Annotated in this window: 193 protein-coding genes, 6 tRNA genes and 5 pseudogenes (1 of these 204 only partly in view); 70 read left to right on the top strand and 134 right to left on the bottom strand. The window is 71.8% G+C overall.

The window, feature by feature from the left end:
- Positions 1-1,904, top strand: partial view of an MMPL family transporter gene (locus tag ACIQJT_RS19995; RefSeq protein ID WP_402645157.1) — the 3' portion only. The gene continues 361 nt to the left of window position 1, outside the view; only the last 1,904 of its 2,265 coding nucleotides appear in the window; the start codon falls outside the window, past its left edge; its stop codon occupies positions 1,902-1,904.
- A 72-nt stretch (positions 1,905-1,976) separates the two neighbouring features.
- Here the strand turns inward: ACIQJT_RS19995 and mgt are convergent.
- From mgt to ACIQJT_RS19975, 4 genes and pseudogenes are all read right to left on the bottom strand, one after another.
- Positions 1,977-3,207 (bottom strand): annotated as a pseudogene (gene mgt / locus ACIQJT_RS19990) (macrolide-inactivating glycosyltransferase).
- 22 nt (positions 3,208-3,229) lie between these two features.
- Positions 3,230-4,507 (bottom strand): ABC transporter substrate-binding protein, encoded by a 1,278-nt coding sequence (locus ACIQJT_RS19985; RefSeq protein WP_402645155.1) that lies wholly within the window; start codon positions 4,505-4,507, stop codon positions 3,230-3,232.
- The gene (locus ACIQJT_RS19980) at positions 4,507-5,340 is read right to left on the bottom strand and encodes a carbohydrate ABC transporter permease (protein ID WP_402645152.1); all 834 of its coding nucleotides are present in this window, start codon (positions 5,338-5,340) and stop codon (positions 4,507-4,509) included. The genes ACIQJT_RS19985 and ACIQJT_RS19980 overlap by 1 nt, the downstream gene beginning before the upstream one ends.
- Complete coding sequence (locus ACIQJT_RS19975; RefSeq protein ID WP_365457049.1) at positions 5,337-6,272, bottom strand: sugar ABC transporter permease; 936 nt, start codon at positions 6,270-6,272, stop codon at positions 5,337-5,339. Before ACIQJT_RS19975 ends, ACIQJT_RS19980 begins: the two co-directional genes overlap by 4 nt.
- 214 nt (positions 6,273-6,486) lie before the next feature.
- On the opposite strand from ACIQJT_RS19975, the gene ACIQJT_RS19970 reads away from it, so the two are divergent.
- A complete protein-coding gene (locus tag ACIQJT_RS19970) occupies positions 6,487-7,341 on the top strand; it encodes a phosphotransferase enzyme family protein (RefSeq protein WP_402645148.1) in 855 nt (284 codons plus the stop codon).
- 82 nt (positions 7,342-7,423) lie between these two features.
- Here the strand turns inward: ACIQJT_RS19970 and ACIQJT_RS19965 are convergent.
- Positions 7,424-8,328, bottom strand: a pseudogene (locus tag ACIQJT_RS19965) (LysR family transcriptional regulator).
- 80 nt (positions 8,329-8,408) lie between these two features.
- Here ACIQJT_RS19965 and ACIQJT_RS19960 point away from each other — a divergent pair.
- Both ACIQJT_RS19960 and ACIQJT_RS19955 read left to right on the top strand, forming a co-directional pair.
- Complete coding sequence (locus tag ACIQJT_RS19960) at positions 8,409-9,374, top strand: DMT family transporter (RefSeq protein WP_402645146.1); 966 nt, start codon at positions 8,409-8,411, stop codon at positions 9,372-9,374.
- Positions 9,335-9,868, top strand: coding sequence for a YbaK/EbsC family protein (locus ACIQJT_RS19955; protein WP_365457037.1), 534 nt, complete (start codon positions 9,335-9,337; stop codon positions 9,866-9,868). Before ACIQJT_RS19960 ends, ACIQJT_RS19955 begins: the two co-directional genes overlap by 40 nt.
- A 21-nt stretch (positions 9,869-9,889) precedes the next feature.
- Here the strand turns inward: ACIQJT_RS19955 and ACIQJT_RS19950 are convergent, their stop codons facing one another.
- From ACIQJT_RS19950 to ACIQJT_RS19935, 4 genes are all read right to left on the bottom strand, one after another.
- A complete protein-coding gene (locus tag ACIQJT_RS19950; protein ID WP_365457034.1) occupies positions 9,890-10,612 on the bottom strand; it encodes a 3'-5' exonuclease in 723 nt (240 codons plus the stop codon).
- Positions 10,613-10,720: 108 nt separating this feature from the next.
- Positions 10,721-11,995, bottom strand: a complete 1,275-nt coding sequence (locus ACIQJT_RS19945; RefSeq protein ID WP_365457229.1) for an SAV2148 family HEPN domain-containing protein — start codon at positions 11,993-11,995, stop codon at positions 10,721-10,723.
- 72 nt (positions 11,996-12,067) lie between these two features.
- Positions 12,068-13,384, bottom strand: a complete 1,317-nt coding sequence (locus ACIQJT_RS19940) for a copper amine oxidase (protein ID WP_365457031.1) — start codon at positions 13,382-13,384, stop codon at positions 12,068-12,070.
- A 58-nt stretch (positions 13,385-13,442) separates the two neighbouring features.
- On the bottom strand, positions 13,443-14,261 hold the full coding sequence (locus ACIQJT_RS19935; protein WP_365457028.1) for a Tat pathway signal sequence domain protein: 819 nt from the start codon (positions 14,259-14,261) through the stop codon (positions 13,443-13,445).
- A 196-nt stretch (positions 14,262-14,457) separates the two neighbouring features.
- Here ACIQJT_RS19935 and glgX point away from each other — a divergent pair, with 196 nt between their 5' ends.
- The 3 genes from glgX to ACIQJT_RS19920 all read left to right on the top strand — a co-directional run bounded on the left by glgX (position 14,458) and on the right by ACIQJT_RS19920 (position 20,703).
- Entirely contained in the window at positions 14,458-16,590 is a 2,133-nt protein-coding gene (gene glgX, locus ACIQJT_RS19930) for a glycogen debranching protein GlgX (RefSeq protein WP_365457026.1), read from the top strand.
- Between the two features lie 296 nt (positions 16,591-16,886).
- A complete protein-coding gene (gene treY, locus ACIQJT_RS19925; RefSeq protein WP_402645141.1) occupies positions 16,887-19,241 on the top strand; it encodes a malto-oligosyltrehalose synthase in 2,355 nt (784 codons plus the stop codon).
- 211 nt (positions 19,242-19,452) lie between these two features.
- Positions 19,453-20,703 (top strand): M14 family zinc carboxypeptidase, encoded by a 1,251-nt coding sequence (locus ACIQJT_RS19920; protein WP_365457020.1) that lies wholly within the window; start codon positions 19,453-19,455, stop codon positions 20,701-20,703.
- Positions 20,704-20,731: 28 nt separating this feature from the next.
- Here ACIQJT_RS19920 and ACIQJT_RS19915 read toward each other — a convergent pair whose 3' ends face one another.
- From ACIQJT_RS19915 to ACIQJT_RS19905, 3 genes are all read right to left on the bottom strand, one after another.
- Entirely contained in the window at positions 20,732-21,157 is a 426-nt protein-coding gene (locus ACIQJT_RS19915; protein ID WP_402645138.1) for an SSI family serine proteinase inhibitor, read from the bottom strand.
- Positions 21,154-22,518 carry a M14 family zinc carboxypeptidase gene (locus ACIQJT_RS19910; RefSeq protein ID WP_402645136.1) on the bottom strand — a complete coding sequence of 455 codons (1,365 nt, stop codon included), beginning with the start codon at positions 22,516-22,518 and terminating at the stop codon, positions 21,154-21,156. Before ACIQJT_RS19910 ends, ACIQJT_RS19915 begins: the two co-directional genes overlap by 4 nt.
- A 138-nt stretch (positions 22,519-22,656) precedes the next feature.
- Entirely contained in the window at positions 22,657-23,208 is a 552-nt protein-coding gene (locus tag ACIQJT_RS19905; protein WP_402645133.1) for an FHA domain-containing protein, read from the bottom strand.
- A 173-nt stretch (positions 23,209-23,381) separates the two neighbouring features.
- Here ACIQJT_RS19905 and treZ point away from each other — a divergent pair, with 173 nt between their 5' ends.
- Positions 23,382-25,127 (top strand): malto-oligosyltrehalose trehalohydrolase, encoded by a 1,746-nt coding sequence (treZ, locus tag ACIQJT_RS19900; RefSeq protein ID WP_402645130.1) that lies wholly within the window; start codon positions 23,382-23,384, stop codon positions 25,125-25,127.
- A gap of 46 nt (positions 25,128-25,173) precedes the next feature.
- Here the strand turns inward: treZ and ACIQJT_RS19895 are convergent, their stop codons facing one another.
- The 3 genes from ACIQJT_RS19895 to ACIQJT_RS19885 form a co-directional block, all read right to left on the bottom strand.
- On the bottom strand, positions 25,174-26,118 hold the full coding sequence (locus ACIQJT_RS19895) for an aminoglycoside phosphotransferase family protein (RefSeq protein ID WP_402645126.1): 945 nt from the start codon (positions 26,116-26,118) through the stop codon (positions 25,174-25,176).
- 47 nt (positions 26,119-26,165) lie between these two features.
- Positions 26,166-27,290, bottom strand: a complete 1,125-nt coding sequence (locus ACIQJT_RS19890; protein ID WP_402645123.1) for an aminopeptidase P family protein — start codon at positions 27,288-27,290, stop codon at positions 26,166-26,168.
- A 116-nt stretch (positions 27,291-27,406) separates the two neighbouring features.
- On the bottom strand, positions 27,407-28,030 hold the full coding sequence (locus tag ACIQJT_RS19885) for a LysE family translocator (protein WP_402645120.1): 624 nt from the start codon (positions 28,028-28,030) through the stop codon (positions 27,407-27,409).
- Between the two features lie 129 nt (positions 28,031-28,159).
- Between ACIQJT_RS19885 and ACIQJT_RS19880 the strand changes: the two genes are divergently transcribed.
- Positions 28,160-28,915, top strand: coding sequence for a phosphodiesterase (locus tag ACIQJT_RS19880; protein WP_402645117.1), 756 nt, complete (start codon positions 28,160-28,162; stop codon positions 28,913-28,915).
- Between the two features lie 21 nt (positions 28,916-28,936).
- Here the strand turns inward: ACIQJT_RS19880 and ACIQJT_RS19875 are convergent, their stop codons facing one another.
- Positions 28,937-29,527, bottom strand: a complete 591-nt coding sequence (locus ACIQJT_RS19875; RefSeq protein WP_402645115.1) for a PDZ domain-containing protein — start codon at positions 29,525-29,527, stop codon at positions 28,937-28,939.
- 188 nt (positions 29,528-29,715) lie between these two features.
- Here ACIQJT_RS19875 and ACIQJT_RS19870 point away from each other — a divergent pair, with 188 nt between their 5' ends.
- Positions 29,716-30,921: a hypothetical protein gene (locus tag ACIQJT_RS19870; protein WP_402645113.1), complete on the top strand. Its 1,206-nt coding sequence runs from the start codon at positions 29,716-29,718 to the stop codon at positions 30,919-30,921.
- Between the two features lie 234 nt (positions 30,922-31,155).
- On the opposite strand, the gene cyc2 is transcribed toward ACIQJT_RS19870, so the two are convergent.
- The 5 genes from cyc2 to ACIQJT_RS19845 all read right to left on the bottom strand — a co-directional run bounded on the left by cyc2 (position 31,156) and on the right by ACIQJT_RS19845 (position 37,232).
- Positions 31,156-33,315 carry a germacradienol/geosmin synthase Cyc2 gene (gene cyc2, locus ACIQJT_RS19865; protein WP_402645110.1) on the bottom strand — a complete coding sequence of 720 codons (2,160 nt, stop codon included), beginning with the start codon at positions 33,313-33,315 and terminating at the stop codon, positions 31,156-31,158.
- 170 nt (positions 33,316-33,485) lie between these two features.
- Complete coding sequence (locus ACIQJT_RS19860; protein ID WP_402645696.1) at positions 33,486-34,274, bottom strand: ABC transporter ATP-binding protein; 789 nt, start codon at positions 34,272-34,274, stop codon at positions 33,486-33,488.
- Positions 34,275-34,330: 56 nt separating this feature from the next.
- Positions 34,331-35,254 (bottom strand): ABC transporter permease, encoded by a 924-nt coding sequence (locus ACIQJT_RS19855; protein ID WP_402645107.1) that lies wholly within the window; start codon positions 35,252-35,254, stop codon positions 34,331-34,333.
- 101 nt (positions 35,255-35,355) lie between these two features.
- A complete protein-coding gene (locus ACIQJT_RS19850) occupies positions 35,356-36,168 on the bottom strand; it encodes an ABC transporter permease (protein ID WP_402645104.1) in 813 nt (270 codons plus the stop codon).
- Between the two features lie 80 nt (positions 36,169-36,248).
- Positions 36,249-37,232, bottom strand: coding sequence for an ABC transporter substrate-binding protein (locus ACIQJT_RS19845; RefSeq protein WP_402645102.1), 984 nt, complete (start codon positions 37,230-37,232; stop codon positions 36,249-36,251).
- 437 nt (positions 37,233-37,669) lie between these two features.
- Here ACIQJT_RS19845 and ACIQJT_RS19840 point away from each other — a divergent pair, with 437 nt between their 5' ends.
- Both ACIQJT_RS19840 and fxsT read left to right on the top strand, forming a co-directional pair.
- Positions 37,670-38,926 carry a cytochrome P450 gene (locus tag ACIQJT_RS19840; RefSeq protein ID WP_402645098.1) on the top strand — a complete coding sequence of 419 codons (1,257 nt, stop codon included), beginning with the start codon at positions 37,670-37,672 and terminating at the stop codon, positions 38,924-38,926.
- Positions 38,927-39,055: 129 nt separating this feature from the next.
- Positions 39,056-42,259, top strand: a complete 3,204-nt coding sequence (gene fxsT, locus ACIQJT_RS19835) for an FxSxx-COOH system tetratricopeptide repeat protein (RefSeq protein WP_402645095.1) — start codon at positions 39,056-39,058, stop codon at positions 42,257-42,259.
- Here fxsT and ACIQJT_RS19830 read toward each other — a convergent pair.
- From ACIQJT_RS19830 to ACIQJT_RS19815, 4 genes are all read right to left on the bottom strand, one after another.
- Positions 42,217-42,969, bottom strand: a complete 753-nt coding sequence (locus ACIQJT_RS19830; protein ID WP_402645093.1) for a class I SAM-dependent methyltransferase — start codon at positions 42,967-42,969, stop codon at positions 42,217-42,219. The genes fxsT and ACIQJT_RS19830 overlap by 43 nt on opposite strands.
- A 73-nt stretch (positions 42,970-43,042) precedes the next feature.
- On the bottom strand, positions 43,043-44,194 hold the full coding sequence (locus tag ACIQJT_RS19825) for a damage-control phosphatase ARMT1 family protein (RefSeq protein ID WP_402645090.1): 1,152 nt from the start codon (positions 44,192-44,194) through the stop codon (positions 43,043-43,045).
- A gap of 101 nt (positions 44,195-44,295) precedes the next feature.
- Positions 44,296-44,946 (bottom strand): ScbR family autoregulator-binding transcription factor, encoded by a 651-nt coding sequence (locus tag ACIQJT_RS19820; protein WP_053853052.1) that lies wholly within the window; start codon positions 44,944-44,946, stop codon positions 44,296-44,298.
- A 70-nt stretch (positions 44,947-45,016) separates the two neighbouring features.
- The gene (locus ACIQJT_RS19815) at positions 45,017-45,943 is read right to left on the bottom strand and encodes a ScbA/BarX family gamma-butyrolactone biosynthesis protein (RefSeq protein WP_402645087.1); all 927 of its coding nucleotides are present in this window, start codon (positions 45,941-45,943) and stop codon (positions 45,017-45,019) included.
- Positions 45,944-46,089: 146 nt separating this feature from the next.
- Between ACIQJT_RS19815 and ACIQJT_RS19810 the strand changes: the two genes are divergently transcribed.
- Both ACIQJT_RS19810 and ACIQJT_RS19805 read left to right on the top strand, forming a co-directional pair.
- Positions 46,090-46,752, top strand: coding sequence for a ScbR family autoregulator-binding transcription factor (locus ACIQJT_RS19810; RefSeq protein ID WP_402645084.1), 663 nt, complete (start codon positions 46,090-46,092; stop codon positions 46,750-46,752).
- 206 nt (positions 46,753-46,958) lie between these two features.
- Positions 46,959-47,519 carry a CGNR zinc finger domain-containing protein gene (locus ACIQJT_RS19805; RefSeq protein ID WP_365457973.1) on the top strand — a complete coding sequence of 187 codons (561 nt, stop codon included), beginning with the start codon at positions 46,959-46,961 and terminating at the stop codon, positions 47,517-47,519.
- Between the two features lie 647 nt (positions 47,520-48,166).
- Here ACIQJT_RS19805 and ACIQJT_RS19800 read toward each other — a convergent pair.
- Entirely contained in the window at positions 48,167-48,319 is a 153-nt protein-coding gene (locus ACIQJT_RS19800; RefSeq protein ID WP_170068264.1) for a hypothetical protein, read from the bottom strand.
- Between the two features lie 156 nt (positions 48,320-48,475).
- The gene (locus tag ACIQJT_RS19795; protein ID WP_402645080.1) at positions 48,476-48,925 is read right to left on the bottom strand and encodes a hypothetical protein; all 450 of its coding nucleotides are present in this window, start codon (positions 48,923-48,925) and stop codon (positions 48,476-48,478) included.
- Positions 48,926-49,485: 560 nt separating this feature from the next.
- Between ACIQJT_RS19795 and ACIQJT_RS19790 the strand changes: the two genes are divergently transcribed.
- Positions 49,486-50,007, top strand: coding sequence for a DsbA family protein (locus tag ACIQJT_RS19790; protein ID WP_402645077.1), 522 nt, complete (start codon positions 49,486-49,488; stop codon positions 50,005-50,007).
- Positions 50,008-50,014: 7 nt separating this feature from the next.
- Here the strand turns inward: ACIQJT_RS19790 and ACIQJT_RS19785 are convergent, their stop codons facing one another.
- The 3 genes from ACIQJT_RS19785 to ACIQJT_RS19775 are packed head-to-tail and all read right to left on the bottom strand — an operon-like array spanning position 50,015 to position 52,754.
- Positions 50,015-50,842 (bottom strand): GNAT family N-acetyltransferase, encoded by an 828-nt coding sequence (locus tag ACIQJT_RS19785; protein ID WP_402645074.1) that lies wholly within the window; start codon positions 50,840-50,842, stop codon positions 50,015-50,017.
- Between the two features lie 50 nt (positions 50,843-50,892).
- A complete protein-coding gene (locus tag ACIQJT_RS19780; RefSeq protein WP_365457961.1) occupies positions 50,893-51,714 on the bottom strand; it encodes an aminodeoxychorismate lyase in 822 nt (273 codons plus the stop codon).
- Positions 51,711-52,754 carry a chorismate-binding protein gene (locus tag ACIQJT_RS19775; RefSeq protein ID WP_402645072.1) on the bottom strand — a complete coding sequence of 348 codons (1,044 nt, stop codon included), beginning with the start codon at positions 52,752-52,754 and terminating at the stop codon, positions 51,711-51,713. The genes ACIQJT_RS19780 and ACIQJT_RS19775 overlap by 4 nt, the downstream gene beginning before the upstream one ends.
- 178 nt (positions 52,755-52,932) lie before the next feature.
- Here ACIQJT_RS19775 and ACIQJT_RS19770 point away from each other — a divergent pair.
- From ACIQJT_RS19770 to ACIQJT_RS19750, 5 genes are all read left to right on the top strand, one after another.
- A tRNA-Gly gene (locus ACIQJT_RS19770) sits at positions 52,933-53,005 on the top strand.
- A gap of 39 nt (positions 53,006-53,044) precedes the next feature.
- Positions 53,045-53,118: transfer RNA gene (locus tag ACIQJT_RS19765), tRNA-Cys, on the top strand.
- A gap of 1 nt (position 53,119) precedes the next feature.
- A tRNA-Val gene (locus ACIQJT_RS19760) sits at positions 53,120-53,191 on the top strand.
- Positions 53,192-53,214: 23 nt separating this feature from the next.
- Positions 53,215-53,286, top strand: a tRNA-Val gene (locus ACIQJT_RS19755).
- 32 nt (positions 53,287-53,318) lie between these two features.
- Positions 53,319-53,390: transfer RNA gene (locus ACIQJT_RS19750), tRNA-Val, on the top strand.
- 49 nt (positions 53,391-53,439) lie between these two features.
- Here ACIQJT_RS19750 and ACIQJT_RS19745 read toward each other — a convergent pair.
- The 4 genes from ACIQJT_RS19745 to ACIQJT_RS19730 form a co-directional block, all read right to left on the bottom strand.
- Positions 53,440-53,742 carry a zf-TFIIB domain-containing protein gene (locus ACIQJT_RS19745; RefSeq protein WP_365457955.1) on the bottom strand — a complete coding sequence of 101 codons (303 nt, stop codon included), beginning with the start codon at positions 53,740-53,742 and terminating at the stop codon, positions 53,440-53,442.
- Between the two features lie 80 nt (positions 53,743-53,822).
- Positions 53,823-54,770, bottom strand: coding sequence for a phosphotransferase family protein (locus tag ACIQJT_RS19740; protein WP_402645067.1), 948 nt, complete (start codon positions 54,768-54,770; stop codon positions 53,823-53,825).
- A gap of 736 nt (positions 54,771-55,506) precedes the next feature.
- Positions 55,507-55,689, bottom strand: a complete 183-nt coding sequence (locus ACIQJT_RS19735; RefSeq protein WP_028809711.1) for a hypothetical protein — start codon at positions 55,687-55,689, stop codon at positions 55,507-55,509.
- A gap of 196 nt (positions 55,690-55,885) precedes the next feature.
- A complete protein-coding gene (locus tag ACIQJT_RS19730; protein ID WP_053852508.1) occupies positions 55,886-56,161 on the bottom strand; it encodes a hypothetical protein in 276 nt (91 codons plus the stop codon).
- Positions 56,162-56,357: 196 nt separating this feature from the next.
- On the opposite strand from ACIQJT_RS19730, the gene ACIQJT_RS19725 reads away from it, so the two are divergent.
- Positions 56,358-57,728 (top strand): protein kinase, encoded by a 1,371-nt coding sequence (locus ACIQJT_RS19725; protein WP_402645693.1) that lies wholly within the window; start codon positions 56,358-56,360, stop codon positions 57,726-57,728.
- Positions 57,729-57,755: 27 nt separating this feature from the next.
- Here ACIQJT_RS19725 and ACIQJT_RS19720 read toward each other — a convergent pair whose 3' ends face one another.
- The 10 genes from ACIQJT_RS19720 to ACIQJT_RS19675 form a co-directional block, all read right to left on the bottom strand.
- Positions 57,756-58,058, bottom strand: coding sequence for a hypothetical protein (locus tag ACIQJT_RS19720; RefSeq protein WP_402645064.1), 303 nt, complete (start codon positions 58,056-58,058; stop codon positions 57,756-57,758).
- Positions 58,059-58,151: 93 nt separating this feature from the next.
- The gene (locus ACIQJT_RS19715; RefSeq protein WP_402645062.1) at positions 58,152-58,970 is read right to left on the bottom strand and encodes a TrmH family RNA methyltransferase; all 819 of its coding nucleotides are present in this window, start codon (positions 58,968-58,970) and stop codon (positions 58,152-58,154) included.
- Between the two features lie 64 nt (positions 58,971-59,034).
- Entirely contained in the window at positions 59,035-60,267 is a 1,233-nt protein-coding gene (cobA, locus tag ACIQJT_RS19710; RefSeq protein ID WP_402645059.1) for a uroporphyrinogen-III C-methyltransferase, read from the bottom strand.
- Between the two features lie 265 nt (positions 60,268-60,532).
- Positions 60,533-64,531, bottom strand: coding sequence for a nicotinate-nucleotide--dimethylbenzimidazole phosphoribosyltransferase (gene cobT, locus ACIQJT_RS19705; protein WP_402645056.1), 3,999 nt, complete (start codon positions 64,529-64,531; stop codon positions 60,533-60,535).
- A 377-nt stretch (positions 64,532-64,908) separates the two neighbouring features.
- Entirely contained in the window at positions 64,909-66,120 is a 1,212-nt protein-coding gene (gene cbiE / locus ACIQJT_RS19700) for a precorrin-6y C5,15-methyltransferase (decarboxylating) subunit CbiE (protein ID WP_402645053.1), read from the bottom strand.
- A gap of 118 nt (positions 66,121-66,238) precedes the next feature.
- Entirely contained in the window at positions 66,239-66,877 is a 639-nt protein-coding gene (locus tag ACIQJT_RS19695; RefSeq protein WP_365457936.1) for a GNAT family N-acetyltransferase, read from the bottom strand.
- Between the two features lie 157 nt (positions 66,878-67,034).
- Positions 67,035-67,865 (bottom strand): MetQ/NlpA family ABC transporter substrate-binding protein, encoded by an 831-nt coding sequence (locus ACIQJT_RS19690; RefSeq protein ID WP_365457933.1) that lies wholly within the window; start codon positions 67,863-67,865, stop codon positions 67,035-67,037.
- Between the two features lie 66 nt (positions 67,866-67,931).
- A complete protein-coding gene (locus tag ACIQJT_RS19685; protein WP_402645048.1) occupies positions 67,932-68,657 on the bottom strand; it encodes a methionine ABC transporter permease in 726 nt (241 codons plus the stop codon).
- A complete protein-coding gene (locus ACIQJT_RS19680) occupies positions 68,654-69,685 on the bottom strand; it encodes a methionine ABC transporter ATP-binding protein (RefSeq protein ID WP_402645046.1) in 1,032 nt (343 codons plus the stop codon). The genes ACIQJT_RS19685 and ACIQJT_RS19680 overlap by 4 nt, the downstream gene beginning before the upstream one ends.
- 319 nt (positions 69,686-70,004) lie before the next feature.
- Positions 70,005-70,655 carry an HAD family hydrolase gene (locus tag ACIQJT_RS19675; protein WP_365457924.1) on the bottom strand — a complete coding sequence of 217 codons (651 nt, stop codon included), beginning with the start codon at positions 70,653-70,655 and terminating at the stop codon, positions 70,005-70,007.
- A 69-nt stretch (positions 70,656-70,724) separates the two neighbouring features.
- On the opposite strand from ACIQJT_RS19675, the gene ACIQJT_RS19670 reads away from it, so the two are divergent.
- Positions 70,725-71,084 carry a hypothetical protein gene (locus ACIQJT_RS19670; RefSeq protein ID WP_365457921.1) on the top strand — a complete coding sequence of 120 codons (360 nt, stop codon included), beginning with the start codon at positions 70,725-70,727 and terminating at the stop codon, positions 71,082-71,084.
- Positions 71,065-71,493 carry a hypothetical protein gene (locus ACIQJT_RS19665; RefSeq protein WP_365457918.1) on the top strand — a complete coding sequence of 143 codons (429 nt, stop codon included), beginning with the start codon at positions 71,065-71,067 and terminating at the stop codon, positions 71,491-71,493. Before ACIQJT_RS19670 ends, ACIQJT_RS19665 begins: the two co-directional genes overlap by 20 nt.
- 63 nt (positions 71,494-71,556) lie before the next feature.
- On the opposite strand, the gene ACIQJT_RS19660 is transcribed toward ACIQJT_RS19665, so the two are convergent.
- The 3 genes from ACIQJT_RS19660 to ACIQJT_RS19650 form a co-directional block, all read right to left on the bottom strand.
- Entirely contained in the window at positions 71,557-72,054 is a 498-nt protein-coding gene (locus ACIQJT_RS19660) for a GNAT family N-acetyltransferase (protein ID WP_365457915.1), read from the bottom strand.
- Between the two features lie 45 nt (positions 72,055-72,099).
- The gene (locus ACIQJT_RS19655; RefSeq protein ID WP_402645041.1) at positions 72,100-72,606 is read right to left on the bottom strand and encodes a sigma-70 family RNA polymerase sigma factor; all 507 of its coding nucleotides are present in this window, start codon (positions 72,604-72,606) and stop codon (positions 72,100-72,102) included.
- A 75-nt stretch (positions 72,607-72,681) separates the two neighbouring features.
- Positions 72,682-73,848 (bottom strand): glycerophosphodiester phosphodiesterase, encoded by a 1,167-nt coding sequence (locus tag ACIQJT_RS19650; protein WP_402645038.1) that lies wholly within the window; start codon positions 73,846-73,848, stop codon positions 72,682-72,684.
- 371 nt (positions 73,849-74,219) lie between these two features.
- Between ACIQJT_RS19650 and ACIQJT_RS19645 the strand changes: the two genes are divergently transcribed.
- Complete coding sequence (locus ACIQJT_RS19645; RefSeq protein WP_362660129.1) at positions 74,220-74,891, top strand: lysophospholipid acyltransferase family protein; 672 nt, start codon at positions 74,220-74,222, stop codon at positions 74,889-74,891.
- Positions 74,892-74,984: 93 nt separating this feature from the next.
- Here ACIQJT_RS19645 and ACIQJT_RS19640 read toward each other — a convergent pair whose 3' ends face one another.
- From ACIQJT_RS19640 to argH, 4 genes are all read right to left on the bottom strand, one after another.
- Positions 74,985-76,508: an MFS transporter gene (locus tag ACIQJT_RS19640; protein ID WP_402645035.1), complete on the bottom strand. Its 1,524-nt coding sequence runs from the start codon at positions 76,506-76,508 to the stop codon at positions 74,985-74,987.
- On the bottom strand, positions 76,505-77,053 hold the full coding sequence (locus tag ACIQJT_RS19635) for a helix-turn-helix domain-containing protein (protein ID WP_365457903.1): 549 nt from the start codon (positions 77,051-77,053) through the stop codon (positions 76,505-76,507). The genes ACIQJT_RS19640 and ACIQJT_RS19635 overlap by 4 nt, the downstream gene beginning before the upstream one ends.
- A gap of 105 nt (positions 77,054-77,158) precedes the next feature.
- Positions 77,159-78,130, bottom strand: a complete 972-nt coding sequence (locus tag ACIQJT_RS19630) for an aldo/keto reductase (RefSeq protein ID WP_402645031.1) — start codon at positions 78,128-78,130, stop codon at positions 77,159-77,161.
- Positions 78,131-78,233: 103 nt separating this feature from the next.
- The gene (gene argH, locus ACIQJT_RS19625) at positions 78,234-79,658 is read right to left on the bottom strand and encodes an argininosuccinate lyase (protein ID WP_365457897.1); all 1,425 of its coding nucleotides are present in this window, start codon (positions 79,656-79,658) and stop codon (positions 78,234-78,236) included.
- Between the two features lie 218 nt (positions 79,659-79,876).
- Between argH and ACIQJT_RS19620 the strand changes: the two genes are divergently transcribed.
- Positions 79,877-80,743, top strand: coding sequence for a hypothetical protein (locus ACIQJT_RS19620; protein ID WP_402645028.1), 867 nt, complete (start codon positions 79,877-79,879; stop codon positions 80,741-80,743).
- Between the two features lie 121 nt (positions 80,744-80,864).
- On the top strand, positions 80,865-81,452 hold the full coding sequence (locus ACIQJT_RS19615) for a pyridoxamine 5'-phosphate oxidase family protein (RefSeq protein WP_402645026.1): 588 nt from the start codon (positions 80,865-80,867) through the stop codon (positions 81,450-81,452).
- A gap of 1 nt (position 81,453) precedes the next feature.
- On the opposite strand, the gene ACIQJT_RS19610 is transcribed toward ACIQJT_RS19615, so the two are convergent.
- Complete coding sequence (locus ACIQJT_RS19610; RefSeq protein ID WP_402645024.1) at positions 81,454-82,896, bottom strand: sensor histidine kinase; 1,443 nt, start codon at positions 82,894-82,896, stop codon at positions 81,454-81,456.
- Positions 82,893-83,633: a response regulator transcription factor gene (locus ACIQJT_RS19605; RefSeq protein WP_365457885.1), complete on the bottom strand. Its 741-nt coding sequence runs from the start codon at positions 83,631-83,633 to the stop codon at positions 82,893-82,895. Before ACIQJT_RS19605 ends, ACIQJT_RS19610 begins: the two co-directional genes overlap by 4 nt.
- A gap of 150 nt (positions 83,634-83,783) precedes the next feature.
- On the opposite strand from ACIQJT_RS19605, the gene ACIQJT_RS19600 reads away from it, so the two are divergent.
- The 5 genes from ACIQJT_RS19600 to ACIQJT_RS19580 all read left to right on the top strand — a co-directional run bounded on the left by ACIQJT_RS19600 (position 83,784) and on the right by ACIQJT_RS19580 (position 88,649).
- Entirely contained in the window at positions 83,784-85,130 is a 1,347-nt protein-coding gene (locus ACIQJT_RS19600) for a ferredoxin reductase family protein (RefSeq protein ID WP_365457882.1), read from the top strand.
- Positions 85,131-85,150: 20 nt separating this feature from the next.
- Positions 85,151-85,579: an FMN-binding protein gene (locus ACIQJT_RS19595; protein WP_402645019.1), complete on the top strand. Its 429-nt coding sequence runs from the start codon at positions 85,151-85,153 to the stop codon at positions 85,577-85,579.
- A gap of 74 nt (positions 85,580-85,653) precedes the next feature.
- Positions 85,654-87,036 (top strand): ferric reductase-like transmembrane domain-containing protein, encoded by a 1,383-nt coding sequence (locus tag ACIQJT_RS19590; protein ID WP_053848936.1) that lies wholly within the window; start codon positions 85,654-85,656, stop codon positions 87,034-87,036.
- A 28-nt stretch (positions 87,037-87,064) separates the two neighbouring features.
- The gene (locus ACIQJT_RS19585) at positions 87,065-87,856 is read left to right on the top strand and encodes an FMN-binding protein (RefSeq protein ID WP_402645017.1); all 792 of its coding nucleotides are present in this window, start codon (positions 87,065-87,067) and stop codon (positions 87,854-87,856) included.
- Positions 87,849-88,649, top strand: a complete 801-nt coding sequence (locus ACIQJT_RS19580) for an FAD:protein FMN transferase (protein ID WP_402645015.1) — start codon at positions 87,849-87,851, stop codon at positions 88,647-88,649. The genes ACIQJT_RS19585 and ACIQJT_RS19580 overlap by 8 nt, the downstream gene beginning before the upstream one ends.
- 71 nt (positions 88,650-88,720) lie before the next feature.
- Here the strand turns inward: ACIQJT_RS19580 and ACIQJT_RS19575 are convergent, their stop codons facing one another.
- The 7 genes from ACIQJT_RS19575 to ACIQJT_RS19545 all read right to left on the bottom strand — a co-directional run bounded on the left by ACIQJT_RS19575 (position 88,721) and on the right by ACIQJT_RS19545 (position 98,859).
- Positions 88,721-89,266 (bottom strand): arginine repressor, encoded by a 546-nt coding sequence (locus ACIQJT_RS19575; protein WP_365457869.1) that lies wholly within the window; start codon positions 89,264-89,266, stop codon positions 88,721-88,723.
- Between the two features lie 19 nt (positions 89,267-89,285).
- Positions 89,286-90,473, bottom strand: coding sequence for an acetylornithine transaminase (locus tag ACIQJT_RS19570; RefSeq protein WP_402645012.1), 1,188 nt, complete (start codon positions 90,471-90,473; stop codon positions 89,286-89,288).
- Positions 90,470-91,378 carry an acetylglutamate kinase gene (gene argB / locus ACIQJT_RS19565; protein WP_365457863.1) on the bottom strand — a complete coding sequence of 303 codons (909 nt, stop codon included), beginning with the start codon at positions 91,376-91,378 and terminating at the stop codon, positions 90,470-90,472. The genes ACIQJT_RS19570 and argB overlap by 4 nt, the downstream gene beginning before the upstream one ends.
- Positions 91,375-92,526, bottom strand: a complete 1,152-nt coding sequence (gene argJ / locus ACIQJT_RS19560) for a bifunctional glutamate N-acetyltransferase/amino-acid acetyltransferase ArgJ (RefSeq protein ID WP_402645008.1) — start codon at positions 92,524-92,526, stop codon at positions 91,375-91,377. Before argJ ends, argB begins: the two co-directional genes overlap by 4 nt.
- A complete protein-coding gene (gene argC, locus ACIQJT_RS19555; protein ID WP_402645005.1) occupies positions 92,523-93,551 on the bottom strand; it encodes an N-acetyl-gamma-glutamyl-phosphate reductase in 1,029 nt (342 codons plus the stop codon). Before argC ends, argJ begins: the two co-directional genes overlap by 4 nt.
- Before the next feature lie 65 nt (positions 93,552-93,616).
- Entirely contained in the window at positions 93,617-96,202 is a 2,586-nt protein-coding gene (locus ACIQJT_RS19550) for a YfhO family protein (protein ID WP_402645002.1), read from the bottom strand.
- A gap of 179 nt (positions 96,203-96,381) precedes the next feature.
- Positions 96,382-98,859, bottom strand: coding sequence for an alpha-L-arabinofuranosidase C-terminal domain-containing protein (locus ACIQJT_RS19545; RefSeq protein WP_402644999.1), 2,478 nt, complete (start codon positions 98,857-98,859; stop codon positions 96,382-96,384).
- Between the two features lie 140 nt (positions 98,860-98,999).
- On the opposite strand from ACIQJT_RS19545, the gene ACIQJT_RS19540 reads away from it, so the two are divergent.
- A complete protein-coding gene (locus ACIQJT_RS19540; RefSeq protein ID WP_402644996.1) occupies positions 99,000-99,476 on the top strand; it encodes a DUF6314 family protein in 477 nt (158 codons plus the stop codon).
- 75 nt (positions 99,477-99,551) lie between these two features.
- Here the strand turns inward: ACIQJT_RS19540 and ACIQJT_RS19535 are convergent, their stop codons facing one another.
- A complete protein-coding gene (locus ACIQJT_RS19535) occupies positions 99,552-100,151 on the bottom strand; it encodes a histidine phosphatase family protein (RefSeq protein ID WP_365457845.1) in 600 nt (199 codons plus the stop codon).
- A 73-nt stretch (positions 100,152-100,224) separates the two neighbouring features.
- On the bottom strand, positions 100,225-100,665 hold the full coding sequence (locus tag ACIQJT_RS19530; RefSeq protein WP_402644992.1) for a GNAT family N-acetyltransferase: 441 nt from the start codon (positions 100,663-100,665) through the stop codon (positions 100,225-100,227).
- A 106-nt stretch (positions 100,666-100,771) separates the two neighbouring features.
- On the opposite strand from ACIQJT_RS19530, the gene ACIQJT_RS19525 reads away from it, so the two are divergent.
- Both ACIQJT_RS19525 and ACIQJT_RS19520 read left to right on the top strand, forming a co-directional pair.
- Positions 100,772-100,954, top strand: a complete 183-nt coding sequence (locus ACIQJT_RS19525; protein WP_402644989.1) for a DUF6461 domain-containing protein — start codon at positions 100,772-100,774, stop codon at positions 100,952-100,954.
- Positions 100,900-101,025, top strand: a complete 126-nt coding sequence (locus ACIQJT_RS19520) for a DUF6461 domain-containing protein (protein WP_402645691.1) — start codon at positions 100,900-100,902, stop codon at positions 101,023-101,025. The genes ACIQJT_RS19525 and ACIQJT_RS19520 overlap by 55 nt, the downstream gene beginning before the upstream one ends.
- Here the strand turns inward: ACIQJT_RS19520 and ACIQJT_RS19515 are convergent.
- Positions 101,022-102,455, bottom strand: a complete 1,434-nt coding sequence (locus tag ACIQJT_RS19515) for a PLP-dependent aminotransferase family protein (protein WP_402644986.1) — start codon at positions 102,453-102,455, stop codon at positions 101,022-101,024. The genes ACIQJT_RS19520 and ACIQJT_RS19515 overlap by 4 nt on opposite strands.
- On the opposite strand from ACIQJT_RS19515, the gene ACIQJT_RS19510 reads away from it, so the two are divergent.
- Together ACIQJT_RS19510 and ACIQJT_RS19505 are read left to right on the top strand one after the other, a co-directional pair.
- Positions 102,454-103,365, top strand: coding sequence for a DMT family transporter (locus ACIQJT_RS19510; RefSeq protein WP_402644983.1), 912 nt, complete (start codon positions 102,454-102,456; stop codon positions 103,363-103,365). The two genes, ACIQJT_RS19515 and ACIQJT_RS19510, sit on opposite strands and share 2 nt — an antisense overlap.
- Before the next feature lie 93 nt (positions 103,366-103,458).
- Complete coding sequence (locus tag ACIQJT_RS19505; RefSeq protein WP_053848921.1) at positions 103,459-103,659, top strand: DUF1918 domain-containing protein; 201 nt, start codon at positions 103,459-103,461, stop codon at positions 103,657-103,659.
- Here ACIQJT_RS19505 and ACIQJT_RS19500 read toward each other — a convergent pair.
- Positions 103,628-104,890, bottom strand: a complete 1,263-nt coding sequence (locus ACIQJT_RS19500; RefSeq protein ID WP_402644979.1) for a glycoside hydrolase family 10 protein — start codon at positions 104,888-104,890, stop codon at positions 103,628-103,630. The genes ACIQJT_RS19505 and ACIQJT_RS19500 overlap by 32 nt on opposite strands.
- Before the next feature lie 181 nt (positions 104,891-105,071).
- Here ACIQJT_RS19500 and ACIQJT_RS19495 point away from each other — a divergent pair, with 181 nt between their 5' ends.
- Both ACIQJT_RS19495 and ACIQJT_RS19490 read left to right on the top strand, forming a co-directional pair.
- Positions 105,072-105,947, top strand: a complete 876-nt coding sequence (locus tag ACIQJT_RS19495) for a 3-hydroxybutyryl-CoA dehydrogenase (protein WP_402644977.1) — start codon at positions 105,072-105,074, stop codon at positions 105,945-105,947.
- 209 nt (positions 105,948-106,156) lie between these two features.
- Positions 106,157-106,414 carry a hypothetical protein gene (locus ACIQJT_RS19490; protein ID WP_053848919.1) on the top strand — a complete coding sequence of 86 codons (258 nt, stop codon included), beginning with the start codon at positions 106,157-106,159 and terminating at the stop codon, positions 106,412-106,414.
- Positions 106,415-106,454: 40 nt separating this feature from the next.
- Here the strand turns inward: ACIQJT_RS19490 and ACIQJT_RS19485 are convergent, their stop codons facing one another.
- The 10 genes and pseudogenes from ACIQJT_RS19485 to infC form a co-directional block, all read right to left on the bottom strand.
- Positions 106,455-106,994, bottom strand: coding sequence for an NUDIX hydrolase (locus ACIQJT_RS19485; protein ID WP_053848918.1), 540 nt, complete (start codon positions 106,992-106,994; stop codon positions 106,455-106,457).
- 75 nt (positions 106,995-107,069) lie between these two features.
- Positions 107,070-108,410, bottom strand: coding sequence for a hypothetical protein (locus ACIQJT_RS19480; RefSeq protein WP_053848917.1), 1,341 nt, complete (start codon positions 108,408-108,410; stop codon positions 107,070-107,072).
- A 203-nt stretch (positions 108,411-108,613) separates the two neighbouring features.
- A complete protein-coding gene (locus ACIQJT_RS19475; protein WP_402644973.1) occupies positions 108,614-109,660 on the bottom strand; it encodes a PP2C family protein-serine/threonine phosphatase in 1,047 nt (348 codons plus the stop codon).
- Positions 109,661-109,895: 235 nt separating this feature from the next.
- Positions 109,896-112,394: a phenylalanine--tRNA ligase subunit beta gene (pheT, locus tag ACIQJT_RS19470; protein WP_402644971.1), complete on the bottom strand. Its 2,499-nt coding sequence runs from the start codon at positions 112,392-112,394 to the stop codon at positions 109,896-109,898.
- Positions 112,394-113,515, bottom strand: a complete 1,122-nt coding sequence (gene pheS / locus ACIQJT_RS19465; RefSeq protein ID WP_402644968.1) for a phenylalanine--tRNA ligase subunit alpha — start codon at positions 113,513-113,515, stop codon at positions 112,394-112,396. The genes pheT and pheS overlap by 1 nt, the downstream gene beginning before the upstream one ends.
- A gap of 139 nt (positions 113,516-113,654) precedes the next feature.
- Positions 113,655-114,770, bottom strand: coding sequence for an ATP-binding protein (locus tag ACIQJT_RS19460; RefSeq protein WP_365457823.1), 1,116 nt, complete (start codon positions 114,768-114,770; stop codon positions 113,655-113,657).
- 49 nt (positions 114,771-114,819) lie between these two features.
- The gene (locus tag ACIQJT_RS19455; RefSeq protein ID WP_402644965.1) at positions 114,820-115,665 is read right to left on the bottom strand and encodes a TrmH family RNA methyltransferase; all 846 of its coding nucleotides are present in this window, start codon (positions 115,663-115,665) and stop codon (positions 114,820-114,822) included.
- Between the two features lie 93 nt (positions 115,666-115,758).
- Positions 115,759-116,142 (bottom strand): 50S ribosomal protein L20, encoded by a 384-nt coding sequence (gene rplT / locus ACIQJT_RS19450; RefSeq protein ID WP_232654097.1) that lies wholly within the window; start codon positions 116,140-116,142, stop codon positions 115,759-115,761.
- Positions 116,143-116,239: 97 nt separating this feature from the next.
- The gene (gene rpmI / locus ACIQJT_RS19445) at positions 116,240-116,434 is read right to left on the bottom strand and encodes a 50S ribosomal protein L35 (RefSeq protein WP_003977225.1); all 195 of its coding nucleotides are present in this window, start codon (positions 116,432-116,434) and stop codon (positions 116,240-116,242) included.
- A 109-nt stretch (positions 116,435-116,543) separates the two neighbouring features.
- A pseudogene (gene infC, locus ACIQJT_RS19440) lies at positions 116,544-117,240 on the bottom strand (translation initiation factor IF-3).
- A gap of 344 nt (positions 117,241-117,584) precedes the next feature.
- Between infC and ACIQJT_RS19435 the strand changes: the two are divergent.
- Complete coding sequence (locus ACIQJT_RS19435; RefSeq protein ID WP_053848910.1) at positions 117,585-117,959, top strand: DUF1844 domain-containing protein; 375 nt, start codon at positions 117,585-117,587, stop codon at positions 117,957-117,959.
- A gap of 1 nt (position 117,960) precedes the next feature.
- Here ACIQJT_RS19435 and ACIQJT_RS19430 read toward each other — a convergent pair whose 3' ends face one another.
- Positions 117,961-118,692, bottom strand: a complete 732-nt coding sequence (locus ACIQJT_RS19430; protein ID WP_402644961.1) for an SseB family protein — start codon at positions 118,690-118,692, stop codon at positions 117,961-117,963.
- A 150-nt stretch (positions 118,693-118,842) separates the two neighbouring features.
- Here ACIQJT_RS19430 and ACIQJT_RS19425 point away from each other — a divergent pair, with 150 nt between their 5' ends.
- Positions 118,843-119,847 carry a serine hydrolase gene (locus tag ACIQJT_RS19425; RefSeq protein ID WP_402644958.1) on the top strand — a complete coding sequence of 335 codons (1,005 nt, stop codon included), beginning with the start codon at positions 118,843-118,845 and terminating at the stop codon, positions 119,845-119,847.
- Between the two features lie 15 nt (positions 119,848-119,862).
- Here the strand turns inward: ACIQJT_RS19425 and mycP are convergent, their stop codons facing one another.
- The gene (mycP, locus tag ACIQJT_RS19420) at positions 119,863-121,047 is read right to left on the bottom strand and encodes a type VII secretion-associated serine protease mycosin (RefSeq protein WP_402644956.1); all 1,185 of its coding nucleotides are present in this window, start codon (positions 121,045-121,047) and stop codon (positions 119,863-119,865) included.
- On the bottom strand, positions 121,044-123,002 hold the full coding sequence (locus tag ACIQJT_RS19415) for a hypothetical protein (RefSeq protein WP_402644953.1): 1,959 nt from the start codon (positions 123,000-123,002) through the stop codon (positions 121,044-121,046). The genes mycP and ACIQJT_RS19415 overlap by 4 nt, the downstream gene beginning before the upstream one ends.
- A 269-nt stretch (positions 123,003-123,271) precedes the next feature.
- Between ACIQJT_RS19415 and ACIQJT_RS19410 the strand changes: the two genes are divergently transcribed.
- Complete coding sequence (locus ACIQJT_RS19410) at positions 123,272-124,474, top strand: amino acid deaminase/aldolase (protein WP_402644950.1); 1,203 nt, start codon at positions 123,272-123,274, stop codon at positions 124,472-124,474.
- 1 nt (position 124,475) lies between these two features.
- On the opposite strand, the gene ACIQJT_RS19405 is transcribed toward ACIQJT_RS19410, so the two are convergent.
- The 4 genes from ACIQJT_RS19405 to ACIQJT_RS19390 are packed head-to-tail and all read right to left on the bottom strand — an operon-like array spanning position 124,476 to position 128,829.
- Positions 124,476-125,234 carry a DUF2510 domain-containing protein gene (locus ACIQJT_RS19405; protein ID WP_402644947.1) on the bottom strand — a complete coding sequence of 253 codons (759 nt, stop codon included), beginning with the start codon at positions 125,232-125,234 and terminating at the stop codon, positions 124,476-124,478.
- A 21-nt stretch (positions 125,235-125,255) separates the two neighbouring features.
- Positions 125,256-126,074, bottom strand: coding sequence for a 3-oxoacyl-ACP reductase (locus ACIQJT_RS19400; protein ID WP_402644944.1), 819 nt, complete (start codon positions 126,072-126,074; stop codon positions 125,256-125,258).
- On the bottom strand, positions 126,071-127,444 hold the full coding sequence (locus ACIQJT_RS19395; RefSeq protein WP_402644942.1) for an aldehyde dehydrogenase family protein: 1,374 nt from the start codon (positions 127,442-127,444) through the stop codon (positions 126,071-126,073). The genes ACIQJT_RS19400 and ACIQJT_RS19395 overlap by 4 nt, the downstream gene beginning before the upstream one ends.
- Positions 127,445-127,470: 26 nt before the next feature.
- Positions 127,471-128,829 carry a glutamine synthetase family protein gene (locus ACIQJT_RS19390; RefSeq protein WP_402644939.1) on the bottom strand — a complete coding sequence of 453 codons (1,359 nt, stop codon included), beginning with the start codon at positions 128,827-128,829 and terminating at the stop codon, positions 127,471-127,473.
- Between the two features lie 94 nt (positions 128,830-128,923).
- Between ACIQJT_RS19390 and ACIQJT_RS19385 the strand changes: the two genes are divergently transcribed.
- The gene (locus tag ACIQJT_RS19385; RefSeq protein ID WP_365457796.1) at positions 128,924-129,661 is read left to right on the top strand and encodes an FCD domain-containing protein; all 738 of its coding nucleotides are present in this window, start codon (positions 128,924-128,926) and stop codon (positions 129,659-129,661) included.
- Positions 129,662-129,728: 67 nt separating this feature from the next.
- The gene (locus ACIQJT_RS19380) at positions 129,729-130,421 is read left to right on the top strand and encodes a gamma-glutamyl-gamma-aminobutyrate hydrolase family protein (RefSeq protein ID WP_402644936.1); all 693 of its coding nucleotides are present in this window, start codon (positions 129,729-129,731) and stop codon (positions 130,419-130,421) included.
- Between the two features lie 86 nt (positions 130,422-130,507).
- On the opposite strand, the gene ACIQJT_RS19375 is transcribed toward ACIQJT_RS19380, so the two are convergent.
- Positions 130,508-131,431, bottom strand: coding sequence for a LysR family transcriptional regulator (locus ACIQJT_RS19375; protein WP_365457790.1), 924 nt, complete (start codon positions 131,429-131,431; stop codon positions 130,508-130,510).
- A 70-nt stretch (positions 131,432-131,501) separates the two neighbouring features.
- On the opposite strand from ACIQJT_RS19375, the gene ACIQJT_RS19370 reads away from it, so the two are divergent.
- Positions 131,502-132,626 (top strand): TDT family transporter, encoded by a 1,125-nt coding sequence (locus tag ACIQJT_RS19370; RefSeq protein ID WP_402644933.1) that lies wholly within the window; start codon positions 131,502-131,504, stop codon positions 132,624-132,626.
- Here ACIQJT_RS19370 and ACIQJT_RS19365 read toward each other — a convergent pair.
- The 4 genes from ACIQJT_RS19365 to ACIQJT_RS19350 form a co-directional block, all read right to left on the bottom strand.
- On the bottom strand, positions 132,538-133,254 hold the full coding sequence (locus ACIQJT_RS19365) for a helical backbone metal receptor (protein ID WP_365457784.1): 717 nt from the start codon (positions 133,252-133,254) through the stop codon (positions 132,538-132,540). The genes ACIQJT_RS19370 and ACIQJT_RS19365 overlap by 89 nt on opposite strands.
- Positions 133,251-133,820, bottom strand: coding sequence for a helix-turn-helix domain-containing protein (locus tag ACIQJT_RS19360; protein WP_053853121.1), 570 nt, complete (start codon positions 133,818-133,820; stop codon positions 133,251-133,253). The genes ACIQJT_RS19365 and ACIQJT_RS19360 overlap by 4 nt, the downstream gene beginning before the upstream one ends.
- A 293-nt stretch (positions 133,821-134,113) precedes the next feature.
- Positions 134,114-136,723 (bottom strand): ABC transporter permease/substrate binding protein, encoded by a 2,610-nt coding sequence (locus ACIQJT_RS19355; protein WP_402644929.1) that lies wholly within the window; start codon positions 136,721-136,723, stop codon positions 134,114-134,116.
- Positions 136,716-137,765: a glycine betaine/L-proline ABC transporter ATP-binding protein gene (locus tag ACIQJT_RS19350; protein WP_402644926.1), complete on the bottom strand. Its 1,050-nt coding sequence runs from the start codon at positions 137,763-137,765 to the stop codon at positions 136,716-136,718. The genes ACIQJT_RS19355 and ACIQJT_RS19350 overlap by 8 nt, the downstream gene beginning before the upstream one ends.
- Positions 137,766-137,959: 194 nt before the next feature.
- On the opposite strand from ACIQJT_RS19350, the gene ACIQJT_RS19345 reads away from it, so the two are divergent.
- Entirely contained in the window at positions 137,960-138,889 is a 930-nt protein-coding gene (locus ACIQJT_RS19345; RefSeq protein WP_402645688.1) for a 5'-3' exonuclease H3TH domain-containing protein, read from the top strand.
- Between the two features lie 93 nt (positions 138,890-138,982).
- The gene (locus tag ACIQJT_RS19340) at positions 138,983-139,828 is read left to right on the top strand and encodes a siderophore-interacting protein (protein WP_365457776.1); all 846 of its coding nucleotides are present in this window, start codon (positions 138,983-138,985) and stop codon (positions 139,826-139,828) included.
- Between the two features lie 80 nt (positions 139,829-139,908).
- Here the strand turns inward: ACIQJT_RS19340 and ACIQJT_RS19335 are convergent, their stop codons facing one another.
- The 3 genes from ACIQJT_RS19335 to ACIQJT_RS19325 all read right to left on the bottom strand — a co-directional run bounded on the left by ACIQJT_RS19335 (position 139,909) and on the right by ACIQJT_RS19325 (position 142,495).
- Positions 139,909-140,685 carry an ABC transporter permease gene (locus ACIQJT_RS19335; protein WP_365457773.1) on the bottom strand — a complete coding sequence of 259 codons (777 nt, stop codon included), beginning with the start codon at positions 140,683-140,685 and terminating at the stop codon, positions 139,909-139,911.
- Positions 140,682-141,671: an ATP-binding cassette domain-containing protein gene (locus ACIQJT_RS19330; RefSeq protein WP_402644923.1), complete on the bottom strand. Its 990-nt coding sequence runs from the start codon at positions 141,669-141,671 to the stop codon at positions 140,682-140,684. The genes ACIQJT_RS19335 and ACIQJT_RS19330 overlap by 4 nt, the downstream gene beginning before the upstream one ends.
- Positions 141,672-141,868: 197 nt before the next feature.
- Positions 141,869-142,495, bottom strand: a complete 627-nt coding sequence (locus tag ACIQJT_RS19325) for a PadR family transcriptional regulator (RefSeq protein WP_402644920.1) — start codon at positions 142,493-142,495, stop codon at positions 141,869-141,871.
- A 192-nt stretch (positions 142,496-142,687) separates the two neighbouring features.
- Between ACIQJT_RS19325 and ACIQJT_RS19320 the strand changes: the two genes are divergently transcribed.
- The gene (locus tag ACIQJT_RS19320; protein ID WP_402644917.1) at positions 142,688-144,265 is read left to right on the top strand and encodes an amino acid permease; all 1,578 of its coding nucleotides are present in this window, start codon (positions 142,688-142,690) and stop codon (positions 144,263-144,265) included.
- Between the two features lie 56 nt (positions 144,266-144,321).
- Here ACIQJT_RS19320 and ACIQJT_RS19315 read toward each other — a convergent pair whose 3' ends face one another.
- A complete protein-coding gene (locus ACIQJT_RS19315; RefSeq protein ID WP_402644914.1) occupies positions 144,322-144,924 on the bottom strand; it encodes a GNAT family N-acetyltransferase in 603 nt (200 codons plus the stop codon).
- 1,052 nt (positions 144,925-145,976) lie between these two features.
- On the opposite strand from ACIQJT_RS19315, the gene ACIQJT_RS19310 reads away from it, so the two are divergent.
- Together ACIQJT_RS19310 and ACIQJT_RS19305 are read left to right on the top strand one after the other, a co-directional pair.
- Positions 145,977-146,987, top strand: a complete 1,011-nt coding sequence (locus ACIQJT_RS19310) for a hypothetical protein (protein ID WP_365457758.1) — start codon at positions 145,977-145,979, stop codon at positions 146,985-146,987.
- 91 nt (positions 146,988-147,078) lie between these two features.
- Complete coding sequence (locus ACIQJT_RS19305; protein WP_402644911.1) at positions 147,079-148,023, top strand: RluA family pseudouridine synthase; 945 nt, start codon at positions 147,079-147,081, stop codon at positions 148,021-148,023.
- A 16-nt stretch (positions 148,024-148,039) separates the two neighbouring features.
- Here the strand turns inward: ACIQJT_RS19305 and ACIQJT_RS19300 are convergent, their stop codons facing one another.
- The 6 genes from ACIQJT_RS19300 to ACIQJT_RS19275 form a co-directional block, all read right to left on the bottom strand.
- Positions 148,040-149,494 carry a cytochrome P450 gene (locus ACIQJT_RS19300; protein ID WP_402644909.1) on the bottom strand — a complete coding sequence of 485 codons (1,455 nt, stop codon included), beginning with the start codon at positions 149,492-149,494 and terminating at the stop codon, positions 148,040-148,042.
- A 174-nt stretch (positions 149,495-149,668) separates the two neighbouring features.
- On the bottom strand, positions 149,669-150,289 hold the full coding sequence (locus tag ACIQJT_RS19295) for an ATP/GTP-binding protein (protein ID WP_365457749.1): 621 nt from the start codon (positions 150,287-150,289) through the stop codon (positions 149,669-149,671).
- A complete protein-coding gene (locus ACIQJT_RS19290) occupies positions 150,270-150,692 on the bottom strand; it encodes a DUF742 domain-containing protein (protein ID WP_402644906.1) in 423 nt (140 codons plus the stop codon). Before ACIQJT_RS19290 ends, ACIQJT_RS19295 begins: the two co-directional genes overlap by 20 nt.
- Complete coding sequence (locus tag ACIQJT_RS19285) at positions 150,689-151,096, bottom strand: roadblock/LC7 domain-containing protein (RefSeq protein WP_007380839.1); 408 nt, start codon at positions 151,094-151,096, stop codon at positions 150,689-150,691. Before ACIQJT_RS19285 ends, ACIQJT_RS19290 begins: the two co-directional genes overlap by 4 nt.
- On the bottom strand, positions 151,093-152,682 hold the full coding sequence (locus tag ACIQJT_RS19280) for a sensor histidine kinase (protein WP_402644903.1): 1,590 nt from the start codon (positions 152,680-152,682) through the stop codon (positions 151,093-151,095). Before ACIQJT_RS19280 ends, ACIQJT_RS19285 begins: the two co-directional genes overlap by 4 nt.
- A 249-nt stretch (positions 152,683-152,931) precedes the next feature.
- A complete protein-coding gene (locus ACIQJT_RS19275; protein WP_402644901.1) occupies positions 152,932-153,597 on the bottom strand; it encodes a TetR/AcrR family transcriptional regulator in 666 nt (221 codons plus the stop codon).
- Positions 153,598-154,004: 407 nt separating this feature from the next.
- Between ACIQJT_RS19275 and ACIQJT_RS19270 the strand changes: the two genes are divergently transcribed.
- Genes ACIQJT_RS19270 through atzF form a run of 4 tightly spaced genes read left to right on the top strand, consistent with a single transcriptional unit; the run spans position 154,005 to position 160,801 of the window.
- A complete protein-coding gene (locus ACIQJT_RS19270; RefSeq protein ID WP_402644898.1) occupies positions 154,005-154,829 on the top strand; it encodes an urea amidolyase associated protein UAAP1 in 825 nt (274 codons plus the stop codon).
- Positions 154,826-155,533, top strand: a complete 708-nt coding sequence (locus ACIQJT_RS19265) for an urea amidolyase associated protein UAAP2 (RefSeq protein WP_402644895.1) — start codon at positions 154,826-154,828, stop codon at positions 155,531-155,533. Before ACIQJT_RS19270 ends, ACIQJT_RS19265 begins: the two co-directional genes overlap by 4 nt.
- Positions 155,530-159,036 carry a 5-oxoprolinase/urea amidolyase family protein gene (locus tag ACIQJT_RS19260; protein ID WP_402644892.1) on the top strand — a complete coding sequence of 1,169 codons (3,507 nt, stop codon included), beginning with the start codon at positions 155,530-155,532 and terminating at the stop codon, positions 159,034-159,036. Before ACIQJT_RS19265 ends, ACIQJT_RS19260 begins: the two co-directional genes overlap by 4 nt.
- Before the next feature lie 28 nt (positions 159,037-159,064).
- Positions 159,065-160,801, top strand: a complete 1,737-nt coding sequence (gene atzF / locus ACIQJT_RS19255) for an allophanate hydrolase (RefSeq protein WP_365457730.1) — start codon at positions 159,065-159,067, stop codon at positions 160,799-160,801.
- Here the strand turns inward: atzF and ACIQJT_RS19250 are convergent.
- The 12 genes from ACIQJT_RS19250 to ACIQJT_RS19195 all read right to left on the bottom strand — a co-directional run bounded on the left by ACIQJT_RS19250 (position 160,783) and on the right by ACIQJT_RS19195 (position 173,095).
- A complete protein-coding gene (locus ACIQJT_RS19250; RefSeq protein WP_365457727.1) occupies positions 160,783-163,644 on the bottom strand; it encodes a DEAD/DEAH box helicase in 2,862 nt (953 codons plus the stop codon). The two genes, atzF and ACIQJT_RS19250, sit on opposite strands and share 19 nt — an antisense overlap.
- Positions 163,645-163,684: 40 nt before the next feature.
- Complete coding sequence (locus tag ACIQJT_RS19245; protein ID WP_365457724.1) at positions 163,685-164,575, bottom strand: diacylglycerol kinase; 891 nt, start codon at positions 164,573-164,575, stop codon at positions 163,685-163,687.
- Between the two features lie 31 nt (positions 164,576-164,606).
- Entirely contained in the window at positions 164,607-165,557 is a 951-nt protein-coding gene (gene tatC, locus ACIQJT_RS19240; RefSeq protein WP_365457721.1) for a twin-arginine translocase subunit TatC, read from the bottom strand.
- Positions 165,558-165,605: 48 nt separating this feature from the next.
- Entirely contained in the window at positions 165,606-165,896 is a 291-nt protein-coding gene (gene tatA / locus ACIQJT_RS19235; RefSeq protein WP_053850562.1) for a Sec-independent protein translocase subunit TatA, read from the bottom strand.
- Positions 165,897-166,154: 258 nt separating this feature from the next.
- Positions 166,155-166,349 (bottom strand): hypothetical protein, encoded by a 195-nt coding sequence (locus ACIQJT_RS19230; protein ID WP_053850561.1) that lies wholly within the window; start codon positions 166,347-166,349, stop codon positions 166,155-166,157.
- A 10-nt stretch (positions 166,350-166,359) separates the two neighbouring features.
- Positions 166,360-166,650, bottom strand: coding sequence for a hypothetical protein (locus ACIQJT_RS19225; protein WP_053850560.1), 291 nt, complete (start codon positions 166,648-166,650; stop codon positions 166,360-166,362).
- Positions 166,647-167,711, bottom strand: a complete 1,065-nt coding sequence (locus ACIQJT_RS19220) for a helix-turn-helix transcriptional regulator (RefSeq protein WP_402644884.1) — start codon at positions 167,709-167,711, stop codon at positions 166,647-166,649. Before ACIQJT_RS19220 ends, ACIQJT_RS19225 begins: the two co-directional genes overlap by 4 nt.
- Before the next feature lie 19 nt (positions 167,712-167,730).
- The gene (locus tag ACIQJT_RS19215; RefSeq protein WP_053850558.1) at positions 167,731-168,684 is read right to left on the bottom strand and encodes a YafY family protein; all 954 of its coding nucleotides are present in this window, start codon (positions 168,682-168,684) and stop codon (positions 167,731-167,733) included.
- Positions 168,685-168,872: 188 nt separating this feature from the next.
- Complete coding sequence (locus ACIQJT_RS19210) at positions 168,873-169,244, bottom strand: FKBP-type peptidyl-prolyl cis-trans isomerase (RefSeq protein WP_020117713.1); 372 nt, start codon at positions 169,242-169,244, stop codon at positions 168,873-168,875.
- Positions 169,245-169,332: 88 nt separating this feature from the next.
- Positions 169,333-170,337, bottom strand: a complete 1,005-nt coding sequence (locus tag ACIQJT_RS19205) for an FKBP-type peptidyl-prolyl cis-trans isomerase (protein WP_402644881.1) — start codon at positions 170,335-170,337, stop codon at positions 169,333-169,335.
- A 127-nt stretch (positions 170,338-170,464) separates the two neighbouring features.
- Positions 170,465-171,826 (bottom strand): Pup--protein ligase, encoded by a 1,362-nt coding sequence (gene pafA, locus ACIQJT_RS19200; protein WP_028801611.1) that lies wholly within the window; start codon positions 171,824-171,826, stop codon positions 170,465-170,467.
- A 9-nt stretch (positions 171,827-171,835) separates the two neighbouring features.
- Entirely contained in the window at positions 171,836-173,095 is a 1,260-nt protein-coding gene (locus ACIQJT_RS19195) for an MFS transporter (RefSeq protein ID WP_402644877.1), read from the bottom strand.
- A gap of 88 nt (positions 173,096-173,183) precedes the next feature.
- On the opposite strand from ACIQJT_RS19195, the gene ACIQJT_RS19190 reads away from it, so the two are divergent.
- Positions 173,184-174,200, top strand: a complete 1,017-nt coding sequence (locus ACIQJT_RS19190; protein ID WP_365457706.1) for a LacI family DNA-binding transcriptional regulator — start codon at positions 173,184-173,186, stop codon at positions 174,198-174,200.
- A gap of 71 nt (positions 174,201-174,271) precedes the next feature.
- Here the strand turns inward: ACIQJT_RS19190 and prcA are convergent, their stop codons facing one another.
- From prcA to arc, 6 genes and pseudogenes are all read right to left on the bottom strand, one after another.
- Positions 174,272-175,027, bottom strand: a complete 756-nt coding sequence (gene prcA / locus ACIQJT_RS19185; RefSeq protein ID WP_402644874.1) for a proteasome subunit alpha — start codon at positions 175,025-175,027, stop codon at positions 174,272-174,274.
- 61 nt (positions 175,028-175,088) lie between these two features.
- Positions 175,089-175,934: a proteasome subunit beta gene (gene prcB, locus ACIQJT_RS19180; protein ID WP_365457700.1), complete on the bottom strand. Its 846-nt coding sequence runs from the start codon at positions 175,932-175,934 to the stop codon at positions 175,089-175,091.
- Positions 175,886-176,480 (bottom strand): annotated as a pseudogene (locus ACIQJT_RS19175) (endonuclease VII domain-containing protein). The gene prcB and the pseudogene ACIQJT_RS19175 overlap by 49 nt, the downstream one beginning before the upstream one ends.
- A gap of 31 nt (positions 176,481-176,511) precedes the next feature.
- Positions 176,512-176,730: a ubiquitin-like protein Pup gene (locus ACIQJT_RS19170; protein ID WP_067429475.1), complete on the bottom strand. Its 219-nt coding sequence runs from the start codon at positions 176,728-176,730 to the stop codon at positions 176,512-176,514.
- A gap of 155 nt (positions 176,731-176,885) precedes the next feature.
- Entirely contained in the window at positions 176,886-178,397 is a 1,512-nt protein-coding gene (dop, locus tag ACIQJT_RS19165; RefSeq protein WP_365457694.1) for a depupylase/deamidase Dop, read from the bottom strand.
- A 245-nt stretch (positions 178,398-178,642) separates the two neighbouring features.
- Positions 178,643-180,409, bottom strand: coding sequence for a proteasome ATPase (arc, locus tag ACIQJT_RS19160; protein WP_365457691.1), 1,767 nt, complete (start codon positions 180,407-180,409; stop codon positions 178,643-178,645).
- Positions 180,410-180,653: 244 nt separating this feature from the next.
- On the opposite strand from arc, the gene ACIQJT_RS19155 reads away from it, so the two are divergent.
- Entirely contained in the window at positions 180,654-180,959 is a 306-nt protein-coding gene (locus ACIQJT_RS19155) for a ferredoxin (protein WP_365457688.1), read from the top strand.
- 68 nt (positions 180,960-181,027) lie between these two features.
- On the opposite strand, the gene ACIQJT_RS19150 is transcribed toward ACIQJT_RS19155, so the two are convergent.
- From ACIQJT_RS19150 to ACIQJT_RS19140, 3 genes are all read right to left on the bottom strand, one after another.
- The gene (locus ACIQJT_RS19150; protein ID WP_365457685.1) at positions 181,028-181,606 is read right to left on the bottom strand and encodes a hypothetical protein; all 579 of its coding nucleotides are present in this window, start codon (positions 181,604-181,606) and stop codon (positions 181,028-181,030) included.
- Positions 181,607-181,819: 213 nt separating this feature from the next.
- Positions 181,820-182,722 carry a tRNA (adenine-N1)-methyltransferase gene (locus ACIQJT_RS19145; RefSeq protein ID WP_365457682.1) on the bottom strand — a complete coding sequence of 301 codons (903 nt, stop codon included), beginning with the start codon at positions 182,720-182,722 and terminating at the stop codon, positions 181,820-181,822.
- Positions 182,723-182,760: 38 nt separating this feature from the next.
- Positions 182,761-184,251 carry a site-2 protease family protein gene (locus tag ACIQJT_RS19140; RefSeq protein ID WP_402644868.1) on the bottom strand — a complete coding sequence of 497 codons (1,491 nt, stop codon included), beginning with the start codon at positions 184,249-184,251 and terminating at the stop codon, positions 182,761-182,763.
- A gap of 757 nt (positions 184,252-185,008) precedes the next feature.
- Here ACIQJT_RS19140 and ACIQJT_RS19135 point away from each other — a divergent pair.
- Together ACIQJT_RS19135 and ACIQJT_RS19130 are read left to right on the top strand one after the other, a co-directional pair.
- A complete protein-coding gene (locus tag ACIQJT_RS19135) occupies positions 185,009-185,878 on the top strand; it encodes a RecB family exonuclease (RefSeq protein WP_402645685.1) in 870 nt (289 codons plus the stop codon).
- 14 nt (positions 185,879-185,892) lie between these two features.
- Entirely contained in the window at positions 185,893-186,564 is a 672-nt protein-coding gene (locus tag ACIQJT_RS19130) for a response regulator transcription factor (protein WP_020141342.1), read from the top strand.
- Between the two features lie 75 nt (positions 186,565-186,639).
- On the opposite strand, the gene ACIQJT_RS19125 is transcribed toward ACIQJT_RS19130, so the two are convergent.
- The 4 genes from ACIQJT_RS19125 to metH all read right to left on the bottom strand — a co-directional run bounded on the left by ACIQJT_RS19125 (position 186,640) and on the right by metH (position 194,699).
- The gene (locus ACIQJT_RS19125) at positions 186,640-188,220 is read right to left on the bottom strand and encodes an ABC transporter substrate-binding protein (RefSeq protein WP_365457676.1); all 1,581 of its coding nucleotides are present in this window, start codon (positions 188,218-188,220) and stop codon (positions 186,640-186,642) included.
- Between the two features lie 112 nt (positions 188,221-188,332).
- Entirely contained in the window at positions 188,333-189,937 is a 1,605-nt protein-coding gene (locus ACIQJT_RS19120) for an ABC transporter substrate-binding protein (RefSeq protein ID WP_402644864.1), read from the bottom strand.
- A 434-nt stretch (positions 189,938-190,371) separates the two neighbouring features.
- Entirely contained in the window at positions 190,372-191,070 is a 699-nt protein-coding gene (locus tag ACIQJT_RS19115) for an HAD family phosphatase (protein WP_365457670.1), read from the bottom strand.
- A gap of 107 nt (positions 191,071-191,177) precedes the next feature.
- Positions 191,178-194,699: a methionine synthase gene (gene metH, locus ACIQJT_RS19110; protein WP_402644861.1), complete on the bottom strand. Its 3,522-nt coding sequence runs from the start codon at positions 194,697-194,699 to the stop codon at positions 191,178-191,180.
- A gap of 284 nt (positions 194,700-194,983) precedes the next feature.
- Between metH and ACIQJT_RS19105 the strand changes: the two genes are divergently transcribed.
- From ACIQJT_RS19105 to ACIQJT_RS19085, 5 genes are all read left to right on the top strand, one after another.
- Positions 194,984-195,757 (top strand): IclR family transcriptional regulator, encoded by a 774-nt coding sequence (locus ACIQJT_RS19105; protein ID WP_365457664.1) that lies wholly within the window; start codon positions 194,984-194,986, stop codon positions 195,755-195,757.
- Positions 195,758-196,078: 321 nt separating this feature from the next.
- Positions 196,079-196,879: an MIP/aquaporin family protein gene (locus ACIQJT_RS19100; RefSeq protein ID WP_402644857.1), complete on the top strand. Its 801-nt coding sequence runs from the start codon at positions 196,079-196,081 to the stop codon at positions 196,877-196,879.
- Positions 196,880-196,958: 79 nt separating this feature from the next.
- Positions 196,959-198,497: a glycerol kinase GlpK gene (gene glpK, locus ACIQJT_RS19095; RefSeq protein ID WP_365457658.1), complete on the top strand. Its 1,539-nt coding sequence runs from the start codon at positions 196,959-196,961 to the stop codon at positions 198,495-198,497.
- Between the two features lie 43 nt (positions 198,498-198,540).
- Entirely contained in the window at positions 198,541-200,157 is a 1,617-nt protein-coding gene (locus tag ACIQJT_RS19090; RefSeq protein ID WP_365457655.1) for a glycerol-3-phosphate dehydrogenase/oxidase, read from the top strand.
- Between the two features lie 232 nt (positions 200,158-200,389).
- Positions 200,390-201,061 (top strand): FadR/GntR family transcriptional regulator, encoded by a 672-nt coding sequence (locus tag ACIQJT_RS19085; protein ID WP_402644853.1) that lies wholly within the window; start codon positions 200,390-200,392, stop codon positions 201,059-201,061.
- Between the two features lies 1 nt (position 201,062).
- Here ACIQJT_RS19085 and ACIQJT_RS19080 read toward each other — a convergent pair whose 3' ends face one another.
- The gene (locus tag ACIQJT_RS19080; RefSeq protein ID WP_402644850.1) at positions 201,063-203,516 is read right to left on the bottom strand and encodes an NACHT domain-containing protein; all 2,454 of its coding nucleotides are present in this window, start codon (positions 203,514-203,516) and stop codon (positions 201,063-201,065) included.
- Between the two features lie 297 nt (positions 203,517-203,813).
- Between ACIQJT_RS19080 and ACIQJT_RS19075 the strand changes: the two genes are divergently transcribed.
- Positions 203,814-204,830, top strand: coding sequence for a PAC2 family protein (locus ACIQJT_RS19075; protein WP_365457646.1), 1,017 nt, complete (start codon positions 203,814-203,816; stop codon positions 204,828-204,830).
- 54 nt (positions 204,831-204,884) lie between these two features.
- Here ACIQJT_RS19075 and ACIQJT_RS19070 read toward each other — a convergent pair whose 3' ends face one another.
- The 5 genes from ACIQJT_RS19070 to ACIQJT_RS19050 all read right to left on the bottom strand — a co-directional run bounded on the left by ACIQJT_RS19070 (position 204,885) and on the right by ACIQJT_RS19050 (position 209,513).
- Positions 204,885-205,817: an SMP-30/gluconolactonase/LRE family protein gene (locus ACIQJT_RS19070; RefSeq protein ID WP_402644846.1), complete on the bottom strand. Its 933-nt coding sequence runs from the start codon at positions 205,815-205,817 to the stop codon at positions 204,885-204,887.
- A 206-nt stretch (positions 205,818-206,023) separates the two neighbouring features.
- Positions 206,024-207,253: a cysteine--1-D-myo-inosityl 2-amino-2-deoxy-alpha-D-glucopyranoside ligase gene (gene mshC / locus ACIQJT_RS19065; RefSeq protein ID WP_402644844.1), complete on the bottom strand. Its 1,230-nt coding sequence runs from the start codon at positions 207,251-207,253 to the stop codon at positions 206,024-206,026.
- 101 nt (positions 207,254-207,354) lie between these two features.
- Positions 207,355-208,167 carry an SCO1664 family protein gene (locus tag ACIQJT_RS19060; protein WP_402644841.1) on the bottom strand — a complete coding sequence of 271 codons (813 nt, stop codon included), beginning with the start codon at positions 208,165-208,167 and terminating at the stop codon, positions 207,355-207,357.
- Positions 208,131-208,721, bottom strand: a complete 591-nt coding sequence (locus ACIQJT_RS19055; protein ID WP_037715380.1) for a DUF3090 domain-containing protein — start codon at positions 208,719-208,721, stop codon at positions 208,131-208,133. The genes ACIQJT_RS19060 and ACIQJT_RS19055 overlap by 37 nt, the downstream gene beginning before the upstream one ends.
- 105 nt (positions 208,722-208,826) lie before the next feature.
- A complete protein-coding gene (locus ACIQJT_RS19050) occupies positions 208,827-209,513 on the bottom strand; it encodes a histidine phosphatase family protein (RefSeq protein WP_053852679.1) in 687 nt (228 codons plus the stop codon).
- A 61-nt stretch (positions 209,514-209,574) separates the two neighbouring features.
- Here ACIQJT_RS19050 and corA point away from each other — a divergent pair, with 61 nt between their 5' ends.
- Positions 209,575-210,570 carry a magnesium/cobalt transporter CorA gene (corA, locus tag ACIQJT_RS19045; RefSeq protein ID WP_402644837.1) on the top strand — a complete coding sequence of 332 codons (996 nt, stop codon included), beginning with the start codon at positions 209,575-209,577 and terminating at the stop codon, positions 210,568-210,570.
- A gap of 10 nt (positions 210,571-210,580) precedes the next feature.
- Here corA and ACIQJT_RS19040 read toward each other — a convergent pair whose 3' ends face one another.
- Together ACIQJT_RS19040 and ACIQJT_RS19035 are read right to left on the bottom strand one after the other, a co-directional pair.
- On the bottom strand, positions 210,581-211,369 hold the full coding sequence (locus tag ACIQJT_RS19040; RefSeq protein WP_402644834.1) for a ferritin-like domain-containing protein: 789 nt from the start codon (positions 211,367-211,369) through the stop codon (positions 210,581-210,583).
- An 826-nt stretch (positions 211,370-212,195) separates the two neighbouring features.
- Positions 212,196-213,251 carry an LLM class F420-dependent oxidoreductase gene (locus ACIQJT_RS19035; protein WP_365457627.1) on the bottom strand — a complete coding sequence of 352 codons (1,056 nt, stop codon included), beginning with the start codon at positions 213,249-213,251 and terminating at the stop codon, positions 212,196-212,198.
- A 175-nt stretch (positions 213,252-213,426) separates the two neighbouring features.
- Between ACIQJT_RS19035 and ACIQJT_RS19030 the strand changes: the two genes are divergently transcribed.
- Positions 213,427-214,410, top strand: coding sequence for an aldo/keto reductase (locus ACIQJT_RS19030; RefSeq protein ID WP_365457624.1), 984 nt, complete (start codon positions 213,427-213,429; stop codon positions 214,408-214,410).
- Entirely contained in the window at positions 214,407-216,668 is a 2,262-nt protein-coding gene (locus tag ACIQJT_RS19025; RefSeq protein ID WP_402644830.1) for a helix-hairpin-helix domain-containing protein, read from the top strand. Before ACIQJT_RS19030 ends, ACIQJT_RS19025 begins: the two co-directional genes overlap by 4 nt.
- 74 nt (positions 216,669-216,742) lie before the next feature.
- Here ACIQJT_RS19025 and ACIQJT_RS19020 read toward each other — a convergent pair whose 3' ends face one another.
- On the bottom strand, positions 216,743-217,411 hold the full coding sequence (locus ACIQJT_RS19020) for a hypothetical protein (protein ID WP_365457620.1): 669 nt from the start codon (positions 217,409-217,411) through the stop codon (positions 216,743-216,745).
- 47 nt (positions 217,412-217,458) lie between these two features.
- Here ACIQJT_RS19020 and ACIQJT_RS19015 point away from each other — a divergent pair, with 47 nt between their 5' ends.
- The gene (locus ACIQJT_RS19015) at positions 217,459-217,647 is read left to right on the top strand and encodes a DUF5703 family protein (protein ID WP_007380901.1); all 189 of its coding nucleotides are present in this window, start codon (positions 217,459-217,461) and stop codon (positions 217,645-217,647) included.
- A 61-nt stretch (positions 217,648-217,708) separates the two neighbouring features.
- Here ACIQJT_RS19015 and ACIQJT_RS19010 read toward each other — a convergent pair whose 3' ends face one another.
- From ACIQJT_RS19010 to ACIQJT_RS19000, 3 genes are all read right to left on the bottom strand, one after another.
- The gene (locus tag ACIQJT_RS19010; protein ID WP_402644828.1) at positions 217,709-218,515 is read right to left on the bottom strand and encodes a chaplin; all 807 of its coding nucleotides are present in this window, start codon (positions 218,513-218,515) and stop codon (positions 217,709-217,711) included.
- A gap of 149 nt (positions 218,516-218,664) precedes the next feature.
- Positions 218,665-218,898 (bottom strand): chaplin ChpH, encoded by a 234-nt coding sequence (chpH, locus tag ACIQJT_RS19005; RefSeq protein ID WP_007380902.1) that lies wholly within the window; start codon positions 218,896-218,898, stop codon positions 218,665-218,667.
- 156 nt (positions 218,899-219,054) lie between these two features.
- Positions 219,055-220,380, bottom strand: a complete 1,326-nt coding sequence (locus ACIQJT_RS19000; RefSeq protein WP_402644825.1) for a M20/M25/M40 family metallo-hydrolase — start codon at positions 220,378-220,380, stop codon at positions 219,055-219,057.
- Between the two features lie 197 nt (positions 220,381-220,577).
- On the opposite strand from ACIQJT_RS19000, the gene ACIQJT_RS18995 reads away from it, so the two are divergent.
- The 3 genes from ACIQJT_RS18995 (at position 220,578) to ACIQJT_RS18985 (ending at position 226,272) form a co-directional block, all read left to right on the top strand.
- Positions 220,578-220,665, top strand: a tRNA-Leu gene (locus ACIQJT_RS18995).
- Positions 220,666-220,963: 298 nt separating this feature from the next.
- Positions 220,964-224,830: a Pls/PosA family non-ribosomal peptide synthetase gene (locus ACIQJT_RS18990; protein ID WP_402644822.1), complete on the top strand. Its 3,867-nt coding sequence runs from the start codon at positions 220,964-220,966 to the stop codon at positions 224,828-224,830.
- A 77-nt stretch (positions 224,831-224,907) separates the two neighbouring features.
- The gene (locus ACIQJT_RS18985) at positions 224,908-226,272 is read left to right on the top strand and encodes a M1 family metallopeptidase (RefSeq protein ID WP_402644820.1); all 1,365 of its coding nucleotides are present in this window, start codon (positions 224,908-224,910) and stop codon (positions 226,270-226,272) included.
- Here ACIQJT_RS18985 and ACIQJT_RS18980 read toward each other — a convergent pair.
- Positions 226,269-226,368, bottom strand: a pseudogene (locus tag ACIQJT_RS18980) (IS481 family transposase); the annotation flags it as partial. The gene ACIQJT_RS18985 and the pseudogene ACIQJT_RS18980 sit on opposite strands and share 4 nt — an antisense overlap.

Here is a 226,368-nt window from a genome sequence, read left to right as displayed (position 1 = left end):
CGAACACGATCTCGAAGGACGGCCGCAGCGCGCTCGTGCAGTTCGACATGCGCGGCGACGCGGACACCGCCGGTGAGCGGGTCGAGCCGGTGCTGAAGGCCGTCGAGGGGGTGCAGGAGGAGCACGGGTCGCTGCGGATCGAGGAGATCGGCGGCGCCAGCATGATGAAGACGTTCGACGACGCGTTCGGCGACGACTTCCAGAAGGCGGAGCTCTCCGCGGTGCCGGTGGCCCTCGGCATCCTGCTCATCGCCTTCGGCGCGCTGGTCGCGGCGCTGCTGCCGGTGCTGCTGGCCGTCAGCGCGATCATGGCGACGATGGGTCTGATGGGCGTCGTCAGCCATGTGATGCCGATGAGCGACACCGCCAACTCCGTGATGCTGCTGGTCGGTCTGGCCGTGGGCGTCGACTACTGCCTGTTCTACCTGCGCCGTGAGCGCGAGGAGCGGCAGGCCGGCCGGGACTCGCAGACGGCCCTGCGGATCGCCGCCGCCACCAGTGGCCGCGCGATCATCGTCTCCGGTGTCACGGTGTGCGTGGCGATGGCGGGCATGCTGTTCACCGGGCTCGCCGAGTTCGAGGCGATGGGCCTGGCCTCGCTGATGGTGGTGGCGGTCGCGATGGTCGGTTCCGTGACCGTGCTGCCCGCGCTGCTCTCGCTGCTGGGCGAGCGGGTCGAGAAGGGCAAGATCCCCTTCCTGCACCCGGAGAGCCGGCTGCGCCGCAAGCGGGGCGCCAAGCGGGAGAGCCGCTTCTGGACCACCGTGCTGAAGGGCGTGCTCGCCAAGCCCGTCGTCTCGGTCGTGGTCGCGGCCGGCGCGCTGCTGGCCGTCGCGGCTCCCGCGCTCGGCATGAAGACGCAGAACCTCACCCTGGACCAGGAGTTCGGCGACTCGCTGCCGATCGTGCAGACGTACAACCGGGTCAACGACGCCTTCCCCGGCGGCACCGAGCCGGCCGAGGTGGTCGTCAAGGCGGCCGACATCAACGCCCCCGAGGTCACCGGTGCGCTGGCCGACTTCAAGGCGAAGGCGATCTCCTCGGGCGCCTCGCGCGGCCCGGTCGAGATCAAGCTGCACGACGCGCAGAACCTGGCCTTCGTGTACGTCCCGCTGGTGGGCGGTTCCGACCTCGACAAGGCCGGTGAGAGCCTGGACAAGCTGCGCGACGAGGTCCGTCCGGCCACGCTCGGCAAGGTCGACGGCGTCGAGGCGCCGATCACCGGACAGGTCGCCGGTTCCAAGGACTTCAACGACCAGCTGGCCGGAGCGGTCGTCCCGGTGTTCGCGTTCGTCGTGGTCTTCGCCTTCGTGCTGATGCTGCTGTCGTTCCGCTCGCTGACGGTGGCGATCACGTCGATCGTGCTCAACCTGCTGTCGGTGGGCGCGGCCTACGGCATCCTCGTCGCGGTCTTCCAGCACGGCTGGGGCGCCTCGCTGGTGGGCGCGGAGGGCGTCGGCGCCATCATCACCTGGCTGCCGCTGTTCCTCTTCGTGATCCTGTTCGGCCTGTCGATGGACTACCACGTGTTCGTGGTCTCGCGGATCCGGGAGGCGCACCTGCGCGGCCGCAGCACCAAGGACGCGATCCAGCACGGGGTGGTCACCACGGCCGGTGTCGTCACCAGCGCCGCCGTCATCATGGTCGCCGTGTTCGCGATCTTCGGGACGCTGTCCATGCAGTCCATGAAGCAGATGGGCGTGGGCCTCGCGGCCGCGGTGCTCATCGACGCCACGATCATCCGGGGCGTGCTGCTCCCGGCGGTCATGGCCCTGCTGGGCGAGCGCAACTGGTACCTGCCGAAGTGGCTGCACCGGCTGCCCGACCTCACCCACGACGAGGCCCCGGACGCCGTGGCCGCGCCCGTGGCCCGGGACGACGAGGGTGAGCCGCTGAGGGTCTGACCTCCGCCGGGCGGAGCAGAACCCCCTTGTACTGAGGGCCCGTTGGTCACCGGGGTGCCAACGGGCCCTCGCTCATGCGCGCAGCTGCGCCTCGACGAGGTCGGCGGCCCTGCGGGTGCCGCCCTCCCGCGCCATCCCCGCCTGCACCTCCTTGAGCCGACGGGCCACCTCGGGGTCGTCGACGAGCGCGAGGGCGGCCTCCCGCAGCGCCTCGGCGGTCGCCTCCGCGGTGTCGATCCGGCGGGCGACCCCGAGGCCCTGGAGCATGTCGGCGTTGCCGAACTGGTCCACGGCCTGCGGTACGGCGATCATCGGGGTGGCGGTCGCCAGTCCCTCCTGGCTGCCGCCCGCTCCGGCGTGCGTGACGAACAGGTCGGCCTGCCTGAGCACCGCCAACTGCGGTACCCAGGAGTGCACTTCCACGTTGTCCCGTACGGTGCCCAGCTCCGCCGGGTCGACGTGCCTGCCGATCTGGAGCACGAGGTGCCAGCCGGGCAGGTCGCCGAAGGCCCTGATGCACTCCTTGTAGAAGTCGGGGCGCTTGGTGAAGGAGGAGCCGAGGGAGACGAGAACCACCTTCTCCGCTCCGGCCGGCCGCACCCACTCCCCCTGCGCACTCCGGTCCCCCTGGCAGGCCCCGACGAAGGTGTACACGCTCTCGTCGACCCGGTCGGCGTGGGGCTGGAGCGCCCTGGGGATCAGGACCAGGGAGCGGTCGGGGCGGCCGACGAAGGTGTCAGGGTGCAGGTCGATGCCGTTCTCCCGCAGCCAGCCCTGGAAGCGGGCGTAGTAGGCCTGCCCGCGTGCGGTGCTCTTCGGTCCGGCCCACATCGGCTCGGCGACCTCCTCCTCGTAGCCCTGCCAGGCGACGAGGTTCGGCGAGAGGGAGATCGCGGGCACCCCCCAGCGGTGGGCGAGGACGCGGGCCGGGTAGGCGGTGATGTCGTGCAGGACGAGGTCGGGTTCGTCGCCGTCGTACGCCTCGGCGAGCTGCGGCAGGGCCTGCATCGCGTCGGCGAGGAAGAGCTCCACGTGGTCGAGCAGTTCGGTGCCCCAGGCCGACGGGTCGTCGTCGGGGCCGGGGAGCGTCGAGTGCCACGGCTTCACCTCGGCCCCGGTCTCGGCGACCTTGTCGGCGAACAGGGGCGGGACGGCGTAGGTGACCCGGTGCCCGCGCGCCACGAGCTCGCGGATCACCTCGAGGCTGGGGTTGACGTGGCCGTGGGCGGCGATGGAGAACATGGCGATGTGCGAGGTCATGACGCACAGGCTGCACGAGACGATACGTCTCGTGCAACCGTATTTCGGCACGCCCCGCCCCTCGCTCAGCGCTGGTAGCGGGCCAGCACCAGGTTGCCGTCGTCCTCCAGCCGTTCACGCAGTTCGTCCAGGCCGATCGCCCCGCTGTAGTACTCCTGGAAGGCGGGGGTGGCGATCTTGTCCTTCCACTCCGGGTAGCCACGGACGGACTGCGCGGGCGCCGGCCGGAGGTGGGGGGCGAGCGCCGTCCCCGTCGCCCAGCCGTCCTCGGCGGTGCGCAGGGCGGGGTCCTTCAGCGCCTCGGTCCCGGTGGGCAGCATCCAGTCCCCCAGGGCCAGCCGGACCATGTTCCGCGGCCGGAGGAGGAAGTCGATGAACGCGACGGCCTCCTCCTTGTGCGGGCTGTCCTCGGCGACGGACAGGGTCTGCGGGCTGACGCCCTGGGTGAGCCCGTCGGCGCCGGCCGGGGCGGGCAGCACCTGCCAGCGGAAGCCCTTCGGTGCCTGCTGGGCGATCTGCTGGCGGTAGGAGAAGCCGAGCGGGACCATCGCGTACCGGCCGCCGAAGAAGCCGGGCAGGGTGTCGGAGCCTCCGCTGCCGAGCGTGGTGGGCGAGGCGCTGCGGTCGGTGTTCGCCTGGTCGTGGATGGTGCGGGGCACGGTCTCGTCGGCCTTCTCGAAGCGGATGGCCACCTTGCCGTCGGCGTCGCGGTGGAAGAGCTGTCCGCCCGCCGACAGGGACAGGTTGAGGGTCGCGGAGACGGGCTCCTTGAGCGGCCAGGCAACGCCGTACTTGCCGGCGCCGCTGAGCTGCTCGGTGATCCGACGGAACTCCGGCCAGCTCCAGGGGTGTTCAGGCGTCGGGACGCGGACGCCGGACTCCCTCAGCCAGTCGGCGTTGGCGACGAGGACCCGCGGCTCCTGGAGGAAGGGCACGCCGTAGACGCCGTCGCCGAAGGTGGCGGTGTCCCAGCTCCGCCGCGGGATGTCCGACTTCAGCCGTGCGGGGAGCAGGTCGCCGAGGTCGGCGAGATAGCCGCCGTAGGCGAAGTCCGCGAGGTCGTCGGAGGCGTCGTGGATGATGTCCGGCGCCTCGCCGCCCTCGAAGGAGGTGAGCAGCTGGTCGTGGACGCTGTCCCAACTCCCCTGCACGTACTCGACCCTGACGTCCGGATGGGTGGCGTTCCACTCCTTCACGAGTTCCTGGTTGGCCTCGACGGACTCCTCCTGCCAGGCGAGGGACTGGAAGCGCAGGGTGACACGGCCGTCCTCGGACGGACTCGTGCCGGTGCATCCGGCCAGGAGCAGGAGAAGGAGGGCCCCCGCGATCCGGTGTGCGCGCATCAGCTCTTCACCGCCCCGGTCAACATGCCTCCCGTGATACGGCGTTGGATGATCGCGAAGACGACCAGCGAGGGCAGGGTGGCGAGGAAGGCGGCCGCCGCGAGAGGTCCGAGGTCGGCGACGCCCTCCGCGCCGATGAAGTGGGTGAGCACGACCGGCAGGGTCTGCTTGTCCGCGGTCTTCAGCAGCACCAGCGCGAAGAAGAACTCGTTCCACGCCGTGATGAACGCGAACAGGGCAGTCGCCACGATCCCCGGGGCGAGCAGCGGCGCCGTCACCGACACCAGGGTCCGCAGGCGCCCGGCCCCGTCGACGGCGGCCGCGTCCTCCAGCTCGGCCGGCACCGCACGGACGTATCCGACGAGCATCCACAGGGCGAACGGCAGCGCCCACACGACGTACACCAGCACGAGTCCCGCGAGGGAGTTGATCAGCCGCAGGTTCTTCAGCACCAGGAACAGCGGGATGATCACCAGCACGAGCGGGAACGCCTGGCTGACCACCACCCAGCCGGTGACCGCCTTCGTGAGGCGAGTGCGGTGGCGGGCCGTGACGTAGGCGAGCGGCGTCGCGATCAGCACGGCGATCACCGCGGCGGCGAACGCGGCGAGCAGGGAGTTCCCGGCGGCGCGCAGCAGGGGCTGTTCGTCGAAGGCCTGGCGGAAGTTGTCGAGGGTGGGGTCCCTGGGGATCCAGGTGGGGTGCAGACTGCCCAGTTCCCGCGGGGACTTGAAGGCGGTGGAGACGAGCCAGAGGAACGGGAAGGCGAGGAAGACGAGATAGCCGAGGAGGGCCGCGTACTGGCCGACGCGGCCGGCGGTGCCGGTCCTCATGCCCGGTCACCTCCCCCCAGCCGGCCGACGAGGAAGAGGGCGAGGAGGACGGAGACGACGGCGACCATCACACAGCCCATCGCGGCCGCGTACCCGAACTGGCCGTAGCGGAAGGCCTCCTCGTAGGCGAAGAGCATGGGCAGACGGGTGCGGCCGCCGGGCCCGCCGCTGGTCAGCACGTACACCAGGGCGAAGGAGTTGAAGTTCCAGATGAAGTTGAGCGCGGTGATCGCGAGCGCCACCGGCCTGAGGGCGGGCCAGGTGACCGTGCGGAATCTGCGCCAGGCGCCCGCGCCGTCCATCGCGGCCGCCTCGTGGAGTTCGCGCGGGGTGTTCTGGAGACCGGCGAGCAGGGTGACCGTGGTCTGCGGCATCCCGGCCCAGACGCCGACGACGATCACGGCGGGCAGGGCGGTGGACAGACCGCTCAGCCAGTCCCGGCCGTCGCCGAGGCCCAGGGTGCGCAGGGTCTCGTTGAGGACACCGGCGTCCGGGTTGTAGACGAGCCGCCACATGACGCCGACGACGACCTCGGGCATGGCCCACGGGATGATCGCGAGGGCGCGGGCGAGCCAGCGCAGCTTGAGGTCCTGGTTCAGCAGCAGGGCGAGGCCGAGCGCCAGCAGGAACTGCGGCACGGTCACGCCGACCGCCCACACCAGGCCGATCCGGAACGACTCCCAGAACAGCGTGTCGTGCAGCAGGTCCTGGAAGTTGAGGCCGCCGATCCACTGCGTGGCCCGGGTGCGGCCCGACTGGGCGTCGGTGAAGGCGAGCAGGATCCCGTACAGCAGGGGTCCCACGCTCAGCACCAGGATCGGGATCAGCGCGGGCAGCACCAGGAACCAGATCCCGCCGCCGGAAGCACGCCGGTCCCCCTCGGCGCCGGGTGCGCCCCGCGCCGACCGCTCCGTTGCGGTCACCAAGGTCACGTCATCGACTCCTTCAGGCGGCTCGTGACGATCCGGCCCTCCTGGCCTGGGCCTCCGTCATGGTCGTGAAGGGGGTATGCGCCGTCAAGGCAGCGTGCGCACGGGCCCACCTGTGGGAATGCGAGACTGGCCGGGCGATGGCGCGAAGTCGACGCCGTTCGCGGTGGCACTGCACGGGCATGCGGGACAGGTCAGGACCGGGAGGGGCGGACGGATGAACGAGGCACGGGCGCGGGACGTACTGGCCGCGGCGGGACTGCCGGCGGGGTCGGCCGAGCTGCTCGCCCTCGGCGAGAACGCCGTGTTCGCCGCCGGTGACCTGGTCGTCAAGGTGGGCCGTGACGCCGAGCTCCTCGACCGGGCGCGCCGGGAACTGGACATCGCGGTGTGGCTGGAGGAGGCGGGGGTGCCGGCGGTGCGGGCGGCCGAGCCGAAGGCGCGGTCGGTCGAGGGACATCCGGTGACGCTCTGGCACCGGCTCCCCGACGCCGTACGGCCTGCCGAGGCGCGGGATCTGGCCGAACTGCTGCGGGTGGTGCACGCCCTGCCCTCGCCGTCCTTCGCGCTGCCGCCCCGGGAGCTGCTGGGCGGTGTCGAGCGGTGGCTGCGGCTCGCGGGCGGGGCGATCGACCCCGCCGACGCGGCCTACCTGCGTGAGCGGCGGGACGGCTTCGCGGCGGCCGCGGCCGCGCTGACCCCTCATCTGCCGCCGGGGCCGATCCACGGGGACGCGCTGCCCCGCAATGTGCACGTGGGGCCGGACGGGCCGGTCCTCGTCGACCTGGAGACGTTCTCCTCCGATCTGCGGGAGCACGACCTCGTGGTGATGGCTCTGTCCCGGGACCGGTACGGGATGCCCGCGGCGGCCTACGACTCGTTCACCTCGGTCTACGGCTGGGACGTGCGGGAGTGGGAGGGGTGCGCGGTGCTGCGGGGGGCCCGGGAGACGGCCAGCTGTGCGTGGGTCGCGCAGCACGCACCGACCAACCCGAAGGCACTGGCCGAGTTCGAGCGGCGGGTCGCCTCGCTGCGGGACGGCGATGAGACGGTGCGCTGGTACCCGTTCTGACCCGAGGGCGGGTGCAGGCCCGCCGCGACCGGTCGCGCCCACGCGGCGGAGCCGCGCATCGGTGCGGTCCCGCGCCCCCTGGTCAGTCGTCCGCGCCCTGAATGGCCTGCGCCGCGGACTTCAGTTCCGTCAGAACCGTGCGCACCGCCCTCCTAGCCGTCCTCTCCGGCCGGTACAGGGCGTCGATGTGGCGTCTCGCCCGTACTCCGCTCAAGGGTCTCAGGACCAGCGCCGGGTGGCGGCGCATCGTCCAGCGGGGCATCAGCGCCAGGCCGCCGCCGGCCGCCACCGCCTCCGCGGCCACCGCGAACTCGTTGATGCGGTGGGCCAGGTGCAGGCGGTGGCCGGCCGCCGCCGCGATCGCCTCGACGGTGGCCATGACCGGGAAACCGTCGTGGACGGTGATCCAGGGTTCGCCGGCCACGTCCGCCGGGGTCACCCGGCGCCTCGCCGCCAGCGGGTGCCGGCGGGCATGGCCACGTCCAGCGGCTCCCGCAGGAGCGTCGTGGCCGTCACCGTGGGCGGCCAGGCGGGGGCGTGGTCGAGGCGGTGGGCCAGGACGATGTCGTACTCGCGGGTGAGGCGGGGGAAGTCCTCCTGCGGAACGTCCTCGTCGGCGAGCCTGGGCACCGGGCTGCCGGGGGCGGCGAGGGCGCGCAGCAGCAGCGGGAAGAAGGCCGAGCCCGCGCTGTGGAAGGCCGCCACCGAGACCTCGGCGTCGGGCCGGTCCACGAACTCCTCGACCGTGTGCCGGGCCCGGGCCAGCGCCGTCTCCACCTCGACGGCCGCGCCCGCCAGCGCCTGCCCGGCGTCCGTGAGCACCAGCCGCCGGCCGTCGCGCTCGGTCAACGGCACCCTCACCGACCGCTGCAACAGCCTGAGCTGCTGCGAGATCGCCGACGGAGTCACCAGCAGGGCCTCGGCGACCGCCGTGACACTGCCCAGCTCGCCGAGCTCCCGCAGGATCCGGAGCTGTCGTTCGTCCATCACCACAGTGTAGGAGTACTAAAAGATCGTTGAAGAAAGTGGTTCTGGGCTTCAGAGACGGAGAGGTGCAGGGTGGGTGGGTGTCCGACGCCCGCCGTACCGACCTGGTACTCCTGCTGGTCGCGATCGTCTGGGGTTCGAGTTATCTCTCCGCCCAGACCGCGACCTCCGCCCTCCCCGTCCTGCTGGTCCTCTTCACCCGCTACGCCCTGTCCGCGCTCGCCTGCCTCGGAGTCGTCGCCTCCCCCGGGCGGGGGCCGCGCCGGTGGACCCGTGCGGAACTGCGGGCGGGGGTGCCCCTGGGCCTGACCCAGGCCGCCGTCCTGCTCGTCGAGACCTACGGCGTCGCCCACACCAGCGCCGCCAACGCGGGGCTCATCATCAGCCTGACCATCGTCCTCACCCCCCTCCTCGACCGCACCGGGCACCCGGGCGGTCTGCCGCCCGCGTTCTACGCGGCCGCCGGTGTGTGCGTCCTGGCCGTCGGACTCCTCATGGCGGGCAACGGCTTCCACGCGCCCCGCCTCGGCGACCTGCTGATGCTGGGGGCCGCCGTCGTCCGGGCCGGCCATGTCGCCCTAGTCGGCCGGCTCACCGCCGGCCGGGCGGTACGGCCGCTGCACCTCACCACCGTGCAGACCCTCGTCGGCACCGTCCTGTTCCTCCCCCTGGCCGCCAGCGACCTTCCGGCCCTGGCCCGCGCCAACGCGGCGACCTGGACGCAACTGCTCTATCTCGCCCTGTTCTGCAGCGTGTTCGCCTTCCTCGCCCAGACCTGGGCGGTGCAGCGCACCTCGGCCAGCCGGGCCAGTCTGCTGCTGGGCACCGAACCGATCTGGGCCGCGGCGGCGGGAGTCGCCCTGGGCGGCGAGCACTTCACCGCCCTGACCGGACTCGGGGCGGTCATGATGATCACCGGCACCTACTGGGGACAGTCCGTGGAACGCGCCCACCGCACAACCGCCCTGCCCCGCACCGCAGTCCAGACCACCGAAGAGGACACCCGATGCCCGGCGACGACACCTACGACACCTACGACCGTCTGATCTCCCTGCTCGACACCTCCGCCGTCGGCTACGAGCTGATCGACCACGCGCCCGAGGGCACCACCGACGCCGTGTGCGCGCTGCGCGGGCACCCCGCCTCCGAGGCCGCGAAGTGCATCGTGCTCAGGGTCAAGGTGGACCGCCGGACCACCCGGCATGTCCTCGCGGTCGTGCCCGGCGACCGGCGGGTGGACCTGGACGCGGTCCGGGCGCTGTTCGCCGCGCGCTACGTCGGGTTCAGCGACGCGGAGACCGCCGAGCGGCTGGCCCGCGCGGTCCCCGGCACGGTGCTGCCGTTCAGCTTCCATCCCGAACTGGAGGTCGTCGCCGATCCGGAGGTCGTGAAGCAGCCCCGGCTGTACTTCAACGCCGCGCGGCTCGACCGGTCGCTGCGCATGTCGGGGCCCGACTACGAGCGGTTGGCGAAGCCGCGGGTGGAGGCTGTCGCGAGCCCTCCGCTCCCGGATGTGCTGCCGGATGTGCTGCCGGGGTGAGATGCCCTGGGGGGCGCCCTCTCAGACCGTCTCGTCGGCCGGTTCCCGCAGCGGCCAGGTGCCGTCGACCACCGCCGTCGCATCGCCCTTGCGGCGCAGGAAGTCCTGGAAGTCCGCCGCCCACTCGGCGTACCACTCGATCTGACGGCGGTGCAGGTCCGCCGGGCCCAGCCCCGCGACCTTGGGGTGCCGGACGGCTATCGCGCAGGCCAGCTTGGCCGCGGCCAGGGCGTCCGCGCCGGCGTCGTGGGCGGTGTCGAGGGCGATGCCGTACTCCGTGCAGACCGCTTCGAGGTTGCGCTTGCCGCGGCGGTAGCGGTCCACCGAGCGGTCGATGGTGTAGGGGTCGATGACCGGTGCGGGGTCGAGACCGCCCAGGCGCTCGCGCAGCGAAGGCAGGCCGTACCGGCGCAGTTCGGCGGAGAGCAGGCTCAGGTCGAAGGCGGCGTTGTAGGCGACCACGGGGACGCCTGTCTTCCAGTAGGTCGCGAGGACGTCCGCGACGGCGTCGGCGACCTGGTCGGCGGGGCGGCCCTCGGCGGCCGCCCGCTCATTGCTGATGCCGTGCACCGCCACGGCGTCCGCCGGGATCTCCATGCCCGGGTCCGCCAGCCACTCCCGGCGCCCCAGCGGCTGCCCGTCCCTGACCTCGATCACGGCGGCCGTGACGATGCGCGCCTCGCGCGGATCGGTGCCGGTGGTCTCCAGGTCGAAACCGATCAGCAGCTCTCGGTGCCAGCCCATGGGCGGTCCCCCTCCTCGGTGGTGCTTTCCCCCAGTGGTCTCCACCTTCCCATGCGCCACTGACAATCAGAGGACCGCGTTCCGCTTGGCGCCCGCACGAGGGGACGTTCAGGACACCGGTCGCGAATCCGCCCAGTTCGTCTCGAACTCCTCGCGGTAGGTCGGGAAGAGGCCGCTGTCGTCCATGTCGCCCGCCTTGACCACCCGGCCGCCGTTGCGCAGCACGAGGACCGGTGCCTCCATCCCCCGCGACCGGCGCAGATAGGACTGCACGACCGCGATGCCGTCCGAGCCGTCGCCGTCCACGAGGTAGGCCGTGAAGCGCGGGGTGTCGTCGTAGACCTGGATCTCGAAGGCGCCCGGGTCGCGCAGCCGGGACCGCACCCGGCGCATGTGCAGGATGTTCATCTCGACGGCGCGGCTCAACTCGCCGCGCTTCATGCCCAGTTCCCGCTCACGCCGCTTGACCGCGCTGGAGGCCGGGTTCAGGAACAGCAGCCGCACCCGGCAGCCCGCCTCGGCCAGGCGCACCAGGCGGCGCCCGGAGAAGTTCTGCACGAGGAGGTTGAGGCCGATGCCGACGGCGTCGAGGCGACGGGCACCGCCGAAGATGTCCTCGGCGGGGAACTGGCGCAGCAGCCGCACCCGGTCGGGGTGCACGGCGACCACGTCGGCGTACCGGTCGCCGACCAGGTCCTCGACCGCGTCGACGGGCAGCCTGCGCGCGGACGGCACGTCGCCCCCGGCGCCGAGCATCTCGAGCAGCTTGGCGGAGGCGCGCTCGGCCTGGCCGAGGACCGCCTCGGACAGGGCCCGGTTGCGGGAGACGACGTTGCGGGTCACCTCCAGCTCGTCCAGGGCCAGTTCGACGTCCCGGCGGTCGTCGAAGTAGGGCTCGAAGCACGGCCAGTGCTGCACCATCAGCTCGCGCAGCTGGGGCAGGGTGAGGAAGCTGAGGACGTTGTCGTCGGCGGGGTCGAGCAGATAGCCCTTGCGGCGGCTGACCTCGCGGACCGCGACCGCGCGCTGCACCCACTCCTGTCCGGCGGGGCCGGCGGCCGCGACCACCCAGTCGTCGTGGCCGTGGACGGGTTCGTAGATGGGACGCAGAACAGCGGCCACGACGGCCCGCAGCCGCTGTTCGACGAGGTTCAGCCAGATGTAGGCCCGGCCGGCCCGCTGTGCGCGCGTCCGTACCTCGCGCCAGGCGTCGGCGTCCCAGTCCAGCTCCGGCCCGATCGTCGCTCCCGCGTCCATCGGCCGGGCCAGGGACACCGTGCCGGGCGGGGCGTCTGGGGAGTTCCCCTCGTGACCCTCGTCACCAGGGGGCAACTCCAGCCCTCCCGAGCCCACCCGCGCACCGCCTTCCGCTCCCCCGAGCACTCCCCTTGCCAACGATCAAGGAAGGGTACTCCGGGAGCGGTCGGCGGTGCAGCCGGATGGACAGGGTCAATCTCAACTACCCCATTCCCAGTGCCCGTTCTGCCCCGCGAGCTCGGCCGGAGTGAGCGGATTCATAGCCGTGACGTCTCTGGGGGCGATGGAGAATCCCTGCCAGTGCACGGGCATGGGCTGCTGGTCCTCGTCCCGGGCGATGTGGTGGAAGCCCACGTTCATCCAGACGACGGGGTGCGTGAGGGACTGGCCGTTGACCCACTTGTCGACGGACTTGCCCGCGCCGGTCCCGCAGTCGCCGGTGTTGTTGCTGGCGAACTGCTCGCACGGGTTGTACTCGGTGAAGTACACGTCGTGCTTGGTGAAGGAGCGGCCCGGGTACTTGGTGCTGGGCCCCGGGACGATCTCGTACGACCGCGGGTGCCAGTCCTTGTTCTTGCCGACCGCGCTGACCATGCGCCACCAGCGGTAGCTCTTGGAGTCGCCCGCGAGTTCCTTGGTGACCGGGGTGCGGGTGGTCTTGACGGTCGCCGCCTGCTGGCCCTGGGCGGCCGCGGTGACCGTCGAGTCGTACTGCTCGACCCGGTTCTTGGAGGAGCCGTCGAGGGCGAAGTCCAGGCGCCAGAAGGCGTTGTGGCTGTGGCTGGTGGCCTGGGCGCGGGGGCCCTTGCCGATGGGCCAGCCGCGGCCGTCGCCGGCGTCGTAGTCCTCGTAGGAGAGGCTGCCGGTCGCACCGAGGTTCATGGTGATGGTGCCGTCGTCCGAGAAGCGCCACTCGGTCATGTACTCGTACCAGCCGACCTGGTTGACCGAGTAGACGAGCAGGTCCTTGCCCTGGGCCTGGTAGACCTTGTTCGCGCTGTCGCCCTGCATGCGGTAGGCGTGGCCGCGGGAACGGGTCGTCGTGCACAGGCCGTTGACGTCCGCGTGGTCCGGGTCCCAGGAGTCCGGGACCTTGACCTTCTTGATGGTGCCGCCGGGGCACTCGCCCGGGTCCAGGTTCATCAGGCCCTGCGCGAAGCCGAAGCCCGTCAGGTCGTCGTACTCGACGCTGCCGTCGTCGTAGGGCACGTGGATCTGGCCGAGCCGGGCGCTGTTGAGGACCTTGATCGCCTTGGCCTCGCCCTTGGGCTGGTAGGAGATGTCCTCCAGGACCATGCCGGCCTTGCTGTCGTAGCGCCAGCACATCCGCCAGGTCGTGCCGCTGGCGAGCTTCTGCTCGATCTTGTAGGCGGCGCTGCACTCGGCCGCGGCCGCGGCGGCCCTCGGCTGGGCGGCGGCCGGTCCCGCGGCGGTCGTGACACCGACGGCCAGCGCGGCCACGGACACGCCGATGGCCGCGTGCCTGCGCGCGCGGCTGATTCTGTTGACACGCATGAAGAAAAGACTCCCTTGCGGAAGGAGCAGGTGGGAAAAGTGGACGGAAGGGGACCGATCAGCTTTCGAGCTTGGCGACCTTGCGGGCGCTCAGATCGATCACGAAGGCCCTGGCGTCGATCCAGGGGCCGTTCTTCACCTTCGGGAACAGCCGCACGCAGCGGTGCTCACCGCACTTGTCGAGCACGGCGGGCTGCCCGCCCGGGACGGCCCGGTACACGGCGCCGGTGAGCAGGAACTGGTTCGGGTCGGTGAGTTCCTTGCCGGTGGCGTCCTTGTAGTCGGCCTTCAGGTCCGCGCCGAGCGGGTCGGCGATCAGCAGGCTCGCGGCCTCGGTGTACTCGGCGCTGCTCAGCGGCGGCTGGACGCCGTGCTGGGTGCCGGTCGCGACGACCTTGCCGCTGTCGAGGTCGACGGTCCTGGTGACGAGGGTGTCGTCCCGGTAGTCGTAGAACGTGACGTTCGCGCGCCGGGGCGCGTCCGGGTCGTCCAGTTCGCCGGCCCTGGGGTCGGCGAGGTCGACGGTGAGGCGTTCGGGGCCGCGGTCGCCCTCGACGTCCTCACTGGTGTCGCGCAGCTGCGGGTTCACGGCGATCTGCTCGACCCGCTCGATCTCGTCGTCGGTGAGCGGGTCGCGGCCCTTGCCCTTGTCACCCTCGGCGGCCGGCGCCTGTTCGACGACGCCGGGCGCCACCGCCCCGTCCGCGCCCTGGCCCGCCTGTGCCACGGACCGGCCCGAGGCCGCCTTGCCGCCCCCCGTGTCGTCCGCCCCCGCCGTGCCCGGCAGGGTGATCCCGACCATCACGGCGGTCCCGGCCACCGCGATCGCCGCACCTGCCACCACCTTCCCGAGGTGGCGGTGCACTATCTTGCGCACATCTTCCCCCTACTCCCCGGGCATGTCCGGGAGTATGTGTCTGCCCCAATTTGTTCGGCACAGAACGTCGCTGTGGTCGCCCTGTGCACCGGTCGATCGGTAAGAGGGACGTAAGTCATAGGTGGTTCCATCACTTTCGGGGACACTCGGGGCCTAGGGGCCCCACGCGGCGCGGGACAGCTGAAAGAGTCGTTTCATGCAGGTCTGGCCTGGAGAGGCGTATCCACTCGGTGCCACGTACGACGGCGCCGGTACCAACTTCGCGGTCTTCACGGAGGCGGCGAACCGAGTAGAGCTGTGTCTGTTGCACGACGACGGCTCGGAAACGGCGGTGGAACTGCGCGAGAGCGACGCGTTCGTCCGACACGCGTATCTGCCCGGCGTGATGCCGGGACAGCGCTACGGCTTCCGCGCGCACGGCCCGTACGCTCCTGAACGCGGTCTGCGCTGCAATTCGTCGAAGCTGCTGCTCGACCCGTACGCGCGCGCGATCAGCGGTTCGATCCGCTGGGGCGAGGAGGTGTACGGCTACCACTTCGACTCGCCCGACAAGCGCAACGACCTCGACTCGGCGCCGCACACCATGACGTCGGTCGTGGTCAACCCGTACTTCGACTGGGGCGACGACCGGCGCCCGCGGATCGGGTACCACGAGACGGTGATCTACGAGGCGCACGTCAAGGGCCTCACCATGCGGCACCCGGGGCTCCCCGAGGAGCTGCGCGGCACCTACGCCGCCCTCGCGCACCCCGCGATCATCGAACACCTGGTCGAGCTCGGCGTCACCACCCTGGAGCTGATGCCGGTCCACCAGTTCGTGAACGACCACCGTCTGGTCGACATGGGCCTGAACAACTACTGGGGCTACAACACGATCGGTTTCTTCGCCCCGCACAACGCGTACGCCTCCTGGGGCGACCGCGGCCAGCAGGTCCTGGAGTTCAAGTCGGCGGTCCGGGCGCTGCACGAGGCCGGGATCGAGGTCATCCTGGACGTCGTCTACAACCACACCGCCGAGGGCAACCACCTGGGCCCGACGCTGTCCTTCAAGGGGCTCGACAATCCGTCGTACTACCGCCTCACGGACGACCCCCGGTACTACATGGACACCACCGGCACCGGGAACTCCCTGCTGATGCGGTCCCCGCACGTCCTCCAGCTGATCATGGACTCGCTCCGGTACTGGGTCACCGAGATGCACGTCGACGGCTTCCGCTTCGACCTCGCGGCCACCCTGGCCCGGCAGTTCCACGAGGTGGACCGGCTGTCGTCGTTCTTCGACCTGGTCCAGCAGGACCCCGTGGTCTCCCAGGTGAAGCTGATCGCCGAGCCGTGGGACGTCGGCGAGGGCGGCTACCAGGTGGGCAACTTCCCGCCGCTGTGGACCGAGTGGAACGGCAAGTACCGCGACACCGTACGGGACCTGTGGCGGGGCGAGCCGCGCGCGCTCGCGGAGTTCGCGTCCCGGCTGACCGGTTCCTCCGACCTCTACCAGGACGACGGCCGGCGCCCGCTGGCCTCGATCAACTTCGTCACCTGCCACGACGGGTTCACCCTGCACGACCTCGTCTCGTACAACGACAAGCACAACGAGGCCAACGGCGAGGACAACCGTGACGGCGAGAGCCACAACCGATCATGGAACTGCGGGGCCGAGGGCGAGACCGACGACCCCGCGGTGCGGGAGCTGCGCGCCCGCCAGATGCGCAACTTCATCGCCACGCTGATGCTGTCCCAGGGCGTGCCCATGATCAGTCACGGCGACGAGGTCGCGCGCACCCAGCGCGGCAACAACAACGCCTACTGCCAGGACAGCGAGCTGGCCTGGGTGCAGTGGCCGGAGGAGATCGGCGACGAGGCCACGGGGCTCGGCGCCGAGCTGCTGGCCTTCACGCGCGCGATGGTGTGGCTGCGCAAGGACCACCCGGTCTTCCGGCGCCGCCGCTTCTTCCACGGACGGCCCGTGGAGGGCACCCACGACGAGCTGTCGGACATCGCCTGGTTCACCCCCCAGGGCAAGGAGATGACCCAGCGCGACTGGGACCGGGCGCAGGCCTCGGCGCTGACCGTCTTCCTCAACGGCAACGCCATCTCCGAGCCCGGCACCCGCGGCGAACGCATCACCGACGACTCGTTCCTCCTGATGTTCAACGCCTCCCCCAAGACGCTCGACTTCGTGGTCCCGGTCAACCACGGCCGGCAGTGGGAGGTCGTCGTCGACACCGCCCGCCCGGACGGGGTGCCGCCGGGCACGGGGGCGAAGGTGCAGGCCGGGGACCGGCTGACGCTGGTGGACCGCAGCATGACGGTGTTGCAGCGGCCCGTGTAGCCGGGGTGTGTCCGTGCGCCGGTGGGTGGGTGCGCGGGCGTGGAGGGTCGGTGCGGTGCGCCCGGGGTACGGGGTCGGGCGCACCGGGGGCGGTGCGACGGGACCGTGCCGTCGCGCCGTGGGTGCAGGCGTCGGGACGAGACCGTTTCGTCGTGACGATCCAGTGCCGTCACGACGAAACGGTCCCGTTCGCGCCCTCGGTGTCACGACGGCACGGGATCGTCCCGACGTCCCCGCCCCGCGCACATGGAGCACCCGGTGACACGAAAGGCCGCAGGACGGGTACGTACGTCTGCATGACACCTGAGCGAACCGACCCGTCGGCGCCGACGGCCACCTACCGCCTCCAGTTGCAGCCCGAGTTCCCGTTCGCGGCCGCGGCGGCGGCCGTGCCGTATCTGGCCTCGCTGGGCGTCTCGCATCTGCATCTGTCCCCCGTCCTGGAGGCCGTCCCGGGTTCGAGGCACGGCTACGACGTCGTGGACCACGCGCGCGTGCGCGAGGAACTGGGCGGCGAGGACGGGCTGCGAGCACTGTCGCGCACGGCGCGGGAGCACGGTCTCGGACTGGTAGCGGACATCGTGCCGAACCACATGGCGATGGACCCGCGCCACAACCGCGCCCTGTGGGAGGTCCTGCGGGAGGGCCCGAAGTCGCCGTACGCGCGGTGGTTCGACATCGACTGGGAGGCGCAGGGCGGCCAGGTGCTGCTGCCGGTGCTGGGGGGCCCGCTCGGCGCGGAGCTCGGCAACCTCACGGTGGACGGCGAGGTGCTGCGCTACTACGACCACGTCTTCCCGCTCCGCGAGGGCACCGCGGACCTCCCCCTGCCGCAGCTCCTGGACGCGCAGTGGTACCGGCCGGTGTGGTGGCGGCTGGCCCGTACGGAGCTCAACTACCGGCGTTTCTTCAGCATCTCGGAGCTGATCGGGGTGCGGGTCGAGGACCCCGAGGTGTTCGAGGCCACCCACGCCAAGATCCTCCAGTTGCTGCACGAGGGGGTCGTGGACGGGCTGCGGGTCGACCATCCCGACGGCCTCGCGGACCCCGACACGTACCTGCGGCGCCTGCATGAGGCGACCGGCGGGCGCTGGACGGTCGTGGAGAAGATCCTCGCGGACGGGGAGCACCTCCCGGCGTCCTGGCCCGTGGCGGGGACGACGGGGTACGACGCCCTGAGGCACATCGACGGGCTCTTCACGGATCCGGCGGGGTTCGGGGAACTCCTCGGCCAGTACCGGCGGTTCGCGGCCCCGCAGACCGACCGCGGCGGCGACTGGGCCGCGACGGCACGGCGGGCGGCGTACAAGGTGATCACGCACGAGCTGGCCGCCGAGATCGACCGGCTGACCCGAGTGACGGCACGCGTGTGTGCCACGTCCCCGGAGCCGGCACTGCGCGACCGCGCGCCCTGGGCGCTGCGCACCGCGCTCGAGGAACTCCTGGTGCGGATGGAGGTCTACCGTCCCTACGGCTCCTCGGACGCCGCCTCCGTCGTCACCGAGGAGGCCGCGGCCGAGGCCCGGCTCGCCTTCGTGGTCCCGGAGGAGGCGGGCGCCGTCGACGTCGTACGGGATCTGGTGCTGGGGCGGGCCGGTGACGGGCCGGACCACGTGGAGTTCCGGACGCGGTTCGCGCAGACGGCGTCGGCGTTGCGGGCCAAGTCGGTGGAGGACACGGCGTTCTACCGCTATGTGCCGCTGCTGTCGGCGACCGAGGTGGGCGGGAACCCCGGGAGCCCGGCAGTCCCGCCGGAGGAGTTCCACGCCTACTGCACGCGTGTGCAGCGGGACTGGCCGCTGACGGGAACCGTGGTGTCGACGCACGACACCAAGCGCAGTGCCGACGTGCGCGCGGCCCTGGCCGTGCTCACCGAGTGCCCGCAGTGGTGGGCGGACACGCTGGCCGAGGTGACCCGCACCGGCGAGGGCGTGCCGGACGCGCAACTGGCGTGGGCGGCCTGGCAGACGGTGTTCGGGCTCGGCCCCGCCGCCCCGGAGCGGGTGCAGGAGGCGCTGCTGAAGCACGTGCGCGAGGCGGGGCTGTACACGAGCTGGACGGAGCAGGAACCGGCGTACGAGGAGGCGGTGGCCCAGTTCGTCGCGGCCGGGCCGTGCGGGCCGCAGGGCGAGCGGGTGGCCGCGTTGCGCACCCGCCTCGAACCGCACATCCGGGCGAACGAGCTGGGCACGGCCCTGGTGCAGTTGACGATGCCCGGCGTGCCGGACGTGTACCAGGGCACGGAGGGCCGGTACCTGGCGCTGGTGGACCCGGACAACAGACGGGCCGTGCGGTTCCCGCCGCGGGACTCCGGTGACAAGGACGCGCTCACGGCGGCGGCGCTGCGGCTGCGCCGCCGTCGGCCGGACGTCTTCGGTGACGCGGCGACGTACACGCCGTTGGCCGCGGAGGGGCCCGCGGCGGCGCACTGTGTGGCGTTCGCGCGCTCCGGGGAGGTGGTCACCGCGGTGACCAGGCTGTCGTTGCGGCTGGCGCAGGCGGGCGGCTGGGGGGAGACGGTGCTGCCGTTGCCGCCGGGTGTCTGGCGGGACGTTCTGGTGCCGGAGCGGGAGTTCTCCGGGCACGCGCGCGTGGCTGAGCTCCTGGGCGAGTCACCGGTGGCGCTGCTGGAGCGGGTTGCCGCGGACTGACCGTCGCCGGCCGGGCGCGGACCGCACCAGCGGGGACGCCGGGCCGCCACCAGGGTCGCGGGGGCGTGCACAGCTCGGCCGGCACCCACGGTCCTGCCTGCTGCCGGTGAATGCCTCCGGGCGCCCCCTGGAGGCTCCCCCAAGGCGTTCTTGACACCTCAACCGGACCGTGGGGTACTGCGGATTGCGAGGCCGGTCGGACGTGTCGGGGGTGAGTCTCCTGCCGGAACTGCGCTACCCCACGGTGACCGAACTGGTCCGGTCCGCGCGGGCGTCGGCCGCACAGTGGCCCGGCGTCTGCCGGCTGCGGCAGGTGGGTGTCTCGCGCGCGGGCAGGCCCCTGCACGTCCTGTCGGTCGGCCATGCCCGCAGAGCCGTCCTGGTGGTCGCGGGCGCCCATGCCAACGAACCGACCGGCGGCCCCGCGGCCCTGGCGGTGGCCCGCCGGGTGCTGGCCGAGCGGGAGTTGCGGGCGGACACCTCCTGGCACTTCCTGCTGTGCGCGGATCCCGACGGGGCGGGCCTGCACGTCACCCCGGCGCCGCGCAGTCTCTTCGACTACCACCTCGGCTTCTTCCGGCCGGCCGGGGCGGAGCAGCCCGAGTGGGCGCCCGCGATGCTGCCGTCCGACCGGCTGCCGCCCGAGACCCGCGCCCTGACCGGGCTGATCGACGAACTGCGGCCCTATGTCCAGGTGACGCTGCACGGCACCGACCTGGGCGGGAGCTGGGTGCAGTTGACGAAGGACGTGCCGGGTGTCGCCGAGCCCTTCGCCAAGTCCGCGGCGGAGCTGCACATTCCGGTGGAGACCGGTGCCTCGGACGCGGCGGGCTGGCCGGCGTCCGGGCCCGGGGTGCATGTGATGCCGGCCCCGGGAGCCGGGGCGGCGTACCCGAGCATGCCGGACGACGCGCGGCGCAGCACCTGGTACCACGCGCACCGTTACGGGGGTCTGACCGCAGTGGTCGAGGTTCCGATGTGGGCGAGCGACCTGGTGGACGATCCCGCTCCGCATCCGGCTCCGGCGGCGGCGATGCGGTGGCTGGCGGGCCGGCTGCTGATCCAGTCGCGGGCGGTGGAGCGGGTGCTGACGGACGCGCTGCCGCGTCTTGAGGGCGCCGGCGGGCCGTTGCTGCGGGCCGCCACCTGGGGCCTTGAGCTGGTGCCCGGGCTGGCGGCGGACTGGGTGCGCACCCGTCCCGCCGACGACACACGGGCGTACATCGGCAGTGTGGACGCGTTCTCCCGCCGGCTGCCGCTGCGGGCGGCGGCCATGCTGCTGCGGGTCCTCCGGGAGAGCGACGACCGTGCGGCCCCACGACTCGAACGGCTCGTCAAGGCGTGGAGCGATTCCTTCGCGGAACGCTTCGGGGCCCGCTGGGTGCCGTTGGAGCACCAGATCGAGCATCAGGCCCGCACGGTCGTGACGGTGGCGCTGCACGCGCGCGAGCGGGCGGGGTGAACCCGGGCCCCCGCGCGCGGGACGGGGGTCAGCCGTCCAGGACGAAGACCGCTCCGGTCCGCGCCCTCATCACACAGCCGTTCGAGAAGGTCTGCCGGTACTCGACCGGTCGGCCGTCCCACTGGCCGCGGGCCTGGACGGTGACCGGCGCGTAGAGCATCGGGCAGTAGACGTCGGCGAGCGGGAGGGCGTCGATGTGTCCGTCGACGGCGTCCAGCTGGGTGCAGGCCTCGACGGCACGGCCGTGGCCCTGGGGCGGGTCGCACAGCAGGAGGGTGCCGCGGGTGTCGCTGGAGCGGCCGTCGCCGGTGGTGACCATGAGGTAGAGGTGGTCGTCGCCGGGGAAGGACCGGGCCGTCGCGGGGGCCGCGGCGGCGAGTAGGAGGGCGGTCGCCGCCGTGAGGCCCAGGTGTGCCGCTCGCCGTACCGCTGTCGCTGTGTTCGTGTGCGTCATTCCCGGTGCATCGGCACGGCGGCCTCGGATCCCCAGCCCGGCTCACCCGAACGGGAGCACACGGGCGCGTCCCGCGCGGCGAGTTCGAAGGCCGAGAGCACGACGCGGGACTGGTACTCGATCTGGCGCGGGACCGGGATCCAGCGGGCACCGCAGCCGTCGCGGTAGTCGGCGCACCACAGGTCGACGAGCCGGTCCAGTTCCGGCAGCGCGCCGGTGGGATCGGTGCCCGCGCGGGTCACGAGCTGGTGCAGGAGCCCGGCCGTGCGCAGGGCGAGGCGCCGTCCGGCGATGCGGAGCGCGGCCAGGTGGCCGGAGCTGAGCGGGGGCATCGGGCGGCCGCCGTCGGTGACGTCGGGGTCCCAGGCGTCGGCGAGTCCGGGGCAGACCAGTAAATAGTCCTCGACCGGGGCGAGCAGCCGGGCGGCGTCGGGGGTGGCCGGGACGTGCGGGCGGATCCGCGCCAGGACGTCCTCCAGGAGCCGCGCGTCGCGGCGCAGCGTGTGGCTGACGGTGCGCAGCACGGCGGGCGCGTCCGCGGGGGTGCCGTCGTCCTCCACGGCGGCCACGCCCCACATGGGCGCCTCGACGACGGCGGTCAGGGTGCCGTGCCGGTGCGGGTGGTACCAGGTCGACTCGACGGCGGCCTCCGTTATGGCGGCGGCCAGGTCACCGCGGCGGGGCGGCGGGATCCGGTAGACGGCGGGGCCGAGAGAGGGCCAGTAGAGGGTGTCGTACGGGCCCAGCTCGCGCGGGATGCGCAGCCGGGCCGCCGTGTGGGCGACGCGCCGGGCGAGGCCGGGCAGGTCGCGGGTGAGTTCGACGAAGCCGCCGCCGACGTCGACCCCGTGCAGGGAGCACTGGAGGAAGGGCCGCAGTTCGTCCTGGAGGGCGAGCAGGGTGCGGGTCTCCGGGAGTGCGGCGGCGTCCGCGCCGTCGGGCAGCCACTCCGGCTGCTCGCCGAATCCGGGCCGGAAGAAGGTGCGGAAGTAGCGGCCCAGGGAGTACGGGCCGCGCAGCCAGCCCTCGTTGCGGCGCAGGCCGTCGGGGTCGAGGCAGAGCAGCAGGTTCCAGGTGGCGTCGGCCTCGACGGTGAGCCGGGGGTCGTCCAGGGCGCGCTCGGCCAGTCTGAGGACGGTGCCGCCGCCCACCGGTTCGTTGGCGTGCGGGCCGGCGACGACGAGGGCCTGGCGGCTGCCGTGGCCGACCGAGAGCAGCCACAGGGGGTGCCCCGCGCGGGAGGTGCCGGCGCGGCGCAGCCGGGCGTCCTTCGGATGGCGGGCGACGAGCGCCGCGGCCCGTGCGCCGAGCTCGTCGACGGTCGGGTAGCGGAGGAGGGGCGGCAGGGCACACCTCCACAATGTGGTGCCGTCGGTTCACCTGGTGTGCATGGTGTACGCACAGTCAGTCACGAGTTGGGGGGTACGTCAACACCGTGCGGCGGAAAGGTTTTTGCACCGCGACCACACGTAAAGCCCAGGCCAGAGCTGAGGTCGGGCTCAGTTGACCGCGAGCCGGAAGGCCATCCGGCCGAACCCGACCTGGTCGCCCTCGCGGACGACGGCGGCGCCGATGACCCGCCGGCCGTTGACCGTGGTGCCGTTCGTGGAGCCGAGGTCGCGCAGGACCCACATGCCGGCCTGCCGGGTGAGTTCGGCGTGGACGCGGGAGACGGTCTCGTGGGTCAGCCGCAGGCCGTTCGCCGGGTCGCGGCCGATGCGCAGCGCGTGGCCGCTGCCGGGGTGCGGCAGCAGCAGTTTGGGCAGGCGCTCGGCCTGCCAGGCCCTGCGCAGCTTCACGGTGAATCCGGACACGGCCTCGACGGTGCCGAAGACCAGTCGGGAGACGCGGCTCTCCTGGGGCAGGTCCGCGGTGAGCACGGCGAGTTCGTCGGACCGCCGCGCGACGAGGGCCAGTTCCATGCGGCGCACGAACGTGTCGTGCGACAGGCGGCCCATGGCGACGCCGTCACGGAGCACCTTCAGCACCTTGTCGCGCTCCGCGTCGGACAGCCGCGCGGGGTACGTGTTGAACTCGAAGGACGACGTCACGTTGGTGATTGTCGGGCAGTGAACCGCGGGTGTCCAGAAAACGAGACGACGGCCGCCGCACGCGCGTACCCGACGACACCCGCCGCAAAGCGGCGGATTCCCAGGCGGATTGATCGCGTTTGAAGCACCATGGACGGGCTACATCACGGTGAGCAGACGAAGGGGAACCGTCCGTGCAGTTCGAGGTGTGGGCACCGCAGGCCGGCCGCGTGACGCTCCATTGCGGAGGCGCCACGCACGCGTTGGAGCGTGATCCGGAGCGCTCGGGATGGTGGTGGGGCGAGGCGGAGGCCGAGCACGGCACCCGGTACGGCTTCGCGCTGGACGACGGCCCGGTGCTGCCCGACCCGCGCTCACGCCGTCAGCCGGACGGCCCGGACGGACTCAGCGCCGTCGTCGAGCACGAGCGGTACGACTGGCGTGCCCCGTGGACGGGCCGGGCGCTGCCGGGAGCGGTCCTCTACGAGCTGCACGTGGGCACCTACACCCCCGAGGGCACCCTGGACGCGGCCGCCGCCCGCCTCGACCACCTCGTCGAACTCGGCGTCACCCACGTCGAGTTGATGCCCCTGTGCCCCTTCCCGGGACGGCACGGCTGGGGCTACGAGGGCGTCTCCCTGTGGGCGGTGCACGAGCCCTACGGCGGTCCCGAGGCCCTGAAGCGCTTCGTCGACCGGGCGCACGAGGTGGGCCTCGGGGTGGTCCTGGACGTGGTGCACAACCACCTGGGCCCGTCGGGGAACTACCTGCCCGCCTTCGGACCGTACTTCACGGACACGCACCACACTCCCTGGGGTTCCGCGGTCAACCTCGACGCCCCCGGCTCCGACGAGGTGCGCGCGTACCTGCTGGGCAGCGCGCTGTCCTGGCTGCGGGACTACCGGATCGACGGACTGCGCCTGGACGCGGTGCACGCGCTCGTCGACACGCGCGCCTGCCACTTCCTGGAGGAGCTGTCGACCGCCGTCGACGACCTCGCCGCCGAGCTGGACCGTCCGCTGTTCCTCGTCGCCGAGTCCGACCTCAACGACCCGCGGTTCATCACCCCCCGCGCCGAGGGCGGTCTCGGGCTGCACGCGCAGTGGAACGACGACTTCCACCACGCCCTGCACACCGCGCTGACCGGCGAGTCCCAGGGCTACTACGCCGACTTCGCCCGCGCCCCCCTGGCCTCGCTCGCCAAGACCCTCACCGGCGGCTACTTCCACGACGGCACCTACTCCAGCTTCCGCGGCCGCAGCCACGGGCGCCCGCTGGACCGTACGCGCGCGGCGGCGCACCGGCTGCTCGGCTACTCCCAGACCCACGACCAGGTCGGCAACCGCGCCCAGGGCGACCGGCTGGCGGCGTCCCTCTCCCCCGGCCTGGCCGCCTGCGCGGCCGCACTGGTGCTGACCGCGCCCTTCACGCCCATGCTGTTCATGGGTGAGGAGTGGGCGGCGAGCACCCCCTGGCAGTTCTTCACCGACCACACCGATCCGGAGCTCGCCGAGGCGGTGCGCCGGGGCAGGCGGCGGGAGTTCGCCGAGCACGGCTGGGCCGAGGAGGACGTGCCCGACCCGCAGGACCCGGCGACCCGCGACCGCTCCTGCCTGGACTGGTCCGAGCTCGGACGCGAGCCACACGCGCGGGTGCTGGCCTGGTACCGCCGGCTCCTCGCGCTGCGGCACGAGCAGCCGGACCTCACCGACCCCGACCTCGCCGACACCCGGGTCGCCTACGACACGGAACAGCGGTGGCTCGCCTTCCGCCGCGGGGACGTCCGGGTGGCCGTGAACCTCGCGAAGTCGCCGGCTGCGATCCCTCTGGGGCCTCGCGAGGCCCGTGTGCTGGCGGCTTGGGAGCCGGTGCAGGCGCCGGGTCCGGACGGGGTGCTGCATGTGCCCGGGGAGTCGTGCGTGGTGCTGTTGCAGGCGTGACCTGACGACGTTCCTCCCGTGCACAGAAAAGCGCAGGTGGAGACGTCTACAGCTCCGCGTCGTCCGTCTCCTCGTCGCGCAGCTCGGTGACGCGTTCCAGGAGGATCGCCTCCCAGGCCCGCCGCAGCCGGGTGCGCAGGAGCGGCAGGGGCTCGGCGGCGCGTCCGTCCAGGCCCGCGGCGAGGCGGATCACGGTGTCGCAGCGGGCGAGCCACAGCCCGCGCAGACAGGGTCTGGCGCCGTACCCGGCGAGGGTGGCGGCGCGCACCGCGGCGGGTGAGCCGACGGCGAGCGCGAGGCCTGCGATGTCCTCGGCGGGGTCGCCGACGACCGTGTCGGTCCAGTCGAGCACCCCGCGCACCCGGCCGTCCGCGCTGATCACGAGGTGTTCGCCGGTCAGGGCGTGGTGCACGAGGACGGCGCTGCCGGGCTGCGCGGCGAGCTGGACCGCGGCCGGCGAGGTGAGCTGCTGGAGGCGGGCCGGGTCGAACTCGTCGGCCGCGTGCAGGCGTTCGGCGGCCCGGCCGGCCTCCCGGCGCAGCGCCTCCAGGGAGCGCGGACCGACGCGGGGGACGCCGAGCGCCTCGGCCTGCCGTACCGGTACCTCGCGCAGGCCGGTGAGCAGGCCCGCCAGATCGGCCTCGCCGACGGCGGACACGTCGTGCTCCTCCGCCGAGCCGCCGGGGACCCTGGTGTCGAGGGTGTAGGCGAGTCCGGGCGCCCACTCCCCCTGCGCCACGCTGGTCGGCACGGTCACCGGCACGTGCGGGCGGACCAGGTCGCGCAGCCGCAGTTCACGGCGTCCGCGGGTGGAGGCGTCGCGGTCGGGGGCCAGGCGCAGCACATGGCGGGTGCCGATCCACCAGGTGGAGTGCCCGCCGTCGGTGACGGGCCGGACCTCGGGCCCGCCCGTGTCGGGAGGGCTGTCCTTGAGCAGGGAACGGACCAGCCGGCGGACCGTGTCCGCGGTGGGTGTCGGTGCCTGGGTCATGGTCGCGCCGTAGTCGCTCGAGGGGTGGAGGGGCTCCTGGGTCCGGGTCAGTCCACTATGACCATCTCGCGGGTGGTGTCGTTGAGCCTGCGGCCGCCGTTCTCGGTGACCGTGACGATGTCCTCGATGCGTACCCCGAAACGGCCCGGCAGATAGACGCCGGGCTCCACGGAGAAGCACATGCCGGGGACGAGGGGCTGTTCCTCGCCCTCGATCATGTAGGGCGGCTCGTGCGTGGTGACGCCGATGCCGTGCCCGGTGCGGTGGATGAAGTACTCGCCGTACCCGGCGTCGGCGATGACCGCGCGGGCGGCCCGGTCGACCTCCTGGCAGGGCACACCGGGCCGTACGGCCCGGAAGCCCGCCTCCTGCGCCGCGCGCACGAGGTCGTGCACCCGGCGCTCCTCGTCGGTGGGTTCGCCGACGTGGACGGTGCGGGAGGTGTCGGAGCCGTAGCCGTCCTTGAGGCCGCCGAAGTCGAGGACGACCATGTCGCCGCGTCCGATGACCCGGTCCCCCACCTCGTGGTGCGGGTTGGCGCCGTTGGGGCCGGAGGCGACGATGGTGAAGTCGACCTGGGAGTGGCCGAAGCGGCGCAGCAGGTCGGCGAGGTCGGCGGCGACCTCCGACTCCCGGCGCCCGCCGAAGCGGACCTTCCGGATCTCCTCGAAGGCCGCGTCGGCGGCCGCTCCCGCGGCTGCCAGCAGTTCCAGCTCCGCCGCGTCCTTGACCGCGCGGAGCATCGGCAGGGCCTCGGTGAGGGAGGCGTACGAGGTGCCGGGCAGGGCCTTCTGGAGGCCCAGCAGGTGCATGGCCCAGGCGTTGTCGCTGATGCCGAACCGGCCGCCGGCGTCCAGGAGGGCGGCGGTGGCGGCGTAGGGGTCCTTGCCGTCGGTCCAGTCCCGCAGGGTCAGGGCGCTCGCGCCGGCGGCCTTGGCGGCGTCCGGGGCCTCAAGGGTGGGCACGACGAGGACGGGGTCCTGTCCCGGAGCGAGGACCAGCAGGGTGAGCCGTTCCGTGGCGGCGGTGGGCGCGTAGCCGGTGAGCCACACCAGGTCCGGGCCGGGAGCCACGAGGAGTCCGGCGAGTCCGGCATCGGCGGCCGACCGTGCCGCGCGCTCCATGCGCGCCCTGTAGTCGTCGGCGGCGAAGGGCGCTGCGGTGCCGGTCATCAGGGCCTCCCTGGGCGGGTCATGGTCTTTGGGCAGCATCCTGCCCGGACGGCGAGGGGCGCGCGAGCCGGTCGACGTGTCTTTCCGACGGACCGGACGGGGGTGCCGGGCGTACGTCAGCTCTCCAGGGCCATGCGGACGCCGAGGAGCAGCAGGACGCCCCCGGAGACCTGTTCCAGTTTCCGGCGCACGCCCGCGCGGGACAGGACGGTCCGCAACCGGCCGACGAACCACACGTAGAGGCCGTAGTAGCCGATCTCGTAGACCGCCCAGAGCGCGGCGAGCCCGATCATGGTGGGCAGGTGGGGGGCGCCCTCGGGCACGAACTGCGGAAGGAAGGACATCGCGAAGACGGCCGCCTTGGGGTTGGCGAGGTTGAGCAGCAGTCCCGCGCGGTAGGCGGCCCAGCCGGTCCTGCCGGTGCTCTCCCAGGTGCCATCGTCGGTGGCCCCCTTGGCGCGGCGCGCCTGCCGCAGGGCCTGGACGCCGAAGGCGACGAGCACGACGGCACCGACGATCCGCATCACGTCGTAGGCGATCTCGGAGGCCGTCAGCAGCGCGGTCAGGCCGAGTGCGGCGACGACGCCCCAGAGGAACACGCCGGTCTCGTTGCCGAGCACGGTCAGGAAGCCGGAGCGCCTGCCGTGCAGGGACTGCTTGATGATCAGCACGGTGCTCGGGCCGGGTGACGCGGCGATGAGGGTGCAGGCCCCCAGGAAGGCGAGGAGCGTGGTCGGCATGGGCTCATCGTGCCGTCGGCGGCCGGATCCGGACCAGTGGTTTTCCGCCGCCGACCGACGGGAGCCACTTGATCGGGCATCACTTCTAATGCTTGGATCGAGTCAAAACATTAGACGAGGGGGTACGTCGTGCTCGTGTTCGCACACATCAGCGATCTGCATCTCGACGGGACCGCACGGGCGACGGAGCGCGCCGAGCGGGTGCGTGACCGGCTGTGGCAACTGCCGGGACAGGTGGACGCCCTGCTGGTGACGGGTGACATCGCGGATCACGGCGCCGAGGTCGAGTACGAGGAGGCCGCGCGGATCCTGGGCCTGCACGAGGGCGACCCGCCGTTCCCGGTGCTCACCTGCCCGGGCAACCACGACAGCCGCGCCCCGTACCGCAAGGCCCTGTTGCGGCAGCCGGTGTCCGACCGGCCGGTGAACAGCGTGCGCGTCTTCGACGGCGGCGCGGTACTGATGTGCGACTCCAGCATCCCCGGGAGCGACGAAGGGGCGCTGGACGAGGAGACGTACGACTGGATCGAGGCGACCCTCGACGAACTGGACGGGAGTCTTCCGGCGCTGCTGGCCTTCCATCATCCGCCGGTGGCGCTGCACCACCCGCTGCCCGACTCCTACCGGTTGCACGACCCCGGGCGGCTGGCCGCGCTGCTGGAGCGGCGGCCCCGGATCGCCGGCCTGATCACGGGTCATGCGCACACGCCCGCTGCGAGCGTGTTCGCCGGGCGGCCCCTGGCCGTCGGGCCCGGGGTGACCTGGACGCTGCGGCTGCCCTGGGAGGGCGAGCGGATCGCGGACCGGGACGCGCCGGTGGGCCTGGCCTTCCATGTGCTGGACGACGCGGGGCGGCTGACCACGCACTTCCGGGTGGTCACATGAGCACGCGCACCGGCCGGGAGCTCAGACGACGACTCCCGGTACGGCCGTGAGCTGCTGGTAACCGCCGCCGCGGTGGCGGACCGTCAGCACGACCTCGCGGCCGGCGCGGGCGTGCGCGACGGCGTGTGCGAGGTCGTCTGCCGTGTCGACACGGGTCCGGCCGAAGGCGAGGAGTACGTCGCCGCGGACCAGGCCCGCCGCGAAACCCGGGCCGGGGACATGGACGCCGACCACCAGCGCGCCCGTCTTCTCCGCGTCCACGACCTCCAGACCGAGAGTCGGCGCGACGGGTCCCGGCGAGGGGGCCGTGGCGGGCGCGGCCGACGGCAGTGCGGGGCCCGGGTGCGCCGGGGCGGACGGGCCGTCCTGGTGCGGTCCCGCCTGCCGCCGGAGTTCGGCGAGTTCGCTCATGCCGACCACGGTGGCTCCGACGGTCCCGAGTCCCACCCCCGCCAGGACCAGGACGACCGCGACGAACAGGCCGAACAGCAGGGTCGTGAGCCGGCGTCCGCGCCGACGCGCGGCATGCGGGCGCCGGGCGGGCCCGGACTTCCCTCCCCCGCCGGGCTCCTGACCGGGCATCGGCTTGGGACGCAGCGCAGTCTGTTCCATGGATCGCCTCCGGCTCGATCACCACCGGCTGGTGTCTACCCGGCACACCGGCACGCGACGAGCCACGAACGAGTGAGACTGACGGGTGGTCAGGAACGGAAAGGCGTCCGGATCCGGCAGGTAAGTTGTGAAGCGGCATGTGGGACGGCGAAGTCCCGCTGTCAGTGAGGGCTGTTACGTTCCGTGACATGACCGATCACGCCCTGGCGCTGCTCCGGCAGGACGCCCGACTGGCCGCACTCGCCGATTTCCCCTTCAACTTCTCCCTCGCCCGCGCCGAGCACGGCCATGTCGAGCCGGTCCGTCTCGCCTCGGGCGGCCCGCTGGAGATCGTGGCGGGCGACGACACCGGGGGCACGTACTTCGTGTGCGGGGACGGCTCCGTGCTGTACGCCGACTCCGAGGGCGGGGCCGGGATCATCGGTTCCGGTGTCGACGAGGCGCTGGAGATAGTGATCGGCCTGCCAGGGTGGCACGACTGCACCCGGCTGTCCCCGCAGGACGGGGAGGAGAGGATCCTCGCGTACGTCGCCGAGGTGGAGCGGGAGATCCGCGAGGAGTGCGAGATCTCCCTCGACGCGGAGCGCGCCGAACTCCGGGCCGCCCTGGGCTTTCCCGAGCGCTCACCGGTGGAGCTGATGCGCATGCTGCACGCCGCCCTGGCACGCACGGAGCCCGGCTTCGTCCTTCTCGGCGCGGAGGAGGGCGGCGCCTACGACCTGATCGGGCCGCCCCCGCCGCCCGTGTGGGAGCCGGTCCTCGCGCAGGGCCGCGGGGATCTCGCGGCCCTGCGCGCGGGTGACACCGCGGTGTGGGAGGCGGTGGCCGCGGATGCCGTACGGCGTCGACTCGCGCTGCGCGCCGCGCAGTTCGACCGGCGTGACGGCGACCTGGAGCTGCTGCGGAGGCTGCTGCGGTACGAGACGCGGTCGTCGCTGACGGACGAACTGCGGCTGGCCGCGGTGCTGGTGGGTCTGCACGGCCGGGCCGAGGACCTGCCGCTGCTGGACGAGGTGCGGGAGACGGACTTCGACACGGCGTGCGGACTGAGCGAGATACCCCGGCCCGGAGCGGATCCGGCCGAGCTGCGCCGGTGGGCCCAGGACACCGACCGCCTCTTCTTCGGCACGGACCCCGCCGACGAACCGCTGTGCACCTGGACCGATCTGGCTCTGGACCAGGGTCTGACCGACCTGGCCCTGGTCGCGCTGATACGCCGGTTCGACGCGATCGAGCTCGACCAGAGCCTGCTGCGCCGGTCCGACGACCCGAGCAGTCTGGACACCGGCGAACTGAGCGCTCTCGCCGACGACTTCGAACGGCTGGGCGAACCGGTCCAGGCGGAGCGCGCGCGACGCCTGTACGTGGCGCTCCAGGACCGCCCGCGGCACTGACGCGGGCGGTCGGGGTCGGAGCGCTCCGGAGGGCCGGCCGGTCGGGCCGTCCGCCCTGCGGTCGTCGCACCGGGCGGAGGGGCGGCCCCCGTTCCGGCGCGGCCACACGGGCGGGCGAGGAGACCGGCCGTCGAGACGCCCCACAGGCGGCCGGGGATCCGAGTGCCGGCGTGCCGAGTCAAGGACCGCCCGACTGAGTCCCCCTTGCCGGGCCGCCCTGGTGAGCCCCCGCTGTCAGCCCGCCAGGGGAAGCGCCGGGGGGCGGTCCGGGAGGAAGCCGTGGGTGCGGCTGGCCAGGTGTTCGGCCTTGTAGCGGTCGACCGTGCGGTGCCAGTGCAGGATGCCGGCCATCCAGTGCTGGAGGTCGGTCACATAACCGCGCATGACCTCGCGTGCCTCCTCCGAGAGCCCGAAGTCGTCGTACACGATCGGCAGTTCGTGGGCGGCGACGTGTTCGAACTGCTGCATGCGCTGGGTGATCAGGTCGTGGACGACACCCAGCGCGGTCGGGTAGTCGATGCCGAAGAAGTTCTGCACGACGAGGATCGAGTTGTGGATCTCACCCTCGTACTCGATCTCCTTCTGGTACGAGAAGACGTCGTTGAGCAGGCACGCGTAGTCGACGGCGGCGTTCTCCAGGGAGCGCACGGGGCCGCTGCGGTAGACCTCCGGCGGGACGGCTGGGCCGTGGCCCATGCGGCACAGGCTCATGGTGAGGTCGGAGCCGAACGTGGCGCGCCGCATCTCCAGGTAGTCGACCGGGTCGGGGACGCGGTGCTGGATCTGGTTGGCCAGCTCCCAGACCCAGCTCTCGGTCATCACGTTCACGGCGTCCTTGAGGGTGCGCCGCTGGTCGGGGGTCATCTCGGCCGTGGTACGGGCCCACAGGTCGATCAGACCGCGTTCCATGGCGTTGGCGGGGACGAGTGTCTGCTCGCCGTCGAGGGGCATGCAGTCCGACAGCCGCCGGGTGGTGAGCCGGGCGGCGGCGAGGTCGCGGCGGCCGCCGTAGACGAGCGGGTAGTAGTCGTCGCCGTAGGTGCCCCAGGCCAGCCAGTGCGAGCTCAGGTCCAGGGCCTCGGGGCTCGCGTCCGGGTCGATGCCCGCGGCGCACAGGGGGAGGTCGGCCGCGGCGAGCTTGTCCTCGTCCCAGACACCCTCCTGGAGCATGCCCATGCGGTGCGTCCACTCGACGAGACGGGGGCGGGCGCCGGGCAGATGGGGGCTGTGCTCCACCTGGAACGGCATGTAGAAGTCGGGCAGCAGGGACGGGCCGACCTTCTGGAACGGTACGTGCGTGTGGGCCCGCAGCCGCTCCGCGCCGGCCGCGGCGAGCAGGGCGCCGACGTCGGCGGCCGAGGTGCCGCGGCCGGTCAGGGTCTGCCAGGGGGAGGTGGTGTCGGCGCGGGCGTTCATGTAGCGGCTGGAGCGCATGTGCCATTCGTGGCCGCCGGACTGCCAGTCCTGCAGTCCCTGCGTGTACTTGGCGACGGCGGTCACCTCCGCCGGGGACAGTCCGTGCTCCAGGGCGAGCGCGGGGACCTCGGTGAGGGCGGTGTGCTCGAACTGGTGGAGGCGTGAGGTGAGGACGTCGTTGACGGTGTCGGCGGCCTCCTGCGTGGTGCAGCCGAAGAAGGTCTCCAGGACGAGGACGCCGTTGCTGAGCTCCCCCTCGTCCTCGACCTCGCGCTGGTAGGAGAACAGGTCGTTGCGCAGGTGGACGGCGTCGGAGAAGGTCTCCATCAGCACACGCAGGGGGCGTGACCCGGCGACGGCCGCGGGCACTTCGGCGGTCGCGTACTCCACGAGGCCGGCCGACCAGGGGGCGCCGCCGACCTTGCGGCGCATCTCGATGTACTCGACGGGGTTGGCGATCCGTCCCTCGTTGATGTTCGAGAGCTCCCACAGGGATTCGTTGAGCAGATGCTCGGTGGCCACGGCGAAACGGCGGCGCCAGTCGGTGGACATCGACGGCACGGTCCGCGTCCACAGGTCGGCGAGGCCCGCCTCGACCGGGTTCTGCGGCTCGGGCATCGGGGTCGACAGGTCCATCGGCATGAACAGGGGCAGCCGGTCGAGATAGGCCTTGCCGCCGGCGCGGTCCTGCGTGCGCTTGAAGGTCTCAAGGAAGTGGTCGTCGAAGAAGAACACCCACACGTACCAGTCGGTGATGAGCGAGAGGGCGGGGCCGTCGCAGTCGGGGTGTGTGTAGGCGCAGAGCAGGCCGTAGTCGTGGGCGTCGAGGTCGGACTGCTCCCAGATCCCGGACCCCTCCAGCATGCCCATCTCGCGTGCCCACACGGTCGAGTGGGCGCGGGCCTCGTCGACGTGCGGGTTCAGCCTCGCGGGGTACGGCATGTAGAAGTGCGGGAGTTCGAAGGGCTGCTGCGTCATGAGCCGGGCCCTACCCAGGGCTCTCCGCGGCCATCCGCCGGGGCACACATGATCACACCATCGCGTGAATCCGGATCGAACTCGGGAGTTCCGGGCGCAAGTTGCGGCGTTGGGAGGGGCGGGAGGAGTTCACCGAGGGACATCACCGGAGGGAGGTCACCGGAAGGGGGTCAGCGGTCCTGGGTTTCTCTGCCGTGGTCGTCCCGCGCGCCCTGGTGGCGGACCGCCCGCCCGACTTCCGCCCGCAGTGCGACGAACTCCGGCAGTCCCCTGGTGGCGATCTGGTCGCGGTCACCGGGCAGCCGGACCGGCAGGTCCAGGACGATCCGGGAGCCGGGGCCCGGGGAGAGGACGACGACGCGGTCGCCGACGTAGACGCTCTCGTCGATGTCGTGCGTGACGAACACGATGGTCGTGCCGTCGGTGCGGTGGACCTCCAGGAGCAGGTCCTCCAGGTCCTCGCGGGTCTGGGCGTCGAGGGAGCCGAAGGGCTCGTCCATGAGGAGGAGGGTGGGGCGGCAGACGAGGGCACGGGCGATGGCGACGCGCTGCTGCATGCCGCCGGAGAGCTGCCAGGGGTGGTGGCGGGCGGCACCGGACAGGCCGACACGGTCGAGGATGCGCTCGGCCTCGGCACGCCGTTCGGTGCGGGCGAGGCCGCGGCGGCGCAGGGGCAGGGCGACGTTGTCGCGGACCGTGAGCCAGGGGAAGAGGGAGCGGCCGTAGTCCTGGAAGACGACGGCGAGGCGGTCGGGGACGCCGGTGACCGGGGCGCCGTCGATGGTGATCGTGCCCTCGCGGGCGGGGAGGAGCCCGGCGATCGTCCGCAGCAGTGTGGACTTGCCGCAGCCGGACGGGCCGACGACGCAGAGAAGTTGACCCGCGGGGACGGTGAGGGTGATGTCGTGAAGGACTTGGTGGTCGCCGTAGTGCTGGCCGACGGAGGAGAGCTGGAGCATGCGGTCGGTTCCCTGTTCCCGCGTCTGGGGCGCGTGCCTCGGGTGGCTGCTGTGGCTCATGTGGCCCTCTCCCTGCCGGTCAGCCGCTTCTCGACCGCCAGCAGGCCGGTGTTGAGCAGGTAGCCGAGGGCGCCGAGCAGAACCAGGGCCGCCCATACGGTGAGCAGGTCCGAGCGGGTCTGGGCCTCGGTGAGCGTGAAGCCGATGCCGTTCGCGGTGCCCGGCAGCAGTTCCGAGAACACCATGAGGATCAGGGAGAGCGAAAGGCTCAGGCGCAGCCCGGCGAAGATGCGGGGCAGTGCGGAGGGCAGGACGAGGAACCACAGGCGTTCGGCGGTGTTCAGGCGCAGGACCGCGGCGACGTCGAGGCGCAGCGGGTCGGTGTTGCGGACGCCGGCCGCGGTGTTGACGAGCACCGGCCAGACGGCGCTGAAGGTGATCGAGGCGATCTGCATCGGGGTGCCGAAGGCGAAGACCACGACGAAGACGGGGACCAGGGCCGGAGGCGGGACGGCCCGGGCGAACTGGAGGACGGGGTTCGCCAGCGCGTACGCCCGCCGTGACCGGCCCACCACGACTCCGAGCACGATCCCGGCGACGGCCGCCAGCACGAACCCGGCGGTCATCCGGCCGAGGCTGGGGAGGATGTCGTCCACGGCGGCCGCGCTGAGGAACAGGTGCCGGGCGGGCCCGTCGAACCACAGCTCGTGCACGTGGCGCGCGATGCGGTCCGGGGGCGGGAAGTAGACGCTGCCGCGAACGCGGGTGGCCGACTCCCACACGCCGACGGCCAGGACCAGAGCCGGCCAGCGGAGGAGTGCGGGGTGGGCGGTGACGGCACCGGGGGGACGTGCGAGGGACTTCGGGGAGGACGGCGGGTGGGGGTTGGGCGAGTGGTGGGTCGCTGATTGGGCGGGCCCCGGGTGCGTCGAGCTGCGCGGTGGCGGGGAGGGTGGGGACGGGGAGGGTGGCTCCGTCACCGGCGCCTCTCCCCCGGGCCCCGTGGAAGACCACGACGAGCCCGCCCCGCGCGGCTCCCCCGCGGCCTTCTCTCGCCCCTCCTCACCCCCGCCCGCCCCGCTCATCGGCTCATCCCCCGTCCAGCCGTCTCCCGGTGTTCCGGTGTCCACGGGAACAGTCGTCGTTCCCCCCACACCAGCGCCCCGTTGATGACCAGGCCCAGGGCGCCCGCCCACACCACGCCCGCCAGGACGTCCCGCGTGCCGTCCGTGGCCAGGCCCGCCTGGGCGATGAAGATGCCGAGGCCCTCGCCGAAGCCGGAGAGGATCTCCGTGGCGACGGCGAGGATGAGGGCGACGGCGGCGGAGATGCGGATGCCGGCGGCGATGAAGGGTGCCGTGGCGGGGAGTTCGGCGCGCAGGAGGACCGTGAGGCGGCCGAACCCGAAGGCGCGCAGGGTGTCCTTGGCGAGGGGATCGGTCTCGCCCAGACCGTAGACGGTGTTGAAGAGGATCGGCCACACCGAGGCGTAGGTGATCAGCGCGACCTCGGTCTCGGTGCCGGAGCCTAGGAGCAGGGAGACGAGAGGGATCAGGGCGACGGACGGCAGGGGCCTCAACAACTCCACGATCGCCCGCGCCGCCTCGTCGACGAGCGGCACGCTGCCCAGCAGCAGCCCGAGGGGTACGGCGATCGCGCAGGCGAGGAGGAGCCCCAGCGCCCAGGCCCGCAGGGTGACGCCGATCCCGTCGAGGAAGACTGAGTCGCCCGCCAACTCGACGGCACGGGCCACGACTTCGGAGGCGGGCGGCAGATAGCTGCGGCGCACCAGGCCGGCCCGGCTCACCGCCTCGCACACGCCGAACGCGAGCAGGATGCCGAGCAGGCCGAGCCACAGCTCCTGACGATCCCTCAGTCGCGGTCGCAGCCGCATCACTTCACGCCCAGCCCCTTCACGCTCCGTGTCGACACACGCCGCTCATCGACACCCGCCCCCTCATCGACATCCGCCCCTCACTTCACCAGCAGCGTCGACGGATCCACCGGCTTCCTCAGCATCTTCCGCTTCTCCATCAGCGCCGTGAGCCGGGCGATCTGCTGTGCGTCCACGGTCGCCGGATACACCGGCAGGTCGATCTTCTCCGCCTGCTCCTCGGTGACCTTGGTGTACGTCGGCAGCACCTCGCGGACCAGGGACGGATCGGCGTCGGCGAGCTTCACGGCCGCCTTCAGGGCGCGTTGGAACCGGTCGAGCGCGTCGGCGTTCCTCCCGGCGAACCTCTTCGTCGTGATGTACCCGCTGAGCGGGATCGACTCGACGGGCGCGGACGCCGCGTCGACCAGCACCCTGGCCCCCAGCTCGTCCTGGATGGAGCTGTCGTAGGGCTCGACGACGTGCACGGCGTCGACCTGGCCCTTGTCCAGCGCGGCACCCATCTGCGGGAAGGGGATCTGGCGGTAGACGGGACGGCCGACGCCCTGTTTCGCCAGGATCTCGTCGAACGTCAGCGACTGGACGTTGTTGAGGACGTTTACGGCGACTTTCCGGCCCGTGAGATCGGCGACGGTCTTGATGTCGGAGTCCTTCGGCACCAGCACGTCCATCATGCGCGGCGCGGCCCGGATGGCCTCGGCGACGATGCGGATGTCGAGGGTGCCCTGGTCCTGGGCCTGGAAGTAGGTGACGTAGTTCGCGCTCGCGACCATGTCGATCTGCCCCTTGGACAGGGCGGGCAGCGCCTGGAGGCTCTGCTGGATCTGCTGGACGCGCACGTCGAGGCCCTCCTTCTCGAAGAGGCCGCGCTCCTGCGCGATGTAGAGCATGGCGCAGTCGCTCAGGGGCAGCGCGGCCACCCTGACCGTCGCGCGCCCGCCGCCCGAGGACGACGAGTCCCCGTCCCCGCCGCAGCCCGCGAGCACCAGCACGAGGACGGCCGCGGCGGCCGCCGCCTTCCCGCTTCCCGAACGCCAAGGTCGTAACGCCGCTCCCACCGTCATCCGGGCATGATGGCCGACCGATTGGCATGATCACTACATCAAGGTCAGCCGAATCGTCGCTCCTTGGGAAAAGGCGAAAGGACTGCGTCCGCGGCGAGCAGGCGGTGATGCGCGGCGCGCCCGCCGCGCCGGTGACCTGCCGGGTTCCTCGCGCGCCCGGCCGGAGAAGCGGATCCGCACCGCCGGGCGGTCCGCACGGGCGGCCGTACGACAGTCTCGCAGCCCGGCGTACGAGCATCCGCCCCGCCGTCGGCGCCGTCGACGTGGCCGAATCCCAGCCCCCTCACACCTGAGCCCTACCCCCTCCCTACCCGCTGCCCCCCGAGCCCCCGAGCGCTGCGCCTGCCTCCTCAGCCCCGGACCCGACGCGACAAGGCGACCCCGACGCCCGCCACCCGCCCCTTGCCCAGCCGCCCACCGCAGGCCACCGTGGTCGCATGCGCCAGGCCCCGCCCGTCCCCGACGTCTTCGACCCCCGTCAGTACGCCGACGCGATTCCGTACGACGCCTATCGCGTCCTGCGCGACCACCACCCGGTGGCCTGGCAGGACGAACCGGAGGTGCTGGGCTGGCCGGCCGGACCGGGTTTCTGGGCGGTGAGCCGGCACGCGGACGTGGTGCGGGTGCTCAAGGACTCGACGACGTACTCCTCGCACCTCGGCGCGACCCAGATCCGCGACCCCGATCCAGCCGATCTGCCCTTCATCCGGCGCATGATGCTCAATCAGGACCCGCCGGAGCACGGCAGGTTGCGGCGCACGGTGAGCCGGGCCTTCACCCGTGGCCGGGTCGACCGGTTCGCCGCGGTGGCCGAGGAGCGGGCGCGGGACCTCTTCGCCGGCGCGCTGCGCACCGCCCGCGCCACGGACGGCACCGTCGACCTCGTCTCCGCCGTGACCGACGACTACGCCCTGCTCAACCTGACCGATCTGCTGGGGGTCCCGGACAGTGACAGGGGACTCCTCCTGCACTGGACGCAGCGGGTCATCGGCTACCAGGACCCGGACGAGGCCGGTCCCGGAGTGCTCGACGGGGAGGGCAGGCCGGTCGATCCGCGTTCGCCCGCGATGCTGGCCGACATGTTCGGGTACGCCCGCCAGTTGGCAGCGCACAAGAGGCGGCACCCGGCCGACGACGTCATGACCACGCTCGCCCATGACGGCGAACTCGTCGACGGAGAGCCGGAGATGTTCTTCTTCCTGCTCACCGTCGCGGGCAACGACACCGTGCGCAGTGCGGCACCCGGCGGGCTCCTGACGCTCGCCGAGCACCCCGGGGTGTACCGGAGCCTGCGCGCCGACCCGGGGCAACTCCTTCCGGCGGTCGACGAGTTGCTGCGCTGGCACCCGCCCGTGCTCACCTTCCGCCGTACGGCCGTGCGTGACACGGAACTCGCGGGGCAGCAGGTGCGCGCGGGGGACAAGGTGGTCGTCCTGCACGCCTCCGCCAACCGTGACGAGAGGGTGTTCGAGGCGCCGGACAGGCTGGAGCCGTCCCGCACACCGAATCCGCACGTGTCCTTCGGGGACGGCCCGCACGTCTGCCTGGGCGCCCACTTCGCCCGCCTCCAACTGCGCGTTCTCTACCGGGAGGCACTGCGCGCGCTGCCCGCGCCGCGGGTCGCCGAGCCACCCCGACGTCTCGTGTCGAACTTCATCAACGGAATCAAGTCCCTGCGCGTCCACGTGACATGAGAACCTGAGAACGGGAGAGGGGTTCGGACGTAACCGTCGAGGTGTGTGCCGACAGGGGGGTCCTCGATGTTCGGGGCAGAGTTGTTCACCCAGACCGCCGCCGCGGCAGCGGGCACGATGGTCGGGCTCATGACCACGGACGCATGGCAGGCGGCGCGGCAGCGGATGGCCCGGTTCCTGCGCCGGGAGGACGTAGAGCGGCTGGACCGGGCACGCGCTGCGCTCGACGCGGCACCGCCCGCCCGGCAGGAGATCCTGCTGCGGGAGCAGCGGCAGGAATGGGACACCACCCTGCGCGCCCTGCTGGCCCAGGACCCGGCGCTGTCCGGTCTGCTGAGCGAGTTCGTGCAGGAGTTCTCCGCTCTCGCGCGCCCGGTCCTCATCCAGGTGCAGCACACCCAGGCCCCGCTGGAGCCCGCCCGTGCCCCGGGTGCGCTGACCGTCGCGCCTCCCCTGGGCCGGCTCGACCGCCGGGTGCGGGGCCGTGAGGCACTCCTGGACACGCTCAAACAGCTTGTGGGCAAGCCGACTTCGGGCGTACGGGTGCTGCACGGCATGGGCGGGAGCGGCAAGACGACCGTCGCCCTGGAGATCGCCGCCTACGCCGCCGCGCTGAACGTCGACGTGTGGTGGGTGACGGCGAAGAACCCCGCCACGCTGAGCGCCGGGATGCGCGAGGTGGTGGCATCGCTGGGCACCCCTGCCGACCTCATCGACCGCGCCTGGTCGGGGCGTTCGAGCGCGACCGACCTGCTGTGGCGGCGGCTGTGCGACACCGCGAGCCCCTGGCTGCTGGTGGTGGACAACGCCGACGAGCCCGAACACCTCGCGCCCTACGGGCGGTTGGCGGAGGGCAGGGGCTGGATCCGGCCCGCGGCGGAGCTCCCGGGGCTGGTGCTGATCACCAGCCGGGACAGCAGTCCGACGACGTGGGGTCCGTGGGCCACGCTGCACTCGGTCGACGCCCTGGAGGAGGACGACGCCACCGAGGTGCTGTGGGACCTGGCCGGGGAGCGGGCCGGTTCCCGTGAGGACGCCCGGCTGCTGACCCGGCGGCTCGGCGGGCTGCCGCTGGCACTGCGCATCGCGGGTTCGCATCTCGCGGCGGCCTCGGCGTTCCCCGCCTGGCCGGGCACGACGACCGTGCGGACGTACGCCGACTACCGGGTGGCCCTCGACGAGCGCTTCACCGAACTCCTCGACGAGCACCCGCCCGGGCAGCAGGGCAGCAACTACTCCGTGCCGGTGACCGGCACCTGGGAACTGTCGCTGGACCTCCTGGAGCGGCGGGGCATCGTCCAGGCCCGGCCGTTGATGCGGCTGCTGTGCTGTCTGGGCGAGGCGCCGGTGCCGCTGGTGGACCTGCTGCGCCCCGACCGGCTGGCGGACTCCTCGCTGCTGCCCGGCGTCACGCCCCAGGAGCTGTTCACCGCTCTCACCTCGCTGGCCGACTTCGGGCTGATCGAACTGCACACCCCGCCCGGTGGCGACGACCACGCCCGCACCCTCCTGATGCACCCGCTCGTCCGGGACGCCGGCCGGCTCCAGCGGGACCTCGCCGAGCACATGCGGGAGTACGCGGCCGTCGTGGCCGACCTGGTCGTCTGCGCCACCGCCGAGCTCAGCGAGGACGACCCGCGCGACTGGCCGCGCTGGCGGCTGCTGCTCCCGCACTGCGACGCCCCGCTGGCCCTGATCGGCGACCCTTACGAGGCGGCGGACGAACTGGTCTCCAAGGCGCTGCGGGCCGCCGCGGCCGGGGCCCGGCATCTGATCCGGCGGGGCTGGCTGGACCGGGCCGAGGAGGTGCTCGGGGCGTGTGAGCCGGTCGTGCTGGCGTGCGGTCCCCGCGACCCGGACGCGCTCGAAGTGCGGTCCGCGGCGGCCCACTTGCTCCATCTGCGAGGCCGGCTGCCGGCGGCGGAGTCGCTGCTGCGCACCGTGCTGGAGGACACGCGCGCCCTGTTCGGCGACGCGGCCTGCGAGACCGCCGACGCCCGGTACGCCCTCGCGAACCTGCTGAACGGCCGGGGGCGCCCGGTGGAGGCGGAGACCGAGTACCGGGCGGTGCACGCCACGCGCCGGGCTCTGCTGGGCGAGCGCGACCCCCGGACCCTCGCGGCCCGCAAGGGCGTGGCCTGGATGGCCCGCTACCGGGGGCTGCTGGCGGAGGCCGAGGAGGAGTACCGGCTGCTCCTGGACGCCTACCGGGAGACCCTCGGCGCGAACCATCCCGACACCTTGGTCACCCGGCACGAGATGGCCCAGGTGCTGCACGAGCGCGGGATGTTCCGGCAGGCCGAGCAGGAGCTGCGGGAGACGCTGCGGGTGTGCGCGGACGTGCTGGGCGAGCGGCACCCGATCACCCTCGCCGTGCGCCACGACCTCGCGGACGTCCTGCGCGACCGCGGCCTGCTCGTGGAGGCCGAGCACGAGTTCCGTGCGGTGCTCGGGCTGCGCGCGGACGCCTACGGCGAGGACCACCCGGAGACCGTGGCCGCCCGGCACGGCCTGGCCACCGTGCTGCGCGACCGGGGCTGGCCCACCGACGCGGAGAGCGAGTTCCGGGAGGTCTTCGAGGTCCAGCGCAGGCTGCTCGGCGACATGCACCCGCACACCCTGGTGGTCCGGCACAACCTCGCCGACCTGTTGATGGAGCGGGGCCAACTGGAGTCTGCCGAGGCGGAGTTCAGGGAGGTGTACGCGGCGCGCCGGGAGGTGCTCGGGGAGCAGCACCTGCTCACCCTGTCGGTGCGGCACGGTGCCGCACACGTCCTGCACCTGCGGGGCCGTACCGACCGGGCCGAGACCGAGTACCGCACGGTCCTGGCGGACTGCGTGGAGACGCTGGGCCCCCGGCACCCTGGCACGCTGGCGGTCCGCCACAACCTCGCCGACCTGCTCAAGGACCAGGGCCGGCTGGCCGCGGCGGAGCGGGAGTTCAGGGAGGTCTACGAGGCCCGGCGGACCGTGCTCGGCGAGCAGCACCTGCTCACCCTGTCGGTGCGGCACGGCGCCGCGCACGTCCTGCATCTGCGCGGGCACGTCGAGCAGGCGGAGGCGGAGTACCGGACGGTGCTCGCGGACTGCGTGGAGACGCTCGGGCCCCGGCACCCGGGGACCCTGTCGGTACGGCACAACCTGGCCGACCTGCTGTGCCTCAAGGGCGAACTGGAGGCTGCGGAGGCCGAGTTCAGCGAGGTGCGGGCGGCCTGCGAGGAAGTGCTGGGGTTACGGCATCCGCGGACCCTGGCCGCCCGCGAGGCCCTCGCCCGACTGCGCGCCGAGGATCAGGCGCCCCGGGACCCCGACTCGGCGGCCACCGGCTCGTAGCCCGGGAAGTGCGCGGGGATCTGTGCGAGGTCCCACAGGGCGAGCACCTTGTCGTCGTAGAAGTCGTCGGACTCCTCGTCGCCGATGATCCGCAGCGGTTCCGGCAGCTCGAAGGGCGCCAGCCGGAGGTTGATGGGCCGCCACCAGCCCGTGACGATGTCGGTGTTGGCGGACGTCCGGGAGAAGGTCGTGGTGAGCAGATAGCGCGAGCCGCTCTCCCGGAAACGGGTCAGCGCCTCCACCACGTGCTGGTAGGAGAAGTGCACGAGGGCGTCCCGGCAGACGATGAGGTCGACACGCGGCACGGGCTGCGCGGTGAAGTCGAGGAGCTGGAACTCCCGCTCCGAGGCGGGGTGTTGGGCGCGGTTGGCGGTGACGAGCTCCTCGACGACGTCCCCGCCGAGGTAGGAGGCGCCGTGCAGGTCGACGTGCTGCATCCAGTTCAGGTCGCCGCACGGCGCGTCCAGGACCGAGCGGACGCCCAAGTCAGAGATGAGAGCGCCGAGTTGGGCGATGACCCGCTTCATGCGCTGGAGTTCGGAGCCCGGTCCGGAGCGGGTCTCGTCGGAACCCCAGCGGTTGGTGCGGTAGATGTCCGTGAACACGTCGTGCAGGTCGGCCTCGTCGCGGGCGTCCGTGACGTCGAGATAGCGCCGCGCGTCCACGTCGTAGACGGGCTCCCCAGGATTGCTCAGGTACCGCGGGGTCAATGACGTCCTCTTTCGCTGCCCGTCGGCGGGACGTGTGGCAGCCCACCGGTACAAGTCGGCAGCATAACTCTCCTCAGGGCCGGACCTGGATGAGCGCGTGGGTCCCGCTCGTCCGCCAGCGCTGCCCCTCCGCCTCGGTCAGCGCGGTCTCCGTGCGCCCGTCGAGCCCGGTGACCACGTCGGACTTCAGGGTGCGCAGGGCGGCCACCGGCCCCGGGAAGTACGCGGTCACGTCGGCGAACGGCGTGGTCGGCGCCCACCACCGGTCGCCCACCAGGCGCCGGTAGTTGAGGTCCCCCTTCAGGACGGTGAGCGAGGCCGCGCCGATCTCCGCGCGGAGGTCGGCGGGCATGTCCGCGTACGGCAGCGGGGCGCAGGAGAACGGGTGCGCGCGGACGTCGAGCCGCCCGTCGGTCATGGCGTCCCACAGCCGGCGTCCGTAGGCCGCGGCCTCCCCCGGTGCCCGCACGAGCCGGCGCAGCGCGTCGACCACGTCTGCGGTGGTCGCGTCGGAGACGTAGTAGGGGTGCGGCTTCACGTGCAGTACGGCCCGCTCGATCCGGCCGTGTTCGAGGAGGTGGGCCACCAGCAGGAGGTCGGGGATCAGTTCGCGTCCGGCGTTGTCGGCGATCAGGCAGAGGGTGCCGGCTCCGTCGAGGAGGGTCCGTAGGCGGTCGCTGTCGTCGGCGACCAGGTCCGGTACGGCGTCCCGCCTCTCGGCGGCCTGGTCGGAGAGCCGGAACCCAAGGTCGGCACGGTTCCCCCAGAGCGAGCCGTGCAGCAGGGCCGTCCACTGCTCCTCGACGGGCAGGGCGGCCAGTCCGTCCAGCGCGGCCAGTTCCTCGTCGGTCTCGCGGGAGTCGAGTTCGGCGAGCTTGGAGGGCCGGAACGGGTCGATGCCGCGCCAGGGCCCGTCCACGAAGTACCCGACGGCGTCGAGGAGTCGCCGGTAGAAGTAGCTCTCTGACCAGAGCCACGGCACGTCGAACCAGGAGCGCCCTGCGCAGGCGTCGATCCCCCACTCCCCCCACGCCCCGCCGGGAAGCGGCTCGATGACGCCCTTGGTGCAGCTTTCGAGCAGCGCGTCGAGGGCGCGGTGCTGCGTGGGGCCGTACGGGAAGCTCTCCCGGACCTGCCGGATGATTGCGGGGTGCCGCTCGGCGAGCACGCCGTGCGGGAAGGAGCCGGGTTCGTTGCCGAGGATGACGTCTGCGCTGCGGGACATGCCGCGACTGTAGTCACCCGGGGGACGGGACCGGGTGCGGGTGCGCTTTGACGGCGTGGGCGTACCGGGCGCGAGACCTGCCCTGCCGGCGACGACGGCGTTCAGCCGCCGCTGCGGGCCTCCTGCTCCAACTGGCTGACCAGCGCCAGGTAGCGGGCCCGCCGAGGGACCGGCACCAGCCCCCGGATCATCACGTGCCACATCTCGGCGAGCCGCCGCGGCTGCCGCCCCAGCGGTTCCAGGTGCCGGCCCACCACCCGCGTCCCGACGAAGAAGCACACCAGGGAGTGGGCCACCGCGTCCACATCGGTGTCCGGGTGCAGATCGGCCTCCTTGACCGCCCCCAGCAGCTTGCCCGTGGCCATGTCCAGCAACTCCGTGAACGGGTGCCGCAGCGGCGGACGTACCTCGACTCCGCCGGTGGCGAGCCGGAGTCCGGCCCGGAGCACCGGTCCCTCGACCGACAACCGGGCTATCCCGAAGGTGATGCGGACCAGCGCCTCCAGCGAGGTGTACCCCCGGGCGTCGACGTCGCCCGCGAGCTGTCGCGATGCCCGCGACTGGATCTCCATGATCGCGTGCGCGAGATCGTCCTTGGCCGCGAAGTGGAAGTACAGCGCCCCTTTGGTGACTTGGGCGTGCGCGACGATGTCGCTCAGACTGGTCGATTCATAGCCGCGACGGTCGAACAGATCGGCGGCGGCAGTGATGATCGTCGCTCGGGTCTGTTCAGCGCGTAACTGCCTCGGCATCGACTGCACACTCCTGGTACGGAAAAGAACGGGTCATGCCGTTTGTTTTTTACTCGCTGTACACGATATCTCACCCTGCGGCGGCGCCCACCGTGCAGGCGAAGACCACCGACTCCCCCTGCCGCGCGGCGACTTGTACGTCGGTGCCGTCCTCCTCGCTCACCTCGATCCAGACCGGCTCGTCGAACTCCGCGTACTGCTGGAACGTGGCGTGGAACGACGCCGGCACCCGGAGCTCCGGCCCGCCGTGCGCCCGTACGGCCTGCCGGGCGGCTTCCAGGAGGAGCATGCCGGGGATGTGGTCCAGGGGGTGGTCGAAGAAGACGGGGTGGGAGGTGTCGACGCGGAGCCGCCAGCGGCCGGGGCGGTCGGCGGACGAGAGGAGGACGTCGGCGGCGAGGGCTCGGCCCACCCTGTCGGCGGGCAGCGGCGCCGGCAGCGGGAGCGGCAGCCGCAGGGCACCGACGTCGGTGCTGCGCCCTCCGCGCAGTCGGCGGTAGACGGACGCGTTCGTCCAGGTCACGGCGATGTGGCCGGTCGCGACCCGTTCACCGCCCAGACGTACGGCGGCGTCGTAGCGCAGGGCGGCCGCGCGGCCGGCGCGGCGGCGGACCTCCCGGACGGTGATGTCGACGACGGGTTCGGCGGGGACGGCGCCGACGGCCAGGTGCTCCGGGCGCGTGTCGACCCGCAGTTCCTGGAGGACGAAGCAGTGGTCGAGGGGGACCTCGTAGGCCGCGTGGGCGAGCAGCGCCCCGCACTGGCGGACCGTTTCTGCAACCAGCAGCGGCTCATACGCGGAACGATCCGGGGACACGTGCAGCTGATGGGCGCGCGGCCACTGGGCGGTGAGGGTGAACCGGTCCGCGTCGGTCCTGGTCCACCCGGTGAGGAGGATCTCCGCGACGGCCACGCGGTGCACGAACTCCCGGGGTACGGTCGCGGTCAGAGGTCCGGAGCCGGGCCGGGCCTGCGCGAACCGCCGTAAGTCTGGCATGTTTCCCCCTCGTTCCTCCGAAGCGATGACGGACGGTGAGGTTCCCGTGCCGGTGAGCGATAGAGTACGAGGGATTCCGGTCGGTTTTCAATGAGACCTGATCGAGACCGGACGAGATCCGAACGTGGCGCAGGGGAGGGGTTCTTATGGCGAGACAGGAGCGCGCCATCAGGACACGCAGGGCGATCGTGGAGGCCGCGGGCGCCGTCTTCGACGAGCACGGGTACGCCGCGAGCACCATCGCGATGGTGCTGGAGCGGGCCGACGTCACCAAAGGGGCCCTGTACTTCCACTTCCCGTCCAAGGAGTCCCTGGCCCAGGCGGTGCTCGACGAGCAGTTGTCGCTGGGCGCGGTACCGCCGCATCCGTGCAAGCTCCAGGAGATCGTCGACATGACGTTCGTCTTCGGACAGCGGCTGCGGACCAACTCCCTGCTGAAGGGGAGCGTGCGGCTGACGGTGGACCAGTGCGCGCCGCCCGGCGTGGATCACACGGGGCCGTTCCGGCAGTGGAGCGACCAGCTGGTGAGCATGCTGCAAGTGGCGCGGGACCAGGGCGAGTTGCTGCCCACGGTGGAGCCTCGGGACACGGCAGACCTGCTGGTCGGGGCGTTCGCGGGGGTGCAGTTGATGTCACGGGCGCTGCACGGGCGGGAGGACCTCGGGCACCGGATCTCCGTGATGTGGGCCCACATGCTGCCGAGCATCGCGGTGCCGGGACTGCTGATCGGCCTCGACAGCCGGCCCGACCGCGGGGCACGACTGCTGGCGTCCATCGAGGGCCGGGAACTGGTGGGCGCCAAGGTCTGAGCGCGGCGGCCCCGTCACGGGTGCCGCACGAGAGGGGGGCGGGGGGGGGCCCCCCCCCCCCCCCCGCCCCCCCCGGGGGGGGGGGGGGGGGGGGCCCCCCCCCCCCCCGGCGCCTGTCGTGCGGCCCGGCACCGAGTACCGGCGAGCCGTTACCATCGGCCAGCATCGGCGGGCGTCCGCCCGACCCCCAGGCCAGGGAGCGAATCGTGCTGATCACCCACGACACCCGGTGCGCACTCGACACCGTGGTCGATCTGGTGAACACCGCACCGGAGGACGACGCGTCGCCGGACGCGCTGCCGGATGTCCCGGCGCTCGCGGAATTCGTACGGAACCACGAGATCAGCGACGTCGGCGTGCTCTCGGAGTTCGATCTGTCGGCCGTGCGCAAGATCCGCGGCCGGTTCGCCTCGGTGTTCGCCGCCCCGGACGCCCGGGCCGCCGCCACCCTGATCAACGAACTCGTCGCCGCCGCGGGCACCACGCCCCAGCTCACTGATCACGACGGCTACGAGTGGCATGTGCACTACTTCGCGCCGGGCGCCTCCGTCGCCGACCATCTCGCGGCCGACTGCGGGATGGCGCTGGCCTTCTTCGTGGTGGCCGGGGAGCAGGAGCGGCTGCGGCGCTGCGAGGCCCCCGACTGCCGACGGGCCTTCGTCGACTTGTCCCGCAACCGCTCGCGGCGCTACTGCGACAGCAGGACCTGCGGAAACCGCCTCCATGTGGCCGCCTACCGGGCGCGACGCAAGGAGGCGGCGGGCTGAGGTCCGGGGGGTGATGCCGGCATCCGGGCGAGTAGCCGCCGGCTGGGCAACGGGGTGGGGGGCCGGGTACCGGTACTGGTGGCCGGGCGGGGGTGGTGGCCGAGCGGGGTGCCGGGCCATGCGGTCGCACTGAGAGCCTGGCAGTGACGCTGAGGTTCAGGTTGTCGCGCTGAAGGCAGGCCGGTGCTGCGCAGGCACAGGGTTGTCGCGCTGGGGGCTGAGCGGCGGCGATCAGCTCGTGGGTGTGGTTGCCGGGGTGCTGGGGGTGGAGCTGCCGGGCAGGCGGCGGTGATCAAGTCCGCGGACAGTCGCCGAGGCGCGGGCGGCGGTGCGCGGGCCGGGCGCTGGTGAGCCGACCCACGGGCGGTGACTGAAGCACAGGTGATGGGGCGCAGGCCGCCAGGTGGTGAGCCGACCGACGGAACGGCGACCGAGCACAGGCGCTGGAGCGCAGGCCGCCAGATGGCGCGCAGGCCCGCGTATTCGACTACCGACGCAGCCCGTGGAGCTGCCCGGCCGGGCGGCGGTGCGGCTGTGGTCGGCAAGACCCGTGCGGCTGCGCTGGGAGCGGGTCCGGGGTGTCCGGGACCCGGCAGGGGCGTCGACGTGGTCCCCGGCGGGTGACGCCGGGGACCCACGGGTACGGCTCAGAGCAGCAGCAGGTCGTGCAGCGCAGCCATGAGCAGCAGACACCCGATCACCGCAAGGAAGATCATCAGCGGTGGCTGGGAAAGGGCGAAGAGGCATCCACGCGGCTCATCCTGAGGCGGCGCGGTATCGCTCTGTGTTGTGTCCAGCATCTCGCGGCGATGATGACGCAGTCCGCGCCCCGTCCGCGATCAACACGCCCGGAATGAGCGGGAGTTCGCCGGATTCCGTGATGTCCGTTTCGAGTCGTGATCGCTTGGGGTCCGGTGCCGGTCCCCCTGCGAACGTTTCAGTTCGCCGTCCGGCCGTCAGATGCCGTGCTTCTTGAGGATGGCCTCGATGTCGCTGAAGTCGTCCGCGGCGGACCCGGTGGTCCCGGGCTTGGCGGCGGGGCGGGCGGCCGGGGTGTGCGCGGCAGGGCCGAGCGAGGGCGCCGAGGCCGTGGGAGCCACCGCCTCCTGGGCGCCACGGGCCGCCGCCCTGCGCTCCTTGCGGGTGCCGCCGCGGCGGCGCTCCACCGCGCGCGTGGTCGAGAACAGCACCCACGACAGGCCGAGCACGCCGAAGCCCGCCCAGGCGGTCGGACTGAAGGCGGTGTCCGCGAGCCAGTCGACGACACCGGTCATCACCAGACCGAGCGGGACGAGGGAGTAGGCGGCGATACGCGTGGCCGCGAGAAAACGCTTGCGGTACGCGGTGACCGCCGCGATGCCCAGGCCGGCCGCGGCAACGGCGGAACAGACGGTCTCGGCAATCATCCGGTCCTCCAGGCGGGCTTCGATCGGCAACGTACCGCTTCGTCCCTGTCCATCCTGCACCTTCCGACCCCCACCGGGCCATGCCCCGGCAGGACATCAGGGACATCTCCGGGTCACCTCCTCCGCAGGTGCCGGTCGGAGGGACGGGTGGGCGTGCTCCGCGAGGCGGTCCGATAGACGGCGTGTCGGTGAGGCGGCCGGCGTCGGACCTGGTGCTGAGGTGGCCGACGTGGGGCGTGCCGGTGCGAGGGCCGGCGCAGGGAGGTGCCGGTGCGAGGGGAGGCGCAAGGCGTGCCGGTGAAAGACCGGCGTGGGACGTACAGGTGAGCGGACCGGCGTGGGACGCGCCGGTGAGGCGGTCGCCGTTAGGACGTATCGGTGAGACGACCGCCGCAGGACGTATAAGACGTACTGTGACGCAGCCGCCCCAGTACGTACCGATGGCGCAGTCGCCGTAGGACGTGCCGGTGCGCAGGTCGTGCTCTGGCGCAGGGCGGCGCCGGTCGGGGCCGCCGGGGGCCGATTCCCGTCCGGTGGCCGGGGGCTGGGAGACTGGGGTCATGAGCGACCCCTCCCCCGTCCGTCCCGCCGCGCCCGTCCTCGACGTCTGGTGCGATCTGCAGTGCCCGGACTGCCGTGACGCGCTGGACGACGTCCGGGCCCTGCGTGCCCGTTACGGCGACCGTCTGGAGCTGCGGCTGCGGCACTTCCCGCTGGAGAAGAACAAGCATTCCTTCGCCGCCGCGCAGGCCGCCGAGGAGGCACTGGAGCAGGGCAGGGGCTGGGAGTACGTCGAGGCCGTGCTGGCGCTTGTCGCGGAGCTGGACCGCCAGGGCGAGCCCTTCCTGGTCGAGGTCGCCCGTGAACTGGGCCTCGACGCCGAGGAGTTCGACACCGCGCTGATCGACGGCCGGCACATCCTGATCGTGGACGCCGACCAGGCCGAGGGCAAGGCGATCGGCGTGAGCGGGACACCGACGTACGTCATCGGCGGCGAGCGTCTCGACGGCGGCAAGTCCCAGGACGGGCTGCGCGAGCGGATCGAGCAGATCGCGGACCGGCTGCTCGCCGGCCAGGAGTGAGTGGGCCTCAGAGCAGGCTCTTGTACATCGAGTAACCCACCGTCTCGTACCCGAGCGACTCGTACAGCCGCTCGGCCGGTGTGTTGCCCGCGAAGACGTTGAGGCCCAGGACCCGTCTGCCGGAGGCGATGGCCTGGGCCTCGGCGAGCAGCATCAGGGACCGGCCGTGCCCGCGGCCCCGGAAGGCCTCCTCGGTCTCGACGTCGTAGACGAACGCCTTGGCGTCGACGAACTCCACCCACAGGACCCCGACCCGCACGCCGTCGTGCTCCAGCACGCTGAACAGCGCTTCCGGCGTCTTGAGTCCGCGCTGCACCAGCTTCTCGTGGTCCTTGCGCGACCTCGCCCTGGCCTCGGCCTCGGGCACCCCGCGCTCGCTCCAGTCGCCGGCGTACTCGGTGATGCCGCGCTCCGCCCACGGCCAGAACTCGTCCTCGGTCATGGGCCTGCCCCGGCTGCCCGCGGGCAGTTCGGGCGCCTCGGTGCCGAGCGGCTTCTCCATGCCGCGGTTGCGGTGGACGTAGCCGAGCGCGGTGGCGAGCCGCAGCGCGGGTCCGGCGTCGGCCGGGACCCTGATCTCCACCTGCCCGCACCCCCAGCCCCGCGCCACCTCCTCGGCGGCGAGCGCGGCGACGGTGCCCCGGCCGCGCCTGCGGTCCGGCTCGTCGATCCGCAGGTCCCGGATCTGCGCGACGGACGGCCCGAAGGCCGGATGGGTCGCGAGGTGTATCGCCCCGACGGGACGGCTGTTCACGCACACCGTGAAGTGGCGGGACAGCGCCCCGTCGGCGCCGCGCTGGAGCGGCTCGGTCGGCCGCAGAGTGGTGGTCATCACCGGAGTTCTACCCGCTGCCGCGCGCCGGAGCAGCTCAATATCCCGGGCTTTTAGGGATCGAGGTCGTCCCCGGCCCGCTCCTCGAAGATCCGCATGGCCTTGGCGGTCACCGGGCCGGGCGCGCCCGGCAGTTCGCGGGCGTCGACGCGGTGGACGCCCTGGACGTCCCGCAGGGTCGAGGTGAGGAAGATCTCGTCGGCCCGCTCCAGGACGTCGAACGGCAGGTCGGTCTCCCTGGCCCCGGTCCACTCGACGGTCAACGCGCGCGTGATGCCCGCGAGGCAGCCGGACGCGAGCGGCGGGGTGTGGATCTCCCCGTCCAGCACGACGAAGACGTTGGAGCCGGTGCCCTCGCACAACTGCCCGACCGTGTTCGCGAACAGCGCCTCGGAGGCGCCGCCCTCACGCGCGCGTGCCAGCGCGACGACGTTCTCGGCGTACGAGGTGGTCTTGAGCCCGGTGAGGGCGCCCCGCTCGTTGCGCGTCCACGGAACGGTGATCACGGCCGTGGAGTCGGGCCGAGGCGCGGACTCGCCGAGGGCGACCACCAGGGTCGGCCCGTGCTCGCCCCGGTCGGACCCGAGGGGACCGTGGCCGCCGGTGTAGGTGATGCGCAGCCGCCCGAGCGGCATCGGGTTCGCCTCCAGTACGGCGGCGCAGGCGCGGCGGACCTCGTCGTGGTCGGGGTCCGGCAGTCCGAGGCCCCGGGCCGACAGCGTCAGCCGGTCGAGATGCCGGGTCAGGGCGAAGGGGCGGCCGTCCACCGCCTTCACGGTCTCGAAGATGCCGTCGCCCACGGTCAGTCCGTGGTCGAAGACGGAGACGCGGGCGGTCTCGATGTCCTGGAGCCCGCCGTCGAGCCAGATCTTCACGTAAGGGTCCCTCCACTCACCTCGTACGTCCCTGACGCTACCGCGAGCAGCCGGGACGCCTTCAGCTCGGTCTCCCGCCACTCCCCCTCGGGGTCCGAACCCCAGGTGATGCCGGCGCCGGTGCCGAAGCGCAGCACTCCCCCGGCGCGGTCGATCCAGAAGGTGCGGATGCCGACGGCCAGCTCCCCGGTGCCCCGGTCGGCGTCGACCCAGCCGACGCCTCCGCAGTACGGCCCCCTGGGCGCCGTCTCCAGGGCCTCGATGATCCGCAGGGCACTGGACTTGGGCGCACCGGTGACCGAGCCGGGCGGGAAGGCCGCGCCGAACAGCTCGGCCCAGCCCGCGCCCGCGCGCAGCTCGCCCCGCACGGTCGACACGAGATGGACGAGACCGGGGTGCTTCTCCACGGCGCACAGGTCGGGAACGGTGACGCTGCCCGTGGCGCACACCCGCCCCAGGTCGTTGCGCACCAGGTCGACGATCATCACGTTCTCGGCGTAGTCCTTGGGCAGCAGGTCGTCCTCGGTCCGCCCGGTTCCCTTGATCGGTCCCGACTCCACGATCCGACCCGCCCTGCGCAGGAACAGCTCGGGGGACGCGGTGGCGATCTCCACCCCGTGCCCCGGCAGCCGGATCGTTCCTGCGTACGGCGCCGGGTTGCCGCGGGCCAGCAGCGCGGCCAGCGCGTCCACGTCAGCGCCGGGGCCGAGCGGGGCGGTCAGGACCCGGCAGAGGTTGGCCTGGTAGACCTCGCCGGCGGCGATGTGCGCGCGGATGTGCCGTACCCCCGCCGTGTACGCCTCGCGGTCCAGCGACGACGTCCAGTCGCCGGCGGCAGGGCCCCGCCAGGCTCCCGGCACCGGCGCGGGCACCGGCTCATGGCGTACGTCGGCGAAGCGGGCGCAGGTCAGACCGCCCTCGAAGTCCGCGGCGACGGCCCAGAAGCCGGTGGAGTCGAGAGCCGCGGGGTCGCTGGTGACGTCGAGGAGACCGGTGGCGACACGGTCGCCGAAACGGGCGAGAGGAGGGAGGTCGAGCACGTTGTCGAGTCTATGGCCGGTGACACGCGGGTGACCTGGGCATGTCCTTCCGGCCGCCCTGACCACGGACGTCGACATGCGCAGGGCAGCACGCTGCGCAAACGCGTTTTTGTACTGGCACCGGAATCCGCTAGAGTTCAACTCGTCGCCGGGCCGCGAGAGCGGAACGAAACGACAAGCGGACGTAGCTCAGTTGGTAGAGCGCAACCTTGCCAAGGTTGAGGTCGCGAGTTCGAGCCTCGTCGTCCGCTCGATGGAACCAGGGGATCTTCCTGAGCCCCTGCACTCCTGGTGGAGTGGCCGAGAGGCGAGGCAACGGCCTGCAAAGCCGTCTACACGGGTTCAAATCCCGTCTCCACCTCCAAGGACGATTAGCTCAGCGGGAGAGCGCTTCCCTGACACGGAAGAGGTCACTGGTTCAATCCCAGTATCGTCCACTGGATCGTCGAAGGTCTGACCCGCGCGATTAGCTCAGCGGGAGAGCGCTTCCCTGACACGGAAGAGGTCACTGGTTCAATCCCAGTATCGCGCACGCAGCACAACAAGATCACCACCGTGGTCCCCGCGCGATTAGCTCAGCGGGAGAGCGCTTCCCTGACACGGAAGAGGTCACTGGTTCAATCCCAGTATCGCGCACACACCGAAGCCCCCGGCCCTGCGGCCGGGGGCTTCCTCGTTCCCTGCGTCAGCTCGAGAACAGCATGTGGCCGAAGCCGCGGTTGCGGTGGTGGCCGCCATGGTGACCACCGTAGTGACCGCCACCGTGCTGCGGGGCGCCCCACGCCGGTGCGCCGGGCGCGGCGGGGTACTGCGGAGCCGCCGGCGGCGGGGGAACCATGGGGCCGCCGCCGTACTGGCCCTCCAGCCGGGTCAGCGCCTCCAGCTCGCCGTAGTCGAGAAAGATCCCGCGGCAGCCGCTGCACTGCTCGATCTGGACACCGTTGCGGTTGTACGTGTGCATCGGGGCGTGACACTTCGGACACTGCATCGTCGGCTCAACTCCTCGCCGGTCGGTCTTGCTCAGCGTTACGCCAGGACAGACTCTGTCCGGCTCTGGTCGGTTGCACCCTACTTCGCGAAATCGTCCGCCAACTCCGGCGGGGTGGAACCCATTCGGTCACAGGCATCGACGACCGCCTGTTCCACGTCGTCCAGCGGCCGGTCCGCGTCGACCGCCTTGGCGATCGCGCGGGCCGCGGTCTGCACGGTGAGGGCGCGGGCGGGGACGTCCAGGGCGGGCCACGGGTCGCCGTCGGCGGGGACCGCGGGTCCGCCGGCCGCACGGTAGGCACCGAGGAAGCGGGACCAGTCCTCGGGCGACAGCAGGCCGCAGGCGTACCAGGCGCCGGGGCGGGCGAGGTCCCAGGCGGGCTCCCCCACACCGAGGTCGTCCACGTCTATCAGGCGCCAGGGGCCGTCGGGGGCGGGGTGGCGGACGAGCTGCCCGAGGTGGAGGTCGCCGTGACACAGGGTCGCGGTGTCCGCCATGGGCGACTCGGCGCGAGCCCAGGGCGGAAGGGTCGCCCAGGCGCGGAGTACGGCAGCGGCGGCCGGATGCGGCCTCTGCCGGACGGCCTGGAGAAGGCGGGCAACAGCGAGGGCGGCCTTGACCGGACCTCGCATGGCCGGCAGACCGGGCGGTGCCGGGGTGCGGTGGAGGTGGGCGAGGAGGGTGGCGGCCGGTTCCCAGGGGGCGGCCTCGGGATCCTCCGGGTCCACGGGTTCGCCGTACGGCCAGAAGGTGACGAGCCTGCCGTGCAGGTCGACGTGCGTCGCCCGGAGCGGGGACAGGAGGATGCCGGGGAGGCGGGCGGCCGCGGTGAGGCGGGGGGCCAGGTCCGCGGGGGCGGTGCCGGGGGCGTGGGCCTTGGCGACGGTGTCCGCGTGCCGTACGACGGTGGCGTCGGGGCGGTCGGCGAGCGTGTCCGCGCCGCAGGGGCAGGCCGCGTGCCCGCGGGAGTGAGCCTCGGCTCTCGCTCTGAGTTTCAGCTCGGTGAGGAGGGGGTGGGCGGTCACGGGGCTCCCTGGGGGCGGACGGTCTGCCTGCGAGCGTACGCGGCCGCTGCGCTGGGCTTGGGCGGGGCGGCTGCGGGGGTGCCGGGTGCGCTTGTCGGGCGAGTGCGCGTGCGTCGTGGCTGATCGCGCAGTTCCCCGCGCCCCTGAGTAGCCGCAGTCACCGGCGCCACGACGGACCGGACGTCCTACCGCGTCCCGCGGAACGTCGTCGAGCGGCTGCGGGTCCGTCGTGGCCGGTCGCGCAGTTCCCCGCGCCCCTGGGTGGGTGCAGTCACCGGCGCCACGAAGGACCGGACGCACTACCGCGCCCCTGGGGGTGGCCGTGGACGCACGCCACGATGGGCCGTCAGTCGCGTACGGCGGTGAGGGGACGGGGTGGGGGGTGTCCGCCCGCAGCGGCCGGCGTCCGTCACCGAGAACTACTCAAGAAGCCGAGCCGCCGGACCGAGGACGGATACCCCCCACCCCGGCACCGACCCATCCACCGAACCGCACGCGCTACACGAACCCCCACCGGGCAGTGACGGGCCGCCGCAGGCATCAGGGGCGCGGGGAACTGCGCAACAACGCCCGCCCCCACCGAACCCGCACCCGCCCAACCCCCGGAGGGAAAAGCAATGCCGGCGTAGCTCCCCAGCTACGCCGGCATTTTGCCGTCCGCCGCACCCCCGTCCCCACGGGGTTTCATGGGCTGATGTCCCTGCCCGGACCGCTCTTCCGGGCCTGGGGTCGCCTTTCAGCGCCCCAGCATCACTCCCACGGACGACGCCTGTGTGGCCACTGTCTCCCAGCCGTCGAAGACGACGAGGAGCAGGACCGCCAGGGGAAGGGCCATCAGCGTCGCCACCAGCGGGTGGCGACGGCCCGTACGGCGGGGCTGGCGTGTGCGGGACAGTGTCCGCGGTGCCGTAAGAGCCATGGTCCCTCTCCTGACCGTTCTGTTGTCGTTGGCAGCGGCGGGTGTCTGACCTCGGGGGACGAGTGCTGCACCCGCCGCTTGACCTCAAATCTAGGCGTCATGGCCTCGCCGTACGTCATGCCCTCGTACCGATTGCCGGGCCTCCCCGAGGATGAGCCATGACCAGCGGAGTACTCCCGTGGGTGGAGACGGGGGCCTAGGACTCCGGGTCTTCCCGGAGGGGTCGCCCGGTCTGCCCCGCTTTCTCCGAGCCGTCCTCGCGCGGCACCGGCTGCTCCACCAGCGCCAGCACCCGGGTCGCCATGAACCGGGCCGTCCGTACCACTGATCCGTTCCGCGTGACTTCGCTCACTTCCACGACGCCTCGTCGTACCGCCGTCTCCACCCGGCGGCCCGCCCTGCTCGCCACCACCTCATATGTGCGCGTCGTGTCCCCTGCGTCCACGACTATCTCCACGCGATCACCCTTCACGGGTTCAATCCCCCTTCTGCGACGGGTGGTTGGGATCACATCCGAACCGAAGTCCGCCCGCCCTCCGGCTCCCTGACCACCCCTCAATTCTCCCACCCGGCACTGACAATCCGTCGGGACGAGAGGGCGCGGCCTCTGCGCGCGTCGGCCCGCGGAAACGTAAGCTGTGGCTCGTCAGACGGACCGGGCAGCGGGGATGAACATGGCGATGATGCGCCTGAGGCGCGAGGACCCGCGCGTCGTCGGCTCGTTCAGGCTTCACAGACGGCTCGGCGCGGGGGGTATGGGGGTCGTCTACCTGGGCTCCGACCGCAAGGGACAGCGGGTCGCACTGAAGGTCATCCGGCCTGATCTGGCCGAGGACCAGGAGTTCCGGTCGCGGTTCGCGCGAGAGGTGTCCGCGGCCCGGCGGATCCGCGGCGGCTGCACGGCCCGGCTCGTGGCGGCCGATCTGGAGGCGGACCGTCCGTGGTTCGCGACCCAGTACGTACCCGGCCCCTCCCTCCACGACAAGGTCGCCGACGAGGGTGCCCTCGGCGCCGCCGAGGTCGCCTCCATCGGGGCCGCCCTGTCGGAGGGGCTCGTCGCCGTCCACGAGGCGGGGGTGGTGCACCGCGATCTGAAGCCGTCGAACATCCTCCTCTCCCCCAAGGGCCCCCGGATCATCGACTTCGGCATCGCCTGGGCGACCGGCGCCTCCACCCTCACCCATGTCGGCACCGCCGTCGGCTCCCCCGGCTTCCTCGCGCCGGAGCAGGTGCGCGGCGCCGCGGTGACGCCGGCCACGGACGTGTTCTCGCTGGGCGCGACCCTGGCGTACGCGTCGACGGGCGACTCGCCCTTCGGGCACGGCAGTTCCGAGGTGATGCTGTACCGCGTGGTGCACGAGGAGGCCCAGCTGCACGGCGTGCCCGACGCGGTCGCCCCCCTCATCCGCGCGTGTCTGGCGAAGGACCCCGAGGAGCGGCCGAGCACCCTCCAGTTGTCGCTGCGGCTCAAGGAGATCGCGGCGCGCGAGGCCCAGGGCCTGCCGGACCTGCGCCCGCCCGCTCCGCGCGCCGGTGAGGCGGACCGGCCCACCGGGCGCATCGCCGACACCTACCCGGAGCGGGCCGCCCAGCGCCGCCCGCAGGGTTCTTCGGGCACGTCCGGTTCGCAGGGGAATGCGTCGGGGCGCGGTTCCGGACCGGCGCGGGGCCAGGGTCCGGCGCGGGGCGGGGTGCCGTCACGCGGCGGGAGCACTCCGCGCGGCAACGGCGTGCCCTCCTCCCGCTCCGGCCCCCGGCCCACCCCGGCCTCCTCGCGGAACACGACCCGCTCCGGCAGCGGCAGCCGCCCCGCGCCGCGCAGCGGTACCGGCCGCCCGGCCGCCAGGAACACCAAGACGGGGCTGCGTCCCGCCAACCCCCGCCTCCTGCGTCAGCGGCTGTTCGTGTTCGTCGTGGTGACCCTGCTCGTGGCACTCGGCATCGCCGCGGCCCAGGGCTGCCAGGGGCCCTCGAGGGGGCTGGGCGTGCACCGGGATGTCGTACGACAGCAGGTGCAGGAGGCGCCGGACCAAGATTGAGGCCGACCGAGGGCACTCAGCCGACGGTCACTCCACGGCTTCGATCCAGTGCACGCAGACGAGTTCCTGTCCGCGCAGCTCCTGCTTGAGGCAAAGGCGGGCCCGGACCACCGCGGGTTCCTTGTCCCGGTCCCGGTACTCGGTCAGGACCCTGCCGTCCTCGATCCAGGAGAATCCGTACTGCCGGGTGTAGTCGACGCCCAACCTGCGCTCCACCTCACGGCTTGCGAGTGTGTATTTCTTGGCGGCCTCGGGGTGCCTCCTGAACACCTCGGTGATCTCTGCGAGGAATGCGGTGTCCAACCTTGTGTCGTAGTCAGAAGTGGTCACGGCCGTCTCCCTGAGGGGCATGGTCGGGAACGTCCCCCTGTCTCCAGCCTGCTCCGTGCCCCAGGTACGCGCCAGTTGGCCCGACGGGCGTGTTCAGAACTGCGGACGCCCCGTCGCCACCGCGTAGAAGGCGACCGCGGCCGCCGCGCCCACGTTGAGGGAGTCGACGCCGTGGGCCATCGGGATGCGGACCCATTCGTCGGCGGCGACCAGGGCCTGGGTGGTCAGGCCGTCTCCCTCGGCGCCGAGCATCAGCGCGACCCGGTCCATCTTGTGCGGGGCGGCCTCGTCGAGGGTCCTGGCCTTGGCGTCCGGGGTGAGGGCGAGGAGGGTGAAACCGGCCTCGCGGACCGAGTCCAGGCCCTTGGGCCAGGTGTCGAGACGGGCGTAGGGCACGGAGAAGACCGCGCCCATCGAGACCTTGACGCTGCGGCGGTACAGGGGGTCGGCGCAGTCCGGGGAGAGCAGGACCGCGTCCATGCCGAGGGCCGCCGCCGAGCGGAAGATGGCGCCGATGTTGGTGTGGTCGTTGACCGACTCCATGACCACCACGCGGCGGGCGGCCTGGAGCAGGTCGCCCGCGGTGGGCAGCGGTTTGCGCTGCATGGAGGCGAGCGCGCCGCGGTGCACGTGGTAGCCGGTGACCTGTTCGGCGAGTTCCGGGCTGACGGCGTAGACGGGGGCGGGGAGTTCGTCGATGACGTCACACATGACGTCGACCCACTTGGCGGACAGCAGCATGGAGCGCATCTCGTAGCCCGCGTCCTTGGCCCGGCGGATGACCTTCTCGCCCTCGGCGATGAACAGGCCCTCGGCCGGCTCGCGTTTGCGGCGCAGTTCGACGTCGGTCAGGCCCGTGTAGTCGTGCAGGCGCGGGTCGTCGGGATCCTCGACGGTGATGAGATCGGCCACAGGGTGATACTGCCTTGTCCTGGGAGCGGTGCCAACGGCTGGGGACGGGTTGGGTTACCCCGGGTTACGCCAATGTCCGCGGCCCCACGCCGACGACCTCGCCGACGACGATGACGGCCGGGGGCTTCACGTCCTCGGCGACGACCACCTCGGCGACCGTCGCCAGGGTCGCGTCGACCCGGCGCTGGGCGGCCGTCGTCCCCTCCTGGACCAGGGCGACCGGGGTGTCGGGCGACTTGCCGTGCGCGACCAGGGTCTCGGCGATCCTGCCGATCTTGTCGACGCCCATGAGGATCACGAGGGTGCCGGTGAGCCTGGCGAGGGACGCCCAGTCGACCAGGGAACGCTCGTCGTCCGGCGCCACATGGCCGCTGACCACGGTGAACTCATGGGCCACCCCCCGGTGGGTGACCGGGATTCCGGCCGCGCCCGGGACCGAGATCGAGCTGGAGATGCCCGGCACGACGGTGCAGGGGATGCCCGCCTCGGCGAGGGCGTGCAGCTCCTCCATGCCGCGGCCGAAGACATAGGGGTCGCCGCCCTTGAGCCGTACGACCGACTTGCCCTGCTTGGCGTGTTCGATCAGGGCGTTGTTGATGGCCTCCTGGGCCATGAAACGGCCGTACGGGATCTTCGCCGCGTCGATGACCTCGACGTGCGGCGGGAGCTCGGCCAGGAGGTCACGGGGGCCGAGGCGGTCGGCGATGACGACGTCGGCTTCGGCGAGCAGCCGGCGGCCGCGGACCGTGATCAGGTCGGGGTCGCCGGGGCCGCCGCCGACGAGGGCGACGCCGGGCGTGCGGGTGCGGTGGTGCGGGGCGACGAGGGTGCCGTCGCGCAGGCCCTCGACGACCGCGTCCCTGATGGCCGCCGTGTGGCGGGGGTCGCGGCCCTTCGCGTTCGTGGTGAGCACGGCCACGGTGACGCCCTCGCTGTGGCCCGTCGCCGGGGTCCAGGCGGTGGCGGCGTCGGCGTCGTCGGAGCGGACGCACCAGACACGGTGCCGCTCCGCTTCGGCGGAGGCGCGGGTGTTCGCCTCGCTGTCGCTGGTGGCGATGAGGGCGTACCAGGCGTCGGCCAGGTCGCCCTCCTGGTACGGCCGCCTCTCCCAGGTGATCTCGCCCGCGTCCGCCATCGCCTCCACGGAGGGGGTCGCCGCCGGGGACACGAGGAGGACGTCCGCGCCCGCCGCGATCAGGGCCGGGAGCCGGCGCTGGGCCACCTGGCCGCCGCCGAGGACGACGACCTTGCGGTCGGTGAGGCGGAGGCCTACGGGGTAGGCGGGGTTCTCGGCCATGAGGGTGCGGCTCCTCCGGGGCTTGGCGGTGGCCCTGACGTGCGGATTTTACGGGGTGGCCGCGAGCGGCGGCTCAGGTGTCCAGTGGCTGGGCGTCGCCGCCGGGTGCGGGTGCGTGGGTCCGTGCCCGACCGTCCCGCCCTGCGGGACGACTCGGTGCGGGTCCGTGGGCCCACCCGTCCCGGCCCGCGGGACGACTGCCACGCACCCACGGCAGGGGAAAGGACGCGCGGACCCCCGTCCCCGCGTCCCCCCTCTCAGACGCCTACTTCTCGGTGACCCCCGCGGAGTCGAACGTCGCCACCTCGTGCATCGCCCGGGCCGTGCTCTGCACCAGCGGCAGGGCCAGCAGCGCGCCCGTGCCCTCGCCGAGCCGCAGGTCGAGGTCGACCAGGGGGCGCAGGCCCAGCTTGTTCAGGGCGGCCACATGGCCCGGTTCGGCGCTGCGGTGGCCCGCGATGCAGGCCGCGAGGACCTCCGGGGCGATCGCGCGGGCCACCAGGGCGGCGGCGCCCGCGCTGACGCCGTCGAGGATGACCGGGGTTCGGAGCGAGGCACCGCCCAGGAGCAGACCGACCATCGCCGCGTGTTCGAAGCCGCCGATCGCCGCCAGGACGCCGATCGGGTCGGCCGGGTCCGGCTGGTGGAGCTCGATCGCGCGGCGGACGACCTCGGTCTTGCGGGCCAGGGTCTCGTCGTTGATGCCGGTGCCGCGGCCGGTGACCTCGGCGGGGTCGGTGCCCGTGAAGACCGAGATGAGGGCGGCGGACGCGGTGGTGTTCGCAATGCCCATCTCGCCCGTGAGCAGGGCCTTGTTCCCGGCCGCGACCAGGTCGCGCGCGGTCTCGATGCCGACCTCGATGGCCTGCTTGGCCTCCTCGCGGGTCATCGCGGGGCCGGTGGTCATGTCGGACGTGCCGGCCCGGATCTTGCGGGGCAACAGGCCGGGGGTGGCCGGGAGTTCGGAGGCGACGCCGACGTCCACCACGCACACCTCGGCGCCCACCTGGCCGGCGAAGGCGTTGCAGACCGCACCGCCGCCGAGGAAGTTGGCGACCATCTGGGCCGTCACCTCCTGCGGCCAGGGGGTGACACCCTGGGCGTGCACGCCGTGGTCACCGGCGAAGATCGCAACGGCGGCGGGCTCCGGGATCGGCGGCGGGCACTGCCGTGAGAGTCCGGAGAGCTGGGCGGAGATGATCTCCAGCATGCCGAGGGCGCCGGCCGGCTTGGTCATCCGCTTCTGCCGCTCCCATGCCTCGCCGAGCGCCTTGGCGTCCAGCGGGCGGATCTGGGCGACGGTCTCGCCGAGCAGGTCGTGCGGCTCCTCGCCGGGCAGGGCGCGGCGGCCGTACGTCTCCTCGTGCACGACCCACGACAGCGGGCGGCGCTTGGACCAGCCGGCCTGCATCAGCTCGGGCTCGTCCGGGAACTCGTCGACGTACCCGACGCACAGGTAGGCGATGACCTCCAGGTGCTCGGGCAGGCCGAGGGCGCGGACCATCTCGCGCTCGTCGAAGAAGCTGACCCAGCCGACGCCGAGGCCCTCGGCGCGGGCGGCGAGCCAGAGGTTCTCGACGGCGAGCGCGGCGGAGTACGGGGCCATCTGCGGCTGGGTGTGCCGGCCGAGGGTGTGGCGGCCGCCGCGGGTCGGGTCGGCGGTGACGACGATGTTCACCGGGGTCTCGAGGATGGCCTCGATCTTCAGTTCCTTGAACTGCTTGGCCCGGCCCTTGGGCAGCGACTTGGCGTACGCCTCGCGCTGGCGCTGGGCCAGGTCCTGCATCGCGGCCCGGGTCTCGGCGGAGCGGATCACGACGAAGTCCCAGGGCTGCGAGTGCCCGACGGACGGGGCCGTGTGGGCGGCCTCCAGGACGCGGAGCAGCACCTCGTGCGGGATCGGGTCGCTGCGGAAGCCGTTGCGGATGTCGCGCCGCTCGCGCATGACCTTGAGGACGGCCTCACGCTCGGCGTCGTCGTAGGCGGGCGCGGCGGGGCCCGTGGAGGGTCGTGCTTCTGCCACGGGAGCCGTGCTCACTTCCTGCACTTCCTGGTCTTCCTGATCGGCCGCCCGGGTGTCCAGGTCGTCCGCCTGCTGCGCGGGTTGGGGGTCGCCGTCCGCTTCGCGCGGGGCCGGGACCACGGAGTGCTGTGTGCCGTCCGTGGGGAGTGACAGGGCGTGGGGCGGGGTCGGTGCGAGGTGCGGGGTGGTCGGCACGGACCCGTCCACCGGCACGAACTCGCCGAGGGTCTGGCCCGCTTGCGGCTCCAGGGGGACACCCGTGGGCAGTACGGCCGGGGCCTCGACGGGACCCGGAGCCGCGAACTGGGGCTGCGCGTCGGGCAGTTCGGCCGCGAGCGGCTGGGGCGCCGGCGTCTGCGGTCCCTGCGGCGCCTGGCCGGGGGCGGGCGGGAACTCCTCCTGTACGGCGGGCTCCGACTGCTGGACGCCGACTGCCTGAGCTGCCGGGTCCGTGGGCGGTACGCCGATGTCGGCGACGGCCGCCGCGACGGGCTCCGCGACGGGCTGGACGAGGTCCGGGGCCGGTACCGGGTCGGGGGCGGCCTGCGGGTCCTCGGCGGGCAGGGCGGCGGGGACGGGCTCCTGGACCTGCTCGGCCAGCGGCACCGACTGCTCGGCGAGGAGCGGTTCGGAGGCTTCGGCGGCGGAGTCGTTCTGCGCGGGCTCGGGGAGGTCTTCGGCGGGTGCGGCGGACGCATCCCCTGGCTGCGGTAGCTGCGCGGCCTCTGCCGGGGTCTCTGCGGGGACCTCGAACGGCACGCCGTCGGAGGCGTCCGGGGTGACCGGGGCGACGGGGTCCGGGGCAGTGGGCGCGGGTTGCGGAGCTGCGGCTTCCGGGGCGGGGGCGGGTTCCTGGGCCGCGGCTGCGGGCTCCTGGGCGGCCGGCGCTTCCTGGGCAGCGTCCGGAGCGGTCACGGCACTCTGAGCGGGAGCCAGGTCCGGAGCCAGGGCCTCCTGGGACGGGCCCGTCTCCTCCACCACGACGGCTTCCGCGTCCTGGACCGCAACCGTCTCCGGGGCGACAGCGGCGCCCTCGGCCGGCAGGGCTTCCGGCGCGACCTCCTCCGGAACGACCTGTTCCTGCACGACCTGTTCCGACACGGTCTGTTCCTGCACGGCGACTGCCTGCGGGGCGACGGCGACTGCCGCCTCCGGTCCCTCCACCTCCTCCGCATCCGGCTCGACCCCGGCGACCTCAGCCCCGGCGATCACGGACTCGGGCGCAACGGGCTCAGCCGTATCGGGCTCAGTAACGGCGGTCTCGGCGACCGGCACGGCCTCCTGGACGTCCTCCGTCACCGGAGCGGCTTCAGCGGCATCGACAAGCGGGGCCTGGTCCGGCAGCTGGTCCACATCGGTGACGGGCACGTCAGGCAGGACCTGCTCCGCGGGCGCGTCCGCCCCGGCAGCCGGGGCCGGCTGGACCGCCTCGGGCAGGGGGCCGTCCCCCGGCACCTGCCCCGCGCCCGGGTCCGCACCGGCGGCAGCGGCAGGCGCGCCTTCCACAGGCTGAGCTCCGTCGGCGCCAGGAGCAGCGGCTCCGGAAGCATCGAACGCGGAACCCTCGGCCGCCGGCCGGCCCACCTCACCGACCGGAACCTGCGTCGGCGCGGGCACGGCCTCCGGCACCGGAGTCTCGGCAACCGCGGCCTGCGCCGCACCCACCGGTCCCGAAGCCGGAACCGGAACAACCGTTTCGGCAGCCGGGGCCACCGTGCTCACCTGCGTCTGGACGGCGGCCTGGGCCGGGGCACCCCACGGGGCCGCGCCCTGCGGCTGCGCGGCCTCGAAGTACTCGGGGCCCGGCGCGGCCGCGGCCGGCTGCCGTACCGGTGCGCCCGCGGGGCCGCGGTCGGCGAGGGAGCGGACCGGGCTCGCGGAGGCGTCGGGGATCGGCGGGCCGAGGTGCAGTGGCCGACGGGGCGTGATGGGCGGGATCGGCACCGAGGGAGCCTGCGGGCGGGGGGTGCGGACGGCGCTCAGATCGTGCGCCCCGCTGTCGCGGCCGGACATCTCGTGCGGGCCCGGCTCGTGCACGGTCTCCACGACCGGCTCCGGGGCGGGCGGGGCGACCTCGTTGCCCCAGGGGCTCTGGGCGCCCGGCAGCAGCAACAGGTCTTCGTCCTCGGCGGTGGTCTCGGAGAGGTAGGTGTACGCACCCGGCGCGGCGACGCCCGGCTGTTCCACCATGCCTGCGTTCTCCGGCAGTCCCTCGCCCGGAACCTGGCCGGTGTCGGTCATGCGTACCCCTCGCCCATCGGTTAGTGCTTCTACGACCAGCTCACCGGGGACGGCGCACCGACCGCCCCCGTGGTGAAGAACGAGCGTGCGTGCCCAGCGGCACGAACGGCCCGCCGAGAAAGACGACAAAGCCATTAACTGGCATTGTCCCGGCCGTTCCCCCGTCGCGACAGGTTGATCCGCGACGGCCCGCTGTGGACTGCGCCACGTTGCGCGTCCTCCGGTTCTGCCGTACCACACCCACCCCAAAACGGGCGCGCTTTCCGGACATTGACGAACGAATGCCGGTCCACCGGGCGCGGTACAACGGTCGGTCAGCCTACCGCGCGCAGTACGACAACAGGATCACGGGGGACGGCCGACCACGGCCGGCGGGGTCAGCCCGTACGGTCCGGGAGCACCGCGCTGAGCAGGAACGCGACGCTCCGTTCCGTCTCCGTCCAGGCCCGGGTGTCGAGTTCGACGGACTGGAGGAGGGCGCACTCGACGCGGTAGCCGTGCTCGGTGAGGTCCCGGCCGACGAGTTCGGCCTCGTCGCGGGTGGCCGCGTGGGCGACGATGCGCTGCGGACGCCGGTCGGCGACCGCGGAGACCACGGCCACTCCCCCGCCGCCGACGCGGACGACGTCCGGTTCGGGAAGGTTCTCCAGGACGTGCGGGGCGGTTCCCGGCACGATCTGGACCTGGAGTCCGAAGGCGCGGGCGTTGGCCTCGGTGCGCTCGCAGGCCCGCAGGTCGCGGTCGACGGCGATGACTGCGGCCCCGGCCCGGGCGGCCTCGGTGGCGAAGGCGCCGCTGCCGCAGCCGATGTCCCACACGAGGTCACCGACGCGGGGTCCCAGTCGGGCCAGTTGGGCGGCACGGAGCGGTTCCAGTTCGCCTTCGCCCATGAGGCCGCCGTAGGACTCGGCGGGTAGGGTCCAGCCGCGCGGGGCCGCGGCCGGGTCGCGGCCGGCGATCCAGCCGCCGTCCTCCGTCACGGCCGCGGTGCCGCCGATGACGATGACGATGTTGGGGTCGCGCCAGGTGTGGTCGGCGGCCTTGTCGGAGGTGACGACGGTGACCTGTTCGCGGTCGGTGCCCAGTTCCTCGCAGATGACGAAGGTGCGGTGCACGCCCTCCATCAGCAGGCCGAGTTCGGCGGGCCCGGCGCCGGGCGAGGTGAGGACGGCGACCTTCGGGTGGGCCCGGCACACGTTCACCGCGCGTCGCAGGGTGCGCCGGTGGGCGACGACCACCTGGGCGTCGTCCCAGGGCATTCCGGCCCGCGCGAAGGCGGCGGCGACCGAGGACACCCCGGGGACGACCTCGACCTCCAGGCCGAACTCGGGTGCGCGCAGGGTCCGTACGACGCCGAAGAACCCGGGGTCGCCGTCGGCGAGCACGACCGCGGTGCCGCGGTGGCCGGTGATGCGGCGGGCGGCGAGGGCCACGCTGCCGAGGCGGATGCGCTCGGCGGTGGGGGGCACCTCGGGGAGTGCCAGGTGGTGGGCGGCGCCCGCGACCAGCGTGGCGGCGCCGAGGGCGGAGCGTGCCGCGGCGGTCAGCGGCGAGCCGTCCCAGCCGATCACCGTGACCCGGTCGGCCATCGTCTCTCAGTCTCCAGGGGTGTGCGCAGGCCGTCGTCGGTGGGCAGCCCGCGGGCGGCTCCGTGAGGGTACCCGCTGCGCCCCTGAAGCGCTTTCACCGGCCTGTGTTCGGATCCGGTCAGTTCCAGTCGGAGTACGTCGTGAAGCCGTCCGCGTCGGCGAGCTGGTCGCCCGCTCCGTCGAGGTCCTCGGGCAGCAGGCTCCACACGATGAAGTCGGTGCGGACGTCGCTCCAGGTGCCGTCGTCGGCGCGGACGTGCGCTATGCAGGCGCCGCGCAGGACGCCTTCGCTGATACAGCCGATCTTCTGGGCGACCTGCTGGGAGGCGGTGTTGTCGGCCGCCGTGCGCAGCTCGATGCGCTCGAACTTCTGGTCGGTGAACAGCCACTGGGCGGTGGCGAGCGCGGCCTCGGAGGCGTAGCCCTCGCCACGGGCCCAGGGGGCGATGATGTACGACAACTCCGTGGCGCGGACGTGCCAGTTGGTCTTGGTGAGCTGGACGACGCCGACCAGGCGCTGGGTGAGGAACTCCGTGACGGCGAAGTCGATCCCGCGCCCGGCCTCGCGTTCGGAGGGCGCGTACCTGGTGATCCAGTCGCGCGCCTGTTCCTCGGTGTAGGGCTGGGGGACGTCGGTCCAGGCGCCTACCTGCTCGTCGTTCATCATCTCGGCCAGGGCGGGCACGTCGTCCTCGTCGAGGGGGCGCAGCACCAACCGCTCCGTGCTGATGGAGATGTTGGGGAAGGTGCCAGTCATGCGCCACTCCGTAACCGTCGGAAAACCTGCGAGGCCTGCTGAACTGCCCAGCATGCAGCATGAAAGCGCCGAACCGCATCACGGGGTCCACACATGGTGAACGAGTGGACCCCGTGCGTGGCGATACGTCGTATACGCGCCTGCGGCCTCGCGCCGTTCAGAAGGAGGCGATGACCGAGCCGGCGTACTTGTCCTGGATGAACTTCTTGACCTCGGGGGAGGTGAGCAGCTTGGCGAGCTTCTTCACCCGCGGGTCGTCCTCGTTGCCCTCCTTGACCGCGAGGAAGTTGCCGTACGGGTTGTTGTCGGCGGACTCCAGGACGAGGGCGTCCGAGGCGGGCTTGAGGTCGGCCTCGATGGCGTAGTTGCCGTTGATGACGGCCGCGTCGACGTCGTCGAGGGAGCGCGGGGTCTGGGCCGCCTCCAGCTCCTTGAACTTCAGGTTCTTCGGGTTCTTGGCGATGTCCGAGGGGGTCGCCTCGTTGCCCACGCCGTCCTTCAGCGTGATGATCCCGTTGGCGTCGAGGAGCTTGAGGGCGCGGGCCTCGTTGACGCTGTCGTTCGGGACCGCGATCGTCGCGCCGCTCTTGAGGGCGTCGGCGCTCTTGACCTTGTGGCTGTAGAGGCCGAGCGGCTCCAGGTGGACCGTGACGACGGGCACGATGTGGGTGCCGCGCTTCTTGTTGAAGTCGTCGAGGTAGGGCTGGTTCTGGAAGTAGTTGGCGTCGACCGAGCCGTCCTCGGTCGCCGTGTTCGGGGTCACGTAGTCCGTGAACTCCTTGACCTCCAGGTCTAGGCCCGCCTTCTTCGCCAGGTTCTCCTTGACGTAGTTCAGGATCTCGGCGTGCGGGGTGGGGCTCGCGGCGACGACCAGCGGTCCGCTGGTGTCGGAGGCGGAGTCGGAGTCGGACGAACCGCAGGCGCTGAGCCCGAGGGCGAGGGCTCCGGCGGCGAGGACGGCGGTGCTGAGCTTTGCGGTGTTACGCACGAAAAGTGCCTTTCCTTTTGGGTGCAGTGACCCCGTGAACGGGTGCACGGGAGATCTGGGAGCGCGTCAGACGGTCTTGGTGTCCGCCGTGGAGGCCTTCAGCAGACGGAGTTTCGGCGCGGGTCCGGAGCGTCCGCCCCGGCCGTACAGCGAGCGGGCCGCGTAGTCGCCGGCGAACTGGATGAGCGAGATGACGACGGCGAGGACCGCGACGGTGATCCACATCAGCTGGGTCTCGAAGCGCTGGTAGCCGTAGCGGATGGCGATGTCGCCGAGGCCGCCGGCGCCGACCGTGCCGGCCATCGCGGAGTAGCCGATGAGGGCGACGATCGTGGTGGTGGTGCTGGCGATCAGCGAGGGCAGGGCCTCGGGGACGAGGACCTTGCGGACGATCGTCCAGGTGTTGCCGCCCATCGACTGGACGGCCTCGACCAGGCCGCCGTCCACTTCGCGGACCGCCGTCTCGACGAGGCGCGCGAAGAACGGGATCGCGCCGATGGCGAGCGGCACGATGGCGGCCTCACGGCCGATGGTCGTGCCGGTGATCGAGCGGGTGAAGCCCATCAGCGCCACCATCAGGATGATGAACGGCATCGAGCGGGCGACGTTCACGACCTGCCCGATGACCTTGTTGGCGACGACGTTCTGGAGGAGTCCGCCCCGGTCGGTGAGGACGAGCAGGACACCGAGCGGCAGGCCGCCCACGACGGCGATGAGCGTGGACCAGCCCACCATGTAGAGGGTGTCCCAACACGCCTGCTCCAGCAGGGGCTGCATCTCGGACCAGGTCACTTGGCACCTTCCTTCACCGGCTCGTGCTCGGAGACGACATCGATCTGCAGGCCCTGTTCGCGCAGGAAGCCGACCGGCACCACGTTGTCCTCGTAGCGGCCGGGCAGTTCGATGCGCATCCGGCCGACCTGGAGGCCGCCGACGGTGTCGATGGCGGCACCGAGGATCGATATGTCGATGTTGTAGGTGCGCGAGAGCTGGGAGATGACGGGCTGGGTGGCCGCCTCGCCGTGGAAGGTGACGTCGACGACGGTCCGGTCCGCACCGGTGGCGTCCCCGCCGACGGGGAAGAGCGCGGAGGCCAGCTCGGAGCCGGGGGTCGCGAGCAGTTCGCTGACCGTGCCGGACTCGACGATGCGGCCGTTCTCCATCAGGGCCGCCGAGTCGCAGATCGACTTCACGACGTCCATCTCGTGGGTGATGAGCAGGACGGTCAGGCCGAGCTGCCGGTTCAGGTCGCGCAGCAGCTGGAGGATCGAGCGGGTGGTCTCGGGATCGAGGGCGCTGGTGGCCTCGTCGGACAGCAGCACCTTGGGGTCGCCGGCCAGGGCCCGGGCGATGCCGACGCGCTGCTTCTGGCCGCCGGAGAGCTGGGCGGGGTACGCCTTGGCCTTGTCGGCCAGCCCGACGAGGTCGAGGAGTTCGAGTGCCTTGCGGGAGCGCTCCTTGCCGGACTTGCCGAGGATCTCCAGGGGCAGCTCGACGTTGTCCTGCACGGTCCGGGTGGACAGCAGGTTGAAGTGCTGGAAGACCATGCCGATACGGCTGCGCGCCCGCCGCAGCTCCTTGCCGGCGCGCGGGCCGCGGCCGGCGAGGGCGGTGAGGTCCTGTCCGTCGACGGTCACGGTGCCGGCGGTGGGGCGCTCCAGCAGGTTGACGCAGCGGATGAGGGAGGACTTTCCGGCGCCGGACTGGCCGATGACGCCGTACACCTCGCCTTCGCGGACGTGCAGATCGACGCCGTCCAGGGCGGTGACCTCACGGCCGCGCGAGCGGTAGACCTTGGTCAGGCCTGTTGTCGTGATCACTGGGATTCCGTCACTGTCGAGTACCCGGGCGTGGGTGTGCCCTGGTACGGGAGAGAAGTCGTGCGCGGGCACATGGGTCACGTACGGCGTTCACGGCGTACGGACGTGCCGGGGCGGCTCGCTTCGGGGCGCGAGGCTCAGAGGTGGTGCGGGGGCCCTCTAACAGGCGCACATTCGACACATACAACGAGCACCGGGCGTCATGGTCGCCTCGGTCGCAAGGGTGCGGCAGCTCGTCGTGGTCATGCGATCAGTAAAGCAGACGTATGGGAGCGACCAAGAACCCGCTGTCCGAATGGCGGACAGCGGTGGACAGGTCTCAGGCCCGGACGGAGATCTCCACGCCGGCGGCGGTGACCTGGGCCGACAGGGCCGACAGGTCCTCGACCACCAGGTCGGCGTCGAGCTCGTGGGCCTGGTGGGTTGTGGTCAACGCCACGGTGGTCATCCCGGCGGCACGGCCGGCGCGCAGACCGGCGGGAGCGTCCTCGAGGACCACACAGCGGGCCGGGTCGACACCGAGTTCGCGGGCGGCGAGCAGATAGGGCTCGGGGTCGGGCTTGCCGCGGGTCACGTCGTCGGCGGCGACCAGGGTCTTGGGGAGGATGCCGACGGCTTCGAGACGGGCCTCGGCGAGCCGGCGGGTGGCGGAGGTGACGACGGCCCAGCGGTCGGCAGGCAGGGAGCCGAGGAAGGCCCGGGTCCCTGGGAGCAGATGGACACCGCCGTTGGGCACGTCCTCCACCTCCAGTTCCTCGATCCGCGCGACGGCCGCCGGTACCACGTGGGCGGGCAGCAGGTCGGCGGCTATCTCCGCGGCCGTACGTCCGTGCAGTTCGACCCGGGCGAACTCCTCTGCGGTGATGCCGTACTCCCCGGCCCAGCGCGTCCAGCAGCGGTGGACCGATTCCAGGGAGGAGACGAGGGTTCCGTCGTTGTCGAACAGGAGGGCTTCGGCATGGATCTTCATGTCGTCGACCCTACGGTGCGGTGCGGGGTCGGCCGCCTCAGGTCTTATGGGCCGTAATAGGCTCGCCGCATGTTCGATGCCCTGACGCTGGTGACCGGCGTCGCCGCGCTGCTGCTGGCCGCCTGGTGCGGCTGGGCCGCCTACCGTGACGAGCCCACCAAGGACTGGCACTTCATCGGGATGGCCGTGGTGTCGGTGCTGGCACTGGTCCAGCTCGTGGTCGGGATCGTGCAGCTCGCGCGGGGCGAGAAGCCGGAGCAGGGCACGACGATCTTCGTCGCCTATCTGCTGGGGGCGTTCGCGTGCGTGCCCGCGGCGGGGTTCATGTCGCTCGCGGAGCGGACGCGGTGGGGGTCGGTGACGGTCGCCGCCGGCGGTGTGGTGCTGGCCGTTCTGGAGGTGCGGCTCTATGACATCTGGGGAGGCTGAGGTGAGTCGGCGACGGCTGACCAGTGGGCCCGGGACGTTGCTGGTGTGGCTGTACGGCGTGATGGTCGTGGGAGCGGTGTCGAGGTCGGCGTACCAGATCTCCACCGAGTTCGACCGGGCGCCGCTGGCGTATTCGCTGTCCGCGGTGGCGGGGGTGGTCTACGGATTCATCACCTACACACTCGTGCGGGGTGGCGAGACGGCCCGCAAAGTGGCGCTCGCCTGCTGCGGGGCCGAGCTGGTGGGGGTGCTGACCGTGGGCACGTGGACGTTGATCGAACCGTCCGCGTTTCCGGATGCGACCGTGTGGTCGGACTTCGGGATGGGGTATCTGTTCATCCCCGTGCTGCTTCCCCTGTCGGCCATCTACTGGCTTCGGAAGGGTGCGACCCAGGGGGATGCCGCCTGAGGTGTGTCGGGCGGCATCCGGCCGGTGGTGGCTGGTCGCGCAGTTCCCCGCGCCCCTAGAAGATCACGCGGTGGCCGCGTACGCGCCCGCGGGCTTCTCCAGGACGATCATCTCCACGCCGTCGGCACCCTTCGACGTGCCGACCGTCTGGTAGCCGACCTTGCGGTAGAGGCGGAGGTTGCCCTCGCTGCGGTGGCCGGTGAAGAGGCGGAAGCTGGTGGCGCCGCGCTCCTCGGCGAGGGCGGACTCGGCTGCCCGGAGGAGACGGGCCCCGATGCCGTGGCCCTGAAGGCGGGGGTGGACGCAGAGTTTGCCGATGGCGGCGGAGCCGTCCTCGGTGACGCGGCCGCGGACCGAGCCGACCACCTCGTCTCCCAGGCGGGCCACGAAGACACAGTCCGAGGCCACCTCCGCGCGGACCGAGTCCAGGGTCTGGACGAGCGGATCGATGCGGTAGTTGCCGTACAGCGCCGCCTCACTCTGGAAGCACAGGTACTGCAGCCTGAAGATCTGCTCCGCGTCCTGCTCGGCCGCCGCAGAGATGGTCACGCTCATGCCCATGTGCGCACGCCTCCCGCTCACCTGATCGCCTGTTGTCCCCCACTCCTATCCCCGCGCCCGACGGGTCGCAACCTCCGGTGACAGCAATCGGCGAAGACATCCCAGGCATCTGGAACGTTCCGGGCCGAGACTGCCCTGTGAGATACCCAACTCCCCCGCGATCTCGCGGTAGGTGAGGTCCCTCGGCGAGAGGAGGGCCGCCATGAGGGAGGGGCAGCGACCGGGCAGGCGGCGCACCGCGTCGTGCAGGGCCGTGCGCCGGGCGGCGGCGAGGGTGAGCTGTTCGGGGGTGCGCTCGCCGTCGGCCGCGGGCTCGGTGGCGTAGGGCCGTTCGAGGCGGGTCGTACGGCGGCTGCGGCGGGACTCGGAGCGGACGGCACGGCGGAGCCAGCCGGGCGGGTCGAGGGGCGGCCCCTGGGTCTCCAGGCGTTCCAGGAGGCGGAGCCAGACCGCCTGCTCCAGGTCGGCCGGTTCCGTTCCGGAGGCATGTGCCTCCGCGGATGCCTCGGCGGTGAGCAGGGGTCGCAGGGTGGTGACCAGGTCGAGCGTCATATGCGGTACGACACGGCCGCCCGGGTCGTGGGTTGCCCGGGCGGCCGCAAGTGAGCTCGATCGGGGGCCGCCGGCTCAGCCGTTGACGAAGTCCTGGCGGGCGAGGAGGCCGGTGTCCGGGTTGTCGGTGAAGACGCCGTCGATGCCGGTGGCGAAGTACCTCTTGAAGGCGCCGAAGGCGTCACCGTAGGCGTCCGCGTCCGTGCCCTTGCGGTACTCGGCCGGCAGGAAGGGGTTCTCGTTGCGCATGGTGTAGGGGTGCAGGATCAGCCCTACCTTGTGGGCGTCGGCGACCAGGGTGGTCTCCTTGTCCAGGCTGCCGTCCGCCTTCCTGGTGATGACCAGGTCGAGGGTGGGGCCGATGCCCTGGGCGTAGCCCGCTATCTCCCGCAGGCCCTTGGGGGTGACGAGGTCGGCGACCGTGCGCGGGTCGCCCGTCTCGACGAAGTCCCAGGGGCGGGTGTTCGCGCCGGACAACAGGACGACCAGCGGGTTGTCGACCAGCTTGTTCAGGCGCTGGATGCTGGTCGGCTCGAAGGACTGGAGGATGACCGGGGAGTTCCGCCGGTCCTTGCCGTGCTTGTGCAGGAGCTTGGCGACCCGCTCCTCCAGGCCCAGGCCGAGCTTGCGGAAGTAGGTGGGGTGCTTGGTCTCGGGGTAGATCCACACCTGCTTGCCGCGCCTGCGGGTCTGCTCGTCCTGCCACCTGAGGACCTCCTCGAAGGTGGGGATCTCCCAGCGGCCGTTGTAGAGCGTGTTGTGCGGGCGGTTGGCCGGGATGCGCTCGATCGCGCGGAGCCTCTTGAGCTCGGCGAGCGTGAAGTCCTCGGTGAACCAGCCGGTGGTGGAGACCCCGTCGAGGACCTTGGTCTTCTTCCGGTCGGCGAACTCCTTGTGGTCGGCGACGTCGGTCGTGCCGCCGATCTCCGGCTCGTGCCGGCAGACGAGGTGCCCGTCCCGGGTGGGGACGAGGTCTCCGGCCTCGACGATGTCCGCGCCCATGTCGAGAGCGAGCTGGTAGGAGCCGAAGGTGTGCTCGGGGCGGTAGCCGCTGGCACCCCGGTGACCGATGACCGTCGGCACCGGCAGACTCTTCAGGCCGCCGCCGTGCCCGGCCGATCCCGCTGTCGCGGCTCTCGCCGTACCCGACAGGCCGAGGACCGCTCCCCCGGCGCCGAACATCGCGGCCCCCAGAAGTGCCCGCCGTCCGGTGCCGTCCGTGTGCTCGTCCTGCGATCCCATGTGGACCCCTCCTGCCGTCGCCTCTTCGGTGCGGGCCGATCGTAGGTCCGGGTCCGTGACGGGCGGGAGACCTCCGGCGGAACACGCGGGTGACGCGTGATGTCGTATGGGAACAGATGTCTGATGGTTCGTCGGCTTCAGGGCGGAGAGCCGGGGTACGCGTCCGGCGGGGCGACCTCCGTCACACCGTTCCGCCCGGGTTTCCGGGAGGAGACGGGGTCCATCCGCAGGTAAACGAGTGTCAACAGTGCGTAAGACCTCGGTGAACCCCGGGCGCCCGATGTGCACGACCCCCCGAGCCGCGAGTAATGTCCTCACCTGCACAGACTCATACAGTTTCCCTGGCCGTTCTCTTGACACCGGAGGGCCCGTTGTCCCGCTTCGCGCTCATCAAGGCAGTGCTCGGACCGATCATGCGCCTGATGTTCCGCCCACAGGTGGAGGGCGCGGAGCACATCCCGGGTGACGGTCCCGTCATCCTGGCCGGCAACCACCTCACCTTCATCGACTCGATGATCCTTCCGCTGGTCTGCGACCGGCAGGTGTTCTTCATCGGCAAGGACGAGTACGTCACCGGGAAGACCCTCAAGGGCCGACTCATGGCGTGGTTCTTCACCGGTGTCGGCATGATCCCGGTGGACCGCGACGGCGGCCGGGGCGGCGTGGCCGCGCTGATGACCGGGCGGCGGGTCCTGGAGGAGGGGAAGGTCTTCGGGATCTACCCCGAGGGGACGCGGTCGCCCGACGGCCGGCTGTACCGGGGCCGTACCGGCATCGCCCGTCTGACGCTGATGACGGGCGCGCCCGTCGTCCCCTTCGCGATGATCGGCACGGACAAGCTCCAGCCGGGCGGGGCGGGGATGCCCCGGCCCGGTCGGGTCACGGTCCGGTTCGGCGAGGCGATGGAGTTCTCCCGCTACGACGGGATGGACCGCGACCGGTATGTGCTGCGGGCCGTGACCGACTCGGTGATGACCGAGGTCATGCGGCTGTCGGGACAGGAGTACGTGGACATGTACGCCACGAAGGCGAAGGCCGCGTAGTCGGTTCGTCGTAGTCGGTTCGTTGTGCAGGGCGGGTGCACGGGGGCTGGTCACGTCCGCGCGGCAGGGCCGCACTCGGACACAGCCCCGCCCTTAAAAGCCCTTGTCCAGCCGTTGGTTCCTCAGCATGAACCAGGCTGCGACCGATGTTGCGAGCAGGACCGCCGCTCCCGCGCCCGCGGCGATGGTGAGACCGTTTACGAAGGCTTCCCGGGCTGACGTCAGCAGGTCCTCAGCCGTGTGCGACGGCAGTCCGGACGCCGCCTCCACCGCGCCGCCCAGCGATTCGTGCGCCCCCTGCGGGGTGCCCGCCGGAGCCGCGAAGCCCCGGTAGACGCCCGTCACGATCGAGCCCAGTACGGCGATGCCCAGGGCCGCGCCCAGTTCGTACGCCGTCTCGGAGACCGCCGACGCCGCGCCCGCCTGTTCCTTCGGGACGCTCGACAGGATCACGTCCGCCGTCACCGTGAAGGAGAAACCCGCGCCCACGCCGACCAGCAGCAGGGCCGCGCCCAGCATCGGGTAGCCCGTGGACTCGTCGAGCAGGGTGAGGGAGGCCAGCGCCAGGCCGATGGCCGCGAGGCCGCCGGAGACGACGGCGCGTACCGACCAGCGGCGGGCGACCGTGCCCGCGACCAGCCCCGCCGCCACCGCGCCCACCGCCGCGGGGAGTTCCGCCAGGCCCGCCTCCAACGGGCGCCTGCCCTGGACCAGTTGGAGGTACTGGGAGAGGAAGAAGACCAGGCCGGAGAGGCCGAGGACGGTCAGCAGGTCGGCCAGGACGGCGCCGCTGAAACCGCGGTTGCGGAAGAGGCGCATGTCGAGGAGCGGGGTCGGGAGGGTCAACTGGCGGCGGACGAAGGCCCAGAGGGCCGCCGCACCGAGGAGGCCCACCGCGAGCGGCTCCCACCCGACGCCGTGCGAGGCGGCTTCCTTGACCGCGTAGACCACGGCGATCATGCCGACGAGGGACAGGGCGACACTGATCATGTCCCAGGGGCCCGGATCCGGGTTGCGCGACTCGGGGAGCAGCTTGACGCCGACGAGGACCAGGACGGCCATCACCGGCAGGTTGATCAGGAAGACCGAGCCCCACCAGAAGTGTTCGAGGAGGAAGCCGCCGACGATCGGGCCGATCGCGGTACCGGCGGAGGCGGTGGCGCCCCAGACGCCCACGGCGAGGCTGCGCTCGCGCGGGTCGTGGAAGAGGTTGCGGATCAGGGCCAGGGTGGCGGGCATGAGGGTCGCTCCGGCGACGCCGAGCAGCGCCCGCGCCAGGATCATCAACTCCGGTGTCGTCGCGTAGGCGTTGAGGATCGACACCGCGCCGAACGCCGTCGCGCCCAGGAGCAGGATCCGCTTGCGGCCGATGCGGTCGCCGAGGCTGCCCATCGACACCAGCAGGCCCGCGATGACGAACGAGTAGACGTCACCGATCCACAGGAGCTGGGTCCCGGTCGGCCTGAGGTCCTCGCTGATGTAGGGGGTCGCGAGGCCGAGGACGGTCGCGTCGACGGCCACCAGCAGCACGGCGAGCACCAGGACGGACAGCGCGAGCCAGCGGCCGGGACGCTTCACCGCCTCGGTCGTGGTCGCCGGCCGCAGGGTGCTGGTCATGATTCCTCTCTCCGTAGAGCGCCACCGAGCAGCAGCTCGGTGACCATGTGGGTGAAGTCCTTGGGGGCCACGCGGCCCGCCTGGGTGGCCCAGGCGCACGAGGCGACGAGTCCGTAGAGCGCTTCGGTGAGCCAGGCCGGGGTGAGGTCGATGCGGAACTCGCCGTTCCCCTGTCCGCGCGCGAACAGGGCGGCGATCCGTTGGTCCAGTCGGGACCACGGGTCGCTCCCGCCGTCCTCCCAGAGTTCGTTCTCGCCGTAGAGGAAGGCCAGCAGGCCCGCGGCCGGCTCGATCTCCCGCACGAGCCGGCGGACGGCGTCACTCGCGGACCCCTCGTCGAGGCGGGCGGCGTCCAGCGCCGCCTCGCACTCGGCGATGCCGTGTTCCTCCAGCGCCCGGACGAGCGCGTCCCGGCCCGAGAAGTGGCGGTGCAGGGTGGCCCGGCTGATCCCGGCGGCCTTGGCGACCTCGTCCATGGTCGAGGTGGACTTGCGGGTCAGCAGGGCCGCGGCGCTGCGCAGCACGTGGTCACGATCGACAGCCATGAGACAACCATAACCCACTTGAGACATCCATGTCTCAAGATGGGCACGGATGTCTCAACCTGCGGGCGCGGCCTTTCCCGCTGCGGCCGTTGATCAGGATTGTCGTCAGTGCCAGGGAAGGCCGGCCCGGTGCGCCCAGTACGCGGCCGGCTCCTCGGCCAGCGCCGCCAGCCGGGAGAGCTGCTCCTCGTCCAGGTCCACGACGGCCGCGTGCAGGTTGGACGCGAGCTGACGGGTCGTGGCGGCTCCGGACAGGACCACTCCGGCCCAGGGCTGCCGGAGGACGAGGGCGAGTGCCACCGCGTCGCAGCCGAGTGACGTCTCCTCGGCGACGGCCTTCAGGGCGTCGGGCGCGTGCGGTCCGGCGAGCCTGCCGTTGGCCATGCCTTCCTTGACGATCACCGTCAGGCCGGCGTCGTGGGCCTCCGCGAGAGCCGGGCCGGCCGAGGTCTCCAGGGCGTTGTACGTCGACTGGACGGTACGGAAGAGGGGTTCACCGTCGACGGTCACCTCCAGTGCGGCGCGGATGGCGTCCGCCTGGGCGGGACCGCTGGTGGAGAAGCCGATCGTGGTGCCCTGGGCGGCCGCCTCGGCGAGCCGCGCGTGCAGCTCCTTGTCGGTGAGGGCCGGACTGTCCGGGGTCACCGAGTGGATCTGGTACAGGTCGAGGCGGTCGCCGAGCAGTTCGGCGGTCTCGGCGCGCTGACGGTCGTACGTCCGGACGCTGTGGTCCTTGACCTCGTGGTGCTCGGCGTCGGTGGTCCAGCCGGCGGTGTAGGTGTAGCCCCACTTGCTGCCGATGACCACATCGTCGATGCGGGGGTTCCTGCCGAGCCAGTCGGCGAGGAACTCCTCGCTGCGGCCGTAGGAGCGGGCCGCGTCGAAGTAACGGACGCCCTGGGCGTAGGCGGCGTCGAGGAGTTCGTGGGTGCGGGTCCGTAGCGTCTCGACACTCCGGTCGTCTCCCAGGTCCTCGTCCCGGCCCAGGTTGATGTAGCCGGGGCGGCCTACTGCGGCGAGGCCGAGACCGATGTGGCAGGTGGGGGTGGTTGCTGTGGTGAGGCGGGCGAAGGGCATGCCGACAACGTAACTCGGCATGCCCATGCGCCTCAGGGGGTGGGGTGTGGGTGTTTCGGCGGGCGCGGGAGCGTTGTGGTCGCTCGCGCTGTTCCCCGCGCCCCTAACCGCGTTCTGCCCACCGGTGTTGCGCTGCCAGGTCCCTCTTCACCTCTGCCAGCTGGATCGCCACCGCGCTCGGGGCCGTGCCGCCCCTGCCGTTGCGGGAGGCCAGGGCGCCGGGGACGTTGAGGACGGTCCGCACCTCGGGAGTCAGGTGGGCGCTGATCTTGGCGAACTGCTCGTCCGTCAGGTCGTTCAGCTCCTTGCCCTCGGCCTCCGCCGCCTTGACGCACTCGCCGGCGACCTCGTGGGCCACACGGAACGGGACGCCCTGCTTGACCAGCCACTCGGCGATGTCGGTGGCGAGCGAGAAGCCGGCCGGGGCCAGTTCCTCCATGCGCTCGCGGTTGACCGTGAGGGTGGCCATCATGCCCGTGAAGGCGGGGAGCAGGACCTCCAGCTGGTCGCAGGAGTCGAAGACGGGCTCCTTGTCCTCCTGGAGGTCGCGGTTGTAGGCGAGGGGCAGGGCCTTGAGCGTGGCCATCAGGCCCGTCAGGTTGCCGATCATGCGGCCGGACTTGCCGCGCGCCAGCTCGGCGATGTCCGGGTTCTTCTTCTGCGGCATGATCGACGAGCCCGTGGAGAACGCGTCGTGCAGGGTCACGAAGGAGAACTCCTTCGTGTTCCAGATGATGACCTCCTCGGCGATCCGGGAGAGGTTGACGCCGATCATCGCGGTGATGAAGGCGAACTCCGCGACGAAGTCGCGGGAGGCCGTGCCGTCGATGGAGTTGCCGACCGACCCGTGCTCGAAGCCGAGTTCCTTCGCGACCGCCTCCGGGTCCAGGCCCAGCGAGGAACCGGCCAGGGCGCCCGAGCCGTACGGCGAGACCGCCGTGCGCTCGTCCCACTGGCGCAGCCGCTCGGCGTCCCGGGACAGGGACTGCACGTGGGCCAGGACGTGGTGGGCGAACAGCACCGGCTGGGCGTGCTGGAGGTGGGTACGGCCGGGCATCGCCACGTCCGGGTGGGCCTCCGCCAGGCCGATCAGCGCGTCCTGGAGCTCGGCGATCAGACCGCCGATGATCCGGGCGTGGTCCCGCAGGTACATGCGGAAGAGGGTGGCGATCTGGTCGTTGCGGGAACGGCCGGCGCGCAGTTTGCCGCCGAGGTCGGCACCGACGCGCTCCAGCAGGCCGCGCTCCAGGGCCGTGTGGCAGTCCTCGTCGGCGATCGTGCCCACGAAGGAGCCGTCGGCCACGTCGGCTTCGAGCCGGTCGAGCCCGGCGAGCATGCGCTGGAGCTCGTCGTCGCTCAGCAGGCCCGCCTTGTGCAGCACGCGCGCGTGGGCACGCGAACCGGCGATGTCGTACGGCGCGAGCCGCCAGTCGAAGTGGACGGACGCGGACAGCTTCGCCAGCGCCTCGGCGGGACCGTCGGCGAAACGACCGCCCCAGAGCCGGACGTCACCGCTGTTGCTGCTCACTTGCGTTGCTCCTCACCGCTGCGCTCCATCGTCATGCATGATTATGCAGAGTCCTGCATGATTCGTCAATCCGGGCCGGGGCGTCCCCTCAAGATCCGGAGAACGCGGAGAATTTGCGGTGCCTTTGAACACCAGAAACCGCTTGCCCGTATTCCACGCCGAACGCAGGCGCCGCGTTTGTCACCGAAGACCACCCCGACCCCGAGTGAGGCATCCGCATGTCCAGGGCTCTTCCGAAGTACAACAAGCGCCGCGTGGCGATCATCGGCGGCGCCGCCGCCGTGGCACTGACCGGGGCGATCGTCGCCGGCACCGCCCTCGCCGGGGAGACCTCCAAGGGCAACGGCAACGCCACCGCCCGGACCCTCGCGTCCCCCGGCAGCATCACCTGCCCGGACGTGGCCTCGAAGCTGCCCGCGATCCCCGCCTCCGCGCAGGCGGAGGTCACCCGCAACCTCACCCTCCTCCAGACCCAGATCGACGAGGCCAACAAGCGGCTCGTCGACACCGTCGGCCAGGGCGGACCCAACTTCGTCAACAACGCCATTCTCGGCCCGCTGAAGGACAAGCGCGTGGCCACGGTCAACCGCATCGCCACGGCCATCGGCCGTACGGCGGCCAAGCCGACCGGCCTGGACGCGCTCGCACCCTGCACGCTGAACGGCGCCGGCGCGGCCGGCGGCAACACCGGCAACGCGGGCGGCAACGCCGGCGCGGGCCAGGGGAACGGCAACGCGAACGGCAATGCCGGCAACAACAACGCCAACGCCGGAGGCAACGCCGCGACCGCCGCCGGCACGATCACGTGCCCGGACGTGGCCTCGAAGCTGCCCGCGATCCCGGCCTCCGCGCAGGCGGAGGTCACCCGCAACCTCACCCTCCTCCAGACCCAGATCGACGAGGCCAACAAGCGGCTCGTCGACACCGTCGGCCAGGGCGGACCCAACTTCGTCAACAACGCCATCCTCGGCCCGCTGGCCGACAAGCGGAAGTCGACCATCGACCGCATCGCCATCTCGATCGGCCGCACCGCCGCCAAGCCGCAGGGCCTCGACTCCCTGGCCGCCTGCACGCTCACCAAGTGACGTGACAGGCGCTGTGGCCGCCCCGTGTGAGCGCCGGCCGGGGCGGCCACGGGCATGTCCGCGCAAGTGGATGCCCGAATTCCTTAGACAGGCAAAAGGTTTCCGCCCATAATGCTTAGACATGGGAAAGACCTATGAGCGCATAGACGGCCGGCTCCGCTCCTTCATCGAGGCGCAGCCCCTCTTCTTCACCGCGACCGCCCCTCTGTCCGGGGAGGGCACGGTCAACCTCTCCCCCAAGGGCCTGCGCGGCTCCTTCGCGATCCTCGACGAACTCACCGTGGCCTACCTCGACTTCGCCGGATCCAACGCGGAGACGGTCGCGCATCTGCGGGAGAACGGCCGGATCACCCTCATGTGGTGCGCGTTCCAGGGACCGCCGAACATCGTCCGGGTGCACGGGCGCGGTGAGCCGGTCTTCCGGGACGACCCGCGCTTCGGGGAACTGCTCGCCCGCTTCCCGGACATCGACCCGAGCGTCCACGGACTGCGGGCGATCATCGTCGTGACGGCCGAACTGGTCCGCGACTCCTGCGGTTACGCGGTGCCGTACATGGCGTACGAGAGCGACCGCGAACTGCACGGCAGGCGGTTCGCGCGCGAGGACGACGAGTCGCTCAGCGCGTACTTCGCCAAGAAGGAGCACATCGCGACGAGCCTGGACGGCCTGCCCGGGCTGCCCTTGCCGTTGCCGCCGTCGGTGGTCTGACTCATCCCCTGCCGAACCTGACGGTGAAGGTCGTCGAACCCGGCTCGCTGTCCACCCCCACGCTTCCCCCGTGCGCCTCCACCACCGCCGCCACGATCGACAGGCCGAGGCCCGCGCCGCCGGTCTGCGCCTTGGTGCTGCGGTCGGCGCGGGTGAAGCGTTCGAAGACGCCGGGGAGGATTTCCGCGGGGATGCCGGGACCGTCGTCGTGGACCTTGAGCAGGGCCGCGGTGCCATCCCGCTCCAGGGTCACCGTCACCTTCGTGCCGGCCGGGGTGTGCAGCCGGGCGTTGGACAACAGATTGGCCAGGACCTGGTGGAGGCGGTGCTCGTCGCCGGTCACCGTGACCGGGTCCTCGGGCAGGTCCAGTTCCCAGCGGTGGCCGGAGCCCGTGGCCCGCACGTCCGTGAGGGCGTCCAGGACCAAGCGGGTGAGGTCGACGGGGGCGGTCTCCAGGGGGCGCCCCGCGTCCAGGCGGGCCAGCAGGAGGAGGTCGTCGACCATGGCGCCCATGCGGGTCGACTCGGCTGCGATGCGTTCCAGGGCCCGGGTGATCTCGGCCGGCAGCGGGCCCGGGTGCAGCAGGGCGAGTTCGGCGTGACCGCGTACCGAGGCTACCGGGGTGCGCAGTTCGTGGCTGGCGTCGGCGGCGAAGCTGCGCAGCCGTTCCTCACTGGCGTGGCGTTTGGTGAGGGCGTCCTCGACGTGGCCGAGCATGCGGTTGAAGGCGCCGGCCACCTGGCCCACCTCGCTGCGCGGATCGGACTCGGGGGCGCGCGGCGGCAGGGCCACCTCCCCACTGGCGAGCGGGAGTTCGCTGACCCGGGTGGCGGTCGCGGCGACCCGGCTGAGCGGGCGCAGGGACCAGCGCACCCACAGGGCGCCCGTGATCCCGGCGGCGCTGAGGGCGGCGCCGAAGACGATCCCGGCGACCAGTTCCAGGCGGTGGACGGTGGCCTCGACGGGCTCCAGGGGCATCCCGGTGATCAGGACGTCGCCGTCCAGCCCGCGGGTGGCGATCACCCGGTAGTCGGCGAGGGCGGAGAGGTCGACGCTGTGGCCGCGGCCGTCGGGTACGACCTCCGCGAGCCGTTTCCGGTCGCCGGTGCTCAGGTCGACGTTCAGGGTGCCGCTGGAGCGGACGACGGCCGCGTTGGTGACCGTGCCGTCCACCAGCCGGGCACCGAACGTGCCCGTGGCCTGGCGGCGGGTGTCGGCGCGCTCGTCGCCGTCGTGGTCGTCCTTCTGCGGCTCGCCCTCGTGCTCGAGGCTGACCGCGAACCTGTTCCCCGCCTCGGTGAGCTGCTCGTCGAGACGGCTGGTGAGGAAGCCCTTCAGTCCGAGGACCGCGGCGACGCCGACCGCGGCGCAGCCCACCGCCAGCAGCACCACCAGGCCGAGGGTGAGTCGAGCCCGCAGGCTGTGCGGTCTGAGGTCCCTCATGGCGTCACCGGCTTGATCACGTAGCCCGCCCCGCGCACGGTGTGGATCATCGGCTCCCGGCCCGCGTCCACCTTCTTGCGCAGGTAGGAGATGTACAGCTCGACGACATGGGCGCGGCCGCCGAAGTCGTAGGACCAGACCCGGTCGAGGATCTGCGCCTTGCTGAGCACACGGCGCGGATTGCGCATGAGGAAGCGCAGCAGCTCGAACTCGGTCGGGGACAGTTCGATCAACTCGCCGCCGCGGGTGACCTCGCGGGCCTCCTCGTCCATGACCAGGTCGCCGACGGTCAGCCGGGGGCCCTCGTCGAACTGCCGGGCCATGCCCGCGCGGCGCAGCAGTCCGCGCAGCCGGGCGACGACCTCCTCCAGGCTGAAGGGCTTGGTGACGTAGTCGTCGCCGCCCGCCGTGATGCCCTTGATGCGGTCCTCGACGGCGTCCCGGGCGGTCAGGAAGAGCACGCAGACGTCCGGCTTCACGGTGTGCAGGGCGCGCAGCACGGCGAAGCCGTCGGTGTCGGGGAGCACCACGTCCAGGACCACGGCGTCGGGCAGCAGTTCCCGGGCGGCCGTCACCGCCGAGGCGCCGTCGCCGGCCGAGCGGACCTGCCAGCCCTCGTAGCGCAGGGCGCCGGAGAGGACCTCGGCGAGGTCGGGGTCGTCGTCCACGACGAGGACGCGCAGGGGGGTGCCGTCGGGGCGGGTGAGGGCGGGGCGGCCGGAGCGTGCGGTGTTCATGTCCTCTCCAGGATCGCCCCTGGCCGGGGCGGCGGGAGCCCGGAGAAGCTCTGAGTTCTCTCTGAGTGCGCTCTGCGGAGTGCCGTTTCAGAGCGTCCTGAGAAGTTCGGGCCGCACAGTGGCGACCAGGCGGCAGAGAGGACCCACGAGATGACCACCCTGTACGAGCGGACCGCGGCACCGCCCGTGCCGTTCGCGCCCCGGCGCTCCCCGGCCGGGCCGCTGCTAGCCCTGCTGTGGGCCGGGGCGGCGGCCGTGATCGCCCTGTGGTGGTCGGACACCGGGTCCGTGGTCGGCGTGGCCGGATGGCTGACCGGGGCGGGGCGGATCGCCGGCCTGCTGTGCGGGTACGCCTGCGCGGTGCTGGTGGGTCTGATGGCGCGGGTCCCGCTGCTGGAGCTGCGGATCGGGTCGGACCGGGTGGCCCGCTGGCACGCGATGGCCGGCCGGTACACCGTCTGCCTGCTGCTCGCGCACATCGGGCTGATCCTCGCCGGGTACGCGGCCCAGGACGGCGCCTCGCTGTGGCACGAGACGCTCACGGTGGTCCTGGACTATCCGGAGATGCTCAAGGCGACCGCCAGCTCCATGATCCTCCTCGCGGTCGGCGTCACCTCCGCGCGGGCAGTGCGGCGCCGGATGGGCCACGAGTTCTGGTACTACGTCCATCTCCTCACCTACGCGGCCGTGTTCCTCGCCTTCGGTCACCAACTGGCCCTGGGCAGCGACCTCCAGGGCCACTCCGTCCCCTGGTACGTCCTGTACCTGGGCGTGGCGGCCCTGGTGCTGTGGTTCCGGGTCCTCGCCCCGGTGCGGCTGAACCTGCGGCACCGGCTGCGCGTGGAGTCGGTGCACCAGGAGGCGCGGGGCGTGTGGTCCGTGGTCGTGCGCGGCCGGGATCTGGAACGACTCGGCGCGCGGGCGGGGCAGTTCTTCCGCTGGCGGTTCCTCGCGGACGGACTGCGGTGGACCTCGACGCCGTACTCCCTGTCGGCCCCGCCCCGCCCCGACCGCATGCGCATCACGGTCAAGGCGCTCGGCGACCACAGTACGGCCGTGGCGCTGCTGCGGCCCGGCACGCGCGTGTGGGCGGAGGGGCCGTACGGCTCGCTGACCGGGGACCGGCGGACCTCGGCCAGGTCGCTGCTGATCGCGGGCGGTGTCGGGATCACCCCGCTGCGGGCCCTGTTCGAGACGCTACCGGGTGAGGTCACGCTCCTGTACCGGGCGCGCGCGGTCGAAGACCTGGCGCTGGGCGGGGAGTTGGAGGCTCTCGCGCGGTGGCGCGGGGCTCGGGTGCACTACCTCCTCAACGGACCGGACGGGCAACGCCCGCGTGTGACGGCCGAGTTGCTGCGGGCCGCCGTACCCGACGACCTGGCCGGGCGGGACGTCTACCTGTGCGGGCCGCACGGGTTCGCCCGGGAGGTGTACGAGGCGCTGCGCGCCGCCGGGGTGCCGGACCGCCGGATCCACCACGAGTCGTTCGAACTCTGAGAGCTGTGAGGCCGTAGAACATGCACGCGTTGAGGAAGAACCACCCGCTGCGCCGGATCGTGCTGGCGAGCGCCGCGACCATCTCCGGGACGGTGCTGCTGCTGTCGCTGAAGCCGCACACCACACCGGCCGCCGTCGTGTCCGCCGGCGCGACCGCCCCCGCCGTCCAGGGCACCCGGACCGTCACCGGCGACTCGGTGCAGACCCGCTGGGGGCCCGTACAGGTCCGCGTCACCGTCAAGGACGGCAAGCTCACCGACGTGACCGCGGTCGTCTACCCGACGGACAATCCACGGGACCAGGAGATCAACAGCTACGCCCTGCCCCGGCTGCGGACCGAGGCCCTCACGGCCCAGAGCGCGGACATCGACACGGTCTCCGGAGCCACGTACACAAGTGACGGTTACCGCCAGTCACTCCAGTCCGCGCTGGACTCCCTGGACCGCTGAACACACCGGCGTCACGGCACGTATCCAAGGGCCAAGGGACCACGCCCCCCCTTGCCCCCGTCCCCGGAGGAAACGTGACCACCACGCTCGCCAGCGGCCGCGCCGCCCGCCGTCAGACGATGCGCCGCATCCGCCCGCGCCGCTCCCCGGCGACCGTCCTGCTGATCGCCGTATGGGCGGGCGCGGCCGGGGTGTTGTGGCTGTGGTGGCACAACACCCCGGCCGTGGCGGACGACAACAGCAAGATCCTCAACGCGGGCCGGATCACCGGTCTGCTGGCCGGCTACCTGATGGCGCTCGTGGTGCTCCAGATGGCCCGGGTGCCCGCGCTGGAACGCCGGGTGGGCTCCGACCGGGTCGCCCGCTGGCACGCGATGACCGGCCGCTACACGCTCTGCCTGGTCGTCGCCCACGTCTTCCTGATCATGTGGGGCTATGCCCTCCAGGCCGGCAAGGGGCTCGGCGACATCGTCCAGCAGACGACGGACTCCATCAACCAGCTCCCGGACATGGGCAAGGCGGCCATCGGCACCGGTCTGCTGTTCCTCATCGGGCTGATCTCGATCGGCGGGGTGCGGAAGAGGATCCCGTACGACACCTGGTACCACGTGCACCTGCTGACGTACGCGGCGGTGTTCCTGACGTTCTGGCACCAGCTCACCACCGGCAACGACTTCGCGGTCGAGCCGGTCGCCAAGACCGTGTGGTACGCGCTGTACGGCTCGGTCACCGCGATGGTGCTCTGGTACCGGATCCTCACGCCGATCCGGCTGAACCTGCGCCACCGCATGTACGTCGAGGCGGTCGTGGAGGAGACGCCGGGCGTGGTGTCGGTGCTGATCGGCGGGCGCAAGCTGCACCGGATGGGCGCGGAGGCGGGCCAGTTCTTCCGCTGGCGGTTCCTCGCGCCGGGCATGCGGTTCTCCTCCCACCCGTACTCGCTGTCGGCGGCGCCCCGGCCGGGCATGCTGCGGATCACGGTGAAGGCGATCGGCGACCACAGCGAGCGGCTGCGCGAGCTGGAGCCCGGCACCAAGGTGTGGGCCGAGGGCCCGTACGGCGCCCTGACCGCCCAGCGCCGCAGCCGCGGCAAGGTGCTGCTGGTGGCCGGCGGTGTCGGCATCACGCCGATGCGGGCCCTGTTCGAGACGCTGCCGGGTGCGGCCGGTGACATCACCCTGCTGTACCGGGCCAACACCACCCAGGACCTGGCCCTGTGGGACGAGCTCGCCGCCATCGCGGACGAGCGCGGCGCCCGGCTGATGTACGCGGTGAACAGCCCGGACGGGGAGCGCCCGGACATCTCCGCGGAGTCCCTCCAGCGCAAGCTGCCCGACATCGACAAGCACGACGTGTTCATGTGCGGGCCGAACGGTTTCGCGCAGTCCGTGTACGAAGCACTGCGCGGCGCGGGTGTTCCCGCCCGCCGCATCCATCACGAGTCGTTCGAGATGTGACGACGGGAATTCAGGAGCTGTTGAAGCGATGAGGAAGAGTCACCCCGTCCGTCGAGTCGTGCTCGCGACCGCCGCCACCGTCTCCGGTGTCGTGCTGATGCTGTCGCTGAAGCCGTCAACGGACCCGGCGTCCGCCCAGGCGGGCGGAACGATCCCGCAGCAGACGGCGGCGGCGCAGGAGTCGGCCCAGGGCGGCACCGGGGCGGCCGCCGGCGGCGCGGTCACCGGGGACGTGGTCCAGACCCAGTACGGTCCAGTCCAGGTCCGGATCACGGTCAGCGGCAACAGGATCACCAAGGCCGAGGCCGTGCAGGCGCCCAAGGGCGGCGAGAGCGACCAGAAGACCGCCCTGTCCGTGCCCAAGCTCAGCCAGGACGTGGTCGCCAAGCAGAGCGCGCAGATCGACACGGTGTCCGGGGCGACCTACACCAGCGAGGGCTACAAGAAGTCGCTCCAGTCGGCGATCGACAAGGCGAACGAGGCGGCCTCCCAGGCGCAGCCCTCCGCCCAGCCCTCCCAGCCCGCCGACGGCGGCGGAGCCGCGACCGCCAAGACGGTCACCGGTGCGGTCTCCCAGACCCAGTACGGCCCGGTCCAGGTCCGGATCACGGTCAGCGGCGGCAAGATCACCAAGGCCGAGGCCGTGCAGGCGCCGAAGGGCGGGACCAGCGACCAGAAGACGGCACTGTCCATCCCGAAGCTCAACCAGGAGGCCGTCGCGGCCGGCAGCGCGGACATCGACTCGGTGTCCGGTGCCACCTACACCAGCGAGGGCTACAAGAAGTCGCTCCAGTCCGCGCTGGACCAGGCCGGTGGCTGACACGGTGGCCGAGTCGGCACAAGCTCCCGCCGCGGTGCGTCACGCGGAGGAGGTCATGGGGACGGTCTTCTCCTTCGACGTCCGCGGCGGGGAACCCTCAGCCGTGCGGGCGGCACTGCGGGAGGCGGTGGCGGGGCTGCACCGCGTGAACGAGGTGTTCAGCACCTACCGCGAGGACAGTCAGGTCTCCCGCCTGGCCCGCGGTGAGCTGACGCTCGGCGACTGCGATCCCGAGGTCGCCGAGGTCCTCGAACTCGGCGCCGAGGCGGAGCGGTCGAGCGACGGCTGGTTCAGCCTGCGCTACGAGGGCCGCCTCGACCCCACCGGCATCGTCAAGGGCTGGGCGGTGGAGCGCGCGGCCCGCCGGGTCGCCGGGTCGGGGGCGACGGGCGTGAGCGTCAACGGCGGCGGGGACGTCCAGCTGTTGGGCGTGCCGGGCCCGGAACGCCCGTGGCGGGTGGGCGTCTCGGACCCCCTGCGCCCGGGCGGTCTCGCGGCCGTGGTCTCGGCGGCGGGCGCGGCGGAGCTGGCGGTGGCGACGTCCGGCACGGCGGAACGCGGCGCCCACATCGTCGATCCCCGTACGGGCCGCCCGGCGGTCACGGATCTGTTGTCGGTGACGGTGGTGGCCCCGACCATCACCTGGGCGGACTGCTGGGCCACGGCCGCCTTCGCGATGGGTTCCCGGGAGGGCCTGGCCTGGCTGGAGGGCCTGCCGGACACGGAGGCCCTGCTGATCACGGCGGGCGACGAGGTGCTGATCACAGGGGGCTTGGCAGCACGGCTCGGGTGAGGGGTCTTGCTTTCAGGGGCGCGGGGAACTGCGCGACCAGCCCCCACACACCCGCACCCGACACACAACTCTCAGTGCCCGTTCTGAGCCAACCGCAACAAGTGCTCGGCGAGCGCCTGACCCCCCGTGGGGTTCCGGCTGATCAGCATCAGCGTGTCGTCCCCGGCGATCGTCCCGAGAATGTCGTGCAGCTCGGCCTGGTCGATCGCCGACGCCAGGAACTGCGCAGCCCCCGGAGGAGTCCGCAGCACCACCAGGTTCGCCGAAGCCTCCGCGGAGATCAGCAGCTCCTGGGAGAGCCGCCGCATCCGCTCCTCCTTTGCCGACTCCCCCAGCGGGGCACGGGGGGTCCGGAAACCCCCCTCACTCGGCACCGCGTAGATCAGGTCGCCGTCGGTGTTGCGGATCTTCACCGCGTTCAGCTCGTCGAGGTCCCGGGAGAGCGTCGCCTGCGTGACGCTCAGCCCGTCGTCGGACAGCAGCTTCGCCAACTGGCTCTGCGACCGCACCGGTTGCCGGTTGAGGATGTCCACGATCCGGCGGTGGCGCGCGGTACGCGTCTGCGGCACCGCGGGCCCCGCGCCCCCGTTGTGCTCGTGATCTGGCGCATGGCTCATCGTCGTCTCATTCTCCGGATCATCCGTCTCCCTCGGCGGCACCCAGGATGCCGGGGAGGGCCTGAAGAAGCGCGTCCACTTCGTCGTCGCCGAGGTTCAGCGGCGGCATCAGCCGTACGACATCGGGGGCGGGCGCGTTCACCAGGAGACCGGCGTCCTGAGCCGCCTTCTGCACCTGCGGTGCGAGCGGCTCGGTGAGCACGATACCCAGGAGGAGTCCCGCACCCCGGACACGGGCGACCAGCGGGTGTCCCAGCGACTCGATTCCGTCCCGCAGCCTCTCGCTCTGCCGCTTGACGTTCTCCAGCAACCCCTCGTTCTCGATGGTGTCGAGAACGGCGAGTCCCGCGGCACAGGCGACCGGGTTCCCGCCGAAGGTCGTCCCGTGCTGGCCCGGCTGGAGCAGGTCCGCGGCCCGCCCGAAGGCGACGGTCGCGCCGAGCGGCAGTCCGCCGCCGAGCTGCTTGGCGAGGGTGACCACGTCCGGCAGCACGCCCTCGTGCGCCTGGTACTCGAACCAGTGGCCGGTACGGCCGATGCCGGTCTGCACCTCGTCGAGGACCAGCAGCGCGCCCTTGGCCGCCGTGATCGCCCGGGCGGCCTTGAGGTAGCCGGCCGGGGGCACCACGACACCGTTCTCGCCCTGGATCGGCTCGATGACGACGAGTGCGGTCTCCTCGGTGACCGCGGCGGCCAGGGCCTGCGCGTCGCCGTACGGCACATGCGTGACGTCCGCGGGCAGCGGCAGGAACGGGGTCTGCTTGGCGGGCTGTCCGGTGAGCGCGAGGGCACCCATGGTCCGGCCGTGGAAGCCGCCCTCGGTGGCGACCATGTGGGTGCGCCCGGTCAGCCGGCCGATCTTGAAGGCGGCCTCGACCGACTCGGCGCCGGAGTTGCAGAAGAAGACCTTGCCGTCCCGGCCGAAGAGCTGGAGCAGCCGCTCGGCGAGGGCGACGGTCGGCTCCGCCATGAAGAAGTTGGAGATGTGGCCGAGGGACGCGATCTGCCGGCTCACCGCCTCGACGATCGCCGGGTGGGCGTGGCCGAGCGCGTTGGTGGCGATGCCGCCGACGAAGTCGAGGTACTGCCGGCCCTCGCTGTCCCAGACCTTGAGGCCCTCGCCGCGGACGAGGGGCAGGCGCGGGGTGCCGTAGTTGTTCATGAGCGAGCCCTGCCAGCGCTGGGTGAGCTCCTGGTTGTCGGTCATACGGCATCCCCCTCTTGCGCGTCGGGCACGACCATCGTGCCGATGCCCTCGTCGGTGAAGATCTCCAGCAGGATCGAGTGCTGGACCCGCCCGTCGATGACCCGGGCGGTGTGCACGCCGTTGCGCACGGCGTGCAGGCAGCCCTCCATCTTCGGGACCATGCCGGAGCTCAACTCCGGCAGCAGCTTCTCCAGTTGGGAAGCCGTGAGGCGGCTGATCACCTCGTCGCTGTGCGGCCAGTCCTCGTAGAGACCCTCGACGTCCGTGAGGACCATGAGAGTCTCCGCTCCAAGAGCAGCAGCGAGTGCCGCAGCCGCCGTGTCAGCATTGACGTTGTAGACATGTCCGTCGTCCTGGCTCCGGGCGATCGACGAGACGACCGGGATGCGGCCGTCGGCGAGCAGTGCCTCGATCGCGCCCGTGTCGATCGCGGTGATCTCGCCCACCCGCCCGATGTCGACCAACTCGCCGTCGATCTCGGGCTGGTGCTTGGTGGCGGTGATGGTGTGCGCGTCCTCGCCGGTCAGTCCGACGGCGAGCGGCCCGTGTTCGTTGAGCAGGTTCACCAGCTCGCGCTGGACCTGACCGGCCAGCACCATCCGTACGACGTCCATGGCGTCCTCGGTGGTGACGCGCAGGCCGGCCTTGAACTCGCTGACGATGCCGTGCTTGTCGAGGGCAGCGCTGATCTGCGGGCCGCCGCCGTGCACGACGACCGGCTTGAGCCCGGCGTGGTGCAGGAAGACGACGTCCTGGGCGAAGGCGGCCTTGAGGTCCTCGTCGATCATGGCGTTGCCGCCGAACTTGATGACGACGGTCCTGCCGTTGTGGCGGACCAGCCAGGGCAGCGCCTCGATGAGGATCTGGGCCTTGGGGAGCGCGGTGTGCTTTCGCGTGGTGCTCATGACGAGTAGGCGCTGTTCTCGTGGACGTAGTCGGCGGTGAGGTCGTTGGTCCAGATGGTGGCGGTCTCGGACCCGGCGGCGAGGTCGGCGACGATGTGCACCTCGCGGTAGCGCATGTCGACCTTCTCGCGGTCCTCGCCGACGCCGCCGTTCTTGCAGACCCAGACGCCGTTGATGGCGACGTTCAGCTGTTCCGGCTCGAAGGCGGCCTTCGTGGTGCCGATCGCGGAGAGCACGCGGCCCCAGTTGGGGTCCTCGCCGTGGATGGCGCACTTGAGGAGGTTGTTGCGGGCGATGGAGCGGCCCACCTCGACGGCGTCGTCCTCGGAGGCCGCGTTGATCACCTCGACCTTGATGTCCTTGCTGGCGCCCTCGGCGTCCCGGATCAGCTGCTGGCCGAGGTCGTCGCAGACCTGCCGTACGGCCTCGGCGAACTCCTCGTGGGCCGGGGTGACTTCGGAGGCGCCGGAGGCGAGGAGCAGCACGGTGTCGTTGGTGGACATGCAGCCGTCGGAGTCGACGCGGTCGAAGGTGGTCCGGGTCGCGGCCCGCAGTGCTTTGTCCAGTACGTCACTCGGCAGGTCGGCGTCGGTGGTGAGGACGACCAGCATGGTGGCGAGGCCGGGGGCGAGCATGCCCGCGCCCTTGGCCATGCCGCCGACGGTCCAGCCGTCCTTGGTCACCACGGACGTCTTGTGGACGGTGTCGGTGGTCTTGATGGCGATGGCGGCCTTCTCACCGCCGTGCTCGGAGAGTTGACTGGCCGCGGCCTCGACTCCCGGAAGGAGCTTGTCCATCGGGAGCAGGACCCCGATGAGTCCGGTCGAGGCGACGGCGACCTCGCCCGCGCCGATCTCCAGCACCTCGGCGGCCTTCTCGGCGGTGGCGTGGGTGTCCTGGAAGCCCTTCGGCCCCGTACAGGCGTTGGCACCACCGGAGTTGAGGACGACGGCCGTCAGCTCGCCGGTCTTGAGGACCTGCTCGGACCACAGCACGGGCGCGGCCTTCACACGGTTGGAGGTGAAGACGCCGGCGGCGGCGCGGCGGGGCCCGGTGTTGACCACGAGGGCCAGGTCCGGGTTGCCGTTCTCCTTGATTCCGGCGGCGATGCCCGCCGCCTGGAATCCCTTGGCTGCCGTGACGCTCACGGTGCGACTCCGATCGTGGAAAGACCGAGCTCCTCGGGGAGGCCGAGGGCGATGTTCATGCTCTGGACGGCACCGCCGGCGGTGCCCTTGGTCAGGTTGTCGATGGCGCTGATCGCGATGATGCGGCCCACGGACTCGTCGAGGGCGACCTGCACCTGAACGCCGTTCGAACCGTGGACGGACGCCGTGGCGGGCCACCGGCCCTCGGGCAGCAGGTGCACGAAGGGCTCGTCGGCGAAGGCCTTCTCGTAGGCGGCGCGGACGGACTCGGCGGTGACGCCCGGCTTCACGGAGGCGCTGCACGTGGCGAGGATGCCGCGGGGCATCGGGGCGAGGGTCGGTGTGAAGGAGACGCGCACCTCGGAACCGGCCACCCCGCTGAGGTTCTGGATCATCTCGGGCGTGTGCCGGTGCCCGCCGCCGACGCCGTACGGCGACATGGAGCCCATGACCTCGCTGCCCAGCAGGTTGGGCTTGGGCGCCTTGCCCGCGCCGGAGGTGCCGGAGGCGGCGACGATCACCGCCTCGTGCTCGGCGAGGCCGGCGGCGTAGGCCGGGAAGAGGGCGAGCGTGACGGCGGTCGGGTAGCAGCCGGGGACCGCGATGCGCTTGGACCCCTCCAGCGCGGCGCGGGCACCCGGCAGTTCGGGAAGGCCGTAGGGCCAGGTGCCGGCGTGCGCGGAACCGTAGAACCGCTCCCAGTCGGCCGCGTCCTTCAGCCGGAAGTCGGCGCCCATGTCGACGACGAGGACGTCCGGGCCGAGCTGTTCGGCGACGGCGGCGGACTGGCCGTGGGGCAGCGCGAGGAAGACGACGTCGTGTCCGGCGAGGACGTCGGCCGTGGTCTCCTGGAGCACCCGGTCGGCCAGCGGCAGCAGGTGGGGCTGGAGCGCGCCGAGCTGCTGCCCGGCGTTGGAGTTGCCGGTCAGCGCGCCGATCTCGACCTCGGGGTGCGCGAGGAGCAGTCGCAGGACCTCACCGCCCGCGTATCCGCTCGCTCCGGCCACTGCCGCCCGTACCGCCATGTCATCCTCCTCCTGGATGGCATGACTATACGTTTCGATGCACGTTTATGCAACCGGCTGCATACTCACGCCCTGCGCCGGCGTACCGCCCCGAACACGGCGAGTCCGGTGAGGACCGCGAGGGAACCACCCCCGATCGCCGTGCCCAGGCGCAGACCGGGCGGCCGGAAGACGCAGGTCACACTCGTCGAGGTGCCGTCGAGGGGTACCGCGATCAGCCCGTGGTACCGCCGCGCGGGGACCAGGGCCGCGTCACCGGCGGCGCAGCGCCAGCCGGCGATCCGGGGCGCGGCCACGACGGCGACACCCTTGCTGCCGGTCGGCAGCTCGGCCCGGATCGTGCCCCCGGAGCCGGAGACGGTCACCTTCGAGGCGCCGGTGCCCCGGAGCTCTCGTACGGCGGTGTGCAGGCGCCCGGTGTCCAGGCAGCCGACCGCCCGGTCCGGCACGACCCCCAGCCGGTTCGCGGCCAGCTCGATCGTCAGGCGCCCGGAGTCCGGGACCGTGCCGAGCCGGGCCATGGCGGCGATCTTGGTGAGGGGCCGCCAGTCGGCCCGGAACCGGCCGGTCGGACCGTGCGCGGACGGACCGGCGAGCCGTGCGGTGCCCGAGAAGTACGGCGCCCACAGGTAGACCTCGCTGCCCGCCCGGCACCGGGCGGTGATCGTCGCCTTCGCCCCGACCCGCACGCCCTGGCGCCGGTCGGTGCTGCGGTAGGGCCGCTTCCCGGCGCCGTTGCGGACGGTGATGCGGGGCAGGGTGTAGACGCGGGCGCCCAGCAGCAGTTCCTGGTTGCGGTACGGCGACGGCCCGAAGTCACCGGTCGCGGCGGACGGCCGTACGGTCACGAGGGGCGGGACGTCCTCGCGGGTCACGGTCACCCCGGTGCCGTCCTGCGGGAACCAGTTCTGGTGCGGGTCCGGCGGGGAGTGCACCCGGGCGCCCACCGAGAAGACGGCGTCCGTGACCGCGTTGTCCAGGCTCTGAAGGCTGCGGCCGCCCGAGGTCCAGCCGAAGCCGAGGGCGGTGAGCGTGCTGCTCAGCACGGCGGAGGTGTGGCTGCTGTAGTACTGGGCGCCCTGGCCGCCGAGCTCCAGCGGGTCGTTGCCGACGGTCTGCTCCCGGCCCGGGTCGGTACGGTAGCGGGGCCAGCCGTCGGCCCGGGCGATCGCGTCCGCCTGGTCCTGCTGCCGGTCGCTCCAGGGGGCGTAGTCGTCCATGTGCCCGAACCGCATCCGGGTGGCCACGGCGTCGGTGGCGGTGGCCTCGCCCAGCTGCACGCCGACGAGCAGGACCGCGGCGAGCACGGCCGGGGCCACCCGCAGCACGGGTCGCTCACGGCCGAGCAGGAGCAGTCCGAGCAGCGCGCCCAGGGCCGCCGCCAGGAACACCGGCCAGGCGTAGGAACGGACCAGTTGGCTGCCGCTCGCGACGGCCGCGATCAGGGTGAGCAGTCCGGCCGCCGCGCCCAGGGCCCGGCGGTCCAGGGGGCCGTAGGACAGCGTGTGCCAGGCCGCGATCACCAGCAGGGCGCACACCACGAAGGTCTGGCGGTACGAACTGCCCTGCGGTGCGGCGAAGGCGTGCCACATCAGATGGGTCGGGCCCCACTGCATCGACAGGGTCACGACGAGCACGAGCAGGGTCCATCCGGCCCGCACCCTTCGGGGCGCCGCGCGGTGGAAGGGCAGGGCGAGGGCGAGCAGCAGTGCCGTGGTGCCGACGAAGAGCGCCGGGGAACCGTAGCTGTACGTCGTCGGCAGCAGCCGGGCCAGCAAATCCTCGGTGCCCACCGGCGCGAACCGGGTGAAGCGGCCCTCGGAGGCGTGCGCACTGCCGAAGTAGACGACCGTCACCAGGGGCGCGGCCAGGCCGATGCCGAGCGCGAAGGTCACGGCGGCCCGGCCGGCCGCGGTGAACCCGCGCCGGCGCGGCAGCCGGGACAGCCACAGCCGCAGCAGGAACACCAGCCCGGCGGCCAGGGTGGCCATGTAGGCGGTGTAGAAGTTGGCGACCCAGGCGGCCGTCACCACGAGCACCGCCAGGAGCGGGCGCCTCCCGCTCAGGACCCACTCGCCGACCAGGCACAGCAACGGCAGGGCGATCAGCCCGTCGAGCCACATGAGGTTGTACGAGGCGGTCGCCACCGTCCAGCCGCACAGGGCGTACGACGCGCCCAGCAGTCCCGCCGCCCACCAGCGGCCGGGGCGCAGCCGCAGCAGCAGCCAGGTCATGGCGGCACCGGCGCAGGCGATCTTCAGCACGGTGATCACGTACACGGCGAGGTCGATGCGGTCCCTCGGGAACAGGGCGACGAGCAGCGCGAACGGACTGGTGAGGTAGGTGCCGAGGTCGGGCAGGAAGCTCGCGCCGTACCCCGACTGCCAGTTGACGAGGAGGCCGCCGGTGCCCCGCCCGTGCAGCAGGTCCCACAGGTGCGCGTGGAAGGGGACGTACTGGTTCCCCAGGTCGTTGACGTTCCGGGTGCGCGGGCCGAAGGGACCGCTGCGGGCGACGGCGTCGGCCGCGCAGAGCACGAGCACGGTGATCGTCGCTGCCAGCAGGGCGGCCCGCCCCGGCCCGGCGGGCGGCGGCCGCTCCCCCGTGAGGTCGTCCAGGGTCTTCGGTTCGGGCGGGACGGTCGGTCGCACGCCCTGGTCGCTGGTCAATTCAGGCCCCCGTCCGGGGCCTTCGCCCCAGCGCTTTGTTTCCGCGCCGAATTAGACGGGGAGTGAATTCGCTTGGTTGTGCTCCCGACGATGGCGGTGAGGTGAATTCGGCGCTGTCCGCAAGCGAACGAGAAGTGCCGCTCCACCCCACCGCCCACCGGCTACCTCTGCCTGATCCTGACAAAGGTGACCGAGTTCGCCGGGAAGGTGTACGAGAACTTCCCGGCGACCCCGTCGAAGGTGGACGTCACTGGGGCGACCGCGGTGGACGTCTCGGTGTTCACGGCGTCGGGGGCGGCCGCCAGAGTGGTCACCCGGGCCCTGGACGCGACCCTGGCGCCGCCGAGGTCGACGGCCGTACGGGCCGCGGTGTTCTGGGCGTTGACGACCTTGAGGATCAGATCGCCGGTCTTCTGGTCCTTGGTGACGACCTGGCGGAACGGCTCGGCCGGCTTGTCGTCGGTGAAACTGCCCCACTCCTGCCCGTCGAGGTAGAGGGTGACCTGGCGGCCGCGCACCTTGACGTCGATGTCGTAGACACGGCCGGTCTCGACCGACCCGGCCTTGGAGATCAGCGTGGACTTGCCGCCGTCCACGGCCTGTTCGACGGCGGTCTGGGTGTTGTTCCAGCCGCCGATGTTCCACCAGTAGTAGTTGCCGGTGTCCTTGACGCCGAAGGCGACGAGGAAGCCCTCCTTGCCGGCCTTCTTGGTGGCCTTCACCTTCAGGTCGTAGTCGTGCCAGGACGGGTCGCCGGCCGAGACCATGGTGTTCTCGGCGTTCACGTCCGTCTGCACGTACTGCCCGTCCTGGACGCTCCAGGCGCCGCCGCCGGTGTGCGTCCACTGCGAGGCGCCGGAGGAGAAGTCGTCGGTGAGCAGCGCCCGGCCGTCGGCGTCCGTGACCCGCACGTCGTCGTACGCCGCCGTCGTCGCCCAGGTCGACAGACCCACGGCGCCGGTGATCGGGGCGAGCAGGGAGGGCGTGCCGGTGGCCGTGGAGGGCACCACACGGTCGCCGACGTTGTTCATGAACAGTTTCTGGACCTCGTAGTTGGCGGAGTTCCAGGAGGCGTGGTTGTTGAACCAGATCAGGTCCGGGCGCCACTGGACGTAGTCCTCGTTGGCGAACAGCGGGGCGTAGGAGGCGAGTTTGACGACGTCGGCGTTGCGCTCCAGGCCGGTCATGAACGCGGCCTCGGTGAGGCCGTTCTTGAAGGTGTTGCCCTGGGAGGCGTACTCGCCGAGGAAGACCTTCGGGCCCCCGCGGTCGTAGGAGTCGTAGCGGTCGTTGTTCTGGAGGAACCACTGGGGGCTGTTGTAGTAGTGCTCGTCGACCATGTCGACCTTGGCGTCCCTGTTGAGCTGCCAGGCGGTGTCGAAGGTCGTCCCGGAGTCGTCGGGGCCGGAGTTGGAGATCACCTGGATGTCCGGGTACTTCGCCTGGACGGCGGCGCGGAACTCCTTGAACCGGGCGAAGAACTCGTTCGGCAGGTTCTCCTCGTTGCCGACCTCGATGTGGGTGAGGTGGAAGGGCTTGGGGTGGCCCATGCGGGCGCGCTCCCTGCCCCACTTGGAGCTCGCCGGGCCGTTGGCGAACTCGATGAGGTCGAGGGTGTCCTGGATGTGCCGCTTGAGCAGTGCCTCGTCGACGACGGCCTTGTTCTGGCCGCAGCCGGTCACCAGGGCGGGCACGACGGGCAGCGGCATGGCGCCGATGTCCTCGGAGAGGCGGAAGTACTCGTAGTAGCCGAGGCCGTAACTCTGGTTGTAGCCCCAGAAGTTGGCATTGGTGGCGCGCGTCTCGACCGGCCCGATGGTGTCCTTCCACTGGTAGGACCGCTTGCGCTGGAAGCCGGAGGCTTCGCTGTAGTCCTCCATTGAGCCCGTGTTGACCAGGCAGCCGCCGGGGAAGCGCACGAAGCCCGGGTGCAGGGCGGCGATCTTCTCGGCGAGGTCCTTGCGCAGCCCGTTGGGTTCACCGCGGTAGGTGTCGCGGGGGAAGAGGGACACCATGTCGAGGGCGGCAGCGGCCGAGGAGGCCACGGTGAGACGGGCCGCGGAACTGGTGCGGGTGGCGGTGAAGGCGGCCTTGTACCGGGCCCAGCCGCCCTGGGTGACGGTGACCTCTCGGGCGGTGGCGAGGGTGCCGTCGGCGTCCTGAAGCGAGACCGTGAGGGCGGTGCCGGCGTCCGCGCGGGCCCACACCGAGAAGTCGTACTTCTTGCCCGCCTCGACGCGGATGCCGGTGTTGTACCCGGTGTTCGTGACCGATGAACCGGCTTCCAGGGAGAGGTAGTTGCGGTTGCGGGCGTTGAGCCGGCCGTCGTCGTTCACGACCCGGGCCGTGCCGTCGACCGTCCAGGAGGTCAGCGGGGTGTACGACCCGTTGTCGTCGGTGGAGTACTCGAAGGAGCGGTTCTGCACGAGTTCGGCGTACAGACCGCCGTCGGCGGCCCGGTTGATGTCCTCGAAGAAGACGCCGTACATGGTGTCGTCGATCTTCGCGCCCCGGGCGGACGGGTCGACGGTGATCGCGTAGTCGGTGACGTCCTCGGCATGGGCGGGGGCGGGAATCAGGCCGGCGGCCACCAGGAGGGCGGTGGCGCCGAGACCGAGTCTCCAGCGGGTGCGTGACATGGATGCTCCGCGGCTCTCTCTGTCGACGGTGACGTTCGAAATACCAAACGGTGATCAGCACTTCGAACGGCAAGATAGGGAGGGTGATCCGGAGCGTCAACGGGTCGCGCGGTTTCGAAAGTGTCGGAGGGCAGGGGCTGATGGGCGAGTTCTGGCCAGTGGCGGATGCGCTGGAGTACCTGACGGGGAGCTGGCGGACCGAGCGAACCGTGCGGGATCTGGCGAGCGGGGACGAGGGGCGGTTCTCCGGTACGACCGCTTTCGGCCGACTGGAGGGCGGCGGACTGCTGTCCCGGGAAACGGGCACTTTCGTCTGGCACGGCGTCCCCCGCCCCGCCGAGCGCACACTCCGGTTCCTCCCCGGCGGGACCCCCGGCACGGCGGATGTGCGCTTCGCCGACGGGCGCCCCTTCCACGCCCTGGACCTCAGCTCCGGCCACCATGTCGCCGACCACCCTTGCGCGGCGGACCTCTACCGGGGCGAGTTCACCGTCCTGGACGCGGACCAGTGGCGCACGGTGTGGCGGGTCGGCGGCCCGGCGAAGGACCTGGTCCTGACGACGGAGTACACCCGCCGGACGGAGGACGGCCGGGGAGCGGGACGGACCGGCCACTGAGAGGACGGGACGGCGCCGGCACCCGGTGGCCCGCGGAGCTACCCCCGGTCCGCGCCGCACCGGTGCCCCGCGGAGCTACCCCCTGGTCCGCGCCGGCTGCGTCGGGACGCCCTCGAAGCGGAGGCTCCAGCGGCCGGATCTGCCGGTCACCGTGGTGGCCGACAGGGGGCGCACGTCGAGATTCCAATAGGTCGAGGGCGGCGCCTTCAGGGCGTACACCAGCGCGGCGCGGATCACGGAGGGTTCCGCGACGGCGACGACACGGCCGCCGTCCTCGACGGGCCGGGTGTCGAGCCAGTTGCCGACGCGGGTGATGAAGTCGATCAGTGACTCGCCGCCGTGCGGGGTCGCCCGTGGGTCGGCGAGCCAGGCGTCCACGGATTCCGGCTCGCGGGCCATCGCCTCGCCGAGGGTCAGCCCCCGCCAACGGCCCATGTCGCAGTCGCGCAGGCCGAGCTGGACGAGGGGTGCGTAGCCGAGGGCGTCGCCGGTGGCGCGGCTGCGGGGCGCGGGCGAGCAGTACCGCAGCTCGGCCGCCGCGAGCGGCAGCAGGTCGTGTGCCACGGCCAGCACCTCGTCCCAGCCGGCCTGGTCGAGCGGACGGTCGTCCTCGAACCGCTCGGCGAGCAGCGAGGAACTGCGCGCGGCGGCGACGAACGTGACCCGAAGTTGCATGCGGCGATCGTGAGCCGCGAGAGTGCGCAGGTCAAGAGGCGTTACCGGGGAGTTACCGAGGGTGCCTCGGGGCTCACTGCCCGAAGACCAGCGCCATCCACCGGTCCGGCTCCGCGAGCGGCGCGAACCCGAGCCTGGCGTACACCTCGTGGGCGTCGTGGGTGGCGAGCAGGACGCGCTTGAGACCGTGAGGGCGCAAGTGCTCGCGCACGGCCCCGACCAGCGCCGTGCCGATGCCCTCGCCCCGCACCGACCGGTCCACGTACACATCGCACAGCCAGGCGAACGTGGCCAGATCGGTGATCACCCGGGCATAAGCCACCTGGTCCCCCGATTCCGCCGCGTACACCCCGAAGTTGAGCGATCCGGCGATCGCCCGGTCCTGCTTCTCCCGCGGCCGCCCGATCGCCCAGTACGCGTCCGTCGACAGCCAGTGGTGCACCCGCCCGGCGTCGATGCGGTCGGGGTCGGTGGAGATCTCGTAGCCCTGGGCGAGGGGCGGGGTGTCGGTCATGCCGGGAGGCTTCCAGGCCGTGAACACCGGCGTCGAACGGTTTTCCCCGAGGCGGGCCGGCGTACGAAATCTCCGGCCCCTCCCGGGCGTTCGTCGGGCCGCGGCCTTGGACGACCGGACCCTGACGGTGGAGTGCAACGGCTGCCTCGGCGTCACCGGCCAGGCCGTGCTGCCCCTCTCCCGCGGCCGCCGGATCGTCTCGCACCTCCTCGACGTCAACGCGGTGGACCGCTTCTGCGCCTGCCACCCGCCCCTGACCGGCGCCTCGTTGGCCCCGCCCACCGCCTGACCGGCCTACGGCTGACACCGGAGCTGTTCGCCACCGCCGAGTTCCGGTGCGGGACGGTGCCGCGCGGCTAGAGCACCTCGTCGCAGGCCGCACGCAGCCGCCGTACGCCCTCCTGGATCTCCTGCGGCCCCGCCACCGCCGCGAAGCTCAACCGCAGGTGTCCCGCGGGCGGTTCCGCGCTGAAGTACGGGCGGCCAGGGGTGATCGCGACGCCCGCGCGCAGGGCCGCCGCGGTCAGGGCGGTCTCGTCGGTGCCGTCGGGGAGGCGGAGCCAGAGGTGGTAGCCGCCGGAGGGGATGTGCGGGAGGGCGAGTTCGGGCAGGCCGAGGCGCAGGGCGGTGGTCATGGTGTCCCGGCGGGTCCGCAACTCCGCCGAGACCGTGCGCAGATGACGGGGCCAGGCCGGCGAGCCGACCAGTTCCAGGGCGGCCTCCTGGAGGGGCCGGGGGACGAAGAAGGTGTCGACGACCTGGATCGCGCGCAGGCGCTCCAGCACCGGCCCGCGCGCGGCGAGCGCGCTCACCCGGAAGCTCGGCGAGGTCGCCTTGGTCAGCGAGCTCACATGGACGACGACACCGTCGGGGTCGTCGGCGGCCAGCGGACGCGGCAGCGGGCCCGCGTCCTCGTGCACGAGCCGTCGCACGAAGTCGTCCTCGACGATGAACGCACCGGCCTCGCGGGCGATCCGCAGCACCTCGCCCCGGCGCTCGGGGGCCAGCACCGCCCCCGTCGGGTTCTGGAACAGCGGCTGGCAGACGAACACCCGGGCGCCGGTCGCCCGGAACGCGTCGGCGAGCAGGGCGGGCCGCACCCCGTCCGCGTCGACCGGGACCGGGACGGGGCGCAGGCCCGCCGAGCGCGCGATCGCCAGCATGCCGGGATAGGTGGGCGACTCGACGAGCACGGGTGCGCCGGGCGGGGCGAGCGCGCGCAGCGACGTCGTGAGCGCCGACTGGCCGCCTGCGGTGATCAGCACTTCCGCGGCCGTGACCGCGCCGCCGATGTTCCGCGCGAACCACTCGCGCAGTTCCGGCAGCCCCTCCGTCGGCGGTCGTCCCCACGCCCCGGGGCGGCGGCCGGCGCGGGCCAGGGCCGCGGACATCGCGCGCTCCGGCTGGAGGGTGGGGTGCAGATAGCCGCCATTGAACTCGACCACACCGGGCGGCGGGGCGGCCAGCGAGACCAGGACCCCGGACGCGTCCACCGAGCGCGGTACGAGGTCGGCGGCGCCGTCCGCGCTCAGCGCGACCTCCTGCCAGGAGGTGTCCCCGGCCGCGGTGGCGGCGGCGCGTGCCCGGGCGCGGAAGGCGCCGGCGCCGGGGCGGGTCACCACCAGGCCCTCCGCGGCCAGCTGGGCGAGGGCGCGGGAGACGGTCACCGGACTGACCCGGAACCGGTCGACGAGGGCCCGGCTCGACGGGAGCTTTCCACCAGGAGAGTAGCGGTCGAGCTCCTGCCGGAGACGTTCCGCCAGTTCCGTGACGCTGCTACGCTCGTGCATGAGAGTACAGAGTAGCGCTACCGCACCGACGGGGATAGCGGTTCCCGCTCCCGCCAGGACCTTCGGCACCGTGCAGGCCGCCCTGGGGGTCGCCGCGTTCTCCCTCACCTTCCCCGCCACGGCGTGGGGCCTGGAGGGCTTCGGGCCGTGGTCCCTGGTCGCGGTGCGCAGCGTCCTCGCGGCGCTCGTCGCCGGCGGGTGCCTGCTGGCGCTGCGCGTACCGATGCCGGGCCGTCGCGACTGGCCGGGGCTCGCGGTCGTCGCCGCGGGGGTCGTCGTCGGCTTCCCGCTGCTGACCACGCTCGCCCTGCAGACGTCGACCACCGCGCACGCCGCGGTCGTGGTGGGCCTGCTCCCCCTGACGACGGCGCTGCTGTCGGCCCTGCGCACGGGCACCCGCCCCTCGCGCACCTTCTGGACGGCGGCCCTCGCCGGCGCGGCCGCGGTGGTCGCGTTCACCGTGCAGCAGAGCGGGGGCGCCCTGACCACGGCCGACCTGTATCTCTTCGCCGCCCTGCTGGTGTGCGCGGCCGGCTACACCGAGGGCGGCCGGCTGGCCCGGCTCATGCCCGGCTGGCAGGTGATCGGCTGGGCGCTGGTGCTGTGCCTGCCGGTCAGCGTGCCCGCGGCGGCGCTCGCGCTGTCGTACGAGCCCGCGCACCTCACCGCGCACAGTGTCGCCGGGCTGCTGTGGGTGGCTGTGGGCTCGCAGTTCGTCGGCCTGGTCGTCTGGTACCGGGGGATGGCGGCCATCGGGATCCCCAAGGCCAGCCAGTTGCAGTTGGCCCAGCCCCTGCTCACACTGGTGTGGTCGGTGCTGCTGCTCGGCGAGCACCTGACGGTGGCCGCCCCGCTGACGGCCGCGGCGGTGCTCGTGTGCATCGCCGTCACCCAGCGGGCGCGGGGCTGACCGGCGTGCACGCGCCGGTCCGGCGAGGCCCCCGCGCCGTAGAATCGGGGCCACGGACCGCTGCTCCCGCACCTGGTGAGGAGGCCCCAGACGATGCGTGCAACCGTGGGCGACCAGCTTGTCCAGCACGGCAGGGTGGTCGGACAGCAGGACAAGGTCGGCGAGATCGTCGAGGTGATGGGCCAGGAGGGCAACCCCCCGTACCGCGTCCGCTTCGAGGACGGGCACGAGGGAGTGTGCTCACCCGGCCCCGACACCGAGATCAGGCACCGGTTCCAGCAGACGGGCCGGTGATCCGGCGCGGGGGCGCCGCCGGCTCCCGGTAGTGGTCGGCGACCACCCGCGCCATCGCCCCGATCCGGTCCGCGGCGACCTCCTTCGCGGCGAAGAAGACATGCCCGCGCACCTGTGCGCAGTCGCGGGCCAGTGTGAGGTGCCGGGGCAGCTCGGCGGGGTCCTGCCAGGCCGCGGGCTGCGCCGGGTCCCCGGCCTTGTAGAGCGCCTCGCCGAGGTACAGCCTGGTCCTGCTCCCCCGCGCCTGCCGCGCCCACCAGGCCAGCAGTTCGGCGTAGTCCGCCGCCTGGAAGCCGATGTTCCAGTAGAGCTGCGGCACGAGGTAGTCGATCCAGCCCTCGCGCAGCCACTTGCGGGTGTCCGCGAAGTTGTCGTCGTACGACTGCACGCCCGCTCGCGTGTCCGAGCCGAGCGGGTCGGTGGCCGCGTTGCGCCACACCCCGAAGGGGCTGATGCCGAACTGTGCGGTGGGCCGGATCCGCTTGATGCGGGCCGCGGTCTCCAGGACCAGCGTGTCGATGTTGTCCCGCCGCCAGTCGGCCCGGTTGGCGAAGGCGCCGCCGTAGGTGTCGTAGGCCGCGTCGTCGTCGAAGGTCTGGCCGGCCACCGGGTACGGGTAGAAGTAGTCGTCGAAGTGGACCGCGTCCACCGGGTACCGGTGCACGGCGTCGAGGATCGCGTCCTCGACGAACGCGCGGACCTCGGGCAGTCCGGGGTTGTAGTAGAGCTTCCCGCCGTACGGCACCACCCAGTCCGGGTGCTCGCGGGCGGGGTGGGAGGCGGCCAGCCGGGTGGGGTCCGCGTGGTTGGCGACGCGGTACGGGTTGAACCAGGCGTGCAGTTGCAGACCCCTCCGGTGCGCCTCGGTGACGGCGGTGCCGAGCGGGTCCCAGCCCGGGTCCCTGCCCTGCGTCCCGGTGAGGTACTGCGACCAGGGCTCGTACGGCGAGGGCCACAGGGCGTCGGCGGTGGGCCGTACCTGGAACATCACCGCGTTCAGGCGGTCCGTCGCCGCCCGGTCGAGGTGGGCGATCAGCTCCGCGCGCTGCTGTGCGGCGCTCAGCCCCGGCTTCGAGGGCCAGTCCCGGTTGGACACGGTGGCCAGCCACACGCCCCGCATCTCGGTCGTCGCCCGCCGCCTCGGACGGCCCGGCGCGGCAGCGGCTCCCGAGGCCGTCGTCAGGGTGGACAGCGCGGCCAGCGCGAAGGCCCGGCGCGACAGACGTCCCATGTGCACACTCCCCCTACACCACGGATCCGCTCGGTCACGGATCGTCTCCGCGCCCCAGAATGCACGAACGAGGGCGGCCCCAGACGATCGATCATCGATACTTGGGAGTAACGTGCTCGAACGGAGCAGGATCCGGCCACCGCCGGACTGCCACCAGGTGAAGACCAGCGAAAGGGATGAAGTGACGGACTTCCCGGCGGGAGACATCGCGCGCGTCGGAGTGGTGGGCTGCGGCCAGATGGGGGCGGGCATCGCCGAGGTGTGCGCCCGCGCCGGTCTGGACGTGAAGGTCGCCGAGACCACCGGCGAGGCCCTGGAGATCGGCCGCACCCGGCTGTTCAACTCCCTCACCAAGGCCGCCGAACGCGGCAAGATCACGGCGGACGAGCTGGCGGCCACCCAGGCCCGGCTCTCCTTCACCACCGACCTCGGCGAGTTCGCGGACCGCGACCTCGTCATCGAGGCCGTGGTGGAGAACGAACAGGTGAAGACGGAGATCTTCCAGGTCCTCGACCAGGTGGTGACCCGCCCGGACGCGATCCTGGCCTCCAACACCTCCTCGATCCCGCTGGTGAAGCTGGCGGTCGCCACCTCGCGGCCGGACCAGGTCGTCGGCATCCACTTCTTCAACCCGGCCCCGGTGCAGAAGCTCGTCGAGCTGATCCCGGCGCTGACCACCTCCGAGGGCACCCTGGCCCGCGCCCAGCAGTTCGCCGAGAAGCTGCTCGGCAAGCACGCGATCCGCGCCCAGGACCGCTCCGGCTTCGTGGTCAACGCGCTGCTGATCCCGTATCTCCTGTCCGCGATCCGGATGTTCGAGTCGGGCATCGCCAGCCGCGAGGACATCGACAACGGCATGGAACTCGGCTGCGCCCACCCGATGGGCCCGCTGAAGCTGTCCGACCTGATCGGCCTGGACACCGTCGCCTCGGTCGCCTTCAGCATGTACGAGGAGTACAAGGAGCCGCTGTACGCCGCTCCCCCGCTGCTCCAGCGCATGGTCGACGCGGGCCGGCTGGGCCGCAAGACCGGCTCCGGGTTCTACACCTACGGCTGACCGCACCCTGTCCGTTCCAGGGTGCTGATTACACAGTGCTACGAACGCGGGCCCGGCACTCCTCGGAGCGCCGGGCCCGTGTCATTCACACACCGTGTGCGCGCCGGGCCCGCATATGCCTGTCGCACACTCTCCCCACGCGCCCACCAGGCGAGTTGACTCTTCATGCGCATGCAAGGGATGTGACGACTACGGAAAGGAGCGGACCCGTGACCGCCGACCCGGAGCATCCCGTGGTCCATGGAGAACTCGCAGAGTTACGGCGCCGCCTCGATGTCGCGTACGCACGCGTCGAGGGAGGCCTCGCTCTGCTCCATCACCGTACGGAGGAGACGGACAAGGAGATCGACGATCTGAGTGCACGGATCATCGCCCTGGAGCACGCCCGTTGGCCGCTTCCCGCGGTAGCGGCGATCACCGCCGTGGGCGCGCTCGTCGTGGCGATCTGGCAGGCCTTCGGTCACTGAGGTCTCGGGGGCGCACCCGGGCGGGGGGATCAGGGCAGGTCTAGGTGTCCTGACCGAGCCTCAGATGATGCAACAGGAGTAACGCGGCCGCCATGTTGGCGGCCGGGACCTCCCCACGGGCGACCATGTCGGGAACGAGTTTCAGGGGGACCCATTCCCGGCGGTCGGACTCGAAGTCGTCCACGGGGTGCCCGATGTACTCGCCCGCGTCGGCCCAGTAGATGTGGTGCCGGGCGTCGGTGAGGCCGTTGGAGGGCTCCACGCTCATCAGGTGCTGGAGCGGCCCCGGCCGCCAGCCGGTCTCTTCCTCGAGTTCCCTGGCGGCCGCGACGGCGATGTCCTCACCGTCCTCGACCACACCCGCGGCGAGTTCCCAGCCCCAGCTGTCGGTGATGAAGCGGTGGCGCCACAGCAGCAGGACCTCGTTGGCCTCGTTCACCACCGTGGCGACGGCGACGGGCCTCAGCCGTATCAGGAAGTGGTCGAGATGCCGGCCGTCCGGCAGTTCGACATCGGCGAGATTGACGCTGAACCAGCGGTTTTCATACACAGTTTGTTCGTTCTGTTTCGTCCACTGCACGGTTCTGCCACCTTCCGTCGAGTAAGTGGCAATATCGCAGCAGGGACTGTGGGGTGTCGGCGTCCGCGTGCCGGTCTACAGGGGCACGCGCAGTGCGCCGTCGATCAGTTCGGCTGCCTCGGAGGTGCCCGCGCAGCCGCTGCGGACCAGATGTTCGCGCACCGCTCTGAGTCTGTCGCGCAGGCGCTGTGACTCCATTCCCCGCGCCTGTTCCGCCATCTGCACGGCGGTGGCCACCGCCTTGTCGGCGTTGCCCTGGCGCAGCTCGATCGTGCTGAGCATGGCGAGCCGGTGCACCCGGCCCCGGTCATGGGCCGGGTTGTCGACGGCTGCCGCCGCGTGCGCGGCCGCCGCCGCGAGCTCACCGAGGCTGAGGAGCGCCTCCGCCACCTGGACGTTGACGAGGCCCGGCTGGACATAGCCGGTCTCGTCGGGCTCGTACCCGCGGCGGATGCGTTCGGCGGCCTGCTCGGCCCGCCGGATGCAGGACAGCGCGGTCGTGCCGTCGCCGAGGTGGGCGTACGCCTTGGCCTGCATCGCGTAGAGGTCGCAGGCGAGCGCCGGGGTGATGTGCTTGCCGGCGGCCCTGAGCGCGGCCTCGGCGAAGGCGACCGCCTGGCGGTGCTCCCGCATGAACAGGGACTGGTTGACCAGAAGGGCGATCACATACGCGCCGAGTCCCCTGTCCCCGCTGGCCTTGGCGAGCCTGAGGGCCTGGTGGAAGTAGCGCTGGGCGAGGCCGTGGGCGTCGGAGTCGTAGGCGCAGATGCCGGCGACGGCGACCAGTCCTCCGGTGGCCCGGTGCAGTTGGCGGCCGGTCTCGTCGGTGTAGCTGCCGCGCAGCAGCGGGGCCGCCTCGGCGTTGAGGAAGCCCACGATCCGCGTCCGGGTCGCGATGCCGCCCGCCTTGCGGTACATCTGCTCGTAGTGGGTGCGGGCCGCGCGGAGCATCTCGATGTCGGCGGGGGTGACCCGGTGCCGGCCGCCGCGGGAGACGTCGACGTCCTCGGGCGGGTTCTCCCACTCCCACACCGGCATGACCGCGGGTGTCCCGGTGACCGCGGGGGCGCCCAGGATGTGCGGGCGCTGCTGTTCGTCGGAGCGCCACAGGGCGGTGGCCCGCTCGACGAAGCCGGACAGCGAGGTGCCGTGCGGGGCGGAGGGTTCGCCGGGCACGCCGAGGCCGATGTCGTCGAGGGTGACGGGGCGTTGGAGGCGTCCCGCGAGCACCTCGCAGATCAGGTCGGGCACCTGTCCGCGCGGGCGCTGGCCCTTCAGCCACCGCGCCACGGCGGTGTGTTCGTACCTGAGCGCGAGGCCGCGTGCCCTGCCGGCCTGGTTCACGTGTGCGGCAAGCCCCGCGTGCGAGATCCCGGCTTCGTCGAGGATCGCGTCGAGCAGAGTGTTGGGCTGCATATATGCCCCCCGGGTGGCTCGGTGCCGTCAGATTAGTGGGTTCGGCTTCACACGGGGTGTGATCGGAGTGCTCGAATCCGTAGGGTGCGCGCACTGTTGCGGAGAGTTCCCGGCCGGTTGACTGAAATGCCTCGCAAGAGGCCTCGGCCGGGCCGCCGGCTCCCCCTCGTACAGTGCGGTGGCCTGGCCGGCGGCTGAACCGGTCAGAGGTGTGTTGTCGGCTGCGGGCTCGTCGTGGCTGGTCGCGCAGTTCCCCGCGCCCCTGGGGTGGGTTGGCGTTGACGGTCGTTTCTCAGTACCAGTACGGCCACGTCGTCCTTCGGGGTGCTGCCCGTGTGGTTCAGAAGTGCCGTGAAGATCCTGCCCAGTACGGTCTGTGGGACCGCCTCGCCGGCACCACCCAACGCTTCACGCAAGGAGAAGAACCGGCCACCGGTGTCCCTGGCGTCCTCCGCGCCGTCCGTGTGCAGGACCAGGGTCTCGCCCGGCAGCAGGTGGCCGCACTGGAGGCCCGACAAGTCGGCGGGCAGGGGAAACGGTCCCAGAGGCGGCATCGGGTCTGCGCAGGAGAGCGGCTCGACGACCGGCCCGCTGAGCAAGTACGGCCACGGGTGACCGCAGTTCAGGGCTCTGAGCTCGCCGTCCCGCCCGATCTCCAGCAGCAGCACGGTCACGAAGTCCTCCGCGACGGTGCCGTCCCGGTCGGCGCGCTCGCGCAGGTGCCGGGCGAGCGCGCGGTCCAGTCTGCGCAGCACGCCCCCGAGTTCGGGCTCGTCATGGACCGCCTCGCGGAAGCTGCCGAGGACCGCGGCGGCCGTACCGATGGCGGCGAGGCCGTGGCCCCGGACATCGCCCATCACGACCCGCACGCCGTGTTCGGTGTCCACCGCCTCGTACAGATCGCCGCCGATGGTCGCGCCCCGGTCGGCGGAGAGCTGGGCGGCGGCGACGGTGAGCCCGTCGATGCGCGGGGGCAACGGCCGCAGCAGCACGCTCTGGGCGGCACCCGCGACCTGGCGGGCCTGCCGGAGTTCCCGCAGCAGGGCGCGCCGCACGTGGAGGATCAGTCCGGTGCCCACCGCGAAGAACACGGCACTGGTGACGGCCCGCGCACCCAGGCCGTTCTGCTGCGCGAGCGGGCAGGTCAGCTTGTAGGTGATGGCGACGGCACCCCACACGGTGGGCAGACCCATCGAGAGCACACGGCGCAGCGCCCCGCGCCGGGGAACCGCAGCCTTGAAGCACATCATGCCGACGGCCCCCCCAACTAGGCCCTGCACACGCAATCGGACCGGCCTCGAAAGGCCGGTCCGATTCTGCCGAGCACATGGCCCACATGGGTCAGATCACCAGGAGAACTCACTCTATCGAGTGAGGTGACCTGATATGGGGGGTGCTGGGGCACAGCCCAGCACCCCCCAGGGGCGCGGGGAACTGCGCGACCAGCCACGACGGAGCCGCAGCCGCCGGACGCCCCCACGGCGACTAGGCCCTCAGCACTGCCCCGGTCCGCTCCCCCGCAAGGGCGACCGCCGCGTCCCGAGCCGCGGAAGCCTCATCCACGGTCAGAGTCCGATCCCCGGCCCGGAACCGGAGCGCGTACGCCAGCGACTTCTTGCCGTCGCCGAGCTGCTCCTCGTTCTCGTACACGTCGAACAGCCGGATGCCCTCCAGGAGTTCACCCGCGCCCGCACGCAGCGCGGCCTCGACCTCGGCGTGCGGCACGAACTTGTCGACGACCAGGGCGACGTCCTGCGTGGCGACCGGGAACGTGGAGATCGCGGGCGCCTGCGGGGTGTCGTCGCCGGCCGCCTCCAGGACGTCCAGGTTCAGCTCCATCGCACAGGTCCGCGCCGGCAGCCCGAACGCCTTGACGACCCGCGGGTGCAGCTCTCCGGCGTGCCCCACCACGGTGTCCCCGACGACGAGCTCGGCGCACCGCCCCGGGTGCCACGGTCCGTACTGGCCGCCGCGGACAGTCAGTTCGACCCCGGCCTCCCGTGCGACCAGACGGCCGGCCTCGACCGCGTCGGCCCAGTCGGCCGGACGGCCCTTGCCCCACCAGCCGGCCTGTTCCCGGGCCCCGGCGAGCACCACGGCCACGTGCCGCGGCTGCTCGGGCAGCGCGGCGTCCAGCTCGGCGATCTCCTCGTCCGTGGGACGCCGGTCGACCGGCAGCACCGCGGCCACCCGCTGCTCCGGGCGCGGCAGGAAGACCAGCCCGGTCTCGAACAGCGCCAGGTCGTGCGAGCCCCGGCCGTCGTTGCGCCGCAGCGCGCCGAACAGGCCCGGCAGCAGGGAGGTACGGAGCGCGGGCTCCTCGTCGTTGAGCGGATTGGTGAGCCTGACGACCCGGCGCTTCGGGTCGTCCGCATCCAGCAGCAGCTGGTCGAAGACCTGCTCACCGACGAAGGGGTAGTTCGGCGCCTCGACGTACCCGGCACCGGCCAGCACCCGCCCGGCCCGGCGGTGCAGCCGCTGGCGGTGGGTCAGGCCGCGTCCCGCCGGCGGCTTGGGCAGCGTGGAGGGCAGGTTCTCGTAGCCCTCCAGCCGGATGACCTCTTCGGCCAGGTCGTTGATCTCCTGGAGGTCGGGACGCCAGGACGGCACGGTGACGATCAGCTCGTCCTGCCCGTACACGTCGCAGCCGACCTCCTGGAGACGCCGTACGACGGTCTCGCGGCCGTAGGTGACACCCGCGACCTTGTCGGGGTGGTCCGCCGGGACGCTGATGGTGTGCGGGGCCGACGGGGCGACGACCTCGGTGACACCGGCCTCGGCGGTGCCGCCCGCGAGCAGCACCAGCAGGTCGACCGTGCGCTGCGCGGCAGCGGCGGCGGCCTGCGGGTCGACACCGCGCTCGAAGCGCCGGGACGCCTCGGAGGACAGCTTGTGGCGGCGGGCCGTGCGCGCGATGGAGACGGGGTCGAAGTGGGCCGCCTCGATGACCACGTCGGTGGTGCCTTCACCTTCGGTGTGGTCGGCGATCTCGGTGTTGGCGCCGCCCATGACGCCGGCGAGGCCGATGGGGCCGCGCTCGTCCGTGATGACCAGGTCCGCGGTGTGCAGCTTGCGCGTCACCCCGTCGAGGGTCTCGATCTGCTCGCCCTCCTCGGCCCGGCGCACACCGATGGTGCCCTGGACCAGCGAGCGGTCGTAGGCGTGCAGGGGCTGGCCGAGCTCCGTCATCACGTAGTTGGTGACGTCGACGGCGAGCGAGATCGGGCGCATGCCGACCTTCTGGAGCCGGCGCTGGAGCCAGATCGGCGAGCGGGCCTCGGGGCTCAGACCGGTGACGGTGCGCGCGGTGAAGCGGTCGCAGCCGAGCGGGTCGGAGACCTGCACCGGGTAGCCGTAGGCGTTCGGGCCCGGCACGTCGAGCAGGGCGGGGTCGCGCAGCGGCAGGCCGTAGGCGATGGCGGCCTCGCGGGCCACACCGCGGATGGACAGGCAGTCGCCGCGGTTGGCGGTGACGGCGATGTCGAGGACCTCGTCGACCAGCTCCAGGAGCTCGATGGCGTCCTTGCCGACCTCGGTCTCCGGCGGCAGCACGATGATGCCCTTGGTGCCGTCGTCGCCCATGCCCAGCTCGTCGCTGGAGCAGATCATGCCGTGGGACGTCCTGCCGTACGTCTTGCGGGCGGAGATGGAGAAGCCGCCGGGCAGCGTGGCGCCCGGGAGGACCACGACGACCTTGTCGCCGACGGCGAAGTTCCGGGCGCCGCAGACGATCTCCTGGGGCTCGCCGGTGCCGTTGGCCTGGCCGACGTCGACCGTGCAGAAGCGGATGGGCTTCTTGAAGCCCTCCAGCTCCTCGATGGTCAGCACCTGGCCGACGACCAGGGGGCCCTTGAGGTCGGCGCCGAGGTGCTCGACGGACTCGACCTCCAGACCGGCCGAAATGAGCTTGGCCTGGACGTCACGGCCGGTTTCGGTCGCCGGCAGGTCGACGTACTCCCGCAGCCAAGAAAGCGGGACCCGCATCAGATCTCCATCCCGAACGGCCGGGTGAACCGGACGTCACCCTCGACCATGTCTCGCATGTCCTCGACGTTGTGGCGGAACATCAGCATCCGCTCGATGCCGAACCCGAAGGCGAAGCCGCTGTACTTCTGCGGGTCGACGCCACAGGCGGTCAGCACCTTGGGGTTGACCATCCCGCAGCCGCCCAGCTCGATCCAGCCCTCCGAGGAGCAGGTGCGGCAGGGGCGGTCGGGGTTGCCGACGGACTCGCCGCGGCAGACGTAGCACACCATGTCCATCTCGGCGGACGGCTCGGTGAAGGGGAAGAAGTTCGGGCGCAGCCGGGTCTTCATGCCCTCGCCGAACAGGGCCTGGACCATGTGGTCCATGGTGCCCTTGAGGTCGGCCATGGTGAGGCCCTCGTCGACGGCCAGCAGCTCGACCTGGCGGAAGACCGGGGTGTGCGTGGCGTCCAGCTCGTCGGTGCGGTAGACGACACCGGGGCAGATCACGTACACCGGCAGGTCGCGCGAGAGCAGCGAACGGATCTGCACGGGCGAGGTGTGGGTGCGCAGCACGACCCCGGACTCGGTGCCGCCCTGCGGGCCCTCGACGAAGAAGGTGTCCTGCTCACCGCGGGCCGGGTGGTCCGGGCCGATGTTGAGCGCGTCGAAGTTGAACCACTCGGCCTCGACCTGCGGGCCCTCGGCGACCTCGTAGCCCATGGCCACGAAGACGTCCTCGATGCGCTCGGAGAGCGTGGTGAGCGGGTGGCGGGCGCCGGCCGGTACGCGGTCGTACGGCAGGGTGACGTCCACGGCCTCCTCGACCAGCACCCGCTGGTCGCGCTCCTGCTCCAGCTCGGCCTGCCGGCCGGCGAGGGCCTTGTTCACCGCGCCCCGGGCCTGGCCGACGAGCTTGCCGGCGGCGGCCTTGGCGTGCGGGGGCAGGGCGCCGATCTCGCGGTTGGCGAGGGCCAGCGGGGAGGTGCCGCCGGTGTGGGCGACCTTGGCCTCCTGGAGCGCTTCGAGGGAGTCCGCGGCGGCGAAGGCGGCGAGCGCCTCCTCCCGCATGCGCTCGATCTCTTCCGGTTTCAGGGCCTCGACCTCTACAGGGTCGTACGACTTGTTCGGTGCCGACATCTCTTCCCGTGCTTCCGATTGGCTGGCTGAAGGTCCCCGTCACCGACTCACTCAGAGGTCAGAGGGCCGTCCATGGGACACATGGGTGCCAAAGGCCGAGTCTAACGGGGTGGGGATGTACGGATGCGCCCGCGGGCACTCAGCTCAGATAGGCCGGAGCGCTCACGGGCAACGTAAATCGGAACTCGGCGCCGCCCTGGGGGCCGCGGCCGACCGTGATGGTGCCGCCGTGGGCCTCGACGATGCCCTTGACGATGTAGAGCCCGAGGCCGGTGCCACCGCGCTTGCTGCCCCGCCAGAAGCGGGTGAAGACGCGGTTCATGGACTCCTCCGGGATGCCGGGACCCTCGTCGCTCACCGTGACCGACGTGCCGGTGTCCTCGCCCTCGCGGGGGGACGCCGTGGGCGTGATGTCAATGGTGACGGTTCCCTCGCCGTGCCGCACCGCATTTTCGAGCAGGTTGCTGAGCACCTGGTCGATCTTGTCGGGGTCGGCCCAGAGCGCCGGGAGCGGCTGTTCGAGGCGGAGCAGGAAGCGGTCGGCGGAGAGACCGGCGGCGACGTAGGCCTGGATGTGGCGTCCGACGGCGGCGCCGATGTCGACGGGCTGGCGCCTGACCTCCAGCCGCCCGGAGTCGATGCGCGAGATGTCGAGCAGTTCGGCGATGAGCCGGGTGACCCGGTCGGCGTCCGCGTCGACGGTCTCCAGCATCAGCCGCTTCTGGTCGTCGGTGAACCTCTCCCACTTGGCGAGGAGGGTCGCGGTGAAGCCCTTGACGGAGGTGAGCGGGGAGCGCAGCTCGTGGGCCACGGTGGCGATCAGCTCGGCGTGGCTGCGCTCGGTGCGGCGGCGGGCCTCGGTGTCCCGGAGGGTCACCACGACCCGGTGGACGGGGCCCGTCGGCTCGGTGCGCACGTACTGGGCGGCGACCAGCACCTCACGGCCGCCGGGCAGCAGCAGGTTCCGCTCGGGCTGTCGCCTGCGGATCGCGAGCCCGCCGTACGGGTCGGTCACCTGCCACCAGCGCCGCCCCTCCAGGTCCTCTAACGGAAGGGCCTTCTCCAGCCGCTGTCCGAGGGCGTCCGCGGCGGGCAGGGCGGTGATCCGGGCCGCGGCGGCGTTGAAGCAGATCACACGGCCCTGCTCGTCCGCGACGACGAGGCCGTCGGGCAGCTCGTCGGGATCGATGCCGAGCTCGGCGAGACCGGCACAGGCCTCGGACGCGCCTCGCGCGCTCCTCGTGCCGACACTCATCCCCGCACCCCACCTCTCAGGCGTCTGAGGGGCCCCCGAGCTGGTCACCCTACTGGTTCTCGGTGACGGAGCGGCACCCTCCGGGGGCGCGCTGTGCCCGGGCCGACGCATAGAGACATACGGCGGCCGCGGTGGCGAGGTTCAGGCTCTCGGCCTTCCCGTGGATCGGGACGCGCACCACGGCGTCCGCGAGTGCGCGGGTCTCCTCCGGGAGTCCCCAGGCCTCGTTGCCGAACACCCAGGCGGTCGGGCCGCCCATGGTGCCCTTGTCGAGCTCGTCGTCCAGGTCGTCGGTACCGGCTCCGTCGGCGGCGAGGATGCGCACCCCGGCCCGCCTGAGCCCCTCGACGGCCTCCTCCACGGGCACGCCGACGGCGACGGGCAGGTGGAACAGGGAGCCCACGGAGGCCCGTACGGCCTTGGGGTTGTACAGGTCGACGGAGGCGTCGGTCAGTACGACGGCCTCGGCACCGGCGGCGTCCGCGCAGCGCAGGACGGTGCCGGCGTTCCCCGGGTCGCGCACGTTCGCGAGCACGGCGACCAGCCTGGGGCGGGCGGCGAGGATCTCCTCGAAGGGGGTGTCGAGGAACCGGCAGATCCCGACGAGTCCCTGCGGGGTCACGGTCGTCGAGATGTCGGCGATGACGTCCTCGGAGGCCAGGTGCACCCGGGCCCCCACGGCCCGGGCCTCGCCGATGATGTCGGCGTAGCGTTCCGCCGCCTCCACGGTGGCGAACAGCTCCGTCAGCCCGTGCCCGGCGGCCTCCCGCACGGCCTGCGGCCCCTCGGCCAGGAACAGCCGCTCCTTGCCCCGGAAGTTCCGCTTGGCGAGCCGCCTGGCGGCTGAGACGCGAGGGGAACGGGGGGAGATCAGCTCGGGGGTGGCGGAGGGCATGTCGCTCACTTTCGATAACTACACAAGCGGGACCCGCAAGCCCGAAAGCCTGCGGGTCCCTCATGTCACGACGGCTCGTGGCCTACGACAACGTCACGCGGCCTTGGGGGCGTTGACGTCCGCCGGCAGGGCCTTCTGCGCGACCTCGACCAGCGCGGCGAACGCGGTCGCGTCGTTGACGGCCAGCTCGGCCAGGATCTTGCGGTCGACCTCGACGTTCGCGGCCTTCAGACCCTGGATGAAGCGGTTGTACGTGATGCCGTTGGCGCGGGCAGCGGCGTTGATGCGCTGGATCCACAGCTGGCGGAAGTCACCCTTGCGCTTCTTGCGGTCGTTGTAGTTGTAGACCAGCGAGTGGGTGACCTGCTCCTTGGCCTTGCGGTACAGGCGCGAACGCTGACCGCGGTAGCCGGAGGCCGCCTCGAGGATCGCCCGGCGCTTCTTGTGGGCGTTGACTGCCCGCTTGACGCGTGCCACTTGTTAACTCCTTGTAGCGGGGCCGTGGTTGGACTCACACGACCCGGTATCGATTGGGTCCCGGTCTAGAGGTGCTTCAGGCGCTGGGCGCCCGGCCTCACTTGCCGAGAAGCTTCTTGATCTTCGCGGCGTCGCCCGGGGCCATCTCGGCGTTGCCGGTGAGGCGACGCGTCACGCGGGACGACTTGTGCTCGAGCAGGTGGCGCTTGCCGGCACGCTCGCGGAGCACCTTGCCGGAGCCGGTGATCTTGAAGCGCTTGCTGGCACCGCTGTGCGACTTGTTCTTCGGCATAGCGCCGTTCTCTCCTCGTCGGTGGCGCTCCGGTGCCCGGTCCTGGAACCGGGCACTGTGAGCGTCGCTCTTGTATCGGTTGTGTCCTGGGGACGCGAGTCCCCGGGGGTCACGCCTCGGCGGAAGCCTCTGCCGGGGCCTCGGCCTCGGCTCCGGCCGCGTCCTCGACGTGGTCGGACTCCGCGGCGTTCTGCGACTTGCCAGGGTTGGCCTTCGCGTCTGCCTTGCGGGCTTCCTGCGCCTGGCGGGCCTCGGCCATCGCCTCGGTCTTCTTCTTGTGCGGACCGAGAACCATGATCATGTTCCGGCCGTCCTGCTTCGGGTTCGACTCGACGAAACCGAGGTCCTGGACGTCCTCCGCGAGCCGCTGGAGCAGTCGGTAGCCCAGCTCGGGCCGGGACTGCTCGCGACCACGGAACATGATCGTGATCTTGACCTTGTCGCCCTGCTTGAGGAACCGGACGACGTGACCCTTCTTGGTGTCATAGTCGTGCGGGTCGATCTTCGGCCGGAGCTTCATCTCCTTGATGACCGTGTGCGCCTGGTTCTTGCGCGCCTCACGGGCCTTCATGGCCGACTCGTACTTGAACTTCCCGTAGTCCATGAGCTTGCACACGGGCGGACGGGCGTTCGCCGCGACCTCGACCAGGTCCAGGTCGTACTCCTGCGCAAGCTCCAGTGCCTTGGCCAGTGGGACGATGCCCACCTGCTCGCCACTGGGACCGACAAGTCGCACCTCGGGAACGCGAATCCGGTCGTTGATGCGGGGCTCGGCGCTGATGGATCCTCCTCGGTTAGCACCACACGGCGGTCTGGCGGACAGCCGCGTATGTCTTTTTCGTAGACCTAACCGCGCCGAAGCACAAAAAATGCCCCGGACGATCACAGACGGGGCTCCAAACACTGCCGGAGCACCGCCGCGATGCCGCGGGGCGCGCTTTCGGGCGACTCCATCGTCCGTACGGAACGATGGTGACCGCCTGACCGGGGTGACCCGCCGTCCCTGGGGGCGGTCGGGTGGGAGATCGGAGCCTCCACTTGTGGGCCGGTCACACTTTCACACACGCGTGTCCGGCCGGTCGTCACACAAGGTTAGCAGCATCGAGGGGGTGGTGCGAACCGGCGTGCACCGGGCCCTATCGTGTGGGGCATGAGTGACACCCCTCCCCCGTCCGCCGGCTCCCCCGGCTCCCCCGACTTCGACGAGATGACCCGCGACATCGCCGAGGTCCCGGCCGTCGAGGTGATCGTGACGGTCGCCGTCAATCTGATGAGCGCGGCCGCCGTGAAGCTCGGTCTGACCGAGGAGGGCGACAAGTACAAGGACCTGGACGAGGCCCGCAAGCTGATCCACGCCCTCGCCGGTCTGCTGGACGGCAGCGCGACGGAGATCAGCTCCTTCCACGCGGCCCCGCTCCGGGACGGCCTGAAGTCCCTCCAGCTCGCCTTCCGCGAGGCCTCCCTGGTCCCGGACGAGCCGGGCCAGGGCCCCGGCGAGAAGTACACCGGGCCGGTCTACGGCTAGTTCATCCCCGTACGTACAAGGGCTCGCCCGGAGGTGTGGCCCCGGCCGGCAGCAGTGCCAGGTCGAGGCCGCGCACCAGGCGGGCCCTCAGTGTCTCGTCGGCGGCGAGGCGCTCGGCGACGGCCCGGGCGGCCTCCGCGGGCGCGGCGGACGGCTCCAGCACGAGGGCCAGGGTGCCGTCGGCCTGCCCCGGCCCGAGGTGGGCGCGGAGCACGGCCGGCTCGGCCGCCACGGCGTCCCGTACGGCCCCGAGCACGGCCGGATCGGCCAGCGGGTCGGCGTCCACGCGGCCCTCGGCGAGCGCGAGCAGCGCGGAACCGGTCAGCTCGAAGGGGACCGGACCCGCCAGGTCCAGTACGACGGTGTCGGCCTTCTCGTGCGCGGCGGCCTGGAGCGCCTGGTGCAGGGGTACGGCGACGGGGCGGGCCTCGGGGTCCCAGCGGGCCAGCGAGTCGGTGGAGGTGAAGGCCGGCAGGGCGGTCCGGGATCCGGCCCTCAGCGTCGGCACGGCCATGTCGCTGGTCTTCTCGCGGCGCAGTCCGTTCTCGTCCTCCTCGACCTCGCCGAGCACGGCGACCACGGGGACGAGCAGCCGGGCGCCCTCGAGGGCCTCCAGGACGGGGCCCACGGCGGCGCGGTCCTCGGCCCAGGCCGCGAGCGCCGCGCTCAGCCGGGGATCGGCGGAGCCGTCGTCGTCGGAGAAGCCGGGGTCGGGAATGTTCTTGTTCGCCACGGTCACCGAGCCTATAGGGGGCTTGCTGCTGCGGTTGTGCGGGCCTGGAAACCCGCCCGTGACGGCTTTCACGGGTTTCTCAGCGTTCGTTGACACAGTTCTGACGTCCGTCTAACCGCCCGCACAGTCGACGGCCCGAGCATCGGCGCCATGGAGTCCTCCAGAGCCGTCCGGCGCCGCGCCCGCAGATCCCGTCGACGGCCGGTGCTGCACACCGCGCTCGCCGTCGTCGCCGTCGTGGGCGCCACGGCCGGCGGGACCGTGTACGTGAAGGCGCGGGCCCACACCCCGGTGAGCGCCGTATCGTCGGCGGCGACGCCGTCGCCCTCGCCCTCGTCGGCGACCACGACCCAGGAGGCTGCCGTGGCGGAACCGGTGGTGGATGCCGACGAGCGGCTGGCCGACGCCATGCAGACGGTGGACGTGACGGGCGAGCAGAAGGTCTCGGTGGCGGTGCTCGACCTGGAGTCGGGCGCCGGCGCGGTCCACGGCGACGGCGTCTTCGACACGGCGAGCATCGTGAAGGTCGACATCCTGGCGGCCCTGCTGCTCCGGCACCAGGAGGCGGGAACGTCTCCGAGCGCGCGGGAGAAGGCGTACGCCACGACGATGATCGAGAACAGTGACAACACCGCGGCGTCCGCGCTGTGGGACGCCATCGGGCGGGCCGCGGGGCTCGACGCCGCCAACGAGCGGTTCGGGCTGACCGGCACCGAGGGCGGCGAGGGGGCGCTGTGGGGGCTGACGCGGACCACGGCCGCCGACCAACTCGTCCTGCTCCAGCAGGTGTTCGGGGAGGACTCGGAGCTGAGCGAGACCTCGCGGTCGTACGTCCAGGGGCTGATGGGGCAGATCGAGGCCGATCAGCGGTGGGGCGTGTCGGCGGCGGCCGACGGGTCCGGGTGGGCACTGAAGAACGGGTGGCTGCCGCGCAGCACGACCGGCCTGTGGGACGTCAACAGCATCGGGCGGGTGACGGTGGCCGGGCGCGCCTTTCTGGTGGCCGTGCTGTCCGACGGCAACTCCACGCAGGCGAAGGGGATTTCGCTGGTGGAGGCGGCCGCGAGGGCGGCGGTGTCGGTGTTCGCGGGTGAGGAGCCCACGGGTGGGGCCACGTCCGCCTCCGCGACCGGCGCGGCCGCGGTGGCCGACTAAGGCTGCGATCCCGCCTCAGAAGCCCTCGTGGGACCGCCGGGGACCGTGACGGCCCCGCCACAGGACCACCGCGACGACCAGCAGGGCGACGCCGAGGCCGCCCGCCAGCGGGGCCGCCCAACTGGCCGTGTCGTCACCCGAGTCGGCGGTGTCGGGGCCGGAGCCGAAGTACTTCTCGCCGTAGGAGGCCGGTTGCAGGCCCTCCGGCTTGAGGCGGTCCGCCGCCTTGAGCGCGGCCGCCGGGTCGACGAAGCCGAAGCCCCGGGAGTCGTCGCGGCCGCCGGCGGGGGCGTTGCGGGCCGTGTCCTCCAGGAGGCGCTTGATCTGCGCGGGCGTCAGCTCGGGGTGGGCTGCCTTGACGAGGGCGGCCGCGCCCGACACGAACGCGGAGGCCGCGCTGGTTCCCCACCCCTCGTAGTACTTGTGGTCGGGGTCGGCGATGACCACGTCGTCGCCGGGTGCGGCGACCGTGGCGTACCAGCGGCGGGTGGAGAAGGAGGCGCGGGTGCCGAACTTGTCCACGGCGGTGGCGGCGATGACGCCCGGGTAGGCGGCCGGGTAGGAGATGTGGTCGCCCTTCTCCCCGCCGTTGCCGGCCGAGGCGACGACGACGGCACCCTTCCTGAGCGCGTACTGCACGGCGTCGTCCTCACCGGCCTCGGGGTGCGCGGAGGCCGAGTCGTCGCCGAGGGAGAGGTTGATGACGTCGGCGCCGTGGTCGGCGGCCCAGCGGATGCCCTCGGCGAGGGCGTTGCCCCGGGTGTTGCGGGCCTTGGCGCGGGCCGAGTCGCCGTCCTCCAGGATCACCCGGACGGGGAGGATCTTGGCCTCGGGTGCGATGCCCATGACCCCGTCGCCGTTGCCGACGCCGTGTCCGTGACCGGCGATGATGCCGGCCATCGCGGTGCCGTGCCGGGCCCAGGAGCGGTCGCCGCGGGTGGCACCGAAGCCGATCATGTCCTTGCCGGTGAGGACGTTGCCGACGAGGTCGGGGTGGTCGTTCTCCACGCCGGTGTCCAGGACGGCGACGGTGACGCCGGCGCCCTTGGTGGTCTGCCATGCCTGCTGGGTGTGCATGGCGTCCAGGGCCCACTGCTTGGCGCGGATGCCGTCGGCGTGGGCGGCGGTGGGCGGGACGAGGGCGACGGAGGCGGCGAGGAGGACACCCAGGAGCCCTGCCCTGCGGGTGGTGACGCTCATGAGGACTGCTCCGGGGGCGAGGAGACGGTCTTGCGCAGGGCGCGTTCGACACGGTCGGCCAGGCCCTGGGCCTCGTTGCCCAGGCCGGCCTGGGCGGCGGGGGTGGTGTCGCCGGACTGCATGGCCTTCTCGGCGGGCTCCGGGCTGTCGACCGTCCGGCCGTCCGCCCAGCCGGAGACGGCGTAGGCGACGACCGGGGCGTCGGTGAGGACGGAGATCGTCCAGGAGGCCCGCTGCCGGGCGCCGAACCCCGCCGCGAGGGTGTCCTTCGCGGCGTACGGGAGGGGCATCAGGTCGGTGCGGGCGTCCAGGTCCTCCCGGGTGAAGCGGGTGTCCAGGTCGCGCATGGCGGTGGCGTCGGCGTCGGTGAAGAGCAGGCCGACGGTGGTGACGTAGCTCTGGGTGGCGTCCGTGTAGGTGGCCCGCAGGAGGCGTTCGCAGCCGACGGGGGCGAGGGCCTTGCGCAGCAGGGGGTCGAAGGCGTCCTGGCAGCCGCTGTCGGGGGCGACGGCGATCCGGGTCCAGGTGCGGTCGGCTCCGCCGGGCCCGGCGCCCCGGCCGTCCACGGTCGGCGGGAACAGCCGGTCGACGGGCACGCTGTGCCAGAGTTCGCCGGCCTGCGCGAAGGTGTCGCCGCCGGCCTCGTCCCCGGAGTCACCGATCAGCCAACTCCCGGTCACGGCGCCGCCGATGAGTCCGAGCCCGAGGACGACACACGCGGCCACGGCGGCGATCCGGGGCGGGATCCGCACCGCCCACGACCGCTCCCTGTACCCGACCTCGGGCTCGCCGAACGACACGACGGGCCGCCCGGCGCCGGGAGTCGCGGTGTGCGGGGGCACGGCGGCGCTCCACGAGAGCGCGGGGTCGGGCGTGAGGGGGGCGGCGGCCGTCCGTGGGGGCGTGGCGGGCGGTGGAGGCGTACTCGTGCCACCGGCGCGCGGCGCCTCACGTGTGGGGCGCGGCGGGAAGGCGGGTCGGGCGTCGGGCTCGGGGGGTACGACGGTGCTGTCCTTGGCGGCCGGCACGGGACGCATCCGGAAGGTCGTCTCGGAGGCGGTCTCGGCGGGGGCGGCGGTACGGCGCGGGGGCACGGAGGGCCGGGGCGGCACGGACGCGCTGCCGACGTCGGCCGGGCGCGACCCGGCACCGGACGCGGGGGCCATCGGCCCGTTGCCGGCCGGGCCCCCGTTCGCCGCGGACGGGCCCTCGGTGCCCCGCCGGTACGGCTCGCGGGGCGCACCCGCCGGACGCGGCCGGGCATCCGGGACGCGGTTGCCTGTGCCCGAAGCGGGCGGCATGGAGCCGGGAGCGACCGGGCCCGCGTTCGGCCGGGAGGTGCTGTTGCCTGTGCCCGAAGCTCGCGGCATGGAGTCGGGCCTGCGCGTGTCGGGACGCGGCGGGGAGGGGGGCGCGTCGGCTTCGGGCCTGGGCGACGGCACGGGCTGCGGTGTCCCGGCACCCGGCGCGGCCCCACCCGGGCGCGCGTCGGGGAAGCGGGCCGACGCCGGGGGCGGAGGCGGGACGCTGCCGGGGTACGGGGCTGCCGGGCCCGGGGATTCCTGGGGGGCGGAGCCGTCCCGGTCGCCCGGGGCGGTGCCGTTCGCCGTGCGTATAGGCGGCCGGCCCGCGGCGGTGGGTCCCTGGGACCGCTCCCCGCCGCCCGGCGGACCGGACTGCGGCCCCGCGCTCATGTCGCGGGGCGCACGGCCCTGCTGGTCGGCCGGGACGCGGCTGTCGGTCTCCTCCGCTCCCTGCCAGTCGAACCCGCCGAACGCCGGCCGGGCCGCTGTGCCTGATCCGCCGCCCCGGCGGTCGCGCTCACCGAAGGCCTGCCAGTCGGAGTCGTCGCTCGTCCGTCCGCCCGGCTCCTCGCCCACCGTCGGCGGCTGGGCCGGCCGCGGCGGGGTCGCCGGGCGTGGAGGAATGGAGGCGCGGCGTGCTTCCGTGCTCATGCACCCCCCGTTTCCTCATGTCCGGGCCGTTCGGTCGTGCGCGGGCCGCGTCGGGGTCGTCGGTGTGGAAGACGGCCGTCCGGGCACGCATACCCGCACGGGAGGCCCGGCATCCCGGCGCGGCGGCGACGGGGGGCGTACGGCCCTGCGTGCGTGCGCGTCACTCTACGGGTTGTCGCGGGGCGAACGGGAACCAGTCCGCCAGGCCGGGGGCATCTGCCCGGAACGTCCCCCTACCCTGCGGTAATCCTGTCTGGCAGGCTTCGTTCATGACTGCGCGCGCCACCGACCGGGCCCGTTACGACCGGGCCACCGCCCATCTCGACGCCCCTCTCGCGATCGTGGACCTGGACGCCTTCGACGCGAACGCGGACGATCTCGTCCGCCGGGCGGCGGGCAAACCGATCCGCGTCGCCAGCAAGTCCGTGCGGTGCCGGGCGCTGCTCGAACGGGTCCTGGCGAAGGACGGTTTCGCGGGCATCATGTCGTTCACCCTCGCCGAGTCCCTGTGGCTGGCGAGGAGCGGCTTCGACGACATCCTGCTGGCCTACCCCTCCGCGGACCGGGCCGGTTACGCGGAACTCGCCGCCGATCCCAAGCTCGCGGCCGCCGTGACGGTGATGGTCGACGACCCCGCGCAGCTCGCGTTCATCGACGCCTCGCGCGCGGGCGGCACCGAAGTCATCCGGGTCTGCCTGGAGTTGGACACCTCGCTGAAGCTGCTCGGCGGCAGGGTCCGCGTCGGCGCCCGGCGCTCGCCCCTGCACTCCCCCGCCCAGGTCGCCGACATGGCCCGCGCGGTGGCCCGGCGCCCCGGCTTCGAGGTCGTGGGGATCATGGCCTACGAGGGGCACATCGCCGGTGTCGGGGACTCGGTCGCCGGACGGCCGCTGCGGTCCCGGGCCGTACGGCTGATGCAGGCCACCGCCCGCCGGGAACTGGCCGAGCGGCGGGCCGCCGTGGTGCGCGCGGTGCGGGCCGTCGTACCAGGTCTGGAGTTCGTCAACGGCGGCGGCACGGGCAGTGTGCAGCACACCGCCGCGGAGGACGCCGTCACGGAGATCGGCGCGGGTTCGGGGCTGTACGTACCGAGGCTGTTCGACAACTACACGTCCTTCAGCGGGCGTCCGGCCGCCCTGTTCGCCCAGCCCGTCGTGCGCAGGCCGGGCGTGGGTGTGGTGACCGTCCTCGGCGGCGGCTACCCGGCCTCCGGCGCGGCCGGCCCCGACCGGCTGCCGGTGCCGTACCTGCCGGAGGGTCTGCGGTACGACCCGCAGGAGGGGCCCGGCGAGGTGCAGACCCCGCTGCTCGGCGCCGCCGCCGACGACCTGCTGCTCGGCGACAAGGTGTGGTTCCGGCACGCCAAGGCCGGGGAGCTGTGCGAGCGGTTCGAGAAGCTGCATCTCGTCGAGGGGGACGAGGTGACGGCGACCGTCCCGACGTACCGCGGGGAAGGCCACACGTTCCTCTGAGTCAGCGGTCGGCCTGCTTGATCCCGCCGGTGATCCGGTCCATGTCGGCGAGCGGCGGCCCTTCGGGGCCCGCGTCGAACGCGAAGCGGACGACAACCGCGCTCGGGGGTCCGCCGCGGTCCTGGGGGAAGGCCAGCGACTGCACCCAGCCACCGGGGCCCCGGGCCGTCCTGACCCGCCAGCGCACCAGGTGTCCGGCGCGTCCGGCGACGGCCACGCGCTCCGACCTGACGACCCGATGGCCGCGGATGCCGTCGTAGGAGCTGTGCGCGGCCCGCCGTACGTCCTGCTCGGCGAGGGACGCCGGGGGTTTCCCCGCGCCGCCGGGCAGCGTGCGAGCCGAGACGCTGCCGCCCTCGCTCGTCATCACGACGTGGTCGCGGGTGACGTACTTCGCGGGGGCCCAGCCGTCCGGCAACGGCAAACTGATGCCGTCGAGTTCGTCGACCAGACGGGACGGGGACGGGGAGGCCGTGTCGGGTGACGGGCTCGCGACCGTCGGTGCCGTGTCCGCCACCACGTCGTCCCCGTCGCCCCGGGCCAGGGCGAACGCCCCGCTGACGATCGCGGCCACGAGCGCGAGTACGGAGGCCGCGAGGGCGACGGCCTTGGCGCGCCCCGAGACCTCGCCGGCCGCTCGGGGCGGGCCGGGGACCTCCGGGACGCGCCGGTCGTCCGTCCAGGCCGTCCCGTCCCACCGGCGCTCCAGCAGCGGAGCGTCGGGGTCCGGGTACCAGCCGGGCGGGAGCCTCCTGCTCATCCAGGCACTGTAGGACGAGACCTACAGCGGTGTGACGTACGCCCCCGAGATGCCGCCGTCCACGAGGAAGTCGCTGGCGTTGACGAAGGAGGAGTCGTCGCTGGCCAGGAAGGCGACGGCGGCGGCGATCTCCTCGGCCTCGGCGAACCGGCCGACCGGAATGTGCACCAGACGGCGGGCCGCCCGCTCCGGGTCCTTGGCGAACAGCTCCTGGAGCAGCGGGGTGTTGACCGGGCCCGGGCACAGGGCGTTCACGCGGATGCCCTCCCGTGCGAACTGCACGCCCAGTTCCCGGGACATGGCGAGCACGCCGCCCTTGGAGGCGGTGTAGGAGATCTGGGACGTGGCAGCGCCCATCCTCGCCACGAAGGACGCCGTGTTGATGATGGACCCCTTGCCCTGCCTCCGCATGTACGGGATGGCGGCCTTGCAGCACAGGTAGACGGAGGTCAGGTTGACCTCCTGGACGCGCTTCCAGGCCTCCAGGCCGGTCTCCAGGATGGAGTCGTCGTCGGGCGGGGAGATGCCCGCGTTGTTGAAGGCGACGTCGACGCTGCCGTAGGTGTCGTACGCCGTCCTGAACAGGGCCTCGACCTGCTCCGGGTCGGTGACGTCGACCTTGACGAAGAGGCCGCCGACCTCGTCCGCGGCGGCCTTGCCGCGGGCCTCGTCGACGTCGGCGCAGACGACGTTCGCGCCCTCGGAGGCGAGCCGGCGGGCGGTGGCGAGGCCGATGCCGCTGCCGGCTCCGGTGACGACGGCCGTACGGCCGACGAGGCGGCGGCACACGATCTGATCGGTCGCCGAGGTGGCAGAGGTCGAAGAGGTCGAAGAGGTCACTGGGCGGGGCCTTCCGTGCTGATGAAGACGTTCTTGGTCTCGGTGAAGGCGGCCAGGGCGTCCGGGCCGAGCTCCCGGCCGAGTCCGGACTGCTTGTAGCCGCCGAAGGGGGTCCAGTAGCGGACGCTGGAGTGGGAGTTGACGGACAGGTTGCCCGCCTTGACGGCCCGGGACACGCGCAGGGCGCGGCCGATGTCCCGGGTCCAGAGGGAGCCGGAGAGACCGTAGGGGGTGCCGTTGGCGAGCCGGACCGCGTCCTCCTCGTCGCGGAACGGCAGCAGGACGGCGACCGGGCCGAAGATCTCCTCGCAGGCCGCCGCGGAGTCGGGCGCCTCGCCGGTGAGGACGGTCGGCGCGAACCAGAATCCGGGTCCGTCGGGGGCGCTGCCGCGCAGGCCGGGGGCGTCCGCCGGCACCAGCTGCCGGACGCGTTCCAGTTGCCGGCGGGAGATCAGCGGGCCCATCTGGGTCTTCTCGTCGGCCGGGTCGCCCACCACGACGGACGCCACGGCGTCGGCGAGCAGCTCCCGGACCTCGTCGTAGACCGTCTCCTGGACCAGGATCCGGGTGCGGGCGCAGCAGTCCTGGCCGGAGTTGTCGAGGAAGGAGAAGGGGTCGACGGCCTGGGCGAGGTCGGCGTCCGCGAAGACGATGTTGGGGCTCTTGCCGCCGAGTTCGAGGGTGACCGGCTTGACCTGGCGGGCGCAGCGCTCCATGACGTCGCGGCCGGTGCGGGTGGAGCCGGTGAACACGATCTTCGCGACGCCGGGGTGCTCGACGAGGGCGGTGCCGGCGACCGGGCCGTGTCCCGGCAGCACCTGGAAGAGGCCCTCCGGCAGCCCTGCCTCCAGGGCGAGTTCGGCGAGCCGCAGGGCGGTGAGCGGGGTGGTCTCGGCGGGCTTGAGGACGACGGCGTTGCCGGCGGCGAGCGCGGGAGCCGTGCCCCAGGCGGCGATCGGCATGGGGAAGTTCCAGGGTGCGATGACGCCGACCACGCCGAGCGGTTCGAGGATCGTGACGTCGAGGCCGCCGGGGACCGGGATCTGGCGGCCGTTGAGCCGCTCCACGCCGCCCGCCGCGTAGGCGAGCAGGTCGCGGACGTTGCCGGCCTCCCAGCGGGCGTTGCCGAGGAGGTGGCCGGCTTCCCGGACCTCCAGGCGGGCCAGTTCCTCCACGTGCGCGTCCACCACGTCGGCGAACCGGCGCAGCAGCCGGGCCCGGTCGGCGGGGGCGAGGGCGGCCCAGCCGGCCTGTGCCTTCGCCGCGCGGGCGACCGCGGCGTCCACGTCGGCCGCGGTGGCGGCGGGGACGGTCGCGACGACCTCCTCGGTGGCCGGGTTGAGGACGGTCAGCTCATGCTCGTACGACAACGAAGTACCTCTCACGGGCGTCGACTTCACAGACGTTCGAAGGAGCGGCGCAGCTCCCAGTCGGTGACCGCCGCGTCGAAGGCGTCGAGCTCGACGCGGGCCATGTTGCGGTAGTGCGCGACCACCTCGTCGCCGAAGGCCGCCCTGGCGATCGGGCTGTTCTCCCACAGGTCGGCGGCCTCGCGCAGGGTGGTGGGGACGTGGTCGTACTCGGCGGCGTAGGCGTTGCCGGTGCAGACCTCCGGCAGCTCCAGCTTCTGCTCGATGCCGTACAGCCCGGCCGCGACCAGGCCGGCGACCGCGAGGTACGGGTTGACGTCCCCGCCGGGCAGCCGGTTCTCGAAACGCAGGGAGCGGCCGTGGCCCACGACCCGCAGGGCGCAGGTGCGGTTGTCGTGGCCCCAGGCGACGGCCGTGGGGGCGAAGGAGCCGGGCTGGAACCGCTTGTAGGAGTTGATGTTGGGGGCGTAGAGCAGCGCGAAGTCCCGCAGGGCCGCGAGCTGTCCGGCGAGGAAGTACCGCATCACGTCGGACATGCCGTCCGGGCCCGCCATGGCGTTGTCGCCGGCGGCGTCGGCGAGCGAGAGGTGGATGTGGCAGGAGTTGCCCTCGCGCTCGTTGTACTTGGCCATGAAGGTGAGCGACACGCCCTCCTGGGCGGCGATCTCCTTGGCGCCGGTCTTGTAGACGGCGTGCTGGTCACAGGTGGTCAGGGCGTCGTCGTAGCGGAAGGCGATCTCGTGCTGGCCGGGGTTGCACTCGCCCTTGGCGGACTCGACGGTGAGACCGGCGGCGGCCATCTCGTTGCGGATCCGGCGGAGCAGGGGCTCGATGCGGCCCGTGCCGAGCACCGAGTAGTCGATGTTGTACTGGTTCGCCGGGGTGAGCCCCCGGTAGTTCGCGTCCCAGGCCTGTTCGTAGGTGTCCTTGAAGACGATGAACTCCAGCTCGGTGCCGACCTGGGCGGTGTAGCCGAGTTCGGCGAGCCGCTCCAGCTGGCGGCGCAGGATCTGCCGCGGGGCGGCGATCACGGGCGAACCGTCGTTCCAGGCGAGGTCGGCGATCAGCATGGCGGTGCCGGCGTTCCACGGCACGCGGCGCAGGGTGCGGAGGTCGGGGTGCATGGCGAAGTCGCCGTAGCCGCGGTCCCAGGACGACATCGCGAAGCCGTCGACGGTGTTCATCTCGGTGTCGACGGCCAGGAGGTAGTTGCAGCCCTCGGTGCCGTGGTGGAGTACCTCGTCGAGGAAGAAGCGGGCGGCGAACCTCTTGCCCTGGAGCCGGCCCTGCATGTCGGGGAAGGCCAGGACGACGGTGTCGATCTCACCGCTCGCGACGAGGGCGTGCAGCTCCTCGACACTGAGCGGGGGTGTGCGGTCTGCCACGGGAGAGCTCCTTCGGCTGCTGCGCGTTTTCCGACCGGGCCGGGAGCCATAAGGTATTGCTCTGGACCATTGCTTGGGAAGGGGGCTCGGCCATATGTCGGTGGACGCTGACGGCGACCCGGACGACCGGTTGGCTCCGGTGCTGCGGCCGGTCAGGGCGGGCAACGGCTTCGAGGAGGCGCTGGAGCAGATCCTCCAGGTGGTGCGGCTCGGGCTGGTGCCGGGGGGCGAGCGGCTGCCGGCCGAGCGGGAGCTCGCGGAGCGGCTCGGGATCAGCCGGGTGACGCTGCGCGAGGTGCTGAAGGTGCTCCAGGACCAGGGGCTGGTGGAGTCGCGGCGGGGGCGGTACGGGGGCACGTTCGTGCTGCCGCGGGCCCGGGCGGCGGTGGGCGAGGAGGAGCTGCGGCGCCGGATCGCCGAGGTGGACATCGAGGACGTGCTGCGGTTCCGGGAGGTCCTGGAGGTGGGCGCGGCGGGGCTGTGCGCGGCGCACGGCCTGGCCGACGAGCAGGCGCGGAAGCTGCGCGAGGCGCTGGCGGCCACGCAGGAGGCTCCGCTGGCGGACTACCGGCGGCTGGACACGCTGCTGCACCTGACCCTCGCGGAACTGTGCGGCTCCCCGAGCCTGACCGCGCGGTACGCGGCGGTACGGGCCTCGGTGAACGACCTGCTGGACTGCATCCCGCTCCTGGTCCGCAACCTGGAGCACTCGCAGCGCCAGCACGCGGCGCTGGTGGAGGCGGTGCTGGACGGGGACGCGGACGGGGCGCGGGAGATGATGCGGGAGCACTGCGCGGGGACGGCGGCGCTGCTGCGGGGATTCCTGGCGTGACCTTGCCAGCGGGTGGCCCGAGAGTAAAAGGTATGACTGTGGGCCATTGCAGGACTGGGAGGTCCGGGTGACGACCGTACGACCGCTGATCGGCGTCAGCACCTATCTGGAGGCCCGGGCGCGCTGGGGCCTGTGGGAGCTGGAGGCGGCACTGCTGCCGGCGGGCTATCCGCGGCTGGTGCAGCGGGCGGGCGGTCTGGCCGCGATGCTCCCGCCGGACGCCCCCGAGCACGCGGCGGCGACCGTGGCCCGTCTGGACGGCCTGGTGATCGCGGGCGGTCCGGACGTGGAGCCGGTCCACTACGGCGCCGCCCCCGACCCCCGCACGGGTCCACCCGCCCGCGCCCGTGACACCTGGGAACTGGCCCTGATCCGGGCGGCCTTGGCCTCCGGCACCCCCCTGCTCGGCATCTGCCGGGGCATGCAGCTCCTGAACGTGGCCCTGGGCGGCACGCTCATCCAGCACATCGACGGCCACGCGGTGACCCCGGGCGTCTTCGGCCGCCACGCGGTCAAGCCGGTACCGGGCACGCTCTACGGCGACCTGGCCCCGGAGGAGACCTCCGTGCCGACCTACCACCACCAGGCCGTGGACCGCCTCGGACAGGGCCTGCTGCCGTCGGCCCACGCGGCGGACGGGATGGTGGAGGCCGTAGAACTGCCCGGCCCGCACTGGGTGCTGGGAGTGCAGTGGCATCCGGAGATGGGCGAGGACGTGCGGGTGATGCGCGGCCTGGTGACCGCGGCCGCCTGCGCCTAGGCGCGGGTGATCCAGCCGGGAGCCGGCGCCGCCGCCGTCCACCCCGCAGCGCAGGTGACCCAGAACCCCGCCACCGCCGCCGCCCCCTAGTCGCGCGTCAGCGACAGCAGGTCTCGCGCCGGGCCCACCGGGCGGTGGCCCGTGGGCCAGACTGCTCGCAGGTCGCGGGCCAGGGACACGCCGGCCACCGGCACCCGCACCAGCCGTCGCATCGACAGTTCCTCGCCGACCGCCAGTTCGCTCAGTACGGCGGGGCCCGCGCCGCCGACCGCCGCCGCCTTCACCGCCGTGGTGGAGGAGAGCTCGATGAGGGGGCGGGCCAGGCCGCCGAGGGCCGCGTCCAGGACCTGGCGGGTGCCGGAGCCCTTCTCGCGGAGGATCAGCGGGGTCTCGGCCAGTTCGGCGGCTTCCAGGGGGCGCCGGCGGCGGGCCCAGACGTGCCCGGGTGCGGTCACCACGATCAGGTGGTCGTGGGCTATCACCACCGAGTCCAGCCCCGACGGGACCGTCAGGCCCTCCACGAAGCCGAGGTCCGCCTCGTCGGACAGCAGGCGCTCCGCGACCGTCGCCGAGTTCCCGGCGTGCAGCGACACCGCCGTGTCCGGGCGCCCCGCACGCAGGGCGAGCAGCCACCCCGGCAGCAGGTACTCCGCGATCGTCATGCTCGCGGCCACCCGCAGCCGGGAGTCCCGGCGGACCCGCAGCGCCTGTGCCCCGGCGTCGAAGGCCTCCGCGGCCTCCACGATCCGTCGCGCCCAGTCGGTCACCAGCGCCCCGGCGTCCGTGAGCCGGGAGCCGCGGGGCGAGCGGTCGACGAGGGCGACCCCCAGCTGGCGTTCCATCGAGCGGATCCGGCTGCTCGCCGCCGGCTGGGTGATGCCCAGCTCCCGGGCCGCCCCGCCCAGGCTCCCCAGCCGCGCCACGGCCAGCAGCAGTTCCAGCGCGCCCAGATCCGGCACACGGTGGGACAGTCCCCCGCTCACCGCCCCGTGCTCCTCCACACCGCTCATAAAGACAGCTTATGCCCTCATAGCTCCGTACTCCCTGGTCGCGGCCCTCCCCGGACGGCACCGTGGAGCCATGGTCACCGCCGTCCGTCACCTCGGGCCGAACTGGTACGCCGCCGTCATGGGCACCGCGATCGTCGCCACCGCAGGCGTCGCGCTCCCCGTGCACCTCCCCGGCCTGCGCACGATCTGCGCCACCGTCTGGCTGCTGTCCCTCGCCCTGCTGCTCGCCCTCCTCGGCGCCCGCGCCCTGCACTGGCGCCACCACGCCGACCAGGCCCGCGCCCACCTCCTCGACCCCGCCACCGCCCCCTTCTACGGCTGCCTCGCCATGGCCCTGCTGGCCGTCGGCGGCGGTGCCCTCACCGTCGGCCGGGACTGGATCGGGACCACGGCCGCGGTCACGCTCGACGCCGTGCTGTTCACCGCGGGCACGGCCGTGGGTCTCGCGGCGGCCGTCGCCGTGCCGTACCTCATGGCCGTACGGCAGAAGGCCGAGCCGGGGCAGGTCACGCCGGTGTGGCTGCTCCCCCTGGTCGCGCCCATGGTGTCGGCCGCCCTCGGGCCGCTCCTCGTGCCGCACCTCCCCGCCGGCGAGCCCCGCGAGACCCTCCTGCTCGGCTGCTTCGCACTGTTCGGGCTCAGTCTGCTCGCCACCCTGCTGATGCTGCCGCTCGTCTTCGCCCGGACCGTCACCGGCGGCCCGCTCCCCCTTGCCCTGACCCCGACCCTCTTCCTGGTGCTCGGCCCGCTCGGCCAGTCCACCACCGCGGTCGGCAAGTTCGCGGACGTGGCCCCCGGCGTCGTCCCGGCCCCCTACAGCGAGGGCTTCGGCGTCCTCGCGGTCCTGTACGGGGTCCCCGTGATGGGGTTCGCCCTGCTGTGGCTGGCGCTCGCCACCGCGCACGTGGTCCGCGCCCGCCGGCACAGGATGCGGTTCGCGATGACCTGGTGGGCGTTCACCTTCCCGGTCGGCACCTGCGTCACGGGCGCCGAGGCGCTGGCCCGGCACACGGGGCTCGTCGGCTACGACTGGCTCGCCACAGGTCTCTACGCCGCTCTCGTCGCCGCCTGGGCCACCGCCGCCGTGCACACCGTGCGCGGGCTCGTCAGCGGAGCGCTGCTCGCAGGGCCTCGCCCAGTGCCCGTGGTGCTTCGGCCAGCGACGGCCCGTACCACGTCAGGTGCCGTCCGCTGACGAGCGCGCAGGGCAGACCGGGAAACGCCTCCGGGCCGTCGTCGGGGGTGAAGCGGTACGGCTCGTCGGGCAGGACGACCACGTCCGGGGCCGCCGCCCGCAGCTCGTCCAGCGGGACGCGCGGATAGCGGTCCGCGTGGGTGGCGTACACGTGGTCGACGCCGAGGCGGGAGAGCACGTCGCCCGCGAAGGTGTCCCGGCCCAGCACCATCCACGGCCGCCGCCAGATCGGCACGACCGCGGTCGCACGGCGCGCGGGGGGTTCGAGCGCCGACCACGCCTCCTCGGCCCGGTCCAGCCAGCGCGGCCGTACGGCACCGCACGCCCCGACGACCCGGTCCAGCTCCCGGAAGGCCTGCGGGACGTCGCGGACCTCGGTGACCAGGACCTCCAGGCCCGCCGCGCGCAGGGCGGCGAGATCGGGCTCCCGGTTCTCCTCCTCGTTGGCGATCACCAGGTCGGGGGCGAGGGCGGTGATCCGGTCGAGCTTGGGGTTCTTGGTGCCGCCGACGCGGGTGACGTCGAGATCGGCCGGGTGGGTGCACCAGTCGGTGGCGCCGACCAGGGCGCCGGGGGCCGAGCGGGCGATCGCCTCGGTGAGCGAGGGGACCAGGGAGACGACCCTCACTGCCGGGGCCGGTCCTGGAGCGCCTCGACGTGTTCGGCCACGGCGACGACGATCACGCGGGTGTCGGCCACGGTCGCCCGCCAGCGGTGCCGCACCCCGCCGGTCAGGTACAGCGTGTCGCCGCGGCCCAGCCGGTACGCGCGGCCCTCGGCCTCGACGTCCACCGCGCCGTCGGCGACGTACATCAACTGGTCGTTGCGGTACTGGAATTCGCGTCCCGCGTCGTGGTCGCCGGTGAACTCCTGGGCGTGCATCTGGTGGTGACCGCGCACCAGCGAGCGCATCCTGGGTTCACAGCCCGGCTCCGGGCCCTCGGCGTGCACGACGTCGACGCTGCACGCCGGGTCGGCGGCGGCGAGGAGTTCGACGGCCGTGGTGCGCAGGGCGTCGGCGACCTTCTCCAGGGAGCTGCGGCTGGGACGCGCGCGTTCGTTCTCGATCTGGCTCAGGAAGGGGACCGAGAGGCCGCTGCGCTCGGCGACGACGGCGAGGGTGAGCTCCAGCGCGCGGCGCCTGCGGCGCACGGCGGCGCCGACCCGAAGGGGCTGTTCTTTGTGGTCGCCCATGGCTCCGGCTCCCTCCTTCGCTCGTCGGTCCTCGGACACGTCCCCTGATGAGTTGTCTGCACCCTACGCATGTTCGGCAAACCGTTTCATGCGGCCGTCACATCGATGTCATACGGCGTGCGACCGTACCTCACGATTCGCGCCAGCCGAACGGCCCCCCGGAAACAGCCGGGGGGCCGGGTTTCGGTCACCCGTCCGTCGCGGACCGCCCAAGTCCCCTCGTCGGCATCGGAGTTCGGGCGATGACGTAGCTCTATGTGGTTGGCCGGATCCTTACCGTGCTCCCGGAGCGGTCATGACGGTGTCATCCGCCCGACCATCTCCAGGTGCTCCTTCAGCCAGGCGGCGACCGCCCGCTCCTCGTGCCCCTGGCCGTACTTGTTGATCTCGCTCTCCAGGGTACCGAGCTCGTCCTCGGTCATATGGAAACCCTTGATCCACTTGGTGAGCTGGGGATACCGGCCGGGGAAGTCCTCGTTGGCGATGGTGCGGATCGTGTTGCCCTCGCCGAAGAGCTTCCTGTCGTCCTTGAGCTTGGTCAGGTCGTACTGGCTGTACGCCCAGTGCGGGGACCACAGGACGACGGCGACGGGCTGCTTCTTGGCGTAGGCCCGCTTGAGCTCGGCCAGCATGGCGGGGGTGGAGCCGTCGACGACCTCGTACTCCTTGTCGAGGCCGTAGCCCGGCAGCACCTTGTTCTTGAGGAGGTCCATCTCGCCGGTGCCCGGCTCGATGCCGATGATCCTCCCGTCGAACAGGTCCGCCTTGCCCTTGAGGTCCTCGTACGTCCGCACGCCCTTGACGTACGACGGGACCGCGACCTCCAGCGAGGTCGGCTGGTACCACGTGCCGAGGTCGGCGAGCCGGTCCTTGCTCTGGTCCCAGTAGTTCTTCTGGGCGTACGGCAGCCAGGCGTCGAAGTTGAGGTCCAGGTCGCCGGAGGCGAGGCCGGTGTAGACCGGGCCGACGTCCATCTGCTTGAGGTTCAGCCGGTAGCCGCGCTTCTCCAGGACGTTCTTCCAGAGGTAGGTGACGGCGATGTCCTCGTCCCAGGGGAACCAGGCCACGTTGACCGGGCGCTCGGTCTCCGCCGCCGTCTTCTGGACGGGGGCCAGCTTGTCGACCAGGCCGGGGTGCTGCTTCAGCCAGGTACGGACGGCGTCCTGCTGCCTGCCCTTGCCGGCGCTGTTGATCTCGGCCTCCAGGCTGGTGAGCTGCTTCTCGTCCAGCTTGAAGTTCTTCAGCCACCCACCGACGACCGGGTTCTCCTCGGCGAAGCCCTTGCGGGCCACCGTGTGGATGCCGTCGCCCGAGCCCCAGGCGCCCTTGGGGTCCTTGAGCTTCTTCAGGTCGTAGTCGTTGTACGCCCAGTGCGGCGACCAGAGCGGGACGACGATCGGGGCCTTCTGGGCGTACGCCCGCTTCAGCTCGGCCAGCATGGCGGGCGTGGAGCTGTCGACGACCTCGTACTCCTTGTCGAGGCCGTACGCCTTCAGGACCTTGCTCTTGAGCAGGGCCGTCTCACCGGCGCTGGACTCGATGCCGGTGATCTTCCCGCCGAACCGCGCACCCTTGCCCTTGAGGTCGGCCAGGGTGTCGACGTCCTTCATGTACGCCGGGACGGTCAGCTCCAGGGACGTCGTGTCGTACCAGGCGCCGAGGTCGTCGAGCTTGCCGCCGTACTTCTTCCAGTACTGCTCGTGGGTGGTGGGCAGCCAGGCGCCGGTCATGAAGTCGGCGTTGCCGGAGGCGACGGAGGTGTAGAGGGGTCCCGCGTCGAACTGCTTGGCGTCGACCCGGTAGCCGCGCTTCTCCAGGATCTCCTTCCAGAGGAAGGTGGAGGCGACGCCGTCGTCCCAGGGGACGTAGCCGATGCTGATCTTCTTGCCCTGGCCGACGTCCTTGCTGCCGGCGACGGCCGTGGCCTCGCCGGAGCCGCCGCCGAAGATCCCCATGCCGCCCGCCACGAGGGCGAGCACGACGACGCCGATCACGGCGATCTGGGGGCGGGGGCGGTAGGACCAGATCTTCAGCCCGCCCTGGGACGCGCGTGCCTTGGCGGCGGCGCGGCGGCCCAGCGGGGAGACCTGCGTGCCGAGCGCGCTGGTCATGCGGTCCAGGTAGATCGCGAGGATCACGATGGCGACGCCGGCCTCGGAGCCGAGGCCCACGTTGAGCTGGCCGATGGCCTCGTTGACGTCGCCGCCCAGGCCGCCGGTGCCGACCATGCCGGCGATCGCGGCCATGGACAGGCCGAGCATGATGACCTGGTTGACGCCGGCCATCACGGTGGGCAGCGCCAGCGGGAGCTGGACGCGCAGGAGGGTGTCGCGCGGGGTGGTGCCGAACGCCTCGGCCGCCTCCACGAGCTCCTTGTCGACCTGTCGGATGCCCAGCTCGGTCATGCGGACGCCGGGGGCCAGAGCGAAGATCAGGGTGGCCACGATGCCGGCGGAGGCGCCGGTGCCGAAGAACAGGATCGCCGGGATGAGGTAGATCATCGCGGGCAGCGTCTGCATGAAGTCCAGCACGGGGCGCACGAACCCGCTGACCCGGTTCGAGCGGGCCGCCCAGATGCCCACGGGCACGGCTATCACCAGCGCGATGATCGTGGCGACGAGGACCAGCGACAGGGTCGTCATCGCGTCCTCCCACAGTTCGAGGGAGTCGATGAAGGCGAACCCCGCGAAGGTGAGGACACCGGCCAGGGTGCCGCGCAGCCAGAACGCGATCACGGCGAAGATACCCGCGAGCAGCAGGGGCCGGGGCGCCTGGAGGACGGCGTCGATGCCGTCGTAGGTGCCGGTGAAGACGGTCTTCAGGAAGTCGAAGAGCCAGGACACGTGGGTGAGCAGCCAGTCGACGGTGTCGTTGACCCGGTCGCCGAGCGGGATCCTAGGCATGGGCCACCTCCGCGTCGGCGAGGAAGCCGACCAGGCGGTCCTGCGGGACCACGCCGACGAGCCGGTGCTTGTCGTCGAGGACGGCCACCGGGTGGGTCGACCGGGCGCTCATCGCGCACAGTTCGGTGAACGGCGTGTCGGGCGTCGCGGTCTCGCAGTCGCCCGTGCAGCCGCAGGCGGCCTCGCCGCCGCTCACGTCGGTGTCCATGACGGCGGACGCGGTCAGGACGCGGGAGCGGTCGACGTCCTTGGTGAAGGAGGCGACGTAGTCGTCGGCGGGCCGCACGAGGATGTCCTCCGCGCTGCCGGTCTGGACGATCCGGCCGTCGCGCATGACGGCGATCCGGTCGCCGAGCCGCATGGCCTCGTTGAGGTCGTGGGTGATGAAGACGATGGTCTTCTTCAGGGTCTTCTGGAGGCTGAGGAGCTGGTCCTGCATGTCCCGGCGGATCAGCGGGTCGAGCGCGCTGAAAGACTCGTCCATGAGGAGCAGGTCGGCGTCGGTGGCGAGAGCGCGGGCCAGACCGACGCGCTGCTGCATGCCGCCGGAGAGCTCGTCGGGCCAGGACTTCTCCCAGCCCCCCAGTCCGCACAGCTCCAGGGCCTCGGCGGCCCGCTCGGCGCGCTCGGCCTTGGGGACGCCCTGCACGGCGAGGCCGTAGGCGGCGTTCTCCAGGACGCTGCGGTGCGGGAAGAGCGCGAAGTGCTGGAAGACCATGCTGATCTTCTGGGCGCGTACGGCGCGCAGTTCGCGGTCGGTGAGCGCGGTGAGGTCCTGACCGTCGAAGCGGACATGGCCCGCGGTCGGCTCCAGGAGGCCGTTGAGCATGCGCAGCAGGGTCGACTTGCCGGAGCCGGACAGGCCCATCACCACGAAGATCTGGCCGGGGTCCACGGTGAAGGAGGCGTCGATCACCGCCGCGGTGGTGCCCTCCGCGCGCAGTCCCTCCCGGTCGGCGCCCTCGCGGAGCCTCTCGACCGCCTCGTGCGGCCGTCTCCCGAAGACCTTGTAGAGCTGCTCTGCCTCAAGCCGTGATGACACGCGTACCTCTTGTCTCTTGACCACTGGGTGGGAGACGAAGGGTCGCGAACAGTTGAAGATGCAACCTGCCTCGCTCCGAGGCGGCGCCTGCCCATAAGCCTTCGGGTCAAACACACCGTTCTGCCGGTTCACAGGACGCTCACACCGCCGAACGAGTCAAGCGGCGACGGCCGCTGTCGGTGCCGTACGGCATGATGCGAGGCGTGACCGGACGACTGATGCTCCTCGACACCGCCTCGCTCTACTTCCGTGCCTATTTCGGCGTGCCGGAGTCGGTGAAGGCCCCGGACGGCACGCCGGTGAACGCCGTGCGCGGCCTCCTCGAATTCATCGACCGCCTGGTCAAGGACCATCACCCCGACGAGCTCGTGGCCTGCATGGACGCCGACTGGCGGCCCCAGTGGCGGGTCGACCTCATCCCCTCCTACAAGGCGCACCGCGTCGCCGAGGAGCGCGAGAGCGGCCCGGACGAGGAGGAGGTGCCGGACACCCTGTCGCCGCAGGTGCCGGTCATCGAGGCCGTTCTGGACGCGCTCGGCATCGCGCGCGTGGGGGTCGCCGGGTACGAGGCGGACGACGTGATCGGCACGTTCACCGCGCGGGCGACGGGCCCGGTCGACATCGTCACCGGCGACCGGGACCTGTACCAACTGGTGGACGACGAGCGCCGGGTGCGGGTGCTGTACCCCCTCAAGGGCGTCGGCACGCTCCAGCTCACCGACGAGGCGTGGCTGCGCAAGAAGTATGGCGTCGACGGCCGTGGGTACGCGGATCTGGCGCTGCTGCGCGGTGACCCGAGCGACGGTCTTCCGGGGGTGCCCGGGATCGGCGAGAAGACGGCGGCCAAGCTGCTGGCCGAGTTCGGTGACCTGGCCGGGATCATGGCCGCGGTCGACGACCCGAAGGCGAAGCTCACGCCGTCGCAGCGCAAGCGGCTGGACGAGTCGCGGCCGTACGTGGCCGTGGCCCCGAAGGTCGTGCGGGTGGCCGGTGACGTTCCGCTGCCGACGGTGGAGACGGCGGTTCCGCGCGCGCCGCGCGACCCCGCGGCGCTGGAGAAGCTGGCAGAGCGATGGGGACTGGGTGGATCATTGCAGCGACTGGTGGCGACGCTGGGCGCGTAAATATTGCCCTCGCTTTCCACGAGTGGCATGCCATCGCCAGGGGCGCTGATGCTAACTTAGGTAAGCCTAAGCGTAGGGAACAGGGAGGCCGCCATGGCAGAAGGACCCGGACGCAAGCCGCGGAGGGCCCACTCCGCACAGGTGGTCCGCACCGAACGCCTCACCCCGCACATGCAGCGCGTGGTGCTCGGCGGCGAGGGACTCGCCGAGTTCGCGGCGGACACCTGCACCGACCACTACGTCAAGATCCTGTTCCCGGCCGAGGGCGTGACCTATCCCGAGCCCTTCGACATGCAGCGGATCCGCGAGGAGTTCCCGCGCGAGCAGTGGCCCGTGACGCGCACGTACACCGTGCGCCACTGGGATCCCGATCACCGCGAGCTGACCGTGGACTTCGTGATCCACGGCGACGAAGGGCTGGCCGGCCCCTGGGCGATGCGGGTCCAGCCCGGCGAGACCGTGCGTTTCATGGGCCCCGGCGGCGCCTACGCCCCCGCCCTCGACGCCGACTGGCATCTGCTCGCCGGCGACGAGAGCGCGCTGCCCGCGATCGCCCGCTCCCTGGAGTCGCTGCCCGACGGCGCCCGGGCGCACGCCTTCATCGAGGTGTCCGGGCCCGAGGAGGAGCAGAAGATCGACTCCGACGTGGAGGTCGTCTGGCTGCACCGCGGCTCCCGTCCGGTCGGCGAGGCCCTCGTGGAGGCCGTGCGCGCGCTGGAGTTCCCGGAGGGCCGGCTGTGCGCGTTCGTGCACGGCGAGGCGCACTTCGTGAAGCAACTCCGCCATCTGCTGCGGGTCGAGCGGGCAATCCCGCGTGAAGACCTGTCCATCTCCGGCTACTGGCGCCTGGGCCACAACGAGGACGGCTGGCAGGCATCCAAGCGGGACTGGAACGCGCGCATCGAGGCGGAGCAGGAAGGCGCGGCGCCCGCCGCTTAGGCATACGTCGCTCAGGCATACGTCGGTGAGCGGGGCGGCACCCACGAAGGTGCCGCCCCGCTCGTCGTGTCCGGCAGGTGTCACACCGACCGCTGGTACGACCGGAACGTCCGGATCGACAGCCACACCGCGACGGCCGCGAGCCCGAGCAGCGCTCCCCCGCGGCTCAGCACCAGCCCCGGGTCGGGATCGGCCGACAGAGCCGAACGTCCCGCCACCATCGCCCAGTTCAGCGGGTTGAAGTCGGCGATGTGCCGCATCCAGGAGGGCATCTGCGAGGGCGCCATGAAGGCACTGGACAGGAAGGTGAGCGGAAGCAGCAGGAAGGTGTTGATCCCGATGATCGACTCACGCTCCCGCACCAGCATGCCGAGCGCGTTGGACAGCGCCCCGAAGACGGTGCCCAGCAGGACCGCGACGAGCACGAGGACCGCGACCCCGGCGGTCCCGCCCGGGTAGTCGGCCCCGCCCAGCAGCCCGAGCAGCACGATGACCACCGACTGGAAGGCGGTGACCAGTCCGTTGTTGACGACGTTGCCGTTCATCAGCGCGGCCCGGCTGACCGGGGTCGTCAGGAAGCGGTCCAGGGTGCCGCGCTGGATCTCGTCCAGGGTGGTCATCCCCGCCCACATGTTGGAGCTGAGCGCGCTCATCACGACCACACCCGGGACGAGGTAGTCGAGGTACGAGGTGGTGCCGAAGCCGCCCAGTTCGACGACCTTCCGGAAGAGGCTGCCGAACAGGAACAGCCAGATCACCGGCTGGACCAGGGTGATGATCGCGTAGGCGGGCTGCCGCACGAACACCATGAGTTGCCGTTGCGTCATGTACCAGGTCTGGGAGACGGCCATGCTCATCGCGCACCCACCAGGTCGTCGGCCTCGGAGTAACGGCGGCCCGCGTAGCGCAGGTACACGTCGTCCAGGGACGGGCGGGCGACGGTGGCGGTGGCGACGACGACCCCGGCCCGCTCCAGCGCGGCGAGCAGGGCGGGTACGGCGGCCGCCCCGTCGTCGGCGCGGACGCTGACGCGGTGTCCGTCGGCCTGCACCTCGTGCACGCCCTCCACCCCGCGCAGGGCGCCGGTCAGCAGGGTGCGCCCGGCGTCGCCGAGCGGCTCGCGCAGCTCCACATGGACGGCGTCACCCCGGAGTTCGCCCTTGAGAGCGTCCGGGGTGCCCTCGACGACGATCCGGCCGCGATCGACGACCGCGACCCGTTCGGCGAGCCGGTCGGCCTCTTCGAGGTAGTGCGTGGTGAGCAGGATCGTCAGCCCCTCCTCCCCCGCGAGCCGGCCGATCTCGTCCCACATCGCGGTGCGGGCCTCCGGGTCGAGACCGGTGGTGGGCTCGTCGAGGAAGAGCACCTCGGGCCGGTGCACCAGACCGAGGGCGACGTCGAGCCGGCGGCGCATGCCGCCGGAGTAGCCCTTGACCGGACGCCGGGCGGCCTCGGTGAGCGTGAAGCGGTCGAGGAGCTCGTCCACCCGCTGTTCGAGGGCGGCGCCCTTCAGGCCGTGGAGCCTGCCCTGGAGCCGGAGGTTCTCGCGGCCGGTGGCGACCGGGTCGGCGCCGGAGCCCTGGGCGACCACGCCGATGGCCCGCCGGACCCGGTCCGGGTGGCGCAGCACGTCATGGCCGGCGACGGTGGCCGAGCCGGAGTCGGGGCGGGCCAGGGTGGTGAGGATCTTGACGGTGGTGGACTTGCCGGCGCCGTTCGGGCCGAGCAGTCCGAAGACGCTGCCGCGTTCGACGACGAGGTCGATGCCGTCGAGGGCGGTGACCTCACCGCCGTAGGTCTTGATCAGTCGACGCGCCTCGATCGCGGGCGCACGGGTGTTCATGGCAGGTGCCCTCCTGGGTCTCCTGGCTGAGCGGACGACAACTGATCCGCGTGAGGAGCACCGGGCTATCCTGGGTGTGCCGCACCTCGATCGCCTGGATGTGCCCTCATGGGCGGATTCAGTTCGGGGTTCGAGGCCCCGGCGGGCTGCTGCAACAGCCGTGCCGGGGCCTGTTCTCGTTCAGGTCATGGATCTCGTCATGGCTCTCTTCCGGGTTCCGGCCGGTGGAACGCCTTCCATTCCTCGATGCCGGGCAGCGCGCCCTTCCTGAGCTCGTCGAGGAAGCCGCGGACCCATTCCGCCTCCGCCTCGACCATGTGGAGCTGGTACTCGCTCTCCACGAGGAAGAGCCGGGGCAGCGTCTCGTAGAGCTTCTCCAGCGCGCCCCGGCCGCTCGCGATCCGCACCTCCAGGGCGTCGAGCCGCTCCTCCAGCAGCGGCACCACCTCGTCGGGGTGGAGCACGGCGAGCAGGGACAGCGCGGTCTCGAAGATCGGGTACTCCTTGGCCGGGAAGGCGACCAGGTCCGACATCCACTCGGTGGTCTCCTGGCGTCCGGCCGCGGTGATGCCGTAGACGGTCCGCTCGGGCCGGTTGCCCTGCCGCTGCACGTCCGTGACCTCGACGAACCCGTGGGTTTCGAGGTTCTGCACGACCGTGTAGAGCGAGCCGTAGTTGATCTTCGTACTGGAGTCCTTGCCCTGGCGGCGCAGGGTCTGGGCGATCTCGTAGGGATGCATGGGCTTCTGCCACAGCGTCGCCAGCACGGCGAGCGCCAGGGGGTTGCGTAGCTTGCGACGCCGCACGACCGATTCACCTCGCATCCGAATATCCGGCGCCGAACATATCGCGATCCGCGACAGCCAGTCAATACACACGACATATCGCGTTCTCGTGCGACCGCGACGGCGTGAGCACTTGGGCCCCGCCCGGACACGGCGCCGTCATGCACCGGAAACAGCACCTCCCTAATTTCTGTCGCCCGACAGGAATTCACGCCCAAGGCAGGTGCCGCCGTGACGACGACCAGCCCCTCCGACGTCCGTCCCGATCCCCCGCATCCCCCGTCCCCCTCCCCCGGCGACCGGTCCCTCGCCGAGTTCGGTTACCGGCAGGAGCTGCACCGCAGCCTGGGCCGGTACGCGTCCTTCGCGGCGGGGTTCTCCTTCATCTCGGTCCTGACGACCGTCTTCCAGTTCTTCGCCTTCGGATACGCCTTCGGCGGCCCCGTCTTCTTCTGGGCCTGGCCGGCGGTCCTGGTCGGGCAACTGCTGGTGGCGGCCTGCTTCGCGGAACTCGCGGCGCGGTACCCGATCTCCGGCGCGATCTACCAGTGGTCGACCCGCCTGTCCCGCCCGACGTTCGGCTGGTTCGCGGGCTGGATCATGGTGATCGGGCAGATCGTCGTGGTCGCCGCGGCGGCCCTGGCCCTGCAGATGGTGCTCCCCGCGATCTGGTCGGGCTTCCAGCTCGTCGGCACCGACCCGTCGCCGGCCTCGGCGGACGGCGCGGCCAACGCCGCGGTCCTCGGCGTCCTCCTTCTCGTCCTGACCACCCTGGTGAACGTCGTGGACAACCGCGTCCTGTCGGTGATCAACCGGGTCGGCGTGACCGCCGAGATCATCGGCGCGGTGCTGATCGTCGTACTGCTGCTCACGCACTCCGAGCGCACTCCGAGCATCACCTTCCACACCGCGGGCGCCGCACAGAACGGCCTGTTCGGGGCACTGCTGGTGGGTTCGTTCACGGCGGCGTACGTGATGATCGGCTTCGACAGCGCGGGCGAGATGAGCGAGGAGACCCGCAACCCCCGGCGCACCGCGCCCCGCACCATCCTCACGGCGCTCGCCTCGGCCGGCGCGCTCGGCGGCCTCATCGTCCTGGGCGGCCTGCTCGCCGCACCCAGCCTCACCGACGGCCGCCTGTCGGTCGACGGCCTCAGCTACGTCCTCACCAGCAGCCTCGGGGACGGGGTCGGCAAGGCCCTGCTGGCCGACGTGGTGGTCGCGATCACGGTGGCCACCCTCGCCATCCAGACGGCGGCCTGCCGGATGCTCTTCTCCATGGCCCGCGACGGACAGCTGCCCTTCGCGGGCCGCCTCGCGCGCGTGAACCCCCGCACGGGCATGCCCACCGCCCCGGCCCTGGTCGTCGGCGTCCTGGCCGCCGCCCTGCTCCTCCTCAACTTCGCCTCCCCCGAGGCGTTCCTGGCGATCGGCACGACCTGCATCGTGATGCTGTACCTGGCGTACGCGATGGTCACGGGCCCCCTTCTGATCCGCCGCCTGCGGGGCGAGTTGGGCTCCGCGGGCACCGACGAGGAGGGCGCCCCCCTGTTCTCCCTGGGCCGCTGGGGCGTCCCGGTCAACGCCCTGGCCCTCCTGTACGGCCTCCTCATGACCGTCAACCTGGCCTGGCCCCGGGCCGCGGTGTACGACCCGGCGGGCGGGCACTGGTACTTCCAGTGGTTCACGGTGCTGTTCCTGGCGGCGACGCTGGGGGCGGGGGTGGTGTGGCGCGGGCTGCGGAGGCGTGCGGCCGGCGACAGCGGGGCTGTCGCGACGGCACAGCAGGAGGGTGCTGCGCTGGGGTAGCGGGCGGGGTGGGGCAGGGCGCGGGAACAGCGGTGCAGGGCGAGGGGGTTGCTCTCTCAGCGTTCCCCGGACGGTGGCCCGTCGCCCCGCACGCGCGCGTGCAGATGCATGTCGTGCCACCCGTCCGGATGCAGCACCGCGCTCCGCTTGGTCCCTTCCAGTGCGAAGCCCGTCTTGGTCGCGACACGACAGGACGCCTCGTTGCGGACGGCGTGCATGAGTTCGAGACGGTGGAAGCCGACCTCGTCGAGGGCCCAGCGGGACAGGGCGACCGTGGCCCGCGCCGCCACCCCGCGCCCCCGGGCCGCCGGAGTCGTCCAGTAGGCCATCTCGGCCTGACCGTCGTCGAGATGGATCTCCCGAAGGGCCACCCGGCCGAGCAGGAGGTCGGTGCCCCCGTCCACCACGGCCCACTGAGCGGTCTGCTCCTGCGTCCAGGCCTTGCGCCACTCCTCGATCCAGCCGCCGACCTCGTCCACGGAGTCGGCGGCTCGGGCGTGCCACTGCTGCATCACCGGGTCCTGGAAGGCGGCGTGCACCGCGGGGGCGTCCTCGGCGCGCCAGGGGCGCAGGAGGAGTCCGTCACCGGTGGGGAGGGTGGGCTGGGCGGTGCTGGAGAGGGTGCCGGGTGCGAGCACCGGGGCGGTGAGGTACGGCATGACCCGCATCCTGCCAATCGCGTGGCACGCATCCCAACGGGTTTTACTCTTGCGGCGACGGGACGCGGAGACCCGGGTTCCCCGCCCCGGACGATCGCCGTCCGCACCCCGCTGTTCCTGACTGAACTCGCCGTCACCGGCCGAACTTGCTGCCCAACTGCCGCAAACGGGGGTGGTACCCGTGGCGCAGCGGCGGGCCGGAATGCGCGGCCGTGCATCCGGCGGCCAGGGGATCCGCTCCGTGCGCCGGGGCTGCGCCCCCTTTCGCGCGGCCGGAAATCGTCGCATGGTGCGAAGTGGTGGGCTGTCAGGGCGAATTGCGAGCATGAGCGGTGTCGCACCCGGGCCCGTGAGGGTGGTGGCCGAATGCCTGCGACGGTCGGCTGGAGGCATCGGGTACGTGATGCGCGTGAGGCACGGTTACGATCGGTTGAGTCGTGTACCAGTGCGAATCCGCCCGGGACGAGCGCCTGCCCTTTACCCCCCGGCCCGTCCGGAACGGCGCCGAGAACAGCGGACCCGGCGCCCCTCGACCGACCCTTCGCGCCGGCCCGCCACGGCGCCTCGCACCAGCGTCAACTCGCCCCGCACAGTTGACGAAACCCACGGTGGCACTGGAAGGTAGGGATGATCCACGACCTCGCCGCCGACAACGCTGTCGCGGCGGTGGTGGCCACCGATTCTCCGCACCGTCCGGCTGCCGCCGCGAGGACAACGGCCTCCGGGCACGCAGTTGACGAGGCCGGGTTCGTGCACGAGTTCAGCCACGCTGCGGTCGCAGCGTATGGAACACAACGCGTAGTTCATGGACTTCGTCGACTCCGCCACCCGGAGGGCATCATGAATGGCTCTGCTCCAGGCGAGTCGCCCGAGCCGTTCCACTGATCGGGCACGCAGACCTCGCTCGGCGCACGTCACCCTGGCCGTGACCCGCGCCCCCTCGCGTCCCGTACACCCCGGAACGCCTCTCGATTCCGTGTTCTACCCAAGCCGAAGGACCTGAGAAGGACTGGCCATTCCAGGTCTTGAATACGCGACGGGAGATCAGCACGATGAGTATTACCTCGTCCTCGATACCTTACGCGTGGCGGGAAAATCCCAGCGTCGACCTGCTGCGGCGCGACGGCGACGCGTGGACGTACAGCATGGAGCTCCTGCCCGTCTCAGCCACTCCGGACGAGTGGTCGGCCATTCGACTCCCCGAATGCGCCGCGTGGTGCTACCCAGCAGCGCCAAGGGACGAGTTGTTCCTGATGTACCACGTGTACGCGTGGATGTTCGCACTCGATCTGCTCTTCGTGCGGACGTTCAAGGCTGATCGCGACCTCACCGGAGCGCGCGCCATGGTCGACCGGCTTCCGCTGTTCATGCCTCTGGACGGCACCGCCCGTGCGATGCCCGAGCCGGCGAACCCCATCGAGAAGTCCCTCGCCGACATCTGGCTGCGACTGGCCCCGACCCGCTCCACGGCCTGGAAACGCGACATGCTGAAAGCCCAGATGGAATATGCCGACGGGCAGTGCTGGGAGCTGGAATGCATTCGCAACGGGCGGATCCCGGACCCGGCCGAGTACCTCGTCCGCCGTCGCGGCTCGTACGGCGGCCCCGTCGGGATCTGCCTGGCCGAGCACGTGGCGGGCGCGGAGGTGCCGGTGCGCGTGCGGCGCTCGCGGCCGTTTCGCGCGCTGATGGACGCTTGGACGGACATCCAGGCGCTCCACAACGACATCCGCTCGTATCGCCGTGAAGTCGAGGACGAGGACGAGACGTGCAATTCCGTCCTGGTGTTCGCCAGATTCCTTGAACTCACCACCGACCAGGCCGCGGCCTCGGTCGCGCGGCTGCGCACCGCCAGGCTCTCGGAATACGAACACTTGGAAGCCGTTCAGCTCCCGGAACTCTGTGGCCAGCTACGGCTGGACAGCAAGGAGCGTGAGCAGGTGCATGCCGTTCTGAAGGCCATGCGCGACCATCTCACCGGTTTTCACGTCTGGCAGGACAGCGCCACCCGCTACCAGGCTCCGGCCCCGGGCCAAGGCCCCGCCAAGAGGCTTGGATCCTAACGGGCCGAGCCGGTACCCGTCCGCGGGGCACAGCACTGTTCGGCTCCCGGCTCGTCGCCACTGCCGGTCCCGGCTCGTACGCTTGATCGTGATGAGACGCCGTACGCCGCCCCCGACCCCTCCCCTGCCGCAGCGCGACGGGGTCGACCCGGTGCGGGTGCGGCTGCCGTCCGGCGGCGCCTGGGCGACCGTACGGGATCATCTCGTGGCGCGGCTCGCGGCCGACGCCGAGGTGATCGACGGGATGCTGGAGACGGGGCAGATCGTGGACGCCACCGGACGTCCTGTGACACGTGACTCGGCGTACGTGCCGGGGACGTCCGTGTGGTTCCACCGTGAGCTGCCCGACGAGGAACGGGTCCCGTTCCCGCTCGACGTCATCTACCGGGACGAACACCTGGTGGTCGCCGACAAGCCGCACTTCCTCGCCACCACCCCGCGTGGCAGCCATGTCGCCGAGACGGCCCTGGCGCGCCTGCGGCGGGAGCTGGACATTCCCACGCTGGGCGCCGCGCACCGGTTGGACCGGCTGACGGCCGGCCTGGTGATGTTCACCGTGCGGCCCGAGGAGCGCGGCGCCTACCAGTCGCTGTTCCGGGACAGGCGGGTGGTCAAGGAGTACGAGGCCGTGGCCCCGTACGACCCGGCTCTGCCCCTGCCCCTCACCGTGCGCAGCCGCATCGTCAAGGAGCGCGGAGTCCTGGCGGCTCGCGAAGTCGAAGGGGAGCCCAACGCCGTCAGCCGGATCGAGCTGCTGGAGCACCGGGGCGGGCTGGCCCGGTACCGGCTGACGCCGAGTACCGGGCAGACACACCAACTGAGGGTGCACATGAGCGCTCTCGGCGTGCCGATCCTCGGCGACCCTCTCTATCCGGTGGTCACCGCCCCCGTGACGGCCGGCGACTTCCGACGCCCGCTGCAACTGCTGGCGCGTGTACTGGAGTTCACCGATCCGATCACAGGACGCGAGCACAGGTTCGTCAGTCCGCGCGTGCTGCGGGCGTGGTCCTCCTACGAGGAGTGGGCGACCGGGTAACCGCGGTGCCCTCGGCTCACTCGCCACGCCACCAGCGCAGGAGACGCTGGAACACACCGCGCTGTACGGCGGGTTCGGGTTCCGGCGCCGGAGCCACGGGCACCGGAACCACCAGCTCCGGTTGCGGCGTGCCGACCTGCCAGTCGGTGCGGCGCTGGGACGGAACCGGGTGGGCCGGTCGGGCCATGACGTCCTGCGGGGGCTTGGGCGCGAACTTCACCGGCAGCGCCACCAGATGCCGGTTGGAGAGGGTCTCCTCCCACTCCAGCTCGTCCTCGTCGCAGGCCAGTTCCGCGTCCGGGAGCCGGGTCAGTAGCGCGTCGACGCCCACGTCGGCGATGGCACGCCCGATGTCCTGCCCCGGGCATTCGTGAGGGCCTCCACTGAAGGCCAGATGGGAGCGGTTGCCCTGCATGTTGGCCTTGGTGTCGGGGCGGACGCGGGGATCGACGTTGCCCGGCGCGATGCCCAGGATCAGTCCTTCGCCCTTGCGGATGTGCTGTCCACCCAACTCGGCGTCCTGCTTGGCGAAATACCCGATAATGGTGCTGAACGGCGGTTCGTCCCACATGGACTGCTCCACCGCCTGGGGCACCGTCATCTGGCCGCCGTTCAACTGGGCGCGGAACCGCGGGTCGGTGAGGACCACCCTCAGTACGTTGGCGAGCAAGTTGGCGGTGCTCTCGTACGCGATGATCAGGACGAGTCGCAGATGCTGGCTTACCTCCTGGTCGGTGAGCCGCGCCGGGTGGTTGATGAGGTGGCTGGTGAAGTCGTCCTCGGGTTCGGCACGGCGCCGGGCGGTGAGCCGCATCAGGACGTCCATGATGTACTCGTTGCTGGCGATGGCCGTCTCGGTGCCCTTGGGCAGGTCGCGGGCAGCCTCGACGATGCGGTCGTTGTACTCGTCGGGCATGCCGAGGATCTCGCACATCACCATCATCGGCAGGCGCTCGGCGAACTGGCTGACCAGATCAGCTTTCCCGTGCTCGCAGAACTTGTTGACGAGGTGCTGGGTGGCTCGGTTGATGTGACGGCGGACGCCCCGGTGGTCGATGGTCGAGATGGCGCCGTTGACCGCGCCGCGCAACCTCAGGTGCTCGTCGCCCTCGGCGTGACAGCACAGGGGCTGCCAGGCGAGGTGCGGCATCAGCGGGTGATCCGGCTTGACGGTTCCGTCCTGCATCGGGCCCCAGAGCCGGGTGTCACGGCTGAAGTGCGAGGGGGTGCGGACCAGGCGCATGTTCTCGCTGTGGCCGAGCACCACCCAGATCGGCACGTCCTCGTGCACCAGGGCCGGCGCCACGGCACCGTGCTCGGAGCGGAGTTCCTCGTACACGGCCTCCAGGTCCTCCGCCCCGGGGCCGTACAGCCGACGCAGTCCGCCGGGGCCGATGCCGTGCGCTGGGCAGCCGGGCGGGGGGCCCGCGGGGTCGTACGTACCGGCCGGGGTGAAGGGGTCACGCGTCACGATGGTCGCTCCGAAGCTGGAAGTAAGTGAGGGCTGCCCGGTTCGGGCGAAACCGGGCTTACGACAAGGGCGTGCGGCGATGGGGCGGCGCAGGGGGTGAGGCGCGCGTCCGGCACGGCTGCGGGGCGCGGGCACGGACGTACCCGGTCGAGGACGGGACGTCCGTACCCCGCCTCACACAGGCGCCTTCTCCACCGCCAGTGAATGCAGGAACCGCATCAAGGTCATCAGCACGTCCCGGCTGGACGCCCGCCGGCGGGCGTCGCACTCCACGATGGGGATGTCCTCGCTGAGGTCGAGCGCGGCGCGCAGGTCCTCGATGGCGTGGCGGGGGCCGTCCGGGAAGGTGTTGACGGCCACGACGAAGGGCACGCCCCGTTCCTCCAGGCGGTCCATGACGTCGAAGCTGACCTCGAGGCGTCGGGTGTCCACGAGGACCACCGCGCCGAGCGCGCCTTCGAACAGGCCGTTCCACAGGAACCAGAAGCGCTCCTGGCCGGGGGTGCCGAAGAGGTACAGCACCAGTTGCTCGGTGATGCTGATGCGGCCGAAGTCCATGGCCACGGTGGTGGCCGTCTTGGTCTCGGAGCCGTAGTTGTCGTCGACCCCGATGCCGGCCTGGGTCATGGTTTCCTCGGTGGTCAGCGGTTTGATCTCGCTGACCGAGCCGACCATGGTCGTCTTGCCGACGCCGAAGCCGCCGACGATGACGATCTTGACCGCGGCCTCGGCGGTCTGCGGAAGGTGGTCCTCTGTTCGCGGACCGGGGATGGTGTCAGAGCCTTTGAAGTCCATGCATCACCGCTTCGAGGAGGGAACGGTCGGCCAGCGCCTGGCGGATCACAGGGGCGCGCGCCGTCACCAGTTCGGCCGTCAGCAGCTCGGTGAGCAGGACGGTCACCACGCTGAACGGCAGGCTGAGGTAGGCGGACAGCTCGGCCACGGACAGGGGGGCCGTGCAGAGCCTGAGCAGTGCCGCCTGTTCGGGCGTGGCGGAGGGCGGTGGGTCGGCGTGCGCCACGATTAAGGTGACCAGGTCGAGCTGCGAGCGCTCGGCTCCGTCGGGGCCGGTGATGACGTACAGCCGCTCGGGGTTCTTCTTCGGTCCCTCGGGGGGGTCCTGGCCCTCCTGCGGGGGCTGCGGGGTCGGTTCGGGACTGGCCTTGGGGAATCGCCGTCGGCGTTGCGGAGGAGTCATACGGTCTGCCCGTTGCGCCGGGGCGGGCTGGTGAGGTGCGCGCCGATGCGGACGACCAGATCGCTCATGCGGGCGCTCATGTGGCCGGGTTCGGTGATGATGTCGGAGAGCACCGCGAGATAGGCGTTGGGGCCGGCGGCCATCAGGTAGAAGTAGCCGCCGTGGATCTCGATGAGGACCATCTTCATCTTGCCGTCGCTGCCCGGGATCTCGCCTGCCACCGCTCCTGCCAGGCTCTGCAGGCCCGCGCAGGCGGCGGCGACGCGGTCGGCGGTGTCCGGGTCACCGCCGTGCCGGGCGATGCGCAGGCCGTCGGCGGAGAGCACCACGATCATCTGGATGCCCGGTACGCCTTTGGCGAGGTCCTGGAGCATCCAGTCGAAGTTGCCTCGCTGCTGGATCACTTGAGGTTCCCCTCGTCTTCGGCCTCGGTACGGGCCGGTTCGTCGGTCGGCTGGGTGACTGCGGAAGAGGTGGGGCGCTTGAGGCCGTCCATGAACGCCTGGACCCACAGGCCCGGCGGGGTGTCGTCGGGCTTCGGTTCCGGCTCGGGTTCGCGCCGGGCCGTCGACCAGATGGTCGGGCGGCCCTCCCGCTCGGCGCGTTCGATCTCGGCCTGCTCGGCGTAGCGCTGGGTGAGCGAGGTCTTGACCCGGCTGCGGCGTTGCGGCAGCCCGTTGGCCGTCCACTCGGTGACCTCGGGGACGTCGTCCTCCATGGACACCGGCGTCGTGAACTTGGGGCTGGTGGGGCGGCGCTTCTTGACCGTGCGCTTGGGTCCGGGCAGCGCTCCGAGTTCGGCCTTGGGCACGGCGGTGGCGCCGATGCCGTGGGCGAGTCCGACGCCGGGCTCGTCGGTGAGCATGTCGCTGGGCACGACGAGGATCGCGCGGACGCCGCCGTACGCGGAGGCACGCAGCGAGACCTGCATGTCGTACGCCTGGCAGAGGCGGCCCACGACGGCGAGACCGAGGCGCGGGGACTCGCCGAGGTCCTGGAAGTCCACACCGGCCTTGGCCCGTTCCAGCATGCCCTCGGCCCGCAGGCGGGCCTCCTCGCTGAGGCTGACACCGGCGTCCTCGATCTCGATGCAGACGCCGGTCTGCACCTCGGTGGCCGTGACGTGCACCTTGCTCTGGGGCGGCGAGTAGCGCGTGGCGTTGTCGAGGAGCTCGGCCGCGGCGTGGATGACCGGCTCCACGGCGGTGCCCTTGACGTTGACCTTGGCGATCGAGGAGAGGTCGATGCGCCGGTACTCAAGGATCCGGGACATGGCACCGCGCAGCACGCTGTACAGCGCGACGGGCTCGGGCCACTGGCGACCGGGGCGGCCGCCGCCGAGGACGGAGATGGAGTCGGCGAGCCGGCCGATCAGGGCGGTGCCGTGGTCGATGCGCAGGAGGTCGTCGAAGACCTCGGGGTTGCGGCCGTGGTCCTCCTCCATCTCCCGGAGCTCGTTGGCCTGTTGGTGGACGATGGCCTGCACGCGCCGGGCGATGTTCACGAAGGAGCGCTGCGCGGCGTCGCGCATGATCTCCTCGGTGTCGACGATGGTGAGCACCGTCTTGAGCAGCCGGATCTGCGGCTCGGGCAGATTCCCCCACGCGGGGTCGAACTCACCGAGTCGGCGAATCACCTCTCCGGGGGAACTTCCGCGGCGCAGCCAGTCCAGCGCCGTGGGCGCGATCTCCTTGGCGAACCGGATCAGGTCCTGGTCGTGCTCGGCGATGCGCTGCTTCAGCTCAGCCGTCTGACGGAGGTGCTCCTGCCGTTGCTCACGCAGTTCACGACCGCGCCGGACGGCTTCGGCCGCCACCGCGATCACCAGCAGCGTGGCGACGACACCGCACCAGCCGACGGCGGCCCTGGCGGGCTGCTGCACGAGCGCGACACCGGTCCCGGTCACCGCGGCCATGACTATGGCGGGGAGCAACAGCACGCGCGCATACGGCAGTTCACGGCGTCCTGGGGGGGATTGAACACTCACCATGTGGGCCCTCTGAGACGTATCGACGGGGAGTCGCACATATAGGGAACAAGCGTACGAATACACATCAACTCGGTGCGCTGCGGGCGAGCTTAGTCCGACCGGATCATCGCCGTGTCATATTCAGCAAGCGCCTGAAACGGGCATTGCGACTGGAGTACCCTCGGCTCATTTACACGCTCCGGCACCACTCGAACACGGCGAGTCATGGTGTACGGGTGTGCGAAAGCATCTCACCGCGAGGGGTGAAGGTCAGGCTCCGGCCGGGCGCCGGTCCTGGATTCCGGCGATGCGCAGAGCCGCGTCCGCGGTGGCCGCCGCGAAGGCGGGGACGGGCCGCTCGGGGTCGGAGCGGCGGACGAGGATCACGCCCTCGATCAGGCCGAACAACAGGTCGGTACGGAGTTCCAGCTCACTCTTGGCGAGGGCGCTCCCCTCGGCCGTCGCGGCGAGCAACTGCCGGTAGGCGTCCTTGAGTTCGGCACGCACGGCATGGAAGCCGGCGAACCGCTCGGCGCGCACCTCGGGCAGCAGGTAGAGCCCGCCGAGGTTGTACGGGCCCCCGCACAGCACCTCGACGTCCGCACGGCACAGCTCCCACAGCCGGCTCGCGGCCGGTGCCGTGTCGTCGGCGAGCAACTCACGGGCGTACGCCAGCGAGGGCGTGACGGTGGACTCCAGGAGCTCGGCGAGGAGTTCCTCCTTGCCGGAGACGTAGTGGTACATGGACGCCTGCCGCATGCCCGCCCGCTCGGCCACGGCCCGGGTACTGGTGGCCGCGTATCCCAGGGTGGTGAACAACTCGGCGGCGGCGACGAGGAGTTCGTCCCGCGGCGCCAGCCCGCTCTCCGGCCGCCGGTCAGCCCGCGGCCTCCCGACCCGCCGCCCGGCGTCCGCGGCCCCACCTGTCGTACCCATGCGTTCGATCCTCGCACACGGGACCCGCCCGAGCCCTCAGCGCCCGAGCAGCCGGTGTCCGAGCAGCGAACGCCCGAGCAGTCGGCACCGATCCTTCAGCACCAGAGGCCGCAGAGCCACAGGGCCCCAGGGCCCCAGCACACACGGCAAGCACCGAACCCGGCACACCCCAACCCCCCAGGGGCGCGGGGAACTGCGCGACCAGCCCCCACCAACCCGCACCCGAAAAGACAACAGCAACCCCTCCCCCACCCAACGAACCCGCACCCGGCACCACCACCCCCACCCCCGTCGGCACCCCCGTGAGCGCCCAGTAACCCCCCAGCAACGCCCAAGCAATCCCCCCGACCAACCCCGCCCCTAATTTCTGTCAAGCGACAGAAACACCCCCGGAGCCGGAGGTCCGCATGGCCACAGAGACCACGTACGGAGCCCGAGACCACGCCCGCGCCCAGGAGGGCACCCGCGCCGAGGCCATGCCCGTCGTCCCGGCCTGCGACTGGCCCGAGACGCCCCCCGCGGCGGGCCCCCTCGTGTGGGCGGAGACCGTCGCGGGCGGCAACTACACCCACCGCGTCCTCGCCCGCGGCACCGAACTGCGCCTCACCGACCTCCACGGAGACGCCTGCGCCCACCTCCTCCTGTACGCGGACGGCCGCCCCTGGGAGCGCCTGAACGTCGCCGACACGGTCAAGGTGCAGTGGAACGCCTACCTCGGCGAGGGCCAACTCCTCCTGTCCGACCAGGGCCGCGTCCTAGCGAGCGTCGTCGCCGACACCTCCGGCCGCCACGACGCCCTGTGCGGCACCTCCACCCTGGTCCGCAACACCGAGCGCTACGGCGACGGCACCCCCCAGGGCACCTCCCCCGCCGGCCGCGAGCTCTTCAAGCTGGCGGCCGCGAAGAACGGCCTCGAACCCCGCGATCTCCCGCCCTCCCTGTCCTTCTTCCAGGGCGTGCGCGTCCACGAGGACGGCACCCTCGACTTCACCGGCTCCGCGGGCCCCGGCGGCAGCGTCACCCTCCGCACCGAACAGGACGTGACGGTGCTGATCGCCAACGTCCCGCACCCGGCCGACCCCCGGGCCGACTACGTCAGCACCCCCCTGGAGGTCCTCGCCTGGCGCGCCGCGCCCACCCGCCCCGGCGACTCCCTCTGGGACGCCACCCCCGAGGGCCGCCGCGCCTTCCTCAACACCGCCGAGTTCCTCGCCTCGAAGGGACGCTCATGAAGACCGTCATTCCGGCCCGCGCCGCCTGGTCGTCCGTCGTCCGCGAGGGCGAGACGCTCACCGTCACCGACCTGCACGGCAACCAGGCCGTCGACTTCCTCGTCTACGACGCCCACGACACGTCGGTCCGCTACAGCGCCCCCGACACCATCCAGGCGCAGAGCGGCATCTTCCTCACCACGGGCAGTGTGCTGATGTCCAACGAGCACACCCCGCTGATGACGGTCACCGCCGACGACGTGGGCCGTCACGACACGGTCGGCGGCGCCTGCTCCAAGGAGTCGAACACTCTGCGCTACGGCCACCACACCTGGTCCCAGCACGCCTGCGTGGACAACTTCCTCGCCGAGGGCGCGAAGCACGGCCTCGGCAAGCGCGACCTCGTCTCCAACATCAACTGGTACATGAACGTCCCGGTCGAGAAGGACGGCACCCTCGGCATCGTCGACGGCATCTCCGCCCCCGGCCTCTCCCTGACCCTGCGCGCCGAACGCGACGTCCTCGTCCTCGTCTCCAACTGCCCCCAGGTCAACAACCCTTGCAACGGCTTCGACCCCACGCCCGTCGCGATGACGATCGAGGCCCCGGCACCCCCGACCGGACCCGCGGCCACCACCGATCCCACCCGCAATCCCACCCTCACGGCCACCACGACCGAGCCCACGACCCGGCCCACGGCCCCCACCCCCGGAGCCGGCGCATGACCTTCGACACCCTCCTCGTCGCCAACCGGGGCGAGATCGCGGTCCGCATCCTCCGCACCGCCCGCGACCTGGGCCTGCGCACGGTCGCCGTGTATTCCGACGCCGACCGGTCCGCACCCCACGTCCGGCTCGCCGACACGGCCGTACGCCTCGGCCCGGCGCCCGCGAAGGAGTCGTACCTCGACCCCGACCTCGTCCTCAGGGCGGCCAAGGACACCGGCGCCGGCGCGATCCACCCCGGCTACGGCTTCCTCTCCGAGGACGCCGCCTTCGCCCGCAGGTGCGAGGACGCGGGGATCGTGTTCGTCGGCCCGACCCCCGCCCAACTGGAGCTGTTCGGCGCGAAGCACACGGCACGGGCCGCGGCGGAGGCGGCCGGGGTGCCGCTGGCGCCGGGAACGGGCCTGCTGCCCTCCCTGGACGAAGCCCTCGCCGCTGCCGGGTCCATCGGCTACCCCGTCATGCTCAAGGCCACCGGCGGAGGCGGCGGCATCGGCATGTCGGCCTGCCGCTCCGCCGGGGAACTGGCCGAGGCATGGGAACGGGTGCAGCGCGTCGCCGCCGCCTCCTTCTCCTCCGCGGGCGTCTTCCTGGAACGGCTCGTCGAGCACGCCCGCCACGTCGAGGTGCAGGTCTTCGGCGACGGCGAGGGCACTGTCGTGACCTTCGGCGACCGCGACTGCTCCCTCCAGCGCCGCAACCAGAAGGTCGTGGAGGAGGCGCCCGCACCGGGCCTCCCCGCACACGTCCGCGCACAACTCGGCGCGAGCGCCCGCGACTTGTGCGCCTCGGTCGGATACCGCTCCGCGGGCACCGTCGAGTTCGTCTACGACGCCGCCCGCGAGGAGGCTTTCTTCCTGGAGGTCAACACCCGTCTCCAGGTGGAGCATCCGGTCACCGAGGAGATCTACGGCGTCGATCTGGTCGCCTGGATGCTGCGTCTGGCCCGGGGCGAGCGGGACGTCGTGCGCGAACCGGGCCCCCCGCGCGGCCACGCCGTCGAGGCCCGTGTCTACGCCGAGGACCCCTCGCGCGAACACCGGCCCAGCGCGGGACTGTTGACGCGCGTCGAGTTCCCCGCCGGGGTCCGTGTGGACACCTGGGCGGAGACCGGCACCGAGGTGACCACGTCGTACGACCCGATGCTGGCGAAGATCATCGCGTACGGCCCGGACCGCGCCCACGCGCTGCGACGGCTGGACGAGGCCCTGGCACGCACCCGTGTCGACGGCATCGAGACCAACCTGGGCCTGGTGCGGGCGGCGCTCGCCGACACCCGCTTCAGGACGGCCGCCCACTCCACGGCCACCCTCTCCGGCGTGCAGGACCCGACCCCGCGCATCGAGGTCGTGACCGCCGGCACCCTCACCACGGTGCAGGACTGGCCGGGCCGTACCGGCTACTGGCAGGTCGGCGTGCCCCCGAGCGGCCCGATGGACGACCGCTCCTTCCGGCTCGGCAACCGGGCGCTGGGCAACCCGGAAGGCGCCCCCGGCCTCGAATGCACCCTCCAGGGACCGTCGTTGAGGTTCACCCACCCCACGACCGTGTGCGTGACGGGCGCTCCTGCCCCGGTCACCGTCGACGGCACACCGGTGGCGCAGTGGGAGCCGGTGACCGTGCCCGCGGGCGGGGTCCTGGAGGTCGGCGCACCCGCCGGGCACGGTCTGCGGACGTACGTCCTGGTCGCGGGCGGCCTCGACGTCCCGGTCTTCCTCGGAAGCGCGAGCACCTTCACGCTGGGCCGCTTCGGCGGTCACGGCGGACGGGCACTGCGGACGGGCGACGTGCTGCACGGGGGCCGCCGCGTCGACGGCACGCCCGTCGGGGAGCGCCCCTCCTTCACCTCCACCTGGCAGCTGGCGGTCGTCGAAGGCCCGCACGCCGCACCGGAGTTCTTCACCGAGCAGGACGTCCACGACTTCTACGCCGCCGAGTGGAAGGTCCACTTCAACTCGGCCCGCACCGGAGTCCGCCTGGTCGGCCCCAAGCCCCGCTGGGCGCGTACCGACGGCGGCGAGGCCGGCCTGCACCCGTCGAACATCCACGACACCCCGTACTCGGTCGGCGCGGTCGACTACACGGGCGACATGCCGGTGCTGCTGGGTCCGGACGGGCCCTCCCTCGGCGGGTTCGTGTGCCCGGCGACCGTCGTCAGCACCGACCGCTGGAAGCTGGGCCAGCTCCGCCCCGGCGACACGGTCCGCTTCGTGCCGGTGCGCACCGACGGCTCGGCGCGCCCTGCGATCGTGGACGGCGGCGTCCTCGCCCGCGACGGCGATGTGACGTACCGCCGCAGCGGCGACGACAACCTGCTGGTCGAGTTCGGCCCCATGCAGCTGGACCTGGCGCTGCGCATGCGTGTCCACGCGCTGATGGAGGCGGTCGCAGCACAGGGCCTGGACGGCGTCACCGACCTCACGCCCGGCATCCGCTCCCTTCAGATCCGCACGGACCCCAACCGGCTGCCCCAGAGCGAACTCCTGGCCGCCGTACGGGAGATCACCGCGTCCCTTCCCCCGTCCGACGAACTGGTCGTCCCCTCCCGCACGGTCCACCTGCCGCTCTCCTGGGACGACCCGGCGACCCGTGAGGCGATCGCCCGCTACATGGCGGGCGTGCGCGACGACGCCCCCTGGTGCCCGTGGAACATCGAGTTCATCCGCCGCGTCAACGGCCTGAGCTCGGTGGACGACGTCTTCCGCACGGTCTTCGACGCGGAGTACCTCGTCCTCGGCCTGGGCGACGTCTATCTGGGCGCCCCCGTGGCGACCCCCCTCGACCCGCGCCACCGCCTGGTGACCACGAAGTACAACCCGGCACGCACCTGGACCGCCGAGAACTCGGTCGGCATCGGCGGCGCGTACCTGTGCGTCTACGGCATGGAGGGCCCCGGCGGCTACCAGTTCGTGGGCCGTACGACCCAGGTGTGGTCGCCCTGGCAGCAGCGCGGCGCGTTCCAGCCGGGCTCGCCCTGGCTGCTGCGCTTCTTCGACCGCATCAAGTGGTATCCGGTGAACGCGGACGCACTCCTGGAACTGCGCGCCGACATCACCTCCGGCCGCTTCGCACCCCGCATCGAGGAGGGCACCTTCTCGCTCGCCGAGTACCAGGCATTCCTCGGCGAACACGCCGATTCCATAGCGGAGTTCAGGGCGCGACAGCAGGCGGCGTTCGCCGCGGAGCGGGACGCGTGGGAGGCGGCGGGCGAGTTCGCGCGGGCCGAGTCGGCGGCCCCGGCGGCGGCCGCCCCCGCCGACATCGCGGTCCCCGCCGGCGGCCGTCTGATCGAGGCCGAGTTCGCCGCCTCGGTATGGCAGTTGAACGTCGAACCGGGCGACGAGGTGACGGCCGGGCAGCCGCTCCTCGCCCTGGAGGCGATGAAGATGGAGTCCAGGGTGCACGCGCCGGCGGCCGGAGTGGTCGCGGAGATCCTGGCCAGGCCGGGCGACCAGGTGGAGGCGGGCACGGCCCTGATGGTCCTGGCCCCGCCCACCGCCTGAGGGCCGCACAGTGAAGGAGGAGCGAGCCATGTCCAGCACCGTCACCCGGGTCCGTGCCGCCTACGACCGCGTCGAGGCCGTGGACCGCCCGGAGATCTGGATCGACCTGCGCCCGCGGGAGGAGGTCGAGGAGGAGGCCCGGGCGGTCGACGCACGGCTCGCGTCGGGCGAACGGCTCCCCCTCGCGGGCCGTCTGTTCGCCGCCAAGGGCAACATCGACGTGGCGGGCCTGCCCACCACCGCGGGCTGCCCGTCGTACGCCTACCGGCCCGAGGCCGACGCCCCGGTGGTCGCCCGTCTCCGCGCGGCGGGCGCGATCGTGCTCGGCACCACGAACCTGGACCAGTTCGCGACGGGCCTGGTCGGCACCCGCTCCCCGTACGGCGCGGTCCGCAACGCGTACGACCCGGCGAGGGTGAGCGGCGGTTCCAGCTCCGGCTCGGCGGTCGCCGTGGCGCTGGGCATCGTCGACTTCGCCCTCGGCACCGACACGGCAGGCTCGGGCCGGGTCCCGGCCGCCTTCAACGGCATCGTCGGCCTCAAGCCCACCCGTGGACTGGTCCCCACGGCCGGGGTCGTCCCGGCGTGCGCCTCGATCGACTGCGTGACGGTCTTCGCCCGCACCCTCCCGGAGGCCGAACAGGCGCTCTCCCACATGGTGACGGGCACCGCCCCCTTCCTGCCCGGCCGCCGCCCCGGCCCCTGGCGGATCGCGGTCCCCGCACGCGAGCAGCTCGGCGAACTGGACGAGGGCTGGGCGCAGGCATACGAGGCGGCCGTGGACCGGCTCGTCACGGCCGGCGCGTCCGTCCGGGAACTCGACCTAACGCCCTTCACCCAGGCCGCGGCGATGCTCTACGAGGGCGCGTTCGTGGCCGAGCGCTACACAGCGGTGGGAGCCTTTGTCGACAAGGCGACAGCGGCGAGGGACGACTCCCTCGACCCCACGGTCGCCGCCATCATCACCCGGGCCCGCGACCTCCCGGCCCACCAGCTCTACGCCGACCTGGACCGCCTGGCCGGCCTCCGCACCCGGGCACTGACCGAACTGGCCGACGCGGACGCCCTGTTGCTGCCGACCACGCCGGGCCACCCCACCCTCGCCGAGGTCGCCGCCGACCCCCTGGGCGCCAACGCCCGCCTGGGCCGCTTCACCAACTCCACGAACCTCTTCGACCTGGCCGCGGTCGCCGTCCCGGCGGGCGAGGTGAACGGCCTGCCGTTCGGCGTGATGCTGATCGGCCCGGCACACACCGACGAGCGCCTGGCGCGGATCGCGGGCCTGCTCCGGCCGGAGACCCGCCTGGCGGTGGTGGGCGCCCATCTGACGGGCCAGCCGTTGAACCCCCAACTCCTGTCCCTGGGCGCCCGCTACGAGCGTACGACGACCACGGCCCCGGTCTACCGCCTGCACGCCCTGAGAACGGACCCGCCGAAGCCGGGCCTGGCCCACGTGGGCGAGGGCGGCGCGGAGATCGAGGCGGAGGTCTGGCGCCTGCCGGCGGAGGGCCTGGGCCGCCTGCTGTCGGACCTCCCCCGCCCGATGGCGCTGGGAAGGGTGGGACTGTCGGACGGCACCCACGTGCCCGGCTTCCTGTGCGAACCGAGCGCGCTGGAGGACGCCGAGGACATCACGGAGTACGGAGGCTGGCGGCCCTATGTGAACGCCGGGCAGCGCAACTCACCCAGGGGCGCGGGGGAACCGCGCGACCAGCCCCCACGCCCCCGCACCCGCCTCCCGGCCCGTCACCCCACCGACGAGTAGGCCACGACCCCCCGCAGCAGCAGATCAACGGCCTTGCGCGCGTTCTTCGCGACGGTGGAACCCTCGCCCCCGGACACCGGCGCCGCCGCCGAGATCTGCCCCAGCACGTCGATCACCTGCTTGCACCACCGCACGAAGTCCCCGGCCGGCATCTCCGCCTCCCGCAGGACCTCGTCCAGCCCCTTCCCCGAGGCCCACATGTACGCGGACCAGGCGAAGCCGAGATCCGGCTCCCGCTGCCCGACCCCCTCGGTCTGGTTGATCCGGAATTCCTCCTCGAGCGCGTCCAGCCGCCCCCAGATCCGCACCATCTCACCGAGCGCGGCCTTGGCCTTCCCGGACGGCAGCTTGGGTGCCATGGCGTCGTCGCCCACCCGGGACTCGTACACCAACGCCGACACGCACGCGGCCAGTTCGGCGGGGCCGAGGCCCTCCCAGACGCCTTCCCGCAGGCACTCGCTGGCCAGCAGGTCGAGCTCGCCGTACAAGCGGGCCAGTCGCTTGCCGTGCTCGGTGACCTCGTCGCCGCGCAGGTAGTCCAGCTCGGTGAGCAGGGCCACGATCCGGTCGAAGGTCCGCGCGATCGTGTTCGTGCGTCCCTCGATGCGCCGCTCCAGCTGCGAGGTGTCGCGCAGCAGCCGGTAGTAGCGCTCGGCCCAACGGGCGTGGTCCTCGCGGTCGTTGCAGCCGTGGCAGGGGTGTGCCCGGATCGCCGTCCGCAACCGGGCGATCTCACGGTCGTCGGCCGCCTGCGCCCGCTTCTTGCGGACCCGCTCGGGCGGGATGTGCCCGGCCTTGGTGCGCAGCGCGGAGGCCAGGTCCCGACGGGACTGCGGCGACCGCGGGTTGAAGGACTTGGGGATGCGCATCCGCTCCAGCGGCTCTACCGGCACCGGGAAGTCCATCGACGCGAGCCGCTTGACCTGCCGCTCGGCGGTCAGCACCAGCGGCCGCGGGCCGTCGTGGTGCTCGAAGCCCCGGTGGCCGTTGGACCGACCGGCGGGCAGGCCCGGGTCCAGCACCAGCGCGAGACCGGCGTACTTGCCCGTCGGCACGTGGATGACGTCGCCCGGCTTGAGCTTCTCCAGCGCCACGGCCGCCTCGGCCCGCCGCTGGGAGACGCCCTGCCGGGCCAGCTCCGTCTCGCGGTCCTTGAGCTCCCTGCGCAGCCGGGCGTACTCCTCGAAGTCGCCGAGGTGGCAGGTCATGGAGGCCTTGTAGCCGTCCAGCCCCTCCTCGTTGCGCTGCACCTGCCGGGAGATCCCGACGACCGACTTGTCGGCCTGGAACTGCGCGAACGACGTCTCCAGGAGCTCGCGCGAGCGGTGCCGCCCGAACTGCTCCACGAGATTGACCGCCATGTTGTACGACGGCTTGAAGCTGGAGCGCAGCGGGTATGTGCGCGTGCCGGCGAGTCCCGCCAGGTGCTCGGGGCTGCTGCCGCGCTGCCACAGCACCACCGCGTGGCCCTCGACGTCGATGCCGCGCCGCCCCGCACGGCCGGTGAGCTGGGTGTACTCGCCGGGCGTGATGTCGGCGTGCTGCTCGCCGTTCCACTTGACGAGCTTCTCCAGCACCACCGAACGCGCGGGCATGTTGATTCCCAGGGCGAGCGTCTCGGTGGCGAACACCGCCTTGACCAGGCCGCGTACGAACAGCTCCTCGACGACCTCCTTGAAGGTCGGCAGCATGCCCGCGTGGTGGGCCGCGATACCGCGCTCCAGGCCCTCCAGCCACTCGTAGTACCCGAGGACGTGGAGGTCCTCGGTGGGGATGGACGCGGTGCGCTCCTCGACGAGGGCGCGCACCTCGCCCCGCGCCTCGTCGTCGTTCAGCCGCAGTCCCGCGTACAGGCACTGCTGCACGGCCGCCTCGCACGCGGCGCGGCTGAAGATGAAGGTGATGGCGGGCAGCAGCCCCTCGGCGTCCAGCCGCTCGATGACCTCGGGCCGGCTCGGCGTCCACACCCGCGACCGCTGCCGCCGCTCGCGCTCCCGGTCGGCCTCGCGCATCGCCCGGCCGCGCCTGCGGTCCTGGTACGACGGCCGCTGGGCCTCCATCCGGGCCAGCCGCACGAGGTCGGGGTTGACGGCCTTCTTGCTGCCCTCGCCCTCCTCGAACAGGTCGTACATCCGCCGTCCGGCGAGCACGTGCTGGAACAGCGGCACCGGCCGGTGCTCGGAGACGATCACCTGGGTGTCGCCGCGCACGGTGTCGAGCCAGTCGCCGAACTCCTCGGCGTTGGACACGGTCGCCGACAGCGACACCAGGGTCACCGACTCGGGGAGGTGGATGATCACCTCTTCCCACACGGCGCCCCGGAATCGGTCGGAGAGGTAGTGCACCTCGTCCATGACCACGTATCCGAGGCCGAGGAGCGTCTGCGAGCCCGCGTACAGCATGTTCCGCAGCACCTCGGTGGTCATCACGACCACGGGGGCGTCGGAGTTGACGCTGTTGTCGCCGGTGAGCAGGCCGACCTTCTCCGCGCCGTAACGGCGGCACAGGTCCGCGTACTTCTGGTTGGACAGCGCCTTGATGGGGGTGGTGTAGAAGCACTTCTTGCCCTGCTGGAGGGCGAGGTGGACGGCGAACTCGCCGACGATCGTCTTGCCGGAACCGGTGGGGGCGGCCACCAGCACGCCCTTGCCGGCCTCGAGCGCCTTGCAGGCCTCGATCTGGAAGGGGTCGAGACCGAAGTCGTACATCTCGCGGAAGCCCGCGAGCGCGGTGGCCTGCTCGGCTGCCCGCAGACGGGCTGCCGCGTACCGCTCGGCCGGTGAGAGGTCCTCTGTCATCGTGCTTTCGAGCGTACCCGGCAGCACTGACAACAGGACGATCATTATCCGGATCCAGGTCCGCGAAACCCGCCCTTCACGCAGTTCAAGGGCCCACCACGGACACCGCCGCGCGGACGCAGCGCGCGCTCAGCGGCAGCGGTCCGAGCGGCTCGCCGTCCGCGTACCCCGTGACGCCCGCCGCGGCGATCTCGACCTTCGCCGCCCGCACCACGGTGACCTTGGGATGGTCGACGTGCGTACCGCGGTACACCCTCGGGAACACCCGCAGCAGGGTGCCGCGAGTGCAGTCGCCGACCACGGTGACGTCGAACAGCCCGTCGGTGAGGTCCGCGCCCGGACAGATCCGCATGCCGCCGCCGTACGACGAGCCGTTGCCGACCGCCACCAGGGTCGCCTCGACCTCGTGGACCCGGCCGTCGTCGAGGGTGATCCGGTACGGGAAGGGCCGGAAGGCGGCCAGCTCGGCGAGCATCGCGAGGTCGTACTTGAGGCGTCCGGCGGGCCATCTCATGCGGTTGCCGCGGTCGTTGACGCGGGAGTCGAAGCCGGAGGCGAGGACGGTGCCGAACCAGTGCTCGCCGACCCGCCCCAGGTCGGTGTCGTGGACGCGGCCCTCCTTGAGAGCGTCGGCGATCAGCCGGCCCGCTGCGGCGGGGTCGCGCACCGGCAGCCCGAGGGCGCGGGCGAAGTCGTTGCCGGTGCCCGCGGCGACCAGCCCGAAGGGCGTGCGGGTGCCCGCCACGGCCTGGAGGGCGAGGTTGGCCATGCCGTCACCGCCGACGGCGACGAGGGCGCCGGTGCCGTCCCGGACGGCGGCACGCGCGCGTGTGAGGGCGTCGGCGGCGTCCTCGCCGAGTACGGTCCGCACGGCGAAGCCCGCCGCCCGCAACGCGGAAGCGGCCGGCTGCGCCGCGTGGGCGCCCCGGCCGCGGCCCGCGGTGGGATTGACGAAGAGGGTGATCTCGCTGGTCACGGAAGTGACCTTACGAGTCGCTTCCCGGTCGTCAGGTCACGTCGTCATAACCGTTGACCCGGTCCGTGCCGGCCTGCTCGGGCAGCGCCCGGCTGGCGGAGACGGTCTCGACCTCTCCGATGTCCTCGGGGGTCAGGTCCAGGTCGGAGGCCTCGTCGTCGGCGGGGCCCTCGGCCTCGCGACGGCGCCTGCGCCGGTCGTTGAGCAGGGAGAAGGCGGTCGCCGCGAAGTACAGGACCCAGATCGGCGCGGCCAGCGCCAGCATCGTGAGCGGGTCGGTGCTCGGCGTGGCGACGGCCGCGAACACGGTGATGGCCATGATCATGCCGCGCCACCAGCCGAGCATCCGCTTGCCGGTGATCAACCCGGTGAGGTTGAGGAAGACCAGCAGCAGGGGCAGCTCGAAGGAGAGGCCGAAGACCAGCACCATGCGCAGGACGAGGTCGAGCAGGTCGTCCAGCGGCAGCAGGTTGGAGGTGCCGCCCGGGGTGAAGCCGATCAGCACCTGGGCGGTGGTCGGCAGGACCGTGTAGGCGAAGTAGGCGCCGATGATGAACAGCGGGGCGCCGGTGCCGACGAAGGCGTAGGCGTACTTCTTCTCGTGCCGGTGCAGGCCGGGGGCGACGAAGGCCCACAGCTGGTAGAGCCAGACCGGGGAGGCCGCGACGACACCGGCCATCAGCGACACCTTCAGGGCGAGCGTGAAGGGCGCGAGGAGGCCGTTGATCGTGATCTCGGCGCAGGGCTTGGTCGACTTGGTCGACTGGGCCAGTTCCGCGAAGGACTTGTCACAGCCGACCGAGTCGAGGATCGGCTTGGTGATCAAGTTGATGATGTCGTTGTAGAAGAAGGCGGCGACGACCGTGACAAGGACGATGGCCAGCATCGCCTTCGCGAGCCGGTTGCGAAGCTCACGAAGGTGATCCGCGAGAGGCATCCGCCCCTCGGGATCCCTCTCCTGTTTGCGGGCAGACTTGAGCAACCCACGTTCCCATCTCGTGCGGGCGGGCCGGTGGTCACCGGCCCCGCGTCAGCGCTTGGTCGTGTCCGTCGGCTCGGTGACCGGGCGCGAGCTCGTCACGTCGCCGGGGGCGGCCTGGATGGTGCGCTGAGCCGGGTTCTGCTCGTCGGTGCTGGGCGGGCCGGCCGGGGTGGCCGTGTTGCTGCCGCCCTCCTCCTTCATCGCCTTGGCCTCGCTCTTGAGGATGCGGGCGGACTTGCCGAGCGAGCGCGCCATGTCGGGAAGCTTCTTCGCGCCGAACAGCAGGATGATGACGACGAGGATGAGAATGATCTCGGGGGCGCCGAGCCTTCCGAACATAAGTCTTTACCTTCTCACCGAGGCGGCTTGTGGGGTGCTGTCCGACCGGTCGGACATATGTCCGATCAGCCGTGCTGGCAGCGATCGTAACGCTCAGGGGTGAACGCCTGGCAATCCCTGTGCGTACTCCCGGTTCGCGGCCGAGCCTCGTTATCCGGTCCGCGACCAGCAGCGTACCTGCCGAGCCTGCCACGGTGACAGGTCGAAGTGGCCCAAAACGCATGCGGCGCCCGACTCACACCCAACTCTCAGCCGTACTCACAGCGAGTCCACAGAACGCGCCGTGCTCACCGCCGCGCGCTCCAGATCCTCCGCTGCCCTGCTGATACGCCGCGCGGAGTCCGTGACCTGGCGCCCGAGACGCTGGGCCTCCAGGAAGACCCGCACGGCGAGCACCCCGAGCACGGCGAGACCCACGAAACCCACAGCTACCGCGAACATCGGCCAGAACATGGCACCGAGCCTAGAGGGTGGAGTGCAGCCGCAGCGTGCGGACCCCGCCGCCGGTCAGCAGCTCCACGATCCGCTCGCCGGCCGGCTTGCGGACGGCCGCACCGCACTCCGGGCAGGTGAAGGAGTAGAAGGTGGTGCGGCTGCTCGCGCCGATGGCGAGGCGCAGCGCGCTGGCCGCCAGCTCGAACCGCTCCCGGCAGTCGGGGCAGCCCGCCTTGAAGGTCACCGGGGCCGCGCTTCTCATCCCCGCGAAGGCGGCAGCCACCGTGATGCCCGCACCGGACGTCGCCGACTCGCTCAAAGCCCCTGCTCCTGCCTGTCGTACTGACCGTCGTCCTGCCTGTCGAGCCCCGCGTCCGCCGCGTGCGTGCCCTGCGCCTCGACCCCGTCGTAGGCCGCCAGCGCCTCGCGGGCGGCCTCGCGGGCGCTGTCGGCGAGGCCGCGCGGCGAGACGATCCGGCCGTCGCGGCCGAGCCGGAGCGCGAGCCTGCGCAGTGACGCCGGGTCGGGGGTGCGCAGCGTAATACGCAGCCCGCCGTCGGAAAGCTCATCCGCACTGTCGTGCGGGTAGTACTCCGCGACCCAGCGTCCGCCGGGACCGACCTCGACGACCACCTCGGGGTCCTCGGCCGCGGGCTGCACGAGCCCCTCCGACAGGTCCCTGAGCTCGACCTCGGGCGGCGCGGACGGCTCGTCGAGGATCTTGATCTCGGCGACCCGGTCGAGCCGGAAGGTGCGCCGCGCCTCGGAGCGGCGGCACCACGCCTCCACATAGGTGTGGCCGACGCTGACCAGGCGGATCGGGTCGATCTCGCGCTCGGTGAGCTCGTCGCGGGCGGGCGAGTAGTAGCGGATCCACAGCCGCCGGCGCTCGGAGATGGCCCGGTCGACGTCCGCGAAGACGCCGCCCTCCGACTCGAAGGTCACCGAGAGGCGGGCGCTGGCCCCGGCGGTCTCGCCGGCCGCGGTCTCCACCTTGGCGGTGGCCCGCAGCAGCGCCTGCCGGTCGCTCTCCCGGAGGCCGGGCAGCGTGGCGACCGCGCGGGCGGCCACCAGCAGCGCGGTCGCCTCGTCGGCGGCGAGCCGGAGCGGCTCGGCCGTCTCCTCGCCGAGGGCGGCGGGGTTGTGCCACCAGATCCGCTCGCCGTCGGTGTCGATGTCGAGGAGGTCGCCGCCGCGGAAGCTGGTGCCGCACATGGGCAGCACGTCGAGATCGGAGACCAGCTCGTCCTCGGTGATCCCGAAGGCGCGGGCCACGTCCTCGACCCGCGCGCCGGGACGCTCCTTCAGATAGGTCACCAGCGAGAGCATCCGCCGGGTCTGGTCGATGGCGTTCGTGGGCCTGACCGGTTTGCCTGCCACAGTTCTCTTCCGCTCCCCCTCAGCCCTTGGCCACGGCACGCAGCCGGTCCACCACGTCGGCCCGCAGCTCGGCGGGCTCCAGGACCACCACGTCAGGACCGAACTCGACCAGCCAGGCGTCCAGCCCGTGGCCGTACGGAATCTCCAACTCGTCCCAGCCGTCGCCCAGTTCCCGAACCGAGGTGGCCTTCGCCCGCAAGGGGTACCCGGCGCCCGTGCGCAGCCGGATCAGCGCGCTGCGGTCGGCGGTCTCCCCCGCCCAGCTCGCCACGGTCTCGCGGACGGTGACGACGTCGGGGACGGGGGCGGTGAACCGCGCCCCGCGCGAGCGCACCTTGCCGGTGATCCGGGACAGCCGGAAGACCCGCTCGGCACCCCGGTCCCGGTCGAATCCGGCCAGGTACCAGTGGCCGCGCCAGCACTCCAGCGCCCACGGCTCGACATGGCGCGGCTCGGGGCGGGCGGCGGTGGCCTTGCGGTAGTCGAAGACGACCGGGCGGCGGTCACGGCAGGCGAGCATCAGCGGCTCGAAGGACGCCTCGTGCACCGGGATGCGCGGCTCCAGGGCGCCGTGCGCCTCGTACGGGTCGACGTCCTCGGGCAGCCCGGCCGCGCGCAGTTTCTGCAGCGCGCCGCTGGCCGCGCCGGCGAGCCGGGCCTGCTGCCACACCTTGGCGGCCAGTCCCAGGGCGGCGGCCTCCTCGGCGTCGAGGGTGATGGGCGGCAGCCGGTTGCTGTCCCGGCGGGCGAGGTAGCCGACTTCGCCGTCGAGGTTCTCAACGGTCTCGATCACCAGCCCGAGTTCGCGCAGATCGTCCTTGTCGCGCTCGAACATCCGGTTGAAGGAGTCGTCGGAATTGGCTTCCAGGTAGGCCTCGATGGACTCCCTGAGCTCGCGCTTGCTCAGCGGCCGTCGCGTCCCGAGCAGACACAGCGCCAGGTTCATCAGCCGCTCGGCCTTGGCAATGGCCATCGACGCCCTTCGCCTCCCTATGGTGCTTACGGACGATGACCGTACCGCCCCGGAGGAGCAAGGCAAAAGCCGAGGGCCCATGCCCGGACAGGCATGGGCCCCGCTCGATCAGGTCCGGTCGGATGCCGTACGACGATCAGACCGCGACGCGATCTTTTACGACTTCTCCGGTGACTCCGGTACGACGATCAGACGCCGAGGAGGTCGACCACGAAGATCAGGGTCTCACCGGGCTTGATCGCCGGGGTGGGGCTCTGGTTGCCGTAGGCGAGGTGGGCGGGGATGGTGAGCTGGCGGCGGCCGCCGACCTTCATGCCCTGCACACCCTGGTCCCAGCCCTTGATGACCCGGCCGCCGCCCAGCGGGAAGCGGAAGGGCTGGCCACGGTTCCAGCTCGCGTCGAACTCCTCGCCGGTGCTGAAGGCCACGCCCACGTAGTGGACGGTGACGGTCTGGCCGGCCTGCGCAACCTCGCCGTCGCCCTCCCAGATGTCCTTGATCTCCAGGTCCGCCGGGGGCTCGCCGCCCGGGAAGTCGATCTCGGGCTTGTCGATGCTCACGTCACTCGCTCCTGCTTGTTCACGGAAAGGCAACAGGGACCAGTCTTACATCCCCGCCGCCGGGACCTTCGCGCGTGTCCCCCGTGCGTCACATCTTCGCGAGGATGTCCACGGTGAAGACCAGCGTGGAGTCCTTCTCGATACCGCTGCCGGCCGGCGGGTTGTCGCCGTAACCCAGCTTCGGCGGAATGGAGATGAGCACCCGGCTGCCGACCTTCTTGCCGGTCAGACCCTGCGCCCACCCCTTGACGACCTGCTGGAGCGAGAACGACGCGAGCTGCTTGCGCTTGTACGTCGAGTCGAACTCCTTGCCGGAGTCCCAGACGACGCCCTTGTACTGCACGAGCAGCGTGCTGTCGGCCGCGACCTCGTCGCCGTCGCCCTCGATGACGTACTCCGACACCAGCTTCGTCGGCGCGTCCGCCTTGGGAATCTCGATCGAGGGAGCCTGGCCGTCGGTGTTGGTGCCCACCTTGGGCAGCTTGGCGTCGCTCTGCGCGACGTTCTTGCCCTTGGCGGAGCTCTTCGCGTTGAACGTGTCCTGCACGTCGACGACGAACACCAGCGTGTCGGTGCCCTTGATGCCCGCCTGCGCGTTGCCCTCCTTGCCGTACCCCCAGGTGGGCGGCACGGAGAACAGGACCCGGCTGCCGGCCTTCTTGCCCGTCAGGGCGTACCGCCAGCCGTCGATGATGCTGTTCTGCGCGAGCTGGATGACCAGGGCCGTCTTGCGGTCGTAGGAGTTGTCGAAGACCTTGGCCGTGTTCCAGATCTGGCCCAGGTAGTGGGCCTGGACGTAGTCGCCCTCGGCGATGGTGGTGCCGCCGCCCGCGATGAGCGTCTTGACCGCGAGGTCCTTCGACGGATCGCCGCTGCCCTTGGCGACCGTCGGCTTCTGCCCGAACTTCGCACCCGCCGTGACCGCCGGCAGCGGACCGTCCACGATCTTCGGCGGCGGCGCCTGGGAGCCCGAGGACGACGGCGAGGGTGACGTGCTGTCGCTCGCCTCGCTCGAGTCGGACTTGTCGTCACCGCAGGCGGCGAGTGTGGCCAGTCCTGCGGGAACGGCGATGAGAAGGGAGCGTCGGCGCACGGTGGGGGCCTCGTAATCGGTCGATCTTGTTGATGGCGTGCGCGCAACTCTACGGCGTGCGAAGGGCGCCGTACGGGAAACGTACGGCGCCCGTGTTGCGTTCCGGCGGTGCCGCGGAACGCTTTGCTCACATTCCGGCGATCAGTTTCTCGACCCGGTCGTCGACCGAACGGAACGGGTCCTTGCACAACACCGTGCGCTGCGCCTGGTCGTTGAGCTTGAGGTGGACCCAGTCGACGGTGAAGTCCCGGCGCTGTTCCTGTGCCCTGCGGATGAAGTCGCCGCGCAGCCGGGCCCGAGTGGTCTGCGGGGGCACGGACTTGCCCTCGAAGATCTTCAAGTCGTTGCAGATACGGGCTGCTTGACCCTTCTTCTCCAAGAGGTAGTAGAGCCCACGACGGCGGTGGATGTCGTGGTACGCGAGGTCTATCTGCGCGACCCGCGGGTGGGACATGGTCATGTTGTGCTTGGCCCGGTACCGCTCGATGAGCTTGTACTTCATGACCCAGTCGATCTCGGTGCCGATCCGGTCGAGGTCCTCCGCCTCGATCGCGTCCAGCGTGCGGCCCCACAGCTCCAGGACCTGCTCCACGGTTCCGGTGCGGATGCCCCGGCGCTCGCAGAAGTCCACGGCCTTCTCGTAGTACTCGCGCTGCACCTCCAGCGCGGAGGCCTCCCGGCCGCTGGCCAGACGCACCTTGCGCCGGCCGGTGATGTCGTGGCTGACCTCGCGGATCGCCCGGATGGGGTTCTCCAGGGTCAGGTCCCGCATGACGGTGCCCGCCTCGATCATGCGCAGCACCAGGTCGGTCGCGCCGACCTTCAGCAGCATGGTCGTCTCGGACATGTTCGAGTCGCCCACGATGACGTGCAGGCGGCGGTAGCGCTCGGCGTCCGCGTGCGGCTCGTCGCGCGTGTTGATGATCGGCCGGGACCGGGTCGTCGCCGAGGAGACGCCCTCCCAGATGTGTTCGGCCCGCTGGCTGACGCAGTACACCGCGCCCCGCGGGGTCTGCAGCACCTTGCCGGCGCCGCAGAGAAGCTGCCTCGTGACCAGGAACGGAATGAGAATGTCCGCGAGCCGGGAGAACTCCCCGTGGCGGGCCACCAGATAGTTCTCGTGGCAGCCGTAGGAGTTGCCGGCCGAGTCCGTGTTGTTCTTGAAGAGGTAGACGTCGCCCGCGATTCCTTCCTCGTGCAGGCGTCGTTCGGCGTCCACCAGGAGTCCTTCGAGAATGCGCTCGCCCGCTTTGTCGTGGGTGACCAGTTCGGTCACGTTGTCACATTCGGGTGTCGCGTATTCCGGATGTGAGCCCACGTCGAGATAGAGGCGGGCGCCGTTTCGCAGAAAGACATTGCTGCTGCGGCCCCATGACACGACACGGCGGAAGAGGTACCGCGCCACCTCGTCGGGAGACAGGCGGCGCTGTCCCCTGAACGTACACGTGACGCCGTACTCGTTCTCCAGCCCGAAAATGCGGCGGTCCATGACTGAACATTACGCCCGATCCCCCGAGCTGAAACGGGGTTCGGCCGCACGGTTTGGATCATTTTCCGATGAAGCCGCAACCACCACCCGACCGGCGGGAGCCGCCAGGACGCGTCCCGTGACCAGCAGAACCAGCAGGGACACACCCCCCGCGACACCCGGCACGGCGAACCCCCACAGGGCCCCGCCGCCCTCGACGACCGGCCCCGCCAGTCCCGTTCCGACCGAGGCGCCCACGGTGAACGTCGTCACGATCCAGGAGAAGGCCTCGGTCACCGTCCCGGCCGGCGCGTGCCGGTCGACCAGGACGAAGGCGCAGGCGATCACGGGCGCCAGGAACACACCCGCCAGGACCATCAGCAGCGTCATGGCGACCGCGCCCGGCATCAGCGTCAGCGGCAGGTAACACACCGCCAGGAAGGCCACCAGGACCTGAAGTCGCCGCGCGGGCTCACCGGCCCACTGCCGCGCCCCGTACACCGTGCCGCCCAGCAGGGCCCCCAGACCGATGCCGGCCATCAGCCAGCCGTACACCGCGTCCCCGCCGTGCTCGTCCGCGTACGGCACGGAGGCCACCGTGATCGACCCGAGCGCGATCCCGACGAACAGGAAGGCGCCGAGCAGCGCGAGGAGCCCGGGCGAGCGCAGCGCACCGAGCCAGTGCGCCTCGCGCGGCCCGGAACGCCACGCGCGCGAGGGTGGCGACACCACGACCGACAGCGCCCCGAGCACCCCGATCACGTTCAGCACCACCAGCGCCGCCTGCGCCGACCACAGCGATACGCACAGCGTCACCAGCAACGGCCCCACCGTGAACATGACTTCCTGCGCCACCGCGTCCATGGCGTACGCCGTGTGCACCTGGTCCTCCCGGCGCAGCACGCTCGGCCACAGCGCCCGCAGACCGCCCTCCAGCGGCGGCGTGAAGAGCCCCGCGGCCGCCACGGCCGCATAGGCGAGCGGGAGCGGTTCGGTGCCGGTGAAGGCGAACAGGGCCATCGCGAGGGCCGACACCACCGCGGCCGGGAGCTGCACCCGCGGCTGCCCGTGCAGGTCCACCAGGCGCCCGAGCACCGGCTGCCCCACCGCGTTGGCGACCCCGTACACGGCCGCGAGCGCCCCGGCGAGGCTGTACGTGCCGCCCTCCGCCCGGACGAACAGCACGATCGCGATCGCCGCGGTGGCGTTCGGCAGCCGGCCCACCAGCGTCCCCGTCAGCAGGCGCGCCGCATGCCTCGCCCTGAGGATCTCCAGGTATCCCGCGGCCATGTCCCGCCTCCAAGTAATACGTATAACTTCGACTCCCATACGTACCATGTGCGCTGTTCGGACGTCCAGACGAAGGAGCGGACCCACGGTGGCACGCAGCAGCACGCGACCGACCAGCCGCGACGTCGCACAGGCGGCCGGAGTGTCCCAGGCCGCCGTCTCACTCGTCCTCGGCGACAAATGGCGCGGCCGCGTCTCCGAGACCACCGCCCAACGCGTCCGGGAAGCCGCCCGCGACCTCGGCTACCGGCCCAACCTCGCCGCCCGCAACCTCCGCCTCGGCCACACCCGCACCGTCCTCCTCGTCGTCCCCGCCCTCACCACGGAGTTCTTCGCCGGCGTCTACACCGGCGCCGCGCGCGTCGCCGCCGACCACGGCTTCGGCGTCGTCCTCTACCCCTCCCCCGAAGGCGTCGGCCCCGCCCGCGACCCCTTCGCCTCCGCCCAGGCCGCCCTCGACGGCGTCATCGCCTCCTCCATGGCCGCCGACGCCCTCACCGCCATCCGCGGCGACCAGCTCCCCCTCGTCATGCTCGACAGCGACCCCTCCGGCAGCCTCGGCGCCGCCACCGTCAACCTCGACATCGCCGACGGCGTCCGCCAGGTCGCCACCCACCTCCTCGACCTCGGCCACCGCCGCTTCCTCCACCTCGCCGCCGACATCCCCTCCTGGACCTTCGACGTACGCGCCCGCGAACTCGCCGCACGACTCGCCACCGTCCCCGGCACCTCCGTCCGCACGGCCCGCGCCCCCATCTCCATCGACGGCGCTCTGGCCGCCGCGGAAGCCGCCCTCGCCGCCCCCGGGCCCCGCCCCACCGCCCTGGTCTGCGACGACGACAAACTCGCCGCCGGCGCCTACAAAGCCGTACGGCGACTCGGACTGCGCGTCCCCGACGACATCTCCGTCACCGGCCTCGACGACCTCGCCCTCGCCACCGCCCTCGACCCCGAGCTCACGACCGTACGACTGGACGCCGAGCTCTTCGGCGAACGCGGCATGCAGGCCCTGCTGGCCGTCCTGGAGGGCCGCACACCCGATGCCGGCGACATCCCCGTCGAGCTGGTCGTACGGGGCTCCACGGCCCCGCCCAGCGCCCCCTGAACGCCCTGTGCCCCGGCCGGAGGTCGGCCGGGGCACAGAAAAAGGGCGACGGTCGAACGGGACCGGCGGGACTACTCCGTGTCGGAGCCCTCCGCCTCGTCCGAACTCTCCGCCTCCGTGGACGCGCCCCCGGCCTCCAGCAGCCGACCGAGCTGACGCCCCACGATCCGCTTGAACTTGCGCTTCTGCGGACGCGTACGGTCCAGCACCGCCACCTCCAGCCGCTCCGCGGGAATCTCCCGCTCACTGCCGTTGGTGTCACGGGACAACGCCTGCACGGCCAGCTTCAGCGCCTCCGCCAGACTCATCCCGTCCTGATGACGCTGATCCAGGTAACTGCTGATCTGCTCGGCATTGCCGCCCACCGCGACCGAGCCGTGCTCGTCCACGATGGAACCGTCGTGCGGCAGCCGGTAGATCTGGTCCCCGTCCGGCGTCTCACCGACCTCCGCCACCACCAGCTCCACCTCGTACGGCTTCTCGCCGGCCGAGGAGAAGATCGTGCCCAGCGTCTGGGCGTAGACGTTGGCCAGACCGCGGGCGGTCACGTCGTCACGGTCGTACGTGTACCCGCGCAGGTCGGCGTAGCGGACGCCGCCGATCCGCAGGTTCTCGTACTCGTTGTACTTGCCGGCGGCCGCGAAGCCGATCCGGTCGTAGATCTCGCTGAACTTGTGCAGCGCACGGGACGGATTCTCGCCGACGAACACGATGCCGTCGGCGTACTGCAGCACGACCAGGCTGCGACCACGGGCGATGCCCTTGCGGGCGTACTCCGCCCGGTCGGCCATCGCCTGCTGGGGGGAGACATAGAACGGCGTCGACACCGGTTATCCGTCCCTTTCTGTGGAAGTCACTGCGATCACCTTGAACAAGACGGGGTGGCGCCTACAGCAGCGCGGCCCGCGGGCCGTCGGGCTGCTCCAGACGCCGCTCCAGGATCGAACGGGCGATCTCGGAGGACTCCTCGTCGGTGAGCCGACGGAAGCCGTCCTCGGTGATCACGGTGACGATCGGGTAGATCCGGCGGGCGACATCGGGACCACCGGTCGCCGAGTCGTCGTCAGCCGCGTCGTACAGGGCCTGCACCACGAGGGTGGTGGCCTGCTCCTCGGTCAGGTCGTCGCGGAAGAGCTTCTTCATGGCACCGCGCGCGAAGATCGAGCCCGAACCGGTCGCGGCGAAGTTGTGCTCCTCGCTGCGGCCGCCGGTCACGTCGTAGGAGAAGATCCGCCCCCTCTCCCGGTCCACGTCGTACCCCGCGAACAGCGGCACCACGGCCAGCCCCTGCATCGCCATGCCCAGGTTGGAACGGATCATCGTGGACAGCCGGTTCGCCTTGCCCTCCAGCGACAGCTGGGCGCCCTCGACCTTCTCGAAGTGCTCCAGCTCCAGCTGGAACAGCTTCACCATCTCCACGGCGAGGCCGGCGGTGCCGGCGATCCCGACGGCCGAGTACTCGTCGGCCGGGAACACCTTCTCGATGTCCCGCTGGGCGATGACGTTCCCCATGGTCGCCCGTCGGTCACCGGCGAGCACGACGCCCCCGGGGAACGTGACGGCGACGATGGTCGTGCCATGCGGCGCCTCGATCACGCCCTGCGTGGGCGGCAGTTGCCGGTTCCCCGGCAGCATCTCCGGCTGATGCTCGGACAGGAAGTCCATGAAGGACGACGACCCAGGCGTCAGGAAGGCAGCTGGTAGACGCCCGGTGCTACGAGTGTTGGCTTCCACGCGATTCCTTCCAAGTAAGCGGCGGCCCGGCGGACGGCGTCGGGGTGATCACCCAACTTGCCGATGGCCGAATTGCAGTTGAAGCACAGTACGCCTCGGACCCTACCCGTCCTGTGGCAATGATCCACATGCACGGCCGGAGCGTTCAGACAGATCACACAGAGCCCCATCTGAGAGGCGACCATCTCGTCACGCTCGGCTTCGGTGATGCCGTACTGCCGCTTGAGATGCCCCTGCCTGCCCCGTGCGGCCTTGCACGTCTTGCAGCACGTGGCGAGGCCATCCGATGCTGTCGCGTTGCGGTGCCATTTCGCTGTACGGCTTGGCCTCGCCGCAACCGCGGCAGAACTTGTGCCCTTCAGGCGTCTCCACCCTGGGTCGGACGTTCTTCCCTTTAGCCAATTGCCGAGCCTGGTGGTAGGCAGACCAGCACTCGCGGCAGTAGGCCTGCAGACCATCACGAGCGGACTTGTTGTTAGCGAAGGCTGCTCGCGGCTTTGCCTCCTTGCACCGCGAGCAGCGCTTCACATCCTTTCCGCTTACCACCGAGAGACCCCCGCAACCTTCGATTCGAAGGTTACTGGCCGCCTTTCTGAACGAAACTTCGAACGAAGTCCTCGGCGTTCTCCTCGAGTACATCATCGATCTCGTCCAGGACGGAGTCGACGTCGTCGCTCAGCTTCTCCTGGCGTTCCTTGAGGTCCTCGGAACCCTGCGCCTCCGCAGTCTGCTCCTCGACCTCCTCGGTGTTGCGGGTGGCCTTCTGCTGTCCGCCGCCGGTGTCCTTGGTCGCCATAACCCCTCACCCCGCTCGGTTCGACGTTCTTGATCAGACCCTACAAGCAGGGTCTGACATCGGCCCCGCAGTTCCTACAACGTACGGGGGCCATCTCGATGATTCCCTCTGGCCGGGTTTTCCACCCTGCGGGAGAACCCGGCCCGGGTATCCGTTCAGTTGCCCGACAACACCCTGACCAGGTCTTCTGCCGTGCGGCAGCGGTCCAGGAGCTCCTTGACGTGATTTCGCGTTCCGCGAAGCGGTTCGAGGGTTGGGACCCGCTGGAGCGAGTCGCGGCCCGGGAGGTCGAAGATCACCGAGTCCCAGGAGGCCGCGGCGACGTCGTCGGCGTACTGCTCCAGGCAGCGGCCGCGGAAGTAGGCGCGGGTGTCCTCCGGGGGCTTGGTGCGGGCCCGCTCGACCTCGTTCTCGTCCAGCAGGCGCTTGATGCGGCCGCGGGCCGCGAGACGGTTGTAGAGGCCCTTGTCGGCCCGTACGTCGGCGTACTGGAGGTCGAGGAGGTGCAGCTTGGCCGCGTCCCAGTCGAGGCCGTCACGGCGCCGGTAGCCCTCCATGAGCTCCCGCTTGGCGACCCAGTCGAGCTCGCCGGCGAGGCTCATGGGGTCGTGCTCCAGGCGGTTGAGGGTGTCCTCCCAGCGGGCCAGGACGTCCTTGGTCTGGTCGTCCGCGTCGGCGCCGTAGCGTTCTTCGACGTACTTGCGGGCGAGTTCGTAGTACTCCATCTGGAGCTGGACCGCGGTGAGTGTGCGGCCGCTGCGGAGGGTGACCAGGCGCTGGAGGGTCGGGTCGTGGGAGACCTGGTGGAGGGTGCGGACGGGCTGGTCGACGGCGAGGTCGACGGCGATGAAGCCGTCCTCGATCATCGACAGGACCAGGGCCGTGGTGCCGAGCTTGAGGTAGGTGGAGATCTCCGAGAGGTTCGCGTCGCCGATGATCACGTGGAGGCGGCGGTATTTCTCGGCGTCGGCGTGGGGCTCGTCGCGGGTGTTGATGATGGGGCGCTTCAGTGTGGTCTCGAGGCCGACCTCGACCTCGAAGTAGTCGGCGCGCTGGCTGAGCTGGAAGCCGTGTTCGTGGCCGTCCTGGCCGATGCCGACGCGGCCGGCTCCGGCGAAGACCTGGCGGGAGACGAAGAAGGGCGTGAGGTGGCGCACGATGTCCGAGAAGGCGGTTTCCCGCTTCATCAGGTAGTTCTCGTGCGTGCCGTAGGAGGCGCCCTTGTTGTCGGTGTTGTTCTTGTAGAGGTGGATGGGCTGGGCGCCGGGGAGCTGGGCGGCGCGTTCGGCGGCCTCGGCCATGATGCGTTCGCCGGCCTTGTCCCAGAGGACGGCGTCGCGGGGATTGGTGACCTCGGGGGCGCTGTACTCGGGGTGTGCGTGGTCGACGTAGAGCCGTGCGCCGTTGGTGAGGATGACGTTGGCGAGGCCGATGTCCTCGTCGGTGAGCTGGCTGGAGTCGGCGGCTTCGCGGGCGAGGTCGAAGCCCCGCGCGTCCCGCAGCGGATTCTCCTCCTCGAAGTCCCAGCGGGCCCGGCGGGCCCGGTGCATCGCCGCCGCGTAGGCGTTGACGATCTGGGATGAGGTGAGCATGGCATTGGCGTTGGGGTGGCCGGGGACGGAGATCCCGTACTCCGTCTCGATGCCCATTACTCGCCGTACGGTCATGCGGCCCTCCTTGCCCGGCGGCGCCCTCGGTCGGGGGCGGCGCTCAAGTACCGCTGGCGCTCCGGTGCGTGTGCGGTGCCCGTCCCCGCACTGCGCGACTCGGCGGTACCGAAGAGCCTAGAACGGCTCTGCGCTGGTGGGGAGATCATTTGCGTCATTGCCTTGCTCGCCTTTGGTCCGGTTAGTTGCCTGAAAAACAGTCGGCTGCGGGTACCCCGTTGTGGGCACCCGCAGCCGCCCTGTGTTTACAGGTACTGACCGGTGTTCGCCACCGTGTCGATGGAGCGTCCGGTGTCGGCGCCCTGCTTTCCGGTGATGAGGGTGCGGATGTAGACGATCCGCTCGCCCTTCTTTCCGGAGATGCGGGCCCAGTCGTCCGGGTTGGTGGTGTTGGGCAGGTCCTCGTTCTCCTTGAACTCGTCCACGCATGCCTGGAGGAGGTGGGAGACGCGGAGGCCCTTCTGGTTGTGGTCGAGGAAGTCCTTGATCGCCATTTTCTTGGCGCGGCCGACGATGTTCTCGATCATGGCGCCGGAGTTGAAGTCCTTGAAGTAGAGGACTTCCTTGTCTCCGTTGGCGTAGGTGACTTCCAGGAAGCGGTTTTCCTCGGATTCGGCGTACATGTGTTCCACGGCCGTCTGGATCATGCTCTGGACGGTGGTGGCCTTGCTGCCGCCGTGCTCGCCGAGGTCGTCGGCGTGCAGGGGGAGGCGCTCGGTGAGGTACTTGCCGAAGATGTCCTTGGCGGCTTCGGCGTCCGGCCGCTCGATCTTGATCTTCACGTCGAGCCGGCCGGGGCGCAGGATGGCGGGGTCGATCATGTCCTCGCGGTTGGAGGCACCGATGACGACCACGTTCTGCAGGCCTTCGACGCCGTCGATCTCGGCGAGGAGCTGCGGGACGATGGTGTTCTCGACGTCGGAGCTGACGCCGGAGCCGCGGGTGCGGAAGAGGGACTCCATCTCGTCGAAGAAGACGATGACGGGAGTGCCCTCGCTGGCCTTCTCACGGGCACGCTGGAAGACGAGGCGGATCTGCCGCTCGGTCTCGCCGACGTACTTGTTGAGGAGCTCGGGACCCTTGATGTTGAGGAAGAAGCTCTTGCCGGTGGCCTGGCCGGTGACCTCGGCGACCTTCTTGGCCAGCGAGTTGGCGACGGCCTTGGCGATGAGCGTCTTTCCGCATCCGGGGGGTCCGTAGAGCAGGACGCCCTTGGGCGGGCGCAGTTCGTGCTCCTTGAACAGGTCCGGGTAGAGGTACGGGAGCTCGACGGCGTCCCGGATGGCCTCGATCTGGCCGCCGAGTCCGCCGATCTGCTCGTAGCCGATGTCGGGGACCTCTTCGAGGACGAGTTCCTCGACCTCGCTCTTGGGAACGATCTCGTAGACGTAGCCGGATCGGGGTTCGAGCAGCAGGGCGTCGCCGGGGCGGATGGTGACGTCCAGCAGCGGCTCGGCGAGCCGTACCACCCGTTCCTCGTCGGTGTGCCCGAGCACCAGGGCGCGTTCGCCGTCCTCGAGGATCTCCTTGAGGGTGACGATGTCCCCGACGCGCTCGAACTCCATGGCTTCGACCACGTTGAGCGCTTCGTTGAGCATTACTTCCTGGCCGCGCCGGAGCTCTTCGAGTTCGACGCTGGGGCTGACGTTCACCCGCAGTTTGCGGCCGCCGGTGAAGATGTCGGCGGTGCCGTCCTCGTTCGCTTCGAGGAAGACGCCGAAGCCGGCCGGGGGCTGTGCGAGCCGGTCGACCTCCTCCTTGAGGGCCACGATCTGGTCGCGGGCCTCACGGAGCGTGTTGGCGAGTCGCTCGTTCTGGGCGGACACGCCGGCCAGGTTGGTCTGCAGCTCGACGATCCGCTCTTCGAGAATCCTCGTGTGTCGCGGAGAGTCGGCGAGCTTGCGTCGCAGGACGGCGATCTCCTGCTCAAGGTAGGCAATCTGCCCGGACGGGTCGTCGGACCCTCGTCCCGGGCGGATGCCGCGGTTCATGTCGTCGTCGTGGGCTGCCACGGTCCTCACCTCCTCCAAGGGGAGCTGGACGCTTCCAGACCCTACCTGGGTGGGTGTCGATTGAAACCCCTAGATCACAAAGACTGTCGAGGTGTGTCCGATCTTCACCCTTGCGCTCTCCCTCACGCCAGGGGAATACCCACCGAACAAGATTGGAAAGCTGCCGAAGGTAGGGTCGAAGTGTTCAACACCCGTCAGAGCTGGCCGGATTCCCGTTCGGCTCGACGCATAAACGGCAGGAGAGATGAGAGTGCAGCAGGAGGTCGGGGTCGCGGGCGAGACCCTGGAGGTCTGGATCGATCAGGACCTCTGTACCGGTGACGGCATCTGTGCGCAGTACGCGCCGGAGGTGTTCGAGCTGGACATCGACGGGCTGGCCTACGTCAAGGGGGCCGACGACGAGCTGTTGCAGGCCAAGGGCGCGACAACGCCCGTACCGCTGCCGCTCCTCACCGATGTGGTGGACTCGGCGAAGGAGTGTCCGGGCGAGTGCATCCACGTACGTCGGGTTTCGGACAGGGTCGAGATCTACGGTCCGGACGCAGAGTGACCGGAAAGCCACCCTGCGTGACCACTGTCTGATTTCTCACAGATGTGAGTCCGGTGTGAGTGCTTCGGTCAGACGGTGTGCGTGCCCGCGGGGGTCGAGCGGATGAACGCGCCGTCCTTCCACTGCCACTTCGCCTCTTCCTTCACGTCCGGGCAGCAACTGGGTACGTCGGACGTGGAGTAGCCGAGGAGGGTAGCGCGAACGGCGCCGTCGCTCAGCGTGAAGTCGGTGACGGTGTTGCGGGTCTTGGGGCTCAGCAGGGTGGCGACGACCCGGGGTTCGCCGGTGCCCTTCGCGTGTGTGATGACGTAGACGGCGTCGGGCGGGGTGCCCATGGGGGCGTCGCAGTGCACCACGACGACTGTTTCCGGCCGTCCGTCGCCGTCGAGGTCTCCGGAGACCCGTTTCTGCACCTTCGCCTCGACCGGGCCGCAGTCGATCGGGAAGCGGACGTCCGCGGGGTCGGGTGCCGTCGTGGCCACCGGGGCGGTTCTGGCCTCTGGACCGGCCGCCTGGGCCGCTGTCGCGGGGTTGGGCTGCAGGACCGAGGAGAGGGCGACGACTCCCGCCACGGCGGTGGCGGTGGCGAGCCAGTGGATCGGGCGGGTGTGCGTGTGTGCCAGTTCCGGGACGGCGGATTGCTGCACTAGGAGCGTCTCCTGTGAGGGCTGTGCCGGTGGGGGGTGGCCAGCATGGTGCCACACGTCACAGATCGGGGGAACGGCGGGGTGGGTACTCGTACGGGTTTTCCCGCGGCGGTTTCTGCCGTTCCCTCAATACGAAAGCGCCGGGGTGGAGTTCCGCTGGTCTGCGGGAACTCCACCCCGGCGCCCGTACGTTGACTGCCGCGCGGGGCTGTCTCAGCGGCCGGAGCCCCCGTCGGCGTTGGGGCCGGCGTAGTCCTCGCCGTAGGCGCCCTTGGCGGGGCGGCGGCGGCGCATGGGCGGCTCGACGCCGTCCGCGAGGCGGCGGGCGGTGAGCAGGAACCCGGTGTGGCCGATCATCCGGTGGTCGGGGCGGACGGCCAGGCCCTCGATGTGCCAGTTGCGGATCATCGTCTCCCAGGCGGTCGGCTCGTTGAAGCAGCCGATCTCGCGGATGGACTCCACGGTCCGGGCGAGCTGGGTGGTGGTGGCGACGTAGCAGCACAGGATGCCGCCGGGCACGAGCGCCTTGGAGACGGCCTCCAGGCACTCCCAGGGGGCGAGCATGTCGAGGATGACGCGGTCGACGTCCGCATCGGACAGGTTGTCCTGGAGGTCGCCGACGGTGAGCTGCCAGGCGGGGTGCGGGCCGCCGAAGTAGCGCTCCACGTTCTGCCTCGCGATGTCGGCGAAGTCCTCGCGGCGCTCGTAGCTGTGCAGCATGCCCTGGTCGCCGATGGCGCGCAGCAGGAAGCTGCTGAGCGAGCCGGAGCCGACACCGGCCTCCACGACGCGGGCGCCGGGGAAGATGTCGGCGAAGGCGAGGATCTGCCCCGCGTCCTTGGGGTAGACCACGGCGGCGCCGCGGGGCATGGACAGGACGTAGTCGGGGAGCAGGGGGCGCAGCGCGAGGTAGGCGACGTTACCGGTGGTGCGGACAACGCTGCCCTCGGGTGCGCCGATCAGCTCGTCGTGCGGGAAGGAACCCTTGTGGGTGTGGAAGTTCTTTCCCTCTTCGAGCGTGAACGTGTAGTGGCGGCCCTTGGGGTCGGTCAGCTGAACCTGGTCCCCGACCTTGAAGGGCCCGCGCCTGCGGGCGGCACCGGTCGGTTCGGACATGTGAACAGCCTACCGGTCCGCGGAGGGGCCTCCGACCACTAGGAGGGTCTGGCCATGGCCTTCACGAAGGCGCGCTCGACGTCGGCGGCGGAGAGCACGCCGTAGATCTCGCCGGTCTCCTCGACGACGAGGTACTCGGTGGCGGGGGTGGCGCGGAGGGTGTCCAGGAGGTCCTCCCCCGCGAGCTCGGCGGAGACCCGCATGCCGTCGGTGAGGTCCTGGGCGAGGCCGCTGACGGCGACCCAGGGGCGGCGGTGTTCCGGTACGCCGACGATGGCGGCCTCGCGGACGAGGGAGAGCGGGGTGCCCTCGGCGTCGACGACGACGAGGGCGCGGGCCCCGGCGTCGTTGGCGCGGCGCAGGGCCTCGGAGAGGGGGGTGTGGCTCTCCACGGGGACCGCGCGGCGGGTGAGGGTGCGGGCGCGCAGTTCGGGGAGGTGTTCGCGCAGGCGGGCCATGCGGAGGCTGTTGCCGGCGCCGGTCCAGATGATCGCGGCGAGGATCGCGGCGAGCAGGGCGTCCATCACGGTGTCCATGCCGACGTTGTCCTCGGCGGAGGAGCCGAGGGCTCCGGACTGGGTGAGCAGCGGGAGGCCGATGAGGACGCAGACGGCGAGGGCGCGGCCGACCCAGGCGGCGGCGATGGTGCCGCTCATGGGCTTGCCGGTGATCTTCCAGACGACGGCGCGGAGCATGCGGCCGCCGTCGAGGGGGAGGCCGGGCAGGAGGTTGAAGGCGGCCACGATGAGGTTGGAGACCATCAGGCCGGCGAGCAGGACGCCGGGGACGGTGCCGGGTTCGACGGGCTGCATCGCGAGGTAGAAGAGGCCGGCGAGGACCAGCGAGAGCAGCGGGCCGACGAAGGCCAGCACGAACTCGCGGCCGGGGGTCTCGGCCTCCTTCTCGATCTCGGAGACGCCGCCGAAGAACTGGAGCTGGATGCGGCGCACGGGGAGCTTGAAGCGCAGGGCCGCGACGGTGTGGGCCAGTTCGTGGACCAGGACGGAGGCGTAGAAGGCGACCGCGAAGAAGAGGGAGACGAGGTAGCGGGCGGCGCCGAGCTCGGGCAGCACGCGCTCCAGTTGGCCGCCGAACACCCAGGTGATGAGCGCGGCGACGAGGAACCAGCTGGGGGCGACGTAGACGGGCACGCCGAAGGGACGGCCCATCAGCAGTCCGCCGCGCGGCTGGGGGGACGGCGGCGGGGGGCTCTTGGGGGCGCCGGAGTGGGCGAGGGTGCGGTGCTCGTCGGCGGGGGGCTCGGCGGGCTCACCGGCACCGGTCCCGTTCCCAGCCGTCGGCGGGTCCTGGGGGGCGTCGTCGTCCGTGGTGGGCTGTCCTACGGCGTCGGGGCCGTCGGTCGGGTCGTCGGCGTGCGGAGTCCCGGTGGACGGGTCGACCGCCCGGTTCCCGTTCTCGTGCCGGTCGGGGGCCGTGGGGTCGGTGGTGCGGGCCGTGGGCCCTGCGTGGGGCTCGACCGGCCGGTCCGTACCGGGCCGCGGCTGCCCGCTCCCGCCGCTCTCGTCCACGATGTCCCCTCGTTCGAAGCGTCTTCCGCGCCTGCCGTGCGGAAGGGTCTCGGGTCGATGGTATGCGGCGGTCCCGCCGCGTCCCGCCCCGGCACCCCCCGCGTTTCCTCAGGAGCCACAGCGGTCACGGCCGCGAATGGGTCACTGTCAGTGGCGGGCCGTATGGTCTGTGGTCATGGAGACGAGCACGGAGGCCGTGGCCGAGTCCGCCGCCGATGCCCCGGAAGCAGCGCCGGCGACACCTGCGGCGCGCCCCGGCACGGCCGGGCAGGAGAGCGGGGACACGGCTGAGGAAGCGGACGCCGCCGACACGGCCGTGACGCCGACAGCGAGCCCGGCGCGGCAGGAGGGCGGGGACCCGTCAGCCGACGAGGCGGGGGCGGACGGGCCGTCCGGGACGGTTGGGGAACCGGAGGCGGTCGACGTGGGCGTCGCACCGGCGGCGGTCGCGGACGGGCAGGAGAGTGAGCCCCGGGCGGCTGGAGCGGCTTCCGGGCCGGCTCGAGAGCCGGACGCAGGGGTCGCCGGCGTCGCCTCGGGCGCGCGGCAGGGCGGGGACGTCTCCGCAGAGACCCCCGGAGCGTCCGGAGCCGAGCTCGGGGTGCGGCCTGGGACCGTTGCGGAGGCGGCGGGCGTCGGGTCCGCGCCCACGGCGGTCGCCTCGCCTGCCGGTGACCCCCGGGCGCCCGCATCGCAGCCCGGGACCACTCCCGCAGCGGCGCCGGCCGGGCAGCGGGGCGCGGAAGCCGCCGTCGGCGTGGCGGACAGCGGTGGCGGGGCCCGGGCCGGCGCGCCTGCTTCCCTCTCTCCTTCCCGTGCCAACGACTTCATGCAGTGTCCGCTGCTGTACCGGTTCCGGGTGATCGACCGGCTGCCGGAGAAGCCGAGTGCGGCGGCGACCCGGGGGACCCTCGTGCACTCGGTGCTGGAGCGGCTGTTCGACGCTCCGGCCGGGGAGCGGACTCCGCCCGCGGCCAAGTCGCTGATCCCCGGTCAGTGGGACCGGCTGCGGGAGAGCCGGCCGGAGGTGCTGGAGCTGTTCGCCGACGATCCTGACGGCGAGCGGCTGGCGCAGTGGCTCGCCGAGGCGGAGCAGTTGGTCGAGCGGTGGTTCACGTTGGAGGACCCCACGCGCCTGGAGCCCGCCGAGCGGGAGTTGTTCGTGGAGGCGGAGCTGGACTCGGGGCTGAGGCTGCGCGGCATCATCGACCGGGTCGACGTGGCGCCGACCGGTGAGGTGCGGATCGTCGACTACAAGACCGGCAAGGCGCCCCGGCCCGAGTACGCCGAGGGCGCGCTGTTCCAGATGAAGTTCTACGCCCTGGTGGTGTGGCGGCTGAAGAACGTGATCCCGCGCCGGCTCCAGCTCGTCTACCTGGGCAGCGGTGACGTCCTGACGTACGACCCGGTCCTCGCCGACCTGGAGCGCGTCGAGCGCAAACTGCTGGCGCTGTGGGAGGCGATCCGGCAGGCCACGCGCACGGGTGACTGGCGGCCTCGCCCGACCAAGCTGTGCGGCTGGTGCGACCACCAGGAGCACTGCCCGGAGTTCGGCGGCACTCCCCCGCCCTACCCCCTGCCGGTGGAGGCCGCGACCGGCGAGCAGGGCAGAATGGGGCCGGACTAGCGAAGGAGACACACGTGGCCATCCGCGTCCTACTGGTCGACGACCAGCCGCTGCTGCGTACCGGCTTCCGGATGATCCTCGAGGCCGAGCAGGACATCGCGGTCGTCGGCGAGGCCGGAGACGGCCTTCAGGCTCTCGACCAGGTGCGGGCGCTTCAGCCCGACGTGGTCCTGATGGACATCCGTATGCCGCGGATGGACGGTGTGGAGGCGACCCGGCAGATCACCGGTCCCGGCCGGGACGGTCCGGCCAAGGTGCTGGTGCTGACGACCTTCGACCTCGACGAGTACGTGGTGGAGGCGCTGCGGGCGGGGGCCAGCGGGTTCCTGCTCAAGGACGCCCCGGCCAACGAACTGGTGCAGGCGATCCGGGTGGTGGCCGCGGGTGAGGCGATGCTCGCGCCGAGCATCACGCGCCGGCTCCTCGACAAGTACGCCACGCATCTGCCGTCCGGTGACGAGCCGGTGCCGGACACGCTGCACACGCTCACCGACCGCGAGGTCGAGGTGCTGAAGCTGGTGGCGCGCGGGCTGTCGAACGCGGAGATCGCCGCGGATCTGTTCGTCAGCGAGACCACCGTGAAGACGCATGTCGGCCATGTGCTGACGAAGCTGGGGCTGCGGGACCGGGTGCAGGCCGCGGTGTACGCGTACGAGAGCGGTCTGGTGCGTCCCGGCGCGCAGTAGCCGCCCACCGTACAAGAGCGAAGAGGGCGTCCCCTTCCTGACCGGGGGCGCCCTCTTCGTGTCCGTGGGGCCGGATCAGCCCTTGCTGAGTTCCCAGAAGCGGAACACCGTGGAGGGGTCGAGGCAGTACTCCAGGCCGTAGACGTCGTCGCGGACGACGGCGTACTGCTTGGCCTGCCAGACCGGCAGGACGGGGACGTCCTTGGCGACGAGGTCCTGGAGCGTGCCGAAGGGGTCGTCCGTCGCGGAGCGGTCCGGCTGGGCGGCGGTCTCGGGGATGAGCGAGCCGGTGATCTTGTTGTTGGTGTAGTTGTTGTCGAGGACGTTGCCCTTGCCGAAGAAGGGGGCCGTGAAGTTGTCGGCGTCCGGGTAGTCGGGCACCCAGCCCTTGACGTAGACGCCGTACTTGCCGGCCGCGATGTCCTTCTCGTACTGGTCGAAGGCCACGGACTTCACGTCGGCGTCGAACAGCCCGCTGGCGTTGAGCTGCTGGGCGATCGTCCTGAGTTCCTGGTCGGTGGCCGGGCCGTAGCGGGACGGGGTCGACCACAGGGTCAGCTTCACCTTGCCGGTGATGCCCTCGGCGGCGAGGGCGGCCGCGGCCTTGGACTTGGAGGGCTGGGCGCCGTAGGTGTCGAAGAAGGCCGTGTTGTGGCCCGCGATGCCGGCCGGGACGATCGAGTAGAGCGGGGTCGCGGTGCCCTGGTAGACGTCGTGGATGAGGGCTTCGCGGTCGAGCAGGTAGGCGATGGCCTTGCGGACGCCGAGCCGGCCCGCGACCGGGTCGTTCATGTTGAAGACGAGGTGCTGGACCTCGGCGCTGGTGCCCTCGACGACCTCGACGCCGGAGTCGGGGGCGGCGTTCTCGATGTCGGCGATGTCGCCGGCGCTCAGACCGCGGTAGGCGAGGTCGATCTTGTCGCCGGTCAGGGCGGTCTTCAGGGCGGCCTGGTCGCCGTGGAAGAACTTCAGGGTGACGCCGGAGTTCTGGGGCTCGGCGGCGCCCTCGTAGTTCTCGTTGACGGAGAACACGGCCTGGTCGTCGTCGAACGAGTCGAGCCGGTAGGGGCCGGAGCCGACCGCCTCGCCGTCCTCGCGCAGGCCGTCGGCGTCGTACTGCGTGTGGTCGACGATGGAGCCGGCGCCGGATGCGATCTTGCTCGGGAAGGTCGCGTCGGGGGTGTTCAGCCTGAAGACGACGGTCTTCTCGTCCGGTGTCTCGACCTTCTCCAGCATCGGGAACATGATCGCGGGACCGGCGTCGTCGTTGATCCTCAGCATGCGGTCGAAGGAGAACTTGACGTCCTCGGAGGTGAGCGGGTCACCGTTGCTGAACTTGAGCCCGGACTTGAGGGTGCACTCGTACACCTGCGTCCGGGTGTCGGTGAACTCGCAGCTCTGTGCGGCGTCCGGCTCCGGTTCCGTGCCGCCCTTGGGGAAGCTGAGCAGCGACTGGAAGACGTTGTTGAACAGCAGCCAGGAGCCGGGGTCGTAGCCGGAGGCCGGGTCCGTGGCGAGGACGTCGTCGGACATCCCCATGACCACGGAGGAGCCGCCGGCACCGGAGTCCCCCGACTCCGTGCCGCAGCCGGTCAGCAGACCGGAGGCGAGCCCTGCCACGATCGGCAGGACCTGCCACTGGATGCGCTTGTTCACGTGCGACTGCCTTGTCGTCGATTCGGGTGGAGTCCCGGGCCCGTCCCTCTGGGCCCGGGCGAGGGAGGCGCCGGGCGGTGGTCAGCCGCTGACGCCTCCGCCGAGCGGCGGGTCAGCCGCCCACGCCCTTGCCGAGTTCCCACAGCTGCAGCGTCGACGAGGAGTTGAGCGCGTAGGCGGTGCCCGTGACGTCGTCGCGCGCGGCGACGTACTGCTTGCCCTGCCACAGCGGCAGCACGGGGACGTCCTTGGCGACGATGTCCTGGATCTCGGTCAGGCTTCCGGCCGCGGAGAGGCGGTCGGCCTCGCGGCGGGAGTCCGGGATCAGGGTGTTGCGGACCTCGCTGTTGGCGTAGGGCGAGCCGAGGAAGTTGTCCTTGTCGAGGAACGGGGCGAGGTAGTTGTCGGCGTCGGGGAAGTCCGGGAACCAGCCCATGCCGTAGACGTCGTACTCGCCCTTCTGCTCCGCGGGGCGGAAGGTGGACCAGGGGGCGCCCTTGATGCTGATGTCGAAGAGCCCGCTGGCGTTGAGCTGCTTCTGGAGGTCCTCGAACTCCTCCTTGGTGCCCGGCCCGTAGTGGTCGGTCGTGTAGTGGAGGGTCAGCTTCACCGGCGTCGTGACGCTGGCCTGGGTCAGCAGCGCCTTGGCCTTGCTGACGCTCGGGTCGCCGTACTTGTTGAAGAACGAGTTGGAGTGGCCGGTGATGGTGGCCGGGACCAGCGAGAAGAGCGGCTCGGCCTGGGTGCCGTAGACCCGGGAGACGAGTTCGCTGCGGTTGATGAGCTGGGCCATCGCCTGGCGCACGGCACGGGACTTCACGGTCGGGGCGTTGGTGTTGAAGGCGAGGTAGCGGATCTCCAGACCGGCCATCTCGACGAGGTCGACGTCGCCGCCGGACGCGTTGGACAGCTTCTGGATCTGCTGGGGCGACATGGTGCGGGTGATGAGGTCGATGTCGCCCTTCTCAAGAGCGGTGCCCATGGCGTCGGCGTCCGCGTAGGAGCGCAGCACGACCTCGTCGTTGTTCACCGTCAACGACCCCTTGTAGTTGGGGTTCTTGGTGAACACGGCGTCGACGAGCTCGTCGTCCTTGACGTCGGCCTTCATGGTGTACGGCCCGGAGCCGTCGACGTCGAAGCCGTCGCGGAGCTTGTCCTTCGCGTAGTCGTCGGGGTTGACGATGCCGGCGACCGGGGTCGACAGCTTGTACGGGAAGGTGGCGTCGGCGGTCTTGAGGTGGAAGATGACCTCGCGGTCGCCCTTGGTCTCGACGGTGTCGATGGTGGAGAGCAGGGCGAAGACGCCGGAGTCGGCCTTGAGGGCACGGGCGCGGTCGATGGAGTACTTCACGTCGGCCGCGGTGATGGGGTCGCCGTTCGCGAACTTCAGGCCGTCGCGCAGGGTGCAGACGTAGCGTTCGTTGCCGCTGTCGCTGAAGCCGCAGGACTGGGCGGCCTCGGGCACGGGGTCGCCCTCGCCCTTGGGCGAGATCATCAGGGTCTGCACGGTCTGGCGCAGGACGTTCCAGGTGCCGACGTCGTACGCGTAGGCCGGGTCGAGCGGGGCCGGAGCTTCCTTGGTGGCGGTGAACCGGTCCGTGGTGCCGACGCCGATCGCGTCGCCCCCGCCGCTGCCGCTGTCGGACCCGCCGCAGGCGGCGAGCACCGGCGCGAGCAGACCTATGACGGCCGGCAGCACCAAAGTCTTGCGGTTCATGCTCGAGTTTCTCCAGAGCTCTTGAGTCCGTGTACCCGGCATGCAGGGGTGGCGCGGCGGATCACGGGGTTAGGGCGATGTTCTCACCAGGAGATTAGTCCGCGCCCGCACGAGGGTTCGCTGCCACCGGAGTTGGGCTTCCATCACGCTGTGAAACCGGGTGCGGACGCACCGAAAGGCCGTCAGGGGAAGGATTGGTGCACGGTTTCACCAATCAGGACACATGGGCGCGTCCGCGTCTCCAGAAGCGAGGTGCCCTGCACAGCTTCGGCCGTGTGTCGAGAGCCTGTCGAGTGGGGAACGTCACACCCGCAAGGAGGTGTGGGCGAGCTGGAATTCGATCGTCCGGTGGGCTGCGAATTCCGGTGACAGGGCCCTGGGGAATTACCGTGCTATGCGCTCTGCACGCTGGGTGAACACGGGAGGCATTTCCGTCATCGAGGGGTGATCAGGCCGCGCAGAAATGTCAGGTCCACCTCTTCGAGGGAGGTGACGACCGTGCGTCCGGGGGCCGCGGGGACGGGGGCCACGGAGGGCACCACCACGACCTGGCAGCCGGCGGCCTCGGCGGCGGCGACACCGGTCGCGGTGTCCTCGACGACGGCGCATCTGGCCGGGTCGGCGCCGAGGCCGGCGGCGGCGAACAGGTACGGGTCGGGGTGCGGCTTGGTGCGCGGCACCTCGTCGCCGGCGACCGTGAGGGCGAAGTGCCGGCGGCCGAGGGAGTCCAGGACGCGGTCGATGATCCGCCGGTGCGAGGCGGAGACCAGGGCGGTGGGGATCCGGTGCGCGGACAGTTCGGCCAGCAGCCGGGTGGCGCCGGGCATCAGCGGCAGGGAGCGCCCGATGCGGTCCTCGAAGCCCTGGTTGAGCAGGACGGTGAGCTCGGGGAGGGTGATGTCGGCGCCGGTGGCCTCGATCAGGAAGCCCGCGCTGCGGGTCATGGGGCCGCCGACCACGACATGGCGCCAGGAGTCGTCGAGGGTGTGGCCGAGACCGGCGAAGACCTCGACCTCGACGTCCCACCAGAAGCCCTCGGTGTCCACCAGGGTGCCGTCCATGTCGAGGAGGACGGCCTGGAGGGCGGAGCCGTCTGCCGTACGGGTCAATGGCGCGGGGACCGTGCTGGTCATCCACGTACCTCCTTGAGGGACGAGCAGGCCGGTTCCCAGGAGGGGAACCGGCCTGCGGTGGACCGACCAGTGTACGACTTATCCGATCAGTGTGCCGAGTGAGCGCCTCAGCGGGCGTTGAAGTACTTCGCCTCCGGGTGGTGGATGACGATCGCGTCGGTGGACTGCTCGGGGTGGAGCTGGAACTCCTCGCTCAGCTGGACGCCGATCCGCTCCGGCCGCAGCAGGTCGGCGATCTTGGCGCGGTCCTCCAGGTTGGGGCAGGCGCCGTAGCCGAGGGAGAAGCGGGCGCCCCGGTACTTCAGGGCGAACATGTCCTCGACGTCGGCCGGGTCCTCGCCGGAGAAGCCGAGCTCGGAGCGCACGCGGGCGTGCCAGTACTCGGCGAGCGCCTCGGCCAGCTGGACGGACAGACCGTGCAGTTCGAGGTAGTCGCGGTAGGCGTTGGCCTCGAAGAGCTCGGCGGTCCGCTCACCGATCCGCGAGCCGACGGTGACGACCTGGAGGCCGACCACGTCGGTCTCCCCCGACTCCTCCGGGCGGAAGAAGTCGGCCAGGCACAGCCGGCGGCCGCGGCGCTGGCGCGGGAAGGTGAAGCGGGTGCGTTCGTTGCCCTCCTCGTCCAGGATGATCAGGTCGTCGTCCTTGGACACGCACGGGAAGTAGCCGTAGACCACGGCGGCTTCCAGGAGGTTCTCGGTCTGGAGCTGGTCCAGCAGGCCGCGCAGCCGGGGCCGGCCGTCGGTCTCGACGAGCTCCTCGTACGTCGGGCCCTCGCCGGTGCGGGCCTGCTTGAGCCCCCACTGGCCCTTGAACAGGGCGCCCTCGTCGAGCCAGGAGGCGTACTCCTTGAGCTGGATGCCCTTGATGACGCGGGTGTCCCAGAACGGCGGGGTGGGCACCGGGTTGTCGGTGGCCACGTCGGAGCGGACGTGCCCCTCCTCGGGCCGCTCCTCCTCCACCACCGCGGCGCTCGCGCGGACCCGGCGCTGCTTGAGCTCGGGCAGCTTGGCGCCGGGCACGCCGCGCTTGACGCCGATCAGGGCGTCCATGAGGCGCAGGCCCTCGAAGGCGTCGCGGGCGTAGCGGACCTCGCCCTGGTAGATCTCGTGCAGGTCCTGTTCGACGTACGCCCTGGTGAGGGCGGCTCCGCCGAGGATGACCGGGAAGTCGGCGGCGAGGCCGCGCTGGTTGAGCTCCTCCAGGTTCTCCTTCATGATCACCGTGGACTTGACCAGGAGCCCTGACATGCCGATGACGTCGGCGCGGTGCTCCTCGGCGGCTTCCAGGATCGCGGAGACCGGCTGCTTGATGCCGAGGTTGACCACGTTGTAGCCGTTGTTGGACAGGATGATGTCGACGAGGTTCTTGCCGATGTCGTGGACGTCGCCGCGGACGGTGGCGAGCACGATGGTGCCCTTGCCGGCCTCGTCGCCCTCGACCTTCTCCATGTGCGGTTCGAGGTAGGCCACGGCGGTCTTCATGACCTCGGCGGACTGGAGGACGAACGGCAGCTGCATCTGGCCGGAGCCGAAGAGCTCGCCGACGACCTTCATGCCGTCCAGGAGGGTGTCGTTGACGATGTCGAGGGCGGGACGGTCCTGAAGGGCCGCGTCGAGGTCGGCCTCCAGGCCGTTCTTCTCGCCGTCGATGATGCGACGCTTGAGGCGCTCCTCCAGCGGGAGGGCGGCCAGCTCCTCGGCCTTGCCGGCCTTGAGGGACTTGGCGGTGGCGCCCTCGAACAGGGCCATCAGCTTCTGGAGGGGGTCGTAGCCCTCGGCACGGCGGTCGTAGATGAGGTCGAGGGCGGTCTGCACCTCTTCCTCGCTGAAGCGGGCGATGGGCAGGATCTTCGACGCGTGGACGATCGCCGAGTCCAGGCCCGCCTTGACGCACTCGTCGAGGAAGACCGAGTTGAGCAGGATGCGGGCGGCCGGGTTGAGGCCGAAGGAGATGTTGGACAGGCCGAGCGTGGTCTGGACGTCCGGGTGGCGGCGCTTGAGCTCGCGGATCGCCTCGATGGTGGCGAGGCCGTCCTTGCGGGACTCCTCCTGACCGGTGCAGATGGTGAAGGTCAGGGTGTCGATGAGGATGTCCGACTCGTGGATGCCCCAGTTGCCGGTCAGGTCGTCGATGAGCCGTTCGGCGATCTCGACCTTCTTCTCGGGGGTGCGGGCCTGGCCCTCCTCGTCGATGGTCAGCGCGATCAGCGCGGCGCCGTGCTCCTGGGCGAGCTTGGTGACCTTCGCGAAGCGGGACTCGGGGCCGTCGCCGTCCTCGTAGTTGACGGAGTTGATGACCGCGCGGCCGCCGAGCTTCTCCAGGCCGGCCTCGATGACGGGCACCTCGGTGGAGTCCAGGACGATCGGCAGGGTGGAGGCGGTGGCGAAGCGGCCGGCGAGCTCCTTCATGTCGGCGACGCCGTCCCGGCCCACGTAGTCCACGCAGAGGTCCAGCATGTGGGCGCCCTCGCGGATCTGCTCGCGGGCCATCTCCACGCAGTCGTCCCAGCGGGCCTCCAGCATGGCCTCGCGGAACTTCTTCGAGCCGTTGGCGTTGGTGCGCTCGCCGATGGCCAGGTAGGAGGTGTCCTGACGGAAGGGGACCGTCTGGTAGAGGGAGGCGGCGCCGGGCTCGGGCTGCGGGTGGCGCTCGGGGGGCGTGAGGTCGCGGACCCGCTCGACGACCTGGCGCAGGTGCTCGGGGGTGGTGCCGCAGCAGCCGCCGATCAGGGAGAGGCCGTAGTCGCGGACGAAGTTCTCCTGGGCGTCGGCCAGGCCCTCGGGGTCGAGCGGGAAGTGCGCGCCGTCCTTGGTGAGGATGGGCAGGCCCGCGTTCGGCATGCACAGCAGCGGGATGCGGGAGTGCCGGGCGAGGTAGCGCAGGTGCTCGCTCATCTCGGCCGGGCCGGTCGAGCAGTTCAGACCGATCATGTCGATGCCGAGGGGCTCCAGCGCGGTGAGCGCGGCGCCGATCTCGGAGCCGAGCAGCATGGTGCCGGTGGTCTCGAACGCCATCGAGACGACGAGCGGCACGTCGGCGCCGGTGGCCTCCAGGGCACGGCGGGCGCCCAGCACGGACGCCTTCGTCTGGAGCAGGTCCTGCGTGGTCTCGACGATCAGCGCGTCGGCGCCGCCGGCGAGGAGTCCCTCGACGTTGGCCTGGTAGCCGTCGCGGATCGTGGCGTAGTCGATGTGGCCGAGGGTGGGCAGCTTGGTGCCGGGGCCGACGGAGCCCAGCACCCAGCGGGGGCGTCCGTCGCGGGCCGCGAAGTCGTCGGCCGTCTCACGGGCGATGCGGGCACCCGCCTCGGACAGCTCGTGCACGCGGTCGGCGATGTCGTACTCGGAGGCGGCCGTGTGGTTGGCCCCGAAGGTGTTGGTCTCCACGCAGTCGACGCCCACCGCGAAGTACGCCTCGTGGACCGAGCGGACGATGTCCGGGCGGGTCACGTTGAGGATCTCGTTGCAGCCCTCGAGGTTCTCGAAGTCCTCGAGGGTGGGGTCCTGCGCCTGGAGCATGGTGCCCATCGCTCCGTCGGCCACCACCACTCTGGTGGCGAGCGCCTCACGGAGCGCGGACACACGGGTCCGGCTGTCGGCGGAAGGGGTCAGTGGCGACGAGGCCATGAAGGGGCTCCCTCGGTTGCGACGGCTGTCGGCTTCAGGCGCCCGCGAGTCGTCCCGCGCCGGGCGCACCACGCCAGAGTAGCCGGGTCCCCTGGAGGATGGACGGCACGTCCATGGGGCGGACGAGGATGGCGGCCGGGTCACCGGCGGGACACCGGTGACGCAACAGATGCCGACCGACCATTAGCGGGAGGTCGGCATCGACCGGTAGTGTTCGGCATTGCCGAACAGCGGCATCGACGCCGTAGCACTCGGCTGTCGAAGGGGACGGAGGCGGAACGGCGATGGCACGGAACATCCAGTCGCTCGAACGGGCGGCCGCGATGCTGCGGCTCCTCGCGGGCGGCGAGCGGAGACTCGGCCTGTCGGACATCGCCTCGTCCCTGGACCTGGCCAAGGGCACCGCGCACGGCATCCTGCGCACCCTCCAGGCGGAGGGGTTCGTGGAGCAGGACGAGGCCTCGGGGCGGTATCAGCTCGGTGCCGAGCTGCTGCGCCTGGGAACCACCTATCTCGACGTGCACGAACTGCGCGCGCGTGCGCTCGTGTGGACGGACGACCTGGCCCGCTCCAGCGGCGAGAGCGTCCATCTGGGCGTGCTGCACCAGCACGGCGTGCTGATCGTGCACCACGTCTTCCGGCCCGACGACAGCCGGCAGGTGCTGGAGATCGGGGCCATGCAGCCCCTGCACTGCACGGCGCTCGGCAAGGTGCTGTCGGCGTACGACCCGGTGGCGCACAGCGAGGCCCTGGAGAGCGACCGCAAGGCGTTCACCGACCGGACCGTGTGCGAGCTGGACGAGTTCGAGCAGATCCTCGACGTCACGCGCGCGCGTGGGTACGCGTCGGACGTGGAGGAGACCTGGGAGGGCGTCGCGTCCATCGCCGCGCCCATCCACGACCGGCGGCGGATGCCGGTCGGCGCGGTCGGCATCACGGGCGCCGTGGAGCGGCTGTGCCGGCCCGACGAGGAGGGCGCGCTGCGTCCCGAGCTGATCGCGGCGGTGCGGGACTGCGCCCGCGCGGTCTCCCGGGACCTGGGAGCCGGGCGCTTCTGACGGGGATGGGACGGGGCCGGTACGTCATTGACGTGCCGGCCCTCGGTCGTACCCTGACGGAACGGCACAAATCACCGAAACAAGATCGTTGACCCACAGCAGTCAATAACGATCGTGTTTTCGAGTACAGAACTCTTGACGTGCGCGTGAGCCCGGAGCAAGACTCCCGTCCATCGGTCGGCATTGTCGAACACCTACCGGCAATACGCGCTAGAGTGTGACAACGCCAAGGGCCGGCATCGCTCTCACCCCCGAGGGCAGCTCGAACCTCCGGAGGGACCCGGGGTTCGGTCCCCTGGACGAAGGACAAAGGAGTCGCGGGTGTCCAGCTCCGACATCTTCATCGGCGAGACCATCGGTACCGCCGTACTCATCCTGCTCGGCGGTGGCGTGTGCGCCGCCGTCACGCTGAAGGCCTCCAAGGCCCGTAACGCCGGCTGGCTCGCCATCACCTTCGGGTGGGGCTTCGCCGTTCTGACGGCCGTCTACACCTCGGCGCCGCTCTCCGGCGCCCACCTCAACCCGGCCGTGACACTCGCGCTCGCGCTCAAGAAGGACGGCATCTCCTGGGGTGACGTCCCGATCTACTGGGGCGGTCAGCTCCTCGGCGCCATGATCGGTGCCGCACTGGTGTGGGTCGCCTACTACGGCCAGTTCCACGCGCACCTGACCGACAGGGAGATCGTCGGCGCCCCGGGTGCGCAGGCCACGGCCGCCAAGGCCGTCGAGGCGCAGGAGAAGGGCGCCGGCCCGGTCCTGGGCGTCTTCTCCACCGGCCCCGAGGTCCGCGTCGCCTGGCAGAACGTCGCCACGGAGGTCATCGGCACGATCGTGCTGGTGCTGGCCGTCCTGACGCAGGGTCTCAACGGCGACGGCAAGGGCCTCGGCACCCTGGGCGCCCTGATCACCGCGCTCGTGGTCGTCTCCATCGGTCTGTCCCTCGGCGGCCCGACCGGCTACGCGATCAACCCGGCCCGTGACCTCGGTCCGCGTATCGTGCACGCCCTCCTGCCTCTGCCCAACAAGGGCGGCTCCGACTGGGGCTACGCCTGGGTCCCGATCGCCGGTCCGCTGATCGGCGGCGCGATCGCCGCAGGCATCTACAACATCGCTTTCGCCTAGAACGTCGCACCATTCACAGCGCAGCAGTCGTAGAGCAGTCGCAGACAGCCCCTCACCCACGGATCCCCAGGAGCACACAGTGACCGACGCCCACACCGCCGGCCCCTTCATCGCCGCCATCGACCAGGGCACCACCTCCAGCCGCTGCATCGTCTTCGACCGGGACGGCCGTATCGTCTCGGTCGACCAGAAGGAGCACGAGCAGATCTTCCCGAAGCCGGGCTGGGTCGAGCACGACGCCAACGAGATCTGGACCAACGTCCAGGAGGTCGTCGCCGGAGCCATCCAGAAGGCCGGCATCACCCGCGACGACATCAAGGCCATCGGCATCACCAACCAGCGCGAGACCACGCTGCTGTGGGACAAGAACACCGGTGAGCCCGTCCACAACGCCATCGTCTGGCAGGACACCCGCACCGACGCCCTGTGCAAGGAACTCGGCCGCAACGTCGGCCAGGACCGCTTCCGCCGCGAGACGGGTCTCCCCCTCGCCTCCTACTTCGCCGGCCCGAAGGCCCGCTGGCTGCTCGACAACGTCGAGGGCCTGCGCGAGCGCGCCGAGCGCGGCGACATCCTCTTCGGCACCATGGACACCTGGGTCATCTGGAACCTGACCGGTGGTGTCGACGGCGGCAAGCACTACACCGACGTCACCAACGCCTCCCGCACCATGCTGATGAACCTCCACACGCTGGAGTGGGACGAGAAGATCGCCGAGTCCATCGGCGTGCCGCTGGCGATGCTCCCCGAGATCCGCTCCTCCGCCGAGGTCTACGGCGAGGTCTCCGGCGGCAAGCTGGGGGACCTGCTCGGCGGCATCCCGGTCGCCTCGGCGCTCGGCGACCAGCAGGCCGCGCTGTTCGGCCAGACCTGTTTCGCCGAGGGCGAGGCCAAGTCGACCTACGGCACCGGCACCTTCATGCTGCTGAACACCGGCGAGAAGATCATCAACTCGTACAGCGGTCTGCTCACCACCGTCGGCTACCGCATCGGTGACCAGAAGCCGGTCTACGCCCTCGAGGGCTCCATCGCCGTCACCGGTTCGCTGGTGCAGTGGATGCGCGACCAGATGGGCCTGATCTCCACCGCCGCCGAGATCGAGACGCTCGCGCTGTCCGTCGAGGACAACGGCGGCGCCTACTTCGTGCCGGCCTTCTCCGGTCTGTTCGCCCCGTACTGGCGCTCCGACGCCCGCGGTGTGATCGCCGGTCTGACCCGGTACGTCACCAAGGCGCACCTGGCGCGTGCCGTCCTGGAGGCCACCGCCTGGCAGACCCGTGAGATCACGGACGCCATGACCAAGGACTCGGGCGTCGAGCTCGCGGCCCTCAAGGTCGACGGCGGCATGACCTCCAACAACCTGCTGATGCAGACCCTCTCGGACTTCCTGGACGCCCCCGTGGTGCGCCCGATGGTCGCCGAGACCACCTGCCTCGGCGCCGCTTACGCCGCCGGTCTCGCCGTCGGCTTCTGGACCAGCACCGACGACCTGCGCGCCAACTGGCGCCGGGCCGCCGAGTGGACCCCCCGCATGGACGCGGAGACCCGCGACCGTGAGTACAAGAGCTGGCTCAAGGCCGTCGAGCGGACCATGGGCTGGCTCGAGGACGAGAGCTGAGAGACACCCCCTCAACAGCTCTGACGAGGAGTAAGAACCCCACATGACCAGTCAGTCCACCCTGCAGTCCGTGCCTGCCCTCGGTACGCGCCCGGCCTCCGGCTCCCTTCCGAGCCGCGCCGAGACCCGGGAGCAGCTCTCCAAGGCGTCGTACGACCTTCTCGTGATCGGCGGCGGCATCCTGGGCATCTCCACCGCCTGGCACGCCGCGCAGTCCGGCCTCAGGGTGGCTCTGGTCGACGCCGGCGACTTCGCCGGCGCCACCTCCTCCGCCTCCTCCAAGCTGCTCCACGGCGGTCTGCGCTACCTGCAGACCGGCGCGGTGCGGCTGGTGGCGGAGAACCACTTCGAGCGCCGTGCGGTCTCCCGCCAGGTGGCACCCCACCTGGCGAACCCGCTCACCTTCTACCTCCCCGTGTACAAGGGCGGGCCGCACGGCGCCGCGAAGCTCGGGGCGGGCGTCTTCGCCTACTCCGCGCTCTCGGCGTTCGGCGACGGCGTCGGCCACCTGCTGTCCCCCGCCAGGGCGGCGCAGGACGTGCCCGAGCTGCGCACCGACAACCTCAAGGCCGTGGCCGTGTACGGCGACGACCAGATGAACGACGCGCGCATGGCGCTGATGACGGTCCGCGCTGCCGTCGAGGCGGGCGCGGTCGTGCTCAACCACGCCGAGGTGACCGGTCTCCGCTTCACCCGGGGCCGGGTGACCGGCGCGGACCTGCGCGACCGGCAGTCCGGTGACGAGTTCGGCGTCAACGCCCGGCTCGTACTGAACGCGACCGGGCCGTGGGTCGACCACCTGCGCAGGATGGAGGACCCGAACGCGGCTCCCTCCATCCGCCTGTCCAAGGGCGCCCACCTGGTGCTGAAGCGGACCTCGCCGTGGAAGGCCGCGCTCGCGACCCCCATCGACAAGTACCGGATCACCTTCGCGCTGCCCTGGGAGGACATGCTCCTGCTGGGCACCACGGACGAGGAGTTCGAGGGCGACCCCGCGGACGTCACCGTCACCGAGAAGGACACGGCCCAGATACTCGACGAGGCCGCGTTCTCCGTCCGCGACCAGCAGCTCTCCCGTGACCTGATCACCTACGCCTTCGCGGGGCTGCGAGTGCTGCCGGGCGGGCCGGGCGACACCGCCAAGGCCAAGCGCGAGACGGTGGTCACCGAGGGCAAGGGCGGCATGCTGTCCGTCGCGGGCGGCAAGTGGACGACCTTCCGGCACATCGGCCGTACGGTCATGCAGAAGCTGGAGGCGCTGCCGGGCGCCCCGCTCGGTGACGACTACGAGCCCATCTCCTCGCTGCCGAAGCGGCTCCCGCTTCCCGGTGTCGCCAACCCGCGCGCGGTCGCGCACCGCCTGCTGGTGGACAACCCGGCGCCCGGTCCGCGGATGGCCGCCGACACGGCCAAGCACCTGGCGACGCACTACGGTTCGCTGGCCTTCGACATCGCCCGGCTGGCCAACGAGAACCCGGAGCTGGGCGAGCGCGTGCACCCGGACGCCCCGGAGATCTGGGCGCAGGTCGTGTACGCCCGGGACAACGAGTGGGCCGAGACGCCGGACGACGTCCTGCGCCGCCGCACCACGCTGACGATCCGGGGCCTGGCCACGGACGAGGTCCGGGCGAAGGTCCAGGACCTGCTCGACAAGAAGTAGCCCCGGGCCCGGTCCCTCCCCGACCGGGACCGGCGTCCGAGAACGGCCCCTCCCCTCCCCTGGAGGGGCCGGCACGCGAGAGGGGGCGGCTCCCCGCCGACGGAGCCGCCCCCTTTTCGCATACCGCCGGAAGCCCGCGCTCGCCCGGGAAGGGGCGGTCCCCGGCAGCCTCCATAATGTGCTCGGACATCCGACGTCTCAGCGCACCCGCGGCGCGAGAAGGAGGCCGGACATGGCTGTCACCGACGAGGCGATCGAGAAGATCAAGGGCATGATCGTCTCCGGCGCGCTGCGCCCCGGCGACCGCCTCCCCAAGGAGAGCGAACTCGCCTCCGAACTGGGGCTGTCCCGCAACTCGCTGCGCGAGGCCGTGCGGGCGCTGTCCCTGATCCGCATCCTGGACGTACGGCAGGGCGACGGCACGTACGTGACCAGCCTGGACCCGCAACTCCTGCTGGAGGCGCTGAGCTTCGTCGTGGACTTCCACCGCGACGACACGGTCCTGGAGTTCCTGGCCGTGCGCCGCATCCTGGAGCCGGCCGCCACCGCCATGGCCGCCACCCGGATCAGCGAACAGCAACTGGACGCGCTGACCGCCCAGTTGGACAGGCTCGGCGACAGCCCGTCGGTGGAGGAGCTGGTCGCCTGCGATCTCGACTTCCACAGCGGGATCGTGCGGAGCTCCGGCAACTCCGTGCTGTGCTCCCTCCTGGACGGCCTGTCCGGACCCACCACGCGGGCCCGGATCTGGCGCGGCCTGACCCAGCAGGACGCGGTCAGCCGCACCCTGCACGAGCACCGCGCGATCCTGGCGGCCCTGCGGGACCGGGACGGCGAGGCGGCCCGCTCCTGGGCCACGGTGCACATCGCGAGCGTCGAGCAGTGGCTGCGCGCCACGCTGTGAGTCACTCGGGCCCGGGCTCCGCCAGCCGCTCCTGCAGGGCCAGGTGCCGGAACTGGTGGACGGCGCCCACCCGGCGCAGCACACCCCGGTCGTGGGCGTCGGCGAGGAAGCCCATGAGGTCGTACGGCAGTCCCCGGCGCAGGGCCAGGTAGCAGCGGGCGACCGCGTAGTGGCCCCACGCGGCCTGCCGGATGCCGACGGCCAGTCCCGTCAGCAGGGCGGGGATGAGGCCCACGACGAACATCCACAGGTAGCCGCCGGTGGGCTCCGCGCCCCACACCCGGGTCGACCCAGACAGCACCGCGCACCAGCCCTGCGCGCCGATCACCAGGGCGCCGACGACGGCCGAGGTCAGGACGCAGACGCCGAGGGTGCGCCGGTCGTTGGCGAGCAGGGCCCGCTCGTCGGCGCCGGCGGCCACGTCCACCGGGACGGCCCGCAGGCCGTGCACCAGCAGGCAGGACATGGCGAACACGGCCGCGAGCTGGGCGCCGGCCCAGCATGCCTCGCCCGGGTCGGCGGGCGCGATGTTCTCCGCGCCCGAGGGCCCCAGCAGCGCGTAGGCGACCAGGCCCTCCAGGACGATGCTCGCGCCCAGCAGGGTCCCGACCAGCAGCCCCCGGCCGACCCCCGCGGCGCTCCAGTGCCAGCGCAGCCGGGCGACGGGACGGGCCGGGTCCGCGGGCACCCCGTCGGTGCCGATGGCCGCGGCCGTCACGCCGTAGAGGAGGGCGCTGGCGATGCCGCACGCGTTGCCGAAGGCGGCCACGTAGCAGAGCGCGGCGAGGGCGCCGGTCAGCAGGGCACGGCGGTCCCAGCGGGACGGCCGCCGCAGCCGGGGCCGGACACCGAAGGCGAACCCGGAGATGATCAGGCCGACCAGGGTGAGCGCCCCGGTGTCGGCCAGCCGATTGAACAGGAGTTCGGGAAGGCTTCCCGGTGGCGCGGCGAGCACGCACAGCAGGGTGACCGCCGCTCCGGCCGCGAGGCCGCAGACCAGGCCGCCGCAGATGCCGGCCGCGACGATGCCTAGCCCGCCGCGCTGCTCCCAGTCGGCCGGGCCGCCCTGCGCGGTGAACTGCTGGGTCAGCGCCATGACCGTGCCCTCGAACAGCCAGGCCACCACGCCGAGGAGCGCACCGGCCAGGACCTTGGGCAGTACGGCCGGCACGGTGTGGCGGAGCTTCCACCAGGCGACCTCGGCCGCGCCGTCGAGACCGCGTTCCATGTGCCGGGCGAGGAAGACGAGCGCGAGGCGTGCCTGGGCCGTCGGCCAGTGGCCGCTCCGGCGCGGGTGCGGACGGTAGGCGGCGTCGACGAAGGCGTCGAGGAGGTGGTGCTCCACGGCGGTACGGTCGCGCAGCCACACCAGGTCCGCCGGGTCGGGCAGCACCGCGTGGCCCTCGTCCGGCCGTGGGTTGTACACGGTGCGTGCCAGGGACACCATCAGCGGGCTGGTGAGCGCCCGGGCCACCGGGGTGTCCGTCCGCAGCGCCCGCACCACCGGCGTCCAGCGTCGCGCGGCGGGTGCGTGGGGGCCGCCCGCGTCGTGCAGGAGGTAGGCGGCGACGTCGGCGCGGTCCAGGGGTTCGAGGTGGACGCCGGCCAGCCCCGCGAGCCGGGCGGGGACACCGGTGCGCGGCCGCAGCGCCGCCCGGTACTCGGCGGGACGGCTCGACAGGACCATCTCGCGCCCCGGCGGCAGCGCCTGGGCGATGCGGTGCAGGGCCGTCGCCGCGACGTCGGCGGGCAGTTCGTCGAACCCGTCGAGCAGCGGCAGGATCAGCCGCCGGTCCAGCAGCACGCGGGCCAGGGTGCGCCGCCCGTACGGTTCGGGGGCGGGCCCGGCCAGTTCCGCGTGGTCCTGCACGAGTCTGCGCTCCATCCAGTCGCGCAGGTCCAGCGCGCCCGGGTCCCAGGAGGCCAGCGGGAACAGCACGGGCACCGGCCCGCCGGCCTCCCGGCGCTCGGTCAGCGCGAGCAGGAGCCGTACCAGGAACAGGGTCTTGCCCGCGCCCGGTTCGCCGAGGACCAGCAGCCGGACGGGCGCTCCCGCGCCGAGGACGCCGGTGATCTCCCCGCGTCCGCCGCCCGGGCCGGGCCCGGGTGCCTCGGCCAGGTCGGGATCGGCGTCCCGCCAGCCGACGGGCAGGGGATACGGCTCCGCCAGCCGCCGTACCTCCGCCTCCCCCTCCCACTCGTGCCGTACGGCGACGGCGAGCCGGTCGGCGACGGCCTCCGGGGTCTGGCCCGCGGCGGCCTCGGCCCGCTCGGCCCGGTAGCCGCTCCACGCCAGGTAGGCCCCGCCCCAGGTCGGCAGCAGCGCGGCGAGCACGGTCGCCGGATCGTCGAGGCGCGGGGCGAGCAGCAGGGCGCCCAGTGTGCCGGCGGCCAGCAGGGTCAGATAGATGATTCCGGCGCGCCGCACGCGCGACCTCGGGACAACTCCGCTCACCCGACGAAGAGTTCCGTACGTGAGCGGCGGCGGGTGGCCGTAGTGCGCCGCTCCACACGAGTGGGTGAAACGGTGTCGCCGGGCGGACATCGGAGCTCTTGCGCACCGGGGCGGGCACGGCGTCCGGTACGGAGGACCCCGGCGGCGGTGTCCGCGAAGCGAGGACGGCCGGGGTGTTCGGGGGTGGCGAACGGGGCAGTGATCGTTCACTCCCCCGTGCAAGGGGGCTGCGGGCGCCCCCGCCGGACGCCGTAAGGTTGGTGCGTTAGGCGAGGGCACGTCGGAAGGAGGCGCTGGGTGATCGAGCTCGAGGGGGTTCCCGAGCTGATCGACCCGGTCATGGTGGCCGCGTTCGAGGGCTGGAACGACGCCGGCGACGCCGCCTCCACCGCGGTCGCGCATCTGGACAAGGAGTGGAAGGGCGAGGTGTTCGCGGCGCTGGACGCCGAGGACTACTACGACTTCCAGGTGAACCGCCCCACGGTGTGGCTGGACGGCGGAGTGCGCAAGATCACGTGGCCCACGACGAGGTTGTCGGTGGTCCGCGTCGGCGGTGACAAGCCGCGCGATCTCGTGCTCGTCCGCGGTATCGAACCGTCGATGCGATGGCGCTCGTTCTGCAACGAGTTGCTGGGCTTCGCCCACGAACTGGGCGTGGAGCTGGTGGTGATCCTGGGCGCGCTGCTCGGCGACACCCCGCACACCCGTCCGGTGCCGATCAGCGGGACCACGTCCGATCCGGACCTGGCCCGGCGGATGGACCTGGAGGAGACCAAGTACGAGGGTCCCACGGGGATCGTCGGCATCCTCCAGGAGGCCTGCACCCACGCGGGCGTGCCCGCGGTGTCGCTGTGGGCGGCCGTACCGCACTACGTGTCGCAGCCGCCGAACCCGAAGGCGACGCTGGCCCTCCTGAACCGCCTGGAGGACCTGATCGACGTGCGGATCCCGCTGGGCGAACTGGCCGAGGACGCACGGGCCTGGCAGGTGGGCGTGGACCAACTGGCCGCCGAGGACAGCGAGGTGGCCGAGTACGTCCAGACGCTGGAGGAGGCCCGGGACACCGCGGAGCTGCCGGAGGCCTCGGGCGAGGCGATCGCCCGGGAGTTCGAGCGGTATCTGCGGCGCCGGGACGGCGGCCAGCCGGGGCAGCCGGGCGGGCACGCGACCGCGGACGGGAGCGACAGTTCGGCCTATCTGCGGGACGGCCCCGGTGGCCGTACGAAGCCGCCCAGGCCGCCGCGGCCGGAGGCGGAGCCGGGACCCGAGCGGGAACCGGAGTCGGACGACGGGGACTCGTCGCCGGAGGACTGAGCGGAGAGGGCGGTGCGCACGCACCGCCCTCTCCGTCCTTTCCTCTACGGTCTTTCAGACCTGGTCCACGGCCACCGCGTCGTACTCGGTGGCGGGGGTGGGCTCCACGTCGAAGCGCGCGTTGGGCAGGTAGAGCCTGTTCCCCCAGGCGGCGACCGTGGTCGGGATGCGGAAGCGCGGGTCGGTGATGCGGGCGATCGCGGTGCCGCGGGTGCCGGAGGCGTTCAGCCGGAACACGTCGATCGCGTTCTGCTGCTGCTGCACGGCGTAGAGGATCCGCCCGAGCAGCAACAGCCCGTCGCCGTTGGGGAGTTTCGCCGCGCCGAGGTCGACGGCCCGGGCGGCGCCGGTGCGCGGGTCGACCCGCATGAGGCCGCCGCCGTTCGCGTAGGCGTTCACCACGAGCAGGGCGCGGCCGTCGGGGGTGCGCTCGATGCCGTTGGCCGTGAAGTCGGGGCCCTGCTGCCAGTCGCCGGTCAGGGGCACGGTCGTCACCGCGCCCCCGGCCAGCCGGTAGAGCGCCGGCTTGAAGGAGTCGGTGAACCAGGCGGCTCCCGGGGTGAGGACCACGTCGTTCACGAAGGTGCCGCCGGTGGCGTACACGTGCTCGGTCTCGCCGGAGCGGGCGTCGACGGTCCGGATCTCGCCGCTGTCGCCGCCTGCGAGGAAGAGTCTGCGGCCGTGCCGGTCGATCTTCAGGCCGACGGTGGGGCGCCCGGAGCCCCGCGCGACGACCTTGCCGCGGCCGGTGGCCAGGCTCGCCCGGTAGACGTCGCCGTTGGCGAGCGAGCCGAACCAGGCGAAGGGCGCGGTGCCGATGGTGATGCCCTCGGGCTGGAAGCCGTCGGGCAGCGGGAACTGCGCGGGCCACGCGGCGTGCCGGGTCTCTGCCGCGTGCGCGGTGCCGCCGAGCAGGGCCGCTCCGGTCAGCGCGGCGGTCGTGGTCAGGAGTGTGCGACGTGCGAAGGAACGGTCTGCGGGTGCCACGGTGCGTCCTTCCGCAAGGAGGCCGGCCCGGGGCCGGCCGAACGGTCAAGCGACGCTCCCACCCCATCACATGACGGCCGTCTCCACAGCCTTCGAGGCCGATCAGGTGCCGCCGCAAGGGAGTTGCAGAGAACTGTCCGACGGTCGGCGGAAGGACGCAGGGGCGCTTCCGCCGTCCGGAGAAGCGCCCCCGGCCTCCCGTCCTCCTAGAGGGCCACGCCGAGCAGCGCGTCCACCGCGCGGGTCACCACACCGGGCGCTCCCGTGTCGGTGCCGCCCTGCTCCTGCTGGCGGGCGGCCCAGCGGTCGACGGCGGCCAGCGCGGCGGGCGCGTCGAGGTCGTTCGCGAGGGCCTCGCGGATCTCCTCGACGAGCGCCTCGGCGGCGGGTCCGTCGGGCCGGGAGACGGCGGCACGCCAGCGGCCCAGCCGGTCCTCGGCGTCCTGGAGGACCTGGTCGGTCCACTCCCAGTCGGCCCGGTAGTGGTGGGCGAGCAGCGCGAGGCGGATGGCGGCGGGGTCGACGCCGTCGCGCCGCAGCTGCGACACGAAGACCAGGTTGCCCTTGGACTTGGACATCTTCTCGCCGTCCAGGGCGACCATGCCGGCGTGGACGTACGCCTTGGCCATGGGGAACTCGCCGGTCAGCACCTGGGCGTGGGAGGCGCCCATCTCGTGGTGCGGGAAGGCGAGGTCGGAGCCGCCGCCCTGGACGTCGAAGGTCATGCCGAGGTGGTCCAGGGCGATCGCCACGCACTCGATGTGCCAGCCGGGGCGTCCCGGGCCGAGCGAGGCGCCGTCCCAGCTGGGCTCGCCCTCGCGGGCGGCCATCCACAGCATCGGGTCGAGGGGGTTCTTCTTGCCCGGGCGGTCCGGGTCGCCGCCGCGCTCGGCGGACAGCAGCCGCATGGCGGCCGCGTCGAGGTTCGAGACCTTGCCGAAGTTCGGGTCGGACTCGACGGAGAAGTAGACGTCCCCTTCGAGTTCGTAGGCGGCACCGGCGTCCCGCAGCCGCTCGACGAGGGGCACGATCCCGGGTATCGCCTCGACCGCGCCGATGTAGTGCCGCGGCGGCAGCATCCTCAGGGCGGTCATGTCCTCGCGGAAGAGGGCCGTCTCCTTCTCGGCGAGGGCGGCCCAGTCGAGACTGTCCCGCTCGGCGCGCTCCAGGAGCGGGTCGTCGATGTCGGTGACGTTCTGGACGTAGTGGACCTGGCGCTTCGTGTCGAGCCACACGCGCTGCACGAGGTCGAACGCGTTGTAGGTCGCCGCGTGCCCCATGTGGGTGGCGTCGTACGGCGTGATGCCGCAGACGTAGATACGGGCGACGGGACCGGGGTCGAGGGAGACCAGACCACCGGTCGCGGTGTCGTGGATCCTCAGGTCGCGGCCCTGACCAGGCAGGGCGGGGACCTCGGAAGCGGGCCAGGCATGCATGTCACGAGCCTAACCGGACGGATGTTCCGTATACGAACCGGACCGGGCTGGATGGCCGGTAAGGCCTTCTTGCGCGGTACGGCCCCTTGTGCAGTGTCCGCTCAGACGGGCGGCCAGGGAATGGCCGGCCACTCGCCGCTCGGCTCGGGGTGCTTCCCGGAGTCCAGCAGCGCGTCGACACGCGCACGCGTGGCGTCGATCTCGGTGGGGGTGATCAGCGTGGCCAGCCGGGCGGCCAGCTCGCCCGACAGGGCCTCCCTGAGGCCCTTCAGAACGTCCACCGCCTCCCCCGTCAGGGGCTCCCCCGCCCAGCCCCACAGCAGGGTCCGCAGCTTGTTCTCGACGTTGAAGGTCACGCCGTGGTCGATGCCGTAGAGGCGGCCGCCCTCGGCGGGCAGCAGGTGGCCGCCCTTGCGGTCCGCGTTGTTGATCACCGCGTCGAGGACGGCGAGCCGGCGCAGCCGCTCGTCGTCGGCGTGCACCAGCAGCGCGGTCCTGCCCTCGCCGACCTCGGCGAGACCGATGGCCTTCCAGCCCGGCTCGGGCTCCTCGCCGTCGACCAGGGCGAGCAGCTCACTGCCGGGCGCCCCCTCGATCCACAGCTGGCACATGCCCTCGCCGAAGGGCCCGTCCCGCAGCACGGTGGGCGGCACCAGGCCCCAGCCGGTCGCCTCGGACACCTCGTACGCGGCGACCTCCCGCTGGGCGAGGGTGCCTTCGGGGAAGTCCCACAGCGGCCGCTCGCCGCGGACGGGCTTGTAGACGCACAGCGCCTCCCGGCCCTCGTAGGCGACGGAGCAGTGCAGCACCGCGTTGGAGGCGTCCCGGATCTGCCCGCGTACCGTCAGCTCGCCCCGGGCGAGCAGCTCGGCCGTGGTCACGCTCCGCGGCGGTATCCGTTCTGGCGCGGACATACGTGTCCTTCCGGGTCGAGCGGGAGACTGCACAGCGGACACGGCGGCCGCCCCGCGTTGACGACGTCCAGGGCGCGCTTGGCGAAAGCCCGGGCCTGCGCGCCGGTGAGGCGGACCCGCAGCATCGGGGGGCCGTTCTCCTCGTCCTGGAGGAGTCTCTCCTCGGCCTCGGCGAGGTCCTCCTCGGACTCGGCCTCCAGCTCCACGAGGGCCTGCGCCTCGACGATCATGCGCTGCTCCTCGCCGTCCCAGGCGAGGGCCATGGTGCCGACCCGGAACTCCTCCTCGACGGGGGTGTCGAGGGGCGCGGTGTCGGCGATCTCGGTAGGCGGTACGGCCGGCACGGAAGCGCTGCCTCCGCTGCGGCGCACGACCTCGTCGAGGAGCTCGTCCATCCGCTCGGCCAAGGCGGCCACCTGCGTCTTCTCCAGGGCCACGCTGGTCACACGGGGGCCGGCCGTGGCCTGGAGGAAGAACGTACGGCGCCCGGGCAGTCCGACCGTGCCGGCCACGAAGCGGTCCGGCGGGTCATAGAGGAACACCTGACGGGACACGTCCTGTCTCCATTGGATTCGTGAGTACGGGAACGACGGGGAACGACGGAACGTCCATGCCTGAACGCGCTTGTGTGAACCGCTTCACCCTACTGCGCCCGACGATCACGGTGCGCCCGCACCACCACCGACCGGGGCGTCACCGCCCGCGGCCTCCTCACGCGGCACCAGGGACGCGAAGTCACCGGTGTCGCCGAGGCGGACGAGGAACGGCCGCAGACGTGTGTAGCGGATGACGGTGATGGAACACGGTTCGACGGAGATCCGCTGGAAGAGGTCGAGATGCAGTCCGAGTGCGTCGGCGACGAGCGACTTGATGATGTCGCCGTGCGAGCACATCAGATAGACGGCGTCGGCTCCGTGATCGCGCTCCACGCGTGCGTTCCACTCGCGCACGGCCTCCGCCGCGCGCGTCTGCATCGCCCGCATGGACTCGCCGCCGGGGAACGCGGCCGCCGACGGGTGCGCCTGGACGACCTCCATGAGCGGCTCGTCCATGAGCTCGGCGAGCTTGCGCCCGGACCAGTCGCCGTAGTGGCACTCCCCGATGCGCTCCTCGCTGTGCGCCCGGAGGCCGGGCCTTGCGTCGAGCAGTGGCTGGACCGTCTCCTGGCAGCGCTGGAGGGGGCTGGCGACGACCTCGGAGATCGGCACCCCTTCGAGCCGTCCGGGCAGCGAGGCCGCCTGAGCGGCGCCGCGCTCGTCCAAGGCGACTCCGGGCGTCCACCCGGCGAGCAGCCCCTCGGTGTTCGCGGTGGAGCGTCCGTGCCTGACAAGGATCAACGTGGGCATGCGGCAAGGGTAGGCGTACGCCGGAATGCAATGTCCTGCGAGCGACGGGAGAATACGCTCCGTGATCGTCGACTGTGCCATCTACCGGGAGGGACACCGGACCGAGGGACCCGAGGACCTGTCCGACGCGCTGGAGCAGGCGCGGTCGGGGGGCGGGTTCGTGTGGATCGGTCTGCACGAGCCGTCGGAGAACGAGTTCGACCACGTCACCAAGGAGTTCGGGCTGCATCCGCTGGCGGTCGAGGACGCCCTCAAGGCGCACCAGCGGCCCAAGCTGGAGGTGTACGACGACTCGCTGTTCGTCGTCCTCAAGCCCGTGGTGTACGAGCCGGACAGCGACACCGTGTCCACCGGCGAGGTCATGCTCTTCCTCGGTGACGGCTTCGTGGTGACGGTCCGTCATGGTGTGGGCTCGCCGCTGAAGGCCGTGCGGGACCGCCTGGAGCAGGAGCCGAGGCTGCTCGGCAAGGGGCCCACCGCGGTGCTGTACGCGGTGGCCGACGCGGTCGTGGACCACTACCTGGAGGTGGCGACCGAGCTCGGGACCGACCTGGAGGAGCTGGAGGCGGAGGTGTTCTCGCCGGACGGCGGCGGCTCACGCAACACTGCCTCGCGGATCTACACCTTCAAGCGGCAGATCCTGGAGTTCCGCCGGGCCACCGTCCCGCTGTCGATGCCGCTGACCCGGCTCGCGGGCGTGGGGGCGTACGGCGGGACGGTGCCGTTCGTGAACGAGAAGGCGCGGCCCTTCTTCCGGGACGTCAACGACCATCTCGCGCGCGTGAACGAGTCGGTTGAAGGGCTGGACCGGCTGGTGTCGGACGTCCTGTCGGCGCATCTCGCGCAGATGAGCGTCCGGCAGAACGACGACATGCGGAAGATCTCCGCGTGGGCGGCCATGGCGGCGATCCCCACGATGATCGCGGGGATCTACGGCATGAACTTCGAGCACATGCCCGAGCTGCACTGGGTGTGGGCGTATCCGGCGGTGATCGCGCTGATGGGCGTGCTGGAAGTGCTGCTGTACCGGACGTTCAAGCGCCGGGGCTGGCTGTAGCGGGCGCTCCTCAGGCGAACTCGGGGGCGGAGGTGGCGGGTCCGCCGAGGGCGTCGCGGCGCTCCGGCGGCTTCAGGGAGACCATGCGGCGCCAGCCCGCGGCGCGCTCGTAGGCGTAGACGGCGTGGATGCCCGCGGCGAGGACGGCGGACTTCGCGCGGGACCAGCCGAGGATGCGGCCCATGTGGGCCATCACCGCGAGGCTGACGTCCCGGTAGACGCGGATCTCGGCCAGCGCGCACTCCCTCAGCGTGCGCTGGATGGCGCGGCCGTGGCCGGCGCGGGCGAAGCGCAGCAGTTCCTCGTGGCAGTAGGCGAGGTGGTTGTCCTCGTCGGCGGAGATCATCCGTACCGCCCGGCCGAGGTCGGGGTGGTCGGCGAAGTGCTTGCGCAGCAGCTCCATCTGCTCGGAGGCGCGCTGTTCGGTGACCCGGCTGTGGGCGAGGTAGGTGACGATGTCGTGCACGGTCAGCGGCTCGTCGCTCTGCAGCTTCTCGTGGGCGAGACCGATGCCGTGCTTCTCCAGGAGCATCGTGTAGTCCGTGTCCGGCGGGACGGGGACGGGTTCGAGGCCGCGCTTCCTCATCAGGGCGTTGAAGATCCGCCCGTGCTTGTCCTCGTCGGCGCCGTGGCGGGTGATCTTGGGGGCGAGTGCGCGTTCGCTCGGCGGGACCAGGGTGGCGATACGGGCGTTCTCCCAGCCGCCCTGCGACTCCCCGCTGGCCGCGATGGAGCAGAACAGCCGGAAGGACTCGTCGTGGTCGAGGATCTCCTGGAACAGACTCTTGGCCGAAAGCATCGTGGGGCACCTCTCTGCCGGACTCCGCGGCAATCCGCAAAGAACGAGTCAAATGCGGCGCGAGGGGGGCTGCAACAGCAGTGTCGGAGAACTCCGCCAAAAGGAGGACCACCGGGGTCACCAGGGGGGCGTAACCGCGCGGGGGTGAAGGCGTTGAGTCACGTGACGGCCGTGGCGGGGAAGACCCCCGAGCCCCCACCACGGCCGCGGAAGCCTCCGGCGGTCGGGCGGGGTACGGGAGGGGCGGGGACCACGCCGGAACCTCTGCACACCGACCTGCGTCACGACCCGGCTGTCGGGACAGGACGCCGACGCGACGGCCTCCTGCCGAGAAGCCGCCGACAGCCGGGCACGTGGGACTGCACCGGGCCGGCAGGACCGACCCCCGTCGCGGCCCGGCCTTCGGAGAGAGCCGACGCGACCGCACGCACCCCGCGAAGCCGCAGGCAGCCGGGCACCCGTGGGACTACACCGGGTTGGTGGGACCGAGCGCTCGCGGCACGCGGCCCGCACCCCCGCGCAGTCGCCGGGGCGGGCCCGCGCGGGATTGCACCGGGCCAGTAGGGCCGAGCGCCGCCGTGGCCCGGCAGCCGGAAAGGTGAACCGACGCGCGGCCCGCACCCCCGCGCAGTCGCCGGGGCGGGCCCGCACGCAGTTGCACCGGTCCGGTAGGACCGAGCGTCGCCGCCCCGCAGTCGGCAAAGCGAACCGACGCCGGGGCGGGCCGTGGCCGTGGCCGGGGTGGCCGGGGAGGGTGCCGACATGGGGGGTCCCCCGTGGGGTGGCGCCGGGAGGCTCGTGCGGGTGTCCGGTTGCCCGGACGGGTCTAGGCGAGACCGGCGCGTTCCAGGGCCTCCGTGCCGGCGCGGAGGGAGGCGAGGCGCTCGTCGAGAGTGAAGCCGGCGGGAGCCAGGGTCAAGGTGGTGACGCCGGCCGCCGCGTACTCCTTCATGCGGTCCGCGATGCGGTCCACGGAACCGAGCAGGGTCGTCTTGTCGATGAGGTCGTGCGGGACGGCGGCCGCGGCACCGTCCTTGTCGCCGCCCAGGTACTTGTCCTGGATCTCGGCGGCCGCCTCCTCGAACCCCATGCGCCGGGCGAGCTGGTTGTAGAAGTTCTGCTTGCGGCTGCCCATGCCGCCCACGTACAGCGCGGTGTAGGGACGGAAGGTGTCGGCCAGCCTGCTGACGTCCTTGTCCTCCCCGACGGCGAGCGGCAGGGTCGGGCAGACGTCGAACCCGTCGAGGGTCTTGCCGGCCTTCTCGCGGCCCGCCCGCAGGTACCGGATCGCGGTGTCCTCCAGGTGCTCGGCGGAGGGGAAGATCAGCAGGGCGCCGTCGGCGATCTCGCCGGTCTGCTCCAGGTTCTTCGGGCCGATCGCGGCGATGTACAGCGGGATGTGCTCGCGCTCGGGGTGCACGGTCAGCTTGATCGGCTTGCCGGGGCCGCCGGGCAGGGGCAGCGTCCAGTGCTGTCCCTCGTAGGACAGGCGCTCGCGGGACATGGCCTTGCGGACGATCTCGACGTACTCACGCGTGCGTGCCAGCGGCTTGTCGAACTTGACGCCGTACCAGCCCTCGGAGACCTGTGGTCCCGAGACACCGAGGCCGAGGCGGAAGCGGCCGCCGGAGAGGGAGTCGAGGGTGGCGGCGGTCATCGCGGTCATCGCCGGCTGGCGGGCCGGGATCTGGAAGATGGCCGAACCCACGTCGATGCGCTCGGTCTGGGCGGCGACCCAGGTGAGCACGGTGGCCGCGTCCGAGCCGTAGGCCTCGGCGGCCCAGCAGACGGCGTATCCGAGCCGGTCGGCCTCCTGGGCGACGGCGAGATTGTCCGCGTCCATTCCGGCGCCCCAGTAGCCGAGGTTGATCCCGAGCTGCATGGCCGATTCCCCTTACCGATCAGTAACGTCCTTGTCGGCAGACCTTAGCGCGGCGGAGCCGCCCGGGGCAGGCCGCGGCCCGTGCCCGACCGGGCGCGGGAATAGCGCGTACCTGTCGGAATCCGTTGTCCACAGGCCCCCACGCGGCAGGTTCTGGCCAGTAATCTCGGCGTTCATGGAGCAGAGGCATCTCGGCCGTACCGGCCTGCGCGTGTCCCGCATCGGGCTCGGCACCCTCACCTGGGGCAGGGACACCGACGAGCACGACGCGGCGGACCTCCTGAAAACGTTCTGGGAGGCAGGCGGGACGCTGGTCGACACGGCGGACGTCTACGGCGACGGGGAGGCCGAGTACCTCCTCGGCCGCCTCATAGAAGGGCTGGTCCCGCGCCGGGACCTGGTCATCTCCACGAAGGCCGGCAGCGTCCCCGACCCGGACGTCCGGGTCGACGGCTCGCGCGGCCACCTGCTCTCCGCGCTGGACGACTCACTGGCCCGCCTCGGCACGGACTACGTCGACGTGTGGCACATCCACTCCTACGACCCCCACACCCCCCTGGAGGAGACGCTCCAGGCCCTCGACCTGGCCGTCAGCAGCGGCCGCGCCCGCTACGCCGGGGTCTCCAACTTCTGCGGCTGGCAGCTCGCCAAGGCAGGGACGTGGCAGTTGGCCGCGCCCGGGACGCGCACCCGGCTTGCCGCCACACAGCTGGAGTACTCGCTGCTCCAGCGCGGGGTCGAGCGGGAGGTGCTGCCCGCCGCACTCGACCTGGGCATCGGACTGCTGCCCTCCTCCCCCCTCGGCCGCGGTGTCCTGACGGGCAAGTACCGCACCTCCACGCCGGCCGACTCCCGGGGTGCCTCGGAGCATCTGGCGCCGTTCGTCGCGCCGTACCTCGACGACACCGCGAGCCACATCGTGGACGCGGTGACCACGGCGGCCGACGGACTCGCGGTGACACCGCTCCAGGTGGCCCTCGCGTGGGTCCGGGACCGGCCGGGGGTGACCGCGCCGATCGTCGGCGCGCGCAACTCGCAGCAGCTCACGGCGGCATTGTCAGTGGAGGCCCTTAGTCTTCCTGACGAGATCTGCCGGGCGCTCGACGATGTGTCGGCGCCCGTGCACCGCTATCCCGATCACGACTGGAGCACGCTGTGAGCACGGAGCCGGAGCCCACGGAGAAGACCGAGCCGGGGACGCGGGGCGCCGCGCCGGAGCCGGAGGGCACGGACGGGACGCCGGCGCGGGAGGCGGACGGCGGCGACAGCACGGACGAGGGCGGTGCCACCCTCGGCGCCGATGGCGATGCCGACGCCGGCGCTGAAGACGGTGCCGCGCACGGCTCCGACGTCGAGGCGGAGGCGGCGGAGAAGGCCCGGTTGTCCGAGGCCGAGGCCGAGTTGGCGGCGCAGCGGATCGAGCGGGAGCGCATCGCCCGGCGCAAGGCCGAGAAGCAGGGACCGATCGAGAGCGGGGCCAAGCTCAGCGGGAAGGCGGCCGATCTCCTCGCCGCCGTACGGGCGGTGGAGAGCGGGGCGAAGCCCGTGGCAGCCGTCTTCAGCGAGCCCGAGCCCCCGCGCCGGCCCGCCCAGGAACCGGCACGGCCCCGGCCGGTGTCGGCTCAGTCGGCCGAGCCGGGTGCCGGCGGCGCGGCCGGTGCCGTGGGCGCGCCCGTACCGGAGACCGTGGAGGCCGTACGGCGGGTGCTGACCGAGGGCGGGGCGCCGGAGGCCCTCGCGGCGCAGGTCGCCGCCGTCCTCGGGGAGGGAGCCGACGACGAGCTGCGGGCCGACCCCTGGCAGTTGCTGCGGGTCCCGGGCGTGCGCCCCGAGCAGGCCGACGGGTTCGCGCGGGCGCTGCTCGGCGCGGACTGCGCGCCGGACGACGAGCGGCGCGGACGCGCGGTCACCGTCTGGCTCCTGGAGCAGGCGGCCCTCGCCGGGCACACCGCGCTGGAGATGCCGGCGCTCACCGCCGCGCTTGCCCAGCGGGGCGTGCCGGACGCCGAAGCGGCCGTGCAGAGCACTCTCGCCGAGGCCGAGGCCCTGGTCTTCCAGGACGCCTTGGACCCGGCGGCCCCGGAGCCGGCGGAGGACGACGAGGAGGGCGCCGAGCGGCCGGTGCGCATCCTGGTCGGCCTGGAGCGGTACGCCCTCGCGGAGGAGAGCCTCGCCGACGGACTGGCCCGGCTGATCAACTCGGTGCCCAAGGAGGACGGTTCGGCCGAGGACTGGGAGCGCGCGGCGACGGCGGCCGAGGGATCGGCCGCCGAGCTGATCCGCGCGGTCGCGGCGGGCGGCCTGGTGCTGCACACCGGCGGTGAGGCGGCCCTGGCGGAACCGGCGGCGCTGCTGGCTGCGGCGCGCGGGCTGGGGCTGCGGGCGTGGGCGGCCACCCACAGCCCGCTGGGCCGCGAGCGCTTCGGCGCCCTGCCGGCAGCCGGCCAGGCCGCTTCCGAGCGGCCCGTCGCCACCGTCGCAGGACTGCTCTCCGGCGCCGAGGGGCCCGGTCGGGACGCCGACGGGGCGTTCGACCTCGACCTGCTCGTCGTGCTCGACGCGCCTCAGCTCGACGTGGAGACGGCGGCACTGCTCGTGGAGTCCCTGCCGGACGGGGCGCGGCTGGTGCTGAGCGGGGACCCGGCGGTGCTGTGGTCGGTGGGGCCCGGGCGGGTGTTCGCGGATCTGCTCGCCGCACGGATCTGTCCGCAGATCGCCTCGCGCAGGCCGGACCCCGGCCCCCTCGGCGAGCTGGTCTCCGGAATCGGCATCGGGGAGCTGAACCAGGTCGAGGCCCCCGGCAAGGAGGTCGTGATCGTGCCGGTGCGGGACGCGGGCGAGGCCGTGCACCGGACCGTGCAACTGGTCGCGGACTCGGTGCCGCGGGCGATCGGGGTCCCCGCCGAGGAGACCCAGGTGATCACGCCGGGCCACGGCGGCGCGGCCGGCACCCGGGTCCTCAACGCGGCCCTGAAGGAGCGCTTGAACCCCGGCCCGGGACGCTTCGGCGGGTTCGACCCCGGTGACCGCGTCGCCTACTCGCCCGTACCGGGCCGTACGCTTCCCGGCCGGGTGGTCGGGGCCGACGCGGACGGTCTGCGCCTGGTCTGCTCCGGTGAGGCCGTGGTCGTGCCGAAGGAGCGGGTGGAGCAGTGCGTGCGGCACGGCTGGGCGCTGACCGCGCACCAGGCGGTCGGCGGCCGCTGGCCCGCGGCGGTCGTGGTCCTGCCCGGGGACGCGGCACAGGCCCTCAGCCGGCCCTGGGTCTACACGGCGTTCGGCCGGGCGGACCGCCACCTGTCCGTGGTGCACGGCGTGGAGCAGGCCCTGCCGCGGGCGGTCGCCGAGATCCCGGCCAAGCCCCGGACGACCCGGCTGCCCACGCTCCTCGGCGCCCAGTCGCCGACGACCGGCTGACCGGAGGACGACCGGCTGACGGAAAAGGAGCGCGGCCCCGGAGACCGTTCCTCCGGGGCTGCGCTCCTTTTGTCTCAGTGACGATCCACGTCCAGCGGTTCCAGGTCGTCGTCCCCGGTGTCGGGCCCGTCGGCGTCGTCGTCGAGCTCGTCGTCGAACATCGCGCTGACGTCGAACCGGCACACCACCCGCTCCACGTCGACCTGCTCGAACGGCGTCTCCAGCCACTCCCCCGGCTCGGCCGGTTCGTCCGCCGCGGTCACCCACAGCGTGGAGTCGCCCTCCTCCAGCCCGAACTCCTTGTGCCGGGAGGCGATCTCGTCGGGCTCGAACTCACCGAACAGCACCTCCAGCGCGCCGTGCACCGTGCCGGAGGCCTCCGTGCCGAGCCCCTCGTCGGCGGCCTCGACCCGCTGGGCCTGGGCCAGCAGCCGCTGCGGCTCCACCACGGCGTAGTCGCGGCGGATCAGCACGCTCAGCGCGTTCGGCTCCTCGGGGCCCGTGTACGGAGGGGCGTCCTCCGCGCCCGGGATCTCGAAGGGGGTGACCTCGTCATAGCGGTCGTAGAGCAGCTCGTCGTACACCTCGGCGGCCGCGGCCAGTTCGTTGAAGGCCTCGTAGACGGCGGGGTCGTCCTCTCCAGACCTGCGTTCGACCGCGGCCAGGTGGCGGTCGAGCGCGGTCTTGACCGCCTCGGCGGCGGCACGTACCTCGGCAGCGGTGGGCTGCACAGCATCAGACATAGTGCAGACGCTATCCGTAGCGGGCCCCGGCCCGCACAATAGATGCGATGCCGGAATACGAATTTGTCGACGTGTACGTACCTCGCGGGGTCTCCCGCAAGGACGCCACACGTCTGCTGACGGACCATGCCGAGTACGGACACTGGGAGTTGGACCGACTGAGTCTGATGCGCGACGGCAGCCGCAGGGTGCGGTTGCGCCGGCGGATCATCCGCCAGGTGCGTGCCACGTGGTGAGACAGCACGAACGGAGCGGGCCCCGCCGAGGCGGGGCCCGCTCCGTTTCACGCGGTGTGTCCTAGGCCGAGGCCCGTGCCCTGCGGTAGAGGACCGCACCCGCCAGCAGCGCGCCGGCGCCCACCGGGACGGCCAGCCCGATCGGCAGCTCGCTGCCGGTCTGCGCGAGCTGGGCGCTGCCCAGGGGCTGGGCGACCGTCTGGGTGCCGGGGTGGTTGCCGCCGCCCGGTGTCACGGCGCGTGCCCCGGGCGGGGTGGCCGGGGAACCGGGGTGGCCGGGTTCCACCGGGTTGCCGGGCTGTTCCGGGGTGCCGGGCTGCTCCGGGCCTCCGGGCGGGGTGTGCTGCCCGCTGCCGCTGCCGCACTCGTTGCCCATGGCGGGGTTGCCGACGCCGATGACGTCGACGCTGTTGCCGCAGACGTTCACGGGAGCGTCGACGGGCACCTCGACGTGGTTGCCCGAGCCGACGCCGGGCGAGCCACCGGTGTGACCGCCGGCGTGCGAGCCGCCGGAGCCGCCGGAGCCTGTGCCTCCGGAACCGCCGTGTCCGCCGGGTCCGTGCCCTCCGTGTCCGCCCCCGTGGCTGCCGCCGTGGTTCCCGGAGCCGGGCGTTCCGCTGCCGCCGCCCTTGTTGGCGCAGCTGTTGCCCATCGCGGGGTTGAGCACCCCGACGACGTTCACGGTGTTGCCGCACGCGTTCACCGGCGCGTGCACCGGCGCGGACACCGTGTTGCCCGAGAGCACGCCCGGGGAGTTCGCGCTCGATCCGCTCGCGCCCGCGTCCGCGTGGGCGGCGCCTCCGGCGGCGGCGATCACTCCGGTGGCGGCCGCCACTGTCATCAGGCCCTTGCGGGTGACTTGTCGCATGTACCCAATCCCTGCTTTCGACCTTGTCTCGAAATTCCGCTGAATCGCGGTTCTTTCTCTTTTCGAAAAGGCCGGTCGGCCCCGGAGCGCATGGCTTGCACTCCGGGGCCGACGGGCTCATCCCTGTTAACTAAGGGCGAGGCACAACGTCACTTGTTGATGCAGGTGTTGCCGAAGGCGGGGTTCAGCAGGCCGATCACGGAGACCGTGTTGCCGCAGACGTTCACCGGGACGTGAACGGGAACCTGCACGACGTTGCCGGACAGCACACCCGGGGAGCCCACAGCGGCACCCTGCGCACCCGCATCGGCGACGGCAAGGCCCGCGCCCGCGAGAACCAGGCCACCAGTAGCAGCCGCAGCGGCGACGACCTTCTTGATCATTATTCCTCCTTGTTGGCAATGCGATCCCAAGCAGCGGATCACATGAGTTGTAACGAGGAGGGAGTAATGGGGATACGAGCTTATGAGCGCATTCACCCTTCCCGGCCGATCTCGTACGCGCGGCCGAATAAGCGCGTCAACACGAGTCGGCTCACGTCAGCTCGCGTCGATGAACCGGTCGAGAACCCGCACGCCGAACTTCAGCCCGTCCACGGGCACCCGCTCGTCGACGCCGTGGAACATCCCGGCGAAGTCCAGCTCCGGGGGGAGCTTGAGCGGCGCGAAGCCGAAGCCGCGGATGCCGAGCTCGTCGAAGGACTTGGCGTCGGTGCCGCCGGAGAGCATGTAGGGGATCGCCTTGGCGGCCGGGTCCTCGGCGACCAGGGCGGACTGCATGGCGTCCACGAGGGCGCCGTCGAAGGTGGTCTCGACGGCCTTGTCGGAGTGCACGTCCTCGCGCCGGACCTTGGGGCCGAGGATCTTGTCGAGGTCGGCGAGGAACTCCTCCTCGAAGCCGGGCAGGAAGCGCCCGTCGACGTGCGCGGTGGCCTCGCCCGGGATGACGTTGACCTTGTAGCCGGCGCCGAGCTGGGTGGGGTTGGCGGTGTTGCTGAGGGTCGCGCCGATGAGCTTGGCGATGCCGCCGAGCCGGGCGAGGGTGCCCTCCATGTCCTCCGGGTCCAGCTCGGTGCCCAGCGCGTCGCCGAGTTCGTCGAGGAAGGCACGGGTGGTCTTGGTGACCCGGACCGGGAACTTGTGGCGGCCGAGGCGGGCGACGGCCTCCGACAGTTCGGTGATGGCGTTGTCCCGGTGGATCATCGAGCCGTGTCCCGCGGTGCCGGCCACGGTCAGCTTCATCCAGTGCATGCCCTTCTCGGCCGTCTGGATCAGGTAGAGCCGGCGCTGCTCGTTCACCGTGAAGGAGAAGCCGCCCACCTCGCTGATCGCCTCGGTCACGCCCTCGAACAGGTCGGGGTGGTGGTCGACGAGATGCCGGGCGCCGTACGTGCCGCCGGCCTCCTCGTCGGCGAGGAAGGCGAGGACGATGTCCCGGGGCGGCCTTCGCCCGCTGCGCAGCCGGTCCCGGACGACCGCCAGGGTCATCGCGTCCATGTCCTTCATGTCGACCGCGCCCCGCCCCCACACGCACCCGTCGGCGACCTCGCCCGAGAAGGGGTGGTGGGTCCAGTCCTGCGCGTTGGCCGGTACGACGTCGAGGTGGCCGTGGATCAGCAGGGCGGGCCGGGACGGGTCCTCGCCCGCGATCCGGGCCACCGTGGAGGCGCGGCCGGGGTGCGACTCGTAGATCTGCGGGTCGAGCCCCACCTCGGCGAGCTTCTCCGCGACCCACTCGGCCGCCTTGCGTTCGCCCGGGCCGGAGTGGTCGCCGTAGTTGCTGGTGTCGAACCGGATCAGCTCGCGGCAGAGGTCCACGACCTCGTCCTCGCCGGTGACGCCCCTGGCCGTGTCCGTGTCGCTCACGCTGTTCCTCCCGCTGTCACTGCTGGTGGTTGCCCTCATCCTCTCCCCGCGCCCCGGTCGGCCCCAAGACCGGGCCCGGCCCGTCACACGCCGTTCACGCCCGCCCGGGGCGGGGACGGGGGGTGATCGGGCCCCCTCGAAAGCCTGGTAATGTTTCCTTCGTCGCCGCGAGGGAAACCCCGCACGACAGACACCTTGTCCGGGTGGCGGAATGGCAGACGCGCTAGCTTGAGGTGCTAGTGCCCTTTATCGGGCGTGGGGGTTCAAGTCCCCCCTCGGACACCAGCCGAATCCCCTCGGCCGCTCAGGCGGCCGGGGGGATTCGTCGTGTTCGCCCTGCTGCTCGCGCTGTTGCTCGCTGCGTGTGGGGCATCTCTCGCTCGGCGTGAAGATCACCAGGTCAGCGCTCCGCGGACGCGGCCGCCCCACCCCCGGACGGCCCCTCCGGGTCGCCGTTCCCCTGGGGCGAACCTAGCGTCGTACTAAAATTTCCGGCTTGTTACGAGCTGGACCCGGACAACCCCAGGCAGACCTGCGGGCCCGCCAGCGCCCCGGAGGCTCCGGGATCGAGACGCGAGGACCGATGGCAGCCATAGACGAGAGCAGTGCTCTCGGCCTGCTCGACGAAGAGCTCAGCGCAGAGATCCACGAACAGTTCGGTGACACCGCCCGTTTCTCCGGGGGCCCCGCCGCCTCCCCCCGCACCCTCGTCGACGTCTTCGACGCGTCCGTGCGCTCCTTCCCCGACGAGCTCGCCCTGGACGACGGGACGACCCGGCTCACCTACCGTGCGCTGGCCGCCGAGGTCGAGCGACTGCGCCGGCGGCTCGCCGCGGCCGGGGTGGGGCTCGGCGACCGGGTGGGCGTCCGGGTGCCGTCCGGCACCAACGACCTCTACGTCGCGATCCTCGCCGTCCTCGCCGCCGGTGCCGCCTATGTCCCGGTCGACGCCGAGGACCCCGACGAGCGGGCCGAGCTGGTGTTCGGGGAGGCGGAGGTGCGGGCCGTGGTCGGCGCCGGGCACGAGCTGACCGTCAGCGGGCGCGGTGCGGCCCCCGCCACCCGGCCCGGTATCGGGCACGACGCGTGGATCATCTTCACCTCCGGTTCCACCGGCAGGCCCAAGGGCGTCGCCGTCTCGCACCGCAGCGCCGCCGCCTTCGTGGACGCCGAGGCCGCGCTGTTCCTCACCGACGACCCCATCGGTCCCGGTGACAGGGTCATGGCGGGGTTGTCCGTCGCCTTCGACGCCTCCTGCGAGGAGATGTGGCTGGCGTGGCGGTACGGGGCCTGTCTGGTGCCGGTGCCGCGGTCCCAGGTCCGCAGCGGGGCCGACCTCGGGCCCTGGCTGGTCGAGCAGGAGATCACCGTGGTCTCCACCGTGCCGACGCTCGCCGCGCTGTGGGAGCCCGAGACCCTCGACGACGTACGCCTGCTGATCTTCGGCGGGGAGGCCTGTCCGCCCGAACTGGCGCAGCGGCTGGTGACGGAGGGCCGGGAGGTGTGGAACACCTACGGGCCCACCGAGGCGACCGTGGTGGCCTGTGCCTCGCTGATGAGCGGCGAGGAGCCGATCCGGATCGGGCTGCCGCTGGACGGCTGGGAGCTGGCCGTCGTCGACGAGGCCGGGGAGCCGGTGCCGATGGGCGCCACCGGGCAGCTCGTGATCGGCGGGGTCGGCCTGGCCCGGTACCTGGACGCCGAGAAGGACGCGGAGAAGTACGCGCCGCTGGAGTCGCTGGGCTGGGAGCGGGCGTACCGCAGCGGTGACCTGGTGAAGGCGGAGCCGGAGGGACTGGTCTTCCTCGGGCGGGCCGACGAGCAGATCAAGCTCGGTGGCCGGCGGATCGAGCTCGGCGAGGTCGACGCCGCCCTCCAGGCGCTGCCCGGGGTGGCGGGAGCGGCCGCCGCCGTCCGCACCGCCGGCAGCGGAAACCAGCTCCTCGTCGGGTACGTCGTCACGCAGGACGGCTGGGACCACGCGGCCGCCGTGGAGAGGCTGCGGGCCGAACTGCCCGCCGCGCTCGTGCCGTTGCTGGCCCCCGTCGACGACCTGCCGACCCGGACCTCCGGCAAGGTGGACCGCGACGCGCTGCCGTGGCCGCTGAAAGGGCTCGAAGCGGCCGTAAGGACAGAGGAGTTGTACGGCACCGAGGCCTGGCTCGCCGAGCAGTGGGCGGAGGTCCTCGGTGTCCCGGTCTCCGGACCGCGCGACGACTTCTTCGCGATCGGCGGCTCCAGCCTGGCTGCCGCCCAGTTGACCACCCGGCTGCGCACCCGCTACCCGAGCGCGGCCGTCCTCGACATCTACCAGCGGCCCACCCTGCGGAAGTTGGCCCGCCGTCTGGAGGAGTCCGCGCAGGACGACGGGGCGGCACGGGTGGTCGCACCGGTGCCGGTCCGGGCCCAGGTGATCCAACTCCTGCTGCTGCTCCCCCTGTTCGCGCTGACGGGGCTCCGCTGGATGGTGCCCCTGACCGCCGCCGGGAACCTCCTGCCCTCCTACGGCTGGCTGCCCACCGCCTCCTGGTGGCTGATCGGCGCCGGGGCCCTCGCCCTGTTCAGTCCGCCCGGACGGCTCACGATCGCCGCCGGCGGGGCCCGGCTGCTGCTGCGGGGCGTCCGGCCCGGCCGCCACCCGCGCGGTGGCAGCGTCCACCTGCGGCTGTGGGCCGCCGAGCGGCTCGCCGAGTCCAGCGGGGCGACCTCGCTGACCGGCTCCTGGCTGGAGCGGTACGCGCGGGCGCTCGGCGCCAAGGTCGGTCCCGAGGTGGACCTGCACTCGCTGCCGCCGGTCACCGGCATGCTCAAGCTGGGCCGGGGCGCCGCCGTGGAGTCCGAGGTGGACCTGTCCGGCTGGTGGCTGGACGGCGACCGGCTGGAGATCGGCCAGGTCAGGGTGGGTGCGCACGCGGTCGTCGGCACGCGCAGCATGCTCTTCCCGGGCGCCCGTGTCGGCAAGCGGGCCGAGGTGGCACCGGGTTCGGCGGTCACCGGGCAGATCCCGACCGGTCAGCGCTGGGCGGGCGCGCCCGCGGTCAAGCTCGGCAAGGCCAAGCGCAACTGGCCGAAGGAACGGCCGGCGCGGGGCACGTACTGGCGGGTGATGTACGGCCTCACCGGTCTCGCGCTGACCCTGCTCCCGGTGCTCGCGGGCGGCGCCGCGTTCCTGGTGGCCCGGCCCTTCGTCGCCGGGTCCGCGCCCCTGGCCGGCGCCTTCCTGGCCCTGGTCCCGGCGACGCTCACCTTCGGGCTGGCGTACGCGCTGCTGCTCCTGGCCTCGGTACGGCTGCTGAGCCTGGGGCTGCGCGAGGGGACGTATCCGACGCACAGCCGGGTCGGGTGGCAGGCGTGGACCGTCACGCAGTTGATGGACCGCTCGCGCGAGACGCTGTTCCCGCTGTACGCCGGGCTGGTCACGCCGGTGTGGCTGCGGCTGCTGGGGATGCGGATCGGGCGGGGCGCCGAGGTGTCGACCGTGCTGGCCCTGCCCACCCTGACGACGGTCGGCGAGGGCGCGTTCCTGGCCGACGACACCCTGACCGCGCCCTACGAGCTGGGCGGTGGCTGGGTCAGGATCGGGCGCGCGGAGATCGGGCGGCGGGCGTTCCTCGGGAACTCGGGGATGACGGCGCCGGGGCGGACCGTGCCGGACGGCGGCCTGGTCGGGGTGCTGTCGGCCACCCCGAAGAAGGCGAAGAAGGGCACGTCGTACCTGGGACTGCCGCCGGTGAAGCTGCCGCGCAGCGCGGCCGACAGCGACCAGAGCCGGACGTACGAGCCGTCGGCGGGGCTGCTGTGGGCGCGCGGACTGGTGGAGCTGTGCCGGATCGTGCCGGTGTTCTGCTCGGCCGGGCTCGCGGTGCTGACGGTCGCCGCGCTGTGCGTTCTGGGACCGTGGGCCTGGCTGCTCGCCGGAGTGGTGCTGCTCGCGGCCGGTGCGGTGGCGGGGCTGGTGTCGGTGGTCGCGAAGTGGCTGCTCGTGGGGCGGCACCGCTGCGGGGAGCACCCGCTGTGGAGCGGCTTCGTGTGGCGCAACGAGCTCGCGGACACCTTCGTCGAGGTGCTGGCGGTGCCGTGGCTCGCGGGTTCGGTGCCCGGTACCCCGGTCCTGACGGCGTGGCTGCGCGGACTCGGGGCGCGGATCGGCAGGGGCGTCTGGGTGGAGAGCTACTGGCTGCCGGAGACCGATCTGGTGACGCTGGAGGACGCGACCACCGTGAACCGCGGCTGTGTGCTCCAGACCCACCTCTTCCACGACCGGATCTTGCGGACGGATACTGTTGTTCTCCGTGAGGGCGCCACGCTGGGCCCTGGCGGGATCGTGCTGCCCGGCAGCACGATCGGGGCCCGCACCACGCTGGGTCCCGCGTCGCTCGTCATGGCCGCGGAGTCCGTCCCGGACGACACCCGCTGGCTCGGCAACCCGATCGAGGCATGGCGGCCCTGAACGCGGGCCACCCGGAGTCGGTGGGCGGTGCACCGGCGGATCCGAGTGGCGACGCGGCGCAGGGAGCGGAAGCGGCAGTGGCAGTTCAGCAGGCGGCGGGTGCGGACCCGTACTTCCCTGACCACGGTGACGTCCGGTACCGGGTGCACCGCTACGAGCTCGCGCTGGACTACCGCCCCGCTCCCAACCGGCTGGCCGGGAGCGCCCGGATCAACGCCATAGCGGGACGCTCGCCGCTCGCCGAGTTCATGCTCAACCTGTCCGACTTCAAGATCGGCCGGGTGCGGGTGGACGGCCGCCCCGCGCACTACACGCACCGCGGCGGGAAGCTGCGGGTCCGGCCCGCGAAACCGGTGCGGCCCGGGGCCGCGTTCACGGTCGAGGTGCAGTGGTCGGGCAACCCCGGGCCGGTGCAGAGCACTTGGGGCGGGCTCGGCTGGGAGGAGCTGGAGGACGGGGCGCTGGTGGCGAGCCAGCCGATCGGGGCGCCGTCCTGGTACCCGTGCAACGACCGGCCCGCGGACAAGGCGTCGTACCAGATCTCGGTCACCACGCCGTCGGCGTACGCGGTGGTCGCGGGCGGGCGGCTGCTGACCCGTACGACCAAGGCGTCCACCACCACCTGGGTGTACGAACAGGCTGCGCCGACCTCCAGCTATCTGGTGGGCCTCGCGATCGGCAAGTACCAGACGGTGCTGCTGGGCGACCCGGGTCCCGGCGGGGTGCCGCAGCACGGGCACATCCCGGCGCACCTGCTGCCGGAGTTCTCACGGGACTTCGCGCGGCAGCCGCAGATGATGGAGCTGTTCCAGGAGCTGTTCGGGCCGTATCCGTTCGACGAGTACGCCGTCCTCGTCACCGAGGAGGAGCTCGATGTGCCCGTGGAGGCACAGGGGTTGTCGCTGTTCGGCGCCAACCACGTGGACGGGGCCCGGGGTTGGGAGCGGCTGGTCGCGCACGAGCTGGCGCACCAGTGGTTCGGCAACAGCGTCTCCATCGCGGACTGGCGGCACATCTGGCTGAACGAGGGGTTCGCCAAGTACGCCGAGTGGCTGTGGTCGGAGCGTTCGGGGGGCCGTACGGCACAGCAACTGGCCGCCGCCGCGCACCGGTTGCTGTCCTCGCTCCCCCAGGACCTGCGGCTGGGCGATCCCGGCCGCAAGTCGATGTTCGACGACCGGCTCTACGAGCGCGGCGGGCTGACCGTGCACGCGCTGCGCTGTGCGCTGGGAGACGAGGCGTTCTTCCGGATGCTGCGCGGCTGGGCCGGGCTGCACCGGGGCGGGGCGGTGACCACCTCGACGCTCACAGCGCATGTCAACCGGTTCGCGGACGAGCCGTTGGACGGGCTGTTCGACGCGTGGGTGCACGGGACGGCGCTGCCCGCCCTGCCGACGCTGGGTCCGGCGCGGCCTGCCCATCCTCCGACCAACGCCGGCTAGGTGTATTGGCCCGCAGCGTTGTTCACGCGGCTGATCGGTGGGTGGCCGCCGAGTGCGGTGTGGCAGCGGTGGTGGTTGTAGGTGTGTAGGAAGTCT

This window comes from Streptomyces sp. NPDC091972 (genome assembly GCF_044756385.1).
Taxonomy (GTDB): domain Bacteria; phylum Actinomycetota; class Actinomycetes; order Streptomycetales; family Streptomycetaceae; genus Streptomyces.
This window is presented reverse-complemented; position numbering and strand designations above follow the sequence as displayed.

Excerpts from the sequence above, each read along its gene's own strand:
- ACIQJT_RS19215 (WP_053850558.1), bottom strand. The coding sequence starts at position 168,684 with ATGGCCATTGCCAAGGCCGAGCGGCTGATGAACCTGGCGCTGTGTCTG.
- ACIQJT_RS19340 (WP_365457776.1), top strand. The coding sequence starts at position 138,983 with ATGGCAGAAGGACCCGGACGCAAGCCGCGGAGGGCCCACTCCGCACAG.
- ACIQJT_RS19970 (WP_402645148.1), top strand. The coding sequence starts at position 6,487 with ATGAACGAGGCACGGGCGCGGGACGTACTGGCCGCGGCGGGACTGCCG.
- ACIQJT_RS19415 (WP_402644953.1), bottom strand. The coding sequence starts at position 123,002 with ATGAGCACGGAAGCACGCCGCGCCTCCATTCCTCCACGCCCGGCGACC.
- ACIQJT_RS19250 (WP_365457727.1), bottom strand. The coding sequence starts at position 163,644 with ATGATCGTCCTGTTGTCAGTGCTGCCGGGTACGCTCGAAAGCACGATG.
- ACIQJT_RS19325 (WP_402644920.1), bottom strand. The coding sequence starts at position 142,495 with ATGCGAGGTGAATCGGTCGTGCGGCGTCGCAAGCTACGCAACCCCCTG.
- ACIQJT_RS19090 (WP_365457655.1), top strand. The coding sequence starts at position 198,541 with ATGACCAGTCAGTCCACCCTGCAGTCCGTGCCTGCCCTCGGTACGCGC.
- atzF (WP_365457730.1), top strand. The coding sequence starts at position 159,065 with ATGTCCAGCACCGTCACCCGGGTCCGTGCCGCCTACGACCGCGTCGAG.
- ACIQJT_RS19105 (WP_365457664.1), top strand. The coding sequence starts at position 194,984 with ATGGCACGGAACATCCAGTCGCTCGAACGGGCGGCCGCGATGCTGCGG.
- ACIQJT_RS19260 (WP_402644892.1), top strand. The coding sequence starts at position 155,530 with ATGACCTTCGACACCCTCCTCGTCGCCAACCGGGGCGAGATCGCGGTC.
- ACIQJT_RS19745 (WP_365457955.1), bottom strand. The coding sequence starts at position 53,742 with ATGCAGTGTCCGAAGTGTCACGCCCCGATGCACACGTACAACCGCAAC.
- ACIQJT_RS19890 (WP_402645123.1), bottom strand. The coding sequence starts at position 27,290 with ATGACCGGCACCGCAGCGCCCTTCGCCGCCGACGACTACAGGGCGCGC.
- ACIQJT_RS19605 (WP_365457885.1), bottom strand. The coding sequence starts at position 83,633 with ATGAACACCGCACGCTCCGGCCGCCCCGCCCTCACCCGCCCCGACGGC.
- ACIQJT_RS19335 (WP_365457773.1), bottom strand. The coding sequence starts at position 140,685 with ATGAGCATGGCCGTCTCCCAGACCTGGTACATGACGCAACGGCAACTC.
- glgX (WP_365457026.1), top strand. The coding sequence starts at position 14,458 with ATGCAGGTCTGGCCTGGAGAGGCGTATCCACTCGGTGCCACGTACGAC.
- ACIQJT_RS19575 (WP_365457869.1), bottom strand. The coding sequence starts at position 89,266 with ATGAGCCATGCGCCAGATCACGAGCACAACGGGGGCGCGGGGCCCGCG.
- rpmI (WP_003977225.1), bottom strand. The coding sequence starts at position 116,434 with ATGCCGAAGAACAAGTCGCACAGCGGTGCCAGCAAGCGCTTCAAGATC.
- mshC (WP_402644844.1), bottom strand. The coding sequence starts at position 207,253 with ATGCATGCCTGGCCCGCTTCCGAGGTCCCCGCCCTGCCTGGTCAGGGC.
- ACIQJT_RS19295 (WP_365457749.1), bottom strand. The coding sequence starts at position 150,289 with ATGGACTTCAAAGGCTCTGACACCATCCCCGGTCCGCGAACAGAGGAC.
- ACIQJT_RS19940 (WP_365457031.1), bottom strand. The coding sequence starts at position 13,384 with ATGCGTGTCAACAGAATCAGCCGCGCGCGCAGGCACGCGGCCATCGGC.
- cbiE (WP_402645053.1), bottom strand. The coding sequence starts at position 66,120 with ATGGCCGACCGGGTCACGGTGATCGGCTGGGACGGCTCGCCGCTGACC.
- ACIQJT_RS19570 (WP_402645012.1), bottom strand. The coding sequence starts at position 90,473 with ATGACCGACAACCAGGAGCTCACCCAGCGCTGGCAGGGCTCGCTCATG.
- ACIQJT_RS19375 (WP_365457790.1), bottom strand. The coding sequence starts at position 131,431 with ATGAGCGGTGTGGAGGAGCACGGGGCGGTGAGCGGGGGACTGTCCCAC.
- ACIQJT_RS19360 (WP_053853121.1), bottom strand. The coding sequence starts at position 133,820 with ATGGGCGACCACAAAGAACAGCCCCTTCGGGTCGGCGCCGCCGTGCGC.
- ACIQJT_RS19120 (WP_402644864.1), bottom strand. The coding sequence starts at position 189,937 with ATGAACCGCAAGACTTTGGTGCTGCCGGCCGTCATAGGTCTGCTCGCG.
- ACIQJT_RS19915 (WP_402645138.1), bottom strand. The coding sequence starts at position 21,157 with ATGACGCACACGAACACAGCGACAGCGGTACGGCGAGCGGCACACCTG.
- ACIQJT_RS19315 (WP_402644914.1), bottom strand. The coding sequence starts at position 144,924 with ATGCCGTACCTCACCGCCCCGGTGCTCGCACCCGGCACCCTCTCCAGC.
- ACIQJT_RS19670 (WP_365457921.1), top strand. The coding sequence starts at position 70,725 with ATGTTCGATGCCCTGACGCTGGTGACCGGCGTCGCCGCGCTGCTGCTG.
- ACIQJT_RS19425 (WP_402644958.1), top strand. The coding sequence starts at position 118,843 with ATGGAGTCCTCCAGAGCCGTCCGGCGCCGCGCCCGCAGATCCCGTCGA.
- ACIQJT_RS19435 (WP_053848910.1), top strand. The coding sequence starts at position 117,585 with ATGAGTGACACCCCTCCCCCGTCCGCCGGCTCCCCCGGCTCCCCCGAC.
- ACIQJT_RS19330 (WP_402644923.1), bottom strand. The coding sequence starts at position 141,671 with ATGAACACCCGTGCGCCCGCGATCGAGGCGCGTCGACTGATCAAGACC.
- ACIQJT_RS19585 (WP_402645017.1), top strand. The coding sequence starts at position 87,065 with ATGAGGAAGAGTCACCCCGTCCGTCGAGTCGTGCTCGCGACCGCCGCC.
- ACIQJT_RS19635 (WP_365457903.1), bottom strand. The coding sequence starts at position 77,053 with ATGGCTGTCGATCGTGACCACGTGCTGCGCAGCGCCGCGGCCCTGCTG.
- ACIQJT_RS19020 (WP_365457620.1), bottom strand. The coding sequence starts at position 217,411 with ATGTCTGATGCTGTGCAGCCCACCGCTGCCGAGGTACGTGCCGCCGCC.
- argC (WP_402645005.1), bottom strand. The coding sequence starts at position 93,551 with ATGGCGGTACGGGCGGCAGTGGCCGGAGCGAGCGGATACGCGGGCGGT.
- ACIQJT_RS19860 (WP_402645696.1), bottom strand. The coding sequence starts at position 34,274 with ATGCTCCAGCTCTCCTCCGTCGGCCAGCACTACGGCGACCACCAAGTC.
- ACIQJT_RS19615 (WP_402645026.1), top strand. The coding sequence starts at position 80,865 with ATGGGAAAGACCTATGAGCGCATAGACGGCCGGCTCCGCTCCTTCATC.
- mycP (WP_402644956.1), bottom strand. The coding sequence starts at position 121,047 with ATGAGCGTCACCACCCGCAGGGCAGGGCTCCTGGGTGTCCTCCTCGCC.
- cyc2 (WP_402645110.1), bottom strand. The coding sequence starts at position 33,315 with ATGACGCAGCAGCCCTTCGAACTCCCGCACTTCTACATGCCGTACCCC.
- ACIQJT_RS19665 (WP_365457918.1), top strand. The coding sequence starts at position 71,065 with ATGACATCTGGGGAGGCTGAGGTGAGTCGGCGACGGCTGACCAGTGGG.
- ACIQJT_RS19290 (WP_402644906.1), bottom strand. The coding sequence starts at position 150,692 with ATGACTCCTCCGCAACGCCGACGGCGATTCCCCAAGGCCAGTCCCGAA.
- pheS (WP_402644968.1), bottom strand. The coding sequence starts at position 113,515 with ATGTCGGCACCGAACAAGTCGTACGACCCTGTAGAGGTCGAGGCCCTG.
- ACIQJT_RS19725 (WP_402645693.1), top strand. The coding sequence starts at position 56,358 with ATGAACATGGCGATGATGCGCCTGAGGCGCGAGGACCCGCGCGTCGTC.
- ACIQJT_RS19305 (WP_402644911.1), top strand. The coding sequence starts at position 147,079 with ATGAGACGCCGTACGCCGCCCCCGACCCCTCCCCTGCCGCAGCGCGAC.
- ACIQJT_RS19410 (WP_402644950.1), top strand. The coding sequence starts at position 123,272 with ATGACTGCGCGCGCCACCGACCGGGCCCGTTACGACCGGGCCACCGCC.
- ACIQJT_RS19030 (WP_365457624.1), top strand. The coding sequence starts at position 213,427 with ATGGAGCAGAGGCATCTCGGCCGTACCGGCCTGCGCGTGTCCCGCATC.
- ACIQJT_RS19800 (WP_170068264.1), bottom strand. The coding sequence starts at position 48,319 with ATGCTGGACACAACACAGAGCGATACCGCGCCGCCTCAGGATGAGCCG.
- ACIQJT_RS19985 (WP_402645155.1), bottom strand. The coding sequence starts at position 4,507 with ATGCGCGCACACCGGATCGCGGGGGCCCTCCTTCTCCTGCTCCTGGCC.
- cobA (WP_402645059.1), bottom strand. The coding sequence starts at position 60,267 with ATGGCCGAGAACCCCGCCTACCCCGTAGGCCTCCGCCTCACCGACCGC.
- ACIQJT_RS19895 (WP_402645126.1), bottom strand. The coding sequence starts at position 26,118 with ATGACCCAGGCACCGACACCCACCGCGGACACGGTCCGCCGGCTGGTC.
- ACIQJT_RS19870 (WP_402645113.1), top strand. The coding sequence starts at position 29,716 with ATGACCGATCACGCCCTGGCGCTGCTCCGGCAGGACGCCCGACTGGCC.
- ACIQJT_RS19050 (WP_053852679.1), bottom strand. The coding sequence starts at position 209,513 with ATGCCCACGTTGATCCTTGTCAGGCACGGACGCTCCACCGCGAACACC.
- ACIQJT_RS19955 (WP_365457037.1), top strand. The coding sequence starts at position 9,335 with ATGCCCGGCGACGACACCTACGACACCTACGACCGTCTGATCTCCCTG.
- ACIQJT_RS19270 (WP_402644898.1), top strand. The coding sequence starts at position 154,005 with ATGGCCACAGAGACCACGTACGGAGCCCGAGACCACGCCCGCGCCCAG.
- chpH (WP_007380902.1), bottom strand. The coding sequence starts at position 218,898 with ATGATCAAGAAGGTCGTCGCCGCTGCGGCTGCTACTGGTGGCCTGGTT.
- pheT (WP_402644971.1), bottom strand. The coding sequence starts at position 112,394 with ATGCGGGTCCCGCTTTCTTGGCTGCGGGAGTACGTCGACCTGCCGGCG.
- ACIQJT_RS19510 (WP_402644983.1), top strand. The coding sequence starts at position 102,454 with ATGAGAGTACAGAGTAGCGCTACCGCACCGACGGGGATAGCGGTTCCC.
- ACIQJT_RS19060 (WP_402644841.1), bottom strand. The coding sequence starts at position 208,167 with ATGTCCGCGCCAGAACGGATACCGCCGCGGAGCGTGACCACGGCCGAG.
- ACIQJT_RS19950 (WP_365457034.1), bottom strand. The coding sequence starts at position 10,612 with ATGGGCTGGCACCGAGAGCTGCTGATCGGTTTCGACCTGGAGACCACC.
- ACIQJT_RS19595 (WP_402645019.1), top strand. The coding sequence starts at position 85,151 with ATGCACGCGTTGAGGAAGAACCACCCGCTGCGCCGGATCGTGCTGGCG.
- ACIQJT_RS19455 (WP_402644965.1), bottom strand. The coding sequence starts at position 115,665 with ATGCCCTCCGCCACCCCCGAGCTGATCTCCCCCCGTTCCCCTCGCGTC.
- ACIQJT_RS19790 (WP_402645077.1), top strand. The coding sequence starts at position 49,486 with ATGAGCGACCCCTCCCCCGTCCGTCCCGCCGCGCCCGTCCTCGACGTC.
- ACIQJT_RS19840 (WP_402645098.1), top strand. The coding sequence starts at position 37,670 with ATGCGCCAGGCCCCGCCCGTCCCCGACGTCTTCGACCCCCGTCAGTAC.
- ACIQJT_RS18990 (WP_402644822.1), top strand. The coding sequence starts at position 220,964 with ATGGCAGCCATAGACGAGAGCAGTGCTCTCGGCCTGCTCGACGAAGAG.
- ACIQJT_RS19600 (WP_365457882.1), top strand. The coding sequence starts at position 83,784 with ATGACCACCCTGTACGAGCGGACCGCGGCACCGCCCGTGCCGTTCGCG.
- ACIQJT_RS19230 (WP_053850561.1), bottom strand. The coding sequence starts at position 166,349 with ATGTTCTGGCCGATGTTCGCGGTAGCTGTGGGTTTCGTGGGTCTCGCC.
- ACIQJT_RS19815 (WP_402645087.1), bottom strand. The coding sequence starts at position 45,943 with ATGCCAGACTTACGGCGGTTCGCGCAGGCCCGGCCCGGCTCCGGACCT.
- ACIQJT_RS19610 (WP_402645024.1), bottom strand. The coding sequence starts at position 82,896 with ATGAGGGACCTCAGACCGCACAGCCTGCGGGCTCGACTCACCCTCGGC.
- fxsT (WP_402645095.1), top strand. The coding sequence starts at position 39,056 with ATGACCACGGACGCATGGCAGGCGGCGCGGCAGCGGATGGCCCGGTTC.
- ACIQJT_RS19630 (WP_402645031.1), bottom strand. The coding sequence starts at position 78,130 with ATGCCCTTCGCCCGCCTCACCACAGCAACCACCCCCACCTGCCACATC.
- ACIQJT_RS19655 (WP_402645041.1), bottom strand. The coding sequence starts at position 72,606 with ATGACGCTCGACCTGGTCACCACCCTGCGACCCCTGCTCACCGCCGAG.
- ACIQJT_RS19795 (WP_402645080.1), bottom strand. The coding sequence starts at position 48,925 with ATGATTGCCGAGACCGTCTGTTCCGCCGTTGCCGCGGCCGGCCTGGGC.
- ACIQJT_RS19280 (WP_402644903.1), bottom strand. The coding sequence starts at position 152,682 with ATGGTGAGTGTTCAATCCCCCCCAGGACGCCGTGAACTGCCGTATGCG.
- ACIQJT_RS19010 (WP_402644828.1), bottom strand. The coding sequence starts at position 218,515 with ATGCGACAAGTCACCCGCAAGGGCCTGATGACAGTGGCGGCCGCCACC.
- ACIQJT_RS19620 (WP_402645028.1), top strand. The coding sequence starts at position 79,877 with ATGTCCAGGGCTCTTCCGAAGTACAACAAGCGCCGCGTGGCGATCATC.
- ACIQJT_RS19480 (WP_053848917.1), bottom strand. The coding sequence starts at position 108,410 with ATGCAGCCCAACACTCTGCTCGACGCGATCCTCGACGAAGCCGGGATC.
- ACIQJT_RS19035 (WP_365457627.1), bottom strand. The coding sequence starts at position 213,251 with ATGCAGCTCGGGATCAACCTCGGCTACTGGGGCGCCGGAATGGACGCG.
- ACIQJT_RS19650 (WP_402645038.1), bottom strand. The coding sequence starts at position 73,848 with ATGGGATCGCAGGACGAGCACACGGACGGCACCGGACGGCGGGCACTT.
- ACIQJT_RS19825 (WP_402645090.1), bottom strand. The coding sequence starts at position 44,194 with ATGTCCCGCAGCGCAGACGTCATCCTCGGCAACGAACCCGGCTCCTTC.
- ACIQJT_RS19675 (WP_365457924.1), bottom strand. The coding sequence starts at position 70,655 with ATGAAGATCCATGCCGAAGCCCTCCTGTTCGACAACGACGGAACCCTC.
- ACIQJT_RS19345 (WP_402645688.1), top strand. The coding sequence starts at position 137,960 with ATGCGAGGCGTGACCGGACGACTGATGCTCCTCGACACCGCCTCGCTC.
- ACIQJT_RS19505 (WP_053848921.1), top strand. The coding sequence starts at position 103,459 with ATGCGTGCAACCGTGGGCGACCAGCTTGTCCAGCACGGCAGGGTGGTC.
- tatA (WP_053850562.1), bottom strand. The coding sequence starts at position 165,896 with ATGTTCGGAAGGCTCGGCGCCCCCGAGATCATTCTCATCCTCGTCGTC.
- ACIQJT_RS19820 (WP_053853052.1), bottom strand. The coding sequence starts at position 44,946 with ATGCCGAGGCAGTTACGCGCTGAACAGACCCGAGCGACGATCATCACT.
- ACIQJT_RS19275 (WP_402644901.1), bottom strand. The coding sequence starts at position 153,597 with ATGGGTACGACAGGTGGGGCCGCGGACGCCGGGCGGCGGGTCGGGAGG.
- ACIQJT_RS19015 (WP_007380901.1), top strand. The coding sequence starts at position 217,459 with ATGCCGGAATACGAATTTGTCGACGTGTACGTACCTCGCGGGGTCTCC.
- ACIQJT_RS19735 (WP_028809711.1), bottom strand. The coding sequence starts at position 55,689 with ATGGCTCTTACGGCACCGCGGACACTGTCCCGCACACGCCAGCCCCGC.
- ACIQJT_RS19695 (WP_365457936.1), bottom strand. The coding sequence starts at position 66,877 with ATGACTGGCACCTTCCCCAACATCTCCATCAGCACGGAGCGGTTGGTG.
- ACIQJT_RS19980 (WP_402645152.1), bottom strand. The coding sequence starts at position 5,340 with ATGAGGACCGGCACCGCCGGCCGCGTCGGCCAGTACGCGGCCCTCCTC.
- ACIQJT_RS19660 (WP_365457915.1), bottom strand. The coding sequence starts at position 72,054 with ATGGGCATGAGCGTGACCATCTCTGCGGCGGCCGAGCAGGACGCGGAG.
- ACIQJT_RS19385 (WP_365457796.1), top strand. The coding sequence starts at position 128,924 with ATGTCGGTGGACGCTGACGGCGACCCGGACGACCGGTTGGCTCCGGTG.
- ACIQJT_RS19530 (WP_402644992.1), bottom strand. The coding sequence starts at position 100,665 with ATGACCGACACCCCGCCCCTCGCCCAGGGCTACGAGATCTCCACCGAC.
- ACIQJT_RS19195 (WP_402644877.1), bottom strand. The coding sequence starts at position 173,095 with ATGGCCGCGGGATACCTGGAGATCCTCAGGGCGAGGCATGCGGCGCGC.
- ACIQJT_RS19405 (WP_402644947.1), bottom strand. The coding sequence starts at position 125,234 with ATGAGCAGGAGGCTCCCGCCCGGCTGGTACCCGGACCCCGACGCTCCG.
- ACIQJT_RS19085 (WP_402644853.1), top strand. The coding sequence starts at position 200,390 with ATGGCTGTCACCGACGAGGCGATCGAGAAGATCAAGGGCATGATCGTC.
- ACIQJT_RS19040 (WP_402644834.1), bottom strand. The coding sequence starts at position 211,369 with ATGCTTTCGGCCAAGAGTCTGTTCCAGGAGATCCTCGACCACGACGAG.
- ACIQJT_RS19265 (WP_402644895.1), top strand. The coding sequence starts at position 154,826 with ATGAAGACCGTCATTCCGGCCCGCGCCGCCTGGTCGTCCGTCGTCCGC.
- ACIQJT_RS19515 (WP_402644986.1), bottom strand. The coding sequence starts at position 102,455 with ATGCACGAGCGTAGCAGCGTCACGGAACTGGCGGAACGTCTCCGGCAG.
- ACIQJT_RS19535 (WP_365457845.1), bottom strand. The coding sequence starts at position 100,151 with ATGCAACTTCGGGTCACGTTCGTCGCCGCCGCGCGCAGTTCCTCGCTG.
- ACIQJT_RS19810 (WP_402645084.1), top strand. The coding sequence starts at position 46,090 with ATGGCGAGACAGGAGCGCGCCATCAGGACACGCAGGGCGATCGTGGAG.
- ACIQJT_RS19155 (WP_365457688.1), top strand. The coding sequence starts at position 180,654 with ATGAGAGTGCAGCAGGAGGTCGGGGTCGCGGGCGAGACCCTGGAGGTC.
- ACIQJT_RS19640 (WP_402645035.1), bottom strand. The coding sequence starts at position 76,508 with ATGACCAGCACCCTGCGGCCGGCGACCACGACCGAGGCGGTGAAGCGT.
- ACIQJT_RS19845 (WP_402645102.1), bottom strand. The coding sequence starts at position 37,232 with ATGACGGTGGGAGCGGCGTTACGACCTTGGCGTTCGGGAAGCGGGAAG.
- ACIQJT_RS19540 (WP_402644996.1), top strand. The coding sequence starts at position 99,000 with ATGGGCGAGTTCTGGCCAGTGGCGGATGCGCTGGAGTACCTGACGGGG.
- ACIQJT_RS19875 (WP_402645115.1), bottom strand. The coding sequence starts at position 29,527 with ATGGAACAGACTGCGCTGCGTCCCAAGCCGATGCCCGGTCAGGAGCCC.
- argB (WP_365457863.1), bottom strand. The coding sequence starts at position 91,378 with ATGAGCACCACGCGAAAGCACACCGCGCTCCCCAAGGCCCAGATCCTC.
- ACIQJT_RS19545 (WP_402644999.1), bottom strand. The coding sequence starts at position 98,859 with ATGTCACGCACCCGCTGGAGACTCGGTCTCGGCGCCACCGCCCTCCTG.
- treY (WP_402645141.1), top strand. The coding sequence starts at position 16,887 with ATGACACCTGAGCGAACCGACCCGTCGGCGCCGACGGCCACCTACCGC.
- ACIQJT_RS19355 (WP_402644929.1), bottom strand. The coding sequence starts at position 136,723 with ATGCCTAGGATCCCGCTCGGCGACCGGGTCAACGACACCGTCGACTGG.
- ACIQJT_RS19370 (WP_402644933.1), top strand. The coding sequence starts at position 131,502 with ATGGTCACCGCCGTCCGTCACCTCGGGCCGAACTGGTACGCCGCCGTC.
- metH (WP_402644861.1), bottom strand. The coding sequence starts at position 194,699 with ATGGCCTCGTCGCCACTGACCCCTTCCGCCGACAGCCGGACCCGTGTG.
- ACIQJT_RS19850 (WP_402645104.1), bottom strand. The coding sequence starts at position 36,168 with ATGCGGCTGCGACCGCGACTGAGGGATCGTCAGGAGCTGTGGCTCGGC.
- ACIQJT_RS19145 (WP_365457682.1), bottom strand. The coding sequence starts at position 182,722 with ATGTCCGAACCGACCGGTGCCGCCCGCAGGCGCGGGCCCTTCAAGGTC.
- ACIQJT_RS19115 (WP_365457670.1), bottom strand. The coding sequence starts at position 191,070 with ATGACCAGCACGGTCCCCGCGCCATTGACCCGTACGGCAGACGGCTCC.
- ACIQJT_RS19170 (WP_067429475.1), bottom strand. The coding sequence starts at position 176,730 with ATGGCGACCAAGGACACCGGCGGCGGACAGCAGAAGGCCACCCGCAAC.
- ACIQJT_RS19500 (WP_402644979.1), bottom strand. The coding sequence starts at position 104,890 with ATGGGACGTCTGTCGCGCCGGGCCTTCGCGCTGGCCGCGCTGTCCACC.
- pafA (WP_028801611.1), bottom strand. The coding sequence starts at position 171,826 with ATGGACCGCCGCATTTTCGGGCTGGAGAACGAGTACGGCGTCACGTGT.
- dop (WP_365457694.1), bottom strand. The coding sequence starts at position 178,397 with ATGACCGTACGGCGAGTAATGGGCATCGAGACGGAGTACGGGATCTCC.
- cobT (WP_402645056.1), bottom strand. The coding sequence starts at position 64,531 with ATGACCGACACCGGCCAGGTTCCGGGCGAGGGACTGCCGGAGAACGCA.
- ACIQJT_RS19310 (WP_365457758.1), top strand. The coding sequence starts at position 145,977 with ATGAGTATTACCTCGTCCTCGATACCTTACGCGTGGCGGGAAAATCCC.
- ACIQJT_RS19475 (WP_402644973.1), bottom strand. The coding sequence starts at position 109,660 with ATGATGTGCTTCAAGGCTGCGGTTCCCCGGCGCGGGGCGCTGCGCCGT.
- ACIQJT_RS19885 (WP_402645120.1), bottom strand. The coding sequence starts at position 28,030 with ATGCCGACCACGCTCCTCGCCTTCCTGGGGGCCTGCACCCTCATCGCC.
- ACIQJT_RS19460 (WP_365457823.1), bottom strand. The coding sequence starts at position 114,770 with ATGAGTGTCGGCACGAGGAGCGCGCGAGGCGCGTCCGAGGCCTGTGCC.